The 230,195-nt window shown below is 60.0% G+C and carries 198 protein-coding genes (2 of these 198 cut by a window edge); 96 read left to right on the forward strand and 102 right to left on the reverse strand.

Going from position 1 to position 230,195, the window contains the following annotated elements; all coding sequences use genetic code 11:
* Both ACA079_RS13765 and ACA079_RS13770 read right to left on the reverse strand, forming a co-directional pair.
* On the reverse strand, positions 1-180 hold the 5' portion of the coding sequence (locus ACA079_RS13765) for a protealysin inhibitor emfourin (protein WP_497703932.1). The gene continues 144 nt to the left of window position 1, outside the view; only the first 180 of its 324 coding nucleotides appear in the window; it begins with the start codon at positions 178-180; the stop codon falls past the left edge of the window.
* The gene (locus tag ACA079_RS13770) at positions 177-1,241 is read right to left on the reverse strand and encodes a M4 family metallopeptidase (RefSeq protein WP_497703933.1); all 1,065 of its coding nucleotides are present in this window, start codon (positions 1,239-1,241) and stop codon (positions 177-179) included. The genes ACA079_RS13765 and ACA079_RS13770 overlap by 4 nt, the downstream gene beginning before the upstream one ends.
* Before the next feature lie 146 nt (positions 1,242-1,387).
* On the opposite strand from ACA079_RS13770, the gene ACA079_RS13775 reads away from it, so the two are divergent.
* Positions 1,388-1,726, forward strand: coding sequence for an FKBP-type peptidyl-prolyl cis-trans isomerase (locus ACA079_RS13775; RefSeq protein ID WP_074875989.1), 339 nt, complete (start codon positions 1,388-1,390; stop codon positions 1,724-1,726).
* Between the two features lie 119 nt (positions 1,727-1,845).
* Here ACA079_RS13775 and ACA079_RS13780 read toward each other — a convergent pair whose 3' ends face one another.
* On the reverse strand, positions 1,846-2,460 hold the full coding sequence (locus tag ACA079_RS13780; protein WP_497703934.1) for an FMN-dependent NADH-azoreductase: 615 nt from the start codon (positions 2,458-2,460) through the stop codon (positions 1,846-1,848).
* 139 nt (positions 2,461-2,599) lie between these two features.
* Here ACA079_RS13780 and ACA079_RS13785 point away from each other — a divergent pair, with 139 nt between their 5' ends.
* A complete protein-coding gene (locus tag ACA079_RS13785) occupies positions 2,600-3,499 on the forward strand; it encodes a LysR family transcriptional regulator (protein WP_497703935.1) in 900 nt (299 codons plus the stop codon).
* Between the two features lie 34 nt (positions 3,500-3,533).
* On the opposite strand, the gene ACA079_RS13790 is transcribed toward ACA079_RS13785, so the two are convergent.
* On the reverse strand, positions 3,534-4,565 hold the full coding sequence (locus ACA079_RS13790) for a D-cysteine desulfhydrase family protein (RefSeq protein WP_497703936.1): 1,032 nt from the start codon (positions 4,563-4,565) through the stop codon (positions 3,534-3,536).
* Between the two features lie 140 nt (positions 4,566-4,705).
* Between ACA079_RS13790 and ACA079_RS13795 the strand changes: the two genes are divergently transcribed.
* On the forward strand, positions 4,706-5,587 hold the full coding sequence (locus ACA079_RS13795) for a LysR substrate-binding domain-containing protein (RefSeq protein ID WP_497703937.1): 882 nt from the start codon (positions 4,706-4,708) through the stop codon (positions 5,585-5,587).
* 143 nt (positions 5,588-5,730) lie between these two features.
* On the opposite strand, the gene ACA079_RS13800 is transcribed toward ACA079_RS13795, so the two are convergent.
* A complete protein-coding gene (locus tag ACA079_RS13800; RefSeq protein WP_497703938.1) occupies positions 5,731-6,885 on the reverse strand; it encodes a cytochrome P450 in 1,155 nt (384 codons plus the stop codon).
* An 82-nt stretch (positions 6,886-6,967) separates the two neighbouring features.
* Here ACA079_RS13800 and ACA079_RS13805 point away from each other — a divergent pair, with 82 nt between their 5' ends.
* Positions 6,968-7,732, forward strand: coding sequence for an ArsR/SmtB family transcription factor (locus ACA079_RS13805; RefSeq protein WP_497703939.1), 765 nt, complete (start codon positions 6,968-6,970; stop codon positions 7,730-7,732).
* Here the strand turns inward: ACA079_RS13805 and ACA079_RS13810 are convergent.
* Positions 7,729-8,337, reverse strand: a complete 609-nt coding sequence (locus ACA079_RS13810; RefSeq protein ID WP_497703940.1) for a LysE family translocator — start codon at positions 8,335-8,337, stop codon at positions 7,729-7,731. The two genes, ACA079_RS13805 and ACA079_RS13810, sit on opposite strands and share 4 nt — an antisense overlap.
* Before the next feature lie 105 nt (positions 8,338-8,442).
* Here ACA079_RS13810 and ACA079_RS13815 point away from each other — a divergent pair, with 105 nt between their 5' ends.
* Positions 8,443-9,348 (forward strand): LysR substrate-binding domain-containing protein, encoded by a 906-nt coding sequence (locus ACA079_RS13815; protein WP_497703941.1) that lies wholly within the window; start codon positions 8,443-8,445, stop codon positions 9,346-9,348.
* 13 nt (positions 9,349-9,361) lie between these two features.
* Here ACA079_RS13815 and ACA079_RS13820 read toward each other — a convergent pair whose 3' ends face one another.
* The 6 genes from ACA079_RS13820 to ACA079_RS13845 all read right to left on the reverse strand — a co-directional run bounded on the left by ACA079_RS13820 (position 9,362) and on the right by ACA079_RS13845 (position 16,300).
* Positions 9,362-9,889, reverse strand: coding sequence for a serine acetyltransferase (locus ACA079_RS13820; RefSeq protein ID WP_497703942.1), 528 nt, complete (start codon positions 9,887-9,889; stop codon positions 9,362-9,364).
* Positions 9,890-10,052: 163 nt separating this feature from the next.
* The gene (locus tag ACA079_RS13825; RefSeq protein WP_076031364.1) at positions 10,053-11,072 is read right to left on the reverse strand and encodes a branched-chain amino acid aminotransferase; all 1,020 of its coding nucleotides are present in this window, start codon (positions 11,070-11,072) and stop codon (positions 10,053-10,055) included.
* A gap of 268 nt (positions 11,073-11,340) precedes the next feature.
* The gene (gene lpdA, locus ACA079_RS13830; RefSeq protein ID WP_497703943.1) at positions 11,341-12,726 is read right to left on the reverse strand and encodes a dihydrolipoyl dehydrogenase; all 1,386 of its coding nucleotides are present in this window, start codon (positions 12,724-12,726) and stop codon (positions 11,341-11,343) included.
* A 3-nt stretch (positions 12,727-12,729) separates the two neighbouring features.
* A complete protein-coding gene (locus ACA079_RS13835; protein WP_497703944.1) occupies positions 12,730-14,004 on the reverse strand; it encodes a dihydrolipoamide acetyltransferase family protein in 1,275 nt (424 codons plus the stop codon).
* The gene (locus ACA079_RS13840; RefSeq protein ID WP_007895121.1) at positions 14,005-15,063 is read right to left on the reverse strand and encodes an alpha-ketoacid dehydrogenase subunit beta; all 1,059 of its coding nucleotides are present in this window, start codon (positions 15,061-15,063) and stop codon (positions 14,005-14,007) included.
* 1 nt (position 15,064) lies between these two features.
* Positions 15,065-16,300, reverse strand: coding sequence for a 3-methyl-2-oxobutanoate dehydrogenase (2-methylpropanoyl-transferring) subunit alpha (locus tag ACA079_RS13845; protein WP_415768721.1), 1,236 nt, complete (start codon positions 16,298-16,300; stop codon positions 15,065-15,067).
* 185 nt (positions 16,301-16,485) lie between these two features.
* Here ACA079_RS13845 and bkdR point away from each other — a divergent pair, with 185 nt between their 5' ends.
* Positions 16,486-16,971 carry a Bkd operon transcriptional regulator BkdR gene (gene bkdR / locus ACA079_RS13850; RefSeq protein ID WP_046048920.1) on the forward strand — a complete coding sequence of 162 codons (486 nt, stop codon included), beginning with the start codon at positions 16,486-16,488 and terminating at the stop codon, positions 16,969-16,971.
* A gap of 115 nt (positions 16,972-17,086) precedes the next feature.
* On the opposite strand, the gene ACA079_RS13855 is transcribed toward bkdR, so the two are convergent.
* Positions 17,087-17,950 carry an MBL fold metallo-hydrolase gene (locus ACA079_RS13855; protein ID WP_497703945.1) on the reverse strand — a complete coding sequence of 288 codons (864 nt, stop codon included), beginning with the start codon at positions 17,948-17,950 and terminating at the stop codon, positions 17,087-17,089.
* 159 nt (positions 17,951-18,109) lie between these two features.
* On the opposite strand from ACA079_RS13855, the gene ACA079_RS13860 reads away from it, so the two are divergent.
* The 4 genes from ACA079_RS13860 to nahK all read left to right on the forward strand — a co-directional run bounded on the left by ACA079_RS13860 (position 18,110) and on the right by nahK (position 24,310).
* Positions 18,110-18,916 (forward strand): sulfite exporter TauE/SafE family protein, encoded by an 807-nt coding sequence (locus ACA079_RS13860; RefSeq protein ID WP_497703946.1) that lies wholly within the window; start codon positions 18,110-18,112, stop codon positions 18,914-18,916.
* A gap of 209 nt (positions 18,917-19,125) precedes the next feature.
* Positions 19,126-20,310, forward strand: coding sequence for a porin (locus ACA079_RS13865; RefSeq protein ID WP_497703947.1), 1,185 nt, complete (start codon positions 19,126-19,128; stop codon positions 20,308-20,310).
* A gap of 270 nt (positions 20,311-20,580) precedes the next feature.
* Positions 20,581-21,747, forward strand: a complete 1,167-nt coding sequence (nosP, locus tag ACA079_RS13870; RefSeq protein ID WP_497703948.1) for a nitric oxide-sensing protein NosP — start codon at positions 20,581-20,583, stop codon at positions 21,745-21,747.
* The gene (gene nahK / locus ACA079_RS13875) at positions 21,716-24,310 is read left to right on the forward strand and encodes a hybrid sensor histidine kinase/response regulator NahK/ErcS' (RefSeq protein WP_497704322.1); all 2,595 of its coding nucleotides are present in this window, start codon (positions 21,716-21,718) and stop codon (positions 24,308-24,310) included. The genes nosP and nahK overlap by 32 nt, the downstream gene beginning before the upstream one ends.
* A 132-nt stretch (positions 24,311-24,442) precedes the next feature.
* Here the strand turns inward: nahK and ACA079_RS13880 are convergent, their stop codons facing one another.
* From ACA079_RS13880 to ACA079_RS13905, 6 genes are all read right to left on the reverse strand, one after another.
* A complete protein-coding gene (locus ACA079_RS13880; RefSeq protein ID WP_497703949.1) occupies positions 24,443-25,105 on the reverse strand; it encodes a response regulator in 663 nt (220 codons plus the stop codon).
* A 56-nt stretch (positions 25,106-25,161) separates the two neighbouring features.
* Entirely contained in the window at positions 25,162-25,719 is a 558-nt protein-coding gene (locus ACA079_RS13885; protein ID WP_497703950.1) for a PQQ-dependent catabolism-associated CXXCW motif protein, read from the reverse strand.
* Positions 25,720-26,047: 328 nt separating this feature from the next.
* Entirely contained in the window at positions 26,048-26,839 is a 792-nt protein-coding gene (locus ACA079_RS13890; RefSeq protein ID WP_008149735.1) for an ABC transporter permease, read from the reverse strand.
* The gene (locus ACA079_RS13895; protein ID WP_497703951.1) at positions 26,836-27,567 is read right to left on the reverse strand and encodes an ABC transporter ATP-binding protein; all 732 of its coding nucleotides are present in this window, start codon (positions 27,565-27,567) and stop codon (positions 26,836-26,838) included. The genes ACA079_RS13890 and ACA079_RS13895 overlap by 4 nt, the downstream gene beginning before the upstream one ends.
* Positions 27,564-28,523 (reverse strand): YVTN family beta-propeller repeat protein, encoded by a 960-nt coding sequence (locus ACA079_RS13900; RefSeq protein WP_497703952.1) that lies wholly within the window; start codon positions 28,521-28,523, stop codon positions 27,564-27,566. Before ACA079_RS13900 ends, ACA079_RS13895 begins: the two co-directional genes overlap by 4 nt.
* A 42-nt stretch (positions 28,524-28,565) precedes the next feature.
* Positions 28,566-29,750: an ABC transporter substrate-binding protein gene (locus ACA079_RS13905; protein ID WP_497703953.1), complete on the reverse strand. Its 1,185-nt coding sequence runs from the start codon at positions 29,748-29,750 to the stop codon at positions 28,566-28,568.
* 158 nt (positions 29,751-29,908) lie between these two features.
* Here ACA079_RS13905 and ACA079_RS13910 point away from each other — a divergent pair, with 158 nt between their 5' ends.
* The 3 genes from ACA079_RS13910 to ACA079_RS13920 are packed head-to-tail and all read left to right on the forward strand — an operon-like array spanning position 29,909 to position 31,931.
* Entirely contained in the window at positions 29,909-30,031 is a 123-nt protein-coding gene (locus tag ACA079_RS13910; protein WP_497703954.1) for a hypothetical protein, read from the forward strand.
* Positions 30,032-30,033: 2 nt separating this feature from the next.
* Positions 30,034-31,296, forward strand: coding sequence for a HAMP domain-containing sensor histidine kinase (locus ACA079_RS13915; protein WP_497703955.1), 1,263 nt, complete (start codon positions 30,034-30,036; stop codon positions 31,294-31,296).
* Entirely contained in the window at positions 31,293-31,931 is a 639-nt protein-coding gene (locus tag ACA079_RS13920) for a response regulator transcription factor (protein WP_497703956.1), read from the forward strand. Before ACA079_RS13915 ends, ACA079_RS13920 begins: the two co-directional genes overlap by 4 nt.
* A gap of 746 nt (positions 31,932-32,677) precedes the next feature.
* On the opposite strand, the gene ACA079_RS13925 is transcribed toward ACA079_RS13920, so the two are convergent.
* Together ACA079_RS13925 and exaA are read right to left on the reverse strand one after the other, a co-directional pair.
* Entirely contained in the window at positions 32,678-33,325 is a 648-nt protein-coding gene (locus ACA079_RS13925) for a pentapeptide repeat-containing protein (RefSeq protein WP_497703957.1), read from the reverse strand.
* Between the two features lie 152 nt (positions 33,326-33,477).
* Positions 33,478-35,370 carry a quinoprotein ethanol dehydrogenase gene (gene exaA / locus ACA079_RS13930; protein WP_497703958.1) on the reverse strand — a complete coding sequence of 631 codons (1,893 nt, stop codon included), beginning with the start codon at positions 35,368-35,370 and terminating at the stop codon, positions 33,478-33,480.
* Positions 35,371-35,624: 254 nt separating this feature from the next.
* Between exaA and pedF the strand changes: the two genes are divergently transcribed.
* From pedF to ACA079_RS13995, 13 genes are all read left to right on the forward strand, one after another.
* Positions 35,625-36,086, forward strand: a complete 462-nt coding sequence (pedF, locus tag ACA079_RS13935; protein ID WP_497703959.1) for a cytochrome c-550 PedF — start codon at positions 35,625-35,627, stop codon at positions 36,084-36,086.
* Positions 36,087-36,089: 3 nt separating this feature from the next.
* Positions 36,090-36,965 (forward strand): substrate-binding periplasmic protein, encoded by an 876-nt coding sequence (locus ACA079_RS13940; protein WP_497703960.1) that lies wholly within the window; start codon positions 36,090-36,092, stop codon positions 36,963-36,965.
* Positions 36,965-37,726, forward strand: coding sequence for a quinoprotein dehydrogenase-associated SoxYZ-like carrier (locus ACA079_RS13945; RefSeq protein ID WP_497703961.1), 762 nt, complete (start codon positions 36,965-36,967; stop codon positions 37,724-37,726). Before ACA079_RS13940 ends, ACA079_RS13945 begins: the two co-directional genes overlap by 1 nt.
* A 16-nt stretch (positions 37,727-37,742) precedes the next feature.
* On the forward strand, positions 37,743-38,681 hold the full coding sequence (locus ACA079_RS13950; protein WP_497703962.1) for a quinoprotein relay system zinc metallohydrolase 1: 939 nt from the start codon (positions 37,743-37,745) through the stop codon (positions 38,679-38,681).
* 276 nt (positions 38,682-38,957) lie between these two features.
* Positions 38,958-40,733 (forward strand): PQQ-dependent methanol/ethanol family dehydrogenase, encoded by a 1,776-nt coding sequence (locus ACA079_RS13955; RefSeq protein WP_497703963.1) that lies wholly within the window; start codon positions 38,958-38,960, stop codon positions 40,731-40,733.
* 223 nt (positions 40,734-40,956) lie between these two features.
* A complete protein-coding gene (gene exaC, locus ACA079_RS13960; RefSeq protein WP_497273262.1) occupies positions 40,957-42,477 on the forward strand; it encodes an acetaldehyde dehydrogenase ExaC in 1,521 nt (506 codons plus the stop codon).
* 256 nt (positions 42,478-42,733) lie between these two features.
* Positions 42,734-42,805: a pyrroloquinoline quinone precursor peptide PqqA gene (gene pqqA / locus ACA079_RS13965; RefSeq protein ID WP_003253598.1), complete on the forward strand. Its 72-nt coding sequence runs from the start codon at positions 42,734-42,736 to the stop codon at positions 42,803-42,805.
* Between the two features lie 55 nt (positions 42,806-42,860).
* Positions 42,861-43,775 (forward strand): pyrroloquinoline quinone biosynthesis protein PqqB, encoded by a 915-nt coding sequence (gene pqqB, locus ACA079_RS13970; RefSeq protein ID WP_497703964.1) that lies wholly within the window; start codon positions 42,861-42,863, stop codon positions 43,773-43,775.
* A gap of 146 nt (positions 43,776-43,921) precedes the next feature.
* Positions 43,922-44,674, forward strand: a complete 753-nt coding sequence (gene pqqC / locus ACA079_RS13975) for a pyrroloquinoline-quinone synthase PqqC (protein ID WP_497703965.1) — start codon at positions 43,922-43,924, stop codon at positions 44,672-44,674.
* Positions 44,671-44,943 carry a pyrroloquinoline quinone biosynthesis peptide chaperone PqqD gene (pqqD, locus tag ACA079_RS13980; protein WP_497703966.1) on the forward strand — a complete coding sequence of 91 codons (273 nt, stop codon included), beginning with the start codon at positions 44,671-44,673 and terminating at the stop codon, positions 44,941-44,943. Before pqqC ends, pqqD begins: the two co-directional genes overlap by 4 nt.
* Positions 44,921-46,063, forward strand: coding sequence for a pyrroloquinoline quinone biosynthesis protein PqqE (gene pqqE, locus ACA079_RS13985; RefSeq protein WP_497703967.1), 1,143 nt, complete (start codon positions 44,921-44,923; stop codon positions 46,061-46,063). The genes pqqD and pqqE overlap by 23 nt, the downstream gene beginning before the upstream one ends.
* A 90-nt stretch (positions 46,064-46,153) precedes the next feature.
* Positions 46,154-47,317 carry an alcohol dehydrogenase-like regulatory protein ErcA gene (gene ercA / locus ACA079_RS13990; RefSeq protein WP_497703968.1) on the forward strand — a complete coding sequence of 388 codons (1,164 nt, stop codon included), beginning with the start codon at positions 46,154-46,156 and terminating at the stop codon, positions 47,315-47,317.
* Positions 47,301-49,034: a PAS domain-containing hybrid sensor histidine kinase/response regulator gene (locus tag ACA079_RS13995; protein WP_497703969.1), complete on the forward strand. Its 1,734-nt coding sequence runs from the start codon at positions 47,301-47,303 to the stop codon at positions 49,032-49,034. The genes ercA and ACA079_RS13995 overlap by 17 nt, the downstream gene beginning before the upstream one ends.
* On the opposite strand, the gene ACA079_RS14000 is transcribed toward ACA079_RS13995, so the two are convergent.
* The 6 genes from ACA079_RS14000 to copC form a co-directional block, all read right to left on the reverse strand.
* The gene (locus ACA079_RS14000; protein ID WP_497703970.1) at positions 49,013-49,882 is read right to left on the reverse strand and encodes an aldose 1-epimerase; all 870 of its coding nucleotides are present in this window, start codon (positions 49,880-49,882) and stop codon (positions 49,013-49,015) included. The genes ACA079_RS13995 and ACA079_RS14000 overlap by 22 nt on opposite strands.
* 135 nt (positions 49,883-50,017) lie before the next feature.
* Positions 50,018-50,908: an SMP-30/gluconolactonase/LRE family protein gene (locus ACA079_RS14005; protein ID WP_497703971.1), complete on the reverse strand. Its 891-nt coding sequence runs from the start codon at positions 50,906-50,908 to the stop codon at positions 50,018-50,020.
* Between the two features lie 53 nt (positions 50,909-50,961).
* Entirely contained in the window at positions 50,962-51,786 is an 825-nt protein-coding gene (locus ACA079_RS14010; RefSeq protein WP_497703972.1) for an NAD-dependent epimerase/dehydratase family protein, read from the reverse strand.
* Between the two features lie 330 nt (positions 51,787-52,116).
* Positions 52,117-53,415 (reverse strand): OprD family porin, encoded by a 1,299-nt coding sequence (locus tag ACA079_RS14015; RefSeq protein ID WP_497703973.1) that lies wholly within the window; start codon positions 53,413-53,415, stop codon positions 52,117-52,119.
* A 250-nt stretch (positions 53,416-53,665) separates the two neighbouring features.
* Entirely contained in the window at positions 53,666-54,526 is an 861-nt protein-coding gene (copD, locus tag ACA079_RS14020; RefSeq protein ID WP_497703974.1) for a copper homeostasis membrane protein CopD, read from the reverse strand.
* A gap of 3 nt (positions 54,527-54,529) precedes the next feature.
* On the reverse strand, positions 54,530-54,895 hold the full coding sequence (copC, locus tag ACA079_RS14025; protein ID WP_497704323.1) for a copper homeostasis periplasmic binding protein CopC: 366 nt from the start codon (positions 54,893-54,895) through the stop codon (positions 54,530-54,532).
* A 140-nt stretch (positions 54,896-55,035) separates the two neighbouring features.
* Between copC and ACA079_RS14030 the strand changes: the two genes are divergently transcribed.
* Positions 55,036-55,656: a TetR/AcrR family transcriptional regulator gene (locus tag ACA079_RS14030; RefSeq protein ID WP_008149783.1), complete on the forward strand. Its 621-nt coding sequence runs from the start codon at positions 55,036-55,038 to the stop codon at positions 55,654-55,656.
* Positions 55,657-55,797: 141 nt separating this feature from the next.
* Here the strand turns inward: ACA079_RS14030 and preA are convergent, their stop codons facing one another.
* The 3 genes from preA to hydA all read right to left on the reverse strand — a co-directional run bounded on the left by preA (position 55,798) and on the right by hydA (position 60,042).
* The gene (preA, locus tag ACA079_RS14035) at positions 55,798-57,072 is read right to left on the reverse strand and encodes an NAD-dependent dihydropyrimidine dehydrogenase subunit PreA (protein ID WP_497703975.1); all 1,275 of its coding nucleotides are present in this window, start codon (positions 57,070-57,072) and stop codon (positions 55,798-55,800) included.
* Complete coding sequence (locus ACA079_RS14040; RefSeq protein ID WP_497703976.1) at positions 57,073-58,440, reverse strand: NAD(P)-dependent oxidoreductase; 1,368 nt, start codon at positions 58,438-58,440, stop codon at positions 57,073-57,075.
* Between the two features lie 162 nt (positions 58,441-58,602).
* Entirely contained in the window at positions 58,603-60,042 is a 1,440-nt protein-coding gene (gene hydA / locus ACA079_RS14045) for a dihydropyrimidinase (protein ID WP_497703977.1), read from the reverse strand.
* Positions 60,043-60,592: 550 nt separating this feature from the next.
* Here hydA and ACA079_RS14050 point away from each other — a divergent pair.
* From ACA079_RS14050 to sigJ, 4 genes are all read left to right on the forward strand, one after another.
* The gene (locus ACA079_RS14050) at positions 60,593-62,077 is read left to right on the forward strand and encodes an NCS1 family nucleobase:cation symporter-1 (RefSeq protein ID WP_497703978.1); all 1,485 of its coding nucleotides are present in this window, start codon (positions 60,593-60,595) and stop codon (positions 62,075-62,077) included.
* Positions 62,078-62,229: 152 nt separating this feature from the next.
* Positions 62,230-63,513 (forward strand): Zn-dependent hydrolase, encoded by a 1,284-nt coding sequence (locus ACA079_RS14055; protein WP_497703979.1) that lies wholly within the window; start codon positions 62,230-62,232, stop codon positions 63,511-63,513.
* A 159-nt stretch (positions 63,514-63,672) separates the two neighbouring features.
* Positions 63,673-64,107: a carboxymuconolactone decarboxylase family protein gene (locus ACA079_RS14060; RefSeq protein ID WP_497703980.1), complete on the forward strand. Its 435-nt coding sequence runs from the start codon at positions 63,673-63,675 to the stop codon at positions 64,105-64,107.
* A gap of 3 nt (positions 64,108-64,110) precedes the next feature.
* A complete protein-coding gene (gene sigJ, locus ACA079_RS14065; protein ID WP_497703981.1) occupies positions 64,111-65,004 on the forward strand; it encodes an RNA polymerase sigma factor SigJ in 894 nt (297 codons plus the stop codon).
* A 92-nt stretch (positions 65,005-65,096) separates the two neighbouring features.
* Here the strand turns inward: sigJ and ACA079_RS14070 are convergent, their stop codons facing one another.
* Positions 65,097-65,555, reverse strand: coding sequence for an REP-associated tyrosine transposase (locus ACA079_RS14070; RefSeq protein WP_497703982.1), 459 nt, complete (start codon positions 65,553-65,555; stop codon positions 65,097-65,099).
* A 371-nt stretch (positions 65,556-65,926) separates the two neighbouring features.
* Here ACA079_RS14070 and ACA079_RS14075 point away from each other — a divergent pair, with 371 nt between their 5' ends.
* Complete coding sequence (locus ACA079_RS14075; protein WP_497703983.1) at positions 65,927-67,423, forward strand: helix-turn-helix transcriptional regulator; 1,497 nt, start codon at positions 65,927-65,929, stop codon at positions 67,421-67,423.
* A gap of 129 nt (positions 67,424-67,552) precedes the next feature.
* Positions 67,553-67,801 carry a DUF1652 domain-containing protein gene (locus tag ACA079_RS14080; protein WP_497703984.1) on the forward strand — a complete coding sequence of 83 codons (249 nt, stop codon included), beginning with the start codon at positions 67,553-67,555 and terminating at the stop codon, positions 67,799-67,801.
* Between the two features lie 415 nt (positions 67,802-68,216).
* Here ACA079_RS14080 and ACA079_RS14085 read toward each other — a convergent pair whose 3' ends face one another.
* The 7 genes from ACA079_RS14085 to ACA079_RS14115 form a co-directional block, all read right to left on the reverse strand.
* The gene (locus ACA079_RS14085) at positions 68,217-69,332 is read right to left on the reverse strand and encodes a Gfo/Idh/MocA family protein (RefSeq protein ID WP_497703985.1); all 1,116 of its coding nucleotides are present in this window, start codon (positions 69,330-69,332) and stop codon (positions 68,217-68,219) included.
* A 184-nt stretch (positions 69,333-69,516) separates the two neighbouring features.
* A complete protein-coding gene (locus ACA079_RS14090; protein WP_008149805.1) occupies positions 69,517-70,284 on the reverse strand; it encodes an SDR family oxidoreductase in 768 nt (255 codons plus the stop codon).
* A 45-nt stretch (positions 70,285-70,329) separates the two neighbouring features.
* Positions 70,330-71,397, reverse strand: coding sequence for a phosphotransferase family protein (locus tag ACA079_RS14095; protein WP_497703986.1), 1,068 nt, complete (start codon positions 71,395-71,397; stop codon positions 70,330-70,332).
* Positions 71,398-71,541: 144 nt separating this feature from the next.
* On the reverse strand, positions 71,542-72,501 hold the full coding sequence (locus tag ACA079_RS14100) for a 2-hydroxyacid dehydrogenase (RefSeq protein WP_497703987.1): 960 nt from the start codon (positions 72,499-72,501) through the stop codon (positions 71,542-71,544).
* A gap of 147 nt (positions 72,502-72,648) precedes the next feature.
* Positions 72,649-73,167: a cysteine hydrolase family protein gene (locus tag ACA079_RS14105; protein WP_497703988.1), complete on the reverse strand. Its 519-nt coding sequence runs from the start codon at positions 73,165-73,167 to the stop codon at positions 72,649-72,651.
* Positions 73,168-73,355: 188 nt separating this feature from the next.
* Positions 73,356-73,973, reverse strand: a complete 618-nt coding sequence (locus tag ACA079_RS14110) for a TetR/AcrR family transcriptional regulator (protein WP_497703989.1) — start codon at positions 73,971-73,973, stop codon at positions 73,356-73,358.
* A 31-nt stretch (positions 73,974-74,004) separates the two neighbouring features.
* A complete protein-coding gene (locus ACA079_RS14115) occupies positions 74,005-74,388 on the reverse strand; it encodes a tautomerase family protein (protein WP_497703990.1) in 384 nt (127 codons plus the stop codon).
* 269 nt (positions 74,389-74,657) lie between these two features.
* Between ACA079_RS14115 and ACA079_RS14120 the strand changes: the two genes are divergently transcribed.
* Positions 74,658-75,938, forward strand: coding sequence for a serine/threonine transporter (locus ACA079_RS14120; protein WP_497703991.1), 1,281 nt, complete (start codon positions 74,658-74,660; stop codon positions 75,936-75,938).
* Between the two features lie 345 nt (positions 75,939-76,283).
* On the forward strand, positions 76,284-77,945 hold the full coding sequence (locus ACA079_RS14125) for a SulP family inorganic anion transporter (protein WP_497703992.1): 1,662 nt from the start codon (positions 76,284-76,286) through the stop codon (positions 77,943-77,945).
* A 105-nt stretch (positions 77,946-78,050) separates the two neighbouring features.
* Here the strand turns inward: ACA079_RS14125 and acnB are convergent, their stop codons facing one another.
* The gene (acnB, locus tag ACA079_RS14130; RefSeq protein WP_497634678.1) at positions 78,051-80,660 is read right to left on the reverse strand and encodes a bifunctional aconitate hydratase 2/2-methylisocitrate dehydratase; all 2,610 of its coding nucleotides are present in this window, start codon (positions 80,658-80,660) and stop codon (positions 78,051-78,053) included.
* A gap of 408 nt (positions 80,661-81,068) precedes the next feature.
* Between acnB and ACA079_RS14135 the strand changes: the two genes are divergently transcribed.
* Entirely contained in the window at positions 81,069-81,539 is a 471-nt protein-coding gene (locus ACA079_RS14135) for a DUF1289 domain-containing protein (RefSeq protein ID WP_497703993.1), read from the forward strand.
* Positions 81,540-81,635: 96 nt separating this feature from the next.
* On the opposite strand, the gene uspL is transcribed toward ACA079_RS14135, so the two are convergent.
* The gene (uspL, locus tag ACA079_RS14140; RefSeq protein ID WP_497703994.1) at positions 81,636-82,499 is read right to left on the reverse strand and encodes a universal stress protein UspL; all 864 of its coding nucleotides are present in this window, start codon (positions 82,497-82,499) and stop codon (positions 81,636-81,638) included.
* 158 nt (positions 82,500-82,657) lie between these two features.
* Here uspL and ACA079_RS14145 point away from each other — a divergent pair, with 158 nt between their 5' ends.
* From ACA079_RS14145 to ACA079_RS14155, 3 genes are all read left to right on the forward strand, one after another.
* Complete coding sequence (locus ACA079_RS14145) at positions 82,658-83,266, forward strand: MiaE family protein (RefSeq protein WP_497703995.1); 609 nt, start codon at positions 82,658-82,660, stop codon at positions 83,264-83,266.
* 244 nt (positions 83,267-83,510) lie between these two features.
* A complete protein-coding gene (locus tag ACA079_RS14150) occupies positions 83,511-84,218 on the forward strand; it encodes a winged helix-turn-helix domain-containing protein (protein ID WP_497704324.1) in 708 nt (235 codons plus the stop codon).
* A complete protein-coding gene (locus ACA079_RS14155; RefSeq protein ID WP_497703996.1) occupies positions 84,219-85,505 on the forward strand; it encodes an ATP-binding protein in 1,287 nt (428 codons plus the stop codon).
* Between the two features lie 112 nt (positions 85,506-85,617).
* On the opposite strand, the gene ACA079_RS14160 is transcribed toward ACA079_RS14155, so the two are convergent.
* The 3 genes from ACA079_RS14160 to ACA079_RS14170 form a co-directional block, all read right to left on the reverse strand.
* Positions 85,618-86,406: a MipA/OmpV family protein gene (locus tag ACA079_RS14160; RefSeq protein WP_497703997.1), complete on the reverse strand. Its 789-nt coding sequence runs from the start codon at positions 86,404-86,406 to the stop codon at positions 85,618-85,620.
* Positions 86,407-86,506: 100 nt separating this feature from the next.
* A complete protein-coding gene (locus ACA079_RS14165; protein ID WP_497703998.1) occupies positions 86,507-86,995 on the reverse strand; it encodes a GFA family protein in 489 nt (162 codons plus the stop codon).
* A 46-nt stretch (positions 86,996-87,041) separates the two neighbouring features.
* Positions 87,042-87,446, reverse strand: coding sequence for a PaaI family thioesterase (locus ACA079_RS14170; RefSeq protein WP_497703999.1), 405 nt, complete (start codon positions 87,444-87,446; stop codon positions 87,042-87,044).
* Between the two features lie 277 nt (positions 87,447-87,723).
* Between ACA079_RS14170 and ACA079_RS14175 the strand changes: the two genes are divergently transcribed.
* The 3 genes from ACA079_RS14175 (at position 87,724) to ACA079_RS14185 (ending at position 90,933) form a co-directional block, all read left to right on the forward strand.
* Entirely contained in the window at positions 87,724-88,608 is an 885-nt protein-coding gene (locus tag ACA079_RS14175) for a LysR substrate-binding domain-containing protein (RefSeq protein ID WP_201187467.1), read from the forward strand.
* Positions 88,609-88,707: 99 nt separating this feature from the next.
* Entirely contained in the window at positions 88,708-89,832 is a 1,125-nt protein-coding gene (aguA, locus tag ACA079_RS14180) for an agmatine deiminase (protein ID WP_497704000.1), read from the forward strand.
* A gap of 3 nt (positions 89,833-89,835) precedes the next feature.
* On the forward strand, positions 89,836-90,933 hold the full coding sequence (locus ACA079_RS14185) for an extracellular solute-binding protein (RefSeq protein WP_497704001.1): 1,098 nt from the start codon (positions 89,836-89,838) through the stop codon (positions 90,931-90,933).
* Here the strand turns inward: ACA079_RS14185 and ACA079_RS14190 are convergent.
* The 4 genes from ACA079_RS14190 to ACA079_RS14205 all read right to left on the reverse strand — a co-directional run bounded on the left by ACA079_RS14190 (position 90,908) and on the right by ACA079_RS14205 (position 94,294).
* Positions 90,908-91,558 (reverse strand): DNA-3-methyladenine glycosylase family protein, encoded by a 651-nt coding sequence (locus ACA079_RS14190; protein ID WP_497704002.1) that lies wholly within the window; start codon positions 91,556-91,558, stop codon positions 90,908-90,910. The genes ACA079_RS14185 and ACA079_RS14190 overlap by 26 nt on opposite strands.
* Before the next feature lie 4 nt (positions 91,559-91,562).
* Positions 91,563-92,375 carry an isocitrate lyase/PEP mutase family protein gene (locus ACA079_RS14195; RefSeq protein ID WP_497704003.1) on the reverse strand — a complete coding sequence of 271 codons (813 nt, stop codon included), beginning with the start codon at positions 92,373-92,375 and terminating at the stop codon, positions 91,563-91,565.
* Positions 92,376-92,417: 42 nt separating this feature from the next.
* The gene (locus ACA079_RS14200; RefSeq protein ID WP_497704004.1) at positions 92,418-93,500 is read right to left on the reverse strand and encodes a bifunctional transcriptional activator/DNA repair enzyme AdaA; all 1,083 of its coding nucleotides are present in this window, start codon (positions 93,498-93,500) and stop codon (positions 92,418-92,420) included.
* A 173-nt stretch (positions 93,501-93,673) separates the two neighbouring features.
* A complete protein-coding gene (locus ACA079_RS14205) occupies positions 93,674-94,294 on the reverse strand; it encodes a LysE family translocator (protein ID WP_497704005.1) in 621 nt (206 codons plus the stop codon).
* Between the two features lie 170 nt (positions 94,295-94,464).
* Here ACA079_RS14205 and ACA079_RS14210 point away from each other — a divergent pair, with 170 nt between their 5' ends.
* Complete coding sequence (locus ACA079_RS14210; RefSeq protein WP_497704006.1) at positions 94,465-95,052, forward strand: LysE family translocator; 588 nt, start codon at positions 94,465-94,467, stop codon at positions 95,050-95,052.
* A gap of 158 nt (positions 95,053-95,210) precedes the next feature.
* On the opposite strand, the gene ACA079_RS14215 is transcribed toward ACA079_RS14210, so the two are convergent.
* Positions 95,211-96,044, reverse strand: a complete 834-nt coding sequence (locus ACA079_RS14215; protein WP_415768775.1) for a helix-turn-helix domain-containing protein — start codon at positions 96,042-96,044, stop codon at positions 95,211-95,213.
* A 35-nt stretch (positions 96,045-96,079) separates the two neighbouring features.
* Positions 96,080-96,583, reverse strand: coding sequence for a VOC family protein (locus tag ACA079_RS14220; RefSeq protein WP_497704007.1), 504 nt, complete (start codon positions 96,581-96,583; stop codon positions 96,080-96,082).
* A 181-nt stretch (positions 96,584-96,764) separates the two neighbouring features.
* On the opposite strand from ACA079_RS14220, the gene ACA079_RS14225 reads away from it, so the two are divergent.
* Positions 96,765-98,123 carry an XAC2610-related protein gene (locus tag ACA079_RS14225; RefSeq protein WP_497704008.1) on the forward strand — a complete coding sequence of 453 codons (1,359 nt, stop codon included), beginning with the start codon at positions 96,765-96,767 and terminating at the stop codon, positions 98,121-98,123.
* Between the two features lie 32 nt (positions 98,124-98,155).
* Here ACA079_RS14225 and ACA079_RS14230 read toward each other — a convergent pair whose 3' ends face one another.
* Positions 98,156-99,076, reverse strand: a complete 921-nt coding sequence (locus ACA079_RS14230; RefSeq protein WP_497704009.1) for a LysR family transcriptional regulator — start codon at positions 99,074-99,076, stop codon at positions 98,156-98,158.
* Positions 99,077-99,190: 114 nt separating this feature from the next.
* Here ACA079_RS14230 and ACA079_RS14235 point away from each other — a divergent pair, with 114 nt between their 5' ends.
* The 5 genes from ACA079_RS14235 to ACA079_RS14255 all read left to right on the forward strand — a co-directional run bounded on the left by ACA079_RS14235 (position 99,191) and on the right by ACA079_RS14255 (position 104,342).
* Positions 99,191-100,036 (forward strand): oxidoreductase, encoded by an 846-nt coding sequence (locus ACA079_RS14235; protein WP_497704010.1) that lies wholly within the window; start codon positions 99,191-99,193, stop codon positions 100,034-100,036.
* Between the two features lie 402 nt (positions 100,037-100,438).
* Positions 100,439-100,894, forward strand: a complete 456-nt coding sequence (locus tag ACA079_RS14240; protein WP_046048854.1) for a (2Fe-2S)-binding protein — start codon at positions 100,439-100,441, stop codon at positions 100,892-100,894.
* A 25-nt stretch (positions 100,895-100,919) separates the two neighbouring features.
* The gene (locus ACA079_RS14245; RefSeq protein ID WP_497704011.1) at positions 100,920-103,088 is read left to right on the forward strand and encodes a xanthine dehydrogenase family protein molybdopterin-binding subunit; all 2,169 of its coding nucleotides are present in this window, start codon (positions 100,920-100,922) and stop codon (positions 103,086-103,088) included.
* A 1-nt stretch (position 103,089) separates the two neighbouring features.
* Positions 103,090-103,668 carry a hypothetical protein gene (locus ACA079_RS14250; RefSeq protein ID WP_497704012.1) on the forward strand — a complete coding sequence of 193 codons (579 nt, stop codon included), beginning with the start codon at positions 103,090-103,092 and terminating at the stop codon, positions 103,666-103,668.
* 74 nt (positions 103,669-103,742) lie between these two features.
* Positions 103,743-104,342 carry a GGDEF domain-containing protein gene (locus ACA079_RS14255; protein ID WP_497704013.1) on the forward strand — a complete coding sequence of 200 codons (600 nt, stop codon included), beginning with the start codon at positions 103,743-103,745 and terminating at the stop codon, positions 104,340-104,342.
* Here the strand turns inward: ACA079_RS14255 and ACA079_RS14260 are convergent.
* Positions 104,311-104,736, reverse strand: coding sequence for a VOC family protein (locus ACA079_RS14260; protein ID WP_497704014.1), 426 nt, complete (start codon positions 104,734-104,736; stop codon positions 104,311-104,313). The two genes, ACA079_RS14255 and ACA079_RS14260, sit on opposite strands and share 32 nt — an antisense overlap.
* A gap of 111 nt (positions 104,737-104,847) precedes the next feature.
* Here ACA079_RS14260 and ACA079_RS14265 point away from each other — a divergent pair, with 111 nt between their 5' ends.
* Entirely contained in the window at positions 104,848-105,702 is an 855-nt protein-coding gene (locus tag ACA079_RS14265) for a LysR family transcriptional regulator (RefSeq protein ID WP_497704015.1), read from the forward strand.
* A 173-nt stretch (positions 105,703-105,875) separates the two neighbouring features.
* On the opposite strand, the gene fabI is transcribed toward ACA079_RS14265, so the two are convergent.
* The 8 genes from fabI to gloB form a co-directional block, all read right to left on the reverse strand.
* Positions 105,876-106,670, reverse strand: a complete 795-nt coding sequence (gene fabI, locus ACA079_RS14270; RefSeq protein WP_008152082.1) for an enoyl-ACP reductase FabI — start codon at positions 106,668-106,670, stop codon at positions 105,876-105,878.
* Between the two features lie 21 nt (positions 106,671-106,691).
* Positions 106,692-108,302 carry an ABC transporter ATP-binding protein gene (locus ACA079_RS14275; RefSeq protein ID WP_497704016.1) on the reverse strand — a complete coding sequence of 537 codons (1,611 nt, stop codon included), beginning with the start codon at positions 108,300-108,302 and terminating at the stop codon, positions 106,692-106,694.
* A 1-nt stretch (position 108,303) separates the two neighbouring features.
* Positions 108,304-109,323, reverse strand: coding sequence for an ABC transporter permease (locus tag ACA079_RS14280; protein ID WP_095128240.1), 1,020 nt, complete (start codon positions 109,321-109,323; stop codon positions 108,304-108,306).
* A 1-nt stretch (position 109,324) separates the two neighbouring features.
* Positions 109,325-110,398: a microcin C ABC transporter permease YejB gene (locus ACA079_RS14285; protein ID WP_056741785.1), complete on the reverse strand. Its 1,074-nt coding sequence runs from the start codon at positions 110,396-110,398 to the stop codon at positions 109,325-109,327.
* Between the two features lie 4 nt (positions 110,399-110,402).
* The gene (locus tag ACA079_RS14290) at positions 110,403-112,244 is read right to left on the reverse strand and encodes an extracellular solute-binding protein (RefSeq protein WP_497704017.1); all 1,842 of its coding nucleotides are present in this window, start codon (positions 112,242-112,244) and stop codon (positions 110,403-110,405) included.
* Complete coding sequence (locus ACA079_RS14295) at positions 112,241-114,073, reverse strand: extracellular solute-binding protein (RefSeq protein ID WP_497704018.1); 1,833 nt, start codon at positions 114,071-114,073, stop codon at positions 112,241-112,243. Before ACA079_RS14295 ends, ACA079_RS14290 begins: the two co-directional genes overlap by 4 nt.
* Positions 114,074-114,352: 279 nt before the next feature.
* Complete coding sequence (locus tag ACA079_RS14300) at positions 114,353-115,807, reverse strand: transglycosylase SLT domain-containing protein (RefSeq protein WP_497704019.1); 1,455 nt, start codon at positions 115,805-115,807, stop codon at positions 114,353-114,355.
* A gap of 99 nt (positions 115,808-115,906) precedes the next feature.
* Positions 115,907-116,674: a hydroxyacylglutathione hydrolase gene (gene gloB / locus ACA079_RS14305; RefSeq protein WP_497704020.1), complete on the reverse strand. Its 768-nt coding sequence runs from the start codon at positions 116,672-116,674 to the stop codon at positions 115,907-115,909.
* Between the two features lie 65 nt (positions 116,675-116,739).
* Here gloB and ACA079_RS14310 point away from each other — a divergent pair, with 65 nt between their 5' ends.
* From ACA079_RS14310 to ACA079_RS14330, 5 genes are all read left to right on the forward strand, one after another.
* Positions 116,740-117,498 (forward strand): methyltransferase domain-containing protein, encoded by a 759-nt coding sequence (locus tag ACA079_RS14310; RefSeq protein WP_008152097.1) that lies wholly within the window; start codon positions 116,740-116,742, stop codon positions 117,496-117,498.
* 92 nt (positions 117,499-117,590) lie between these two features.
* Positions 117,591-118,043, forward strand: coding sequence for a ribonuclease HI (gene rnhA, locus ACA079_RS14315; protein WP_008152099.1), 453 nt, complete (start codon positions 117,591-117,593; stop codon positions 118,041-118,043).
* A 197-nt stretch (positions 118,044-118,240) separates the two neighbouring features.
* Entirely contained in the window at positions 118,241-118,999 is a 759-nt protein-coding gene (gene dnaQ / locus ACA079_RS14320) for a DNA polymerase III subunit epsilon (RefSeq protein ID WP_033054619.1), read from the forward strand.
* Positions 119,000-119,227: 228 nt separating this feature from the next.
* Positions 119,228-121,483, forward strand: a complete 2,256-nt coding sequence (locus ACA079_RS14325; RefSeq protein ID WP_497704021.1) for an Orn/Lys/Arg family decarboxylase — start codon at positions 119,228-119,230, stop codon at positions 121,481-121,483.
* Between the two features lie 14 nt (positions 121,484-121,497).
* A complete protein-coding gene (locus ACA079_RS14330; RefSeq protein WP_497704022.1) occupies positions 121,498-122,112 on the forward strand; it encodes a GNAT family N-acetyltransferase in 615 nt (204 codons plus the stop codon).
* Here the strand turns inward: ACA079_RS14330 and ACA079_RS14335 are convergent.
* Entirely contained in the window at positions 122,078-122,971 is an 894-nt protein-coding gene (locus ACA079_RS14335) for a LysR family transcriptional regulator (RefSeq protein ID WP_497704023.1), read from the reverse strand. The two genes, ACA079_RS14330 and ACA079_RS14335, sit on opposite strands and share 35 nt — an antisense overlap.
* 88 nt (positions 122,972-123,059) lie before the next feature.
* On the reverse strand, positions 123,060-123,320 hold the full coding sequence (locus tag ACA079_RS14340; RefSeq protein ID WP_497704024.1) for a hypothetical protein: 261 nt from the start codon (positions 123,318-123,320) through the stop codon (positions 123,060-123,062).
* 175 nt (positions 123,321-123,495) lie between these two features.
* Between ACA079_RS14340 and ACA079_RS14345 the strand changes: the two genes are divergently transcribed.
* Entirely contained in the window at positions 123,496-124,056 is a 561-nt protein-coding gene (locus ACA079_RS14345) for an NADPH-dependent FMN reductase (RefSeq protein ID WP_497704025.1), read from the forward strand.
* A gap of 125 nt (positions 124,057-124,181) precedes the next feature.
* Here the strand turns inward: ACA079_RS14345 and ACA079_RS14350 are convergent, their stop codons facing one another.
* The gene (locus ACA079_RS14350; RefSeq protein ID WP_497704026.1) at positions 124,182-124,835 is read right to left on the reverse strand and encodes a TetR/AcrR family transcriptional regulator; all 654 of its coding nucleotides are present in this window, start codon (positions 124,833-124,835) and stop codon (positions 124,182-124,184) included.
* Positions 124,836-124,890: 55 nt separating this feature from the next.
* On the opposite strand from ACA079_RS14350, the gene ACA079_RS14355 reads away from it, so the two are divergent.
* Both ACA079_RS14355 and ACA079_RS14360 read left to right on the forward strand, forming a co-directional pair.
* The gene (locus ACA079_RS14355; protein ID WP_497704027.1) at positions 124,891-125,994 is read left to right on the forward strand and encodes a DUF2855 family protein; all 1,104 of its coding nucleotides are present in this window, start codon (positions 124,891-124,893) and stop codon (positions 125,992-125,994) included.
* Positions 125,995-126,250: 256 nt separating this feature from the next.
* Entirely contained in the window at positions 126,251-127,534 is a 1,284-nt protein-coding gene (locus tag ACA079_RS14360) for an arsenic transporter (RefSeq protein WP_497704028.1), read from the forward strand.
* A 129-nt stretch (positions 127,535-127,663) separates the two neighbouring features.
* Here ACA079_RS14360 and ACA079_RS14365 read toward each other — a convergent pair whose 3' ends face one another.
* Positions 127,664-128,614: a DUF1853 family protein gene (locus ACA079_RS14365; RefSeq protein WP_497704029.1), complete on the reverse strand. Its 951-nt coding sequence runs from the start codon at positions 128,612-128,614 to the stop codon at positions 127,664-127,666.
* 116 nt (positions 128,615-128,730) lie between these two features.
* On the opposite strand from ACA079_RS14365, the gene ACA079_RS14370 reads away from it, so the two are divergent.
* The 8 genes from ACA079_RS14370 to ACA079_RS14405 all read left to right on the forward strand — a co-directional run bounded on the left by ACA079_RS14370 (position 128,731) and on the right by ACA079_RS14405 (position 139,719).
* Positions 128,731-129,621, forward strand: coding sequence for an NAD(+) kinase (locus ACA079_RS14370; protein ID WP_007906781.1), 891 nt, complete (start codon positions 128,731-128,733; stop codon positions 129,619-129,621).
* Complete coding sequence (locus tag ACA079_RS14375) at positions 129,618-130,592, forward strand: metallophosphoesterase (protein ID WP_497704325.1); 975 nt, start codon at positions 129,618-129,620, stop codon at positions 130,590-130,592. Before ACA079_RS14370 ends, ACA079_RS14375 begins: the two co-directional genes overlap by 4 nt.
* A complete protein-coding gene (locus ACA079_RS14380) occupies positions 130,589-131,464 on the forward strand; it encodes a rhomboid family intramembrane serine protease (protein WP_497704030.1) in 876 nt (291 codons plus the stop codon). The genes ACA079_RS14375 and ACA079_RS14380 overlap by 4 nt, the downstream gene beginning before the upstream one ends.
* A gap of 29 nt (positions 131,465-131,493) precedes the next feature.
* On the forward strand, positions 131,494-131,754 hold the full coding sequence (locus tag ACA079_RS14385; protein ID WP_497704031.1) for a YeaC family protein: 261 nt from the start codon (positions 131,494-131,496) through the stop codon (positions 131,752-131,754).
* On the forward strand, positions 131,751-132,581 hold the full coding sequence (locus tag ACA079_RS14390; RefSeq protein ID WP_497704032.1) for a DUF2797 domain-containing protein: 831 nt from the start codon (positions 131,751-131,753) through the stop codon (positions 132,579-132,581). The genes ACA079_RS14385 and ACA079_RS14390 overlap by 4 nt, the downstream gene beginning before the upstream one ends.
* A 10-nt stretch (positions 132,582-132,591) precedes the next feature.
* Complete coding sequence (gene pepN, locus ACA079_RS14395) at positions 132,592-135,249, forward strand: aminopeptidase N (RefSeq protein WP_497704033.1); 2,658 nt, start codon at positions 132,592-132,594, stop codon at positions 135,247-135,249.
* Positions 135,250-136,232: 983 nt separating this feature from the next.
* The gene (locus tag ACA079_RS14400) at positions 136,233-137,306 is read left to right on the forward strand and encodes a WD40/YVTN/BNR-like repeat-containing protein (RefSeq protein ID WP_497704034.1); all 1,074 of its coding nucleotides are present in this window, start codon (positions 136,233-136,235) and stop codon (positions 137,304-137,306) included.
* 28 nt (positions 137,307-137,334) lie between these two features.
* A complete protein-coding gene (locus ACA079_RS14405; protein WP_497704035.1) occupies positions 137,335-139,719 on the forward strand; it encodes an efflux RND transporter permease subunit in 2,385 nt (794 codons plus the stop codon).
* Between the two features lie 168 nt (positions 139,720-139,887).
* On the opposite strand, the gene ACA079_RS14410 is transcribed toward ACA079_RS14405, so the two are convergent.
* Both ACA079_RS14410 and ACA079_RS14415 read right to left on the reverse strand, forming a co-directional pair.
* Positions 139,888-140,607: a FadR/GntR family transcriptional regulator gene (locus ACA079_RS14410; RefSeq protein ID WP_046049561.1), complete on the reverse strand. Its 720-nt coding sequence runs from the start codon at positions 140,605-140,607 to the stop codon at positions 139,888-139,890.
* A gap of 186 nt (positions 140,608-140,793) precedes the next feature.
* Positions 140,794-142,530, reverse strand: a complete 1,737-nt coding sequence (locus ACA079_RS14415; RefSeq protein WP_008157040.1) for an IlvD/Edd family dehydratase — start codon at positions 142,528-142,530, stop codon at positions 140,794-140,796.
* Positions 142,531-142,723: 193 nt separating this feature from the next.
* Between ACA079_RS14415 and ACA079_RS14420 the strand changes: the two genes are divergently transcribed.
* From ACA079_RS14420 to ACA079_RS14460, 9 genes are all read left to right on the forward strand, one after another.
* On the forward strand, positions 142,724-144,046 hold the full coding sequence (locus ACA079_RS14420) for an MFS transporter (protein WP_497704036.1): 1,323 nt from the start codon (positions 142,724-142,726) through the stop codon (positions 144,044-144,046).
* 21 nt (positions 144,047-144,067) lie between these two features.
* The gene (gene araD1 / locus ACA079_RS14425) at positions 144,068-145,060 is read left to right on the forward strand and encodes an AraD1 family protein (RefSeq protein ID WP_497704037.1); all 993 of its coding nucleotides are present in this window, start codon (positions 144,068-144,070) and stop codon (positions 145,058-145,060) included.
* A 10-nt stretch (positions 145,061-145,070) separates the two neighbouring features.
* Entirely contained in the window at positions 145,071-146,651 is a 1,581-nt protein-coding gene (locus ACA079_RS14430) for an aldehyde dehydrogenase (NADP(+)) (RefSeq protein WP_497704038.1), read from the forward strand.
* A gap of 164 nt (positions 146,652-146,815) precedes the next feature.
* Positions 146,816-147,112 (forward strand): DUF5629 family protein, encoded by a 297-nt coding sequence (locus ACA079_RS14435; RefSeq protein WP_497704039.1) that lies wholly within the window; start codon positions 146,816-146,818, stop codon positions 147,110-147,112.
* The gene (locus ACA079_RS14440) at positions 147,105-148,274 is read left to right on the forward strand and encodes a lactonase family protein (RefSeq protein WP_497704326.1); all 1,170 of its coding nucleotides are present in this window, start codon (positions 147,105-147,107) and stop codon (positions 148,272-148,274) included. The genes ACA079_RS14435 and ACA079_RS14440 overlap by 8 nt, the downstream gene beginning before the upstream one ends.
* A 155-nt stretch (positions 148,275-148,429) precedes the next feature.
* A complete protein-coding gene (locus ACA079_RS14445) occupies positions 148,430-148,609 on the forward strand; it encodes a hypothetical protein (protein WP_008030101.1) in 180 nt (59 codons plus the stop codon).
* Between the two features lie 208 nt (positions 148,610-148,817).
* The gene (locus tag ACA079_RS14450) at positions 148,818-148,943 is read left to right on the forward strand and encodes a hypothetical protein (protein ID WP_497704040.1); all 126 of its coding nucleotides are present in this window, start codon (positions 148,818-148,820) and stop codon (positions 148,941-148,943) included.
* Positions 148,944-149,058: 115 nt separating this feature from the next.
* Positions 149,059-149,271 (forward strand): hypothetical protein, encoded by a 213-nt coding sequence (locus ACA079_RS14455; protein WP_497704041.1) that lies wholly within the window; start codon positions 149,059-149,061, stop codon positions 149,269-149,271.
* Positions 149,268-149,525 (forward strand): hypothetical protein, encoded by a 258-nt coding sequence (locus tag ACA079_RS14460; RefSeq protein WP_497704042.1) that lies wholly within the window; start codon positions 149,268-149,270, stop codon positions 149,523-149,525. Before ACA079_RS14455 ends, ACA079_RS14460 begins: the two co-directional genes overlap by 4 nt.
* Before the next feature lie 112 nt (positions 149,526-149,637).
* Here ACA079_RS14460 and ACA079_RS14465 read toward each other — a convergent pair whose 3' ends face one another.
* From ACA079_RS14465 to ACA079_RS14475, 3 genes are read right to left on the reverse strand one after another with little or no spacing between them, the layout of a single operon-like run.
* Positions 149,638-150,234: a glutathione S-transferase gene (locus ACA079_RS14465; RefSeq protein ID WP_497704043.1), complete on the reverse strand. Its 597-nt coding sequence runs from the start codon at positions 150,232-150,234 to the stop codon at positions 149,638-149,640.
* Positions 150,231-153,872: an AAA family ATPase gene (locus ACA079_RS14470; protein WP_497704044.1), complete on the reverse strand. Its 3,642-nt coding sequence runs from the start codon at positions 153,870-153,872 to the stop codon at positions 150,231-150,233. Before ACA079_RS14470 ends, ACA079_RS14465 begins: the two co-directional genes overlap by 4 nt.
* Complete coding sequence (locus ACA079_RS14475; RefSeq protein WP_497704045.1) at positions 153,869-155,113, reverse strand: exonuclease SbcCD subunit D C-terminal domain-containing protein; 1,245 nt, start codon at positions 155,111-155,113, stop codon at positions 153,869-153,871. The genes ACA079_RS14470 and ACA079_RS14475 overlap by 4 nt, the downstream gene beginning before the upstream one ends.
* A 200-nt stretch (positions 155,114-155,313) precedes the next feature.
* On the opposite strand from ACA079_RS14475, the gene ACA079_RS14480 reads away from it, so the two are divergent.
* A complete protein-coding gene (locus ACA079_RS14480) occupies positions 155,314-156,897 on the forward strand; it encodes an ABC-F family ATP-binding cassette domain-containing protein (protein WP_497704046.1) in 1,584 nt (527 codons plus the stop codon).
* 570 nt (positions 156,898-157,467) lie between these two features.
* On the opposite strand, the gene ACA079_RS14485 is transcribed toward ACA079_RS14480, so the two are convergent.
* From ACA079_RS14485 to ACA079_RS14515, 7 genes are all read right to left on the reverse strand, one after another.
* Positions 157,468-159,108, reverse strand: a complete 1,641-nt coding sequence (locus ACA079_RS14485; RefSeq protein ID WP_497704047.1) for a BatD family protein — start codon at positions 159,106-159,108, stop codon at positions 157,468-157,470.
* Entirely contained in the window at positions 159,105-160,844 is a 1,740-nt protein-coding gene (locus ACA079_RS14490; protein ID WP_497704048.1) for a tetratricopeptide repeat protein, read from the reverse strand. The genes ACA079_RS14485 and ACA079_RS14490 overlap by 4 nt, the downstream gene beginning before the upstream one ends.
* The gene (locus ACA079_RS14495) at positions 160,841-161,920 is read right to left on the reverse strand and encodes a vWA domain-containing protein (RefSeq protein ID WP_497704049.1); all 1,080 of its coding nucleotides are present in this window, start codon (positions 161,918-161,920) and stop codon (positions 160,841-160,843) included. Before ACA079_RS14495 ends, ACA079_RS14490 begins: the two co-directional genes overlap by 4 nt.
* Positions 161,913-162,407 carry a DUF4381 domain-containing protein gene (locus ACA079_RS14500; RefSeq protein ID WP_415768820.1) on the reverse strand — a complete coding sequence of 165 codons (495 nt, stop codon included), beginning with the start codon at positions 162,405-162,407 and terminating at the stop codon, positions 161,913-161,915. The genes ACA079_RS14495 and ACA079_RS14500 overlap by 8 nt, the downstream gene beginning before the upstream one ends.
* Positions 162,404-163,348 carry a DUF58 domain-containing protein gene (locus ACA079_RS14505; protein WP_497704050.1) on the reverse strand — a complete coding sequence of 315 codons (945 nt, stop codon included), beginning with the start codon at positions 163,346-163,348 and terminating at the stop codon, positions 162,404-162,406. Before ACA079_RS14505 ends, ACA079_RS14500 begins: the two co-directional genes overlap by 4 nt.
* A 5-nt stretch (positions 163,349-163,353) precedes the next feature.
* Complete coding sequence (locus ACA079_RS14510) at positions 163,354-164,313, reverse strand: AAA family ATPase (RefSeq protein ID WP_008150800.1); 960 nt, start codon at positions 164,311-164,313, stop codon at positions 163,354-163,356.
* A 295-nt stretch (positions 164,314-164,608) separates the two neighbouring features.
* The gene (locus tag ACA079_RS14515) at positions 164,609-164,962 is read right to left on the reverse strand and encodes a hypothetical protein (RefSeq protein ID WP_129443838.1); all 354 of its coding nucleotides are present in this window, start codon (positions 164,960-164,962) and stop codon (positions 164,609-164,611) included.
* 504 nt (positions 164,963-165,466) lie between these two features.
* Between ACA079_RS14515 and ACA079_RS14520 the strand changes: the two genes are divergently transcribed.
* Entirely contained in the window at positions 165,467-170,377 is a 4,911-nt protein-coding gene (locus ACA079_RS14520; protein ID WP_497704051.1) for an NAD-glutamate dehydrogenase, read from the forward strand.
* Between the two features lie 188 nt (positions 170,378-170,565).
* On the opposite strand, the gene ACA079_RS14525 is transcribed toward ACA079_RS14520, so the two are convergent.
* The 4 genes from ACA079_RS14525 to pdxR all read right to left on the reverse strand — a co-directional run bounded on the left by ACA079_RS14525 (position 170,566) and on the right by pdxR (position 173,953).
* The gene (locus ACA079_RS14525) at positions 170,566-171,276 is read right to left on the reverse strand and encodes an ATPase (protein WP_497704052.1); all 711 of its coding nucleotides are present in this window, start codon (positions 171,274-171,276) and stop codon (positions 170,566-170,568) included.
* Positions 171,277-171,504: 228 nt separating this feature from the next.
* A complete protein-coding gene (locus tag ACA079_RS14530) occupies positions 171,505-171,915 on the reverse strand; it encodes a cupin domain-containing protein (protein WP_497704053.1) in 411 nt (136 codons plus the stop codon).
* 187 nt (positions 171,916-172,102) lie between these two features.
* The gene (locus tag ACA079_RS14535) at positions 172,103-172,396 is read right to left on the reverse strand and encodes a putative quinol monooxygenase (RefSeq protein ID WP_008150809.1); all 294 of its coding nucleotides are present in this window, start codon (positions 172,394-172,396) and stop codon (positions 172,103-172,105) included.
* A gap of 123 nt (positions 172,397-172,519) precedes the next feature.
* A complete protein-coding gene (pdxR, locus tag ACA079_RS14540; RefSeq protein WP_497704054.1) occupies positions 172,520-173,953 on the reverse strand; it encodes a MocR-like pyridoxine biosynthesis transcription factor PdxR in 1,434 nt (477 codons plus the stop codon).
* A 208-nt stretch (positions 173,954-174,161) separates the two neighbouring features.
* On the opposite strand from pdxR, the gene ACA079_RS14545 reads away from it, so the two are divergent.
* The 3 genes from ACA079_RS14545 (at position 174,162) to ACA079_RS14555 (ending at position 176,379) form a co-directional block, all read left to right on the forward strand.
* Positions 174,162-174,602 (forward strand): carboxymuconolactone decarboxylase family protein, encoded by a 441-nt coding sequence (locus ACA079_RS14545; protein WP_497704055.1) that lies wholly within the window; start codon positions 174,162-174,164, stop codon positions 174,600-174,602.
* A gap of 86 nt (positions 174,603-174,688) precedes the next feature.
* Positions 174,689-175,669, forward strand: coding sequence for a LysR family transcriptional regulator (locus ACA079_RS14550; protein ID WP_497704056.1), 981 nt, complete (start codon positions 174,689-174,691; stop codon positions 175,667-175,669).
* A gap of 188 nt (positions 175,670-175,857) precedes the next feature.
* Positions 175,858-176,379 (forward strand): GNAT family N-acetyltransferase, encoded by a 522-nt coding sequence (locus ACA079_RS14555; RefSeq protein WP_497704057.1) that lies wholly within the window; start codon positions 175,858-175,860, stop codon positions 176,377-176,379.
* A 1-nt stretch (position 176,380) separates the two neighbouring features.
* Here the strand turns inward: ACA079_RS14555 and ACA079_RS14560 are convergent, their stop codons facing one another.
* Positions 176,381-177,073, reverse strand: a complete 693-nt coding sequence (locus ACA079_RS14560) for an aspartate/glutamate racemase family protein (RefSeq protein ID WP_497704058.1) — start codon at positions 177,071-177,073, stop codon at positions 176,381-176,383.
* 93 nt (positions 177,074-177,166) lie between these two features.
* On the opposite strand from ACA079_RS14560, the gene ACA079_RS14565 reads away from it, so the two are divergent.
* Positions 177,167-177,943, forward strand: coding sequence for a helix-turn-helix domain-containing protein (locus tag ACA079_RS14565; protein WP_497704059.1), 777 nt, complete (start codon positions 177,167-177,169; stop codon positions 177,941-177,943).
* A 69-nt stretch (positions 177,944-178,012) separates the two neighbouring features.
* Positions 178,013-178,507 carry a hypothetical protein gene (locus tag ACA079_RS14570; RefSeq protein ID WP_046046933.1) on the forward strand — a complete coding sequence of 165 codons (495 nt, stop codon included), beginning with the start codon at positions 178,013-178,015 and terminating at the stop codon, positions 178,505-178,507.
* A gap of 129 nt (positions 178,508-178,636) precedes the next feature.
* On the opposite strand, the gene ACA079_RS14575 is transcribed toward ACA079_RS14570, so the two are convergent.
* Positions 178,637-178,858, reverse strand: coding sequence for a cbb3-type cytochrome c oxidase subunit 3 (locus ACA079_RS14575; RefSeq protein WP_497704060.1), 222 nt, complete (start codon positions 178,856-178,858; stop codon positions 178,637-178,639).
* A gap of 15 nt (positions 178,859-178,873) precedes the next feature.
* Positions 178,874-180,301: a cytochrome-c oxidase, cbb3-type subunit I gene (gene ccoN, locus ACA079_RS14580; RefSeq protein WP_415768831.1), complete on the reverse strand. Its 1,428-nt coding sequence runs from the start codon at positions 180,299-180,301 to the stop codon at positions 178,874-178,876.
* 421 nt (positions 180,302-180,722) lie between these two features.
* On the opposite strand from ccoN, the gene nirA reads away from it, so the two are divergent.
* From nirA to ACA079_RS14595, 3 genes are all read left to right on the forward strand, one after another.
* Positions 180,723-182,396, forward strand: coding sequence for a nitrite reductase NirA (gene nirA / locus ACA079_RS14585; RefSeq protein WP_497704061.1), 1,674 nt, complete (start codon positions 180,723-180,725; stop codon positions 182,394-182,396).
* A complete protein-coding gene (locus tag ACA079_RS14590) occupies positions 182,393-182,872 on the forward strand; it encodes a DUF934 domain-containing protein (protein WP_497704062.1) in 480 nt (159 codons plus the stop codon). Before nirA ends, ACA079_RS14590 begins: the two co-directional genes overlap by 4 nt.
* Positions 182,873-183,060: 188 nt before the next feature.
* Positions 183,061-184,029: a hypothetical protein gene (locus ACA079_RS14595; protein WP_497704063.1), complete on the forward strand. Its 969-nt coding sequence runs from the start codon at positions 183,061-183,063 to the stop codon at positions 184,027-184,029.
* A gap of 151 nt (positions 184,030-184,180) precedes the next feature.
* On the opposite strand, the gene ACA079_RS14600 is transcribed toward ACA079_RS14595, so the two are convergent.
* From ACA079_RS14600 to ACA079_RS14675, 16 genes are all read right to left on the reverse strand, one after another.
* Entirely contained in the window at positions 184,181-186,532 is a 2,352-nt protein-coding gene (locus ACA079_RS14600; protein WP_497704064.1) for a tetratricopeptide repeat protein, read from the reverse strand.
* Positions 186,533-186,650: 118 nt separating this feature from the next.
* Positions 186,651-189,167, reverse strand: coding sequence for a fused MFS/spermidine synthase (locus tag ACA079_RS14605; RefSeq protein ID WP_497704065.1), 2,517 nt, complete (start codon positions 189,165-189,167; stop codon positions 186,651-186,653).
* 188 nt (positions 189,168-189,355) lie between these two features.
* Positions 189,356-190,942 carry an arylsulfatase gene (locus ACA079_RS14610; protein WP_497704066.1) on the reverse strand — a complete coding sequence of 529 codons (1,587 nt, stop codon included), beginning with the start codon at positions 190,940-190,942 and terminating at the stop codon, positions 189,356-189,358.
* Between the two features lie 81 nt (positions 190,943-191,023).
* Positions 191,024-192,052, reverse strand: a complete 1,029-nt coding sequence (locus tag ACA079_RS14615) for an HAD family hydrolase (RefSeq protein ID WP_497704067.1) — start codon at positions 192,050-192,052, stop codon at positions 191,024-191,026.
* Entirely contained in the window at positions 192,049-193,476 is a 1,428-nt protein-coding gene (locus ACA079_RS14620) for a BatD family protein (protein WP_497704068.1), read from the reverse strand. The genes ACA079_RS14615 and ACA079_RS14620 overlap by 4 nt, the downstream gene beginning before the upstream one ends.
* Complete coding sequence (locus tag ACA079_RS14625; RefSeq protein WP_497704069.1) at positions 193,473-195,053, reverse strand: VWA domain-containing protein; 1,581 nt, start codon at positions 195,051-195,053, stop codon at positions 193,473-193,475. Before ACA079_RS14625 ends, ACA079_RS14620 begins: the two co-directional genes overlap by 4 nt.
* A 1-nt stretch (position 195,054) precedes the next feature.
* Complete coding sequence (locus ACA079_RS14630; RefSeq protein ID WP_497704070.1) at positions 195,055-196,047, reverse strand: vWA domain-containing protein; 993 nt, start codon at positions 196,045-196,047, stop codon at positions 195,055-195,057.
* On the reverse strand, positions 196,034-196,624 hold the full coding sequence (locus ACA079_RS14635) for a DUF4381 domain-containing protein (protein WP_497704071.1): 591 nt from the start codon (positions 196,622-196,624) through the stop codon (positions 196,034-196,036). The genes ACA079_RS14630 and ACA079_RS14635 overlap by 14 nt, the downstream gene beginning before the upstream one ends.
* Entirely contained in the window at positions 196,621-197,559 is a 939-nt protein-coding gene (locus tag ACA079_RS14640; protein WP_497704072.1) for a DUF58 domain-containing protein, read from the reverse strand. Before ACA079_RS14640 ends, ACA079_RS14635 begins: the two co-directional genes overlap by 4 nt.
* 8 nt (positions 197,560-197,567) lie before the next feature.
* On the reverse strand, positions 197,568-198,548 hold the full coding sequence (locus tag ACA079_RS14645) for an AAA family ATPase (RefSeq protein WP_436273944.1): 981 nt from the start codon (positions 198,546-198,548) through the stop codon (positions 197,568-197,570).
* Between the two features lie 27 nt (positions 198,549-198,575).
* Positions 198,576-199,613, reverse strand: coding sequence for a hypothetical protein (locus ACA079_RS14650; protein ID WP_497704073.1), 1,038 nt, complete (start codon positions 199,611-199,613; stop codon positions 198,576-198,578).
* A gap of 18 nt (positions 199,614-199,631) precedes the next feature.
* Positions 199,632-200,585 carry a SphA family protein gene (locus ACA079_RS14655; protein WP_497704074.1) on the reverse strand — a complete coding sequence of 318 codons (954 nt, stop codon included), beginning with the start codon at positions 200,583-200,585 and terminating at the stop codon, positions 199,632-199,634.
* A gap of 12 nt (positions 200,586-200,597) precedes the next feature.
* Complete coding sequence (locus ACA079_RS14660; protein WP_497704075.1) at positions 200,598-202,001, reverse strand: DUF1254 domain-containing protein; 1,404 nt, start codon at positions 201,999-202,001, stop codon at positions 200,598-200,600.
* Between the two features lie 27 nt (positions 202,002-202,028).
* Positions 202,029-203,486 carry a DUF1254 domain-containing protein gene (locus ACA079_RS14665; protein ID WP_497704076.1) on the reverse strand — a complete coding sequence of 486 codons (1,458 nt, stop codon included), beginning with the start codon at positions 203,484-203,486 and terminating at the stop codon, positions 202,029-202,031.
* A gap of 10 nt (positions 203,487-203,496) precedes the next feature.
* Positions 203,497-204,288, reverse strand: a complete 792-nt coding sequence (locus ACA079_RS14670) for a hypothetical protein (protein WP_497704077.1) — start codon at positions 204,286-204,288, stop codon at positions 203,497-203,499.
* 273 nt (positions 204,289-204,561) lie between these two features.
* Positions 204,562-204,987, reverse strand: a complete 426-nt coding sequence (locus tag ACA079_RS14675) for a YciI family protein (protein ID WP_497704078.1) — start codon at positions 204,985-204,987, stop codon at positions 204,562-204,564.
* A gap of 369 nt (positions 204,988-205,356) precedes the next feature.
* Between ACA079_RS14675 and tpx the strand changes: the two genes are divergently transcribed.
* The 7 genes from tpx (at position 205,357) to ACA079_RS14710 (ending at position 218,160) form a co-directional block, all read left to right on the forward strand.
* Complete coding sequence (gene tpx, locus ACA079_RS14680) at positions 205,357-205,857, forward strand: thiol peroxidase (RefSeq protein ID WP_008150862.1); 501 nt, start codon at positions 205,357-205,359, stop codon at positions 205,855-205,857.
* A gap of 178 nt (positions 205,858-206,035) precedes the next feature.
* Positions 206,036-207,352, forward strand: coding sequence for an MdtA/MuxA family multidrug efflux RND transporter periplasmic adaptor subunit (locus ACA079_RS14685; RefSeq protein ID WP_497704079.1), 1,317 nt, complete (start codon positions 206,036-206,038; stop codon positions 207,350-207,352).
* On the forward strand, positions 207,349-210,453 hold the full coding sequence (locus ACA079_RS14690; RefSeq protein WP_497704080.1) for an MdtB/MuxB family multidrug efflux RND transporter permease subunit: 3,105 nt from the start codon (positions 207,349-207,351) through the stop codon (positions 210,451-210,453). The genes ACA079_RS14685 and ACA079_RS14690 overlap by 4 nt, the downstream gene beginning before the upstream one ends.
* Positions 210,450-213,557, forward strand: a complete 3,108-nt coding sequence (locus ACA079_RS14695) for an efflux RND transporter permease subunit (RefSeq protein ID WP_497704081.1) — start codon at positions 210,450-210,452, stop codon at positions 213,555-213,557. The genes ACA079_RS14690 and ACA079_RS14695 overlap by 4 nt, the downstream gene beginning before the upstream one ends.
* Positions 213,554-215,035, forward strand: a complete 1,482-nt coding sequence (locus ACA079_RS14700) for an efflux transporter outer membrane subunit (protein ID WP_497704082.1) — start codon at positions 213,554-213,556, stop codon at positions 215,033-215,035. Before ACA079_RS14695 ends, ACA079_RS14700 begins: the two co-directional genes overlap by 4 nt.
* Positions 215,036-215,238: 203 nt before the next feature.
* Entirely contained in the window at positions 215,239-217,320 is a 2,082-nt protein-coding gene (locus tag ACA079_RS14705) for a putative bifunctional diguanylate cyclase/phosphodiesterase (protein ID WP_497704083.1), read from the forward strand.
* Positions 217,321-217,413: 93 nt separating this feature from the next.
* The gene (locus ACA079_RS14710; protein ID WP_283184374.1) at positions 217,414-218,160 is read left to right on the forward strand and encodes an SDR family oxidoreductase; all 747 of its coding nucleotides are present in this window, start codon (positions 217,414-217,416) and stop codon (positions 218,158-218,160) included.
* 150 nt (positions 218,161-218,310) lie between these two features.
* On the opposite strand, the gene mapR is transcribed toward ACA079_RS14710, so the two are convergent.
* From mapR to ACA079_RS14725, 3 genes are all read right to left on the reverse strand, one after another.
* Positions 218,311-219,720, reverse strand: coding sequence for a GntR family transcriptional regulator MpaR (gene mapR, locus ACA079_RS14715; RefSeq protein ID WP_033054711.1), 1,410 nt, complete (start codon positions 219,718-219,720; stop codon positions 218,311-218,313).
* A gap of 141 nt (positions 219,721-219,861) precedes the next feature.
* The gene (gene ccoG / locus ACA079_RS14720) at positions 219,862-221,292 is read right to left on the reverse strand and encodes a cytochrome c oxidase accessory protein CcoG (RefSeq protein WP_497704084.1); all 1,431 of its coding nucleotides are present in this window, start codon (positions 221,290-221,292) and stop codon (positions 219,862-219,864) included.
* A gap of 195 nt (positions 221,293-221,487) precedes the next feature.
* Positions 221,488-221,721 carry a DUF3203 family protein gene (locus ACA079_RS14725; RefSeq protein ID WP_497704085.1) on the reverse strand — a complete coding sequence of 78 codons (234 nt, stop codon included), beginning with the start codon at positions 221,719-221,721 and terminating at the stop codon, positions 221,488-221,490.
* A gap of 138 nt (positions 221,722-221,859) precedes the next feature.
* Here ACA079_RS14725 and ACA079_RS14730 point away from each other — a divergent pair, with 138 nt between their 5' ends.
* A complete protein-coding gene (locus tag ACA079_RS14730; protein WP_497704086.1) occupies positions 221,860-222,366 on the forward strand; it encodes an MgtC/SapB family protein in 507 nt (168 codons plus the stop codon).
* 7 nt (positions 222,367-222,373) lie between these two features.
* Here the strand turns inward: ACA079_RS14730 and ACA079_RS14735 are convergent, their stop codons facing one another.
* Positions 222,374-222,541 carry a hypothetical protein gene (locus tag ACA079_RS14735; protein WP_497704087.1) on the reverse strand — a complete coding sequence of 56 codons (168 nt, stop codon included), beginning with the start codon at positions 222,539-222,541 and terminating at the stop codon, positions 222,374-222,376.
* A 229-nt stretch (positions 222,542-222,770) separates the two neighbouring features.
* Here ACA079_RS14735 and ACA079_RS14740 point away from each other — a divergent pair, with 229 nt between their 5' ends.
* The 3 genes from ACA079_RS14740 to glgB all read left to right on the forward strand — a co-directional run.
* Positions 222,771-224,768, forward strand: coding sequence for an alpha-1,4-glucan--maltose-1-phosphate maltosyltransferase (locus tag ACA079_RS14740; protein ID WP_497704088.1), 1,998 nt, complete (start codon positions 222,771-222,773; stop codon positions 224,766-224,768).
* 178 nt (positions 224,769-224,946) lie between these two features.
* A complete protein-coding gene (gene treS / locus ACA079_RS14745; RefSeq protein ID WP_497704089.1) occupies positions 224,947-228,288 on the forward strand; it encodes a maltose alpha-D-glucosyltransferase in 3,342 nt (1,113 codons plus the stop codon).
* Positions 228,289-228,290: 2 nt separating this feature from the next.
* On the forward strand, positions 228,291-230,195 hold the 5' portion of the coding sequence (gene glgB / locus ACA079_RS14750; RefSeq protein ID WP_497704090.1) for a 1,4-alpha-glucan branching protein GlgB. Its footprint extends 327 nt past the window's final position; only the first 1,905 of its 2,232 coding nucleotides appear in the window; its start codon is at positions 228,291-228,293; its stop codon lies off the right edge, out of view.

Raw genomic sequence — 230,195 nt, forward strand, 5'->3', positions numbered from 1 at the left:
GGATGAACTCGTCATAAGCAGGCAACCCTCGAGCAACGAACAAATGCGGGTGCGTTGGTCGGCATTGCATTGGGCAAATTCGATCTCTCGGGGGCGGGTCAAGCTGTGGATCGCCGCCATGCCGCCCTGGCGGGAGACACAGACCACCGCGTTGTCGTCCAGTGTTGGCAAGGTTTTCATTGTTCCTCCAGCGTCAGGTCGACGCCCACTTCAGACCAGCCGTGTCGCACCGCCTCGACTGCCTTCGCACCAAATCCTTGCCGGGCATGCTCGACGGTCAGTTGCGCGAAAGCACTGAATGTCGCTTCGCTACTCAGGCGTTTGTCGCACAGCGCGTCGTACCAGATGCGGCCGGCTTTTTCCCAGGCAAAGCCGCCCAGCGCCATCGCGGCCAGATAAAACGCCCGATTGGGGATGCCCGAATTGATGTGCACACCGCCGTTGTCTTCCTGGGTGATGACGAACTTGCGCATGTGATCCGGTTGCGGGTCCTTGCCAAGCAACGGGTCGTCATAGGCCGTGCCCGGATGGGCCATCGAGCGTAAACCGATACCTTTGATGCGCGGTGCCAGCAGGTCGGCGCCGATTAACCAGTCAGCCTGTTCGGCGGTCTGGCCCAATACATGTTGTTTGATCAGTACCCCGAAAACGTCCGATATCGATTCGTTCAATGCCCCAGACTGGTTGACATAGAGCAGACCGGCTTCGCTTTCGATCACGCCGTGCGTCAACTCGTGACCGATCACATCCAGAGAACGGGTGAAGCGCTCGAAGATTTCGCCATCGCCGTCACCGAACACCATTTGCGCGCCATTCCAGAACGCGTTCTGGTAATCCAGGCCGTAATGCACGCTGCCGATCAGGGCAAAACCCTTGTTGTCGATGGAGTCCCGACCCAGCACCTTCCAGAAGAAATCATAGCTGGCACCCATTGCGTCGTAGGCCTCGTCGACCGCCGGATCGCCGGTTGCCGCCTGGCTTTCAAGCCGCACAGGCATACCCGGCAGAAGCATTTTCCCTTGCGCGTCATGAATGCTGCGTTGCGCCAGGCCGGGGTGGCCGGGCGGCGACAGGATCGCTTTGGCGGGTGGGCGCGATGGCGGGCCGGGATTGTGCCGCAGACGGCGGACATGGATCAGCGTGGTCTGGGCGCTGGAGCGCTGACGGTCGGAACCGTGGGCGATGATTCGGTTGAGGATGTAGGGCGGGATGAAACTGTACAGCGGTGATGAGTCGGTCATCAGAGCATCCTTTCCTGAGTACGAAGTCGTTATTCATGTGAGCCGGAAGACGGTCTTTCGGTTCCGTGGATTGCCTTGCGCGCCGGTTTCTGCGAAAACCTCCGTCCGCGCCCCAATCACTGGGCGACAGTGAACGAGTAGGAATCATGAACGACGAGTTGCAAATCATTGACCTTGAGCCGGGCGACGGCAAAGCCGCCGTCAAAGGCGCGCTGATTACCACCCAATACCGCGGCTGGCTGGAAGACGGGACTGAATTCGATTCTTCCTACAGCCGGGGTAAACCTTTCCAGTGCGTGATTGGCACGGGGCGGGTGATCAAGGGTTGGGATCAGGGGATTATGGGGATGCAGGTTGGCGGCAAGCGCAAGTTGCTGGTGCCGGCGCATCTGGCCTACGGTGAACGGACCATGGGCAAGATCACGCCGAATTCGAACCTGATTTTCGAGATTGAATTGCTGGAAGTGCTGACACGTGATGATTGATTGGCGTATGAGCTGAAATGACAAGAACCGCACTATCTGCACACAGAAAGGGCGGTTTTTTTTTGGAACATTGATCAAGCCATCTCGCCACCATTTTTTCGCTAGCGCCGTAATGCTGTCTAAACCAGCGACTTTTGAATTTGATGATCAAATGTATTCAGAAAATCGTCCATGCTGATTTCGCCGAGATCTACAGCTTTAGCGCCGCCGGCCGCAATAAAGGTGACATCAGTGATACCCAGGACGTTCAGGATCAGTTTCAAATATTGGGTCGCAATGTCACGGTCTCTAATCGGGGAGTCATTGGTGTATACACCTCCCGAGGCGAGCAGCACCGTAGCCTTTTTACCGGTCACCAGCCCTTTACCATCAAAGCCCAATGTCAGGCCTTTACGTACCACGTGATCCACCCACGCCTTGAGCGCCGCAGGGACGTTGTAGTTGTAGACCGGCGTTGAAATAACCAGGTGATCGGTTTCCAGCAACTCGGCCGCAAGCTCATCGGATAGCTGCAACACGGCTTTCATTTCAGGCGAATGTTGGGTGTCCGGGGTGAAGTAAGCCTGTAACCAGGGGGCCGACACGAACGTAAGTGGAGTGTCCGTCAGATCCCGTATTTTGATGGCGCCCCTAGGGTGTGCAGCTTCCCATGCGGCCACAAATCGGCGAGTGAGCTGCCGGGAGATTGAAGCATCCGCACGTGGGCTGGTTTCAATGGTGAGAAGCCTGGACATGAAAGTAACTCCTGCGCGGTGACGCGGCGGTATGTTTTGCGTTGTCGCTATAGGCGATGTGCGACACACTCTACCCAATGCGATCTCTAAGCAGGAGTGATGTAAATATGATTGAGTCCATCTGTTTAAGTGATGGGTCATGATCGGAAATCTCAGCTTGGATCAGTTGCGGATCCTGGTAACCATTGCTGATACAGGCAGTTTCTCGGCAACGGGACGTCACCTGCGGCGTGCTCAATCTGCCATTAGCCAGTCGATTGCCACACTTGAGTCAGTTCAAGGTGTGAGGCTGTTTGATCGGAGCGGCCATCGTCCAACTCTCACTGAGGTAGGTAGAGTGCTAGTGGTTCAAGCGCGCGCAGTGCTGGCAAGCGCTGCCCAGTTTGAAGCAATGGCCGCAAGTACGGCAGCAGGGGTTGAACCGGAGTTGGCTCTCGCCATAGACCCTTTAGTCCCTAGCGCACCGCTCATCGAAAGCCTGCGCGCTATCCGTGAGGCTTTTCCGCATCTGGCAGTGAGTTTTTCCACAGAAGGCTTAGGCGGCGCAGAGCGCCGATTGCGCAACGGCGATGCGGCACTGGCGCTTTGCACATTGATTCCGACAGTGCCCGATGATGTCACCGCACTGCCGCTGCTCAGCGTCGACTTGAGGCCAGTAGTAGCCAGCGGGCATCCCCTGGCCATGTTAGGCCGTCCGGCAACAAGTGCAGACCTCAAGCCTTATGTGCAACTGGTACTTTCCGATCCGGTTTCTCCCGACGGCCCTAGCTATGGGGTGACGGGCAGTCACCAGTGGCGGTTTGTAGATTTGGCACGGCGGATGGATTTTTTGCTCGCCGGGTTCGGTTGGTGCCGAATGCCAGAGCATCTGATTGCGGATCATCTGGCTTCAGGACGCCTCTTGCCGCTTGAGTTAGCCGCCGAACTTCAGCGCACACCAGACACACTTACGATCTACGCAGCGCACATGCAAAATCGCTCTTTAGGGAAAGCAGGCCGATGGCTTCTTAATGATCTGACCCGTCGTCTGTGCATGTGATGATGCGAAGACGACTGACATCAGTGATTAACCGCTAGGACTGAAAGGTTTCCCGATAGGCATACAAACCCGGTGTTCCACCGGTCATCACGAACAGCACGTTGTCCCCGGAACGGTAGCGTCCTTGTCTAAGATCGGCCAACAGCCCGGCGAACGCTTTGCCGGAGTACACCGGGTCGATCAACAGGCCTTCGGCGCGAGCCATCAGGCGCACTGCTTCCTGCATGGCTGGCGTCGGCAGACCGTAACCGTCGCCCAACTGACTGCCGTCAATGGCAACTTCTTCAGCCTGAACGACGTCACTACTGCCCAACAGCGCCAGTGCGTCTTGAGTCAATTGCCGGGTTCTGGCCGCTGACGTGTCTCGATCGGACAAAACCGAATAGGACTTGACGATCGAGGTGCCTCGGCCCAGCAACTGGAAGCCCGCCGCGAGCCCGGCGTGGGTGCCGGCGCTGCCGTTGGGCACCACGACTTGATTGAAGGTGAGGCCGAGTTCCGACTCCTGCTGCGCGATCTCCGCTGCGCAGCGCGCATAACCGAGACTGCCCAGAGGCGTTGAGCCACCGGTGGGAATCACCAGCACGTTGCGCCCCGAGTCCCTAAGTTGCGTGGCCCGTGTTTCGGCCACGGCGAGTGAGTCGCTGCCCCCGGCAAGCACCTGTAGGTTTGCGCCGAACAATTGGTCGAGCAGAACGTTACCGTTGAGTTCGTAATCCACATCGGTTTTGGGTACCGCGCGGGTCAGGATCAGTTCGCAGGAAAGGCCCAGACGAGCACACACCGCGGCGGTTAGGCGCGCGTGGTTGGACTGAATGCCGCCCACGGTGATCACCGTGTCGACTCCGGCTGCCAGCGCTGCGCCGATATGGAATTCGAGTTTGCGCAGTTTGTTACCGCCACCGCCAATCAGCATATGATCGTCGCGCTTGAGAAACAGGCCGATTCCCTGCGACTTCAAGCCCAGGAGTTGTTCGAGGCGTTCGGCGCGCTGAATGGGCGTGGGGCCTTGTAGAAGGTCTGCCCGCGCAAAAGAACTCAGTGACGTGTCCAGTACGGTTTGCATCAATGGAGCCTCGTTGTTCACGTTTATTAAAGTGACTCTATGGAGAAAAACCCTCGTGATAAACGCATTGCCGGTTATTACTCCTTTAACCTGATGTACTTAATCAAGCGTTCCGTTTCCTCCCTTCACAAGGCATGGTCATGAGCAAACTCAGGCAAATGGAAGTTTTCGTCGCCGTGGTCGAGGCGGGCAGCTTTGCCGATGCGGCCAGTGACATCGGGATGTCGGCGGTCATGGTTGGACGGCATATCCAGAGCCTGGAGAAAACCCTCAACACCCAGCTCATTCAACGCACCACCCGACGCCAATCCATCACCGGGGAAGGGCGGTTGTTTTATGAAGAAGCCAAGCGAGCACTGGAGCAGGTGAAGTACGCGTTCAGCCGGGTGGAGGCGTCGAGCCCAGAGCCCAGTGGCCTGTTGCGAATCACCGCGCCGATGACCCTCGGCGTGGCATTGGTCGGTCCTCTGGTGTCGGAGTTCATGCAGTGTTATCCGCAAATCCAGGTCGAGCTGATTCTGAGCAACGAAGTGGTGGACCTGTACGAGACGTCATTCGATCTGGCGTTCAGGATCTCCGAACTGATCGGCGTGAACCTGCTGGCCAAGCCATTGCCACCGTATCGAATGGTGATCTGCGCATCGCCCCGGTATCTGGAAAAATGGCAGGAACCCCAATCCCCCGAAGACCTGCACCGACACAGAATCCTCACCCACACGTCCTGGAACAACCGGTTTGCCTGGCCTTTGCAAAACGGCGCCAGCGAGGTTCCCTGGCCCGAAGGAGCGGTGCTGAAAAGCAATGACGGCCAAGTGCTGCTGCAGGCGGCCGTGGCCGGAGAGGGGATTCTGATGCAGCCCGATTTCCTGGTGTCGGCTGCGTTGGCCAAAGGTGAACTCGTGCGGATCCTGGACGCCTACGCGCCACCGCCCAAGCCGGTACAGATGGTTTATCCACGCTCGCGAAAATCACTGCCCAAGTTGAAAGCCTTTATCGATTTTGTTGCGCAGCGACTGGCGTGACCGTTGCGGATGCGGATTTTTCAGCAGGGATTCGATAGGTTTCGGCGCATCAAAAGAAAGCATCGTTTGTCAGGCCGCCTTCGCGAGCAAGCTCGCTCCCACAGGGGATTCTTGTCGATCACGAATACTGTGTGCGACACCCATCAACTGTGGGAGCGAGCTTGCTCGCGATGAACGATGACGCGGTCGCTGAATAGCGGAATGCGGCCGTTGAGGGAAGGGCGGTAGTGCCATTCCAATTGGTCTAGCGCGGGTCTCATTGCCAGAATCTCCCTCAACGTAGCGCTGGCAATGCTTAGGGCCAATGTCTGCCCCGGACATTGATGCCGCCCAGCCCCAAAGGTGAAGCTGCGCCGGTCCGGACGATCAAGAAGAAAGACGTCGGGATGGTCATTGAGCTGTGGATCGCGATTGGCCGAGGCCAGCAACACCAGAATCACGTCGCCAGTATTCAGACTTATACCCTCGATTTCACACGGCGCCGCGACAAACCGGCGGGTGTTCTGCACCGACGGATCGAAGCGCTGAACTTCAGCGATCAAGTCGTCAACGGGTGTCGATTCGCTGCGCAACGACGGGTTCCGAATCAACGCCAACAGCGCATTGCCGATCAGCCCGGCGGTGGCTTCATAGGTCTGGGAAAACAGCCCGATCAGGTTGGCGATCAACGTCTCAGAGTCGCCAGCTGTTGCCGCGAAGCGCTGGCGGATCCCGGCGAGCAGGGCGCTCTGATTGCTCGGGTCATCCAGCAACTCAACGAAATAGCCGCTCAAGTGTTCCGCCGCAACATGCGCTGCATCCCGTTGCGCCTGATCGCCAAGGGGCGAAAGGCACGCGACGAAGTCCCCCGTCAGCTCGCTGATAGCCCGACCCTGAGCCGGAGAGAACCCGAGCAATGCAGCCACCACGCAAACCGGCCCGCGGAACATCGCCTTGTACAACCCATCGGCGCCCGGAGTGATCAGGCGAGCGCCGACCAGCGCATTGACTTCATCTGCATCAATCGACGCCAACCCTGGTTGAATCGCCGACCTTGGGCAACGCTGCCGTTCGCCCTCATTCATCCGCATCAACTGACCAAAGACCTTGCCGGCCATCCCGCCAACAATCGCCTTGGGCACCGGTTCGTGGGACGGTCGGACATGACAGTCAGGGTGCGCCAGCACGGCCGCCACGGCTCGGGCGCTACTCGCCACCCAAACGTCCAGTCCTTGGTGAAAAACCAGCCCGCCCTCCGCGCGCAGTTGCGCGTAATAGGGATAAGGATCGGCATGAGTCGCAGCGATGATCGGGTCCATGGGTCGCAGCCTTGTTTGTGGTTGGAAAAGTGTTGCTACTATCTCCAGTCCAAAAGGGCCTTGATTCGTCCGGGAGCGAAATATGAACGTAGAACAGCACGACATCGGCGTCTCTCAGGTGGCTGCGGCGATCGCGGAACCAGCCCGGACGAAAATTCTCTGTTCGCTGATGGACGGCCACGCCCGCACCAGCACCGAGTTGGCGGCGATTGCCGAAGTCAGCGCCTCCACCGCCAGCGCGCACCTGGCCAAACTCAAGGAATTGGCGCTGGTGCGGCTGCACGTGCAGGGCCGACATCGCTATTACAGCCTGACGGACAAGCGCGTCGCCCAGGCGCTGGAAGCGTTGATGGTGATCGGCCAGAGCGCTGCGCCGACCTTCAATTCGCGTACCCCGGATCGCCTGCAATTCGCCCGCACTTGCTACGACCACATGGCCGGCACGTTGGCGGTGCTGCTGCATGACCGGATGATCGAAGCGGGATGGCTGCTGGAAACCGATGAACAGGTCTATCAGCTAAGCGACAGCGGTGAGGCGTTGTTTGAAGGGTTGGGTATCGAGGTCAAGGACTTGAGCACGCTGCGCCGCCGCTTCGCCTGCCCGTGCCTGGACTGGAGCATGCGTCGGCCGCATCTGGGCGGCTCGTTGGGGGCGGCGTTGTTGCAAACGGCGATCAAACGCAAATGGGTGACTCAGGACCTGGACAGCCGCGCGCTGGCGTTGACCGCGACGGGGCGAAAGGAACTCAGCAGCCGGTTCGCCGTTGAACTGCCGGTTCAGGTATCGGCAGCACAACCCGCGTCCACCGAGACCCGGCGTCGCGCGATCGCCAGTTCTGCGCCTTAGCGACTGGCCGAGGCCATCAGCACGCCGAAGCCGGCGAAGGTCACGCCCGAGACTTTCGCCGCCAGCCAGGAACCCTTCGGGCTCGACAACCAGCCTTTGGCAGCATTGGCGAGCAACGCATAGCTGCCATGCACCAGAATCACCAGTACGGCGTAGGAGGCCACCAACTTGAAGAACTGGGTGGAGAAGTGCGCCGAGGTGTCGATGAATTGCGGGAACACTGCCAGAAAGAAAAACACAGCCTTGGGGTTCAAAAACTGGATCGAAGCCGCTTCAAGGAAGCGGTAGCCTGGGCTTGAGGGGCGTGTTTCAAGCAGCGTGTTGAAACCAGCCGAACGCCAGCTTTTGTAACCCAGGTACAACAAATAGGCAGCCCCGGCATATTTCAATGCGGTGAAGGCGTTGGCGGAGGTGCTGAGGATCAGGCCGACACTGGTGGCGCTGATGGCGGCGACGATAAACGCACCCGACGCGATCCCCAAAATGCCTGGCACTGCCCCCGTCCAGCCGTGGCGCACCGCGTTGGACAGGGTCAGGACCACGCCAGGCCCTGGACTCAAAATGGTCAGGGTGGCGAAAAGTAGGAAGAGTCCGTAGCTGTTCATGTCTTGCTCCGTCAGGTGGCGCTGGCTGCGTGCGGGCAGATTGGCGTGGCGACGTGGGCGTGACAAACGCTTTAATTGCGCTGCATATGTGACTAAATTAGACGTATGACAAATCCACTACCACCGCTTAATGCTGTTCGCGCCTTCGCCGTTGCTGCTCGCCATCAAAGTTTCAGCCTGGCGGCCGAAGAGCTGCATGTCAGTCACAGTGCCGTCAGCCGGCATATCAAATTGCTTGAGGAACACCTGGGCGTGCTGCTGTTCGAGCGGCGTGTCCGTCAATCGGTGCTGACGCCGGCCGGTCAGCGTTTTTATGAGCAGGTCAGTGCCGGGCTGGCGCAGATCGCCAACGCCGCGGCTGAACTCAAGCAGCACGCCTCGCTGCCGACCGTGAAGATCAATGTCCGTCCATCTTTTGCGATGCTTTGGCTAGCGCCCAGACTGGAGGATTTCATTGCGCAGCACCCGGACATCAAACCGCAAGTGATTACCCAAACCCAGGCACCCGATCATGCGCGCGACGGGTTCGACATCGTCATTCGCCGTGGTCGTGACGATTGGGCGCCGGCGATTGAGGCGCGAGCGCTTTTCGAAGACGAACTGTTGCTGGTTGCGGCGCCTTCGCTGATCGAACGCCTGGCCCTTGAGGACCTCGCGTCCCTGAGCCAGCACACGTTACTGACCGCCAAGGCGCGTCGCGAAGATTGGCACAACTGGGCCCTGCATTTTGGCCAATCCCAGTCAGCCACTCAGGTCACCCGGCAGTTTGATCACATGCACCTGGTGCTTGAGGCCGCGGTGGAAGGACAGGGCATTGCCTTGTGCCCGACCTCTTTGCTGGGCACCCATCTCTCGAGCGGTCGTCTGATTTGCCCGTTGCCCGAGTTGCGGATGCCGTTGCCGCGTTATTACTACGGTGTTGCGCCGGACGTGACGGTGCAGACACGGGTGTTTGTGGAGTGGTTGTTTGTCCGCATTGCTGAGGATGAGCACTCACTAGCAGGTTCTTGATGTTATTGAACGATTATCGGGCGTTATAAAAAGTAGCGCCTTCAGGAATGTTTTTATTGACGAAGGACATCGCCCCGATAGTAACGTTATCACCAATTGAGAGGGTGTCCGCGATGATGCAACTATTTGCTCCAACACTTACGTTATCGCCGATCTTGAGGTCATATTCAGGTAACCCCATGGTTTTTATGCCAATGGTGGTATTTTGACGGATAAAGAAATTTCGGCCGATCTGAACATAACCAGTGATGACGATCCCAGGCAAATGGCCGATACGAAAGCCGGGCCCTATTTTGGCATCAATACTTATTTCAACCCCGTACTTCAGATTGATCTTCCTTTCCAATCGTTTCGCATAAACGCGGAACAAACCTTTTCGAGCATTTAAATACTGCGCAAGTCTAAATAAAAACAAGTATCTAAGCGTATTGTTCTTTCTGGTTCGTTTAAGAATGTTGGTTATCAGGCCGATGTGACTTCCCGGTTTTTTCTTGTTTGAAACTTCCGATTTCCAATGCGTCGTCAAAGTTTCTAAATTCACGGCGCAGCCCCTAGCCTTACGGCTCTGAAAAATGGATTAGTTTAACAAGTGAGCCATGGAATGGGTACGGACCCTGAATAGCCATTCTTTTGGCAATAAAAAACCCACCCATCGCCAAAGCGATGGATGGGCTATGTGCCGCTTGGGATCAGGCCCCGTCAAATCAAACCTTGACGATCCAACCCGCTGGCGCTTCGATGTCGCCGGTCTGCACACCGGTCAGCTCTTTGTAGAGCTTCTGGGTGACTGGGCCGACTTCGGTTTCGCTGTGGAACACGTGCAGTTTGTCGTTGTAGCTGATGCCGCCGATCGGGGTGATCACCGCAGCAGTACCGCAAGCGCCGGCTTCCTTGAAGTCGGACAGCTTGTCGATGAACACGTCACCTTCAACCACTTCCAGGCCCAGACGCGATTTTGCCAGCTCGATCAACGACAGACGGGTGATGCCCGGCAGGACCGACGGCGAGTTCGGGGTCACGAACTTGTTGTCGTGGGTGATCCCGAAGAAGTTGGCCGAACCGACTTCTTCGATTTTCGTGTGGGTCATCGGGTCCAGGTAGATGCAGTCGGCGAAGTGGGCTTTCTTGGCCTGGGAACCTGGCATCAGGCTGGCCGCGTAGTTACCACCGACCTTGGCTGCACCGGTGCCTTGTGGGGCGGCGCGGTCGTAGCTGGAGATCAGGAAGTTGTGCGGGGTCAGGCCGCCCTTGAAGTAGGCTCCGACCGGAATGGCGAAGATCGAGAAGATGAACTCGGGGGCGGTACGCACGCCGATGTTGTCACCCACGCCGATCACGAACGGACGCAGGTACAGCGCGCCACCGGTGCCGTAAGGCGGGATGAAACGCTCGTTGGCGCGGACCACTTCCTTGCAGGCTTCGACGAACTGCTCGGTGGACACCTGTGGCATCAGCAGGCGCGCGCAGCTACGTTGCATGCGTGCGGCGTTCTGATCCGGGCGGAACAGGTTGATCGAACCGTCCTTGCAACGATAGGCCTTCAGGCCCTCGAAGCATTGCTGGCCATAGTGAAGGGCAGTAGAGCCTTCGCTGATGTGCAGCACATTGTCTTCGGTCAGGGTGCCTTTGTCCCACTCGCCATTACGCCAGTGCGACAGATAGCGCTTGTCTGTCTTGATGTAGTCAAAACCCAACTTGTCCCAATTGATGCTTTCGTTACCCATGACACCCTCTATCACTTAACAACCGCCGAAACGGTTCAAGGCTTCTGACGTTTTTCTGGATGGGGACAACAATACTTCATTCCGAGGTGGTTTCGCAGCCGGACTATCGGCTGATTGGCAGATAAATTGTGTCGCCTGCGAAAATCGCGAGCAAGCTCGCTCCCACACTTGATCCGGGTCTGCCTTGAAATCTACAAACACCACAAATCCCCTGTGGGAGCGAGCTTGCTCGCGATGAGGCCATCACTGACCCCATCAATCCCCTGAGTTACAGATGCAGCGCATGCCCAAGCGCACGCAACGCCGCTTCTTGAACAGCTTCGCCGAGCGTCGGATGCGCGTGGATGGTGCCTGCAATGTCTTCCAGCCGTGCGCCCATTTCCAGGCTCTGACCGAACGCCGTCGACAATTCCGACACACCCACACCGACCGCCTGCCAGCCGACAATCACATGATTGTCACGCCGCGCCACGACCCGCACGAAGCCGCTTTTCGATTCCAAAGTCATCGCCCGACCGTTGGCCGCAAACGGGAAGCTGGAAACGATGCAGTCAAGACCCGCAGCCTTGACGTCGTCCGGTGTCTTGCCGACGACCACCAGTTCCGGGTCGGTAAAGCACACGGCGGCGATGGCGGTCGGGTTGAACTCACGGGATTTACCGCTGATCAGTTCGGCAACCATCTCGCCCTGAGCCATGGCCCGGTGCGCGAGCATCGGTTCGCCGCTCACGTCGCCGATGGCATACACGTTGCGCATGCTGGTCTGGCAGCGGTTGTCGATCTTGATCGCCGAGCCGTTCATGTCCAGGTTCAAACCTTCGAGGTTCCAACCCTGGGTGTTCGGTTTGCGGCCAACGGCCACCAGCACCTGGTCGGTTTCCAGGTTCAGGGTGTCGCCGTTCGGGTCAAGCACTTGCAGTGTATTACTAGCAGAATCAAAGCCTTGAACGCTGTGCTTCAAGTAAAGCTTTATGCCGAGTTTCTTCAGTTCGTCATGCACAGGCTGCGTCAGTTCGGCGTCGTAGGCTGGCAGGATGCGATCCTGGGCCTCGACCACGCTGACGTCGGCGCCGAGCTTGCGATAGGCAATCCCCAGCTCCAGACCGATGTAACCGCCACCGACCACGATCAGCCGTTTCGGCACGGAGGTCGGCGCCAGGGCTTCGGTGGAGGAGATGATCGGGCCGCCAATCGGCAGCATCGGCAGGTTCACGCTTTTCGAGCCGGTGGCAAGCACCAGGTGCTCGCACTGAATGCGCGTGTCGCCGACTTCTACGGTTTTACCATCGATAACTTTCGCAAAACCTTGAATAACCTGGATTTTGTTCTTTTTCAGTAGCGCCGAAACGCCCGTGGTCAGGCGATCGACGATGCCGTCCTTCCACTCGACACTTTTGCTGATGTCCAGGGTCGGCGCCGACACGCTGATGCCCAGCGCCGAGTGTTGGCTGTGGTGCTGCGTCTGGTGAAACTGTTCGGCAACGTGGATCAACGCCTTGGACGGAATACAGCCGATGTTCAGGCAGGTACCGCCTAAGGATTCGCCTTCAACCAGAATGGTCGAGATGCCCAGCTGACCGGCACGAATCGCCGTTACATAGCCGCCAGGGCCGCCGCCGATGATCAGTAGCGTGGTGTTCAAAGACTGTTGCATGCCTTACTCCACAAACAGGGTGGCGGGTTGTTCGAGCAAGCCACGAATGGCCTGGATGAATTGCGCCGCGTCCATGCCATCGACCACGCGGTGATCGAAGGAGCTGGAGAGGTTCATCATCTTGCGAATCACGATCTGGCCTTTGACGACCATCGGGCGTTCGACGATTTTGTTGACGCCGACAATCGCCACTTCCGGCAGGTTCAGCACCGGGGTGCTGACGATACCGCCCAAGGCGCCGAGGCTGGTCAGGGTGATGGTCGAGCCGGACAGCTCATCGCGGCTGGCCTTGCCATTACGGGCAGCGGTAGCGAGGCGAGAAATTTCCTGAGCGCTGTCCCACAAGCTGCGGGTTTCGGCGTGACGGACCACCGGCACCATCAAACCGATGTCGGCTTGGGTGGCGACGCCGACATGCACTGCACCAAGGCGCGTGATGACCTGGGCTTCGTCGTCGTAACGGGCATTGATCTGCGGGAAATCGCGCAGGGCGACGACCAATGCGCGGACCAGGAACGGCAGCAAGGTCAGCTTGCCGCGGGTCGCGCCGTGTTTTTCGTTCAGATGAGCGCGCAGTTCTTCCACGGCGGTGACGTCGATTTCTTCGACGTAACTGAAGTGAGCGGCGCGCTGAGTGGCGTCCTGCATGCGCTGGGCAATCTTGCGGCGCATGCCGATGACCGGGATCTGTTCTTCGTCGTTACGTTGGGCGTAAGCGGCGGCAGCGGTGGATTGCGGTTGCTGACCCTGCGCCAGATAGGCGTCGAGGTCTTCGTGCAGCACGCGACCGGCAGGGCCGGTGCCACGCACCAGACGCAACTGGATACCGAGGTCCAGCGCATGTTTGCGCACGGCTGGGGAGGCCAGAGGACGCTCATCAGCTTCGCGAGCAACCATCGGGCCTTGGCAGACAGCGGCCGGACGCGGCGCTGCAGCGGCGACCGGTTTGCTTTCAACAGCAGCTGCAACTTTCGGCGCCACAACCGGCGCTTCTTTAACGGGTGCAGGCTGGGCCGACTCTTTAACGTTGCCCGCGCCTTCGACTTCAATGCTGATCAGGATGCTGCCAACCGCCATGACTTCGCCGGGCACACCGCCCAGCGCAATCACCTTGCCGTTCACCGGCGACGGGATGTCGACCATCGCCTTGTCGGTCATGACATCGGCGAGTACCTGATCTTCGACGACCATGTCGCCGACTTTGACGTGCCATACCGACAATTCAACTTCTGCAATGCCTTCACCAATGTCCGGCATTTTAATAACGTGCGTGCCCATTCAGACCTCCATAACCCGATGCAAAGCCGCGCCCACTCGGGACGGACCAGGGAAATACGCCCACTCTTGTGCGTGCGGGTAGGGAGTGTCCCAACCGGTGACGCGTTCGATAGGCGCTTCCAGGTAGTGGAAGCAGTGCTCTTGCACCAGGGCGACCAGTTCGGCGCCGAAACCGCAAGTGCGGGTCGCTTCGTGAACGATCACGCAACGGCCGGTTTTCTTCACCGACTTGACGATGGTGTCCAGGTCCAGCGGCCACAGGCTGCGCAGGTCGATGACTTCAGCGTCGATACCGGTTTCTTCAGCCGCCACTTGCGACACGTAAACGGTGGTGCCGTAAGTCAGGATGGTCACGTCCTTGCCCGGACGCGCGATAGCGGCAACGTCCAGCGGCACGGTGTAATAACCGTCCGGCACTTGGGCGGCCGGGTGTTTCGACCACGGGGTTACCGGACGGTCGTGGTGACCGTCGAACGGGCCGTTGTACAGGCGTTTTGGCTCGAGGAAGATCACCGGGTCATCGTTTTCGATGGAGGCGATCAGCAAGCCTTTGGCATCGTACGGGTTGGACGGCATGACCGTGCGCAGACCGCAGACCTGGGTGAACATCGCTTCAATACTTTGGCTGTGGGTCTGGCCGCCGTAGATACCGCCGCCGCAAGGCATGCGCAGGGTCATCGGTGCGGTGAACTCGCCGGCCGAGCGATAACGCAGGCGGGCGGCTTCGGAAATGATCTGGTCCGATGCCGGGTAAACGTAATCGGCGAACTGAATCTCGGCCACCGGACGCAGGCCGTAGGCACCCATGCCCACGGCCACGCCGACGATGCCGCTTTCGGAGATCGGTGCGTCGAACACCCGGGAAGTGCCGTACTTGTTCTGCAGGCCTTCGGTGCAACGGAACACGCCGCCGAAGTAGCCCACGTCCTGGCCGAACACCACGACGTTGTCGTCACGCTCAAGCATCACATCCATGGCCGAGCGCAGGGCCTGGATCATGGTCATGGTGGTCGTGGTCATGGCGGTTTCCAACTCGATTTTGTTGTTGTGATCGTTCATGTCAGATCCCCAACTCTTGACGCTGGCGCTTCAAGTGCTCCGGCATCTCTTTATAGACGTCTTCGAACATGGTTGCGGCGCTAGGAATCTGGCCGCCGGCGAGGGTGCCGTACTGCTCGGCTTCTTTCTGCGCGGCGATCACTTCGGCTTCCAGTTCGGCGCTGACGGCGACGTGTTCCTCTTCGGACCACTGACCGATTTTCACCAGGTGCTGCTTCAGGCGTGCAATCGGGTCGCCCAACGGGAAGTAGCTCCAGTCGTCGGCAGGACGGTATTTGGACGGATCATCAGAAGTCGAGTGCGGACCGGCGCGGTAAGTGACCCATTCGATCATGGTCGGGCCGAGGTTGCGGCGCGCACGTTCGGCGGCCCAGGCAGAGGCGGCGTAGACCGCGACGAAATCGTTGCCATCAACCCGCAGGGAGGCAATCCCGCAACCGACGCCACGACCGGCAAACGTAGTGGCTTCACCACCGGCAATCGCCTGGAACGTGGAGATCGCCCACTGGTTGTTGACCACGTTGAGGATCACTGGCGCACGGTAAACGTGGGCGAAGGTGAGGGCGGTGTGGAAGTCGGATTCAGCGGTAGCGCCGTCGCCGATCCAGGCCGAGGCGATTTTGGTGTCGCCCTTGATCGCCGAGGCCATGCCCCAGCCCACACCCTGTACGAACTGAGTGGCGAGGTTGCCGGAAATGGTGAAGAAGCCATAGTCCTTGACCGAATACATGATCGGCAGCTGACGGCCCTTGAGCGGATCGCGCTCGTTGGACAGCAGTTGGCAGATCAGGTCCACCAGCGGCACGTCTCGCGCCATCAGAATGCTTTGCTGGCGGTACGTCGGGAAGCACATGTCATCGACGTTCAGTGCCAGGGCCTGGCCGCTGCCGATGGCTTCTTCGCCAAGGCTCTGCATGTAGAACGACATTTTTTTCTGGCGCTGGGCGACTACCATGCGGTTGTCATAGATCCGCGTCTTGAGCATGGCGCGCATGCCTTTACGCAGGATCTCGGCGGGTACGCCTTCAGCCCATGGACCGAGGGCATTGCCCTCGTCATCGAGCACGCGAATCAAGCCCTTGGCCAGATCAGCGGTGTCGGCTGGTTCAACGTCGATTGGGGGTTTGCGCACCGTGCCGGCGTCGGTCAGACGCAGGTAGGAGAAGTCGGTTTTGCAGCCAGGACGGCCCGATGGTTCGGGAACGTGCAGTTGCAGCGGTTCGTACGCTTGGTTCATGGCTTCTACGCTCGATCTTGTGAATTTCTTGTAGTGAGCTGACCGTCATTCTTCGATGAAAGAATTCTTGTCCTACAACAATCATAGGCCGGGCCAAGAAGAATATTTCTCTCTGTTTCGTTGCGTTGGCGATCATTTGAGGATAAAAAATCTGCATAAACATAAAAAACAGGTGGTTTTGTCTCATGCGCAAACTGGACCGTACCGATATCGGCATTTTGAACAGCCTTCAGGAGAACGCGCGCATCACCAACGCCGACCTCGCACGCTCGGTGAACCTGTCGCCAACCCCGTGCTTCAACCGGGTCAAGGCGATGGAAGAATTGGGCCTGATTCGCGAGCAAGTGACGCTGCTGGATGCCGAGTTGCTGGGGCTGCATGTGAACGTGTTCATTCATGTGAGCCTGGAAAAACAGGTGGAAGAGGCGTTGCAGCATTTCGAAGAGGCGATCTCGGATCGCCCGGAAGTGATGGAGTGCTATTTGATGGCCGGCGACCCGGACTATTTGATCCGGGTGTTGGTGCCGACCATTCAATCGCTGGAGCGCTTCATGATGGACTTCCTCACCAAAGTCCCCGGAGTCGCCAACATCCGTTCGAGCTTTGCGCTCAAGCAGGTGCGCTATAAAACCGCGCTGCCGTTGCCGGCGAATGGGTTAACCCTGGCCTGACGGCAAGGTCAAAAGATCGCAGGCTTCGCCAGCTCCTACAGGATTTGGGCCATCCGCAAGTTCACGGTCGCACCCTGTCAATGTAGGAGCTGCCGCAGGCTGCGATCTTTTGATTTTAAAGTTTGTTAATGGGGATCTTCAGGTAAGTGACGCCATTGTCCTCGGCCGGCGGCAAATTCCCCGCCCGCACATTCACTTGAATCGCCGGCAGCAACAGCGTCGGCATGCCCAACCCCGCATCGCGCCCAGTGCGCATGGCAACGAAGGCTGCCTCATCAATGCCGTCATGAATGTGAATGTTGCTTTTGCGCTGCTCGCCCACCGTGCTCATGCACTGAGGTTCGCGGTCTGCGGGTGGATAATCGTGGCAGACATAAAGTCGAACGCTGGCAGGGAAGGCCAGCAGTTTGCGAATCGAGGCAAACATCTGGTTGGCATTGCCGCCGGGAAAGTCGCAACGAGCAGTGCCCACGTCCGGCATGAACAGCGTATCGCCCACCAGAATCACATCGCTGTCGATCAGATAAGCCATGTCCGCTGGCGTGTGGCCGGGAACATGCAGGGCCGTGGCTTTCAGATTGCCGATGCGGAACGATTCATCCGGCGCGAACAGATGGTCGAACTGCGAACCGTCACTGCGAAACTCCGGCTCAAGATTGAACAGGGTCTTGAACACGCCCTGAACCTTGCTGATCGACTGACCGATCGCAATCTTCCCGCCCAGTTCCCGACGCAGATACGGTGCGGCGGACAGGTGATCGGCATGGGCGTGGGTTTCCAGCAGCCATTGCACGTGCAGCTGATGTTGGCGAACGAAGGCGATGATCTTGTCGGCCTGGGTGGTGGCGGTTCGTCCGGCGGCGGGGTCGTAGTCGAGCACCGGGTCGACGATGGCGCAGTGCCCGCTATCGTGCTCGTAGATGACGTAGCTGAAGGTGGACGAGGCAGGGTCTAAAAAAGCTTCAATCAAGGCGGGCATGGTGGCCGTTTCTTTCTGGACAAGCCTTGAGGGTAGTTTCATTTTCCCTACGCTGACCAGCCCGTATCAATTCAATTAATGAAAAAAGCTGCACGGGCTCTATCCTGTCAGTCATCGATACCGGGCGCTCCCGGCTTTTTTGCAGATCACGAGAGTTTTATGTTGCTGGCAAGTTTCTTTGGCGTGGTGATGGGGTTGGTACTCGGTTTGACCGGAGCCGGTGGCGGCATTCTTGCGGTGCCGGCCTTGGTGCTGGGGTTGGGTTTGACCATGACCCAGGCTGCACCGGTTGCACTGTTTGCGGTGGGCAGTGCGGCGGCTGTCGGCGCCATTGACGGGTTGCGCCATGGCCTGGTGCGCTACCGCGCAGCGTTGCTGATCGCCCTGCTGGGGGCGGTTTTTTCGCCGGTCGGCATCTACTTCGCCCATCAGTTGCCGGAAAAAATCCTGATGGTTCTGTTCAGCCTGCTGATGGTCATGGTGGCCTGGCGGATGCTGCGTCGTGAGCGCCAGGACGAGGGACCAAGCGACCACGGCCACGCCAACTGGGGCCAGAAGAACTGCATGCTCGATCAGCAGACCGGGCGCTTTTCCTGGACCGCCAAGTGCACCGCGACCCTCGCGGCACTGGGCGCGGTGACCGGGGTTGTCTCCGGGTTGCTCGGGGTGGGTGGCGGCTTCCTGATCGTCCCGGCGTTCAAGCAGCTGACCGATGTGCAGATGCGCGGAATCGTCGCCACTTCCTTGATGGTCATCAGCCTGATTTCCGCCATCGGCGTGATCGGCGCGTTTCAGGCCGGGGTGCGAATTGACGGTTTGGGCGTGGCGTTTATCGTCGCGAGCATCGTCGGCATGATCATTGGCCGAAGACTTTGCGCGCGAGTACCGGCCCGGGCATTGCAGATCGGCTTCGCCAGCATCTGTGTCGTGGTCGCCGCTTACATGCTGTTTAGAGCGGCTGGCTAGCGAGTACCGGTTCCTGTGGACGCCAGTCCTTTCCACAGGCCTACACCCAAAGTTTCGGGCCTCGTCGACGGACGGTCTTACACCGAATTTGCCGCGCATCACCTGCCACTCCAAAGCACTTCAATACCGCCTCCAAGGCAGCGTATGACGCCGCCGGTCAGCTTTCGATAATCGCCTCCGACATCCAGTCCCCCGCTGCGGAGCGCGTCATGCACAACAATAAGAACATCAAGCATCGTTTCTTGCCTGCCTTCATCGCTAGCCTGTCGACCCTCGGTTTGAGCTCGATGGCCGAAGCCGAGATCGTGCTGTACGACAAAGACCAGACCACGTTTTCCACTGACGGCTACATCAACGCCTTCTATGTGAACAGCGATGTGGACCGTGCCGGCGACCAGTTCGACCGGAAACAGGCGCGGGTCAAAATGGGTTTTCTGCCCAACTACCTGGGCTTCAACATGAGCAAGCAGATCGATGATCTCAAGCTCGGCGCCCGGTCCTCCTTCTGGGTGACCATCAACGACAGTGAAACCAACGGCACCGACACCGCCATCGACGTGCGGCAGTTCTACGGCACGGTGGCCAACCCGGAGTGGGGCGAAGTGCTGATCGGCAAGGACTTCGGCCTGTTCGCCCGTTCCAACATCCTGCTGGATGAGTTGCTCGCCGGTTACGGCCAGGTCAGCGATACCCTGGGGCTGGTGGACGGTGGCGGGGTGTCGTTCGGCAACATCGGCACGGGTTATCCGTACCCGTTCCCGACGTCGCAGATCACCTACCGCACGCCGGTGATGGAGGGTTTGCGGGTGGCCGTGGGGATCATGGACCCGGTGGACACCAACGACAGCAGCCCGACAGGCAAGGCTTACCAAGAGAACCCGCGTACCGAAAGCGAGATCACCTATCAGTTCGACCTCGCCGGGGCGAAGATCTACAGCTGGGTCAACGGCAGCTACCAGACTTCGGACAATACCGATTCCACCGTCGAGTCCGTCACCTCCAAAGGCGTCGGCTATGGCGTGCAGGCGAAAATGGGCGGCTTGTCCCTCACCGGCTCCGGCTTCCAGGCCAAGGGCATCAACCCGTTCTTCACCAACAACGCCGGCGAACCGACCTTGCGCAATGTCGACAGTGACGGTTACCTGTTGCAGGGCTCCTACAAACTGGGCAAGAACCGGTTGGCCTTGTCCTACGGCAAGACCAACGACGACGGCAATGGCGTGGTCGGCAGCGGCGCGGACTACGAAACGCGCGGCGTTGCGCTGTTCCATGACGTCAACGACAACCTCAAGCTGGTGGCCGAGTACAACCAGTTCGCAATCAACGGCCACGACACCAGCGACCAGAACGAAGACACCGACACCTTTGCGGTGGGGGCTGTGCTGACCTGGTAACCCTGTCGCGACGCAGATTACCTGTGGCGAGGGAGCTTGCTCCCGCTGGACTGCGTAGCGGTCCCGATCCTGGTCGCGCATCGGCCGGTTGGGACTGCTACGCAGTCCAGCGGGAGCAAGCTCCCTCGCCACAAAAGCGTCGGCCATCAGGAACTCATTCGCCGACTCTCATCCCATCGAAGCGCCTACCCGCTACCCAAGTAGCATACGTTGCAGCTCGCAGGCTTCGTACACTCGGGCTTCATATATGCGCACCTGCGGGAGGCGACGATGCAGCAGGTCCAGAGTGAGGAAGGTGTGGTCAGTGCAATGTCCCAGGCCACCGATGCCCAACAGGTGGCCCAGGAGCTGGCGCGACAACTGTTGCACCCGCACTTGGGCTTCGTGCTGTTCTTCTGTTCCGCCGAGTACGACTTGCAGGCGCTGGGCCAGGCCTTGCAACAAAGCTTCGGCGGTATTCGCCTGGTGGGTTGCACCAGCGCCGGGGAAATCACGCCCCTTGGCTACGGCCGCAATTGCGTGACCGCGGTGGGCTTCGACCATCGCCATTTCTCCATCGACGCCGAACTGATCTCCGAGATGGAGCGTTTCAGCCTGATCGACGCCCAGCAAATGGTCGAGCGCCTGGTCAGTGGCTGTCGCAGCAATACCCTGGCGCCGATCAAGGGCAACAGCTTTGCGCTGACCCTGCTCGATGGTTTGTCCAGTCGTGAAGAAATGGTCCTTGCAGCCCTGAGCGCGGCGTTGGGCGACATCCCGCATTTCGGCGGTTCGGCCGGCGACGACAATTACCTGACCCACACCCACGTCTATTTTAATGGCGAGTTCCACAGCGGCGCGGCGGTGGTGGTGCTGGTCAATACCTGGCTGGATTTTGAGGTGTTCACCACTCACCACATCCTGCCGAGGGCGGAAAAACTGGTGGTCACCGGGGCCGACAGCGCCTCGCGCCGGGTCTTTGAACTCAACGCCGAACCCGCCGCCGAGGAGTACGCCCGGCACATCGGCGTGCCGGTGGCGGAGCTCGATCATCGGATCTTCGCCGCGCACCCTTTGGCCGTGCGGATCAACGATCAGTATTACGTGCGGGCGATCCAGCAGGTTCATCCGGACCTGAGCCTGAGTTTCTACTGCGCGGTGGAAAACGGCATCGTCCTCACGGTCATGACGCCCGGCCCGATGCTGCCGAATCTGCAAACCCTGTTCGAAGGCTTGCAGGAGCGCCTCGGCGATCTGTTGCTGACCATCGGCTGCGACTGCTTTCTCAGGCGTCTGGAACTGGAAGACGGCGGCAGTCTGGAGCAGATCGGAACGTTTTTGCGTGACCAACGGGTGATGGGTTTCAACACCTACGGAGAACAGTTCAATGGCATGCACATCAACCAGACCTTCACCGGGGTTGCCATTGCCCGAGGCCGGTCCCCTGGACACCGTTGAGCTTCAGGCACAGATCGCCAGCCTGCAGCGCGACAACCACAAACTGCAACGCATCAATGGCGCGCTGATCGAGCGGATCGAGTCCGGCATCACCCGCGGCAACGACCCGTACGCGGCGTTCCAGCATTCGGTGGTGCTGGCCGAGCAGGTGCGTGAACGCACCGACGCGTTGAATCAGGCCATGGCTGAACTCAAGTCGGGCAATCACTTGCTCAGCGAGGCGCGCCTGCGGGCGGAAACCGCGCATCAGCATTTGATCGATGCCATCGAGAGCATTTCAGATGCGTTTGTACTGTTCGATGCGGACCAGCGGATCGTGCTGTTCAACAGCCGTTTCAAGGCGTTCTGGGGCAACAGCCGGGTGCGGATCAACGCCGGCATGCGCCTGGCCGAGGTCAAGCGGCTGATGTCCGCCACCGGGCTGTTCACTGAAGAGCCGCGGGGGCATGCCGACGAAAACCTGCTCTATCGCCTGCAGGACGGCCGCTGGTTGCAAGTCAGCGAAAGGCCCACCCAGGAAGGCGGGCGGGTGATCCTGTTCACCGACATTACCGACGTCAAACTCAGCGAAACCGTGCGCCGCGAGCAGGCGGTGGCGCAGAAATCCCATTTGTTGCAACGGGCGGTCGACAACCTGTCCCAAGGCGTGGCCATGGTCAATGCCGAGGGCATTCTGGAGTTGTGGAACCGGCGTTTCCTCGAACTCAGCGGCCTGGCTCCGGTGGCGGCTCATCGATTGTTCGCCGAAGTGATTGGCGACAGCGAGTTGAACCTGCTAACCCCGGCCAGTCGCGATGCAAACGGGCGACCTGTGCAGGAACGCGAGCAGCGCCTCTACGATGGCCGGGTGCTGGAAATCCGCACCCATCCGTTGCCTACCGGCGGTTTCGTCAACACCTTCACCGACATCACCGAACGCTACCAACACGCCGAAGCGCTGAGCGAAAGCGAGCGCTGGATTCGCCTGATCACTGACCATGTGCCGGCGCTGATTGCCTATCTGAATGCCGATCTGGTCTACGAGTTCACCAACAAGGTGTATGAGGAATGGTACTGCTGGCCTCGGGGCGTGATGCTCGGGCAGAGTCTGCGCGAAGTCCACAGCGAGCAGCATTACCAGCGCCTGGAAGCCTACGTGGCCCGGGCCCTGGCCGGAGAGAGCGTGACGTTCGAGTTCGCCGAAACCAACATCAACAACCAGGAGCGCTACATGCTGCGTTCCTACGTGCCCAATCGCTTGGCCACCGGGGAAGTGGTGGGGATTTTCGTGTTGATCCGCGACATCACCGAACGCCGCCGCACCGCCGAGGCGCTGCACCAGGCCTATCAGAATCTTGAGTTGCGGGTGCGCGAACGGACGGCGGAACTGACCACGCTCAACGACCAATTACTGCGTGAGATCGATGAACGTCGGCGGGCGGAATCTCGCCTGCGTGAAGCCAAACTCGAGGCCGAGCAGGCCAACCTGTCGAAGACCAAGTTTCTTGCCGCCGTCAGTCACGACCTGCTGCAACCGCTCAACGCCGCGCGGCTGTTTACCAGCGCGTTGCTTGAACGGCGGGAGCCGGTGGCCAATGCGATTTTGGTGCGTAATGTCAGCAACTCTCTGGAAGACGTGGAGAACCTGCTGGGTACGCTGGTGGACATTTCCAAGCTGGATGCCGGGGTGATCAAGGCCGACATTGCGCCGTTTGCCCTGAGCGAATTGCTGGAAAACCTCGCGGCCGAGTACACCCAGGTGGCTCGCAGTGAAGGCCTGGAACTGCATTTCATCCCCTGTTCGGCACTGGTGCGCAGCGACATTCAGTTGCTGGCGCGGATTCTTCGAAATCTGTTGAGTAACGCGATTCGCTACACCTACAGCGGTCGTGTGGTACTCGGTTGCCGGCGTCATCACCAGCGCCTGTCGATCGAGGTCTGGGACAGTGGCATGGGCATCGCCGAAAACCGCCTCGAGGAGATTTTTCAGGAATTCAAACGCGGTGACGTTCAGCGTCCGGATCAGGATCGCGGGTTAGGTCTGGGCCTGGCGATCGTGGAAAAGATTGCCGGGATCCTCGGTCATCGCATTCATGTGCGCTCGTGGCCGGGCAAGGGCTCGATGTTCTCGGTCGAAGTGCCTTTGAGTGCCACGGCACCCAAGGCGCTGCCAAGCCTGCTGGTGAGTGAGCCGATGCTTGAACGTCTGCGTGGGGCGCGGGTGTGGGTGCTGGACAACGACGCGGCCATTTGCGCCGGCATGCGCACGTTGCTCGAAGGGTGGGGGTGTCTGGTGGTCACGGCGCTGTCCGAGGAGGACCTGGCACGGCAAGTGGACAACTATCACGAAGAAGCAGATTTGCTGATCGCCGACTATCACCTGAATGACGATCAGAACGGCGTCGATGCCGTGGCCCGGATCAACGCCCGTCGCGGTTCGGCGATTCCGGCGATGATGATCACCGCCAACTACAGCAACGAACTCAAACAGCAGATTCGTGAGCTGGGCCACACCCTGATGCACAAACCGGTGCGGCCGATGAAGCTGAAGACAGCGATGAGTCATTTGCTCGGCAGACCTTGAGTCTTCTGGTGTGATCACTGGCCCCATCGCGAGCAAGCTCGCTCCCACATTAGATCTGTGATGTACACAAATTCTGTGTTCACGAAGATTAAATGTGGGAGCGAGCTTGCTCGCGATGAAGGCGACTCGGTCTCAACGCCGTAAGTAAGACCCGAAATCAATATCCCCGGCACTCAAAATCGCCTGCACCCGATTGTGCACATTGAGTTTGCGCAGGATCGCCGAGACGTGGGCCTTGACCGTGGTTTCGGCGATTTCCAGGGTGTAGGCGATCTGTTTGTTCGACTCGCCCTTGGTCATGCGTTCGAGCACCAGCAACTGCTTGCGGGTCAAGGCCTGGAGCAGTTCGGGTGGGAAGCTCGGGGCATCGTTCATGCGCCTTGTACCGCATTTTTGCGTGCGGATGATGTCCGGCGGCAAGTAGACATTGCCGTGAAGGATCTGCTGGATGGCCTCGGTCATCTGCACCCGTGGCGATGATTTGGTGATGAAACCCACCGCGCCGTAAGTGATGGCTTGCAGCACGACTTGTTTGTCCTGTTCGGCCGAGACGATCACCACCGGAATGGTCGGCGCCTCGTTGCGCAGGTTGATGAGGCCATTGAGACCGTGCATGCCGGGCATGTTCAGGTCGAGCAGGATCAGGTCCAGGTCGTCATGTTCCTGAGTCAGCACCAGGGCGCTGTCCAGGTCGGCGGTTTCCATCACTTCGCTGCCGGGAAAACCGTCGCTGATGACGTTATGAATAGCTTCGCGAAACAGCGGGTGATCGTCGGCAATCAGAATTTTGTACATAGCCTTTCACCTCATTATTTTCATTATGGTGTGGCAACAACACGCACGCGTAAAGGTCAGGGGAAGGGCTCGGGCTGAGCCGGCGTCACGGGCAGGTTGGCTGCCTGCCAGGCGTCCAGGCCGTCGCGATACCAATACAGAGTCTTATAGCCGATGGCGGCGGCGCGCTTCACGGCGTTCCAGCTCAGCCAGCAATCGGAGCGGCAGTAGAAGACCAGCGGTTGCGCGAGATCACCTGCGGTCAATGTGTTCAGCTTACGCGCAAAATAGTCCTGCCAGTCGGACGTCAGGTCACCGTCGCCGGTATTGGCCAGCCAATGGCTGCCGGGCAGATTTTCGTGGGGCTGGTCCTCGATGAAACGTCCTTGCAACCACTGGCGACGGTAGACGTCGATCAGCACCGGGCGCGGTGTCTGGGTCAGCAGGGTTTGCAGGGCGGCGGTATCGATGATGCCGGCGCCCTGTATTTGATTCGGGGTCGGGCTGCGGTACAGACCGATGCGATAGCCGTCGGCAGAGAACAGCGGTGTTTCGGCCTGCGCGACGCCCAGCAACAGGCTCAGCGATAGCGCAGCGAGAGAAGGACGTAGCAGACGACGTCGGGCACGCGGCATGGGGGTTCAATCCTTATAGTTATGAACCTATTACATGCCAGTCTCGGTGCGATTGGAATGCGACGATAGACAGGAAAACCAGTACTAAAGTAGTAATTTTACCCCGTTCAACACAAATCCCCTGTGGGAGCGAGCTTGTGTGGCGAGGGGATTTAGCGAAACGTCGCACCGCCCCGTTGGGTCGCGAAGCGGCCCTGAACCTGTGATTACGGTGTTTCAGAAAAACCGTATTCACCGGGTTTGCGACTGCTTCGCAGCCGAACGGGGCGGTGCGACGTTTCGCTAAATCCCCTCGCCACAGGTCGCTCCAACAGGGGGAACTGTGTTGTCAGTTGGTTTTGCGCAGGGCGGCGTGTTGCGGGTTGAAGGTGAGCACGGCGAGTAGAGCGAACACCAGCGTCAGCCCCACGCACACCGCCAGCGCTAACGGATTGAAGCGTTCATACAGGGCAAACCGCACCAGTTCCACCGCATGGGTGAACGGGTTCAATGCGCACAACCAGTACAACCACTCGCTGGACTCGCGCATTTTCCACAGCGGATATAGCGCCGAGGATAGAAAAAACAGCGGGAAGATCACGAAATTCATCACCCCGGCAAAGTTCTCCAGCTGACGGATCGCGTTCGACAGCAACAAACCCAGCGCGCTGAGCATCAACGCCACCAGCAGCAACGCCGGCAAGGCGATCAACAAGCCCATGGCCGGTGGTTGCACGCCGTACACCCAGGCAATCGCCAGAAATGCGTAGACCTGCAACAGCGAGATCAACGAGGTGGCCAACAGTTTGCTGCATAGCAAGAAGGTTCGGGGCAGGGGACTGGTCAGCAGCACGCGCATGCTGCCCATTTCCCGGTCGTAGACCATCGACAGCGAACCTTGCATGCCGTTGAACAGCAGGATCATGCAGGCCAGCCCGGGGATGATGTAAACCTCATACGGAATGTAGGTGTCGTAGGGCTCGATGATGGCGATCCCGAGTGCCGCACGAAAACCGGCGGCGAACACCAGCAACCACAGCAACGGCCGCACCAGTGCGCTGAGAAACCGCGTGCGCTGCAACACAAAACGCAGCCATTCACGTAGCACGATTCCGCTGAAACATTGCCAGTAGGCATTCATTGGGCGGCTCCTGAAGTCGTCAGTCGAGTGAAGGCCGAACCCAGGTCGCCGCCGTGTTCCAGGCTCAGGACGTCGGCTTGTCCGCTGGCGACCAACCGGCCCTGATGCAGGATCAACAAGTCGTCGCTGGGCTGTACTTCATCAAGTAAGTGAGTGGTCCAAAGCACGCTGATGTTCTGCTCGCGGCACAGACTGCGAATGTGTTGATTGAGTGCCAGACGACTGGCCGGGTCGAGGCCGACGCTAGCTTCGTCGAGCAGCAGCAGGCGCGGTTCATGCAGCAAGGCGCGGGCGATTTCCACCCGGCGACGGTGGCCGCCATTGAGTTCGCGGACTCGCTCGCGACGGCGTTCAGTCAAGGCCTGGCGAGCCAGTTCGGCGTCGACCCGCAGGCCGGTCTGACGCCGGGACATCCCATGCAGCGCGGCGTGATAACGCAGGTTTTGCTCGACGCTGAGGTCCAGGTCCAGCGTGCTTTGCTGAAACACCACACCCAGTTGCTTGAGCGCCGGACGCGCCGCGTTGCGCAGTGAACAACCACCGACGCGGATGTCGCCACGCTGCAAGTCGTAGAGCCGGGTGAGCAAGGCAATCAGCGTCGATTTGCCGGCGCCGTTCGGTCCCAGCAACGCAGCAAATCGGCCAGGCGCCAGGCTGAAACTCACCTGACGCAATGCCTCTTTCGCTTCATAGGCGAAACTCAGCTCGCTGACTTCCAGTGCGTTCATGGCGTCACCACCACGCCCCACGGATAGCGCCCGACCTTGATCGACTTGGTCACCTTGAGGCTGTCGACATCGATCACCGACACGTCGCCGCTGACGCCGTTGGTGGCCAACAATTGCTTTTGATCCGGGGTAAACGACATCTGCCACACGCGGCGACCCACCAGCAGGTAGTCAAGAATTTCGAAGGTCTTGGCGTCGATCACCGCCACATGATTGGCCGGGCCGAGCGCGACGAAACCGTACTTGCCGTCAGCACTGAGCTTGATCCCCACCGGTTGGACTTTGTCCGGGTGCACGCCCTTGATCTGGAAGGTCAAGGTCTTGAGGGTCTTGCGGGTGGCGACGTCGAGAATGGTCACCGTGCCGCCGATTTCCGCCGAAGCCCAGAGCTTTGAGCCATCCGGTGTGAACTCGACGAAGCGCGGTCGTTGATCCACCAGTGTGCTGTCGGCCAGGGTCTGGGTGCTGGTGTCGATCCAGTGCAGCATGTTGGTGGTTTCGCTGGTGTTCACCGCCCACTTGCCGTCGGGGCTGACAGCCATGCCTTCGGGTTCGACGCCGACGCTGATCTGGCTCAGCACTTTGGAGGTTTCTGTGTCGATCACCGTCACCAGCGCATCGTCTTCATTGGAAACGTACAACCAGCGATTATTCGGGTGCAGGGCGAATTGTTCAGGATCCTTGCCCGAGGGCAGTTCCTTGATGATCTTGCGCGTGGCGACGTCCATCACCTGGACCCGGTCCGAGTCGCTGGCGCAGATGTACAGCAGCTTGTTGTCGTGGGATAGCAACAAACCGCGCGGGCGCTCGCCGACGGGCAGGGTGTCGGTGACTTGCTGGGTCTGCAGATCGATCAGGCTGAGGCTGTTGTCCTTTTCGTTGGAGACCCAGGCAGTGCTGGCCGCGGCATGCCCGGCGGCGAGCAGCAGGGCGCAAGAGAGCAGGGTGCGGCGCATGGCGGATTCCTTTTTTTGTTGTGGTTTTTATGGAAAGTGGGATCAGGGAAAGCGGCAGCTGACCTCGGGCTTGTCGTAGCCCAGGCTGTCCATTTCGTTAGAAGGGTGCAGGAAACCATCCTGCGGCGAAGTGCTGACCAACGCCCGGGGCTGGACGATGGGAATCGGTTGGCGCAACTGACCGTTCCACGGCCGATAGCTGAGCTTGCGACCCTTGAAACCGTCCAGCGGCAATTGATCGCTGACCTCAAGCGTACGGATCGCCATCGGATCGACCTGACGCAGTTTGCTCACCGCACTGGCAATGCTGCGCACGGCGATCCAGGCCGCAAAATCGCGGTCATTCATCCAGCGCCCGGTCAGGGCTTCGAAGCGTTTCTGCAACTGGGCGGCGCCGTAGGTTTCCACGGTTTTGTGCCAGCCCACCGGGGTCAGCCCCTGAGTGCCGGCGACCGGCCGTGGGTACCAGGTCTGGTAGGGCACGTATTCGCCGAAATCACCCCGTTCATCCGCCACCAGTACCACGTCGTACTCGGCGGTTTGGGTGAACAGCGGCATGTCGGCCTGGGCGCTGCGACGTTGATCGTTGTCGAAACTCCAGGCTTTTTCCGCGACCAGTTTCAGGCCGAAGCGTTTGGCGGCGCGGCGCAGGGCGGCGGCGTAGGCTTGATCGTCCGGGGTCGGGCCGACGATCAGCAGCGCCCGCTGCCATTTGCGCACCACCAGAAATTGCGCCAGCGCATCGGCGAGCATCGCCCGACTTGGCAGGCTGTGCAGCACGTTCGGCAGGCAGTCGGTGGTGCGCAGGCTGTCGTCGGGGCTGCCGGCGTTGAACAGCAAGCTGTCGGGCAGGACGGCGCTGAGTTGGCGCAGGCTGGCGGCCGGTGCGTTGACGACAAACAGGCGCAGACCTTGTTCATGCTGGGCCTTGGCTGCTTCGACCAAGGCATCCGGATTGTCGACGTTGGCGCTGACCAGGTTGTAGCTCTGGTTGAGGAAGCGCCCGGTGCTGTTGCTGTCAGTGATCGCCAGTTCGGCGCCACGCAACCCGGCGTCGACCGGCTCGGGAATGACGTTCGACAGCAACGGTCCCGGGTCAGGGCGATAGCCCAGGTAACCGATCTGTACCTGTAACGGCGCGTCCGCGGCTTGGCTCTGGGTCGCCAACCCGGCGGCGCAGGCAATCGCCAACAGGTAGATCAGGGCGTAAGGGGCAAGCTGGCGCATAAGGCACTCCATTACAGGTAGCGCCAGCATAGGAACGCTGTGAGGCAGAAGGAAATATGCAGAAAGTACCAGTGAGCCAGTACCAAGGTAGTAAATCGCCTCGGGCGGCGCGGTTTTAGCATGGACAACAACGGCCATCACTCAGGAGGCGATCGATCATGCGTATTCTCAAAGCGCTGCTCCTGCCGTTGCTGCTGATCCTGACCCTGATCGGGGTCGACAAGCTCCACGGCACGCGCCCCGCGCCGTTGCTGGTCTTGCCCATGACGCCGGGGCGCTAGGCGTGTCGGCCCTGTGGCGGATAAACCTCTGGGTCTGCGGATTTTTTGCCCTGGTCACCTTGGCGTGCATGGGATTGCTGGTGCACCAGGCACTGGCGGATGTGGAGCGTGAGCTGCAATCCGCCGAAGCGGTGGTCGAGTACCTGAGCGAAACCGCCGAGCGTGACCCCGCCAGTCTGCAACCGCGGCTGACGGGCAGCTTGCGCCACGTTCGGGTGCGCTGGCTTGAACGTGGCGAGGCGGCACGGCTGCCGGTTCAGGATGGGCTCGACGCCTGGCTCGGGCGTTTGTTGTTTGCCGAAGCCCGGCACAGCGCCCGGGTGCTGGATTTGCAGGATGGCCGGCGTGTACAGATCGCGGTCGATCCGCGAGATGAAATCGACGAAGTCTGGGATTCCCTGCAACAGCTGCTGAGCCTGTGCGGCCTGGCGTTGTTGTTGAGCCTGTTGACCATCCGCTGGGCCGTGCGCCGGGGCATGGGCCTGCTCGATGAATTGTTGCGCGCGTTGCAACAGGTCTCCGGTGGGCAGCTCAAGGTGCGATTGCGCGCTGAAGGCGTGCCGGAGGCGCGGCAACTGGCGGTGCATTTCAACCAGATGACCGCGGCGTTGGAGCAGGCTTGCGCCGACAAGACCCAACTGACTCAGACGTTATTGGCGGTGCAGGAGCAGGAACGCACCCATCTGGCGCAGACCCTGCACGATGACCTCGGCCAATACCTGGCGGGCATTCGCGCCCAGGCCTGTCTGTTGCGGCTGGTGGCCGATCAACCGGTGGTGGTGGAACGTACGGTGCGCGAGCTCGAGCACAACTGCGAACATCTGCAACAGGGCTTCCGGGCGCTGGTTCACGACCTCTATCCGGTGGTGTTGCAACACCTGCCGCTGGCCGAAGCCTTCGGTTTGCTGGTGGAGCAATGGCAGGGCCGGCAGGGCATCGATTGCCAATTACGGGTCAGCGCGCAGTTACCGCCGCTGTCCGCACCGAACAAGACCCATTTCTATCGCTTGCTGCAGGAAGCCCTGACTAACGTCGCCCGGCACGCCGAGGCCAGCCAGGTGCGGGTTCGCCTGCAACACCACGGCGGGCGTTTGCGCTTGCTGGTTCGCGATAACGGACGTGGCGCGCAACAGCCGCAACGGCCGGGTGTCGGTTTGTATTCGATGTTCGAACGTGCGCGCAGCCTGGGCGGCGAGTTGCGGATCATCAGTCACCCCGGCGCCGGTTGGGCGCTGACGTTGAGCATGCCTTTGGAGGCGTCATGAATATTCTGTTGGTCGATGACCATGCGGTGGTCCGTCAGGGCTATGCCAGTCTGCTTCGGGCGCTATTGCCTGCGATGGAGGTGCGTGAAGCGGCGACTGGCGAGGAGGCGCTGACAAGGGTTCAGGAAGCGGTGCCGAATCTGGTGATCATGGATTTCGGGCTGCCGGGGATCAGTGGCCTGGAGACTACGCGCCGATTGCGTCAGCGCTTGCCGCAACTGCGGGTGTTGTTTTTCAGCATGCATGATGAACTGCCTTTGGTGCGCCAGGCGCTGGACGCCGGGGCTTCGGGGTATCTAACTAAAAGTTCGGCGCCGGAAGTGTTGATTGAGGCCGTGCAGCGCATCCTCGCTGGTCATGCGTACATCGAACAGCCTCTGGCCACTCAACTGGCGTGCCATCCGCAACAGGACGCCAGCGATCCGCGTTTGCAGAGCATGACTCAGCGTGAGCTGGAGATTTTTGTGATGTTGGCTAAAGGGACTCCGGCGCGGGTGATAGCTGAGCAGTTGAGCATTAGCAGCAAGACCGTCTCTAATCACCTGACGTTGCTCAAGAGTAAGTTGCAGGTGACGTCTCACACTGAGCTGGTGCATTTGGGGATTGATATGGGGGTGGTGCGGGTGGCGAGTTGAGTAGGATGTTGTTTTGTGTGCATATCCATTTCTGCGGTAACGGCTGCTGGCGGTTCCGCTCTTACAGCGGGTCACTTTCGAAAAGCGCGAAAGTAACCAAAGCGCTCTTGCCCCTTTCGTTCGGCCCTTCGCCTAGGCTCAGGGTGCCCTCGCTCCGGTCCTGCTCCGTGGGCCCGCCGCCATCGGCCATCCATGGCCGGGGGCGGCTAACCCGGCATCCATGCCGGGTTGCCCACTGCGCAGAACCTCCTCTCGGCCTCTCGAGGGGGCGGTGCGTCAAGATCAAAAGATCGCAGCCTTCGGCAGCTCCTACAGAGCATGCGTATTTCCCTGTAGGAGCTGTCGAGCGAAGCGAGGCTGCGATCTTTTGATCTTGCCGTTGCTTTGCTTTGGCTTCAGATCTGCCGCCCCTTTCCCAGAGGCCGAACGCAGGCGTTGCGCAGGGGGCACCGCGGCAAGGATGCCGCGGTAGCCCCGCCCCCGGCCATGGATGGCCGATGGCGGCGGGCCCCCGGAGCAATGCCGGAGTGAGGGCATGCCGAGCCTAAGCGAGGCACCGAATGGCGGGGCAGAAGCGCTTTGGTTACTTTCGCGCTTTTCGAAAGTGACTCGCTGTAAAAGCGAAACCGCCAGTCGCCATGACCCCAGAAACGGATATGTACACCATCAAAAAAAAACGTCGCCTGACACGCAGCCATCGCGAGCAAGCTCGCTCCCACAGGGTTATGTGTCAGCCGGTGGGTGAATCACTTATCCCAACTCGTCGGGCAACCGGTACACCCCTCCATATTCGCATCCTGAAAATTCGCATAATGTTGCCGCGCACCGCTCAAGTTGGCCTGTTCCAAATTGCTTTCCCCAAACTTGGCCTCCTGCAGATTGGCATCACTGAGGTTGGCCCCCTTGAGATCGGCCTTGCTCAGCCAGGTCATCTCCAGATCCGCAGCCCGCAGATTGGCGTTGTGCAATTTGGCCCCGGACAGGCGAGCGAATTGCAGATAAGCGCCACTGAGGTTGGCGTCTTGAAATTGCGCACCCTGGGCGAACATCCCCCAGCCCTGAATCGCCATCAACGTCGCACCGGTGAAGTCGGCCAAACGCAGGTTGCTTTGTTGCAGGCTGGCGCGGGTCAGGTTGGCGCCTTGCAATTGGGCCTTTTCCAGGTTGGCGAGGTCGAGTCGGGCGTGGCGCAGGTCGGCATCACGCAGGTCGGCGCCGCTGAGGTTCATGCTGCGCAAGTCCTGATTGCTCAGGTTGGCGCCTTTGAGGTTGGCGCCTGGGCATTGGCTGTGTTCGGCGAGGGTGCAGCCGTTGATGATTAGCGGGGTGTCTTCGCCGTCGTCGGCGTAAGCGGGGGGAAAGGCCAAGAGCAGCAAAAAAGGCAGGTATTTCATCACGAGACCTCTAAATGGGCATGGATACGGCTTCACGTAGCAGCTGTCGAGTGAAACGAGGCTGCGTTGACGGTGTGCCTGACACACCGCTAACGCAGCCTCGCCGGGGCTCGACAGCTGCTACGTGAGTCGTATCAGCAAGGTAGGTGGCGTTACTTCTGCGCCGTTTTGTTATCCCAGCTCGGGATCTTGAACACCCAGAACGACCCGCCCTGAGCCACCGGTTTGGTCAGCTCGGCCATGTCGCCGCCCCACAACGGCACCGCGCCGCCATAACCGACGGTCACGCCGACGTACTGCTCGCCATCCTGTTCCCAAGTGATCGGCGGCGAGACGATGCCGCTGCCGGTCTGGAACTTCCACAGCTCCGCGCCGGTTTTCGCATCGAAGGCCTTGAGGAAACCGTCGCCGGTACCGGTGAACACCAGGTTGCCCTTGGTCGCCAACACACCCGCCCACAATGGCAGCGCCTCCTTGTGCTCCCAGACCACTTTGCCGGTGGTGGGGTTCATGGCGCGCAGGCTGCCGACGTGATCGTCGTACATGCGCTTGATGCGGAAACCCATGCCCAGATAGGCCGAGCCTTTCTTGTAGTTGACCTCTTCGGTCCAGTACTCCTCTTTCCACTGGTTGCCCGGAATGTAGAACAGCCCGGTGTCCTGGCTGTAGGCCATCGGGTTCCAATTCTTGCCTCCGAGGAACGGCGGCGAGACTTCCACCGACTTGCCTTTGGTCTCGCCCGGCAACGGTTTGGCCGGACGCTGACCCGGATTCTCCACCGGCTTGCCGGTCTTGAGGTCGATGTGGCTGGCCCAGGTGATGTTGTCAACGAACGGGAATGCGTTCTGCAATTTGCCGTTGTTGCGATCCACCACGTAAAAGAAGCCGTTACGGTCCGCATGGCCGGTGGCCTTGACCGTTTTGCCGTCCTTGTCCTTGTAATCGAACAGCACCAGCTCGTTGTTGCCGGAGAAATCCCAGGCATCGTTCGGGGTGTGCTGGTAGAACCATTTCACCACGCCAGTGCTCGGATCGACGCCGACCTGGCCCGAGGTGTAGAGGCTGTCGTAATCGTGAGGATTGCCGTCCTTGGAAGTACGAGCCCAGGTGTTCCACGGGCCGGGGTTGCCGGCGCCGACAATGATGGTGTTGGTTTCAGGATCGAAACTGGCGCTCTGCCAAGGCGCGCCGCCGCCGTGACTCCAGGCCTCGACCTTGCCGGTTTCGGTGGTCGGATCATCCGGCCAGGACGGCGCCTTGACGTCGCCGGTCGTGGTGCTGTCCTTGCCGTTCAAACGGCCCATATGACCCTCGACGAAGGGCCGCATCCAGACTTCTTCGCCGGTGTCCGGATCGCGGGCGAAGAGCTGCCCGACCACGCCGAACTCATCACCGGAGCTGCCGTGAATCAGCAGCACCTTGCCGGTGGTTTTGTCTTTGATCAGCACCGGGGCGCCGGTCATGGTGTAGCCGGCGGCGTGGTCACCGAATTTCTTGTTCCACACCACTTTGCCGGTGTTCTTGTCCAGGGCGATCAGCCGCGCATCGAGGGTGCCGAAGTAGATTTTGTCGCCGAAGATCGCCGCGCCGCGATTCACGACGTCGCAGCACGGACGAATGTTGTCCGGCAGGCGATGGTTGTACGTCCACAGGCGTTTGCCGGTCTTGGCGTCCAGGGCAAAGACCCGCGAATAGGAACCGGTGACGTAGACCACACCGTCGCTGACGATGGCCTGGGATTCCTGGCCGCGTTGCTTCTCATCGCCGAAAGAATAGGACCAGGCCGGGGTCAGCTTGAATACGTTTTTGTCGTTGACCTGGGCCAACGGGCTCCAGCGTTGCGCGTTGGTGCCCATGCCGTATTGCAGCACGTCCTTGGTGGTCAGGTGATCGTTGGCAATGTCTTCCCAACTCACATTGCGGGTCGGGGTGGCCGGTGCCGTCGCGCCGTAGCTGACAGCACTCAGGGACAGGCTGCCCACCAGCAGAAAAGCCTGCACGGCGATAGACAGAGGGGAAAGGGCGGGTAGCGATCTTATTGTCATGGTTGCAGTTCCCAGTGGAGGTTTTGGCCTGCACAGGGTGGTGCGCCCAGGGTGTTGGCGGATACGGAAAAAGTCCCGCTGTTGCCGGGAATACTTCCCGTACGGCACCTGATTTAGGTGTGCGCCACAAGCTCTACTACCAAGGAACTAGACGGCGGCCACCAAAGCAGCATGGGGCTTGCGCGAAGCCCTTCCTAAGATGGGTGCCATAGCCTCTCCAGAGAGGTTTTGCGTGCAATCAAGAGGGCATAACAATGACAACAAAACGCAACGCCTTACTCGTTGCCGGTCTGCTGGCCGGCTTTATCAGCGCAGGTTCCGTCTGGGCCCACGGTAACGTGGTCCCCCAGGCTGTTGCCACCCCGGGCCTGACCCCGATCAAGGACGCCGGCGTGCAGGTTGATGCCGACGGTTGGGCATCGGTGAACCCTTACCGCGCCTCGCCGGAACATGATAAGGCCGTGGAAATCGGCTCTTCGGCGTACAACCAGAACTGTGCGGCCTGTCATGGCCTGGAAGCCAAATCCGGCGGCATCGCCCCTGATTTGCGCATGCTCGATGTCGCCGAGGCGGGTGATGAATGGTTCGTCGAACGCGTGCGCCACGGCGCCGTGCGTGACGGCCGGGTCTACATGCCGAAGATGGCCGACTACCTGAGCCAGGAAGCCTTGTGGGCGGTACGCACTTACCTGGACAGTGTTCACGTCGAGGAGTAATCCATGCGCCTGCTCGCTGTGTTGATCAGTGCTGTGTTGCTGTGCTGCCAGGCAGTGCAGGCGCAGGTCCGTACCTATGACGAAATGATCGCCGCCAGGGAACTCAAAGTAGCGGTCTACAAGGACTTCGCCCCCTACAGTTTTGAAGACGCCGGCCAGGCCCGTGGCGTTGATGTCGAGCTCGCCGAGGCGTTGGCCAAGGCTCTCGGCGTGCGGCTGACGTTGATTTGGGCGCCGGCCGGCGAGAAGCTCGATGACGACCTGCGCGATTACATCTGGCGTGCCAGTCAGTTACACGATCTGCAACTGGCCGACCTGATGATGCGTGTGCCGTACGATCGCGACTACGCGCAAAAACGCAATGAAGTGGGTGAGCTGGAAAACGGCCATGTGGTGATGTTCGGGCCGTACCAGAACGAACAATGGCAGGTCGCCTATGACCGCCGTCGGCTGGACAAGGTCGGTAGCGTCGCCGTGTTCGAGCACCACCCGATCGGCGTCGAAGTCGACAGCGTGCCGTCGTTCTACCTGACTTCGGTGTTCAACGGCATGCTCGCCGGTAAAACCCACCACTATCCCGGTGTACCTCAAGCGTTCGCGGCCATGAAGGCCGGTGAAGTCGATGCGGTCATGGCCATGCGCGGCGAGATCGACTGGCAAGTGCATGAAGCGGCCGACCCGCAAGTGGCACTGGCGGAAAACGCCTACCCGAACATGGGCAAGCAGCTTTGGGAGATCGGCATGGCGGTGCATGAAAGCAACCGTCAACTGGCCTATGCGGTGGAAGAAGCACTGGAAGCCTTGATCCGCGAGGGCGCTGTCAAAACCATTTATGGCCATTACGGCCTGCGCTATGACGTGCCCGAGATGTATCAATAGTGAACTGGCGAGTGGGTTGTCTGTTGGCCTGCTGGTTACCCATCGCCGCGCACGCCGTGGACATCGACCCGGGCAAAGACACGGTGCCCTCGGTGATGTGGGCCTTCTATCACAAGCAAATGCTCGGCGATGCGCCGTTCGTGTTCGACGAGCGGGTCAAGCTGCTGGCGCCGCCGTTCGCCGAAGACGCCCGGCAAGTGCCGCTGGAAATCGACGCGCGAGCGTTCAAGGGCGAGGTGGTGAAAATCCTCGCCTGGGCAGAACTCAACCCCTTGCCGAAAATTGTCGATTTTCAGCCGCTGGACCGGGTGCTGCCGTGGCTGTCGATCCGCATCCGTATCGAGCAGGCCACGCCGTTGCGCGCGGCGGTACTGACCCGCGATGGGGTCTGGCATATCGGCTCGACCCTGATCGATGCGGCCGGCGGCGGTTGCACGGCGCCGAGTGTGGTGCGCACTCAGCCGGGCTGGGAAGAGCACATCGGCGAAGTGCTGGGTGGTCGTTATCCCCGTGGCGAATTCAGTCGTGTGCGCTTGCAGGTGGCGCACCCGATGGACAACGGCATGGTCAGCGGCATCCCGGAATTCTTCATCAACCATGCCGAACTGCGGGATCAGAACGATCAGCTGTTGGCCCGTCTGGAGCTGTTTCCCGCTGTCAGCGAAAACCCCAACCTGGCCTTCGATATCGAAGGGGCAGGGCAGACGCGCCTGATGCTGCGCGACAACAGCGGCAATCAATTCGATGCGGCCATACCCTGACCCAAAGGAGCGCGTGATGCGCTGGATGCTGCTGTTGTTCATCGGTTTGAGCCTGCCGGCCCTGGCCGAACTCGACTACTCACTCAAGCCCCGACAGATCGCCGAAGACACCTGGCTGCTGGAAGGCAGCACCGACAATTTCGCCAAGGCCAACGGCGGCAACATCGTCAACACTGCGTTCATCGTCACCGAGCAGGGTGTGGTGGTGATCGACACCGGGCCGTCGAAACGCTATGGCGAAGCGATGCGCAAGGCGATTGCCGCGATCACCGACAAACCGGTGATCGAGGTGTTGCTGACCCATCATCATCCTGATCATGTGCTCGGCAACCAGGCCTTCACTGACGTGCCGATTGGTGCACTGGCCGGCACCTCCGAGCTGTTGCATCAGCAGGGCGATGCCATGGCCGAGAACATGTATCGCCTGGTGGGCGACTGGATGCGCGGCACCGAAGTGGTGTTGCCGACCCGGACGCTGACACCCGGCGTGAGAAGTTTTGGGGATCACGATCTGCGTCTGCTGGGCCTGGGTGGGCACACGGGCGCGGATCTGGCTATTCTCGACCAGAAAACCGGTGTGTTGTTTGCCGGGGATCTGGTGTTTTACCAACGGGCGCTGACCACGCCCAACAGTCCGGGTTTGGCGGTGTGGCTGGCGGACATTGCCACCCTTCAAGGCTTGCCCTGGACGCTGATCGTCCCCGGTCACGGCCCCGTGGCCAGCGATCGACAGCCGTTCGATCAAATGCGCGACTACCTGACCTGGCTCGATCAGCTCATGCGCGATGGCGCCGCCAACGGCAGCGACATGGCCGAGATGATCCGCAGCCCCATCCCCGAGCGTTTCGCCGGCATCAGCCTGAGTCGTTACGAACTGATCCGCAGCGTCAGCCATCTGTATCCACGTTACGAACGCGCACAAATGACCCGCGTCGATTCCGCCGCGCAAAAGTGAGCAACACAACCCCCCTGTGGGAGCGAGCTTGCTCGCGATGAGGCCCTCACATTCAGCATTGATGTCGGCTGATACACCGCCATCGCGAGCAAGCTCGCTCCCACAGGGGATCGGTGCGGACCACAGATTTGATTGTGTCCATCTCCTCCGACCCGGTACTAAGGAACTAGCAATCTCAGCACTGCGGGCAATTGTTCCAAGGGCGGCGGCGGCCAAGAATCTGCACCAGACCGGGAAAATTTCCCGGGTATAACAAAAACTGCAGAGGTAGCCGTCATGACCCAACCCGCACGTCGCCAACCCTTCGTCTTGAGCGTGCTGCTCAGTGCCATGCTGTTGTCTGGCTCGGCATTGGCCGGCGTCACCGATCAAGACATCCTCCAGGATCCCAAGAACCCGGGGCAGATCGTCACCAACGGTCTGGGCGTCCAGGGTCAACGCTACAGCCCGCTGGACACGCTCAACGTCAACAACGTGAAGGACTTGCGGCCGGTCTGGGCATTCTCCTTCGGCGGTGAAAAACAACGCGGTCAGCAAGCACAGCCGATGATCAAGGACGGCGTGATGTACATGACCGGTTCCTACTCGCGGGTGTTTGCGGTGGATGCGCGCACCGGCAAGAAACTCTGGCAATACGATGCGCGCCTGCCCGATGACATCCGTCCTTGCTGTGACGTGATCAACCGTGGTGTCGCGCTGTACGGCGACCTGGTGATTTTCGGCACCCTCGACGCCAAGCTCGTGGCCCTGAACAAGGACACCGGCAAAGTCGTCTGGAGCAAGAAAGTCGCCGACCACAAGGAAGGCTATTCCATCAGCGCCGCGCCGTTGGTGATCAACGGCAAACTGATCACCGGTGTTGCCGGTGGCGAGTTCGGGGTGGTCGGCAAAATCGAAGCCTACGACCCGAAAAACGGCGACCTGTTGTGGACCCGTCCAACCGTAGAAGGCCACATGGGCTACACCTACAAGGACGGCAAAGCGGTAGAGAACGGCATCTCCGGCGGCGAAGCGGGCAAGACCTGGCCCGGCGATCTCTGGAAAACCGGCGGCGCCGCCCCTTGGCTGGGCGGTTACTACGACCCGGAAACCAATCTGTTGCTGTTCGGCACCGGTAACCCGGCGCCGTGGAACTCGCACCTGCGTCCTGGCGACAACCTCTACTCGTCTTCGCGCCTGGCGCTCAATCCAGATGACGGCACCATCAAATGGCACTTCCAGAGCACGCCTCACGACGGTTGGGACTATGACGGCGTAAACGAGCTGGTCTCGTTCAACTACACCGAAGGCGGCAAAGAGATCAAAGCCGCCGCGACCGCTGACCGTAACGGTTTCTTCTACGTGCTGGACCGCACCAACGGCAAATTCATTCGCGGCTTCCCGTTCGTGGACAAGATCACCTGGGCCACCGGCCTGGATAAAGAAGGCCGGCCGATCTACAACGAAGCCAGCCGCCCAGGCGCGCCAGGCACCGAAGCCAAAGGCAGTTCGGTATTCGTAGCCCCGGCGTTCCTCGGCGCGAAAAACTGGATGCCGATGGCCTACAACAAGGACACGGGACTGTTCTATGTGCCGTCCAACGAATGGGGCATGGACATCTGGAACGAAGGCATCGCCTACAAGAAAGGCGCGGCGTTCCTCGGTGCCGGTTTCACCATCAAACCGCTGAACGAAGACTACATCGGCGTGCTGCGCGCCATCGACCCGAAAACCGGCAAGGAAGTCTGGCGCCACAAAAACTACGCGCCGCTGTGGGGCGGAGTACTGACCACCAAGGGCAACCTGGTGTTCACCGGCACGCCGGAAGGTTTCCTGCAGGCATTCAATGCCAAGACCGGCGAGAAAGTCTGGGAATTCCAGACCGGCTCCGGCGTACTCGGCTCGCCTGTGACTTGGGAAATGGATGGTGAACAGTACGTATCGGTACTGTCTGGTTGGGGTGGTGCTGTTCCTCTCTGGGGCGGCGAAGTGGCCAAGCGCATCAAGGATTTCAACCAGGGTGGCATGCTTTGGACCTTCAAGCTGCCGAAAGACCTGGTGGCCAAACACTGATCGAATGCCTGCATCAAACCTGTAGGAGCAAAGCTTGCTCGCGATGAACTCACCGCGTTTTGACTGAATCACCGCGGCGCCTCAATCGCGAGCAAGCTCAGCTCCTACTACCAAATAACGAGAGTCCTCCTGCCAACGGCGCATTCGTCTGACGCGCAGGGCTCTCTACTATCGGTTCATCGCCTGTTTGCCCGACAGGCATCGACCCAGACAGAGGCCCACCATGATTTACGCACAACCTGGTACACCTGGCGCCGTCGTTACGTTTAAACCGCGCTATGGCAATTTCATCGGCGGCGAGTTCGTCGCCCCGGTCAATGGTGAGTACTTCACCAACTCTTCGCCGGTCACCGGTGAAGTGATCGCCGAATTCCCTCGCTCCAGTGCCGCTGACATCGAAAAAGCCCTCGACGCAGCGCATGCCGCCGCCGATGCCTGGGGCAAAACCTCAGCGCAGGACCGCTCCCTGGTGCTGCTTAAAATCGCCGACCGCATCGAACAGAACCTCGAAATCCTCGCCGTCACCGAAACCTGGGACAACGGCAAAGCCGTGCGCGAAACCCTGAATGCCGACGTGCCGCTGGCCGCCGACCATTTCCGTTACTTCGCCGGTTGCATCCGCGCTCAAGAGGGCGGTGCCGCCGAGATCAATGAGCTGACCACCGCCTATCACTTCCACGAGCCGTTGGGCGTGGTCGGTCAGATCATTCCGTGGAACTTCCCGCTGCTGATGGCCGCCTGGAAACTCGCCCCGGCCCTGGCCGCCGGTAACTGCGTGGTACTCAAACCCGCCGAGCAGACCCCGCTGTCGATCATGGTCTTCGCTGAGCTGATCGCCGACTTGCTGCCACCTGGCGTGCTGAACATTGTTCAGGGTTTCGGTCGCGAAGCCGGTGAGGCGCTGGCCACCAGCAAGCGCATCGCCAAGATCGCCTTCACCGGTTCCACCCCGATTGGCGCGCACATCATGAAATGCGCGGCCGAGAACATCATTCCGAGCACTGTCGAACTGGGCGGCAAGTCGCCGAACATTTTCTTCGAAGACATCATGCAAGCCGAGCCGCAGTTCATCGAGAAGGCCGCCGAAGGTCTGGTGCTGGCGTTCTTCAACCAGGGCGAAGTCTGCACCTGTCCATCGCGAGCGCTGGTGCAGGAGTCGATCTACGACGACTTCATGAAAGTGGTGATGAAGAAGATCGTCAAGATCAAGCGCGGCAACCCGCTGGACACCGAAACCATGGTCGGCGCCCAGGCGTCCGAGCAGCAATACGACAAGATCCTCTCGTACCTGAAAATCGCTCAGGATGAGGGCGCCGAGCTGCTCACCGGCGGCGCGGCCGAGCGTCTTGAGGGCGACTTGTCGACGGGTTATTACATCCAGCCGACCCTGCTCAAGGGCCACAACAAAATGCGCGTGTTCCAGGAAGAAATCTTCGGCCCGGTGGTGGGTATCACCACCTTCAAGGACGAAGCCGAAGCCCTGGCGATTGCCAACGACAGCGAGTTCGGCCTCGGTGCCGGCCTGTGGACCCGCGACATCAACCGTGCCTACCGCATGGGCCGGGCGATCAAGGCCGGGCGTGTCTGGACCAACTGCTACCACCTGTACCCGGCCCACGCCGCGTTCGGTGGTTACAAGAAATCCGGTGTCGGCCGTGAAAACCACAAGATGATGCTCGACCACTATCAGCAGACCAAAAACCTGCTGGTGAGCTACGACATCAATCCGATGGGGTTCTTCTAACCCGTAAGAACACCGCAAAACCCTGTGGGAGCGAGCTTGCTCGCGATGAGGCCAGTACATTCAACATTGATGTTGACTGTCACGCCGCCATCGCGAGCAAGCTCGCTCCCACATTGGTTTTGTGTGTACTAAAAACCGCGCAACACCCCCTACCAATGCACGCCGCCACCTCGTTCGAAAGTAGCATTCGGGTGCCTGGCGCCCCGTGCATTAATGGCTTTACCGGAATCGTCCGGCATAAGAAGAGGATTGACCCATGTGGACTAAACCCGCGTTTACCGACCTGCGCATTGGCTTCGAAGTGACGATGTATTTCGCCAACCGCTGATTGTTCACCCGGCCAGCCGTTACGTTGGCCGGGCCTGCCTTCTGGAGCATTGCCCATGCACATTCGCGTTCTCGGATCCGCCGCTGGCGGTGGTTTTCCGCAATGGAATTGCAACTGCCGCCAGTGCGCCGCGATGCGCAATGGCAGCCTGCGGGCCCAACGGCGTACCCAGTCCTCGATTGCCCTGAGCGACAACGGTGTGGATTGGGTGCTGTGCAATGCTTCACCGGACATTCGCGCGCAACTCGAGAGTTTCGCGCCGCTGCAACCGGCACGCCGGGTACGGGATACTGCGATTGCCGGCGTCGTCCTGATGGACAGCCAGATCGATCATTGCACCGGCCTGTTGAGCCTTCGCGAAGGTTGCCCGCATCAGGTCTGGTGCACCGAACGGGTCCATGAAGACCTGAGCAGCGGCTTCCCGTTGTTCACCATGCTCAAACACTGGAACGGCGGGTTGCAGTGGCAACCGGTCGGGCTCGACCGCGAGCCCTTCAGCATTCCGGCTTGCGCGCACCTGCGATTTCGCGCGATCCCCTTGGTCAGCAACGCACCGCCGTACTCGCCCAATCGCGGCAATCCGCAGCTGGGCGACACCATCGGCTTGTTTATCGAAGACCGGCGCAGCGGCGCTTCGCTGTTCTACGCGCCGGGCCTGGGACAGGTCGACGACGAGGTTCTGAGCTGGATGCAACGCGCCGATTGCCTGTTGCTGGACGGCACCTTGTGGCGCGACGACGAGATGCGAGTCTGCGAAGTCGGCCAGAACCTGGGCAGTGAAATGGGTCACCTGTCACAAAGCGGCCCTGGCGGCATGATCGAGATCCTTGAAGGCTTCACTCGCCAGCGCAAGGTGCTGATCCACATCAACAACACCAACCCGATCCTCGATGAAGACTCGGCCGAGCGGGCGCTGCTGGAGCGGCGCGGGATCGAAGTGGCGTTTGACGGCATGAGTATTGAGCTGTAGCGGATGGCCCCATCGCGAGCAAGCTCGGCTCCCACAGGGGATTGTTGGTGTACACAAAATCTATGCTCACACCGGACTACTGTGGGAGCCGAGCTTGCTCGCGATGAGGCCAGACCAGACACAGCAGAGTTTCCAGGAGAACCGCAATGACTGACAAAGCAATGTCCCCAGCCGAATTCGAAGCGGCCCTGCGCGCCAAAGGCGCCTATTACCACATCCATCATCCATTCCACCAAGCCATGTACGCCGGCCGATCAACCCGCGAGCAGATTCAAGGCTGGGTCGCCAATCGCTTCTACTATCAGGTGAACATCCCCCTGAAGGACGCCGCGATTCTCGCCAACTGCCCGGACCGCGACGTGCGCCGGGAGTGGCTGCAACGGATTCTCGATCACGACGGTGCCCCCGGTAGCGAAGGCGGCATCGAAGCCTGGCTGCGGCTGGGCGAAGCGGTGGGGCTGGATCGCGAGCAAATCCTTTCACAGGAATTAGTGCTGCCCGGTGTCCGTTTCGCCGTGGACGCCTACGTCAATTTCGCCCGACGCGCCTGTTGGCAGGAAGCCGCCAGCAGTTCGCTGACCGAGCTGTTTGCGCCACACATCCACCAATCCCGGCTCGACGCCTGGCCGACTCATTACCCGTGGATCGACGCCGGCGGTTACGACTATTTCCGTACTCGCCTGATTCAGGCGCGACGGGATGTCGAGCATGGCTTGCGCATCACCCTGGCGCACTACGTCACGGTCGAAGGTCAGCAACGCATGCTGGAAATCCTGCAGTTCAAGCTCGACGTGCTGTGGAGCATGCTCGACGCCATGAGCATGGCCTACGAGCTGGCGCGCCCGCCGTATCACACCGTCACAACCGAGAACGTCTGGCACCGGGGGATCGCCCTGTGAGCCCGTTCAACCGCGAGCAATCACCGTCGCTGCGCCGGGGTTTTCGCCTGCAATGGGAGCCCCGTCAGGATTGCCACGTGCTGCTGTATCCCGAAGGCATGATCAAACTCAATGCCAGTGCCGGACAGATTCTCGATTTGGTGGATGGCCAGCGCAGCGTCGCGACCATCATTGATCAATTGTCCGCGAGTTTTCCCGGTGTGCCGGGGATCGACGAGGACGTGCTGGCATTTCTGGGGGTGGCCCATGCTCAATTCTGGATCGAGTGACTCGCGCCCGGGTCCGCCGCTGTGGCTGTTGGCGGAGTTGACCTATCGTTGCCCGCTGCAATGCCCGTATTGCTCCAACCCGCTGGACTTTGCCCAATCAGGCGAAGAGTTGAGCACCGAAGAGTGGATCCGGGTGTTCCGCGAAGCGCGGGAGATGGGCGCCGCGCAACTGGGCTTTTCCGGCGGCGAGCCGTTGGTTCGTCAGGACCTGGCCGAGCTGATCAAAGCCGCCCGGGACATGGGTTACTACACCAACCTGATCACCTCGGGCATCGGCCTGACCGAACAGAAAGTGCGCGATTTCAAGGTCGCGGGGCTGGACCATATCCAGATCAGCTTCCAGGCCGCCGACGAAGCGGTGAACAACATGCTCGCCGGCTCGCGCAAGGCCTTCGCCCAGAAACTCGCGATGGCCCGGGCGGTAAAGGCCCAGGGCTACCCGATGGTGCTGAACTTCGTCACCCATCGGCACAACATCGACCAGATCGCGAAGATCATTGACTTGTGCCTGGAGCTGGAAGCGGATTTCGTCGAATTGGCGACATGCCAGTTCTACGGCTGGGCCGAGCTCAACCGGGTTGGCCTGTTGCCCACGCGCGAACAATTGCAGCGCGCCGAGCGCATCACCAACGAATACCGCGAGCGTCTTGAAGCGCAGGGCCACCCGTGCAAGCTGATCTTCGTCACCCCGGATTACTACGAAGAGCGCCCCAAGACCTGCATGAACGGTTGGGCCAATCTGTTTCTCGACATCACCCCGGACGGTACGGCATTGCCTTGCCACAGCGCCCGCCAGTTGCCGGTGCAGTTTCCCAATGTGCGCGAGCACAGCATCGAGCACATCTGGACTGATTCTTTCGGTTTCAATCGCTTTCGTGGCGATGACTGGATGAAGGAGCCGTGCCGCTCCTGCGATGAAAAGCACAAGGACCTGGGCGGCTGCCGCTGCCAGGCATTCATGCTGACCGGAGATGCCGAAAATGCTGACCCGGTGTGCAGCAAGTCCCCGCACCACGGCGTGATTCTCAAGGCTCGCGAGGAAGCCGACGCGCCGGGGCTGGGAATGGAACACCTGACGTTGCGTAACGAGAAGGCTTCGCGACTGATCTATCGAGGGTGATCCCGGGGCTACCCATTGGTCTGATTGCATTCACAGCCGGATGCTTTAGTGTGGACGTTACCTTCCAAAACAATAAAAACAGGCTTTCCAATGAGCCAGAGTCTCAGCCAGCTGCGTAAATTCGTTTCGCCTGAAATCATCTTTGGTGCCGGCTGCCGGCACAACGTCGGCAATTGCGCCAAAACCTTTGGTGCCCGCAAGGTGCTGCTGGTCAGCGATCCCGGGGTCATTGCTGCCGGTTGGGTCGCCGATGTCGAGGCCAGCCTGCAAGCCCAGGGTATCGAGTACGTCCTGTACAGCGCGGTCTCGCCCAACCCGCGGGTCGAAGAAGTGATGCTCGGCGCCGACCTGTATCGGGAAAATCATTGCGATGTGATCGTGGCCGTTGGTGGCGGCAGCCCGATGGATTGCGGCAAAGGCATCGGCATTGTCGTCGCCCATGGGCGCAGCATTCTCGAATTCGAAGGCGTGGACACCATCCGCGTCCCGAGCCCGCCGCTGATCCTGATCCCTACCACCGCCGGGACCTCGGCCGATGTCTCGCAATTCGTGATCATCTCCAATCAGCAAGAACGCATGAAGTTTTCCATCGTCAGTAAAGCGGTGGTGCCGGACGTGTCGCTGATCGACCCGGAAACCACGTTGAGCATGGACCCGTTCCTGTCGGCCTGTACCGGCATCGATGCGTTGGTGCATGCAATCGAAGCGTTTGTGTCCACCGGTCACGGGCCGTTGACCGACCCCCATGCGCTGGAGGCGATGCGCCTGATCAACGGCAACCTGGTGCAGATGATCGCCAATCCGTACGACATTGCCTTGCGCGAGAAAATCATGCTCGGCAGCATGCAGGCCGGGCTGGCGTTCTCCAACGCGATCCTCGGCGCGGTGCACGCCATGTCCCACAGCCTCGGTGGCTTTCTCGATTTGCCTCATGGACTGTGCAACGCGGTGTTGGTGGAACATGTGGTGGCGTTCAACTACAGCTCCGCACCTGATCGTTTCAAGGTGATCGCCGAGACCTTTGGCATCGATTGCCGTGGCTTGAATCACCGGCAAATTTGCGGACGTCTGGTCGAGCATTTGATCGCGTTGAAACACGCCATCGGCTTCCACGAAACGCTCGGCCTGCACGGGGTCAGCACTGCGGACATTCCGTTCCTGTCGCAACACGCCATGCACGACCCGTGCATCCTGACCAACCCGCGTGAGTCCAGTCAGCGTGATGTCGAGGTCGTCTATGGCGAAGCCCTCTGACGAACAACAACGGGCGCTGGCAGGGTTACTGGGATTAGGCAGTCACTCGGCGCGCAAGAGTCATTACCCGGAACTGGCCGCGCGCCTTGACGAGCTGGAAGCCGAGCGCAATCGCTATAAATGGCTGTTCGAAAACGCGGTCCACGGGATCTTTCAGGCAAGCCTCCTGGAAGGCATGCGCGCCGCCAACCCGGCACTGGCGCGGATGCTCGGCTATCAGGACCCGCAAGAGGTGCTGCTTTCGCTTGCCGACCTGGCGAGCAACCTGTTTGTCGGCGGCGCGCAAGAGCTGGAAAAAATCCGTGAAATGCTCAAGCGCGAGCGCAGCCTGCTCGGCTACGAAACCCAATTGCGGCGCAAGGATGGCAGCAGCCTCGACGTGCTGATGAACCTGTTGCTAAAGCCCGATCAGGAAGGGCTGGTGGAGGGGTTTGTAGCCGACATTACCGAACGCAAACTCTCCCAGCAGCGCCTGCAGCAACTCAACGACGAACTGGAGCGGCGAGTCACCGCGCGCACCGATGAGTTGCTGGAAGCCAACCGCAACCTGCAACAGCAGATCACCCAGCGTAAACAAATTGCCCAGGCCTTGCGCGATGCCCGGGACGCCGCCGAGGCCGCCAACCGCAGCAAGGACAAATACCTCGCCGCCGCCAGCCACGACCTGCTGCAACCGCTGAATGCCGCTCGTTTGCTGATCTCGACCCTGCGCGAACGCAAGCTGCCCGATGTCGAACAAGTGCTGGTGGAGCGGACTCACCAGGCGCTGGAAGGGGCGGAAGATTTGCTCACCGATTTGCTGGATATTTCCCGACTCGATCAGGCGGCGGTCAAACCAGACATTGCGCTGTACCGTCTCGACGAATTGCTCGCACCGCTGGTGTCGGAATTCCAGTCAGTGGCCCAGGCTGAAGGGTTGAGACTGCGGGTGCGCATGGGTGATTACGCTATCAGCACTGACCTGCGCCTGATGACGCGGATCTTGCGCAACTTCCTCAGCAACGCCTGCCGCTACACCGACGAGGGCACCATCCTGTTGGGTGCCCGACGCCGGGGTGAAATGTTGCGCCTGGAAGTCTGGGACACCGGGCGCGGGATTGCGGCGGACCGGTTGGATTCGATCTTCCTCGAGTTCAACCAACTGGACGTCGGACGTGCTGCCGATCGCAAGGGTGTGGGCCTGGGGCTGGCCATTGTTGAACGCATCGCCAAGATCCTCGGCTATAAAGTCGGGGTTCATTCATTGCCGGGACGCGGTTCGATGTTCAGCATCGATGTGCCGATCTCCCATGAAGTTCCGCTGCCGATCAGCCTGGCGGCACCACTGCCGGGCACTGGCAATCCATTGCCGGGCCGACGGTTGCTGGTGCTGGACAACGAAGTGAGCATCCTCGAAAGCATGAGCGCACTGCTCGGGCAGTGGGGCTGCGAGGTGGTGACGGCCACGGATGAATTTTCCGCACTGGCCGCCTTGCAGGGGCGACCGCCGGAACTGATTCTGGCGGACTACCACCTCGATCATGGGGTGGTGGGCTGTGATGTGGTCAGGCGTTTGCGAGAGCATTACCACCAGGTAATTCCGGCGGTCATCATCACTGCGGACCGCACGGATCAGTGCCGGCGCTCATTGCAGAAACTCGACGCACCGCTGCTGAACAAACCGGTAAAACCCGGCAAGTTGCGCGCGGTGCTGAGTCAGTTGCTGGGGGAGCGATAGTGCAGGCTGAAACCGAGCTCGGCTGACTCGCCTTGCGCAAGCAAACGCAGCCCCGGCCGACCGGGCAGGTGATGAGCGTTGACCGGGTGGCTCACCGGTTCGATACAGAAAAACTCCAGGCCCACCGGGCAGTAGAGCAGGTAGTAATCGCTACCGGTGGCCCGGCATTCCAGCTCATAACCCAACGCTGGCTGGCGGATCAGGCAGTGGCCGTCCCATTCGCAGAAGCCGTTGTCGACCAATGTCTCGGGCAACCCCTTGAGTGACTGGAAATCCCATTCGGCCGGTAACGCACTGAGGTGTGTCGGCAGTTTTGTCCCGTCACACAACCAGACTTGCCGGGCTTGCGCCTGCAACTGGGTGCCCGTGGTCCGCGGAAAGTAGGGGTGCAAACCGAGCCCATGCCAGGCAGGGCGTTCGGCCAGATGGGTGACCTTTAGATCAAGGCTCAGCTTGCCTTCGCTCAGATGAAATCGTTGCCGGGCGCGATAGGCGAAGGGCGTGGTGCTGTCGAGTTGCAGGACGATTTCATTGCGCGTCTGCGAAACCACCTGCCACGGCTGTTGCCAGGCGCTGCCGTGAATCGGCAGGGGATCGGTGAGGCTGTTGGGTGTCAGTGCCAGCCAGCCATCGGGGCATTCAAAGCCGCCTTCAGAAATTCGGTTCGACCACGGTGCCAAGGGAAAACACCCGAGTTTGCCCGGCAGACCGGTGTTCAGCGCGTGAGCATCGCTGTGGCGCAACAGCGGCAGACCCGTGCCGCGTACGCTCCAGTTGACGATGCTGCCACCGAGTTGCGGGGCGAGGGTGAGGTGGGTGAATTCGTCTTCGAGTTCGAGGAGTGTCATGGATTTTCGTCTTGCGTGGAAATGTTGAAAAGATCGCAGCCTTCGGCAGCTCCTACATTCGAACGGCGTACACCCTGTAGGAGCTGCCGAAGGCTGCGATCTTTTAAGGGAGCACAACACCTGATGCGAAGGCGATCAAAAACCCTTGAACAACGGCTCCGGCAAGCCTTTCACCCCGGGATTGAGGGCGAACACACCGCCGGCCAGCGACTGTTCGTCATGGTCGTCGTCGGGGCGGATCGAGGTCACGAACAGTGTGTCCAGACGACTGCCACCGAAGGCGCACATGCTCGGTTTTTTCACCGGGACGGCGAGGGAACGGTCCAGTCGGCCGTCCGGAGTGAAACGGTGAATCAGCCCGGCGTCATTGGCGCAAATCCAGTAGCAGCCTTCGGCATCGACCGCTGCGCCATCGGGACGTCCGGGGAATTGATGCATGTCGACAAACAGCCGGCGGTTGGACGGCGTGCCGCTGTCGGTGTCGTAATCAAAGGCCCAGATTTGCTGGACCAGGGGATGAGAGTCAGACAGGTACATCGTTCGCCCGTCCGGGCTGAAGCCCAGGCCGTTGGGCACGATAAACCCGCTGAGTTGCGCTTCGAGTGGCCCGCGTTGACCGGCGCTGTAGCGATAAAGCGTGCCGTCGGCAGCGTTGGCGCCCATGTTCAGCACCATGCTGCCCGCCCAGAAACGCCCCTGACGATCGCAGCGACCATCGTTCAGGCGCATATCTGTGCGGGCGTGTTCGATCGGAGCCAGGAGATTGCTGTCGAGGCTGCCATCGTTATGCGGGTGCAGATGAAAGAACCCGCTTTCCATCCCGGCAACCCAGCCGCCGTTGCTGTGACGCGCAATGCAGGCGAGCATTTCCGGTGCTGTCCAGGCATGGACATGGCCGGTTTCGGCGCTCCAACGTTGCAGGCCTCCGACGGGAATATCTACCCAATACAGGGCGTTTTCCTCAGGGACCCAGACCGGGCATTCACCGACTGCGTTACGGGCATCGACAATCAATTCGGCTTGCATGACAACTCATCCCCTCGGGTTTTTGTTGTTGGGATCAAGTGATGTGCGCGGGTTCAGTCGCCGAACGGGCCGGACGCGACAAACGCACCACCCTGGTAGACCCGTGCCGGGTCATCAGCGGCCGGCATCGGTTGGGCCTCGACTTTTTCGCGGAACACTTCGGAGCTGTCCTGAGGTTCATAACCCAGGCCGGTGGCGAAACGGTTGTCCCACCAGACGTTCTTGTTGTCGGACATGCCATAGACCACGGTGTGGCCGACATTGGGGGCGTACAGCGCGCATTCGAGCAATTGAGTCAGGTCGCCGAAGCTCAACCAGGTGCTCATCATTCGACGGTTCAGTGGTTCGGCGAACGAGGAGCCGATGCGCACGCTGACAGTCTCGATGCCGTAGCGATCGAAGTAGAAGCTGGCCATGTCTTCGCCGTAGGACTTGGACAAACCGTAGTAGCTGTCCGGGCGGCGAGGGGAGTGGGCGTCGATGACTTCATCCTGCTTATAGAAGCCGATCACGTGGTTGGAACTGGCGAAAATCACCCGCTTCACACCATGGCGGCGAGCGGCTTCGTAGATGTGGAACACGCCGCAGATGTTGGCGCCGAGGATCTCTTCGAACGAGTGCTCCGTCGACACGCCACCGAAGTGCAGGATCGCGTCCACGCCTTCAACCAGCTGATGGACTGCTTGCTTGTCTGCCAAATCGCAGGGCACGACTTCTTCACGGTCATCGATGGCCGGGGCGAGGTCGGCGATGTCCGACAGGCGAATCACATTGGCGTAGGGCCGCAGGCGTTCGCGCAGGACTTTGCCGAGGCCACCGGCGGCACCGGTCAGGAGGAGACGATTGAAAGGAGCGCGGGCTTGAGTAGTGATGGTCATGGAAAGTCCCTGAACAAGCAGTCATTGTTATTGAATTTGTTGTAGGTTGTCGTACGACTAGGTCGAAGTATCGTTAGCCTTTCTGGTGGTTGTCAACGACACATCAATTGAAATTGACGAAGGGTCCGGTTGCCCCGCGATCGATGTAGCAGCTGGCGAAGCCTGCGTTCGGCTGCGGAGCAGTCGTAAACCCTGCGTACGTGATTTTCCTGATGCACCGCGTCGGCTGATTTTACGACTGCTTCGCAGCCGAACGCAGGCTTCGCCAGCTGCTACAAAGAGTGAGTTGTGGCACAAATTGGGGGATTCAACCTTGTCGTAATACCCGCCTTACAACAACGAGAGCGGGTAGTTGATGATAATGCGGTTTTCGTCGAATTCGTTGGTGCTGAAGTCCTTGCGGATCGACGCGTTGCGCCATTTGACGTTGAGATTCTTCAGCACTCCGCTCTGTACGGTGTAAGCCAGTTCTGATTCGCGGCCCCATTCCTTGCCGTCGGTAATGGTGCCTGTGTGCACGTTATCGCCGCTGATGTAGCGGTTCATCATCGTCAGGCCGGGAATGCCGAGCGCCACAAAATTGTAGTCGTGGCGCAGCTGCCAGGATCTTTCCTTGGCGTTGTCGTAGCTGGAGTTGTAGCTGTCGTTGGCCAGTGTGCCGCCGCTGGTGCCGTTGACCCGCATCCAGACATCGTCACCGGTGAGTTTTTGCAGGCCGACAAAGAAAGTGCTGCCGCCGTATTTGGCCGAGAGCATGGCGAACGCGGTTTTGTTGTCGAGGTCGCCGGCCAGGGCGCTGCCGTCTTCCTTGCCGATGAAGTAGCCAAGGTTGGCACCGAGGGTCCAGTCGCCGATGGGCTGGCTGTGGCTCAGGTTGAAATACTGCTGCTGATAAATGTCGCTGAGTTGCGCGTACCAGACGCCGACCTGGGTGCGTTTTTCGTTGAACGCATATTCACCGCCGCCAAAGTTGAAACGGTCCGAGGTGAAAGCAGCGGATTTGCCGTTCATAAACATGTCTTCCATGCTCGCATCGTTGCGCGGGCTGTTGGCGCGGAACTGGCCGCCGTAGAGCGTCAGGCCACTGATCTCGGTGGACGTCACCTGACCACCACGGAAGGTTTGCGGCAGCGAGCGGCCGTCGTCGGAGCGCAGGATCGGCAACACCGGCATCCATTCGCCGACCTTCAATTCGGTTTTCGAGACTTTCCCTTTCAGCGCCACACCCAGGCGCCCGAAATTGTCGGCCGGGCGGCCGTCGTCATGAATCGGCAGCAACGAGGTGCCGCCCGTGCCTTTGCCACCGTCGAGTTTTTCCGAGTACAGGCCCAGCACATCCATGCCGAAACCGACGGGGCCCTGGGTGAATCCGGATTTGGCATCGAGGATGAAGCTTTGGGTCCACTCTTCAGCCTTGCCCTGCGGGTAGGCCGGGTTCGTGAAGTTGCGATTGATGTAGAAGTTGCGCAAGTTCAGCGTGGCTTTGGCGTCATCGACGAAACCTTCGGCATGACTGGCCATGGGCAGGGCGAGGGCCAGGCTGCTGCAACCGATCAGGCTCAGGGTGTGACGGCGTGCGAAGGTTGGGCGAGGGGTGCAGACGGAGGAATTGCGGACGAGCTTGCTCACAGTGACGCTCCCGTGTTTCTTGTTGTTTTTATTTTTTGTTATACGTCGTCGTACAACATCGGGGCGGATTATTTGCAAGTGTTACGGGGAATGTCAATCAGAAGTTGTACGATGACTTTGCTCGGTTTTATGGTATGTCGAAGAACCCCTGTGGGAGCGAGCTTGCTCGCGATAGCGGTCTGAATTTCACTGCAGTGGTGTCTGTTCTACCGTCATCGCGAGCAAGCTCGCTCCCACAGGGTTTTGTGTTTTAGCTCACGATCATCGGGGGCATGGTGCCGAGAAGTGAAACCGCGGCCACCGCTCCCATCCCGAGCAACCATTCGAAGATGACGCTGCTTTTCAGAGCAGTCGGACGCTGCTCGCAGTCATTGATCCGCAGCCGATTGAACAACGCCAGCCCCAGCATCGCGGCGACCAGCACAACCTTGATCAACAGAATCAGCGCAAACCCGGACAGCAACGGCGTCGGCCAGAACTGCCCGGTGAGTACCCGCACGTTGATCAAACCGGTCATCACCAACCCCGCCACCAAGACGTAACCAACGCCGCTGAAACGTTGCAAGGTCGCTTTGATTGAATGCTCTGCCGGCTGCCGCAGGATCATCACCAACAACATCAAACCGCCGAGCCAGGCGCCGACGCAGGTCAGGTGAATAATTTGATTGAGGATCAGCAATTGGCCGTTGAGGCCGTCGAGCATGGCCCCGTGGCCGACCGGGGCGAGGGTGGCCAGCAGCAGGCTGGCGAGGCCGATTCGCAGGGGCAGGTTTGAACGCAAGGGCGTCATCAGCAGCGCGACCAACAACGCATTGAGCAGCAAGTGCCAGCGCCAGACTTGGCCGAAAAACGTCTTGCCCAGCACCAGCTGCAGGGTCGACGGATCGAATGCCGCGTCCCACGAACCGGCCATGCTGGCGGTGATCAGCAGCAACCAGCCAACGCCAGTGACCAACGCCACCGCCGCCAGCCAGCGGCTTGTTCTGGCCAATCGCTGATCCAGATTTCCAGCGTCGCCATTGACCAGCAGAGGCCTGAACACCCAGGCCCCGAACAGCATCAGCACAACAGTGAAATGCAGAAAGCGGCACAGCACCATCGCGCTCGTCATGAATTACTGGCCAACCTTGAAGCTATAGGCGCCTTCGCTTTTGTGGGTATCGACCGACACCGCGTGCCATTCGACTTTGTAGGCACCCGCCGCCAACGGTGCGGCCGGGGTGACGATCAGGGTTTTCTTGTCGCTGCCTTCGGTGGCCAGGCTTTTCACTGTGACGGGGGCGCCGTCCTTGCTGATCGTGACCTTGGAAAAGGTCGCTTCAACACCTTCGGAAAACACCAGGCGCAGTTCCGACGGCGCGCTCACCGTGCTGTCGGCGGCCGGGGTCTGGCTTTTCAGATGGGCGTGGGCAAACACCGATGAAGCGGCGAACAGCGAGCCGAGCAGGGCGACGGTGGTCAGGGTTTTCTTGAGCAGCATCATGGAATACCTCTGAGGCGGGTTCGAAAAGGTGGTCAGTTTACCTGCGAGAGGCTGGGTGTACGAAGTTTCGTTTTCCCTTGTCGCCGCGAGGTAGAGCGGATGCTAGTCTTGATCAACGCTGTTGTCAGGGAGCCCTCATGGGCAATCACAAGATCGAGATTCGTCGCAGTAACGTCGAGAAAATTCTGTTGGGGGCCGAAAAGGTTTTCGCCGAAAAAGGTTTCGGCGGCACCGCCATGGCCGACATCGCCGCCGAAGTGCAACTGCCGCGCTCCAACCTGCATTACTACTTCAGCACCAAGAGTGAGCTGTACAGCGCGGTGCTGTTGGGTTTGCTGGAAGTGTGGAAACAGGATGCCCTGTGCTTCGAGATGTTCGACGACCCGCGCGTGGTGCTCAGCAGCTACATTCGCGCCAAGATGAACCACTCCCGCAGCCGGCCTTACGGCTCCAAGGTCTGGGCCAACGAAATCATCCATGGTGCGCCAACTCTGGGTGAGAAACTGGACGTCAGCCTGTACGACTGGGCCAAGATGAAAGAAGCGAAAATTCGCCAGTGGGTGGATGACAAACGCATCCTGCCGGTGGAGCCTTCGAGCCTGCTGTACATGATCTGGGCGTCGACCCAGCACTACGCCGACTTTGATCATCAGGTGAATATTCTGAATGACCATCAGCCGTTGTCGGACATGCAGTTCGAGCGGGCGGTGCAGACGGTGACGAGTGTGATCTTGCGGGGGATTGGGTTGGAGCCTTGAGAATTCAGGCGTTGCAGCCGGCCTCATCGCGAGCAAGCTCGCTCCCACAGGGTTTTTTGGTGTACACAAAATTCATGTACGACATAAATCACTGTGGGAGCGAGCTTGCTCGCGATGGCGTCAGCTCAGGCGACGCACATCTCAAACCGCAACATGGTACGGATTCCTCGGATCATGATTCCAATCCAGAAACGGCTTCCCGTTCTCCATCGGCACCATCTCGATACAATCCTGCACCGGGCACGTGATCTGACACAGATTGCACCCCACGCACTCATCATCAATCACTTCATATTTATGCGTCCCGTCCGCCTGCTTAATGCTCGCAACTGCCTGGTGCGAAGTGTCTTCGCAAGCAATGTGGCAACGACCGCAACCAATACAGGCCTCCTGGTCAATCTTGGCAATCACCTGATAGTTGATGTCCAGGTACTTCCAGTCCGTGGTGTTGCCCACCGCACGCCCGGAAAACTCTGACACGCTGGCGTAGCCCTGACTGTCCATCCAGCGCGACAAACCGTCCTTCATCTCCTCGACAATCCGGAAGCCATGCAGCATCGCCGCCGTGCACACCTGCACCGAGCCGCTGCCCAGCGCAATGAACTCCGCGGCGTCGCGCCAGCTGCCAATGCCGCCAATGCCGGAGATCGGCAGGCCTTGTGTCTGTGGATCGCGGGCGATTTCAGCGACCATGTTCAGCGCAATCGGCTTCACCGCCGAACCGCAATAACCACCATGAGTGCTTTGGCTGCCCACGGCGGGATTGGCGACCATGCGCTCGAGGTTGACGCTGGTGATCGAGTTGATGGTGTTGATCAGCGACACCGCATCCGCACCACCACGATGGGCTGCGCGGGCGGCGACGCGAATGTCGGTGATGTTCGGCGTGAGCTTGACGATCACCGGCAGCGAGCAGTACGTCTTGCACCAACGGGTGACCTGCTCGACATACTCCGGCACCTGGCCGACCGCCGCGCCCATGCCGCGCTCAGGCATCCCGTGCGGGCAACCGAAGTTCAGCTCGATTCCATCGGCGCCGGTGGCTTCCACCAGTGGCAGGATGAATTTCCAGGATTCTTCGACGCAGGGCACCATCAGCGACACAATCAGTGCACGGTCCGGCCAGTCCTTTTTGACCTGGGTGATTTCCCGCAGGTTGATCTCCAGCGAACGATCGGTGATCAGCTCGATGTTGTTGAAACCCACTACTTCGCGGTTGGCACCGAAGTGCGCTGAGTAACGCGACGATACGTTGACCGCCGCCGGGTCTTCACCCAGGGTTTTCCAGACCACGCCGCCCCAGCCAGCCTCGAAGGCGCGGACCACGTTGTAGGCTTTGTCGGTCGGTGGCGCGGAGGCCAGCCAGAACGGATTGGGGGCTTTGATGCCGGCGAAGACAATCGAGAGATCGGCCATTTACGCAGCCTCCACGTTGAGCATGAGTTGGGCGTTGATGGCCTCGGCGGCCCGTTTGCCGTGTTGCACCGCCTGCACAGTGAGGTCCTGATCGAGGCTGGTGCAGTCGCCGCCGGCGTATACGCCGGGGATGCTGGTACGCAGGTTTTCGTCCACTTGAATCCGCTCGCCTTGACGCTTGAGTTCACGGGCCAGCGGATCGGCGAGGGCGCTGGCGTCGAAGGCCTGACCGATGGCTTTGAAGATTGCGTCAGCGGCCAGTTCGAAGGTTTCGCCGGTGGTTTGCAGGCGACCGTCTACCAAATGGGTGCGGGCGAAGCGCATGCCGCGCACGTTGCCTTGATCATCGAGTAACACTTCTTCAGGTTGTGCCCAGGTCAGCAGCCGCACCTGATTGGCTTTGGCGATGTCCTGTTCGTGGCCGGTGGCGCCCATTTCCTCGACACCGCGGCGGTACACCAGGTTGACGTCGCGTGCCCCCAGACGTGCCATTTGCACGGCCATGTCGATGGCGGTATTGCCGGCGCCCAAAACGATACAACGGTCAGCGAGGGGGAGTTGGGTCAGGTCATCGGCCTGACGCAGTTCGCGGATGTAATCGGTGGCGGCCAGCAGACCGGGTGCCTCTTCATGAGCAAGCCCCAGCTGTTTGCTGGCGGCCAGACCGAGGCCGAGGAACACCGCATCGAATTGCTGATGCAGATCGCTGAGGGTCAGGTTCTCTCCAAGTTTCTGCCCGTGGCGGATTTCGATCCCGCCGATTTCCAATAGGAATTCAAGTTCCTTCTGCGCGTAGTCGTCCACCAGTTTGTACTTGGCGATTCCGTATTCGTTGAGGCCGCCAGCCTTTTCCCGTGCCTCGAAAATCACCACGTCATGACCGTGCATGGCACTGCGGTGAGCGCAGGACAAACCGGCCGGGCCGGCGCCGACCACGGCGATGCGCTTGCCGGTTGAAGCAGCACGCGTGAAGGGGTGTTCGCTGAAGTGTGCGTTGTCGACGGCGTAACGCTGCAACAGGCCGATCAGCACCGGTGCGCATTCATGGTCGTTGTTGCGCACGCAGGCTTGCTGGCAAAGCACTTCCGTCGGGCACACCCGGGCGCAACTGCCTCCGAGGATGTTCGCCGAGAGGATTTTCTGCGCGGCGCCCTGAACGTTTTCCTGATGGATATTGCGGATGAACGACGGAATATCGATCTCGCTCGGACAGGCATTCACGCAGGGCGCGTCGTAGCAGTACAGGCAACGCGAGGCTTCCAGATGGGCCTGACGGTCGTTGAGCGGCGGTGCCAGATCGGTGAAATGGCCGGCGAGGGCGGCCGCATTCTCGTGCGGATGCGGGAGGTGGTTCAGTGTCTTGATCACGGTGTTGGCCTCACGGTTATTTGAGGTGCTGCCTCTATCGGGCATTGGATTTTTTTGTTGTCTGGACTGGCCCTATCGCGAGTAAGCTCGCTCCCACAGGGATCTCGGGCGTTCACAAAACCTGTGGGAGCGAGCTTGCTCGCGATAGGCCGAAGGCCGCTCTCAGCGTTTCACCGCAGTAGGCCTATTCAACTCAGCCCGCTTGCTCAGCAAATCAAACACCGCCGGATACGCCGGCCGTTCGACATACCGTCCGGCACCACGCTCCGCCCGTAAATCACCATCGGCCCACACCACCCGGCCCTGGCTGACGGTGTGGCTCGGCACACCGCGTACGGTCTTGCCTTCGAAGATGTTGAAGTCCACTTGCTGGTGATGAGTCTTCGCCGAAATCGTCCGTGTACCTTCCGGATCCCACAGCACCAGATCCGCGTCCGCACCGACGCGAATCGCGCCTTTGCGCGGGTAGAGGTTGAAGATCTTCGCGGTGTTGGTGGAGGTGAGCGCCACGAAGTGCTGCATCGACAATCGCCCGGTGTTCACCCCTTCATCCCAGAGCACCGCCATGCGGTCTTCGATACCGGCCGTGCCATTGGGGATCTTGCTGAAATCGTCACGGCCGGCCGCTTTTTGCTCGGCGCAGAAGCAGCAATGGTCGGTGGCGGTGGTGTGCAGGTTGCCTGATTGCAGACCATGCCAAAGCGCCTCTTGATGGCCGCGAGGACGGAAGGGCGGGCTCATCACGTAACCGGCGGCGGTCTGCCAGTCCGGGTGTTGGTAGACGCTGTCGTCCAGCAGCAGATGCCCGGCCAGGACCTCGCCGTAGACTTGTTGGCCCTTGCTGCGGGCGTAGGTGATTTCGTCGAGGGCTTCCTTGGTCGAGACGTGCACCAGGTACAGCGGCGTGCCCAGGGTTTCGGCGATGCGAATCGCCCGACTGGCCGCTTCACCTTCCACCTGTGAAGGACGCGACAACGGATGCGCTTCCGGGCCGGTCATGCCTTGGGCCATCAACTTGCGTTGCAGGTGATAGACCAGCTCACCGTTTTCCGCATGCACGGTCGGCACCGCGCCCAGTTCCAGGCAGCGCTCGAAACTCGCCACCAGCGTATCGTCGGCGGCCATGATCGCGTTCTTGTAGGCCATGAAGTGCTTGAAGCTGTTGACCCCGTGCTGGCTGACCAGCTCGGCCATTTCCTCGCGCACCTGTTCGCTCCACCAGGTAATCGCGACGTGGAAACCGTAATCCGACGCCGACTTCTCGGCCCAGCCGCGCCACTGATGAAACGCTTCCATCAAGGATTGCTGCGGATTGGGAATCACAAAGTCGATGATCGACGTCGTGCCACCGGCAAGTCCCGCCGCGGTGCCGCTGAAGAAGTCTTCACTGGCCACCGTGCCCATGAAGGGCAGTTGCATGTGCGTGTGCGGATCGATGCCGCCGGGCATCAGGTATTGGCCGCTGCCGTCGAGCACTTCGGCACCCGCCGGAACATCAAGATTTTCGCCGATGGCTTTGATCACGCCGTCGGCGCAATAGACGTCGGCGCGATAACTTTCATCGTGGGTAATAACGGTGGCGCCACGGATCAACAGAGACATTCCGAGTTCCTCGCAGGCAATGACCGACTTGTGCCGGTTCTAAATGTTTTATATGAAGCCGACGCAAACAGGTGTATTCCTGTCAGTGCTGTCAGGAATAAACGCTAGTCTGAGTTTGAGGATTGAGCAAGAATATTTTTTATAAGCTTATATCTGTTTTAACTTATTGATAATTAACGAATAAGTTTGTAAATCACCAAAATGGTGAGGCCTCTCACCATTTTGACGCACTTGACAGGTTGTAAAAATAGACGAGATTTCTTATGTGAAATCAGCCGCTTGAGGATGGTCTATGGTTGATGCGCAACGTTGAAAAAAAGTCGTATGCACCAGATTGAGTCCTGACTGTTCGACAACTTGCCTGGCATTTGGCCTGAGTGAACAAGCAAGTAACTGGTGACTCATCGGCTATATAAATAAAACTGATAAACATCAGTTGGTTACAAAGTTTTTATGGAACTGCCCGATGCGCAAACGGGGTAACCGGCACGTTAATTGATGCCGCCAGCCCCTGATGAGCAACAATAATCAAAAGAACAGTGGAGCGGCCATGCAACAGATCAGATCGCAAGTGACCGAACGCGACGGCTTGTTTGAGCTCGAAGCCGGCAGTGACGTCCTAGACAGTCCCCGTTACAACCACGACATGGCACCGACCAAGGTGCGCGAACGAACCTGGAACAAATGGCACATCACCGCATTGTGGGTCGGCATGGCGATCTGCGTGCCGACCTACACCCTCGGCGGCGTGCTCACCGCGCATTTCGGCCTGAGCGTCGGTGAAGCGCTGCTGGCGATTCTGTTCGCCAACATCATCGTACTGATCCCGTTGACCCTGAACGCCTTTCCCGGCACCAAGTACGGCATTCCGTTTCCGGTGTTGTTACGTTCGTCCTTCGGCATCCTCGGTTCCAACATTCCGTGCCTGATCCGGGCGGTGGTGGCGTGTGGCTGGTTCGGCATTCAGACGATGTTCGGCGGACTGGCCATTCACCTGTTTCTCGGCTCGGTGTTCGATGGTTGGAAATCCCTCGGCGGGACCGGTGAAGTGATCGGCTTCATGGTGTTCTGGGCCTTGAACCTGTGGGTGGTAATTCGCGGTGCGGACTCGATCAAATGGCTCGAAACCCTCTCGGCACCGTTGTTGGTGCTGGTGGGCGTGGGCCTGCTGGTGTGGGCGATGCCGAACGTATCGATGAGCGAATTGATGGCGATCCCGGCCAAACGTCCGGAAGGCGCGAGCGTGGTCAGTTACTTTGCCGCCGGGCTGACCGCCATGGTCGGATTCTGGGCCACCTTGTCCCTGAACATTCCGGACTTCAGCCGCTATGCGAAAAGCCAGAAGGATCAGATCGTCGGGCAGATTATCGGCTTGCCGCTGACCATGTTCCTGTTCGCCTCCCTCGGCGTGGTAATGACGGCCGCCTCGGTAAAACTGGTGGGCGTCACCGTCTCCGATCCGGTCACCCTGATCGGCCATATTCAGAGCCCGGTTTGGGTCGCACTGGCCATGGCGCTGATCATCATCGCCACGCTGTCGACCAACACAGCAGCCAATATCGTTTCGCCAACTAACGACTTCCAGAACGTCGCGCCCAAGTTCATCAATCGCACCAAAGCGGTGATGCTCACCGGCCTGGTCGGCTTGGCGCTGATGGCCCATGAGCTGTTGAAGAAGCTTGGGTTGATCGTCTCGGATTTAAGCCTGGAGACGGTGTATTCCAACTGGCTGCTGGGTTATTCGAGCCTGTTGGGCCCGATCGCCGGGATCATGGTGGTGGACTATTTCCTGATCAAGAAACAGCAACTGGACCTGGCCGGCCTCTATCGTGACGACGTTTACCCGGCGTGGAACTGGTTCGGGTTTATCGCGTTCGGTGTGCCGGTGGCGCTGACGTTGCTGTCGCTCGGCAGCAATGCATTCAGCTGGTTCTACGACTATGGCTGGTTCACCGGCTCGGCACTGGGCGGGCTGATTTATTACGGGTTGTGCTCGATGCGCCCCAGTCCGTCTGTTGCGAAATCTGCGGTGTGATTGATGGCCTCATCGCGAGCAAGCTCGGCTCCCACAGGGTTTTGTGAACGCTGAAGATCCCTTGTGGGAGCCGAGCTTGCTCGCGATGACGGCCTCAAATTCACCGATGCATTGCCTGAAGAAACCTATAACAACTGCCTGAGGAGATCATCATGAACGCTGCCGTAGACGTTCTGCAGTCCACCCATCAGCACATCAACCGCGACCGCTTGTGGCAGTCGCTCATGGACCTGGCCAAGCTCGGCGCCACGGTCAAGGGCGGCGTCTGTCGCCTGGCCCTGACCGACCTCGACCGTCAGGCCCGGGACATCTTCGTGAACTGGTGCGAGGAGGCCGGTTGCACCGTCAGCATCGACGCCGTCGGCAATATCTTCGCCCGTCGTCCGGGCCGCAACCCGAACCTGCCACCGGTGATGACCGGCAGCCACATCGACACCCAACCCACCGGCGGCAAGTTCGACGGCTGCTTCGGCGTACTCGCCGGCGTCGAAGTGCTGCGTACCCTCAATGACCTGGGCGTGGAAACCGAAGCGCCGCTGGAAGTCGTGGTCTGGACCAACGAGGAAGGCTCACGCTTCGCTCCATGCATGATGGGCTCCGGCGTATTCGCAGAAAAATTCACCCTCGAAGAAACCCTGGCCAAGGTCGATGCCGAGGGCGTCACCGTCGGCGAAGCGTTGAACGCCATTGGCTATACCGGCGAGCGCATGGTCAGCGGCCATGCCGTCGGCGCCTATTTCGAGGCCCATATCGAACAAGGCCCGATCCTCGAAGACGAACACAAAACCATCGGTGTGGTGATGGGCGCCCTCGGCCAGAAATGGTTCGACCTGAAACTGCGCGGCGTCGAAGCCCACGCCGGCCCGACGCCGATGCACCTGCGCAAGGACGCTTTGGTCGGCGCATCGGTGATCGTCGGTGCGGTCAACCGCGCCGCCCTCGGCCATCAACCCCACGCCTGCGGCACCGTCGGTTGCCTGCAAGCCTATCCCGGCTCACGCAACGTCATCCCCGGCGAAGTGCGCATGACCCTGGACTTCCGTCATCTGGAACCGGCGCGCCTGGACTCGATGATTGCCGAAGTCCGCGAAGTCATCGAAACCACCTGCGAGGAACACGGCCTGACCTTCGAACTGACACCCACTGCGGATTTCCCACCGCTGTACTTCGACAAAGGTTGCGTCGAAGCGGTACGCGGCGCTGCCCAAGGCTTGGGCCTGTCGCACATGGACATCGTCAGCGGAGCAGGGCACGACGCAATCTTCCTCGCCGAACTCGGCCCGGCCGGGATGATCTTCGTACCGTGCGAAGGCGGCATCAGTCACAACGAAATCGAAAACGCCGCGCCGGATGATCTGGCGGCCGGGTGTGCGGTGTTGTTGCGGGCGATGCTGGCGGCGTCGGCGGCGATTGCCAACGGTCAATTGGCGGCTTGAAGATCAAAAGATCGCAGGCTGCGCCAGCTCCTACAGGGGCACGCATTCCCATGTAGGAGCTGGCGCAGCCTGCGATCTTTTGATGTTGCTCTTCATGTGTCACAAACCATGGTGCTGGATCGTCATCCTGTTGAATCCCCCAAACAGTGGAGCAACACGATGTCGCCCAACACCCAACCGGTCAACCTGCTGCAATCGATTCCTCAGGTGTTCGAAAGCCTGACCCAGGTCCACGTTACCCTCGACAGCCACGACCTGGACCCGACCCTCAAACACCTGCTGCACCTGCGTGCGTCGCAGATCAACCAATGCGGTTTCTGCGTGAAGATGCACACCCGCGAAGCCCGTGAAGCCAATGAAACCAACGAACGCCTGGACCGCCTGATCGTCTGGCGCCACGTCAGCGATTTCATTGCCTCCGAACGCGCCGCCCTGGCCTGGACCGAAGCACTCACCGTACTCGATGAAAAGACCGACTACGCCAGCCTGCGCGGTGACTTGCGCGAGCACTTCAACGACGCGCAAATCGGTGCCTTGACGGCCGAGATCGGCATGATCAACCTGTGGAACCGTTTGCAGGTGTCGAGGCACTGATTGATGAACTCCGCCGAAAACGCCGCCGCTGTGTTCGAGCAGCGCCGGCCCTTTTTGCTCGGTCTGGCGTATCGCATCCTCGGCTCCCGCGCCGAAGCCGAGGATGTCGTGCAAGAGCTGTTCATCAAATGGCTGGAGGCCGACCGCGCCGCCATTGCCACGCCGGCCGCCTGGCTGACTACGGCTTGCACCCGGCACTGCATCGATCTGCTGCGCTCGGCTCACAAGTCGCGGGTTGATTACATCGGCACCTGGCTGCCGGAACCGATTCACACCACTCACCAGGATTCACCCGAACACAGGCATGAACTGGCCTCGTCGCTGTCCACCGCGTTCCTGTTGTTGCTGGAACGGCTAACCCCCAAGGAGCGTGCGGCGTATTTACTCTACGAAATTTTCGACATGGATTACGCGCAAGTCGCGGATGCGGTCGGGGTTCAAGAGGCTGCGTGCCGCAAACTGGTGTCCCGGGCCAAGGCCAGCCTGGGCAGCGGACAAACGCGCTTTCAGCCGGAACCGGCACGCCAGGACCAATTGCTCAGCGCCTTCCATCGCGCCATCGCCAGCGGCTCGACCGCTTCCTTGACCGCGATGCTGAGCGAAGACGTCGAACTCTGCGCCGACAGCGGCGGCAAGGCCTCGGCCATCCGCGAAACGTTGTCTGGCATTTCCAGCGTGCTGGATTTCATTGGCCAGTCGTTGCACGTCTATTGGCAGACTTGCGAATGGCTGCCCAGCGAAATCAATGGCGCCCAAGGTGTGATCATCAAGGCGGACGGGGTCATTACTGCATCGATGACGTTTGGTTTTGATGAAGCGGGGCGGGTGAGCAGGATTTTTATCATGCGTAATCCGGAGAAGTTGGCGGGGCTGGATGCATCGTTGCAAGTGCAATAGTCAAAAGATCGCAGCCTGCGGCAGCTCCTACATGGGATTGATGTACGCCCTGTAGGAGCTGCCGCAGGCTGCGATCTTTTGATCTTGACCTTTCAAAGCCAAATGGCATCCCACAACGGATAATCCCCCACCCGTTTCACCAACCCCGCACGCAACGGATTCATGACGATGTAACGTGCGGCATCCTTCAAGTCTTCATCACGACGTAATGCCCGGTCGTAATACCCCCGTTGCCATAATCGGCCCTGCTTCTGCCGTGCAATATTGATCGAACGGCTGCTTCTGGATTTGATTCGACACATCAGCTCGGCCAACGTGCCGTGCTTCAGTTCCATCAACCAATGCAGGTGATCCGGCATCACCACCCAGGCCATTGAGGTCACTAGCGACGCTTCATCGGCACAACGCAGTTGATCGACCAGAAGCCGTCCCAGTCGCCAATCTGCGAACACCGGTTCTCTCTGATGAGCGATAGCGGTCAGCAGATAAATACGACCAGATTCCGAAAATCGAGCTTTGCGAAGACGACATCCATTTGCAGCGACAGGCATTCCTTGCCCTCCTTGAAATGTGTTGGCAGATGAACTTTAGCTGATGGTGTTTCTGTCGTTGGCCAAAGCATTTTCGTAATATTTCGAGTACGCCGAAAAGATCGTCCGAACGCGGCCCGAACCTTCGGCAGCTCCTACAGAGGGTTGCGTACGCCTGCAAATTCCACGGATGTACGCGATCAATGTAGGAGCTGCCGCAGGCTGCGATCTTTTGATTTCGACGTTAGTTGGGTGGCTGAAGATCAAAAGATCGCAGCCTTCGGCAGCTCCTACACCCGTGTTCCCCGGCATATCTGCACGATCATGATTGCCCGCGGTCGTAATCTTCACAGGGCGGCGCATGAATGCGCCGCCGCACGCGTGGAGATCCAATGAGCCAGGACGTCCTGACCACCGAAACCAATCGCCGTCAGTTGCAGCAGATCATCGCCGGCCTGTCCGATGGGGTGATTCTGCTCGAACTCGACCAGACCCTCCTTTGGGCCAATGACGCCGCGTTGGCCATGCACGGCGTCGGGCAGCTCGGCGAGCTGGGGGCGAATGCCAGGGAGTACGCCAAGCGCTTCGCCTTGCGTTATCGCAATAATCATCCGGTTCAGGTCGACAATTATCCGATCAGCCGCGTTGCCCGAGGCGAGTCCTTCAGTGATGTGTTGGTTGAGGTGACACCGGCGGACGACGAAGAGCGCACCTGGGTTCACAGCGTGCGCAGCATGGTGTTGGCCGACAGTGCTGGCAAGCCGGAGTCGCTGGTGCTGATCATGAACGACGTCACGGAGTGGGCCAGCGCCGAGCAGCGTTTCGAAAAAACCTTCAATGCCAACCCAGCCCCGGCGGTGATCTGTCGCCTCAGCGATTTGCGCTACATCAAAGTCAACCCGGGCTTCCTGGAGATGACCGGCCATGCCCGTGATCAGGTGATCGGCCGTTCGACCTATGAACTGGACGTGCTGGAGGGCGCCGAAAACAAAGACCTGGCCAAGCAGCGTTTACGCGAAGGGGCGACCATTCCGCAAATGCAGGCTCAGCTGCAGTTACACGACGGTGGCAGCAAACAGGTGATTGTCGCCGGCCAGCCTCTTGAGCTGAACGATGAAGCCTGCATGCTGTTTTCCTTCGTCGACATAGAGCCTCGGTATAAAGCCGAAGTCGCCCTGCGCCAAAGCGAGGAACGTTTCGCCAAGGCTTTTCGACTGACCCCGGTGCCGATCCTGGTGTGCAACGCCAGCGATCAGGTGGTGATGGACGTCAATGAAGCCTTCCTCGATACGCTTGCGTATCCCAGTGAGGAAGTGCTCGGTAGGACCATCGCAGAGATCGACTTCATCCATGACAAGGGCGCACATACACGGCTATTCGCAACCCTGGAGAAAACCGGAAGCCTGGATCGCATCGATGTCAGCCTCCGTAAGAAAGACACCGGACTGATCGATTGCGCGGTCTCGGCCGATACCGTGAACATTCAGGACAGTCCCTGCTACCTGCTGGTATTTATGGACATCACCGAGCGTAAACGCACAGAGCTGGAGTTGGTGTCGGCGATCGAAGAGGTGATGAAAGACGCTTCCTGGTTCAGCCGCACGCTCATCGAGAAGCTCGCTAACGTCAAAAACGTCAACTCGCCGCGGTTGCCTAGCGTGTCTTTCACCGACCTGACTGCCCGTGAGCGGGATGTGCTCGGCCTGATCTGCGAAGGCCTGGCCGACAAGGAAATCGCCGCGCGGCTGAAGCTCGCGCCGAACACGGTGCGCAACCATGTGTCGACGGTGTATTCCAAGCTCGATGTTCACAGTCGTAGCGAGGCGATTGTCTGGGCTCGCGAGCGCGGTTTGTTCTCCAGCGAGTGGCGGCCCAAGGCCCAGCGTTAGGTGCAAATGCACTACTCGAGGGGGTGCAAATTCATGTTCTGGACGGGGGCGGCAGTTCTTAGGCTGTAAGGGTGCGATACAGGTCTTCGGGTATCGCGTCCCTTTCAAAACAGCTACAGGAACTGCCGGATGATTTATGTAGCGCAATTGCGGATGCAACTGGAGCGGAGCTTTTCGCCGTTGGCCTGTGACTGCAGTGTTACCGGTGATCAATCACTGACGGTGAAGCTCTATCATCCGGTGTCGGGGCAGGTAGATCTGGTGGTCACCGGGTTGAGTGTGGCCAACCTCAGAACGCCGCAGTCGGTGGCAGCTTTGATCGAAGAGCTGCGTTATGAACTCGAGAGCAACACGTTGCATTGTCGCGAGACGTCCTAGGAACTGTCGGGTTTTGCCGGCGGTCGTATAAAGAATACGAGAGTATTTTTTCTGTGACCGGTCCGCGAGTTCGCGGTGAAGCAGTTGGGTCGCGGAAATATGTCGATCACTTACCGCGGGTCAACCTATGAAAAGTCTTGGGAAACGCATTTTTGCAACACTGTCGTTCGCACTCTGGATAGCGATTCTGGGCGGTTGTGCGAGTCCTCCACCGCCACCTCCCGCCGCGCCGCCTCCACCCCCTGTGCGCACCTGCCAGACCACTGAAAACACCGATGTGCAAGGCGATATGCGGGCTGAGGGGCAAGTGACCCGGGAAACGACGCTTACTCGTTGCGTCACTCAGTAAGCGTCCATCTGCTCACGTTGAACCGCCAGCGGCGCTGTGCTGCTGGCGGGTATCCGCGCGTTTCGCTCAGACTTCCTCGATCCTGACCCAACGCGACTCCCGCGCTGCCAACCGGATGGCCGTCGCCAGGCGTTCGACTTCCCACGCCTGTTCGAAATCGGTTCCACCCTGAGACAAGCCTGCCAGCGCCATCACCAGATCATGGACTTCCAATGTCTTGAGTTCGTTGTAGCCGAGCTGATGCCCTGCTGCCGGGCTGAACGCCGCATAACCTGGCAGATTCGGCCCTGCCAGCAATCGCTGGAAACCGTCCTGGCCGGCACGAAACAGACGCAGTTCATTCAGGCGTTCCTGATCGAACACCAAAGTCCCTCGGGTGCCGCTGATTTCGAAACTCAGGTGATTCTTGTAGCCGTGCTTGAGCCAACTGCTGCTGAACGTGCCACGGGCGCCGTTGGCAAACCGCAACAAAGCGTGGACCTGATCGTCGACCGCGATACTGCGTTGTTCCGTGCTGCCAACCGTGGAAGGACGTTGCCGGTGCACGGTCTGGGTGTCGGCGCTCACTGCCTCGACATCGCCCACCAGATAGCGGGCCATGGCCAACAAGTGGCTGCCCAGATCGGCCAGTGCGCCACCGGCATGATCGGCATCGCAACGCCACGACCAGGGTGACGCGGGATCGGCCATGAAGTCTTCGCTGAATTCACCCTGGAAACTGATGATCTGACCCAAGTCGCCGTTTTCAATCAGCTCCCGGGCGAGCGCGATCATCGGGTTGTGCTGATAGTTGTAACCCACCCGCGTCACCACGCCCGCCGCTTTGGCCGCCAGACGCATGGCGTCGGCCTGTTCCAGACTCACCGCCAACGGCTTCTCGCAATACACCGGTTTGCCGGCGGCGACGGCGGCCATGGCCATGGGGTAGTGCAAGTGATTGGGCGTGGTGATGGCGATCAGATTGACCTTGGGGTCATCGATCAGTTGCTTCCAGTCGCTATGAGCGGTGTCGAACCCCCAGGCATCGGCGCAGTGGCGGGCACGCTGCGGATCGGCGTCGGCCAGGGCGGCGAGTTTGAGCTTGAGGGGCAGTTCGAAAACCGCACTGACGTTGCGAAACGCCAAGGCATGGGCGCGGCCCATGAAACCTGTGCCGATGAGTCCGATACCGAGTTCACGCATAGCCGGGGTCCTTTTGGGATTTTGTTTTCAGGAGGGCTATTTATGGAATAAATATTCACTTATTGCAAATAATAGAAAATAAGTTCTCAGTCGTGATCGTTCCCACGCAGAGCGTGGGAACGATCAGTTAGGGCAAAAAAAAAGGGAGCCCTAAGGCTGCCTTTTGTTCATCCGGTAAATCGGATCAGGACAAGAACCCACCATCCACATTCAACGAAACCCCAGTGGTGTAACTCGACGCATCACTCGCCAGATACAACACCGCCCCCGCCATTTCACTCGGATCCGCCACACGCTTGAGCGGAATCTGCTGCAATGCGGTGTTCAAAATAGCCTCGTTCTTTACCAGCGCCGAAGCGAACTTGGTGTCGGTCAGACCCGGCAGCAGGGCGTTGCAGCGGATGCCGAACTGCGCGCATTCCTTGGCGAACACTTTGGTCATGTTGATGACCGCTGCTTTGGTCACCGAGTAGATGCCCTGGAAGATTCCCGGCGAGATGCCGTTGATCGAGGCGACGTTGATGATGCTGCCGCCGCCGTTTTCGCGCATCAGCTTGCCGGCTTCCACCGACATGAAGAAGTAGCCGCGGATGTTCACGTCGACGGTTTTCTGGAAAGCGCTGAGGTCTGTGTCCAGTACGTTGCAGAACTGCGGGTTGGTCGCCGCGTTGTTGACCAGGATGTCCAGGCGCCCGAATTGTTCGCGGATGCCGGCGAAGACCTGGCTGATCTGTTCCATTTCACCGATGTGGCAAGCCACCGCAGTAGCTTTACCGCCGGCGGCAATGATCGCGTCAGCTACGTGCTGGCAGCCGTCGAGTTTGCGGCTCGAGACGATCACGTGGGCGCCTTGTTGGGCCAGCAGTTTGGCAATAGCTTCACCGATACCGCGGCTGGCGCCAGACACGAATGCGATTTTGCCGTCGAGGTCGAACAACTGAGTCTTGGACATGGGATTCTCTTATAAAAAGTCTTGTTATTGGGGCCAGTGGCTTGATCAGAGGCTGGATTTCGAAATGACTTGCAGGCTCATCTGCTCCAGCAGTTTGTTCATGTGAATGAACTGCGCGAAGCGTTTGTCCTGGGTCTGACCATGGAAGAAGCGGTAGTAGATCTGCTGCACGATGCCGGCCAGGCGGAACAGGCCGTAGGTGTAGTAGAAATCGAAGTTGTCGATCTGGATGCCTGAACGCTCGGCGTAGTAATCGACGAACTCGCGGCGGGTCAGCATGCCCGGCGCGTGGCTCGGCTGGCGGCGCATCAGTTGCACCGGTGCCGGGTCGTCGGCTTCAATCCAGTAGGCGAGGGTATTGCCCAGGTCCATCAGCGGGTCGCCGAGGGTGGTCAGTTCCCAGTCGAGCACGCCAATGATGTCCATCGGGTTGTTCGGGTCGAGGATCACGTTGTCGAAGCGGTAGTCGTTGTGGACGATGCTGGAGGTCGGGTGATCGGCCGGCATCTTGTCGTTGAGCCAGGCTTTGACCGCTTCCCACTTCGGCGCGTCCGGGGTCAGGGCTTTCTCGTAGCGATCGCTCCAGCCTTTGATCTGCCGCGCGACATAACCTTCGGGTTTGCCAAGGTCGCCCAAGCCATAGGCGTTGTAGTCGACCCGGTGCAGTTCAACGAATTTGTCGATGAAGCTTTTGCACAGCGCTTCGGTTTTCGCTGAGTCCAGACCCAGTTCCGGCGGCAGTTCGGAGCGCAGGATGATCCCCTTGACCCGCTCCATCACATAGAACTCGGCGCCGATCACCGATTCGTCGGTGCAGTGCACGTAGGCTTTGGGGCAGTACGGAAAACCGTCACGGAGCTGATTGAGGATGCGAAATTCGCGGCCCATGTCGTGGGCGGACTTGGCCTTGTGGCCAAAGGGCGGCCGACGCAGGACGAACTCCTGTTCGGGGTATTCCAGCAAGTAGGTGAGGTTCGACGCACCGCCTGGAAACTGGCTGATCTGCGGCAAACCACTCAGGCCCGGAATGTGGGCCTTGAGGTACGGATCGATCAGGCTGGCATCGAGTTCTTCGCCGGTGCGGATACGGGTGGACTGGTCAGTAAGCGCCATGCTTATCCCTTCTGCTTATTCTGGAGGCCTGAGACTATTGGCTAATCTAATGCGCACACCCGACACCCACAACCACGAAACGCCCTTATAGGTGAGCGTGTTGCCGGGCAATCATTGTTTTTGATACACCTGTTTGAATGGTGGTCAGATCATGCTCGTCGTCGATGGCAGGGCAATCGGGGTCAATACCGGATTGCCGGTGAAGAACGCCACCAGATTGCGGCCTACCAGCTCCACGGTGCCTTGAGTGGCTTCCGGGGACAAACCGGCGACATGCGGGGTGAGGATCACATTGGCCAACGCCTTGAAGGCATTGGGTACTTGGGGTTCTGTGTCGAAGACATCCAGCGCAGCGCCGGCAATCCTGCGCTGCTCAAGCGCGCTGATCAGGTCTGCGGTGACTATCACACTGGCTCGTGCGATGTTGACGATGAACCCCTGGGGGCCCAAGGCGTCGAGAACTTGTTTGTTGATCAGGTGTTTGGTGCCCAGCCCTCCGGGGGTCGCGACGACCAAAAAGTCTGATTCCCGTGCCAACTCGGTGGGCGTCGAGCGGAAGCTGTACGGCACATCGCTGCGATGCTGGCGGTTGTGGTAACTGACCGTCATGTCGAAGCCGTGGGCGGCGCGTTTGGCGATGGCCATGCCGACAGCACCGAGCCCCAGGATGCCCAAGTGCTTGCCGGCCAGGGACGGGCGCATGATTTTCGGCCACTCACCCCGGCGCACGGCGGCGTCGCAACGGGGAATGTCACGCACCAGCGACAGCAGCATCGCCATGGCATGGTCGGCGACTGAAGAGGCATTGACGCCGGCGCCATTGGTGACCGTTATGCCCCGGTTGGCGGCGGCTTGCAGGTCGACGTGTTCGTAGCCGGCGCCGATCACGCAGATGATCTTGAGATTGGGCAGGGCGGCGATTTCGTCGGCATACAGGCCCAATGGGCCGCGGGTCAGCACCGCATCGATCTGCGCGCCATGCCGTGTAATGGCATCGGCGCGCTCGGCAGGCGTGGGCGCCAGAATCAGGTGAAACCCCTGATGTTCGAGAATCGGCAGGTAATCATTGATGGTTTCAACCAGTACCAGAACGGTTGCGGGCATGCTGGGCTCCTGTGCGCATCGGAAAGTCGAGGCTCGAAAGTTGCTTCAAAACGTTGCTTCAAATTGCTGATTCCGCAACGGTTTGGCATTTACCAAAGATAGCAGGCTTGTGGCCTTCGACCTCAGTGTAGGAGCGTTCCGTAGCGCTTACATATCCACGGTGTTCAACACCTTTGCGAAGGCACCGTTCAACGTCGCGTTATGGTGTTCGATGATCGACCGGGCCGGCAGCGCCGGTGTGTCCATGCAGGTATGCGCATCGGCCACGAGTATGGGTTTGAACCCCAACTCGGCCGCAGCCCGGCAGGTGCTGTCGATGCAGTATTGGGTTTTCATGCCGGCGATGAACACCTCATTGATGCCGCTAGCCCGCAGTTGCTCCGCCAGCGCGGTGGCGTAAAAGGCATTGGGTCGGGTTTTGTCGAACAGGATGTCGGTGCTGGCATCCAGGTCCAGTGCGGGCAATAGCTGCCAGAAGGGGCTACCGACTTCGATGGGCGAACCTTGAGGGCCGGTATGGCGCACCGCGAAGATCGGCAGGTTGCGCTCCCTGGCCTGACGAATGAGATGCTGAATGTTCGCCAGTACCCGTTCACCGTCGTAGGGTTTTTCCGGGCCGTGGAACAGACCGACCTGCATATCGATGATCAACAGTGCTGATGACATGGGTGTTTCTCCTTGGGTGTCGTACGAAAAGTGCCGAACGGACGGGAGAAACGACAAGGCCCCGTCCATTGCTGGCGGGGCCTTGGGTTCACTGCGCTGTGTTTATCTCAGCCAGCCACCGCACGACCCGCCGTTAGCGGTCGTGGTGGTGCGGGTGAGGTTCAGCGCAGGAATATTCATGAGGCCGATCATGCTGTCGGCGTCGCGGGTGTGTCAATGGCCGTGTCCGAGGTGAGAAATGTCCGGGCTGCGTCGAGAATTTCATCGGACAAGGCGTCACCCCGGGTTGCGCGGGCCAGGGTCAGGGCGCCGACCATCAGCGAATAATCCACCAGCGCTTTTTGCCGATTGGCTTCGGGCTGATCCGCGCCCATCAGCGGTGCCAGCATCTGCAGCAATGCCTCCAGCCCTTGGGTGTAGGTCTGGTGCAATCCGCTTTCAGCGGTTTCATGACACATGTCGCCAGCAAACGCGGTCACCGGGCAGCTTTCACCCGGATTGTCGCGATTGGCCGCGGACAGGTAGGGCGCAATGATGCTCTCGCGGGCCGAGAGACTGTCATCGTTACCCTCTATTTTCTGCTTCCAGCGTTCCATCGATTGGGTGAACGCCCGGCTGCACGCCTCTTGCGCCAGCGCTTCCTTGGATTCGAAGTGACCATAGAACCCGCCATGGGTGAGGCCGGCCGCGCCCATCACCTCGACGACACTGATCCCGTGCAGGCCGCGTTCGCGAAACAGACGCGTGGCGGCCTCGACGATGATCTCGCGGTTGAGTTCGGCTTGTTTGCGGGAGACTCGGGGCATTGGTGGCTCACAGGTATATAAAAGGTAGAAATCAGAGGGCGTACTGGGCTATGCCATTGCCAAACGACCAGTTCTCTTTCTTGACCTCCACCAGATTGATGAACACATCTTCCAGGCGCACCGCGAGTTCCGCGTTAAGGCTCTCGGCAATGGTTTTGTAGAGGAGTTTTTTCTGCTCGATGGTGCGGCCTTCGCTCAGGGTGATCTGAATCACCACCAGATTGTCGGTGCGATTGATGCCCAGGTAGCCGGGATCGAAGATGAAGTGCTGTTCATCGTGCTCGGCAAGAATCTGGAAGTTATCGTTCTCCGGCACGCCAATGGCGCTGTGCATGGCGGCGTAGATCAATTGCCCGACACGTTTGGCATAAGTCGGGTCTTGATGCTTTTTGATATCGACGCGAACGAGTGGCATGAGAGGGCTCCGAAATTAGTGTTACCGGTCAGCAGTCGGGATCGAAATTACATGACGACAATCCTTTATTGAATAGATTTTTTAAAACATCTATTTAATAAAGGGTGCCAGAGGATCTGATCCGCACAACCACTCCTCAGCTAAGTCTTTGCTTCTGCTCATTAATCCCGGACAATCGCGCCCCTGTTTCGGCCAGGGCGCTGCCTGTCGGATTTTTCCGACTCGCCCTGACCGGGTAGCAACTGACCGGAATGCGGAGATCCCACCGGATGAATGATCAGGCCAATAGCGTCGACGAACGCTATGTATCGGCGGCACCAGCGACACTTGAGAGCTGGAATCGCCATGACACCACCTGGATGCTGGGCCTGTTTGGCACGGCCATTGGGGCTGGCACGCTGTTTTTGCCGATTAACGCGGGTCTGGGCGGCTTCTGGCCGTTGCTGGTCCTGGCGGTGTTGGCGTTCCCCATGACGTTTTACGCACACCGTGGCCTGACCCGTTTTGTGTTGTCCGGACGCGAAGGCGCGGACATCACTGAAGTCGTGGAAGAGCACTTCGGGATCAAGGCTGGCGCGCTGATCACCTTGCTGTACTTCTTCGCGATCTTCCCGATCCTGTTGATCTACAGCGTGGCCCTGACCAACACCGTGGGCAGTTTCCTCGAGCATCAACTGCACATCATGCCGCCACCGCGCGCCGTGCTGTCGTTGGTGCTGATCCTCGGCCTGTTGGCGGTGGTACGTTGTGGCGAACAGGCGATCGTCAAGGCCATGAGCCTGATGGTTTATCCGTTCATTGTTGCGCTGCTGTTCCTCGCCGTGTTCCTGATTCCCCACTGGAACGGCGGCATTCTCGCCACCGCGTCGACGCTGCCAGAACCGTCGGCATTGCTGCACACGCTGTGGCTGGCGATTCCGGTGATGGTGTTCTCGTTCAACCATTCACCGATCATCTCGGCGTTTGCGGTGGACCAGAAGCGTCGTTATGGCGATCACGCCGAAGAGCGCAGCTCGCAGATCCTGTCCCGCGCCCACGCCTTGATGGTAGTGATGGTGCTGTTCTTCGTGTTCAGTTGCGTGTTGACCCTGTCGCCAGCGCAATTGGCTGAAGCCAAGGCGCAGAACCTGTCGATCCTGTCGTACCTGGCCAACCACTTCAGCAACCCGACCATCGCCTTCGCGGCGCCGTTGATTGCGTTCGTGGCCATTTCCAAGTCGTTCCTGGGTCACTACATCGGCGCCAGCGAAGGTCTTAAAGGTCTGATCGTGAAGAGCGGCAAGCGCCCGACACCGAAGACCCTGGATCGCATGACTGCCGCCTTCATGCTGGTGGTCTGCTGGATCGTTGCCACGCTGAACCCGAGCATTCTCGGGATGATCGAAACCCTCGGTGGCCCGATTATCGCTGCGATCCTGTTCCTGATGCCGATGTACGCGATCCGCAAGGTTCCGGCCATGGCGCGTTATCGCGGTCAGGCTTCCAACGTCTTCGTGACGGCGGTGGGCCTGGTGGCAATTTCGGCGTTGATCTATTCGCTGACGGCCTGAGTTTGAATCACCACTGATGTTTCTGTGGGGGCTGTGAGTCCGCTATCGCGAGCAAGCTCGCTCCCACAGGATCTGCGCGGTCCGTGTGGGAGCGAGCTTGCTCGCGATTGGGGCCGCTCGGTCCTCGGGTAAGCAAAGCAGTGAGTCCCACATTTGCTCAGGCATAAAAAAACGCCGCTCATCTCACGATGGGCGGCGTTTTTTATTGTGTTGAAACTGCTCAACTCCTGACCCAGAGCCGACATTCCGTGCGCTTAGCGATTAAGCTTGAGGTTGCATAAACGCGTCATAGAGCGTTTGCCGAGGACTTTTCCCGGCCAGTCTATCTTTCTCTGGAGACGCTTCATGGCTCGTGCTCACGGCGCATCGGCGCAACCCCAAGCCGATAGGCCAAACCGTTGGCTGGACGTATTGGCCGGGCTGTCGATCGCCGGTTTGTTGTTACCCGAGGCGGTCGCCTATTCAAGCATTGCCGCGTTGCCGCCACAGGCGGGCGTGATTGCGTTATTTGCCGGTCTGCTGTGCTACGGGTTGTTTGGCACCAGTCGTTTTGCCATCGTTTCTGCTACGTCGTCATCGGCGGCGGTACTGGCCGCCGCCACAGCCACTTTGGCCAATGGTGACTCGGGCCTGCGCATGACGCTGGCGATCGGTCTGGTGCTGGTGACGGGTGGGTTTTTCCTGCTGGCCGGGTTGTTCAAACTCGGCAGTGTGACGTCTTTTATTGCCAAACCGGTGCTGCGAGGCTTTGCCTTCGGTCTGGCAGTGACGATCATCCTCAAGCAAGTAGCGAGCATCGTTGACGTGCACTTGAACAATGGCAACCTGATCCGTTTCCTGCCGCAACTGCTTGAGCAGTTGCCGCAGTGGAACCGGGTCGGCGCCCTTGTGGCGGCTGTGTCCTTGCTGGTGTTGTGGCTGTGCGCGCGGGTCAGGCGTTTGCCGGGAGGTTTGCTGGTGGTGGCGCTTGGCATCGCGGCCGGTCAATGGCTGAACTTGCCCGCTTATGGGGTGAAACTGATTGGCGTGATCGACTTGAACCTGGAGGTGCCGCGCCTTCCTGTGCTGCCGTTTACCGACTGGCTGCGCCTGGGAGAATTGGCGTTTGCCATGGTGATGATTCTGTACGCCGAGTCTTACGGATCGATCACCTCGTTTGCGCTCAAGCACGGCGACCGTGTGTCCTCGAACCGCGATCTGCTGGCACTTGGTGCAGCCAATGTGCTGTCGGGCCTGTTTCATGGCATGCCGGCGGGCGCCGGTTATTCTGCGACGTCGGCCAATGAGGCGGCTGGTGCCGGATCGCGTCTGGCGGGCGCGGTAGCGGCGGGGGTGGTGTTGCTCATCGTGTTGACGGTGTTGCCCTGGATTGCCCTGACCCCCGAGCCAGTGTTGGCGGCCATTGTCATTCACGCATTGGCGCGAGGCTTGAGCCTGCAGCCCTTGGGCCGGTATTTCGTCTGGCGTCGCGATCGTCTGCTGGTGATTTGCGCGGTGGCGGCGGTGCTGGTGCTGGGTGTGTTGGACGGCTTGTTAGTGGCGGTGGTGATCAGCGTGGTGCTGATGTTGAAGCAGATGTCATCGGCGGATATTCAGGTGCTGGGCCAAATGGGCGGTGGCCATGAATTTGTTGACGTGCAACGCCATCCTCAGGCTAGCGAGATCCCCGGAGTGTTGATCGTCAGGCCGAGCGAGGCGCTGTTTTTTGCCAACGTGGAGCGCATTCTGGGCGGTGCATTGCGCCTGGCCCGGCATGCATCGCCACCGATTCATACGATCATCCTCAGTCTGGAGGAGTCTCCCAACCTGGATGGCACGAGTATCGAGGCGCTGGAAGCGTTCTTTATGCAAGTGCGAGCCGAGGACAAGCTGCTGATTCTGGCGCGACTCAAACACGAGGCCAAAGCGGTTCTCGCGCTGTTACCGACGCAGGAACTGGAGCAGGTGATTCTCAGCGGCTTGAGCGTCGACGGAGCGGTGCAACAAGCACTCAAGTCATCCGCATAACCTGTGGGAGCGAGCTTGCTCCCACAGGGGTTCGTGCAAACCTTGCAGGCATAAAAAAACGCCGCTCATCTCACGATGGGCGGCGTTTTTTATTGCGTTGCAGCGTTAGGCTTGAACGACCGGGATGTTGGCGTTCGCAGCAGCTTCACGGAACTCGGCGATCTGGTCGAAGGACAGGTAGCGGTAAACATCGGCCGCCATGCTGTCGATCTTGCCAGCGTATTCCATGTACTCCTCGACGGTCGGCAGGCGACCCAGGATGGAAGCAACAGACGCCAGCTCGGCCGAAGCCAGGTAGACGTTCGCGCCGTCACCCAGACGGTTCGGGAAGTTACGGGTCGAAGTCGACACGACAGTCGAGTTCGGCTCTACACGTGCCTGGTTACCCATGCACAGCGAGCAACCCGGCATTTCCATGCGAGCGCCGGCCTTGCCGTAGATGCCGTAGTAGCCTTCTTCGGTCAGCTGGTGAGCGTCCATTTTGGTCGGCGGCGACAGCCACAGACGGGTTGGAAGCTGACCTTTGACCTGTTCCAGCAACTTGCCGGCAGCGCGGAAGTGACCGATGTTGGTCATGCACGAACCGATGAACACTTCGTCGATCTTCTCGCCAGCAACGCTGGACAGCAGACGGGCGTCGTCCGGATCGTTTGGCGCGCAGAGCACAGGCTCTTTGATGTCGGCCAGGTCGATTTCGATGATCTCAGCGTATTCGGCGTCAGCATCGGCAACCATCAACTCAGGGTTGGCGATCCAGGCTTCCATCGCTTGAGCACGACGTTCCAGGGTACGCGCATCGCCGTAGCCTTCGCCGATCATCCAGCGCAGCAGGGTGACGTTGGAGCTCAGGTACTCGGTGATCGACTCTTTCGACAGCTTGATGGTGCAACCGGCAGCCGAACGTTCGGCCGAAGCGTCGGACAGCTCGAAAGCTTGCTCGATGCTCAGGTTGTCCAGGCCTTCGATTTCCAGAATGCGGCCGGAGAAGGCGTTCTTCTTGCCTTTCTTCTCGACGGTCAGCAGGCCAGCCTGAATCGCGAAGTAAGGAATGGCGTGAACCAGGTCACGCAGGGTGACGCCCGGTTGCATTTTGCCTTTGAAGCGCACCAGGATCGATTCCGGCATGTCCAGCGGCATAACGCCAGTGGCTGCGGCAAACGCTACCAGACCGGAACCGGCCGGGAACGAAATGCCCATCGGGAAACGGGTGTGGGAGTCACCACCGGTACCGACGGTGTCCGGCAGCAGCATACGGTTCAGCCAGCTGTGGATGATGCCGTCGCCCGGACGCAGGGAAACGCCGCCGCGGGTCATGATGAAGTCTGGCAGGGTGTGGTGGGTGGTCACGTCGATCGGCTTAGGGTAAGCCGCGGTGTGGCAGAAGGACTGCATCACCAGATCGGTCGAGAAGCCCAGGCACGCCAGGTCTTTCAGTTCGTCACGGGTCATAGGACCGGTGGTGTCCTGAGAGCCGACGGTGGTCATTTTCGGTTCGCAGTAAGTACCTGGACGAACGCCTTTGCCTTCTGGCAGGCCACAAGCCTTGCCGACCATTTTCTGTGCCAGGGTGAAGCCCTTGCCGGTATCGACAGGTGCTTCAGGCAGTTTGAACAGGTCGGTAGGGCCCAGGCCCAATTCGGCACGGGCCTTGTCGGTCAGGCCGCGGCCGATGATCAGCGGGATACGGCCGCCAGCACGAACTTCGTCCAACAGCACCGGGGTCTTCATTTCGAAGGTGGTCAGGACTTCGTCAGTGCCGTGTTTGCAGACTTTGCCAGCATGCGGGTACAGGTCGATCACGTCGCCCATGTGCATGTTGGTGACGTCGAATTCGATTGGCAGTGCGCCAGCATCTTCCATGGTGTTGTAGAAGATCGGAGCGATTTTGCTGCCGAAGCAGAAACCACCGGCACGCTTGTTCGGCACGTTAGGAACGTCGTCGCCGAAGAACCACAGTACCGAGTTGGTCGCCGACTTACGCGACGAACCGGTGCCGACCACGTCACCGACGTAGGCGATCGGGAAGCCTTGACCGCGCATTTCTTCGATCTGCTTCATCGGACCGGTGACGCCCTGGACGTCAGGCACGATGCCTTCACGGGCCATTTTCAACATGGCGAGGGCGTGCAGCGGGATGTCCGGGCGGGACCAGGCATCAGGAGCAGGGGACAGGTCGTCGGTGTTGGTTTCGCCGGTAACCTTGAACACGCGCAGGCTGATCTTGTCGGCCAGCACAGGGCGGTTTTTGAACCACTCGCCGTCAGCCCAGGATTGCAGCACGCCTTTAGCGTGAACGTTGCCGTTCTTGGCTTTTTCAGCGACGTCGTGGAAAGCGTCGAACATCAGCAGGGTGTGCTTGAGTTCTTCGGCAGCGACTGGCGCCAGTTCGGCGTCGTCCAGCAGATTAACCAGAGTCACGATGTTGTAGCCGCCCTGCATGGTGCCGAGCAGTTCAACAGCGCGTTTCTTGTCGATCAGAGGGGATTTTGCTTCGCCTTTAGCGAGGGCAGACAGGAAGCCGGCCTTTACATAGGCTGCTTCGTCCACACCTGGCGGAATGCGATTGGTGATCAGGTCAACGAGGAAAGCTTCTTCGCCAGCCGGGGGATTCTTCAGCAGCTCGACCAGGCCTGCAGTTTGTTCGGCGTTTAGTGGCTGGGGAACGATACCCAGTGCTGCACGCTCTTCGATATGTTTGCGGTAGGCTTCAAGCACAGTTATTACCCTCATCAGTGGTCCCATCTGGGTGTCCGGGACGCTCATCCCGAAATTGCCGTACTCATGCGCTGCGTGGCGTTGTGGGCCACTTAGCCAGAATTACCGACAATTCCTTACAGAAGCTGCTTTCAAAGTTTTACGCCTGCAGAACGGGGAGCTGATGAGGGTTGGCGTTGGGCTTTTCCCCGCTGGAAAAACCCTTCGCCAACACCGCTCTGAAGGAACGACTGTGCTCGTGACGCTTTGAAAACAGCTTCTAACGGACATTGGCGCCTTAAAAGGCTGGCTGATTCTACGGCAAAAAAAAATTAAAGGTAAGTTAGACCCTCAAGATTGAGGGGTGATCAATGTTAGACAAAGGGCTAACATGCCGACCTGTTCTGCTTTCCCGTGCTCTCCCAACCTATGCCCAATCAGACCATCAAGACCCCCTGCGTCGGCCTCTGCTCCACTGTTTACGGTGATTTGGTGTGCCGTGGCTGCAAGCGTTTCCACCATGAAGTGATCAATTGGAATGGTTACAACGAGGAGGAGAAGCGCGCGGTGTGGCTGCGTCTTGAGCTGCTGCTGTCCCAGGTGATGGCCAGCAAGCTGGAGGTTTTCGATCCACAGCGCCTTCGATTGCAGCTGGAGCAGCGCAAGATCCGCTTTGTGCCGCATCAGTCGGAATATTGCTGGGCCTATCAGTTGATCGCCCGGGGCGCGCGAGTGATCAACAATCTGGAAGCCTACGGGATGGTGCTGATGCCGGAGTTTCGCGACTGGAACCTGCCGGAACTGCGGGATGCCATTGATCGGGAGTTCTTTTTGCTCTCCGAGGCGCATTACCAGCGCTACATTGCACCCGGTTTCCTCAGAGACGCCTTCGGCGCCTGATTTTTAAAGTCAAAAGATCGCAGGCTTCGCCAGCTCCTACAGGTTGAACTCAATACCAAGTAGGAGCTGGCGAAGCCTGCGATCTTTTGATCTTCTCTAATGCTGGGTCACGATCTCTTCCAGATGGTCCATGATCGTATCCGGCTTCAGCACCAGCACATCGCTCTCCACCGCATCCAGCACCACCTCCGCCGTATTCCCGATCAACGCCCCTGACAATCCGGACCGCGCCACGGTACCGATGACCGTCACCGCCGCTTGCAGCTTGTGGACCATGAACGGAATCAACACATCCGCCGGACCTTCCTCGATGTGCAGGTGGTCGTCATCAATGTCGAACTCGGCCTGAAACGCCTTGCACTGTTCGCGATAGCGCGCCTCGATGGTTTCGCTGAGTTGCAACGTCGGGTCGGCCGCCGACAGCATCGGCGACGGATGGGCGCTGACCACGTGCAAATGGGCCTTGGCCAGGCTGGCGATGTCGTAACCGTGATCGACAATGCAAGAGTGCAAGGTGCGGTGTTCACCATCGGTACTACCGACGTCGATCGCCGCCAGAATGACGCCGCCAGTCCAGGGTTTCGAGGTTTTGACCAACAGCACCGGCGTCGGGCAGTAACGCAGCAGCTTCCAGTCCGCCGGGGTGAGCAGGGCTTTTTTCAGCGGACTGTCGGGGTAATGCTGCTTGACCACCAGTCCGCAACCTTCAGCCTGCTGCACATCGACAATGGTTTCGTGCAGGCTTTCGTTCCAGGCCTGCTCGGTGGTGACGCTGTAGCCGTCCTCGATCAGCGCGGCCTTGAGCACGCCCAACATGCCGCTGTGGTCATGCTTGCGGTCGCAGACCAGCAGATGCAGATGAGCCTGGGTCACACCGGCAATCAGCTTGGCCCGTTTGAGCGCCAGGCTTTCCGAGTGTTCAGGTTCGAGGACCACCAGAATGCTGCGAATGGCTTGCATGATCGGGATCTCCATGAAGTAAAAAATATTGCGTTGGACAACTATAGTTGCTGGCTGGCTATTCGGGACTTGATGTATATCAACGGTCGCGACTGGTGGTCTGCCGGCAGGCCGGTATAATCGGCGCCCTTCGAATTGACCTCTTATCCGTGAGCCCCATGATCCTTCCCGAAATTCACGAGTTCCTCGGCTGCCGTACCCCCGACGGCTGGGTTCAGGCCGCACTGGCCGATCAGGAAACCCTGCTGATCGATCACAAAAACTGTGAATTCAAGGCCGCCAGTACCGCGTTGAGCCTGATCGCCAAGTATCACTCTCACGTCGATCTGATCAACCTGATGTCGCGTCTGGCCCGGGAAGAGCTGGTGCACCACGAACAGGTCATGCGCCTGATGAAAAAGCGCAAGATCGGGCTGCGTCAGCTGTCTGCCGGGCGCTACGCCTCGGGCCTGCGTAAAGTGGTGCGCAGCCACGAGCCGGTCAAACTGGTGGACACCCTGGTGGTCGGCGCCTTTATCGAAGCCCGCAGCTGCGAGCGTTTCGAGGCGCTGGTGCCGCATCTGGACGAAGAGCTGGGCAAGTTCTACTTCGGCCTGCTGAAAAGCGAGGCCCGGCATTTCCAGGGTTACCTGAAACTGGCCTACCAGTACGGTGACGCCAAGGACATCGCCCAGGTGATCGACAAGGTCCGCGCCGCCGAGCAGGAGCTGATCGAGTCGCCGGACGTGGAATTTCGTTTCCACAGCGGTGTGCCGACCGCGGCGTGAAGATCAAAAGATCGCAGCCTCGTTTCACTCGACAGCTCCTACAGGAAATGCATTCCAATGTAGGAGCTGTCGAGTGAAACGAGGCTGTGATCTTTGCATGTGAATTGTTAAAAACTCTTAAAAGAATGAAACATCTCCGAAAACCGGCCCCCGAGGCCGGTTTTTGCTGCCTGCGATAACCGTCCGGTCACCGATTGGCGCCATAATGCCGGCCACTTCACGCAAGGGTTGGCAGACGGTCGTTATGGATAGCCTGGGTTTTGGCAAAGTACTGCTGGTGGAAGACGACGAAAAGCTCTCCGGGCTGATCGCGCATTTCCTGTCGCAACATGGCTTTGAGGTCCGGCAGGTGCACCGCGGCGACCTCGCATTGGCCGCATTCCTCGAATTCAAACCGAAAGTCGTCGTGCTCGACCTGATGCTGCCGGGCCAGAGCGGTCTGCACGTGTGCCGCGAGATCCGCAGCGTGTCCGACACGCCGATCGTCATTCTTACCGCCAAGGAAGACGATCTTGATCACATCCTCGGGCTGGAGTCCGGCGCCGATGACTACGTGATCAAACCGATCAAACCGCCGGTTCTGCTGGCCCGGTTGCGTGCCTTGCAACGTCGTCAAACGCCGGACAGCGGCGTGTGCACCGCTCTGGAGTTCGGCCATCTGAGCATCGACCGCAGCTGCCGGGAAGTGCGGCTGGCGGGTGAGGGCATCGAACTCACCACCATGGAGTTCGAATTGCTGTGGTTGCTGGCGAGCGCTGCCGGCAAGATTCTGTCCCGCGACGACATTCTCAACCGCATGCGTGGCATTGCGTTCGACGGTCTCAACCGCAGCGTTGACGTTTACATCAGCAAACTGCGGGGCAAGCTCAAGGACAACCCTCGAGAGCCGGTGTGCATCAAGACCGTCTGGGGCAAGGGTTACCTGTTCAATCCGTTTGCGTGGGAGCTGTAAATGCTGCGGTTATTCCTGGGGCTGTTTCTGGTGATGACGGTTGGCCTGGTACTGGGGCTGCAAACGGTCGAGCGCACGTTCGATGCGTTGCTCGACGGCCAAATGCAGAGTTACAACCGCGAGGCGGTGCGCGGCCAGGCCTGGTCGCTGGCCGAGCAGTTGCGGGAGCTGGACGCTTCGGACCGGGAGCGACAACTGGAGGCGGTGCGCCCCCACTATGGCTTGGGCCTGACCCTGGTCGATAGTGGTCAACTGTCCCTGACCGATCTGGAGAAAGCCGAGCTGGCCCGGGGGCTGCTGGTGATTCGCGACAAGTACACGCAATTTATCTCGCGCATTGACGACGGTTCGCAGTTGCTCAGCATCAAGCTGCCGGCCGAGCCCAGTTTGATGCCGTTCTACATTGCCGCGGCCTATCTGATGATCGCCGTGATGATCGGGTTCGTGTTGTTGTTCTGGGTCCGCCCGCATTGGCGGGATCTGGAGAAACTGCGCCTGGCGGCCGAGCGTTTTGGCGATAACGACCTGTCGTCGCGGATCCAGCTGTCCAAGCGCTCGAACATTCGTGACCTGGCCGAACACTTCAACCTGATGGCCGCCCGCATCGAAGGCCTGATAGCCAATCAGCGCGAGCTGACCAACGCGGTGTCCCATGAATTGCGCACGCCGATTGCCCGGTTGTCGTTTGAGCTCGACCAGCTCAAGCAACAACCCGATCCGGCCCAGAACCGTGAACTGATTGCCGACATGTACGCCGACCTCGGCGAGCTGGAAGAGATGGTGTCCGAACTGCTCACCTATGCCAGCCTCGAGCGCGGCGCCACGGTGATCACTCGGGAAAACATTCAGGCCAGCAGTTGGCTCGACAGCGTGGTCGGCAGCGTCGCGCTGGAAGCTGAAGCCGCCGGCGTGCAATTGCTGATTGTCGAGTGTCAGGTCGATGAGGTGCGCATCGAACCGCGTTTCATGGCCCGGGCGGTGATCAACCTGCTGCGCAATGCCATTCGTTATGCCGATGAGCGGGTGGAAGTGTCGTTGGTGCGCACCGGTGATCACTACGAAGTGCGGGTCAACGACGACGGGCCGGGCGTGCCAATGGACGGGCGGGAGAAAATCTTCGAACCGTTCTCGCGCCTGGACGCCAGCCGCGACCGCCGCACTGGCGGCTTCGGCCTGGGCCTGGCATTGGTCAGGCGAGTCTCACAATCCCATGGTGGGCAAGTCGAAGTGGCGGACTCGCCGTGGGGCGGGGCGTCGTTCCGCATGACCTGGGCGCACCTGGATTAGTTGTGTTGTTCTAACTGACGCCATCGCGAGCAAGCTCGCTCCCACATTTTGGAATGCATTCCCCTGTGGGAGCGAGCTTGCTCGCGATAGGGCCATCTGCAACACCGCATGGTCAGAAGGTGTACACAACCTGCCCAGCCAATGATGTCTGCATCCTCCGCTCAACAATCGGGCTATCCGCCGCATCATTGGCCAGATATTGCACAGCCAACACCGTCGAAACACTCCACCGATCATTGACGGGCACTGTCCAGGTCAAATCCGCCCCGCGACTCACCAGCCCGCCATGCGTGTCATAAGCCCTGAACTGACTGCGCGAAGCCTGGGCAGCGCTGACGCCGTACCAGGTGCGCACGTAATTGCTGTCACCAAACTGGCTATTGAGGCTGCCTACGACCTTGCCATAGTCACCCTCATAAAACGGCGCGCTGATGCTCAGTTTTAACCGGTTCCACGCCGAGCCGGTGTCGTGATCGTCATCGTCCTTTTCCAAGGCATGCTCAAAACTGGCACCGAGAATAATCGGCCCCATGTGGTAAGTCCCGTCGAGCCCCAGCGCCGGGCGCGTCTTGATCGAGCCCATGCCGTTCAGCTCATCCGAACCTTTGAACCCGGTCTTGCGATCCTTGCGCACATCACTGGCGCCGATGTACACGCTGAGGCCGAAGTCGTCCTCGTCAAACGCCCAGCCCAGACCCTTTTCAGTGTCCAGAAAGACTCCGTAAGGGCTGACGATTTCACCGCCCAGCAGCGGCACCACCGCGCGTTCGTCACTGCCGCTGTAACGGGGCACGCTGGCTGCACCGGCCCGCAAGGTATAGCGCCAGTCTTCGGCCCGTAACGAGTCGGTGGGAATGAGCAGGCAAAGCGAAGTCAACGAAAGACATAGCGAGCGAAGCATGGGAGCACCCGAGGGAATTTGGATGCGCCCATGCTAGGCGGCTGCCGGCCTGCAATCTTTGACAGCTTTGTCGGGAAACTGTCAAAGAATGTGAACCGGCTTAGCGGCTCAAACCCAAGCGCTCATGCCACTCGGCGATGGATTCTTCGGGATAGACGTCGAACTGCTGATCCCCAGGATGCGCCTCGACTTCCACCCACGGCGCCTTGGAACCGAGCATCAAGTGCGTGTGCTCCGGTGGCACCGGCAGCGGGGTGTCGATGGCAGAGGCAAACGGGTGAATCAGCTCCGGCCATTCCGGGCTGAACAGCCACAAGCCTGAGCCACACAGAGAACAGAAATGCCGCTCGGCGGTGCTGCTGTGGGCGCGTTTATCGCCTTCGTCCTTGAGTCGTGCGTGATAAATCGCGATGTGCTTGCGACCGCGCACCTTCAGGCTGCCGGCATCGCCACCCAGGTTGATCGCATAACCGCCACCGCCCTGGGTCTTGCGGCAGATCGAGCAATAGCAACGCTGGTACGGGTAGGGGTGGGCGCTGGTCAAACTGAACGACACTGCGCTGCAATGGCAGGAGCCTTCGAGCTGCATGGGAACCTCCGACAGGTCTGGAACTTACCCAAGACAGCCTAGACCTTCAGCGCCCCTCGACCGGTACGAGAATCGCATCGCCGGTCGCCACCAGTTTCAGTTGATCGCCGGTTTGCGCGAACAGCTCGGCGCGGGCGAACACTTGCTTCTTGCCAGCCTTCACTACCTGACCCCGAGCGATGAACACTTCGCCGATGGCGGGTGCCAGGCAGTTCACTGAAAAATGCGAGGCCAGCACGTTGCCGGCGACCGTTCCGGCTGCGAATCCGCAGGCTGTGTCAAGCAGCGCGCCGATCAGTCCGGCGTGCAGGAAACCTGCGTACTGCGCCATATCGCTCTCGCGAAAAGCCATCGTGAGCTCGGCTTCGCCGTTCTCGGCGCGAGTGACTTCGAAACCGGCCCAGCGGTTAAAGGCTGAGGTTGAGTTGATCTGTTTGAGTGCGTTGAGCATGGCGAATCCCTCCGATTGAGGCACCAACATGCGCCGGGTTTGGGGGGAAGTCATGGTGGATAAGGGCGGGTGATGGGGCGTTGGATTTGTGGTGAATGTGCTGGCCTCATCGCGAGCAAGCTCGCTCCCACAGGGTATCGGTGTTGTACACAAATACTGAGTTCACTGAAGATCAAATGTGGGAGCGAGCTTGCTCGCGATGAACGATAACTCGGTCCTGCTGGACGCCTGCTAATGGCCAAGGCAGCATGGGCGCCTTGAAATCGGGGCTCTATTCATGCGACGACTACCCTCCCTGGCAGCACTCAGAACCTTCGAATGCGCCGCCCGCCACGCCCATTTCGGCCGGGCGGCGGCGGAGTTGTGCGTCACCGACAGCGCGGTCAGCCATCAGATTCGCCAGCTCGAAGAGCAATTGGGCGTGACGTTGTTCATCCGTGAAGGCCGGCAAATTCGCCCGACGATGGCCGCCGGGCGCCTGATGCAAAGCTTGCAGCAGGCCTTCGAACTGATCGGCGATGCCTGCGATGAGCTGCGTGACCCGTCATCGCTGGCGGTGTTACGCCTGGCAGTCACCGCCGAGCTGGCGCAAAAGTGGTTGATGAGTCGCCTGACGGATTTTTACGCGCGCTATCCGCACATCACCCTGCACCTCTACGAACAACCGATCGACGCCACGGCGCCGGGCGAAGACATCGACCTGGCGATCACTTACGGCACCGGCCCGGTGGACAGTAGCGCGTACTTCGTCAGGCCGTTGCCGGCGTTGCAGTTCTTCCCGGTGTGCAGTCCCGGTCTGTTCAACCAGGGCACCTTGAAAACTCCGAAGGATCTGACGCGTCACTGCCTGCTGCACGATGATCAGGACGGCAAGACCTGGACCGCTTGGCTCACCAGCCATGCCGGCGATCAGCGCCCCGAACGGCAGCTGTATTTCGCCCACGCCGGTTTGGCGCTGGAAGCGGCGGCTCAAGGTCAGGGTGTGGCCATGGGCGATAACTTGACCGCGCAGGAGGATTTGCTCAGCGGTCGTCTGGTCCGGCCGTTCACTTCAAGCATGACTGCACTCGGCCAATATGCGCTGGTGTGTGAGCGGGTGCGGCTGGAGCGCCCGGCAGTGGCGCAGATGCTGGAATGGTTCAACGATCAGCTGATCGATTGATGAGTTGAATTCAAGTATTCCGAAATAATCATCGTTGGCGAGAAGGACGCTGGCGACCGTAGCCTGTGGTCATTCCAATCCCCGCGATGAGGTTTGACCATGGCACGTTTGCTCGATTCCACCCCGAAACTCGATGGTTTCCGTTTGCCCGGCGAATTCGAAACCAAGTCCGGTTGCTGGCTCGGCTGGCCGGAGCGCACCGACGTCTGGCGCAATGGCGGCAAGCCTGCACAGAAAGTCTGGGTGCAGATCGTCACTGCCATCTCCCGCAGTGAACCGGTCACCGTGTGCGCCTCCGCCGCGCAGTTCGCCACCGCTCGCCGCCAATTGCCGCCTCAAGTGCGGGTGGTGGAAATGACCTGCAACGACACCTGGTTCCGCGACAGTGGCCCATGCTTTGTGGTCAACGATGACAGCGGTGAGGTGCGCGGCGTGGACTTTGAGTTCAACGCTTACGGCGGCCTCGACGGTGGCCTCTATTACCCGTGGGACAAGGACGATCAGATCGCCAGCAAAATCCTCGAAATCGAACGGTTCGACCGTTATCGCGCGCCGCTGATTGCCGAATTGGGTGGCATCCAGAGTGACGGCCAGGGCAGCGTTCTCACCACCGAACAATGCCTGCTCAACCGCAATCGCAACCAGCATTTGGGCAAGGAAGAAGTCACCCGGCGATTGACCGATTACCTCGGCGCCGAGCAAATCATCTGGCTGCCACGTGGCTGCAAGTTCGACGAAACCGACGGCCATGTCGACGATCTCGCCTGCTTCGTGCGCCCCGGTGAAGTGGTGCTGCAATGGACCGACAATCGCGATGACCCGCAATGGGAAATCTACCAGGAGGCCTACGACATCCTGCGCAGCACCCGCGACAGCCGTGGCCGCGAGCTGAAAGTGCACAAGCTGCCGCAACCGGACGTGCTGGAATGGACCGCCGAGGAAGCCGAAGGCCTGGATCAGCAAGACAGCACCCACACCCGTCAGGCCGGGACCAAAATCTGTGCGTCGTACATCAACTACTACGCCGGCAACACCTCGATCGTCGTACCGCTGTTTGGCGATCGTAACGATCAGGCAGCAATGGCGACCCTCGCCGAACTGTTCCCGCAGCACACAATCGTCGGCATCGAAAACTCCCGGGAGATCCTCCTCGGCGGCGGTAACGTCGCCTGCATCACCATGCCGCAGTATGCAGGCAGTGCCTGCAACAAAAAGGGAGTTTGAAAAATGGGCCTGCACAAACTGACTCAAGCATTACTGCTGGTGCTCGCACCCCTGTGTGTGCAGGCCGCCGACACCGCTAAACCGGTGGTCAATCTGTACATCTGGGGCGAGTATCTGGCCCCGGATACCTTGACCAATTTCGAGAAAGAAACCGGCATCCACGTGGTGGCCGACCACTTCGACTCCCTGGAAACCGTAGAGACCAAACTGCTCACCGGTCGCAGCGGCTATGACCTGGTGCTTACCGCCGGCCAGCATTTGTCCCGGGCGATCCAGAGCGGCGCGATTCAAACCCTGAACCCGCAACAGCTGCCGCATTTTGCCGGCGTGGGTGACGAGTTCCGCCAGCACATGGCGGTGTTCGATCCGGGCAATCGCTACGCAGGGATCTACGCCTGGGGCACCACTGGCGTCGGCTATCAGGAACAGGCAATCAAGAAGCGCCTGCCCGACGCGCCACGGGACAGTTGGGCGATGCTGTTCGACCCGGCGGTGGTGTCGAAGTTTGCCGATTGCGGGGTCAGTTTGCTCAACGATCCCAACGAAGTTTTCGCCGCGGTCATGAAGTACATGGGGCTGGACATCAACCGCCAGAACCTCGATGACCTGAAACGGGCCGAACAGCAACTGGCGAAAATCCGGCCCTACATCCGCTACTTCGACAATGACCTGAACATCAGCGACCTCGCCAATGGCAACACCTGCGTCGCGATGTCGTGGAACGGCAACGTGGCCATCGCCGCCGGGCAGGCCGAGGCTGCGAACAAGCCGTTCAAGCTGAGTTATCGGATACCGAAGGAGGGCACGTTGATCTGGTTCGACGCGATGGTCATTCCCAAGGATGCGCCTCACCCTCAGGCGGGGCTGGCGTTGATGGATTATCTGATGACGCCGGAGGTGATTGCGCCGATCACGGACACCATTCATTACGCCAATGCGATTACGGCGGCGGACGGCTTGATTGATCCGGCGATTCGCAATGACCCGGGGACGTATCCTTCGGCTGAGGTGAGGGGGTCGTTGTATAGCAAGAATGACAATGGGAAGGCGTTTAACCGGGCGTTGATTCGGGCGTTTAGTCGGTTGAAGTCGGGGTTATGACTGGAACAGGCGGCTTTGGAACACGCCACAAATACCACGCCGCCACCGTCCGAAACGGACTCCACCCCAGCCCGATCTCAATCATCTGCTTGCGATTGGGCTGCACCTCCAACCCCTTCATCCGCCGATACCCCTCACGTACCCCGAAATCATCGGCGGGCAAGATGTCCGGCCGTTCCAGGCTGTAAATCAGCAACATTTCAACCGTCCAGCGCCCAACCCCGCGCAAGGTAATCAACCGCTCAATCAGCGCCTCATCCTCCATGGCCAGTGCCGTGGCGTAATCCGGCACCACACCGTCCAGCGCCGCTTGGGCAATGCCCTGAATGGTTGCGATCTTGCCAGCGGAAAACCCGCACCCGCGCATTTGATCAAAGCCTGTCGCCAGAATCTGTTCAGGCCTCGGGAACGCACCCGTCCCGAACAACGCGATCAACCGACCGACAATCGCATCCCCGGCCTTCGCATGCAGTTGCTGGTAGGCAATCGCCCGCACCAGCGACTCATAAGGATCGCGAGCCGCATGGGGCTGATGCAGGCAAGGGCCGATGGCGGCGATGTGGCGGCGCCAGTCCTCATCGATGGACGATAGAAACTCGGTGGCGGGCAGATAGGCGTCGGGCATGGGGTCAAGCTTTCCCGGACGGTGCCAGCAGGGCGTTCACTTCGCCATAGGTGAAGGCCTTCAGATCACGGCTGTCGAGTGTCCCTGTTTCCAGAAAGCTCTTGGCCAGTGCGCTCATGGCGCCATAAAGAAACTCGGCGATGCGTGAACCCGCGCTCAAACGGCGTACGCCGAGGGCTTTCAGCTCTTCGGGCGATGGCAAGCCAGGCAGCCCGAGCACGTTCAACGGCAGCATGGTGCCCTGACAGAGCGCAGCGATTTCGTATTCGGCGGTGACCCCGGCAGCAAACAACCCATCGGCACCGGCCGCTTGATACAACGCGGCGCGCTTGAGCGTCTCGGCCACGCGATCTTCGGCGGGCACCAGGCTCTTGAGGTACACATCGGTGCGGGCGTTGATGAACAGCTTCACATTTCGGCGGCTGGCAACCTGCCGAGCGATTTCGATCTTGCGCACCAGCAGCTCGGGCGGGGACGCACCGTCCTCGATATTGATCCCGACGGCCCCGGCGGCAATCACCGCATCGATGAGGTCGGCCACCCGCGTCAGGTCATCGGAATAACCAGCCTCGATGTCCACGGTCAACGGCACCGAAATCACCCGGGCGATGGACTCGACCGTTGATATCAGGCGCTCAAGGGGCAAGGCATTGCCATCCGGATAACCGTGAGCCCAGGCCACCGCCGCGCTGCTGGTGGCAATGGCTTTGCTGCCCAGTTGCTCCACAATTCGCGCCCCGGCGGCATCGCCGACGTTGGTGAGAATCAGCAAGCCGTCCTGGTGCAACTGGTGAAATTGGTTGTCGAGCGTGTCCATCGAATGTCCTTCCTTATGACTTTTTGAGATACCTGCAAATGATCAGAATGCGAGTTGTTGCGTGATCTGCACCGCCGCTTTTTCCAGCCTGAGCAAGAACGCCTTGCGCGGTTGTCCTCCACCATAGCCGGTCAGCGAGCCGTCCGCGCCGATCACCCGGTGACAGGGCACCACAATCGAAAGACGGTTATGCCCGTTGGCCAGGCCCACGGCGCGACTGGCGCCGGGTTTACCCAATAGCGCCGCGATGGCGCCGTAGGTGCTGGTCTGGCCGTACGGGATCTTCGCCAGTTCGGCCCAGACCTGTCGGGCAAAATCGCTGCCAGGCAAGTGTAGTGGAACGTTGAAGTCAGTGAGTTTGCCGGCGAAGTACTGCGTCAGTTCGGCTTCAATCTGCTGCAAATGCGCGTTATGCCCTGGCGCGACTGCATAGCCGTACCGATTCTGCAATTCTTCGACTTCCTTGGTCAGCGCTGGCCGATCAAGAAACTCCAGCAGCACCAGCCCACGGCGTTCAGCCATGGCGATCATCGGCCCCAGCGGTGTGGTCAGGCGAGTGAACAGCAGCGGCTCGCTGTTGGCGGCGCGGCCGGGCGTGATGTTGAAGGACTTTTGAAACGCATCGCGAAACCCGCTCAGGGACTCGTAGCCCGAATCGAACGCCGCGTTGTCGATGGAATCGCCTTGTTTGATCCCGCCCAACGCCACGCCGAGGCGTCGAGTGCGCAACCAGGCGTGAAAGGTCATGCCGAAATGCTGCTTGAACCAGCGGCGCAATTTCAGCGGCTCGATGCCCTCGGCCAGCAGCTGGGCATCGGTCCAGCGCTGCTCTGAGTCGGCGTCCACCGATTTGAGCAGCTTCTGCACCCAGTCCGGCGCAATGGCCGCCGCGTCCAGTGGCTTGCAGCGCAGGCAAGCGCGGTAGCCGGCGGACATGCACTCATCGGCATGGGCGAAGAACTCGACGTTCTCCGGCTTCGGCTTGCGCGCCGTGCAACTGGGGCGACAGAAGATGCCGGTGGTTTTGACCGCGGTAAAGAACACCCCCTCGTAGGCGGTGTCTCGTTCGAGCATGGCGCGAACCATCTCGGCGTGGGGCGGAAGCAAAGCGTTTTGTAGGTTCATGGAATGAGCATAAGACTCGTCGAGGAACGCCTCCACCGGAAAATCGACAGAGAATTCGTAGGAGCTGCCGAAGGCTGCGATCTTTTGATCTTGATTGCCCCAAGAAGATCAAAGTCAAAAGATCGCAGCCTTCGGCAGCTCCTACGTCGATCCTGCAGAAGGCAGCATCAACCTCAGGCCCGCCGCGCCATCAGCAACACCGAAGCCGCCGCTGACAGTAATCCCGCGCAGCAACGATTGAATATCCGCTTGCCCTGGGGTTCGGCGAACCAGCGGCGCATGTGCAGGCCCATGTAGGCGTAGGCGCCGATGGCGATCCATTCCAGCACCAGGAACAACGCGCCCAACACGGCGAATTGCGGCGATACGGCTTGGGTCGAGTCGACGAACTGGGGCAGGAACGCGGTGAAGATCAGGATCGCTTTCGGATTGCCGGCCGCCACCAGAAACTCCTGCCGCGCCAACGCCAGCATTCCCACCGGAGCGCCCGCCACCACGTTTTCGGCTCCGGGATCGGCGCGCCACAATTGCCAGGCGAGGTAGAGCAGATACGCCGCCCCCAGAATCTTGATCCCGTAGAACAACAATTCCGACGTTTGCAGCACCACCGCCAGCCCCGCCGACGCGAGGGCGATCATGCCGGCGAACGCGAGCAGCCGACCGATGCCGGCGACACAGGCAATGCGATAGCCGTAACGGGTCGAGTTGCTGACCGACAACAGGTTGTTCGGCCCGGGTGCCATGTTCAAGGCGAAGCAGGCCGGCAGAAACAGGGTGAGGGTGGCGAGGTCCATGACGGGGCTCCAAAAGCAGGAACGGTATTTTTATCACAGGCGTGGGGTGGCTTGACCCATACAGTGGTGGACATCGGTCGCGGTACAGCTGAGGGGTGTTTTGTTCAATACAGCCCTCAGGTCGCTCTTTATCTTGAGGCCTCGTTCAACTGAATAGAAGAAGGTCTGTGATGAGTCTGATTATCTCGATGGCGGCGTTTGCATTAGTGGCCTCGATAACCCCGGGGCCAGTGAACATCGTGGCGTTGAGTTCCGGTGCGCAGTTTGGTTTTCGCGCCAGTCAACGGCATGTGGCCGGGGCGACGCTGGGTTTCGTTTTGTTGTTGGTATTGATGGGATTAGGCCTGCATGAAGTGTTGCAGCGATGGCCAGCGCTGACGCAGATGGTGCAATGGGCGGGTGTGGCGTTCCTGTTGTACATGGCCTTCAAGTTGGCTGCCGACAATGGGCATCTGGATGCGAAGGAGTCAGGCCGTGCGCCGTCGATGTTGTACGGCGCCGTCATGCAGTGGCTCAACCCGAAAGCCTGGCTGGCTTGCGTGGCCGGTATGGGCGCGTTTGTGGCGGATGGCGAAGCGCGGCTGGTCTGGCAGTTTGCGGCGGTGTATCTGGTGATTTGCTACCTGTCCGTCGGTTGCTGGGCGTATGCCGGGACGTTTTTACGCGGCTATCTGAGTAACCCTGCGGGCATGCGCCTGTTCAATCGGAGCATGGCGTTGCTGCTGGCGGCGAGCGCGGTGTACCTGTTGATACCTTAAGCACAATCAACGCGGATCCCTGTGGCGAGGGAGCTTGCTCCCGCTGGGCTGCGAAGCGGCCCTGCTTCTTTTCAGTTACACCGCATCCAAAGGAATTACGACGGCTTCGCCGCCGAGCGGGAGCAAGCTCCCTCGCCACAGGGATCGCGTCGTTGGAGTCAGCCGCGATACTGCCCCGGTGTCGCCGCCAGATGCTGTTTGAACGCACGCTGAAAATGCGCCTGATCGGCAAACCCGGCTTCGAGCGCCACATCGGCGATCAGCTTGCCGCTGCGCAGTTGATCGCGGGCAAACTGGATACGCCGGTTGACCAGAAAGGCATGAGGCGTCATGCCGTAATGCTGCTTGAACGCACGGATCAGATAGGACGGCGATAGCTGAGCTGCCTCGCAAATGTCTTCGAGCTTGAGCAGTTGCGTGCAGTTGTCGCGGATGTAATCGGCCGCCCGTTCCAGTTTGAAATTGGGCTCTCGCAACGGTTGATCGATCGGATTGAGCCGCTGCTGCACGTCGGTGAAAAACTCCACGGCCGCGCTTTGCTTGCGCAACACGTCTTGCTGCGCATCGACCAGCACGTCGTACAAACCCTTCAGGCCGGCAAACAGCTCGCTGTCGTGAGTGTGGGTGATGGAAAACCGGCGGAACGCCAGGTCCTGGCTGAAACCGAGCTGATGCTGCAAATCGGTCAGCCAGGGTGTCTCGACGTACAGCATCAGGTACGACCACGGCTCGTCGTCGATGGGATTGCAGGCGTGGACATCACCGGGATTCATCAGCACCACGGTGCCGGCACTGACCTGAAACTCCGATTGCTCGTGGAGGTAGGTACTGCGCCCGGCCGTGATCGCGCCGATGGAAAAGTGCTCGTGGGAATGCCGGGTGTAGCAGACCTCGCGGCCGTCGGCGATGGAGCGGGCTTCGATGAAGGGCAGGGCGTCGTCGCGCCAGAAGCGCGGGGCTTTGTCAGCGTCTTTGGCAACGGCGGGCTTCATGGTCAGCGTCCTCGGCAGGTCAGCGTCGAAGTGTATTAGCTCTCGCCGTCAAAGGCTCGTTGCAGTGCCGCGATATCGAGTTTTTTCATCTGCAACATCGCCGTCATGGCGCGTTGGGATTTTACCGTGTCTGGGTCTTTCATCATGTCCATCAGGGCCACCGGTACGATCTGCCAGGACACGCCGAATTTGTCCTTGAGCCAGCCGCATTGCTGGGCCTCAGCGGGTCCGCCCGCGGACAGGCGCCCCCAGAAGTGGTCGACTTCTTCCTGAGTATCGCAATTGACCTGAAATGAAACCGCCTCATTGAACGTGAAAACGGGACCACCGTTGAGGCCGGTAAAACTTTGCCCGTCCAGTTCGAAACTGACCGTCATCACCGAGCCTTCGGGCCTGCCGTGGATCTCCTGACCGGCCTTGCCGTAGTGGGTAGTGGCGGTGATTTTCGAATGATCGAAGATTGCACAGTAGAACTTCGCGGCCTCCTCGGCGTGATCGTCGAACCACAGGCAGGGCGTGAGTTTTTGAACACGGTGCATGGCGTCGCTCCTCTACGGATTCCTCAGGCTGGACTTTCAGCGTAGTCAGCCTCGGGTCGTCTGGCCGTACCGTAGATCGACAAGTTGAAAGAGTTTCCTTTGGCGACGGAATCAACAATGTCGGCATGACCCGATAGCCGCTAGACTGCGGACCTGGTTTGCCGCAAGGACGCTCTGCATCATGGTTATTCCTCGTTTATTGGCTGTTTCCTGTCTGCTGACCGCCGCTGCGGTGAGTGCCGAACCGCAGACGTATCACCTTACGGATCCTGCGCAGAAATACGTCATCGACGTGCTGTTTGCACAGCCACCCACCCAGACTTTCGATGGCGCTCCCGCGCTGATTACGTTGCGCGAAAGGGCCGGCGGGCAGGTGCTGCAACGCATCGAATCAGCCGAAGCGTTCGCCCTGTTCAAGCCAGGCCGCAAAGCTTCGGAGTTCGACCGCAACCTGGCGTATGCCGATCAAAGTCTGCTGTTGTTCGGCGATTTCAATTTCGACGGGCAGCAAGATCTTGCCGTACGCAATGGCAATGACGCGGGCTATGGCGGTCCGTCCTACGACATCTACCTGTTCGATCCCCAGAGCCCGACGCTCGTATTGAACAAGCCTTTTTCCGCTCTGACCCGTGACGCAAATCTGGGCATGTTCGACATCGATCCGGTCACCAAAAGCCTGCATACCCAGTCCAAAAGCGGCTGCTGCTGGCGCCAGAGCGCGACCTGGCAAATTCAGGACAACCGGCCTGTGAAGGTGGCCGAGAAAATAGAAGTGGTGCAAAAGCCGTCGGAAGCGAATCCGTTCATGCCTTCTGGCTATGTGGACGTTACCGATCGTGAACTGAAATCCGGCCAGTGGACGGAGCGTCGCCGCCTCGAGGGGCCCGTCGGTGAAGCGCCCGTCATGTTGCGCGGCACCCTCGATGACAAGATCCCTGTTGAGCTTTGGTGGCAACTTCAGGGTAATGTCTATGTTGGCGAAGTTCGCTACAGCAAGACTGGCAGCGGTAAACCGATCCGGCTGGTGGGCAATACCTACGAAGATGGCGGTATTGTTCTGCGTGAGCTGGACGACGAAGGCCAGATGATCGGCAACTGGTTTGTCGAAGGCACGCCGAACGAGCAGGGCAGCCAGACCGGCACGTGGATCAACGGCTCTCGTCAATTAAGCATCAATGTGCGGCCGACCGCGTTCAAGGTCGCCGCGCAAAAGCTTGAGCCGGTTGCTGACAGTCAGAGAGAAGGGCGCTATCTCGTGAACAATTTCCAGGATCGGCGTGTCGGCGAGTTGACCCTCAAAGTATTGCCGGGGATTGATAACGGCCCCGAGATGGCGGACATCAACCTGAGCATTTTTCAGCTCAAGGATCCGCCTGTTGAAGTCCATCATCAGTATCCGCTGCTCGCCGGCAACCTTGTCATTGCACTGGATCCTGAGGGCGATCCGCTGTTTCGCCTGCAGTTGCTCAATGGCGCCGCTGAAGTGACCGGTTTTGGTGAGTATCAGAAGTACAGCGCGGCTTACGTGAAACAACCTTGATGTAGCTGGTGTCGTGGCTTGGCGGCGACGGGTCAGCGACGGCCCAGGCCTCCTTTTTCAGCGATCCACCGGGTGGCCAAATCAATAAAGGCCCGCAGTTTTGGCTGTGTCTGGGTGCGGCTGGGAAAGTACAGGTACAACGCCGAACTGAGTGGCACAAAGGGTTGCAGCACCTGTTCCAGGCGTCCATCCGCCAACTCGTCGGCAATCTCCAGATCACAGGCATAGGCCAGGCCCGAACCGCTGCGTGCGGCCGCCACCAATAGCCTGCGGTCATTGACGATCACGCCGCCTTCGACGCCGACGGTGAAGTCCCGACCCTCGCGGCGAAACTCCCAGCGATGCGCGCTGCCGGAGGTCGAGAAGCGAAAGCCGATGCATTGATGTCGGGTCAGGTCTTCCGGGATGGCCGGTTTACCAGCCTTGGCGAAGTACGCCGGGGAGCCCACCACTGACCATTGCAGGTCAGGTGTGAGGCGCACCGCGATCATGTCTTTTTCAATCGACTCTCCCAGGCGAATCCCGGCATCGAAGCCGCCGGCCATCAGGTCGACCGTGGCGTCGTCCAGGGAAATATCGAGAGTGACTTGCGGGTAGGCCTCGCGGAACAGCGGAATCAGCGGCTCCATCAGCAAGGCCCCGGACAATCGCGGTGCCGTGAGTCGCAGCGTGCCCATGGGCTGATCACGGAAACCGCTGAGCACCGCCAGCGCTTCATCGATTTCACTGGCCGCTGGACGCAAGCGGGCAAACAGACTGGCGCCGGCTTCGGTCAGTGCCACTCGGCGCGTGGTGCGCTGAAACAGCAACACGCCGGTACGTCGTTCCAAGAGCTTGATCGCATGGCTGACGGCGGTGGGCGTGACGGCTAGCCGAGTCGCGGCCAGGGTGAAACTTTTGTGCTCGGCGACGGCGAGAAACTCGGTCAAACCGTCGAAAGGGTCGTGATTCATACAGGTACCATTATGAAAGAGCGTTTCATAGTGCTTGTAACACGAGGGCATTTTTCCGACCAATGTTCCTGCGTACCTTGTGCTTACCCCAACTGCCTACAAGGATTCGCGAACATGACCACTTCCCAAAACTTCAAACGTGTCTGGCTCATCACCGGTGCTTCTCGCGGTATCGGTGCCAAGATTGCTGCCGCCGCGCTGGCCAATGGCGACGCCGTGGTCGCCACCGCCCGTGACGCCAGTAGCATCACCCAGCGTTTTGGCGAGCAGCCGGGTTTGCTGGCAGCCACCCTTGATGTGACCAATGAAGCCCAGGGCGTCGCGGTCGCCAAGGCGGCCATCGAGCACTTCGGGCGCATCGACGTGCTGGTCAACAATGCCGGTTTCGGCGTGCTCGGTGCGGTGGAAGAAGCCAGCGCCGACGAAGTGCGCCGTGTGTATGAAACCAACGTCTTCGGCTTGCTGAATGTCACACGCGCCGTCCTGCCGCACATGCGCGCGGCTCGCCGTGGACATGTGATCAATCTCTCTTCCGTGGGCGGTTACAGGTCAGGGCCGGGCTTTGGCGTCTACTGCTCCACCAAATTCGCCGTCGAAGGCTTGAGCGAGGCGCTGCACGCCGAGCTGGCACCGCTGGGCATCAACGTGACCATTGTCGAGCCGGGTTACTTCCGCACCGAATTCCTCGAAGGTAATTCGTTGGTCGAATCCCCGGCTTCGATTGCCGACTACGACAGCACGGCGGGTGAGGTGCGCAAAATTGCCAAGGCCGTGACCCTGAATCAGCCTGGCGATCCGGACAAGCTCGCCCAAGCCATGATCACCCTGGTGGAAGCGGAAAAAGCCCCGCTGCGCTTACCGCTGGGCAGCGACTGTGTCGCAGCGATCGAAGCCAAGAACACCTTCGTCGCTGAAGAGTTGCAGACGTGGCGTGAGCTGTCGGTGTCCACCGACTTCTAAGCCCCAACCGCTCTGTGTAGCAGCTGCCGAGCCCGCGAGGCTGCGTTCGGCGACGAAGTCGTCGTAAACCCTGCGAACGCAGTTTTCCTGGCACACCGCAGAGCCTGACTTCACGACGACTTCGTCGCCGAACGCAGCCTCGCGGGCTCGGCAGCTGCTACACAGAGCGAGTTACGTCAGTCTTCTTTGCGTGACCGGTGGTCGATGAACCCGTCTCGCCCCGCATTTTGCGCTTAGCTGAAAGGATAACGCCGCCCCTGTAGGAGCCGAGCTTGCTCGCGATGAACGATAACGCGGTGTGTCAGACCTGACGCCATCGCGAGCAAGCTCGGCTCCTACAAGGGCGTAACGGCGCAGCCCAGAGAGCCCCTTCAGAACACCGTGAGTCTGAGGAAAATCGCAATGCTGACCCTCAACATCAATGGCAAGGACCAGGCGCTGGATGTCCCCGCAGACATGCCGCTGCTGTGGGTCCTGCGCGATGTCGCGCACCTGACCGGCACCAAATTCGGTTGCGGCATCGCCCAGTGCGGCGCCTGCACCGTGCACGTCGACGGCGCGCCGCTGCGTTCCTGTATCACGCCCGCCACCGCAGTGGCCCACGGGCAAAAAATCCTCACCATCGAAGGCCTGTCCACCGACGGATCGCACCCGGTGCAACAAGCCTGGGCCGAACTCGACGTGGTCCAGTGCGGTTACTGCCAGTCCGGGCAGATCATGTCTGCCGCCGCGTTGCTGGCGAAAATTCCCAAGCCCACCGACAGCGACATCGATCAGGCACTGTCGGGCAACATCTGCCGCTGCGGCACCTACCCAAGGATCCGTGCAGCGGTCAAACGCGCCGCCGAGATCGGTTGATGCCACGTTGACGGGAGTCCGAACAATGAACAGCCTCAATCCTCTGTCACGCCGCGGTTTCCTCAAGGGCAGCGCGGTGCTGGGCGGTGGTCTGGTGGTGGCGTTTTTCATCCCCGGTGCCCATCGCTTTGCCGTCGGCGCCGAGAATCAAGGCAATGTTTTCGCGCCCAATGCATTTTTACGAATCGGCAATGACAACAGCGTCACCATACTGCTCGGCCATTCGGAAATGGGCCAAGGCATCTGGACCGGCCTGACCATGCTGATCGCCGAAGAACTGGACGCCGACTGGTCGAAGATCCGCGTCGAACATGCACCGGCTTCGGCCGCCGAGTATGGTCTGGCCGGGTTTGGCGGGATGCAAATCACTGGCGGGTCCACCTCGACCTGGATGGAGTTCGACCGCTACCGTCAGGCCGGTGCAGCGGCGCGTTTGATGTTGATTGACGCGGCGGCCAAGCGCTTCAACGTCGCGCCCTCAGGGATTCGCACCGAGTCGGGTGTAGTGATTGCCGGCGACCAACGCGCCACCTACGGCGAACTGGCCGATGACGCCGGCAAGTTGCCGGTACCGGATCCGGCGTCGATCAAGCTCAAGGAGTCCAAGGACTGGAAAATCATCGGCAAACCGACCAAGCGCCTGGACACCCCGGAAAAAATCACCGGCCGTGCCAAGTTCGGCATGGACGTGCAGTTCGACGGCTTGATGACCGCCATGGTCGCGCGCTCGCCGGTGTTCGGTGGCAGCGTCAAATCCTTCGAAGGCGCCGAAGCGCTGGCGATTCCGGGCGTGCACAAAGTGGTGCAGGTGCCCACCGGAGTGGCGGTGATTGCCGATCATTACTGGGCGGCGAAGCTGGGGCGCGATGCGTTGAAGATTGATTGGGACCTGGGGCCGAACACCGGGCTCGACAGTCAGACGCTGCTGGAAAGCTTCCGCAAACTCGCCGCCACCCCTGGCGCTTCGGCCAGTCAGGCCGGTGATGTCGCGGCGGGTCTGGGTAAAGCGGTGAAGACCATCGATGTCGAGTACAGCGTGCCGTACCTGGCCCACGCGCCGATGGAACCTCTCAACTGCACAGTTAAAATCACCCAGGACAAATGCGAAATCTGGACCGGCACCCAGTTCCAGACGCTGGATCAAATGGTCGCCGGGAAAATCACCGGGCTCAAACCGGAACAAGTGGAGATTCATACCGAGTTTCTCGGCGGCGGTTTCGGTCGCCGGGCCAATCCGACCTCGGACTTTGTCGCGGAAGCCGTGGAAGTCGCCAAGGCAGCGGGCGCACCGGTGAAAACCGTCTGGTCCCGAGAGGACGACATTCGCGGTGGCTACTACCGCTCGGCATTCCTCCATCAGGCCCGCATCGGCCTCAATGCCGGCGGCCTGCCGATCGCCTGGAAACATGTGATGGTCGGGCAGTCGATCATGGCGGGTACGTCATTCGAGGCGACCATGGTCAAAAATGGCATCGACAAGACGTCTGTCGAAGGGGTCGCCGACAGTCCGTACCTTAAGGGGTTGGCGAATCACCAGGTTGATCTGCATTCGCCGCAAACCGGCATCCGCGTGCTCTGGCTGCGTTCGGTAGGGCACACCCACACCGCGTTCGTGATGGAGTCGCTGATCGACGAACTGGCGGAGGCGGCCGGCAAGGATCCGGTCGAGTACCGACGAACCTTGCTCAAGGACCATCCACGGCATCTTGGCGTGCTGAACCTGGCCGTCGAGAAAGCCAACTGGAAGGCGCCACTGCCGGACGGCCATGCGCTGGGTGTTGCGGTGCATGAGTCTTTCGGCAGCTACGTCGCCCAGGTGGCCGAAGTGTCCCAGGACAACCTGGCGATCCGCGTACACCGGGTGGTGTGTGCGGTGGATTGCGGCATTGCGGTCAACCCGATGAGCATTGCGGCGCAGATGGAATCGGCCATCACGTTTGGCCTCGGGTTTACCTTGCACAGCAAACTGACCTTCAAGAACGGGCAGGTGGTGCAATCCAATTACCACGACTATCAAGTGCTGCGGCTCAACGAAATGCCGGTGGTGGAAGTGCATATCGTGCCCAGCAGCGACAAACCCGGCGGCATCGGCGAGGCCGGTGTGCCGCCCACGGCGCCGGCAGTGGCCAACGCGGTGTTCGCCCTGACCGGCCAACGCTTGCGGGAACTGCCGCTGCAACTGTCGGGGGTGTGAGATGAGACGACATCTGATTCTTGGCACGGTGGTGTTGATCGGCCTGATCGCCTACGCCGAGCACGTGCTCGCTGACGATAAGGAGGCCATCAAGGCGTTCGATACCGTGCAAAAGGTCTTTCAGAGCCCGCGCTGCCAGAACTGCCATATCCCCGGCGATTCGCCGTTGCAGTTCGACGCCGGGATTCCCCACGCAATGAACGTCGTGCGGGGCATGGACGGCAAGGGCGCGGCGGGTTTGCCCTGCGCTACCTGTCACGCCGACAGCAATCCGCCGGCCAGTTACGGCGCTCACGCACCACCGGGGGCCCCGCACTGGAGTCTGCCGCCAGCCGCGCACAAAATGGCCTGGATCGGACTGCCGGCCGATAAATTGTGCGCAATGATCAAGGACCGTTCCGGTAATGGCGACCGCGATTTTGCCGCGCTGATCAAGCATGTCAGCGATGACAAATTGGTGCTTTGGGGCTGGAATCCAGGTCAGGGAAGGGCGCCGGTCCCGGTGCCGCACGACATTTTCGTCACCCAGTTCAAGCTTTGGGCTGACGCGGGAGGGCCATGTCCGGTCGTGGGTAGTTGACCGGCGGTCTATTAACAGGGAGCCAAACCGGGTATGGACGACTCTAAGAAATATACCCGCCAATGGAGTGAGTAATGCTGATCCCAGGCAAACCGGTAAAACCAGGCGCATGCGCCGACCCGTTGCGCACGCCACTGCAGGAGCGCGAGCTGCTGCGAGACTTGGCCCGCAAGGCCGAGGAGGAGTTGATGGGCGTGCAGATGGCGAGCATGGACGAGTTGACGCTGCTCTCCAACCGACACGGTTTTACAGCGCTGGCCCAACATGGGCTGGATGTCTGCCAACAGCTGAAAAAGCCAGCGACGCTGCTGCTTTTCAATATTGATGACTTCAAACACATCAACTATCTCTATGGTCGCGCCGAGGGCGACAATGCCCTGAAAACCTTCGCTGATGTGCTGCGAATAGCCTTTCGCGAGAGCGATGTGATCGGCCGGTTGGGCAGCGACAAATTCGTTGCGTTGTTGACCGGCTCAAGCGTTGTGGAGATTCCCGCGATCAGGGCGCGACTCGAAGAAATACTCGAAGAGCGCAATGCCACGGTGCATCGCGGTTATGAAATCCGCTTCAGCATCGGACAACTCGAGTGCAACCCTCAGCTCCCCGGCTCGATCGAGGAACTGCTGGCACAAGCCGACGTATTCACTTGGCAAACAATTGACCTACGTCCTTGAATGCCTTGAACTCAAGCGCGTTGCCGCACGGATCGAAGAGAAACATCGTCGCTTGCTCGCCCACCAATCCCTGAAAACGAATGCCCGGTTCGATCACGAATCGGGTGTCGAGGGCTTTCAACCGCTCGGCCAGCGCCTCCCATTCGTTCATCCCCAACACCACACCAAAATGCGGCACCGGCACGTCATGACCGTCGACTGCATTGGTGTGCGCGGCTTCTTGAGAGGCGTTTTTCGGCGCCAGGTGAATGACCAGCTGATGGCCGAAGAAATTGAAATCGACCCAATGATCGCTTGAGCGACCTTCTTCCAGGCCGAAAACTTCGCCATAAAAATTGCGCGCGGCAGTCAGGTCGTAGACCGGAATGGCCAAGTGAAAAGGGGAGAGTTGCATCGGATGTGCCTCTGCTGTGTGGATTCAGATTGAGTTTAGCCCTGTGCTTTTTGATTAAAAGACGATAATTTTTGCATCGAGCTCAAATTATTTCGATCAATCGAGAACGCCATGCTGCGGGAACTGAAAACCTTTATTGCGGTGACGCGCTACGGCACATTTGCCGCGGCCGGGATGCACATCGGCCTGACCCAGTCGGCTGTCAGCGCGCAGATTCGCAATCTGGAACAGGCGCTGGGTATTCGTTTGTTCGACCGCACCGGACGCCAGGCGCTGCTCAATGCGGCGGGCCAGCGGGCGTTACCGATGGCCAGGGAAATGCTCGAGACCTTCAGCCGCATGGCGGTCAGCGATGATGTCAGCGAGTATCGTGGCGAGTTGAAAATAGGCGCGGTGGCCACGGCCCAGACCGGACTGCTACCCCAGGCGTTGCTGCGACTGAGGCAACAGGCGCCGTTGCTCGAGCCGAAACTGGTGCCCGGTGTGTCGCTGAACTTGTTGAGTCAGGTGGACACCGGTGAGGTGGATCTGGCGATCCTGATCAAGCCGCCGTTCGAGTTGCCCAAAGAACTGTCAGCGCAGGTCATCCGCAAGGAACCGTTTGTATTGATCGTGCCGGCGGACCTTGAAGGCGATGAACCGTTGCAGATCCTCGCGAGCCATCCGCATGTGCGTTACGACCGCAATTCGTTCGGTGGAAGATTGGTGACGCGGTTTTTGCGCGAGCAGCAGATTGATGTGCAGGTGGCCTTGGAGCTGGATGAGCTGGAAGCCATTGTGAAGATGGTTGAATGCGGGTTAGGCGTGTCGCTGCTACCCGAGGCGGGGCTCTGGCTTGAGCATGGGGCGAAGGTTCGGATCATTCCGTTGGGGGAGTTGACGTTCTACCGCGAGATTGTGTTGTTGCAGCGCTATAGTCAGCGCACACAGCCGATCCAGCAGCTATTTGCGCAGTGTTTAGTCTGACGTCAAAGTCAAAAGATCGCAGCCTTCGGCAGCTCCTACATTGACCGGGGCCCCCCGTGTTGGCTGATGAACACAAATCCCCTGTAGGAGCTGCCGAAGGCTGCGATCTTTTGACTTCGCGCCCTCATAAAAAACCCGCCTATCGAGGCGGGTTTTTTTTGGCTGACCGAAGATTACTCTTCGAGGCTGCCCATGGCCGTGGTGTTGAAGCCACCGTCCACGTACATGATTTCGCCGCTGATGCCGGACGCCAGGTCCGAGCACAGGAAGGCGCCGGCGTTGCCGACTTCGTCGATGGTGACGTTACGACGCAGCGGGGTTTGCGCTTCGTTGGCGGCCAGCATCTTGCGGAAGTTCTTGATGCCAGAAGCGGCGAGGGTGCGGATCGGGCCAGCCGATACGCAGTTGACGCGGGTGCCGTCCGGGCCCAGGGAGCCGGCCAGGTAACGAACGCCAGCTTCCAGGGAAGCCTTGGCCATGCCCATCACGTTGTAGTTCGGCATGGTGCGCTCGGCACCCAGGTACGACAGGGTCAGCAGGCTGCCATTGCGGCCTTTCATCATTTCGCGACCGGCTTTGGCCAGGGCCACGAAGCTGTAGGCGCTGATGTCGTGAGCGATGCGGAAACCTTCACGGGTGGTGGCTTCGGTGAAGTCGCCATCCAGTTGGTCGCCCGGGGCGAAGCCGACGGAGTGCACGATGCAGTCCAGGCCATCCCACTTCTTGCCCAGCTCAACGAAGACCTTGGCGATTTCTTCATCGCTGGCCACGTCGCACGGGAAGCACAGGTCAGGGTTGGAACCCCAGCTTTGTGCGAACTCTTCGACACGACCCTTGAGTTTGTCGTTCTGATAAGTGAAGGCAAGCTCAGCGCCCTCGCGATGCATGGCGGCAGCGATGCCGGATGCGATGGACAGCTTGCTGGCGACACCGACGATCAGTACGCGCTTACCGGCGAGAAAACCCATGTGTTGCTCCTCTCTTTCAGGTTATTGCGCAGTGGCTGGGGCCAGGAAAGCGGCTTCCAGCAACTGCTGTGTATACGGATGTTTGGGGGCCGCAAAAATACTTTGCGCGTCTCCCTGTTCGACCACTTGGCCTTGCTTGACCACCATCAGCTGGTGGCTCAGCGCTTTGACGACAGCCAGGTCATGGCTGATAAACAGATACGTCAGGTTGTACTTGGTTTGCAGTGAACGCAAAAGCTCCACCACTTGGCGTTGCACTGTCCGGTCGAGGGCCGAAGTCGGCTCGTCCAGCAGAATCAACGCCGGTTTTAGCACTAATGCCCGGGCAATGGCGATTCTCTGCCGTTGCCCACCGGAAAATTCGTGGGGGTAGCGGTTCCGGGTTTCCGGATCCAGACCTACCTCCTTGAGTGCCGCAATAATCGCCAGTTCCTGTTCCGCCTCGGTGCCCATCTTGTGGATCCGCAGGCCTTCGCCGACGATCTGACTCACGCACATCCGCGGGCTCAGGCTGCCGAACGGGTCCTGAAACACCACCTGCATCTCCCGGCGCAACGGTCGAACCTCGCCCTGCGTCAGGCAGTCTAGCTGCTTGCCTTCAAAACGGATGCCGCCTTTGCTGCCGATCAGCCGCAAAATCGCCAAACCCAGTGTTGACTTGCCTGAACCGCTTTCTCCCACAATCCCCAGGGTCTGGCCCTGAGGCAGGCTGAAATTGATTCCGTCCACCGCTTTGATGTGGTCGACGGTCTTTTTCAGAAAGCCTTTCTTGATCGGGAACCAGACTTTCAGGTCCTCGACTTGCAGCAACGGCGGGCCAATTACATTGGTTGCCGGCTTGCCGCTGGGCTCCGCTGCCAACAGTTCCCGAGTGTACGGATGCTGCGGCGCGCGGAACAACTCTTCGCACGATGCCTGTTCGACGATGCAACCGCGCTGCATGACACATACGCGATGCGCAATTCTTCGCACAAGGTTCAAATCGTGACTGATCAGTAGCAGCGCCATGCCCAATCGGGCCTGTAATTCCTTGAGCAATTCGAGGATTTTCAGCTGAACGGTGACGTCCAGCGCGGTGGTTGGCTCGTCGGCGATCAGCAGCTCCGGCTCGTTGGCCAGGGCCATGGCGATCATCACCCGCTGCCGCTGGCCGCCAGACAATTCATGGGGCAGGGCCTTGAGGCGTTTCTCGGGCTCCGGGATGCCGACCATTTCCAGCAGCTCCAGGGTGCGCTTGGTCGCGACTTTGCCGATCAGGCCTTTGTGGGTGCTCAGCACCTCATTGATCTGCTTCTCGATCGAGTGCAGCGGATTGAGCGAGGTCATCGGCTCCTGGAAGATCATCGCGATCCGGTTGCCGCGGATGTGGCGGATGGTTTTCTCTTTCAGGCTCAGCAGGTTCTGCCCGGAGTACTCGATGGTCCCGGACGGATGCCGGGCGAGCGGGTAGGGCAGCAGCCGCAGGATCGAGTGCGCCGTTACCGATTTACCGGAGCCGCTTTCGCCCACCAGCGCCAGGGTTTCCCCGCGCTTGATATCGAAGCTCACGCCTTCGACCACCCGTTGAACGCGTTCGCCAACGACAAATTCGACGGCCAGGTCGCGCACTTCGATCAGATTGTCCTGATTCATTTCACTTCCTCGGGTCGAAGGCATCGCGAGCGGACTCGCCGATGAACACCAGCAAACTCAACATCAACGCCAGCACGGCAAACGCGCTCATGCCGAGCCACGGCGCTTGCAGGTTGGATTTGCCCTGGGCCACCAGCTCACCGAGGGACGGTGCGCCCGGCGGCAAGCCGAAGCCAAGGAAATCCAGGGCGGTCAGGGTGCCGATGGCGCCGGTCAGGATGAACGGCATGAAGGTCATGGTCGAGACCATGGCGTTGGGCAGGATGTGGCGGAACATGATCGCACCGTTTTGCATCCCCAACGCTCGCGCAGCGCGCACGTATTCCAGATTACGCCCCCGCAGGAATTCGGCGCGGACCACGTCCACCAGGCTCATCCACGAGAACAGCAGCATAATCCCCAGCAACCACCAGAAGTTCGGCTGGACGAAGCTGGCGAGAATGATCAGCAGGTACAGCACCGGCAGCCCGGACCAGATCTCCAGAAAACGCTGTCCGGCCAAATCCACCCAGCCGCCGTAGAAACCCTGCAAGGCCCCGGCAATCACGCCGATGATCGAGCTGAGAATGGTCAGCGTCAGGGCGAACAGCACCGAAATCCGGAAGCCATAAATCACCCGCGCCAATACGTCGCGGCCCTGATCGTCAGTGCCGAGCAGGTTGTCGGTTGAAGGTGGCGCAGGTGCCGGGACTTTCAGGTCGTAATTGATGCTTTGATAGCTGTAGGGGATCGGCGCCCACAGGACCCAGGCGTCTTTTTCCTTGAGCAGTTCGCGGATGTACGGGCTCTTGTAGTTGGCTTCCAGCGGGAATTCGCCGCCGAAGGTGGTTTCCGGGTAACGCTTGAGCGCCGGAAAGTACCAACCGTTGTCGTAGTGCACCACCAAGGGTTTGTCGTTGGCGATCAACTCGGCGCCGAGGCTCAGCCCAAACAGCAGCAGAAACAGCCACAGCGACCACCAGCCACGCTTGTTGGCCTTGAACAGTTCGAAGCGTCGGCGATTGAGAGGGGACAGATTCATCTCAATGCTCCCGGCTTTCGAAGTCGATACGCGGATCGACAAAGGTGTAGGTGAGGTCACCGATAAGTTTCACCACCAATCCCAACAGGGTGAAGATGAACAGCGTGCCAAAAACCACTGGGTAATCGCGGTTGATTGCCGCCTCAAAACTCATCAGCCCGAGACCGTCGAGGGAGAAGATCACCTCCACGAGCAACGAGCCGGTGAAGAAGATGCCGATAAACGCCGACGGGAACCCGGCGATCACCAGCAGCATGGCGTTGCGGAACACATGGCCGTAGAGCACGCGGTGATTGGTCAGGCCCTTGGCCTTGGCGGTGACCACGTACTGCTTGTTGATTTCGTCGAGGAAGCTGTTCTTGGTCAGCAGCGTCATGGTCGCGAAGTTGCCGATCACCAGCGCCGTCACCGGCAATGCCAAGTGCCAGAAGTAATCGAGAACCTTGCCGCCCATGCTCAACTCGTCGAAGTTGTTGGAGGTCAGCCCTCTGAGCGGGAACCAGTCGAAATAGCTGCCACCGGCAAAGACCACGATCAGCAGGATGGCGAACAGAAACGCCGGGATCGCATAGCCGACGATGATCGCCGAACTGGTCCAGACGTCGAAGTGGCTGCCGTGTCGCGTCGCCTTGGCGATCCCCAGCGGGATCGACACCAGGTACATGATCAGCGTGCTCCACAGCCCGAGGGAGATCGACACCGGCATCTTTTCCTTGATCAGGTCGATGACCTTGGCGTCGCGGAAGAAGCTGTCACCGAAATCCAGAGTGGCGTAGTTCTTGATCATGATCCACAAACGTTCCGGCGCCGATTTATCGAAGCCGTACATGTGCTCGATTTCCTTGACCAGCGCCGGGTCCAGGCCTTGCGCCCCACGATAGGCCGAGCCCGCCACCGAGACTTCGGCACCGCCGCCGGCGATGCGGCTGGTGGCGCCTTCGAAGCCTTCGAGCTTGGCGATCATCTGCTCCACCGGCCCGCCGGGGGCGGCCTGGATGATCACAAAGTTGATCAGCAAAATGCCAAGCAAGGTCGGGATGATCAGCAGCAGTCGCCGAAAAATATACGCCAGCATCTGATTACTCCGTGCCCGCAGGGTCGGCTTGCAGTTTGGTTTCGACTTCTATCGCCGGTGTAGCGTCTGGCTTGACCCACCAGGTGTTTATGCCGATGTCGTACTTGGGTGAGATTTTCGGGTGGCCGATGTGGTTCCAGTAAGCCACGCGCCAGGTCTTGATGTGCCAGTTGGGGATCACGTAATAACCCCATTGCAGCACGCGGTCCAGCGCGCGTGCATGGGCCACCAGACTTTTGCGCGAATCGGCGTTGATCAGTTGCTCGACCAATTGGTCCACCACCGGATCTTTCAGGCCCATGGAATTGCGGCTGCCGGGTTTGTCGGCGGCGTCGGACATCCAGAACTCGCGTTGCTCGTTGCCCGGCGAGTTGGACTGCGGGAAGCTGCCGACGATCATGTCGAAGTCCCGTGAACGCACGCGGTTGATGTACTGCGAGACGTCGACCCGGCGAATCACCAGGTCGATGCCCAGGTCACTCATGTTGCGCTTGAACGGCAGCAGCACCCGCTCGAATTCGGTTTGGGCCAACAGGAATTCGATGGTCACCGGTTTGCCGGTGGCGTCGACCATCTTGTCATCGACGATCCGCCAGCCCGCCTCTTGCAGCAGTTGATAGGCTTTGCGCTGCTGGGCGCGGATCATGCCGCTGGCGTCGGTCACCGGGTTCTGGAACGCCTCGCTGAACACCTGCTCGGGAATCTTGCCGCGGAACGGGTCGAGGATCGCCAGTTGATCAGCGTCCGGCAGGCCGCTGGCGGCCATTTCCGAATTCTCGAAATAACTGCGGGTGCGCGCGTAGGCGCCGTTGAACAGTTGTTTATTGGTCCATTCGAAGTCCAGCAACAGGGTCAGGGCCTGGCGCACGCGCACGTCCTGGAACACCGGGCGGCGTAGGTTGAATACAAAGCCTTGCATGCCGGTGGGGTTGCCGTTGGGGATCTGTTCCTTGATCAACCGGCCCTCGGTGACGGCCGGAATGTTGTAGGCATTGGCCCAGTTCTTCGCGGCCATTTCCAGCCAGTAATCGAACTGCCCGGCCTTGAGCGCTTCCAGGGCCACGGTGTTGTCGCGGTAGTAGTCGGTGGTCATCACGTCGAAGTTGTAGAACCCGCGGTTGGCCGGCAGGTCCTTGGCCCAGTAATCCTTGACCCGCTCATAGCGCACCGAACGCCCGGCCTTGACTTCGCTGACCTTGTACGGGCCGCTGCCCAACGGCATTTCCAGGTTGCCCTTGGTGAAATCGCGCGTCGCCCACCAATGCTTGGGCAGCACCGGCAACTGGCCGAGGATCAGCGGCAGCTCACGGTTGTTGTTGTGTTTGAACTTGAACAGCACCGTCAGCGGATCTTCAGCGACCACTTCCTCGACATCGCTGTAGTAACCGCGGAACAGCGGCGCGCCGTCCTTGATCAGGGTCTGGAAACTGAACACCACGTCCTCGGCGCGCATCGGATGGCCGTCGTGGAAGCGCGCTTCGGGGCGCAGGTAGAAACGCACCCAGCTGTTGTCCGGGGCTTTTTCGATCTTGCCGGCGACCAGGCCGTACTCGGTGAACGGTTCATCCAGGCCCTGTTTGGCCAGGGTGTCGTAGATCATGCTGATGTCGTCGGCCGCGACACCCTTGTTGATGAAGGGATTGAGGCTGTCAAAGCCGCCGAAACCGGCCTGACGGAAGATCCCGCCCTTGGGCGCGTCGGGGTTCACGTAATCGAAATGTTTGAAATCGGCCGGGTATTTCGGCGGCTCGTTGTACAGGGTCAGGGCATGTTGCGGGGCGGCACAGGCCAGCCCGGCGAACAACAGACCGCTGGCCTGCAAGAGCAGGGTGCGTACGGGTTTCATCGATCTTTCTCCGAAGATTTCAGCCACCACGCGCTCAGGCCCAACGTGTAGGGCGGCGTGGTGACGAAGGCGAACCGGTTGCGGTAGGCCAGGCGGTGATAATTGAGGTACCAGTTGGGAATGATGTAGTGCTGCCAGAGCAACACCCGGTCCAGGGCCTTTCCGGCGGCGACCTGTTCATCGCGGGTCTGGGCGGCGAGCAATTGTTCGAGTAAATGGTCGACCACCGGATTGGCAATACCGGCGTAGTTTTTGCTGCCTTTGACCCCGACCTGGCTGGAATGGAAGTACTGCCATTGTTCCAGGCCCGGGCTGAGCGTCTGGTTGAGAGTCATCAGGATCATGTCGAAATCGAACTGGTCGAGGCGTTGCTTGTACTGGGCGCGATCGACTGTGCGCAGCCGAGCGTCGATGCCGATGCTGGCGAGGTTCTCGACGTAAGGCTGAAGGATGCGTTCCAGGTTCGGGTTGACCAGCAGGATCTCTAAACGCAACGGTTGCCCGGCAGCGTTCTGAACGTGCTGGCCGCTGAGCTTCCAGCCGGCCTCGGCAAGCAGTCCCAGGGCCTTGCGCATGGTTTCCCGGGGGATGCCGCGCCCTTGGGTCTGCGGCAGGCTGAACGGCTCGGTGAAGAGCTTGGCGGGCAACTGCTCGCGATACGGCGTGAGCATCAACCATTCATGGCCGACCGGAAGGCCAGTCGCGGAGAACTCGCTGTTGGGGTAGTAGCTCATGGCGCGTTTGTAGGCGCCGCTGAACAGTGTGCGGTTGGTCCATTCGAAGTCGAACATCAGGCCCAGCGCTTCACGGACTTTGGTCTCGGAGAAGGCCGGGCGTCGGGAGTTCATGAACAGACCCTGGCTCTGGGTCGGGATCTGATGCGGGATTTGCGCCTTGATGACGTCCCCGCGTCGCACCGCCGGGAAGCTGTAGCCGTTTTCCCAGTTCTTCGCCTGGTGCTCGATATAGATGTCGAATTCGCCGGCCTTGAAGGCTTCGAACGCGACGTCGCTGTCGCGGTAGAACTCGACTTCCATGCGGTCGAAGTTGTATTTGCCGCGATTGACCGGCAAGTCCTTGCCCCAGTAATCCTTGACCCGTTCGAAAACGATCCGGCGCCCAGGCTCTACCGAGGTGATGCGATACGGTCCGCTACCCAGCGGCGGTTCGAAGGTGGTGGCCTTGAAATCACGACCTTTCCAGTAATGCTGGGGCAGCACCGGCAATTCGCCCAGGCGCAGGATCAACAACGGGTTGCCAGCGCGCTTGAAGACGAAACGAATGCGCTGCGGATTGAGGATGTCGACCCGCGACACTTCCTGAAGGTTGGTGCGGTATTGCGGATGGCCTTCCTTGAGCAGCAAGCGGTAGGAGAACGCCACGTCATAGGCGGTAATCGGCGTGCCATCGTGAAAGCGCGCTTCGGGGCGCAGATTGAACACCACCCAGCTGCGGTCTTCGCTGTATTCCACCGATTGGGCGATCAGGCCATAGCTGGAGGTCGGCTCATCGCCGGACGGCGCGTACTGGCCGGTACCGACCATCAACGGTTCGTTGAGCTCGTTGATGCCGTATTGCAGGAAATTCGGCGTGGAAACCGGGCTTGAGCCCTTGAAGGTGTAGGGATTGAGCGTATCGAAGGTGCCAAATGCCATCACCCGCAACGTACCGCCCTTGGGCGCTTGCGGGTTGACCCAGTCGAAGTGGGTAAATCTGGCCGGGTACTTGAGCGTGCCGAACTGCGCATAACCATGGCTTTCGCTGATCGTCGCGCTTGCGGGGGAGCTCAAGGCCAGGCTGATCAGGAGCAGAAGGAGGGGACGCTTCAAGTCAGGGATCCGATCCAGGCGGCTTGGGCTTTGTGGCCCGTACAGTAACAGCTTGTATCGACAGGAAAAAGACAGGCGGTTAATGCGCTGGTAACGGTTGACGCGATAGCCCTGCATGCCGCAACACCTGTGGGAGCGAGCTTGCTCGCGATAGCGGACTACCAGGCAATATTTGAGTTGAACTTTAAACTGCAATCGCGAGCAAGCTCGCTCCCACAAGGGTCTGTGACAGCCCTCAAATAGCAGGCAAAAAAAAGCCCCTGAAATCAGGGGCTCATTTTAGTGCGGCGAAGCCACCGTCAGCATCTGACCAGGCTTCAGCGCCTGGCCAACACGCGGGTTCCAGCGCTTGAGGTGCTGCATTTCAACGTTGAAACGCTTGGCCACCATGTACAGCGAATCGCCTTGCTTGACCTTGTATTGGGTCTGCGGCTTCTGTTTGTCAGCTTTACTGTTTGCCTTGCTGTCCGCCGCAACGACGGTGTTGACGCGACCACTGCTGCGCTTGGTGGCGTCCTGCATGACCAGCGCCTGGCCGGCCTTGAGATTCTTGCCGGTCAGCTTGTTCCAGCGTTGCAGGTCCTTGACGTCGACCTTGTTGGCCTTGGCGATGGCGGCCAGGTTGTCCCCGCGTTTAACGCGGTAAACGCGTTTGAGACTGGCGAGTTCGGAGTCGTCCGAGCCTTCGAATACCGGCTTGAGCGGCTTCTTGCTGATCAACTCTTCAGGACGCATGGTCGACAGGCTGGCCGTCAGCAGTTGCGCCTTGGACGTTGGCACCAGCAAATGCTGGGGGCCATCGATGGTGGTGCGCTGCTTGAAGGCCGGGTTGAGCTGGAACAGTTCGTCTTCGTCGATGTTAGCCACCGCGGCGACCTTGGACAGGTCCATGCGCTGGTTGATTTCGACGACCTGAAAGTACGGTTCGTTGGCGATCGGGTTCAGGTTCACGCCGTAGGCTTCAGGTGCCAGCACCACTTGCGACAGGGCCAGCAGCTTTGGCACGTAGGCCTGGGTTTCGGCCGGCAGCGGCAGGTTCCAGTAATCGGTCGGCAAGCCGAGCTTTTCGTTGCGCTCGATGGCCCGGCTGACCGTGCCTTCGCCGGCGTTGTAAGCCGCCAGGGCCAGCAGCCAGTCGCCGTTGAACATGTCGTGCAGGCGGGTCAGGTAATCCATGGCCGCGGTGGTCGAGGCGGTGATATCGCGACGGCCATCATAGAAACGGGTTTGACGCAGGTTGAAGTAACGCCCGGTGGAAGGGATGAATTGCCACAAGCCAACCGCATCGGCCCGGGAATAGGCCATCGGGTTGTAGGCGCTTTCAATCACCGGCAGCAGCGCCAGTTCCAGCGGCATGTTGCGTTCTTCAAGGCGTTCGACGATGTAGTGAATGTAGAGGCTGCCGCGTTCGCCGGCGTTTTCGAGGAAGGACGGGTTGCTGGCGAACCACAGGCGCTGTTGCTCGATGCGCGGGTTGACGCCCAGGTTGTCCTGCAACTGGAAGCCTTGGCGCATGCGCTCCCAGACATCTTGCGGAATTTGCGGAGTCGGTTTTTCGCTGAGCCAGATAGGCTTCTGCTTGGCTCGAGCGGCGATGTTCGGAGTGTGTGTCGCTTCGGTCTGCGGCACATGGCTTGAACAGCCCGCCAGAGTGGCGGACACAGCCACCGCAATGGCTTGAGCCAAGCGGGTCAATGCGTCTGAATTGATGGCTTTACGAATAGGTGACGACATTGGCTGGAAGTAAGTTCCGGGCAAAAATGTCGGGCGATTCTAGAAAGCGTACCCCCTGCGGTCAACCATTCAGAATTTTTGTACCAACGTGATGGCTACTTAGAACTTATCTTTCCAAGCACGCAGAGCAGCAAAGACCGCACTCGGAGCCCGGTTTTGGGTTCCATTCCGTTCGTCCACTTTTTCTTTAACGGATGTTTCGTCGACACGCAAAAACGGGTTGGTAAGCTTTTCAAGCGCCAGAGTAGAGGGCAGCGTCATGATTCCGGCTTCACGTTGTGCGGTGACTTTTTCCAGACGTGCGGCAGTGTCCGGATTGCCTGGTTCAACCGCTGCGGCAAACTTCAGGTTGCTCAAAGTGTATTCGTGAGTGCAGTAGACCAGCGTATCTTCAGGCAGCGCGGCGAGGCGAGTCAGAGAGGTATGCATTTGCTCCGGCGTGCCTTCGAACAAGCGTCCGCAACCGGCAGCGAACAGGGTGTCACCGCAGAACAGCAAACCATGATGGTAATAGGCGATATGCCCCAGGGTATGGCCGGGGACGGCAAAGACATCGAAGTCCCAGTCCAGCACGCTGACGCGGTCGTTGTCCTTGAGCGCCACGTCCCGGACCGGGATGGTTTCGCTGGCCGGGCCGTAGACTGTCGCGTCTGTCGCTTTTTTCAGCTGCTCGACGCCGCCGACGTGGTCATGATGATGGTGAGTGATCAAAATATCACTCAACACCCACCCCGGATGCGCTGCGAGCCAGGCCTGCACTGGCGCGGCATCGCCCGGATCAACCACCGCGCAGCGCTGGGTACGGTGGTCTTGTAACAACCAGATGTAGTTGTCGGTGAAGGCGGGCAGGGCACTGATCTGTATCATCGTCGGATTCGCCAAGCGGAAAACAATGGCGCATCTTAGAACTTCCTGGCGCGTTGGAGAATGCAATGACCGATAAAGCGTTCGCTCAGGCTGATCCTGAATGGCTGACATTGATCAGCGCGGCCCGAGAATGGCTGTCCGGCCCCATCGGGCAATTTCTGCTGGACGAAGAACGTCGCATGCTCGAAGACGAGTTGGGACGGTTCTTCGGTGGCTACCTGGTGCATTACGGTCCGTCGGCCCAAACGCCGCCGTCGGCGCCGCAAGTCCAGCGCAATGTGCGGCTCGGCGCGCCATTGCCGGGTGTCGAGATCGTCTGCGAAGAGCAGGCGTGGCCTTTGAGCGAGCATGCCGCCGATGTGGTGGTGTTGCAGCATGGGCTGGATTTCTGCCTGTCGCCCCACGGTCTGTTGCGCGAAGCGGCGAGCAGCGTGCGGCCCGGCGGGCATCTGCTGATCGTCGGGATCAACCCCTGGAGCACCTGGGGCTTGCGTCACGTTTTTGCTCACGACGCCTTGCGCAAGGCTCGCTGCATCTCCCCGTCGCGAGTCGGTGACTGGTTGAACCTGCTGGGCTTCGCGCTGGAGAAACGCCGCTTCGGATGCTATCGTCCGCCGCTTGCGTCACCCGCCTGGCAGGCTCGTCTGGCCGGTTGGGAGCGCAAGGCCGGTGACTGGCAACTTTCGGGTGGCGGCTTCTATTTATTGGTTGCGCGCAAGATCGTGGTGGGCCTGCGGCCCGTCCGTCAGGAGCGGCGCGAACCGATGGGCAAGCTGATTCCATTGCCGATGGCCAAGGTCAATCGTCGCCGCATCGATCCGTAATACACTTTTTATTTTCCCGGCCGGGTTTGCCCCGGCCTCGGGCATCGTCGATCACCGATCGGCGAGCCACCGCATTTTCTGGATAGATTGGCATGAGCGATAGCGTAGAACTCTTCACTGACGGCGCCTGCAAAGGCAACCCTGGCCCTGGCGGCTGGGGCGCGTTGCTGGTGTGCAAGGGCATTGAAAAAGAACTGTGGGGCGGCGAAGCCAACACCACCAACAACCGCATGGAGCTGATGGGCGCGATACGTGGCCTTGAAGAACTCAAGCGCTCCTGCGACGTGCTGCTGGTCACCGACTCGCAGTATGTGATGAAAGGTATCAACGAGTGGATGGACAACTGGAAGAAGCGCGGCTGGAAAACCGCCGCGAAAGAACCGGTGAAAAACGCTGACCTGTGGAAGTTGCTGGATGAGCAGGTCAACCGCCACAACGTCACCTGGAAATGGGTGCGTGGCCACATCGGTCACCATGGCAACGAACGCGCTGACCAACTGGCCAACCGTGGCGTGGATGAAGTGCGCGGTTACAAGCAGGCCTGATTCAGTTTCTGCCAATACACCGCGTCGCGGCCATCGCGAGCAAGCTCGCTCCCACATTGGATCTCTATTGGGCGCAAATCCCCTGTGGGAGCCGAGCTTGCTCGCGATGAACGATGACGCGGTGCACCTGAAAGACCCCGGCGAGCGTGTTAACATCGCCGCTTTTGCACGATTGACCCGTTGAGAGCTGAGCACTGATGGCCACCAGATCCGTTGTACTCGATACCGAAACCACCGGCATGCCGGTGACCGACGGCCACCGGATTATCGAAATCGGTTGTGTCGAGTTGATCGGTCGGCGCCTGACGGGCCGGCATTTCCACGTTTACCTGCAACCGGACCGCGAGAGTGATGAAGGCGCCATTGGCGTCCACGGCATCACCAACGAATTTTTGGTCGGCAAGCCGCGCTTCACTGAAGTGGCCGATGAATTCTTTGAATTCATCAAGGGCGCGCAGCTGATCATCCATAACGCGGCGTTCGACGTTGGCTTCATCAACAACGAATTCGCCCTGATGGGCCAGCACGATCGTGCGGACATCACGCAGCACTGCTCGATCCTCGACACCCTGATGATGGCCCGGGAACGTCACCCGGGGCAGCGCAACAGCCTCGACGCCTTGTGCAAACGCTATGGCGTCGACAACTCCGGTCGTGAACTGCACGGCGCCTTGCTCGACTCCGAGATCCTCGCCGACGTTTACCTGACCATGACGGGCGGCCAGACCAGCCTGTCCCTGGCCGGTAATGCCTCCGACGGCAACGGTTCCGGGGAAGGTGCGGACAATTCCGCCACCGAGATCCGCCGTCTGCCGGCCGATCGTCAGCCGACGCGGATTATCCGTGCCAGCGAAGATGATCTGGCCCAACACGTGGCACGCCTGGAAACCATCGCCAAATCTGCCGGCGCCCCATCGCTCTGGCAGCAACTGGCCGAGGCCAAGGCTCAGGCGTAGGCCTTTCTAAAAAAGATCGCAGCCTCGTTTCACTCGACAGCTCCTACAGGGTTACGCATTCCGTTGTAGGAGCTGTCGAGTGAAACGAGGCTGCGATCTTTTAAACTTGAAAGGGCGTACCGCGCCCGATGACCCATTTTAGGGCACCGCACTCGCCACATGCGCTCGAACCCTCTACCCTGAGGTGATTGGCGGACCACGGTCTGCCGCCTCAGGACACTGAGCCCCATGTATAAAGATTTGAAATTCCCGGTCCTGATCGTCCATCGCGACATCAAGGCCGACACCGTCGCCGGTGATCGCGTGCGTGGCATCGCCCGGGAGCTGGAGCAAGAAGGCTTCAGCATTGTCTCGGCGGTGGATTACACCGAAGGGCGTCTGGTTGCCTCGACCCATCACGGTCTTTCCTGCATGTTGATTGCGGCCGAAGACGCCAGCACTCACTCTCATCTATTGCACAACATGGCCGAGCTGATCGGCCTGGCGCGGGTGCGTGCGCCCGACTTGCCGATCTTCGCACTGGGTGAGCAGGTGACCCTGGAGAACGCTCCCGCCGATGCCATGGCTGAACTCAATCAGCTGCGCGGGATTCTTTATCTGTTCGAAGACACCGTGCCTTTTCTGGCCAGGCAGGTCGCCCGAGCGGCACGCAAATATCTGGATGGTCTGCTGCCGCCGTTTTTCAAAGCGCTGGTACAGCACACGGCCGACTCCAATTATTCCTGGCACACCCCCGGTCATGGTGGCGGCGTGGCGTACCACAAGAGCCCGGTGGGTCAGGCGTTTCACCAGTTCTTCGGGGAAAATACCCTGCGTTCCGATTTGTCGGTGTCGGTGCCGGAACTCGGTTCCTTGCTCGATCACACCGGTCCGCTGGCAGAAGCCGAGGCCCGTGCTGCCCGCAATTTCGGCGCCGATCACACTTTCTTCGTGATCAATGGCACCTCGACCGCCAACAAAATCGTCTGGCATTCGATGGTCGCTCGCGATGACTTGGTGTTGGTGGATCGCAACTGCCATAAATCGGTATTGCACTCGATCATCATGACCGGCGCCATCCCGCTGTACCTGTGCCCGGAGCGCAATGAGCTGGGGATCATCGGCCCGATTCCATTGAGCGAATTCAGCCGCGAATCGATTCAGGCCAAGATCGACGCCAGCCCGCTGACCAAGGGCCGGGCGCCCAAGGTCAAGTTGGCGGTGGTGACCAACTCGACGTACGACGGCCTCTGCTACAACGCTGAGCTGATCAAGCAGCAGCTGGGCAACAGCGTCGAGGTCTTGCACTTCGATGAAGCCTGGTACGCCTACGCGGCGTTTCACGAGTTCTTCGCCGGACGTTACGGCATGGGCACTTCCCGCAGTGAGGACGGCCCGCTGGTGTTCACCACCCATTCCACCCACAAACTGCTGGCGGCATTCAGCCAGGCGTCGATGATTCACGTCCAGGACGGCGGCGCGCGGCAACTGGATCGGGATCGCTTCAATGAAGCGTTCATGATGCACATCTCTACCTCGCCGCAGTACAGCATCATCGCTTCGCTGGATGTGGCGTCGGCCATGATGGAAGGTCCGGCCGGGCGATCGCTGTTGCAGGAAATGTTCGACGAGGCGCTGAGTTTTCGCCGGGCGCTGGCCAATTTGCGGCAGCACATCGCCGCTGACGATTGGTGGTTTTCCATCTGGCAGCCGCCGTCGGTGGAAGGCATCGATCGCGTGATCACCGAAGACTGGCTGCTGCAACCCGACGCCGACTGGCACGGCTTTGGCGGCGTGACCGATGACTACGTCCTGCTTGATCCGATCAAGGTCACGCTGGTGATGCCGGGCCTGACGGCAGGCGGCGCCCTCAGCGAGCGCGGGATTCCGGCGGCGGTGGTCAGCAAATTCCTTTGGGAACGTGGGCTGGTCGTTGAAAAGACCGGGCTGTATTCATTCCTGGTGCTGTTCTCCATGGGCATCACCAAGGGTAAATGGAGCACGCTGCTGACCGAGTTGCTGGAGTTCAAGCGCAGCTACGATGCCAATGTCAGCCTCGCGACGTGTCTGCCGTGCGTGGCGCAAGAGAATGTCGCGCGTTATCAGGGCATGGGTTTGCGTGATCTGTGCGATCAACTGCACGCCTGCTATCGCAGCAATGCCACGGCCAAACACCTCAAGCGCATGTACACGGTGCTGCCGGAAATCGCCATGAAGCCGTCTGACGCCTATGATCAATTAGTGCGTGGCGAAGTTGAAGCGGTGTCGATCGATGCTCTGGATGGGCGGATCGCCGCGGTGATGCTGGTGCCGTACCCGCCGGGGATTCCGTTGATCATGCCCGGCGAGCGTTTTACCGAGTCGACGCGCTCGATCATTGATTACCTGGCATTTGCGCGCACGTTCGATAGCAGCTTCCCGGGGTTTGTCGCTGATGTGCACGGATTGCAACACGAAGACGAGGGCAATGGACGGCATTACACCGTTGATTGCATCAAGGAATGAGGACCTTTCCCAGTATGCAACCGATCATGAATCCGAAATACCCAGGGCTGTCGGTGCGTGTTGCCGACGATGGTTTTGCAGCCTACATCTGGGGCAGTGATTTCAGTTTTGAAGTCGAGGCCTACGGCGCAGCCGAAATTGGCAAACCGGTGGAGCAATGGCCGGTGACGCCGATCACGCCCTATCGCAAGTGCTACGGCATTGATCCCGAAGAGTTCAGCAGTTTCCGCGATGCCGCTGACAGCGCGATTTTCATGGCTTATCTCGATGATGAGCCGGTGGGCCACCTGGTGGTCAGCACCAACTGGAACGGCTTTGCCCATATCGACGAGTTGGCGGTGCATGCGCCGGCGCGCCGTCATGGCGTGGCCAAGGCGTTGCTGGATGTAGCGCAGTTTTGGAGCCGCAAAAAGAAACTGCCGGGCATCATGCTCGAAACCCAGAACAACAACCTGGGTGGCTGCCGACTCTATGAGCGCAGCGGTTACGTCTTGGGCGGAATCGATCATCTGCGTTATCGCGGGATCGATCCGAACACCGCCGAAGTGGCGCTGTTCTGGTATCGATTGTTCGATAACCCGCTGGAAACCCCGGTTAGTTCGCCAACATCGCCACGGCTTGTTCCGTGATGATGCCCAGCAATGCCTGAATCGCTGGCGATGGCTCGCCATTCTTGAGGGTCAAGGCATACAGGCTGATCGGCACGGCCGGTGCCAGCGGGCAGGCATCCAGCCCGGCCGATTTGGCCCCGAGGGCGGTGAAAGGGTCGACGATGGCCAGGCCTTCACCGGCCTCGACCATGCTGCGCATCATCTGGTGAGTCTGTACCCGGGTCTGAATGACCGGGGCAGGGCGCAGGGAATGCAGCTTGTTTTCCAGCGCCGGGCTCAGCGGATCATGACCTTCCAGGCCCACCATCGATTGGCCGGCCAGATCCTGCAGCGAAATGTACTTTTGTTTGGGTTGCAACCAGCCGTGGGGCGCAAGCAGCTGAAGCTTGCCTTGGGCAATCACCTGGCAATGAATGTCGGCGTGATCGGGGTCATGCAGGCTCAGGCCCAGATCGCTTTCGCGCAGCAGCAGGTTTCTGACGATCTCGCGGGTAGGTTGACTCAGAAGGGTGCAAGGCGCGTCAGGGAGACGTCGGCGCAGGGCGGCAATGCTCTGTGGCAATAGCTGCTGTGCCAGGGGCGGCGTGCAGACGATCCGCAAGGGCGGAGCCTGATATTGCTTGAGGCTGTTGGCCAGGCGCTGGACCGGCTCGAGCGCTTCATAGACGTGGGCGATCTGGACCTGTAACTCCCGCGCCTCACGCGTAGCCTGCAAGCGTCCACGCACGCTGGAAAACAGCATGAAACCCAACTGATCCTCGGCGTCGCGCAGAATCCCTTCGACTTCGGCCACAGGCAACTGCAGCCATTCGGCGGCGGTGCCCAGGTGACCGGTCTGCAGGAGCGCCTGGATCACTTCGATATGACGTAAACGCATGCGTGAAGTCCATGTTCAGCAGGTGAGGGAGTCAGTGGCTGAATCCTAACTCAAGTGCGCGCATATGACTTCTGCTCATAACACGGGGTTATGAAGCGACGTTGGTTTCCGGCCGGGTGCCGACATAGGTGTCGGGCTCGCGCACGATAGTGACGTCCGATTGCACCAGCAAAAACTGGTTGTCATCGAGCTTTTTAACGCGATCGCCAATGGCCAGCTTATAAGTGGTGACAGGCACCGAGCCAGTGAGGCCGTCTGCCGACGGGGTGGATTCCTGGAACTCATGCACGGAATAAACGCGGCCTTCCGCGTCTCTTGCATGGAACTGACCGACGAGTACTGCTGCCATCTGCTTAGAACCTCTGGGGATAAATCACTCAATTTGCGGCTCTGTAGACCGTGGTTGGGCGAGGTAAGTTTTCCTACAGGAAAAAAATAGTCAGGGGCGGCGTTTTCAGTCGCCCACTGGTTGAATCGTCATCTATAACTACAAGCTCTTTCCATCGGACAGTCGAGAATCTTCCATGAGCAACGTCTATAAGATCGCTGTACTGGTCGGCAGCTTGAGAAAGGAATCGATCAATCGCAAGGTGGCGCTGGCCCTGGCCGAGCTGGCGCCTGCCAATCTCAAACTGGTTATCGTCGAAATCGGCGATCTGCCGCTCTACAACGAGGACATCGATGGTGCTTCACCGCCGGCAGCCTACAGCACTTTCCGGCAACAAGTGAGCTCATCCGACGCGGTGCTGTTCGTCACCCCCGAATACAACCGTTCGGTGCCTGCGCCGATGAAGAACGCGATCGATGTGGGTTCGCGTCCCTATGGCAAGAGTGCCTGGAGCGGCAAGCCCGGAGCGGTGATCAGTGCTTCGCCGGGCGCTATCGGTGGTTTTGGCGCCAACCATCACCTGCGCCAGTCCATGGTGTTTCTGGATGTGCCGTGCATGCAGCAACCGGAAGCCTATCTGAGCGGCGCCGGTTCAGCGTTCGACGAGGCAGGTAACCTGTCCGAGTCGCTCAAGCCGTTTTTGCAAAAATTCATCAATGCTTATGGTCTTTGGGTCGAACAACACAAGAAAGCGTGATGCCAAATGCCGGTGGTCAAGGTACGTACCCTGTGGGAGCGAGCTTGCTCGCGATAGCGGTTTTACATTCAACAATGACGTTGACTGACATGGCCTCATCGCGAGCAAGCTCGCTCCCACATGGATTACCTGGCCAGTCGGCTACAGATCATTGCTTCCATTTCCGTTAGCCATGCGGCGGTTTGCGCCGCCGCAGGTTGTGCGGTGACGCAATAACGGCGACCGCCCCAAGCCGTGATCAGCCAGGAATCAATGGTTTGTTCTGAAGGGCATACGGGCAAATCGGTACAGGCTGCGAAGGCTTCGCGCCACTTCTGCGACAGCTCCTGGAACACTCGCCGATGGTGTTTGGGTTCGGCGATCCGGTGTTCGAGGGTCATCAGTTCATAGTCGAACAACGGTTGCCTGGACTCGATCGGGTCACAGGTCAGGCGTATCAGGCGGTTGATCCGGGTCTGCCAGTCCAGATCCGTGGGCTGTACGACCTGTTCATCCACCTGTTGCAACAGGTGCTCTAGGCAATGTCGGACGTAACCTGACAGCAAGGCTTCCTTGCTCGGGAAGTAGTCGTACAGCGTGCCAATGGCGACGCCTGCTTCCAGGGCCACCGCGCGCGTGGTCAAACCCGACCAGCCATCGCGCCGCCAAATCCGAACAAACGCTTCGTAAATCGCCTCTACGGTGAAAATCGCCCGGGCCTGACTCGGCCGTTTCAGCGGCTTTGCGCGGGGATTGAGGGTGGGCGCGATGCCCTTGGTGTTTCCGAACCCGCTCTTCATCGGCTGCCACTACTCTGGTGCTACCCGCCATTCACTCGCAGCAGGAGTCTGAAAGATGCAAAGTCCGAGCACGGTAACACGGCTGATCACCCGCAAAAACGCCCTCGACCAAAGCCGAATCGAGCAGGAACAACGTAGCCTGATCCCGGCTGCCGGAGAGGTGATTTTCAAGATCGACCGGTGCGCGTTGACCACTAACAACATTACCTACGCCGCTTATGGCGATTCGATGAACTACTGGGAATTCTTTCCTACAGGGTTGGCGGAATGGGGTCACATCCCAGCGTGGGGTTTTGCCGATGTCGTGGCGTCTGACGTGGCCGGTATCAAAGTCGGGGAGCGCTTCTATGGGTATTTTCCGATTGCCAGCCATCTGTGGATGCGCCCGGAACGGGTCACCGAGCGTGGTTTCTATGACGCCGCCGAGCATCGGCAGGCACTGACGTCGGCTTACAACCAATACACCCGTTGCAGCTGGGATTCATACTACAGCCCTGAAACCGAGAACCTGCAGATTTTGCTCAAACCGCTGTTCCTGACGTCGTCGATGCTCGCGGACTTCCTCCAGGACAACCAGTTCTTCGGCGCAACGCGACTGGTGTTCTCCAGTGCTTCAAGCAAAACCGCCTATGGCACGGCGGTCTGCCTGGAAAATCATCCTGACCTGGAGCGGGTGGCGCTGACCTCGACCGGCAACAAGGCCTTTGTCGAAACGCTGGGCTGTTACGAGCGCACGGTGTCCTATTCGGAACTGGCAAGCCTGGCCAATGACCGCCCTACGTTGTATGTGGATTTTTCCGGCGACCTGGATTTACGTGATCAGGTCCACCAGCATTTTGCCGGGCAGTTGGTTTACAGCTGCTTCGCCGGTTCTGCGCAAAGCACCGATGAGGCTCGATTGACGGCCATCGAGGGGCCGCAACCGGTGTTCTTTTTTGCGCCGATCCAGATCCGCAAGCGCAATGCCGAGTGGGGGGCGGAAGGAGTCAGCCAGCATATTGGTGAGGGTTTGCAACGTTTCTACCGGCAGTTGACTGCGGCTGATAAACCGTTGCTGGAAGTGGTCGAGGACAAAGGCTATGAAGCCGCGCAGAGCGTGATTTCCCGCTTGTTTCATGGCCAGATCGCACCGATCGAGGGCCATGTCATTCGATTGTGAAGCCACACCTGTAGCAGCTGCCGAGCCCGCGAGGCTGCGTTCGGCGACGCAGTCGTCGTGAAATCAGGCACCCCAGTGTCCCAGGAATACCGCGTTCGCAGGGTTTACGACGACTGCGTCGCCGAACGCAGCCTCGCAGGCTCGGCAGCTGCTACATCGACCCCGGTGCGTTTAGGGGGAGGGGGGCAAGTTTGGCTTTACTCTGCTCGTGCGTTGCGGCTGAATCGCGGTTTGTTTTTCGACAAGGCTGCACTGCATGCTGATCGCATCGTTGATTTTTCTGCTGACCATCACCTTGGTGATCTGGCAGCCAAAAGGCCTTGGCGTCGGCTGGAGCGCGGTATTCGGCGCGGTGCTTGCGTTGGTTTTCGGGGTCGTCCACCTGAGTGATATCCCGCTGGTGTGGCAGATTATCTGGAACGCCACCGGTACCTTTGTCGCGCTGATTGTCATCAGTCTGTTGCTGGACGAGGCGGGGTTTTTCGCCTGGGCTGCGTTGCATGTGGCCCGTTGGGGGCGGGGTAGCGGACGCAAGCTGTTTGCTTACATGGTGCTGCTCGGTGCGTTGGTGTCGGCGTTGTTCGCCAACGACGGGGCAGCGCTGATTCTCACACCCATCGTGATTTCCATGCTGCTGGCGTTGCGCTTTTCCCCGGCGGCGACCCTGGCGTTCGTCATGGGCGCCGGTTTCATCGCTGACACGGCGAGTCTGCCGCTGGTGGTGTCGAACCTGGTGAATATTGTTTCGGCGGACTTCTTCCACATCACGTTCAACCGTTATGCGGCAGTCATGATTCCGGTCAACTTCGTCAGCGTCGCCGCCACGCTGGCGATGCTGATGTGGTTCTTCCGTCGTGACATCCCCAAGGATTACGACCCCGAGCAACTGGCGCATCCGGCCACGGCGATCCATGACAAGGCCACGTTTTATGCCGGTTGGGCCGTGTTGGTGATTCTGCTGCTCGGCTGCTTCGCGCTGGAGCCTCTGGGGATTCCGATCAGTGCCATCTCTGCGGTGTGCGCGGCGTTGCTGCTGGCCATCGCCGCCCGTGGTCACAAGATTTCCACGCGCAAAGTCATCAAAGAAGCGCCGTGGCATATCGTGATTTTCTCGCTGGGCATGTACCTGGTGGTCTATGGCCTGCGCAACGCGGGGCTCACGGGCTATCTGGCCGGGTGGCTGGATGGTTTTGCCGGTTACGGCGTGTGGGGCGCGGCGATGGGCACTGGCGTGCTGACGGCGCTGCTGTCGTCGATGATGAACAATCTGCCGACGGTGCTGATCGGTTTGCTGTCGATCGATGCCAGCCAGGCGACCGGGGTGGTGAAGGAGGCGATGATCTACGCCAACGTCATCGGCAGCGACCTGGGGCCGAAGATTACGCCGATCGGCAGCCTGGCGACGCTGCTGTGGTTGCATGTGCTGGAGCGCAAGAGCATTCGGATCGGCTGGGGGTATTACTTCAAGGTCGGGATTGTGCTGACGGTGCCGGTGTTGTTGGTGACGTTGGCGGCGCTGGCATTGCGGTTGACCGTTTAAATCGAGTTGGCCTCATCGCGGGCAAGCCATGCTCCTACAAGATCGGTGTCGATCACGAATTTTGTGAACGACAAAAATCCTGTAGGAGCAAGGCTTGCCCGCGATGGGGCCAGTTCAATCACCAACAAACTAGCCACTGCCAGGAACGTTAGGCCAAAGATCCGCCACCAGAAACAGCCGTTCGGCTTCTTCCCAATCGCCCTGGGCGTTTTCTGTGAGTCGCACCAGCAACTGCGCCGGGGCCAGTGGCTCCAGATCACTGAGCCAGGCATTCAGCTGTTCAGTGCTCCAGGTCTGCTCCACCGGATAGTGCGCCGGCGCCAGCCAGGCATGGCGGGGCAGGGGTTGCCAGCGACCGAACGGGCGCTGCACGACAAAGTCTGCCCAATCCTTCTGGTGCAGCCAGCTACCGCGTAAATGCTGGGGATGTGCGCCATTCGGTGGCTCGGCCGGGCCCGGCCACGGATACAGCAAATAGCCGCCCAACCACAAATGTGCACTGAACTGCTGGATATCCAACGCCGCCAATACTTCACGGCTCTCCGGGCGCGCCGAAATCGGTAATTGATGCTCAGTCAGATGGGCCAGTTTGCGGTCCAGCCGATCATGGCAGCCGGGGCCCAGCCACTGCGCCGTGTCGTGTCCGTCGCCGTTTTGCGGGCCTAAGTAAAGTTTGATCGCCAGTTCCAGATGATGCACGCCGTCACGATCGCGCAGCAGCATGTCCAGCTCGCCCAACGTGTGGCCTTCGCGGCGGATCGGCATGTTGGCGGCAATCAGGTCGATACCCGGCGCGTGCCGCACGGCGTATTGCCAGAGGCGTTCGTAGTACAAGCCCAATCGCCGGGTTCTGGCCTGCGCCAGCCAGTGCAGCAAGTCATAACTGTCGTGATCGAGTTGCCGCAGCCACCGTTCCAGCCGCTCCGGTGCTTGTACCCAGTCACTGCCGGTCAGCGGATGACGCTGCGGCCACGTCGTGACGCCCAGCATCGGCGGCGCGAGGATGACCCAGGCCAGGTCGCGCACTTCGGGGTGGCGCAACTGGTGGGGTAACTGCAGCAAATCGGGAAATAGGATCATCTTGCGAGCATAGCCTCAATCGTGAGTACACCGTTGTGGCTGAAAGGATTTTGTCTATCCCGCGCTTTCGACCATAATCGTGTTTTTCGCCGCCGCTGCCCTTCATTAGGAGCCCCATGGAGCAATTTCGTAATATCGGCATCATCGGTCGCCTGGGCAGTTCTCAGGTGCTGGATACCGTTCGCCGACTGAAACGGTTTCTGCTCGATCGTCACCTGCACGTGATCCTCGAAGACACCATCGCCGAAGTGCTGCCGGGTCATGGCCTGCAAACCTCGTCGCGCAAGATGCTCGGCGAAGTATGTGACATGGTGATTGTGGTCGGTGGTGATGGCAGCCTGTTGGGCGCCGCGCGGGCACTGGCCCGGCACAATATTCCGGTGCTCGGCATCAACCGTGGCAGCCTGGGCTTCCTGACCGATATTCGCCCTGATGAGCTGGAAGTCAAAGTCGCCGAAGTGCTCGACGGCCACTATCTGGTGGAAAACCGCTTCCTGCTGCAAGCCGAAGTCCGCCGCCACGCCGAGGCCATTGGTCAGGGCGATGCGCTGAACGATGTGGTGCTGCACCCCGGCAAATCGACGCGGATGATCGAGTTCGAGTTGTACATCGACGGCCAGTTCGTCTGCAGCCAGAAGGCCGACGGCCTGATCGTCGCCACGCCCACCGGTTCGACCGCCTACGCGCTGTCGGCGGGCGGGCCGATCATGCATCCCAAACTCGACGCTATTGTGATTGTGCCGATGTACCCCCATACCTTGTCGGGCAGGCCGATTGTGGTCGATGGCAACAGTGAGCTGAAAATCGTCGTGTCCAAAGATATGCAGATTTACCCGCAAGTCTCCTGTGACGGGCAGAACCATTTCACCTGCGCACCGGGTGACACCATCACCATCAGCAAGAAAGCCCAGAAGCTGCGGCTGATTCACCCGCTCGACCACAACTACTATGAAGTATGCCGGACCAAACTCGGCTGGGGCAGCAAGTTGGGTGGTGGAGGCGACTGATGCTCGATCCCGCGCGAAGCTACGACCTGATCGGTGACGTGCACGGTTGCGCTCTGACCCTTGAGCACTTGCTCGACCGGCTCGGTTACCAAAAACACGGTGGTGTCTGGCGGCATCCGTCGCGCATGGCGGTGTTCGTCGGCGACATCATCGACCGCGGCCCGCGGATTCGCGAAGCGCTGCACATCGTTCACGACATGGTCGAAGCCGGCCAGGCGCTGTGCATCATGGGTAACCATGAATTCAACGCTCTCGGCTGGAGCACGCCGGCGCCTCCGGGCAGCGGCAAGCAGTTCGTGCGTGAACACACCCCGCGCCATGCCCGTTTGCTGAACGAAACCCTGACCCAATTCGAAGACCATCCGGCTGACTGGCATGACTTCCTGCAATGGTTCTATGAGATGCCATTGTTCGTCGATGCCGGGCGTTTCCGGGTGGTGCATGCTTGCTGGGACGCGGGGCTGATCGAGCCGCTGCGAGCCTTGTTCCCCAACGGGTGCGTCGATGAGCACTTCCTCCAGGCCTCCGCGGTGCCGGGCAGTTTTGCCTGCACCGTGTTCGACCGCCTGCTGCGCGGCACTGACATGCGCTTGCCTCATGGTCTGACAATGACCAGCGGCGATGGCCTGACGCGTTCGTTCTTCCGCACCAAGTTCTGGGAAGACGACCCGCAAACCTACGGAGACATTGTGTTCCAGCCCGACGCCTTGCCCGAACCCGTGGCCCGGACGCCGCTGTCGTCCACTGAAAAAAACACCTTGCTGCGCTATGGCGTCGATGAACCTTTGTTGTTCGTCGGCCATTACTGGCGCAGCGGCAAACCGGCGCCGATCCGGCCGAACCTGGCCTGTCTGGATTACAGCGCGGTGCTTTACGGCAAATTGGTTGCCTACCGTCTGGACCAGGAAACCCGTCTCGACCCGCATAAATTTGTCTGGGTCGATGTCGAGCGGCCGGAGGTGCTGCGATGAGTGCCGTTGCTGTTTTACGGCTGCCGCTGGCGGTGGACTTGAGCGGGTTCGTCAAACTGTTACAGCGCATGCAGGTGCCGCATCGGGTCAGCGAAGAGGCAGGCGAGCAGGTGCTGTGGGTGCCGGCCAACATCAGCGAAGACGTGCGCACGTTGTACGAACGCTTCCCGGCCGGTGATCCTGATCAACAGCTGGACATTCCGGTGGCGCAAACCATAAAGCGCCCAGGTTTCGTCGAGCAACTGCGCCACGCCAAGGCGACAGCGTTCGTGTTACTGCTGAGCCTGCTTGTCGGCGCGGTGACGCTGCTGGGCGAAAACCTCGACACGATGCGCTGGCTGACCTTCCTCGATTTCCGCATTGTCGGCGAGTACATCCACTTCGTGCCATTGGCTGACAGCCTGGCGGCGGGGCAGTGGTGGCGTCTGGTGACGCCGATGCTGATCCACTTCGGCATTCTGCACCTGGCCATGAACGGCATGTGGTACTGGGAACTGGGGCGACGCATCGAGTCGCGCCAAGGCAGTATCAACCTGATTGGTCTGACGTTGCTGTTCGGCCTGGTGTCCAACTACGCCCAGTATTATTTCAGTGGACCGACCCTGTTTGGCGGGTTGTCCGGCGTGCTCTACGGCCTGCTCGGGCATTGCTGGATTTTCCAGATATTGTCGCCTAACCGTGCTTATCGCCTGCCGCGCGGCGTGCTGGTGATGATGCTGGTGTGGCTATTGCTTTGCCTGTCCGGGCTGGTCTCGATGATCGGCTTCGGTGAAATTGCCAATGCGGCCCACGTCGGCGGGTTGCTCGTCGGATGCTTGACTGGTTTGTTGGGTGGTTTGTACAACCGCCGTAAACTGGCCGCCATAAATTAGTTATGTGAATAAAGAGCGCGGAGCCCTTGATGTCCTCTTTTAACGAAATGATCAACAACATCACCCCCGATATCTACCAGAGCCTGAAACTGGCGGTGGAAATCGGTAAATGGTCCGACGGTGGCAAACTCACCGCCGAACAACGCGAACTGTCGCTGCAAGCGATGATCGCCTGGGAAATCCAGAACCTGCCCGAAGACCAGCGCACCGGTTACATGGGCGTGCAGGAGTGCGGCTCCAAGTTGATCGAAGTGCCGAATATCCTGTTCAAATCGGATGCCGTCCATTGATCGAGATTGGCCGCGGTGCAATCAGCAAAATGTCGGCGCGCCTTGACGGGCCGAACGTGCAGTACGCGTTTCGTCTGGACGACGTCGAGGTGCCGGTCAATCCATTGATCGGGACCACGGTGCGCCTGGAATACCTGGGGGCGATTCACTGCACCCATTGTGGACGCAAGACCAAAACCAGTTTCAGTCAGGGTTACTGCTACCCGTGCATGACCAAACTGGCCCAGTGCGACATCTGCATCATGAGCCCGGAGCGTTGCCACTATGACGCTGGCACCTGCCGTGAGCCGGAGTGGGGCGAGAAGTTCTGCATGACGGATCACATTGTGTATCTGTCCAATTCCTCGGGGGTGAAGGTCGGGATTACCCGCGCCACCCAGCTGCCGACCCGCTGGATCGATCAGGGCGCCCGCCAGGCCTTGCCGATCATGCGTGTCTCGACCCGTCAGCAGTCGGGCTTCGTCGAAGACCTGTTCCGCAGTCAGGTGGCAGACAAGACCAACTGGCGTGCTTTACTCAAGGGCGATGCGGTGTCGGTCGACTTGGCGCAGGTTCGTGATCAGCTGTTCGACAGCTGCGCCGAAGGTTTGCAAGTTTTGCAGGAACGATTCGGCCTACAGGCGATCCAGACTATTGCCGATGTCGAACCGCTCGAAATCCGATATCCGATCGAGCAATACCCGGCGAAGATTGTCAGCTTCAACCTGGACAAGAACCCGATTGCCGAAGGCACGCTGCTAGGGATCAAAGGGCAATACCTGATCTTCGACACTGGCGTGATCAATATTCGTAAATACACGGCCTACCAGCTCGCCGTGCATCAGTAAGGACTCCAGCATGCGCACCGAACAACCGAAGATGATCTACCTGAAGGACTATCAGGCGCCCGAGTACCTGATCGACGAGACGCACCTGACCTTCGAGTTGTTCGAGGACCACAGCCTGGTCCATGCGCAACTGGTGATGCGCCGCAATCCTGAACGTGGCCCGGGCCTGCCGCCGCTGGTGCTGGATGGCCAGCAGCTTGAGTTGCTGTCGGTGACCCTGGCTGACCGTGAGTTGGCCGAAGCGGACTACCAACTGACCGAGAATCACCTGACCCTGCACCCGACCAGCACCACCTTCACGGTCGACACCAGCGTCAAGATCCACCCGGAAACCAACACTGCGCTGGAAGGCCTGTACAAGTCCGGCACGATGTTCTGCACCCAGTGCGAGGCCGAAGGCTTCCGCAAGATCACCTATTACCTCGACCGTCCGGACGTGATGAGCACGTTCACCACCACGGTGGTTGCCGAGCAGCACAGCTATCCGGTGTTGCTGTCCAACGGCAACCCGATTGCCAGCGGTCCGGGCGAAGACGGCCGGCACTGGGCGACCTGGGAAGATCCGTTCAAGAAACCGGCCTACCTGTTCGCGCTGGTGGCCGGTGATTTGTGGTGCGTCGAAGACACCTTCACCACCATGACCGATCGCGCTGTGGCGCTGCGCATTTATGTCGAGCCGGAAAACATCGACAAGTGCCAGCACGCCATGAACAGCCTGAAGAAGTCCATGCGCTGGGACGAAGAGGTCTACGGTCGCGAGTACGATCTGGACATCTTCATGATCGTCGCGGTCAACGACTTCAACATGGGCGCGATGGAGAACAAGGGCCTCAACATCTTCAATTCCAGCGCCGTGCTGGCCCGCGCCGAAACCGCCACCGACGCCGCGCACCAGCGGGTTGAGGCGATCGTTGCCCACGAGTACTTCCACAACTGGTCGGGCAACCGCGTGACCTGCCGCGACTGGTTCCAGTTGTCGCTGAAGGAAGGCTTCACCGTGTTCCGTGATTCGGGCTTCTCCGCTGACATGAACTCGGCCACGGTCAAGCGCATCCAGGACGTGGCGTACCTGCGCACCCACCAGTTCGCCGAAGATGCGGGTCCCATGGCTCACGCCGTGCGCCCGGACAGCTTCATCGAGATTTCCAACTTCTACACCCTGACCGTGTACGAAAAGGGTTCGGAAGTGGTCGGCATGATCCACACCTTGCTCGGCGCCGAAGGCTTCCGCAAAGGCAGCGACCTGTACTTCGAACGCCATGACGGCCAGGCCGTGACCTGCGACGACTTCATCAAGGCCATGGAAGACGCCAACGGTGTCGACCTGACCCAGTTCAAACGCTGGTACAGCCAGGCCGGCACACCGCGTTTGGCGGTCAGCGAGTCCTACGACGCGGCGGCGAAAACCTACAGCCTGACGTTCCGTCAAAGTTGCCCGGCAACTCCGGACAAGGTTGAGAAGTTGCCGTTCGTGATCCCGGTCGAGTTGGGCTTGCTGGACTCCAAAGGTGCGGCCATTGCGTTGCGTCTTTCCGGTGAAACCAGCGCTCAGGGCACCTCACGGGTCATTTCGGTGACCGAAGCCGAGCAGACGTTCACCTTCATCGACATCGCGGAACAGCCATTGCCTTCGTTGCTGCGTGGCTTCTCGGCGCCGGTGAAACTGAGCTTCCCGTACAACCGCGATCAGCTGATGTTCCTGATGCAGCACGACAGCGACGGCTTCAACCGCTGGGATGCGGGTCAGCAATTGTCGGTTCAGGTGCTGCAAGAGCTGATTGCTCAACAGCAAAAGGGCGAGAAACTGGTGCTGGATCAGCGCCTGATTTCTGCCTTGCGCACCGTGCTGTCGGACGAGACGCTGGATCAGGCGATGGTCGCGGAAATGCTTTCGCTGCCGGGCGAGGCGTATCTGACCGAAATCAGCGAAGTGGCTGATGTTGATGCCATTCACATCGCTCGCGAGTTTGCTCGCAAGCAATTGGCAGAAGGTTTGTTCGAAGCGTTGTGGCTGCGTTATCAGGCCAATCGCGACCTGTCGAAGAAAACCCCGTATGTAGCCGAGGCCGAGCACTTCGCTCGTCGCGCATTGCAGAACATTGCGCTGTCGTACCTGATGCTCATCGGCAAACCGGAAGTGTTGGCGGCGACGCTTGAGCAGTTCGAGACCAGCGACAACATGACTGAGCGTCTGACGGCGTTGGCGGTGCTGGTGAATTCGCCGTTCGAAGAAGAGAAGGCCACGGCGTTGGCGAGTTTTGCCGAGCACTTCAAGGATAATCCGTTGGTCATGGATCAGTGGTTCAGTGTTCAGGCGGGCAGTGTGTTGCCTGGTGGTCTGGAGCGGGTCAAGGCGTTGATGCAGCATCCGGCGTTCAATATCAAGAACCCGAACAAGGTGCGGGCGCTGGTCGGTGCGTTTGCCGGGCAGAATCTGATCAACTTCCATGCGGCTGACGGGTCCGGGTATCGGTTCCTGGCGGATCTGGTGATTGAGTTGAACGGGTTTAATCCGCAGATCGCTTCCCGGCAGCTGGCGCCGCTGACTCGCTGGCGCAAGTATGACGATGCGCGTCAGGCGTTGATGAAAGGTGAGCTGGAGCGGATACGTGCTTCGGGTCAACTGTCTAGTGATGTGTTTGAGGTGGTCAGCAAAAGCCTGGCTTGATTTTGGCCTTAGTTCTGCAGGAGTGAATATCCATTCCTGCGGTAACGGCTGCTTAGGGTTTCGCCCTTACGGCGACTCACTTTTTTTTCAAACGCCAAAAATAAGTAAGCAAAAAAAGGCTCGCCCCGAGCGTCCGGCCCCTCGCTTAGGCTCGGCGTTCCTTCGTTCCGGTATCCATCTGGGGGCATCGCCTCCGGTTGGCTTCGCTTCAACCTCCTCTCGATGTGTTCGACTTCGTCGAACGGCGCTACGCGCCTACCCCCCAGATGAACACCTCCACTCAGCCTCCCGAAGGGGCGGGCAAAGCAAGATCAAAATCAAAAGCTGCAGGCGAGCTAACGCTCGGCCTGTTGAGTGGTGAAGGGCGGATGTACACCCATCCCCTGTAGGAGCTGTCGAGTGAAACGAGGCTGCGATCTTTTGATCTGGCTGTGGCTGTGGCTTTAGATGTTGATCCTGCTTTTGATCTTTCGCCCCTTCGGCAGGCCGAGTGTAGGTGTTCATCAGGGGGTTAGGCGCGCAGCGCCGTGCGGCGAAGCCGCACACATCGAGAGGAGGTCGTCGCGAAGCAGACCGTAGGCGATGCCCCCTGATGGACACCGTAGCGAGGGAACGCGGAGCTTTAGCGAGGCGCCGTACGCCGGGGCGAAGCCTTTTGGTTACTTTTCGGCGTCTGGAAAAGTGACTCGCTGTAAGAGCGAAACCATAATCAGCCGTTACCGCAGCAACGGATATGTACACGCATAGAAATCATCCATCCGAATGCCCCATCATTCAGCATCCACCCATACCCCCCAGGTTAACAAAACATAACGTGGCGTCGATTGTCAGACCTTTCCAAACCCCGATAGGATAAGCCAGCTTCCGAAGGGGCTCTAGATTGCGTATTTCAGGACTATGCTCCAGAAAAGGCATTCGCAAAGAGCACCCTTATGGCGCCCAGAAAGGTTGAACGACCTAACAATAATAATGGGGGAAGGTCTATGAGTGAGCCTGTCATGGGTGTGGGTATCTGCCGCCCGCCGGCACTACGCAAATTCGCGTTGCTGGCTACAGCGCTCTCGCTGTTGGGCTGTGCCGTGTTGTCGGCACCTGCGCTGGCCGCTGCTGCGCCAGCATCCGACATTGTTTATTCCGTTGAATCTGCCAAAGCCAGCAAGAGCCTGATGCTCGACGTCGTGCACGCCGGCAAGCGTCTGGTGGCGGTCGGGGATCGCGGGCACATTCTGTATTCTGATGACCAGGGCGCGACCTGGACCCAAGCCAAGGTGCCGACGCGGCAACTGCTGACGTCGGTGTATTTCGTCGACGACAAACACGGTTGGGCCGTCGGCCATGACGCGCAGATCCTCGCAAGCGAGGACGGCGGCGTCACCTGGACCAAGCAATTCGAAGATCTGAAACGCGAATCGCCGCTGCTCGACGTCTGGTTCCAGGACGTCAACAGCGGCTTTGCCGTGGGTGCTTACGGCGCGTTGCTGGCCACCACCGACGGCGGAAAAAACTGGGAAGACGTCAGCGATCGCCTGGACAATGAAGACCAGTACCACCTCAACGCCATCGCCGCGGTCAAGGATTCCGGGCTGTTCATCGTCGGCGAGCAGGGCAGCATGTTCCGCTCCGCCGACTGGGGCCAGACCTGGGAGAAGCTTGAAGGTCCCTATGAGGGCTCACTGTTCGGCGTGATCGGCACCGCTCAAGCCAATACGCTGCTGGCCTACGGGTTGCGGGGCAATCTGTTTCGCTCCACCGATTTTGGTACGACCTGGGAGCCGATTGAGCTCAAGGCCGCTCGCGGTGCGCTGGAATTCGGTCTTTCCGGCGCGACGCTGCTCGACGACGGTTCCATTGTGATCGTCGGCAACGGTGGTTCGGTGATCCGCAGCAACGACAACGGCGAAACCTTCAGCGTGTTCAACCGTCCGGATCGAATTTCCGTTTCGGCCGTCACCGCAGCGGGCAACGGCAATCTGATTCTGGCAGGACAGGGTGGCGTTCGCGTCACTTCGCCAACCGGCGCCGGCGCAGAGAATGGAAAAAATGGGTCGTCCAAATGAGCCGGGCAAATAATAAGAAGGCGGGTCTATGACATCCTTGAGCACTCATCATCATGACAAGGCGACGTTTCTCGAACGCCTGATTTTCAACAACCGCCCGGCAGTGATCGTGATCTGCCTGCTGGTCAGTATTTTCCTGTTCTGGCAAGCGACGCTGATCCGGCCGTCCACCAGTTTCGAAAAAATGATCCCGCTCGAGCATCCGTTCATTCAAAAGATGATGGAGCATCGCAACGATCTGGCGAACCTGGGCAACACGGTGCGCATCTCGGTGGAAGCCACTGATGGCGACATCTTCTCCAAGGAGTACATGGAGACTCTGCGGCAGATCAACGACGAGGTGTTCTACATCTCCGGTGTTGATCGTTCCGGCCTCAAGTCGCTGTGGAGCCCGAGCGTACGCTGGACCGAAGTGACAGAGGAGGGCTTCGCCGGTGGTGAAGTGATTCCGCAGAGCTACAACGGTTCCCAGCAAAGCCTCGACCTGTTGCGCAACAACGTGCTCAAGTCCGGTCAGGTCGGGCGTCTGGTGGCCAACGACTTCAAGTCGAGCATTGTCGATATCCCGCTGCTGGAGTCCTACCCGGACCCGCAGGACCAAGGCAAATTGCTGGCGCTGGACTATCGCAAGTTCTCTCACGAGCTCGAAGACAAGATCCGCAACAAGTTCGAAGCCCAGAACCCCAACGTACAGATCCACATCGTCGGTTTCGCCAAGAAAGTCGGCGACCTGATCGATGGACTGGTCATGGTGGTGATGTTCTTCGGCGTCGCCTTCATCATCACGTTGATCCTGCTCTACTGGTTCACCAACTGCATGCGCAGCACCGTGGCGGTGTTGAGTACAACGCTGGTGGCGGTGGTCTGGCAGCTCGGCTTGATGCACTTCTTTGGTTTCGGGCTCGATCCCTACTCGATGCTGGTGCCGTTCCTGATCTTCGCCATTGGTATTTCCCACGGCGTGCAGAAGATCAACGGTATTGCCTTGCAGTCCAGCGAGGCAGACAACGCCTTGACTGCGGCGCGGCGCACGTTCCGTCAGCTGTTCCTGCCGGGGATGATTGCGATCCTCGCGGATGCGGTGGGTTTCATCACGCTGCTGATCATCGATATCGGCGTGATTCGTGAACTGGCCATCGGCGCGTCCATCGGTGTGGCGGTGATCGTGTTCACCAACCTGATCCTGCTGCCGGTGGCGATTTCCTACGTCGGTATCAGCAAACGCGCGGTCGAACGCAGCAAGAAAGACGCGCACCGCGAACACCCGTTCTGGCGACTGCTGTCGAACTTTGCCAGCCCGAAAGTTGCACCGGTGTCGATTGTTTTGGCCCTGTTGGCTTTCAGCGGTGGCCTCTGGTACAGCCAGAACCTGAAAATCGGTGATCTTGACCAAGGTGCTCCAGAGCTGCGTCCGGACTCACGCTACAACAAGGACAACAACTTCATCATCAGCAACTACTCCACCAGTTCCGACGTGTTGGTGGTGATGGTCAAGACCAAGTCCGAAGGCTGCTCGCGCTACGAAGCCATGGCGCCGATCGACGAGCTGATGTGGAAGATGCAGAACACCGAGGGCGTGCAGTCGGCGATCTCGCTGGTGACCGTGTCCAAGCAGATGATCAAGGGCATGAACGAGGGCAACCTGAAATGGGAAACCCTGTCGCGTAACCCGGACGTGCTGAACAACTCGATCGCCCGGGCTGACGGCCTGTACAACAACAGTTGCTCCCTGGCGCCGGTGCTGGTGTTCCTCAACGACCACAAGGCCGCAACCCTGGATCGCGCGGTGCATGCGGTGCAGGACTTCGCCAAGGAGAACAACAAGGAAGGCTTGGAATTCATCCTCGCCGCCGGTAACGCCGGGATCGAGGCCGCCACCAACGAGGTGATCAAGGAATCCGAGCTGACCATCCTGATCCTGGTGTACATCTGCGTGGCGACCATGTGCATGATCACCTTCCGTTCCTGGGCGGCGACGCTGTGCATCGTGCTGCCGCTAGTACTGACTTCGGCACTCGGCAACGCTCTGATGGCCTTCATGGGCATCGGTGTGAAAGTCGCAACCCTACCGGTTGTGGCGCTCGGGGTGGGGATTGGCGTGGATTACGGCATCTACATCTACAGCCGTCTGGAAAGCTTCCTGCGCGCTGGCCTGCCACTGCAAGAGGCGTACTACCAGACGCTGAAGTCCACCGGTAAAGCCGTGCTGTTCACCGGCCTGTGCCTGGCGATCGGCGTGTGCACCTGGATCTTCTCGGCCATCAAGTTCCAGGCCGACATGGGTCTGATGCTGACCTTCATGCTGCTCTGGAACATGTTTGGCGCACTGTGGCTGCTGCCAGCGCTGGCACGGTTCCTGATCAAGCCGGAGAAACTGGCGGGGCAGAAGGGCAATTCGTTGTTTGCTCACTGATCCCAGGCTGAAATAGAAAAGCCGCAACCATGGTTGCGGCTTTTTTATTTGAAGATCAAAAGATCGCAGGCTTCGCCAGCTCCTACAGGGAATGCGTGCACCGTTGAATTGCGGGTGGGATCGGCCAATGTAGGAGCTGGCGAAGCCTGCGATCTTTTGACTTTGCTTTTATGACAGGTCGGTACCCAGCACGGCGTTCAACGCACTACGCGCATCATCCAACTGAACCAACGTCGCATGCCGCGCTCCGAGCGCATCACGATTCTCGATCGCCGTCAGAATCGCCTTGTGCCGTGGCAATGCCAGTTCGTGCAGATTCGGCCGCTGGTTGGAATGCTTCAAGGCTTCGGCAATCGCCACCGACAGCATGTTGCACAGGTTGGCCAGCAAGTCGTTATGGGTCGCGTCGGCAATCCGGCTATGGAAATCCAGGTCCGGTTGCAAGAGCGCTTCGGGGGTCGGTGCGGCTTCCATGCGTTGGTAGGCTTCACCGATGGAGGCGATGTCAGCGTCCGTGGCGAACTGCGCGGCGAGGGCGGCCGCTGCGGGTTCGATGATGCTGCGCACGCTGGTCAGCAAATCGAAGAACTCATTTTGCGGGCTGCTTTGCATCAGCCAGTGCAGCACATCCGGATCGAGCATGTGCCATTCCTTGCGCTGCTTGACCACCGTGCCCACTCGCGGACGGGAATACACCAGGCCCTTGGCGACCAAAACCCGGGTGGCTTCGCGCAGGACTGGACGGCTGACCGCGTACTCCTCGCACAACAGGGCTTCGGCGGGCAGTTTGTCACACGGCTTGAAGCGTCCTGAAACGATCTGCATGCCCAATTCCTGGACGATGCGCGAGTGCATGCTTTTGCGGTCGGAGGGTTTGCGGTAATCCATGGGGAACGGCGCGATCCTGGGCGATGGGGTGCTGCGCATGATAACAGGCGCGAGCGCAATCTTGAGGCAGGCGTAGACCAAATGTGGGAGCGAGCTTGCTCGCGATGACGGAGTGTCAGTCAACCTATATGTTGAATGTTAGACCGCTATCGCGAGCAAGCTCGCTCCCACAGGGGATTTGTGATGTCAGTGAGAGTGGCGCGGTACTTCAGAGCCGCGGCAGCCGACCAGGAAGTCGAAATCGCAACCCTGATCCGCCTGCAGCACATGGTCGATGTACAACTGGCGATAACCGCCCACGATCAGTTGCTGCGGTGGTTGCAGATCGGCCATGCGCGCCGCCAGTTCGGCGTCGGGAATGTCCAGGTGCAGACGGCCGTTGGCGCAGTCGAGTTCGATCCAGTCACCTTCCTTCACGGTCGCCAAAGGTCCGCCGGCGGCCGCTTCCGGTGCCACGTGCAGAACGACGGTGCCGTACGCCGTGCCGCTCATGCGCGCATCGGAAATGCGCACCATGTCCGTCACGCCCTGAGCCAGCAACTTGGCCGGCAAGCCCATGTTGCCGACTTCCGCCATGCCCGGATAACCCTTCGGACCGCAGTTCTTCATCACCAGAATCGAGTTGGCATCCACCTCCAGCTCCGGATCGTTGATCCGCGCTTTGTACATGTCGAAGTTTTCGAACACCACCGCACGCCCGCGGTGTTGCATCAGTTCGGCGCTGGCGGCTGAAGGCTTGAGCACCGCACCGAGTGGAGCGAGGTTGCCGCGCAACACACAGATGCCGCCGTCGGCGCGGATCGGGTTGTCGAGGGTGCGGATCACTTCGTCCTGGCCGTAGATCGGTGCGTCCTTGGTGTTCTCGCCGAGGGTCTTGCCGTTGACGGTCAGGGCATTCGGATGCGGAATCAGGTTGGCTTCACCCAGACGACGCAGCACCGCTGGCAGGCCACCGGCGTAGTAGAACTCTTCCATCAGGAAACGCCCGGACGGTTGCAGGTCGACGATGGTCGGCATGCCGCGGCCGATGCGGGTCCAGTCATCCAGATCCAGCTCGACACCGATGCGTCCGGCAATGGCTTTCAAATGGATCACGGCGTTGGTCGAACCACCGATCGCGGCGTTCACCCGAATGGCGTTTTCGAAGGCTTCTTTGGTGAGGATTTTCGACAGTTTCAAATCTTCGCGAACCATCTCCACCGCGCGCATGCCGGACATGTGCGCCAGCACATAACGACGTGCATCGACCGCTGGAATCGCCGCGTTGTGGGGCAGGGAAGTGCCCAGTGCTTCAGCCATGCAGGCCATGGTCGACGCGGTGCCCATGGTGTTGCACGTGCCGGCCGAGCGGGACATGCCGCCCTCGGCCGCAAGGAAATCGTCAATGGTGATGGTGCCCGCTTTCACTTGTTCGCTGAGCTGCCAGACAACGGTCCCCGAACCAATGTCCTGGCCCTTGTGCTTGCCGTTGAGCATCGGCCCGCCGGTGACGACGATCGCCGGCACGTCGCAACTGGCCGCGCCCATCAACAACGCCGGGGTGGTTTTGTCGCAGCCGGTCAGCAGCACAACACCGTCAATCGGGTTGCCGCGAATCGCTTCTTCGACGTCCATGCTCGCCAGGTTGCGGGTGAGCATGGCGGTCGGACGCAGGTTCGACTCGCCGTTGGAGAACACCGGGAATTCCACGGGAAAGCCCCCGGCCTCGATCACCCCACGTTTGACGTGCTCCGCAATCTGGCGGAAATGCGCGTTGCACGGGGTCAGTTCCGACCAGGTGTTGCAGATGCCGATGATCGGCTTGCCGTGGAACTGGTGGTCGGCGATGCCCTGATTCTTCATCCAGCTGCGGTACATGAAGCCGTTCTTGTCGGCAGTGCCAAACCATTGGGCGGAGCGCAGGGTGGGTTTCTTATCAGACATGATCGGTTCTCTTATTGTATGACTATATAGTTCGAGCTGAGGCGTAACATAAGCGCAAATTCGGCAGTTTGGAAGTGTTGTTGCGTAAATAGTATTACTATATAGTCCGTTTCAACGGAGGGATTGCCCTGGCGGTTTTCCGCGAGAGGCGTCCCCCGAGGTTCTATAACAACAACAATCGGAGACCGATCTCATGAGCCAGGAACTGCGGCTTATTCGTCGCATCACGCTGAAACTGATTCCCTTTCTGATCCTGCTGTACCTGATCGCCTATGTGGATCGCTCCGCCGTAGGCTTCGCCAAGTTGCACATGGGCGCCGACCTCGGCATCGGTGACGCGGCTTACGGCTTGGGTGCCGGGCTGTTTTTCATCGGCTATTTCCTGCTGGAAATCCCCAGCAACCTGATGCTCGAACGCTTTGGCGCGCGGCGCTGGTTCGCGCGGATCATGGTCACCTGGGGCGCCATCACCATCGGCATGGCCTTCGTCCAGGGGCCGCACAGTTTCTATGTGATGCGCTTTCTGCTCGGCGCGGCGGAAGCCGGGTTCTTCCCGGGCGTTCTCTACTACATCACCCAGTGGTTTCCGGTGCGCCATCGCGGCAAGATCCTCGGGTTGTTCATCCTTTCCCAACCCATTGCCATGTTGATCACCGGCCCGGTGTCCGGCGGTCTGCTCGGCATGGATGGCGTTCTCGGCCTGCATGGCTGGCAGTGGCTGTTCATCGTCATTGGCACCCCGGCGATCCTGTTGACCTGGCCAGTGCTGCGTTGGCTGCCGGACGGTCCGAAACAGGTGAAGTGGATGGACCAGGCCGAAAAGGACTGGCTGAACGGCGAACTGAAAAAGGATCTTGAGGAATACGGCCAGACCCGCCACGGCAATCCGTTGCACGCCCTCAAGGACAAACGTGTGTTGCTGCTGGCGCTGTTCTATCTGCCGGTGACCCTGAGCATCTACGGCCTGGGCTTGTGGCTGCCGACCCTGATCAAGCAGTTCGGTGGCACGGATCTGGTGACCGGTTTCGTGTCGTCGGTGCCGTACATCTTCGGGATCATCGGTTTGCTGATCATTCCGCGCAGTTCCGACCGCTTGAATGATCGCTACGGCCACCTGGCGGTGCTTTACGTGTTGGGTGCGATTGGTCTGTTCCTCAGCGCCTGGCTGACGGTGCCGGTGCTGCAACTGGCGGCGTTGTGCCTGGTGGCCTTCGCGCTGTTTTCCTGCACCGCGGTGTTCTGGACCTTGCCGGGCCGCTTCTTTGCCGGCGCGAGTGCGGCGGCCGGGATCGCCCTGATCAATTCGGTGGGCAACCTCGGCGGCTATATCGGTCCGTTCGTGATCGGCGCGCTGAAGGAATACACCGGCAACCTGGCTTCGGGTCTGTATTTCCTTTCGGGTGTGATGGTGTTCGGTCTGGTGTTGACCGGTGTGGTTTATCGCCTGCTGGAACGCAAGCACGTACTGCCGGCCGACCAGTTCGCTGCCAGCGCCCGTGGCGCTACCCGCACTTAATCTGCAAACAGGAGAAGGTTCATGCGTTTAGTTCAGTTCGAATTGAGTAACGGCGAGCGCCGCGTTGGCGTCGTCGATGACGGTCTGGTGCGCGAAGTGCAGGACGCGCGCACCGTTCGCGACCTGGCGTTGGCGGCGATCGAGGCCGGCGTCAATCTTGAGCAGCAGGTGAAAACCCTGGGCCTGGGCATCAGCCATGACTATGCAGAGCTGTTGGCCGCGTTGCGCATCCTGCCGCCACTGGATCACCCGGACCCGGCGCACATGCTGGTCAGCGGTACGGGCCTGACCCATCTGGGCAGCGCGTCGGCGCGGGACAAGATGCATCAGCAAGTCGGCGACGAAGCGGCGATGACCGACACCATGCGCATCTTCAAATGGGGCGTGGAGGGCGGTAAACCGGTAGCGGGGCAGGCCGGTGTACAACCGGAATGGTTTTACAAGGGCGACGGCAGCATCGTCGTCCGTCCGGGCGAACCGTTTCCGTTGCCACCGTTTGCTGAAGACGCGGGGGAGGAGCCGGAGCTCAGCGGCCTCTACGTCATCGGCCATGACAGCAAACCGTATCGACTCGGTTTTGCCGTGGGCAACGAGTTCTCCGATCACGTGATGGAGCGCAAAAATTACCTGTACCTGGCGCACTCCAAACTGCGCAGTTGCAGTTATGGCCCGGAACTTCGAGTCGGAGAACTGCCTCAACATCTGGCAGGCACCAGCCGCATCCTGCGTGACGGTGAAGTGCTGTGGCAGAACGAGTTTCTCAGTGGTGAGGCCAACATGTGCCACAGCCTGGAAAACCTCGAGTACCACCATTTCAAATACAGCCAGTTCCTCCGTCCGGGCGATGTGCACATTCACTTCTTCGGCACCGCGACCCTGTCCTTTGCCGACGGCATTCGCACCCAGTCGGGTGACGTGTTCGAGATCAGTCAGGCCGAGTTCGGTGCACCGTTGATCAACGGGATTGCACCGGTTGAAGCGGCGTTCGAGCCCGGCACCGTTGGCACCCTTTAAGGAGACAGGCATGACCCAGATTCTTGGTCACAACTACATCGGCGGTCAGCGCAGCGCTGCCGGCGAAATCATCGTCAAAAGCGTTGATGCCAACACGGGCGAAAACCTGCCTTACAGTTTCCTCCAGGCCACCCTTGAAGAAGTCGATGCCGCCGCCAAGGCTGCCGCCGCGGCTTACCCGACCTATCGCAGCCTGAGCGCCGAACGCCGAGCGCAATTTCTCGATGCCATTGCCGATGAACTGGACGCGTTGGGCGATGACTTTGTAGCGCTGGTCTGCCGCGAAACCGCGCTGCCGGCGGCACGGATTCAAGGCGAGCGCGGTCGCACCAGCGGGCAGATGCGTCTGTTCGCCAAAGTGCTGCGTCGCGGTGATTTCTACGGTGCGCGGATCGATCGGGCATTGCCGGATCGCCAACCGCTGCCACGTCCGGATTTACGTCAGTACAGCATCGGCCTTGGACCAGTCGCGGTGTTTGGTGCGAGCAACTTTCCGTTGGCATTCTCCACGGCGGGCGGTGACACCGCGTCGGCGTTGGCTGCCGGTTGCCCGGTGGTGTTCAAGGCTCACAGCGGTCACATGGCCACAGCCGAACTCGTGGCCGACGCGATCATCCGCGCCGCTGAGAAAACCGGCATGCCGGCCGGCGTGTTCAACATGATCTATGGCGGTGGGGTTGGTGAAGCATTGGTCAAGCATCCGGCGATTCAGGCGGTAGGCTTTACCGGTTCGTTGAAGGGCGGTCGTGCGTTGTGCGACATGGCCGCTGCACGTGCGCAGCCCATTCCGGTGTTCGCCGAGATGTCGAGCATCAACCCGGTGATCGTGTTGCCGCAGGCGCTGCAAGTTCGCGCCGAATCGGTCGCCCGTGACCTGACCGCTTCCGTGGTTCAGGGCTGCGGTCAGTTCTGCACCAATCCCGGTTTGGTGATTGGTATTCGTTCGCCACAGTTCAGCGCGTTTGTGCAACAGGTGGTGGGCCTGATCGGCGATCAACCGGCGCAAACCATGCTCAATGCCGGGACCTTGAGCAGCTATGGCAAAGGCTTGCAAAAACTCCTCGCTCATCCGGGCATCGAGCACCTGGCCGGCAGTCCGCAACAAGGCAATCAGGCGCAACCGCAACTGTTCAAGGCCGATGTCAGCCTGTTGATCAAGGGCGATGAAGTGCTGCAGGAAGAAGTGTTCGGCCCGACCACGGTGTTTGTCGAAGTGGCAGATCAGGCGCAACTCAGCGCCGCATTGAACGGCCTGCACGGACAGCTGACGGCGACAATCATTGGTGAACCCTCAGACTTCGAGCAGTTCGCTGAGCTGACGCCGTTGCTGGAACAGAAGGTTGGAAGGATCCTGCTCAACGGTTATCCGACTGGTGTGGAAGTCTGCGATTCAATGGTCCACGGCGGTCCGTACCCGGCAACTTCCGATGCCCGTGGCACGTCGGTGGGCACCTTGGCCATCGACCGTTTCCTGCGCCCGGTGTGCTTCCAGAACTACCCTGACAGCTTGCTGCCGGATGCCTTGAAGAATGGCAATCCGCTGCGTATTCAGCGGTTGGTGGATGGCCAGCCGTCCCGAGACGCCCTCTAACAGCAAACCGCAATCCCCTGTGGGAGCGAGCTTGCTCGCGATGGCGGTGTGTCATTCAACATTGATGTGATTGACAGGGACTCATCGCGAGCAAGCTCGCTCCCACATTGGACTGAGGCGCAATGAGCTATCATTGCGTCTTTCCCATTCAAAGATTGACTGCCATGACTGCCGCAACCGACACCTTGATCGCTACCCTCGAACACTGCGATATGGTGGAAATCGACGGGCTGCACGCCTTCGAATTCTCCCTCGATGAAGACGATAACCTGCACATCGAATGCCTGGACGGTCGTGTGTCCAAGCACTGGGAGTTCACCCCGGCCGAAGTCGAGGCCGCGACCTTCGACCCAACCCTGCAAAGCTGGTTGATTACCGGCAGTTCCGGCGAACACCGGCTGGTGTGCATGACCGCTATCCGCGGTGATGACGACGAGGAAGAAGTGAATGAGGATGCATAAGCTCTGGCCACTGTTGATCGCCGGCAGCGTCGGCGTGATGGGTTTTCAGGTTGCGTCGGCCGACGACTATCAGTTGCTGGTCGGCTCCTACACAGCCGGTCAGAGCCAGGGGATTTATCGCCTGAACTTCGACAGCTCTACCGGGCAGATCGACGCCAAACCACTGCAAGTGGTCAAGAGCGAAAACCCGTCCTGGCTGACCCTGTCCAAGGATCAGCGTCAGCTGTTCGTGGTCAACGAAAACGGCCCGGGACAGACCGATCCGGTAGGGCGCGTCAGCAGTTATGCGATCGATCCCGAAACCCATGCGCTGAGCCTGATCAATCAGGTGCAAAGCCTGGGCAACGAGCCGACTCATTCGAGTCTCGGCCTTGAAGCCAGTCACCTGTTTGTCAGCAACTATTCGGTGGCTGAAGATCCGGGTGGCACGCTGGCGGTATTGCCGGTGGGCGTCGATGGCAAACTCAAATCCGTGGTGCAGATGAGCAGCCATCCATCGAGCCGGGTCAATCCCGAGCGGCAGATGTCGGCGCACGTGCATTCAACGGTTTCGTCGCCGGACGGCAAGTATGTGTTCTCCAATGACCTGGGCGCCGACAAGATCTTTGCCTACCGCTTCGACCCAAAGGCCAACCCGGAACTGCCCTTGACCGCCGCTACACCGGCGTCCGTCCAGTTGCCACCCGGCAGCGGCCCGCGTCATCTGCTGTTCAGCGCCGATGGCAAGCACGCGTGGCTGACCATGGAAATGAGCGCGCAGGTTGCGGTGTTCGATTACAAGGACGGCCAACTCAAGCAAACGCAAATGGTCGAGTTGGCGACGGGTCAACCCGTTTCGGACAAAGCAGCCGCTGCGCTTCACGCGTCGCGCGATGGCAAGTTCCTCTACGTCAGCAACCGTGGCACCGCCAATCAGCTGCTGGTGTTCGCCATCGATCCTGCGACCGGGCACCTCAAGGAACTGCAGCGCCGTTCCGTAGAAGGTGATCATCCGCGTGAGTTCAGCCTCGACCCGAGTGGCAAGTTCTTGTTGATCGCCAATCAGAAAAGCAACCAGATTGTCGTTGTCGAGCGCGATTCAAAGACAGGCCTGCTGGGTAAAACCGTGCAAAAACTGCCGATGGATGCCCCGAGCGACCTCAAGTTCCTGGTGCGTCAATAGGCCGCAGGCCCCGGTTGGTGGGGCCTGCATCCTTCTATTAATGACGCTGATATCTGCTAATGCTACAAAAGATTTCAAGGCGCCAACCTCGAAGGTTAAGTTTGCTTCACGGCCCCACCGGGCAAGCAAGCCAACTGAATCCGAGGAACATCGCCATGAACTTCAATCTCTTCTCCGTAATCGCCGCTTCCGCTATCTCTGCCACTGTTGCTTTGCCAGCCAGCGCCAACGTTGAAATCAGCGACAAAAAATCCCACGCCCAAAGCTACACCCAGAAATACCTGCAACAGAGCGCCAACTTTTACGCGGCTCTGGATCACAAGACCCAAGCCTGAAATTTGAACCCTGCACCCTTTATGCAGGAGCGAAGTCACTTGCGCCGATCGAGCTGAAAAGCTTTGAGAAACCTGAGTGATGTCGCTCCTGCATAACGCGTTTACGACAGCATCATATTGCTATCAATGTATCGCTTGATATCACATGGCCATAAGTTTAAATTTGACGCTGATTTTTTGACTCCTTCCTATGATAAGGATCGACAGCATGGCAATGCGTCTGGCCGTGGTTCTTCTGTTTCTCTATTCCACCCCCATTCTTTCAGCTGCCCAGCCCGTTCCAGAAGAGCCGGATGCGGCCCGCGAACGCCTGATGAGCTTTATTGAAGACTGAGATAGTTTGGCTTAATGATTAACGAAGCTGATGGTTACTATGGATAACCCTGAGTGGTTATCACCGCTTTTTTGATCGATTCTGTGGGCTTCGAAACATGCCTGCGGAGAACATCATGGCCAGCGCAATCATCACTTCTGCCAAACACGGCGCCTACCTGGCTATCGCTCTTTACGTAGTCTTGGTGCTGGTTGTCAGCCTCTCGCCTCAATCGCAACAGACCCTCGCTGCGCCGATTCAAGTCGCTCATCCCGGCATCCAGTTTGAACACCGTTCGCAAACCGCGATGGTCGATCAGGCTGAACTCGCAGGAGTCGCCGGGGAATGAAAGGGCACAGACTTTGGGTCATCGCCTTCCTGGCGTTCATGACCAATGGATCTTCCTTGTTGGGGATCGGACAGGGCTCGGCGGGGTCGGTGGCGCGGAGTATCGAAGCCAATCACAACCTTGCTCGTAACATTGAAACCGCGAAGGCCCTGGGGCTGCTGGCCGGCAATCCGCCAATTGAACGCCAGGACGATTTCTTCGGGCCGTTCCACGTGGATTGCTCGGCGTTGCAGATGTGCTCGGTATTGGCGTGAAAACATCACCTGTAGGAGCTGCCGAAGGCTGCGATCTTTTGATGTTCGCATTGTCGCTGACGCCGAAGATCAAAAGATCGCAGCCTTCGGCAGCTCCTACAGGGGTCGCGCTCTACTTCGCCATCACCGATGTGAATAAATCCGACTCCAGAAACCGCTGCAACCAGCCCTGCAAACGGTGATAGGGCGTCTGTCCGAACCAATCGCGATCAACATGGGCGAACTGCCGCACAAACGGCATCAGTGCCACATCCGCCAGACTCGGATGGTCGGCCAGCAAGTAGTCGCGTCCCTCCAGCAACTCATCAAGCCTGCGCAAAAACACCTCGCCCTCGGCGCGATAAAACGCCATTGGCTGCTCGGGGTATCGCTCGGCGTACTTGTAGCGATTCAGGTGCACCTTGAACACCTGATCGTTTTCTTCGATCAGCTCGGCGATGAGTTGCTGCCGGACAGGATCATCCTTGAGCAACCAATCCTGCGGATCACTCTGCGCCAACGCCCAGTGCATGATCGCCAGGCTTTCATCGATCACCTGACCGTCGACGCTCAGCACCGGCACCGTGCCTTTGCTCGACAGCGCCAGCATTTCGGCAGGTTTAGCCTTCAGGCTGACCTCGACAATATTCACCGCAACGCGGGAGTAGCGCAGGGCCATGCGTGCCCGCATCGCGTAGGGGCAGCGGCGGAAGGAATACAGCGTATTCATTTCACCTCCAGCGTACTCAGGCCGTTGCCCTGACGGCGGACCTGAATCTGCACCGGAATCCGTTCATGCATTTCCTGCACGTGTGAAATCACCGCGACTTTTCGTCCCTGCGCTTGCAAGCCGTCGAGAGCATCCATGGCCAGTTGCAGGGATTCCGGATCGAGGCTGCCGAAGCCTTCATCGATGAACAATGATTCGATTTTCAGCGTGCTCGATGCCATGGACGCCAAACCGAGCGCCAGAGCCAGCGACACTAGGAACGTCTCGCCGCCGGACAACGAATGCACCGAACGCAGTTCATCACCCATCTCGGTGTCCATCACCAACAACCCGAGCATGCTGCCGCCACGCTTGAGGCGATAGCGCCGCACCAGTTGCCGCAGCTGAACGTTGGCGTGATGCACCAACAGGTCGAGGTTGTAGGCCTGGGCGATCTTGCGGAAGGTGTCGCCCGTGGCCGAACCGATCAGTGCATTCAAACGTGCCCAGCGCTGGTATTCGGTGTACGCATCGGCAATCTGCTGCGCGAGGGCCTGATTGGCGTTTTGCCGGCGCTGATCCTCGGCCTGTTCGGCGCGCAGTTCGGCGCAACGGTGTTCGCTGGCGGTGAACAGGTTTTGCAATTCGGCAAGCGCCGTCGCCAGCTGTTCGGCGTCGAGATTGCCGTTGTGCTGTGCTTGATGATTGAGCAGACGCTGATCGCGTTCCTGCAACAGAACCTTGGTCTGTTCGATGGCTTTTTCGCTTTGCTGCAATTGCTGACGCAGTTCGCTGACCTGCTGGTCGTCGACACTCAGCAGATCTTCCAGACCTCCGTCATCCAGTTCCGGATGCAATGCGCGCCAGTCGGCAATCTTGCCGCTCAGCTCGCGATCTTCGGTTTCCAATGCCTGCGAGCGCTCCTGCTGGGCCTTGAGTTCGGCGCCCAGCTGCACCAGCCGCGTACGCACGGTTTGCAGTTCCTGATTGGCGGTCGCCTCAGCATTGCGCGCCTGTTCGACGGCTTGATCCAATTGCTGCTGCCACTGCTCGGCGCTGGTGTGTTCGCCGAGCAATTGCGTGAGTTTTTGCTGGCAGGCCTGTTGCTGGTCGGCGAGGGCGGTGAACTGCTGGCGGGCCGTTTCCAACTGCTGGAGACGAGTGAGTTGGCGGTCCTGTTCTTTCTCCAGCGTCTGCTGCCGCTGTTGCTGTTCGCTGAGTTCATCGCGTTGCTGATCGAGTTGTTCCAGGCGCTGGCTGATCTGCCGGTCCAGTTGCATGAAGGTCGCGGCCGGTTCGTTGCGCAGCGCTTGCAGCGTGTCGGCCGGGAGCAGGGTGCTGAACGCCGTCAACTCCTCGTCCAGACGCTGGCGATCACTGCTCAACTCACGTTGCTGGTTGGCCAGGTGTTGGGCAGCTTGCTGGCTCGCCGCTTCAGCGCTACGCAGTTGCTGTTGAAGGCGCGCGGCGTTCTGTTGCAGGGTGAGCAGGGCGGTCTGCCGTTGTTCGTCCTGAGTGATGCTTTGGTTCAACTGGTTGTTTTGCTGCACCAGCCAGGCATCACGTTTAGCCGCATCCTGCGTGAGCAGCTGCGCAGATAAAGGATGTGCTTCAAGGCTCGGTGCCAGGCTCTGTTGCTGGGTCGCGAGGTGTTCTTGTTGTTGCAGCAATTCCTTTTGCTGCGCAATCACGCCGCCCACTTCAGTGCGCAGGTCAGTGAGCGTTTCTTTCAGCAGGTCGACGGCTTTCTGGGCGTTGGCCTGTTCGCTTTCATCATGCCGGCCAAGGCTTTGCAGCAGGGCTTCGGGCTGATGATAAGGATGGTCGGGGCTGCCACAGACCGGGCACGGCTGATCGTCCTGTAACTGCTCGCGCAGTTCTTCGACGCTGGCGCTGCGGGCCAGGCGCTGGCGTTCCAGCAGTTCGCGGGTGACGCTCAGGGTCTGTTCGGCAACGACCAATTCGTTCTTGGCTTTCACACCGTCCTGGGTCAGACGTTCTCGTTCTTGCTGAGCGGTCAGCTGGCGCTGCTGGAGTTCGGACGCGCGCTTGTCCAGTTCCTGCTGACTGGCCCACAGGCGCGTCAGCTCCTCAAAGGCTCGCTGCTGCTTGCGGTTATCCTGCAACAGACTCCCGAGAATCTGAATCTGCTCGGCCACCGCTTCCGGTTCGGCGCCGGCCTCCTTGTACAGCACTTCAAGGCTCTGGCGCTGAGTGGACAGGTCCTCGGCAGCGCGAGCGGCGCTTTGTTCCAGGGCGGCCAGTTCGGCCTGGCCCTTGTTCAGGCGATTGCCTATCAGCATCAGCTGTTGCAGGCGATCACGGTAGGCGTTCCACGCATCGCTCAAGGGCGCCAGAGGGGTGCTTTGCTCAAGCTCCCCGGCAATCCGCTGCAAACGTTCGGCGACCTGTTTCTGTTGGTCCAGCAAGCCTTGGATCGTGTTTTGGCCTTGAGTGCAGGCCAGTTCCGCCTGCTGCTTGAGGTCGGCACTGAGACTGGCATCTTTGACCAGACGGGCGAGGGTGCTTTGCTCTTCAAACGCCTGACGCAGCAGTGGAGCGCTTGTGGTGTGTTGGCCTTGGGCCTCGACCAGCGCGGTCTGCGCAGCACTCAGGCTGTGTTCGAGTTGCGTCTGGCGCTCGTTCAGCTCGGTTTGCTGTTGGGTGTGCTGCTGAATCTGCGCGGCCAGCGGTGTGAGCTGGGCGGTGAGTTCGTTCTTGCGGGCGAACTGGTGCCGTTGCGGGGCCAGTTGCTCCAGGCGAGTCAGCTTCAAACGTTCGCCGGCCAGACCTTCCCAACGCTGCTGGGCCGATTGCAACTGCTCGGTGGCGCTCTGCTGCTCGTCCTGCAACTGGCGCAAATCCTTGAGCCAAGTATGTTGCAGTTCCAATTGCTTGAGTTGCGCTTGCTGGGTCTTGAGTAGCTGCTGAGCCTCGCTGAAGCGTTCATCGAGTTCTGCCCGAGCTTCCGGCGACAGCGGCGTCACGCCCGTGGCCTGGTCCTGCAGCAGCTTGTGGGTTTCGCGAGCCTCTTTGGTTTTGTCGAAAGCCCGGCGACCGAGGCGCGTATAGAGCGCGGTGTCGGTGAGTTTTTCCAGCAGTTCGCTACGTTCGTTGTCGTTAGCCTTGAGGAACGCACTGAATTCACTTTGAGCCAGCAGCACCGCACGGGTGAATTGCTCAAAGTTCAGGCCCAGTACGGATTCGAGCTGGGTTTTGAATTCAACTTTCTGACTGGCCAGCAGCTGATCCAGATCGATGTCGCGCAAACTCTGGCGACTGGCTTGCAGCTTGCCGCCGGCCTTCTCGCGGGCGCGATTAGCTTCCCAGCGAGCGCGGTAGCGACGGCCATCGATGCCAACGAAATCTACTTCGGCATAACCTTCACCGGTGCCGCGACGCAGCAGCGTGCGAGGGTCGCCAGTGCTGATCTCGCCGTCGGCGTCTGGCGCTTTGGCAGACACCTGAGCATTGCTCAGCCGAGGCACCGCACCGAACAACGCCAGGCACAAGGCATCGAGCAAGGTGCTTTTACCGGCGCCGGTCGGCCCTGTAATCGCGAACAGACCGGCGCTGGCCAACGGCTCAGCGGTAAAGTCGATTTCAAAAGGCCCGGCCAGTGAGGCGAGGTTTTTCAGGCGGATCGCGAGGATCTTCATGGTTGTTCGCTCTCCATCTGCACGTCTTGCAACAGCTCGGCGAAGTCCTTGAGGGTTTGCTCGTCGACCTCGCTGCCGTAGTTGTCCTGCCAGGCGCGGCTGAACAGTTCCTGAGGTGAGAGCTGGTCGAGTTCGATCAAGGTCGTGCCGTCATCCACGCCATCGCGGCTGCCATTGCCGGCGTATTCAGCGGCGATCCGCACCAGACGCACGGCTTTGCCTTGCAAGGCGGTTTCCACTTGATAACGCAAGTCGGGTTGCGGCTCATCAAGACGCACCCGAACTTCCAGCCATGGCTGGCGCAGGATATCGGCCAGTAGGTCGATGTTCGGCAAGTCGGCCAGTTGCAGCAGGATTTCCGCCAATGGCGCGGGACCGATACGTTGCAGATTCACAGCCCGGGGGATCAGTTTGGGTTCGACGCTGACCAGGGTTTCGCCCTTGAGTGTGATGTCGAGAATCTGGTGCTGATAGCCGATCTCGGAGAACGACAAGGGAATTGGCGAGCCGCTGTAGCGGATGCGCTCTTCACCATTGACCTTCTGCGGCTTGTGCAAGTGACCGAGGGCGACGTAACTGATGCTCGGCCCGAACAGGCTGGCGGGCAGCGCTTCGGCGTTACCGATGATCAGGCTGCGCTCAGAGTCTTCCGACACCGAACCGCCGGCCATGTGCGCGTGGCTGATGGCGATCAGCGCCTGACCCGGTTTGCGCTTGGCATTGGCCGCTTCGATTAGCCATTCGTGAACCTGACCGATACCGCGCAAGTAGTTGTCGCCTAGGTGCGCGCCGGTCACTTCGGCGGGGCGCAGGAACGGCAGCGCCAGGCACCAGGCGACGGTTTTGCCTTTGGCGTCAGGCAATGGCAGCAACAAGCGCTCGGCGTCGAGTTGACCGTCATCCAGCCACAGCACACGACCCAGCGCATGCGTGCGCAAACGCCGCATCAACGGCGCGGGCAGTTCGATCCGCGAGCCGGAATCGTGGTTGCCGGCGATCATCACGATGGTCAGCTTCGGCTGCTGTTCATGGGCGCTGACGATGAAATCGTAGAGGCGTTCCTGAGCTTTCACCGGCGGGTTGACCGTGTCGAAGATATCGCCGGCGATCAGCAGCACGTCTGGCTGGTCCAGCTTCAGCTGGCGCAGCAGCCATTCGAGAAAGCAGGCGTGTTCGAAATCGCGCTCCTGGCCGTGCAGGTTTTGCCCAAGGTGCCAGTCGGAGGTGTGAAACAGACGCAAGGTGAACTCCGTAGGAAATAAGGTGATGGCCGCGAGGAAAATGATGGCGGCTAAAGGGGAGGGAGTTTACTGGCAAAAGACCGGGGATGCTGAAAGCCTTGAAGATTGCCTGTCGATTGGATGGTGCAGCTTCAGTATGGTGGAGGGCAGTCGAACGCTGTTGTGCAGCATCAGGGAGTTTTAATGTTTAAGGAGGCGTCATGACTCAACGGTTACTCCAACTTGACCAAGTGTCGTTCAACCTGCCCGACGGGCGCGTTCTGTTCGATCACTTGAACCACACCTTCAATACCAGGGCCACCGGCATCGTGGGCGCCAATGGCTGTGGCAAGTCCTTGCTTGGCCGGCTCCTGACGGGGGAGCAACTGCCCACCAGCGGCATCGTCCGTCGCGAAGGCCGAGTTTATGCCGTGGCGCAGTTACTGGAACCCGAGCGCTATCCCAGCGTTGCCGCGCTGGCCGGTGTCGCCCCTATTCTGGCGGCGCTGGATCGCATTGCTCAGGGCAGCGTCGACGATGAGGATCATGCGCTGGCGGTCGATCAATGGGATTGCGCCACCCGCCTTGAGGCGGAGCTGCAGCAGATCGGCCTGGGTCATTTGAATGTCGACGCGCGCACTGACGCACTCAGTGGTGGCGAACGGCAACGGGTGGCGCTGCTGGGGGCGTGGTTATCCAGAGCCGACTGGCTCATTCTGGATGAGCCCAGCAACCACCTGGATATTGATCAGCAGCACAAGTTATCGCAGCAGATCGATCGTTGGCCCAACGGCCTGGTGTTGATCAGCCACGACCGGGGGCTTCTGGAGCACGTGGACGAAATTGTCGAGCTTTCACCCTTGGGGCTGACGGTTTATGGCGGTAACTACAGTCAGTATGCGGCGGCACGTGAGCAAGAACAGCAGTCGTTCCAGTCGGCATTGCAAGGGGAACGGGCGCAGGCCAAGCGCGAACAACGTGAGATGGCCGTGCAGATGGAACGTCAGCAACGGCGTAATGCGCGCGGCGACCGTCAGGCCCGCGACGGCAATCAAACCAAACTGATCACCAATGCGCAGAAAGAGCGCAGTGAAAACAGTCAGGGTAAATTGCGCCTCAATCAACAGGTGGCCCGGGAGCAGCAACAACAACGTATCGCCGAGGCCCGTGCGCGGTGTGCGCCGGACATTCAACGCATGATGTTGTCTCCGGAAAGCGTCGTGCCCAATGGCAAGCTGATTGTGCAGCTAAACGACGTCATTCTCCCGTTCGGTTACGCGGCGCCGGTCAATCTGACGCTGACGGGGCCTATGCGCATGGCAATCCTGGGAGCGAACGGCAGCGGCAAGTCGACCCTGTTGCGAGTGATCGCCGGCCAACTGCCGGTACGCGAAGGCGAACTCATCCGCAGTTGCCATGTTGGCTGGCTGGATCAACACGCCGGATTGCAGTACTCCGAACGCACGGCGGCGCAATGGCTCTACGAGAGTAATCCGGAGTTGCCCGAAGCCGAGGCGCGAACCCGGTTGGCGCAGATGGGTATTGATGCGGATCGAGCGACGCTCAAGACCTGTCAGTTGAGCGGCGGCGAACGTCTGAAAATAGCGTTGGCTGCGCAGTTGTATGCCCAGCGGCCACCACAATTGTTGTTGCTGGATGAGCCGGACAACCATTTGGACTTACCCAGTAAAATTGCACTGGAGCAGATGCTCAATCAGTACCAAGGGGCATTGATCGTGGTCTCTCACGACAGCGCTTTTTTACAGGCCATCCATCTGGACACCGAGTTCCATCTCAACAGCTAGGGACCGTTACTTCGGATAAAGCGGTGGCAGGCCACTGTCGCCGACCGGATCCTGAACCCGCTCGGCAATCGGAATCGCCTTGATCGCCCGCCACAGATCTTCACCTAAACACGCTGGATGTGGGCCAAGCACTCTTTGTAGCAGCTGGCGAAGCCTGTGTTCGGCTGCGAAGCAGTCGCAAAATCAGCACACGCGGTGTATCAGACAAACCGTGTAAGCAGGATTTACGACTGCTGCGCAGCCGAACGCAGGCTTCGCCAGCTGCTACAGGGGATGCGGCGACGGTGGTTATTTGGGGTAGAGCGGTGGCAGGCCACTGTCGCCGACCGGATCCTGAACCCGCTCGGCAATCGGAATCGCCTTGATCGCCCGCCACAGATCTTCACCTAAACACGCTGGATGTGGGCCAAGCACTCTTTGTAGCAGCTGGCGAAGCCTGCGTTCGGCTGCGAAGCAGTCGCAAAATCAGCACACGCGGTGTATCAGACAAACCGTGTAAGCAGGATTTACGACTGCTGCGCAGCCGAACGCAGGCTACGCCAGCTGCTACAGGGAATGCGGCGACGGTGGTTATTTGGGGTAGAGCGGTGGCAGGCCGCTGTCGCCAACCGGGTCCTGAACCCGCTCGGCAATCGGAATTGCCTTGATCGCCCGCCACAGATCGTCACCTTGCCAATGCTGGCCGGTTTCGCTGTAGAGCGCGCCGTTCAAGCCGTCGAGGGCGTCGGACAACGGCACAAAACGCGCCGCCATATCGGCCAGGGTTTCCGGTTGTTGCCGGGCCCAGGCGTCGAGGGCCTGGCGGGTGGCGTGGGAGTCGTTGGCCTGGCAGGCGCGCTTGAGATCGTCGAGCACGGTACGCGGGCTCGGGCCGGTCTGCGCCGCGCGCAGGATCGCCGGTTGCCAGCGGGCGCGCCACCAGAGACCGAAGCCCAGCAGGGTGGTGCAGGCCAGGACCAGGGTGCTGAGTTTCCACCACCAGAGGGCTTCGTTGTCGGCCGCGGAAAAGACTTGAGGCGTGCCGGCCGGGGTGTCGACCATCAGGCTTGGATTGTTCGCCACTGGCAGGGTTCGGGCCGGCAGGCTGCTGTGATCCAGGTGGTCCTCGAAGGTGTTCCACCAGATCACTTCAACCGCTGGCAACTCGATTGCGCCGCTACGCGTCGGCACCAGGGCTTCACGGTCTTCGCGACTGCCGATAAGGCCTCGTTCGCTGTTCTGGTTGCCCAGCACCGGTTGATCCGGGTAGCGCCGCAAGCCGTTGACGTCGGTGCCAGGCAGTGGTGGCAATTGCGAACTGTCCAGGCCTTCAGCCTTCACCGTCAGGCTGCGGGTCAACGAATCACCCACCTGCGCATGATCCGGTTCCGGGTTCCAGCTTTCGCTCAGGCTGAGGCTACGGGCCGGCAGCCATGGTATGTCGGCCGGGTAGGTGACGGGTTTGGCTTTGACCGTCAGCAGAATCTCGGCGGAGCTGACCCGCATCAATTTGCCGGATTTCGGTGCTTGGGCGGCGGAGTCCTTGGCAGGCTGTGCGTCCACCAGTGCGGCATTGAATATCTGCGGCGGAATGACCAACTCACCGCTGTGTTGCGGGTAGATCGCGTAGCGCATCTCGATCACGCCGTGGCGCAGGCCATTGATGTCTTTCTCGTAGGTGCGCGCCTCGCCCAGTTGCTCGATGCGCACATCGGGGATTTGCAAAGGGGGCAGGCTGCTGTCGTCGTACAGCGACACCGAATGGTAGATGCGCAAGGTCAGGATCGCCTGGGCTTGCACGTACACGCTGTTTTGATCGAGGCTGGCGTCGATGAACACCGGGGCTCGCTTGGTCGGGCTGTCCTGGGTTTCGGTTTCGACCACTTGCACGGTGATTGGCTGGCTCTGCACGTCACCCAGTTGCAGTGACGGAATAACCACGCTGCCGTTCTGCCGAGGCAGCAGGGTGATGATCCATCGGGTGGTCGCACGGTTGTCGCCATTCAGGGTGGTCAACTGGTTGACCTGACGGGTGCCACGCACTTCGAACAGCGGCTCCAGCGGTGCCAGATCAGGCTTGCCGAACTGTGTCACGTCGTTGGATTCGAGGGTCAGTTCAACCGTCTCGCCGCTGTTCAGGTGACTGCGATCGACACTGGCGACCAGCCCCGCAGCCTGGGCCTGAACAGTCCAGAGCAACAGTGCGAGCAAGAAAGTGGTGAAGCGGGTCATCGAGTTTTTCCCTGATCCTGATGTTGTTGCTGTTCGTACCAGAATTTGCGCCTGAGCAATTCGCCCGGATCATCCGGGATCTTGCGCAGCCATTGCTCCAGCGCCTGGCGCTGTTCACCGTCAATGCTGTCGCTGGCCGGACGCATCGGTGGTCGGGTGCTGTCTTCATTCCCCAGCTCGCTGCCCGGGACTTCATTGGTGCCGGGTTTCGACGGCGTTTTGCTCTGTTGGTCGGAGTCCGTCGTGGTTTGTTGGCCGTCGGTTTTCGGTTCGCCCTTATCCGACGGTTGCGTGGCCGCGCCCGGCGGCGGTTCTTGCGTAGAGGGCTCGGTCTCGTTGCCGGCGTTCTTGTCCGGTGCAACGGGCGGCGGAGTGTTTTTCTGCTTGAGCAGACTTTCCACCAGCGCCTTGTTGGTCAGGGCCGGACGCAAATCGGGTTGACGCTCCAGCGCCTGTTCGTAGGCATCCAGCGCGGCCTCCAGCTCACCGCTTTTGGCCAGGGCGTTGCCACGATTGTAGTGGGCGTGGGCGTCGCTGCCTTCGGCGAACCGCTGGGCGGCGCCGCTGTAGTCGCCGGCCTCGTAGAGCGCGACACCTTGCCATTGTCGATCTTCGAAATGCTGCGCAGCCTCGGCCGGGCGCTTCTGCTTCAGCAAGATCAGCCCCTGTTGGTCGGGTCGCAACCACAAATCGTTGAAGTCGAAGGCATAACTCGGTTGTGGCAGCAAAAACAGCAGTGGCAAGCAGAACAGCCAGCCGCGACGACCGGCGCACGCCGCCAGCAGCAGCAACGGCAACAGCAGCCAGTAACCCTGATCGGCCCACGAATCGAGGCGCAGGGTCTGGCCGTCGTTGCGCAGCGCGCGTGGACCGTCGAGCAAGCCGAGGGCGCGCAGGTCGGCATCGTCCAGGCGCGCGTGGCGATAGCTTCCGTTCAGGTCGTTGGCAAAGGCTTTCAGGCCTGGTTCGTCCAGATGTGGCACCAGAATCGCGCCTTGGTCGTCCTTCAGAAAACTGCCGTCCTCCTGGGTGATCGGTGCGCCTTCGGCAGTGCCGATACCGAGCATCAGAAATTCTGTCGACTTGCCGTCCAGCGCCTGCTGAATCCCCTGGTGTTCCAGTTCGGTCAAGGTCGAACCGATCAGCAGGATCCGCCCGTCACCGAGGGCGCCCTGTTCCAGCAGGGCAAGGGCCTTGGTCACCGCCAGATCGGCGCGATGTCCTGCTTGGGGCATCAGCGAAGGCTTGAGGGCATCCAATAGATTGCGGCTGGTCGACAGGTCATCCGAAAGGGGCACCAGCGTGTGAGCGCTGCCGGAGTAGACGACAATCGCAGTCTGGGCGTCGCTGCGGTTCTCCAGCAGGTCGAACAGCTTGCGCCGGGCCTGTTCCAGCCGGTTGGGTGGTACGTCGGTGGCGAGCATTTCCGGGGTCAGCTCAAGGATCACCACCAGCGGGTCGGCGGGTTTCTGGCTGGCTTGCTCGACACGTTCCCAGCTCGGCCCGAGCAGCGCCAGAACGGTCAGCACCCAGGCACATCCCAGGATGACCCATGGCAATTTGCTGTCGCGACCATTGCCACCACTGAGCAACGCCGCATGGAAGGCCGGGGGCAGAATCATCTGCCAGCGCCCGGCGCGTTTCTGCCGATGCCAGAGTTGCCAGAGCAACCAGCCAAGCAATGGCAACAACAGCAACCACCAGGGGCGGAACAAGTACGGCCAGAGCGCACTCATCGGCGCCTCCGCAGACGCAGGCGTTTAAGCCGCTGGCGCCAGTCGGGCAGTTGCGATTGCAAAAACAGATCCTTGGTAAACAGTCGCCGCAACGGGTTGTCTGGCCAGCGCTCGCGAACCACCAACAGCATGCTCAATAGCAACGCCATTGCCAAAGGCCAGTGGTACAACGCCTGAGCCGGGCGGGCCTGAGTCGGTTGCTGGGTCACCGGTTCCAGTTTGTCGAGGGTGTCCTTGATCGCTTGCAGTTCCTTGTCATCGTGGGCGCGAAAATACTGGCCGCCCGTGGCTTCGGCGATCGCCATCAAGGAGGGTTCATCGAGGTCGAGGCTCGGGTTGACCCCAAGGAAACCCAAAGTGCCGCTTTCCTCCGGATCGGCGCCGATACCGATCGGGTAGATTTTCACGCCTTCGCTGGCTGCCAGCCGCGCAGCCGTGAGCGGGTCGATTTGGCCACCGTTGTTGGCGCCGTCAGTGACCAGAATCAGTACGCGACTTTGTGCCGGGCGTTGGCGCAGGCGTTTGAGGGCCAGGCCGATGGCATCGCCGATGGCGGTGTTTTTGCCGGCGATGCCGATCCGCGCTTCGTCGAGCCACACGCGCACGGTGTGTCGGTCGAACGTCAGCGGTGCTTGCAGATAGGCCTGGCTGCCGAAGAGGATCAGGCCGACGCGATCGCCATCGCGACTTTCAAGGAAGTCACCGAGCAAGTGCTGAACCAGTGTGAGTCGACTGACGTCTTCGTCCTGCCATTGCATGTCGGGGAAATCCATCGAACCGGACACGTCCACCGCTACCAGCAGATCGCGACCGCTGGCGGCGATGGGCAGCGGTTCGCCAAGCCATTGCGGGCGCGCCGCGGCGATCAGTAACAACAGCCACAGCAGAATGAACGGTGCCTGTTGACGCCAGGCCGGCAGGTTGGCCCGGGCGCGGCGACGGACCAGGCCTTCGAGGTCGCCGAGGAAGCTGACTTTGAGCGCCGGTTCGCCACTGTCGGCGACAGGCAGCACGATGCGCATCAGCCAGGGCAGCGGCAGCAGGGCAAAGATCCACGGCCAGGCGAACTCAAACATGTTTACGAATCCAGGTGTCGACCGCTTGAGTTAGGCCGGCGATGGCCTTGTCGTCGAGTTTGCATTCGGGTTTGTAGGCGCCTTCGACCAGCACCATCCAGCGGGTCAGGCCGGCAGCCGGGCAACGATTGTCGAGGAATGCCAGCCATTTTCGCCCATTGAGGGTATGGCTCTGGCTGTAGGGGTAGTGGTTGCGGCACAGGCGTTTGAGCAAGCCGTTGAGTTGCTGCAACCAGGCACCGGCCGGAGCGCCGTCGTAGGGTTTGGGCATCCGCGCCAGTTCGGCCAGCGCGGCAAGGCGCACCGGGTCCAGCGGTTGTTCGGCGCGCACGATAGGGCCTTTTTTCGCAAAGAAGTGCCTGGCCTTCCACAGACCGAAACCGATCAGAGGCAGTAACAACAGCAACAGCCACCAGCCCGGTGCCGGTGGCCAGAACTCAATCGGTGGCGGGGAGATCAGCGGTTGCAGTTGATCGAGGCTGCTCATCGGCCTTTCCCCGGTTTCTGTGGGTTCAGGTACTCGCGCAGTTGTTCGACCATCTCGCTCTGGGTGCTCAGGGGCATCAGCAGTACCCGCAGCTTCTGCGCCAGCAGTTCCCAGCGAGCGATACGCGCTTCGGCCTGGGCGCGATAGGTCTGGCGCAACTCGAAATTCAGCGTGTCGAGTTCCAGTTGCGCACCGCGTTCGGCGAAGCGTAAAAGCCCGGCGGCGGGCAAGGCGTGATCCAGTGGATCGGACACCGGCAGCAGCAATAGATCGCAATGCCGCGACAACAGGCTCAGCTGTTGCTCGGCGCCATCGGACAAGGTGCGTTCGTCGCAGATTATGATCACCAGACTGCCGGGGCGCAGGACTTCCCGGGCACGGCGCAGGGCAATGTTGAAGGCGTCCCGGTCCGGCTCGTTTTCCGTGTGCAGCGACTGATTGACCCGCACCAGACGGTTGAGCAACTGCAGCAGGCTCTGTTTGCTGCGTCGTGGCTTGATTTCATAGTGTTCGTTGTTGCCGAACACCAGTCCGCCGACCCGATCGTTATGACCCAGTGCGGCCCAGCCGATCAGGCTCGCGGCCTGGGCGGCGAGCACCGATTTGAACATCAGCCCCGAGCCGAAAAACAGTCGGCGACTTTGCTCGACCATGATGAAAATCGGCCGCTCGCGCTCTTCATGGAACAGTTTGGTGTGGGGTTCCTGGGTCCGTGCGGTAACCCGCCAGTCGATGCTTCGCACGTCATCGCCGGCCTGATAGACCCGCACCTGATCGAAGTCCACCCCGCGCCCGCGCAGTTTGGAGTGGTGCAAGCCGATCAGCGGGCTGCGCTGGCTCGGAGTGGAAAACAGTTGCACTTCACGCACGCGATGGCGCATCTCGATCAGCTCGGCGAGGCTGACACGGATGCCCGGCTCGGGCGGCAGGATGACGTTCATCGAGGTCAAGCGACGGCTACGACGTCGAGAATCCGCTGGACCACCCGGTCCTGGTCGATGCCCGCGGCTTCGGCTTCAAAGGAAAGAATGATGCGGTGGCGCAGTACGTCGAACAGCACCGCCTGAATGTCTTCCGGGCTGACGAAGTCGCGACCGGCCAGCCAGGCGTGGGCCCGGGCGCAACGGTCGAGGGCAATCGAGCCGCGCGGGCTGGCGCCATAGGCGATCCACTCGGCCATCTCCGGATCGAACTTGGCCGGGGTGCGCGTGGCCATGACCAGTTGCACCAGGTATTCCTCCACGGCGTCGGCCATGTACAAGCCGAGGATTTCCTTGCGCGCGGCAAAAATCGCCTGCTGACTGACCCGGCGCTCGGGCTTGGTTTCGCCATTCAACGCTTCGCCACGGGCCTGTTGCAGGATCCGACGTTCGACGGCGGCGTCCGGAAAACCGATTTTCACGTGCATCAGGAAACGGTCGAGCTGCGCTTCGGGCAGTGGATAGGTGCCTTCCTGCTCGATCGGGTTTTGCGTTGCCATCACCAAAAACAGCGGCGACAGCTCATACGTGCTGCGCCCGACGCTGACCTGGCGTTCGCCCATGGCTTCGAGCAGGGCGGACTGAACCTTGGCTGGGGCGCGGTTGATTTCGTCCGCCAGCACCAGGTTGTGGAAGATCGGGCCTTGCTGGAACACGAAGCTGCCGGTTTCCGGGCGATAGATTTCCGTACCGGTGATGTCGGCGGGCAGCAGGTCAGGGGTGAACTGGATGCGATGGAACTGTGCTTCGATGCCTTCGGCAAGTTCTTTGATGGCCTTGGTCTTGGCCAGGCCCGGAGCGCCCTCGACCAGCATATGGCCGTCGGCAAGCAAGGCGATGAGCAAGCGCTCGATGAGTTTTTCCTGGCCGAGAATCTGCGTTGAAAGAAAGGTTCGCAGCGCTAGCAGCGCTTCACGATGTTCCATCGATGACTGTTCCTGGAAAGGGTGACCGAAGACGTTCGAATAACGCCAGGGCTGGGGGCGCTACTTTAATCTATCGCGGGGGGCGGCGACTAACGGCATTTTGTGCAAAGTGCGGGAATTGACCGGCGAAATTGTTTGAATTTTGTAGGACTCAAAGGGTGGTGGTGTTCTTTCGGGCCTCATCGCGAGCAAGCTCGCTCCCACAGGTGACCGAGTTGTTTCATGAAAATGCGATCAAATGTGGGAGCGAGCTTGCTTGCGATGGGGCCAGTTAAGACACTCGAGAATCCGAGGCTTAGAGCTGGCTGATATAGGTACCAGTGCCTTTGAGGATGTTCTGCAGCGTTTCTTCCACTTCAGCCAAATCCGCCGCATCAGTGCTGTGAATGATTTCCAGCGAATCATCACCATTCAGCGCATCGGCGTCAGCGGCGGCGATTTCGATCAGCAGGCGGGTAGGGCTGAGGGTGACTTTTACGCCGTCCAGCGTCGAAGGCTCGCCGTCGAGGGTGATGTCCAGCGCGTCCTCGTCCGGGTAGCGGGTCATCAGGAACATATCGCCCTGATCGCTGTGGCAGCAGAGCATGGCCATGTTGTCTTCTTCGTCATCGCACGGGTTGACGATCAAGAGGGCGGTGGTCATTTGCATGGGAAATTCCTGGCTCGACGAGCATTGTGAAGACGAACAAAGGGCGATTCTGCCAGCAGACGGGAATTTCTGCTCGCCTGGTTGTCAGAGGATGTGTCGTGAACATCTGGGGTGTTGCTGGTCATTTCTGGTACGGATGTGCCGCAAAACCGGGCTTAAACCCCCCGTTTTGCCGTGCGGCTGCTAGTGTTGTTCGATGCACAAGGCGCAAGCTGCGTACCGATGACCGAATATGTCGCAGCGCTGCAAGCACGGGGCTTGCCGCACTGGTTAAGCTGCGCAACGGATGAGCACCTGTAAAGGCATTGCGCTGCACCTTGCCCAGTCGTTTTTGCAGATGCCCATTCATGGAAGGTGAATGTGACCTGAGTGTCTCGTCCAGCTTCACCCACCTGTCATCCTGTTTCCTCTGCCCGAGAATCAGGAACAGGGTGACGGATCGCCCCGAAAGGGGTTTTGCACGCGACGCTTCCATCAATAACAAGCCCAAGCGGAGTACCACAGATGGCGTTCTTCACCGCAGCCAGCAAAGCCGACTTCCAGCACCAACTGAAAGCGGCACTGGCCCAGCACATCAGTGAACAGGCACTGCCACAAGTGGCGCTGTTCGCGGAACAATTTTTCGGCATCATTTCCCTGGACGAGCTGACCCAGCGTCGGTTGTCCGACCTCGCCGGCTGCACCCTTTCTGCGTGGCGCCTGCTTGAGCGCTTCGATCACGCGCAACCGCAAGTGCGCGTCTACAACCCCGATTACGAACGCCACGGCTGGCAGTCGACCCACACCGCGGTCGAAGTGCTGCACCACGACCTGCCATTTCTGGTGGACTCGGTACGCACCGAGCTGAACCGTCGCGGCTACAGCATCCATACCCTGCAAACCACTGTGCTGAGCGTGCGTCGCGGCAGCAAGGGCGAGCTGCTGGAAATCCTGCCGAAAGGCACCCAGGGCGACGACGTTCTGCAAGAGTCGTTGATGTACCTGGAAATCGACCGTTGCGCCAACGCGGCCGAACTGAATGTCCTGAGCAAGGAACTGGAACAGGTTCTCGGTGAAGTCCGCGTTGCGGTCGCCGATTTCGAGCCGATGAAAGCCAAGGTCCAGGAGATCCTCACCGGCCTGGACAACAGCCAGTTCAAGGTTGATCCGCAAGAAAAAGCCGAAATCAAAAGCTTCCTGGAATGGCTGGTGGGCAACCACTTCACCTTCCTGGGCTATGAAGAGTTCGTGGTTCGCGATGAAACCGACGGCGGCCACATCGTCTACGACCAGGATTCCTTCCTCGGCCTGACCAAATTGCTGCGCACCGGCCTGACCTACGATGACCTGCGCATCGAAGACTACGCCGTGAACTACCTGCGCGAACCGACCCTGCTGTCGTTCGCCAAGGCTGCGCACCCAAGCCGTGTACACCGTCCGGCTTACCCGGATTACGTGTCGATCCGTGAAATCGACGCCGACGGCAACGTCATCAAGGAATGCCGTTTCATGGGCCTGTACACCTCCTCGGTGTATGGCGAGAGCGTGCGGGTCATCCCGTACATCCGCCGCAAGGTCGAAGAAATCGAACGCCGCTCCGGCTTCCAGGCCAAGGCTCACTTGGGCAAGGAACTGGCTCAGGTGGTTGAAGTGCTGCCGCGCGACGACCTGTTCCAGACCCCGGTGGACGAGCTGTTTACCACCGTGATGTCGATCGTGCAGATCCAGGAACGCAACAAGATTCGCGTGTTCCTGCGCAAAGACCCGTATGGTCGTTTCTGCTACTGCCTGGCCTACGTGCCGCGCGACATCTACTCCACCGAAGTGCGCCAGAAGATCCAGCAAGTGCTGATGGATCGCCTGAAAGCCTCGGACTGTGAGTTCTGGACCTTCTTCTCCGAGTCCGTGCTGGCCCGCGTGCAGCTGATTCTGCGCGTCGATCCGAAGAACCGTCTGGATATCGACCCGGTTCTGCTGGAAAAAGAAGTGGTGCAAGCCTGCCGCAGCTGGCAGGACGACTACGCGAGTCTGGTCGTCGAAAGCTTCGGCGAAGCCCACGGCACCAACGTGTTGGCCGACTTCCCGAAAGGCTTCCCGGCCGGTTACCGCGAGCGTTTCGCCGCGCATTCGGCTGTGGTCGACATGCAGCACCTGCTGAGCCTGAAAGAATCCAATCCGCTGGTGATGAGCTTCTATCAGCCACTGGGTCAGGTATCCGGTCAACGCGAGCTGCACTGCAAGCTGTATCACGCCGATACGCCGCTGGCGTTGTCCGACGTGTTGCCGATCCTGGAAAACCTCGGCCTGCGCGTGCTGGGTGAATTCCCGTATCGCCTGCGTCACAACAATGGCCGCGAGTTCTGGATTCACGATTTCGCGTTCACTGCCGCTGAAGGCCTGGAACTCGACATCCAGCAACTCAACGACACCTTGCAGGACGCGTTCGTCCACATCGTGCGCGGCGAAGCCGAGAATGATGCGTTCAACCGTCTGGTGCTGACCGCCGGCCTGCCATGGCGCGATGTCGCGCTGCTGCGTGCCTACGCCCGTTACATGAAGCAGATTCGCCTGGGCTTCGACCTGGGTTACATCGCCAGCACCCTGAACAACCACACCGACATCGCTCGCGAGTTGACCCGGTTGTTCAAAACCCGTTTCTACCTGGCCCGCAAGCTCGGTACTGACGATCTGGAAGACAAGCAGCAACGTCTGGAACACGCGATTCTGAGCGCACTGGACGACGTCCAAGTGTTGAACGAAGACCGTATCCTGCGTCGCTACCTGGACCTGATCAAGGCCACCCTGCGGACCAACTTCTACCAGACCGACGCGCACGGTCAGAACAAGTCCTACTTCAGCTTCAAGTTCAACCCGCACCAGATTCCAGAGCTGCCGAAGCCAGTACCGAAGTTCGAAATCTTCGTTTACTCGCCACGCGTCGAAGGCGTGCACCTGCGCTTCGGCAACGTTGCTCGCGGTGGTCTGCGCTGGTCCGATCGTGAAGAAGACTACCGCACCGAAGTCCTGGGCCTGGTAAAAGCCCAGCAAGTGAAGAACTCGGTCATCGTGCCGGTGGGCGCCAAGGGCGGCTTCCTGCCGCGTCGCCTGCCACTGGGTGGCGGTCGAGACGAGATCGCGGCCGAGGGCATCGCCTGCTACCGCATCTTCATCTCGGGTCTGTTGGACATCACCGACAACCTGAAAGACGGCGCGCTGGTACCGCCGGCCAACGTCGTGCGTCATGACGACGATGACCCGTACCTGGTGGTGGCAGCGGACAAGGGCACTGCAACCTTCTCCGACATCGCCAACGGTATCGCCATCGACTACGGCTTCTGGCTCGGCGACGCGTTCGCATCGGGCGGCTCGGCCGGTTACGACCACAAGAAAATGGGCATCACCGCCAAGGGCGCGTGGGTTGGCGTTCAACGTCACTTCCGCGAACGCGGCATCAATGTTCAGGAAGACAACATCACGGTGGTCGGCGTCGGCGACATGGCCGGTGACGTGTTCGGTAACGGCTTGTTGATGTCCGACAAGCTGCAACTGGTCGCAGCGTTCAACCACCTGCACATCTTCATCGACCCGAACCCGGAGCCTGCCAACAGCTTCGCCGAGCGTCAGCGCCTGTTCGACCTGCCGCGTTCGGCCTGGTCGGATTACGACACCAGCATCATGTCCGAAGGCGGCGGGATCTTCTCCCGTAGCGCGAAAAGCATCGCGATTTCCCCGCAGATGAAAGAGCGCTTCGACATTCAGGCTGACAAGCTGACCCCGACCGAACTGCTGAATGCCTTGCTCAAGGCACCGGTGGATCTGTTGTGGAACGGCGGTATCGGTACTTACGTCAAAGCCAGCAGCGAAAGCCACGCCGATGTCGGCGACAAGGCCAACGATGCACTGCGCGTGAACGGCAACGAACTGCGCTGCAAAGTCGTGGGCGAGGGCGGTAACCTCGGTATGACCCAGCTGGGTCGTGTCGAATTCGGCCTCAATGGCGGCGGTTCCAACACCGACTTCATCGACAACGCCGGTGGTGTGGACTGCTCCGACCACGAAGTGAACATCAAGATCCTGCTGAACGAAGTGGTTCATGCCGGTGACATGACTGACAAGCAGCGTAACCAGTTGCTGGCGAGCATGACCGACGAAGTCGGCAACCTGGTGCTCGGCAACAACTACAAGCAGACTCAGGCCCTGTCCCTGGCGGCACGCCGTGCCTTCGTGCGGATTGCCGAATACAAACGTCTGATGAACGATCTGGAAGGCCGCGGCAAGCTGGATCGCGCCATCGAGTTCTTGCCGTCTGAAGAAGCGATCAACGAACGCCTCGCGGAAGGCCATGGCCTGACCCGTGCAGAGCTGTCGGTGCTGATCTCCTACAGCAAGATCGACCTCAAGGAAGCGCTGCTCAATTCTCAGGTGCCGGACGACGACTACCTGACGCGCGACATGGAAACCGCTTTCCCGCCGACCCTGGTGAGCAAGTTCTCCGACGCCATGCGCCGTCACCGTCTGAAGCGTGAGATCGTCAGCACCCAGATCGCTAACGATCTGGTCAACCACATGGGCATCACCTTCGTTCAACGACTCAAAGAGTCGACCGGCATGAGCCCGGCGAACGTGGCCGGTGCTTACGTGATCGTGCGTGACATCTTCCATCTCCCGCACTGGTTCCGTCAGATCGAAGCTCTGGACTACCAGGTTTCCGCTGACGTGCAACTGGAGCTGATGGATGAGCTGATGCGTCTGGGCCGTCGCGCTACGCGCTGGTTCCTGCGCAGCCGTCGCAACGAGCAGAATGCTGCCCGTGACGTCGCGCACTTCGGTCCACATCTGGCAGCGCTGGGCCTCAAGCTCGACGAACTGCTGGAAGGCCCGACCCGCGAAGGCTGGCAGACCCGCTATCAGGCTTACGTCGCGGCTGGCGTTCCTGAGTTGCTGGCGCGCATGGTTGCAGGCACCACTCACCTGTACACCTTGCTGCCGATCATCGAAGCGTCCGACGTGACCGGTCAGAACGCAGCTGACGTGGCGAAGGCTTACTTCGCTGTTGGCAGCGCGCTGGACATCACCTGGTACCTGCAACAGATCAGCGCTCTGCCGGTTGAAAACAACTGGCAGGCCCTGGCCCGTGAAGCGTTCCGCGATGACGTCGACTGGCAGCAACGTGCGATCACCATCTCCGTCCTGCAACAGGGCGACGGCACTCAGGACGTGGAAACCCGTCTGGAGCTGTGGATGGAAGAGCACGAAGGCATGATCGAACGCTGGCGCGCCATGCTGGTAGAAATCCGTGCCGCCAGCGGCACTGATTACGCCATGTATGCGGTGGCCAACCGTGAGTTGCTGGATCTGGCGTTGAGCGGTCAAGCGGTAGTGGCTACTACTGCTGCAGCTGTCACTGCCAGCGCTGAGTTGGAGCCAGCTGCCTGATCAGGCGCTGAATGAAGAAGCCCCGCAATGAGAGTTGCGGGGCTTTTTTTTGTCTGAAGGTTTTGTGCTGTCTGGTCGGGCCCCATCGCGAGCAAGCTCGGCTCCCACAGGTTTTGTGGCGTGTGCATGTTATGTATCCAACACCACCCCTGTGGGAGCCGAGCTTGCTCGCGATGGGGCCATTCGCCTTAATACAACTTCTGACCTGCTGTGATATCGATCATCGACACTTTATCTGTCGGTCTGGTCAATAAATTACTGAGCGACTGGTCAAACTTCTGCAAGGCCCGAACTTGCACATTCTGTTGTTCGTTAATGTCGGCAACTATCTCTTCGCTGCGTTTATAGTCCGCCCAAACTGGACTCAGCTCTTTAGCGTCATGCCCTTGTGCAGTGCCGATGTAGTTGAAGTTGGTGTCGTAGAACGCTGCGCTGACATTTGCGCTGATATCCGAACTGCGCGATGTCATCAATTGACTGCGCGTGTCGACAATGGCGACCACGTCCGGTTTAGCGGCCCTGAGACTTTGCATGTCTGGATACACCGTCACCGAGCCAAACTGACGTTGCAAGGATGCTTTGATCCAGTCCACCGCAAGGTCCGGTTTGGAGGTGGCGACGTAGGCGTCGTGGATCGGCTGCACCAGCAGACTCTGGCCGAAACCGGTGCCGGCGTTGGCCTGATAGTCCTGAAGGTAGGCGCGGTTGGCCTGAGTGTTGCGGCTGTACACGATACCCAGGGACACGTTGCTGCCATTGGTGACATGTGTGGCGCTGCTGCGGCCCACCGGCTCGGTGAAGATGCCGTCGAGCGAAGAAACAGCCTTCGGTGCAGTGGGTATTGAACAGCCTGCTAAAAGAACCGTTATCGTCAATGTGCTGACAAGTGCAAGTTTCATGGTGTTTCTCCCGTGAAACAACTTGAGTCGGAAAGTTAATAGGTCGGCCACAGTCGGCGGAGATTCCAGACTAAACCTCTCTTCACTGAATGAAATGGCCAATCACCGCACTTGTCAGGTGACTAATAGTTTTGTTTGGTTTAAAAGGCCCCGGTTAATTACGCCGGGAAATAAAAAGGCCCGAATGCTTAATTCGAGCCTGTTTATTTATGGCTGGCGCAACAGCTATCAGTTTTCCAAAGGGATCAATACTTTTTCGTCGGGTGCTAACACCATAAACACCAAGAGTTTGGCAGGTTTGGTGGCGCTGGCATTTTTCGAGACCAAATGCTCCGATCCCGCCGGTTCGTACCAGAATTCGCCGGCCTTGTAGGTGATCGCTTTTTGACCCTTCACTTGAGAAATGATCGAGCCCGAAAGGACGTAGGCCATGGCCGTGCCCTCGTGCTTGTGGGCGATGGACGATTGGCCGGGCTTGTAGTCGACTTCGATCATCAATGCTTTTTTGCCCGGCACGTTTTGCAGCATTTCGTCCTGCAGAATGGTGACTTTTTCCGAAGGGTCGTGGGCGAATGCCGCGGCGGAAACGGTCAGGGCGAGGGCGGCGAGGGGCGCAGCACAGTAGCGGAAGGCTTTCATGGGTATCACCTGCTTGGTTAGTCGTCAGGGACCACAGTAAGTCTCGGCCAAGGCCAATCAAACAGCCAATTCTCGTGAAGGCGAGGGGACCAATCATGCGCGTTGAAAAACAAGATCGCCGCCTCCAGCTACTTCTGCAGGGGTACCCATTGCCCTGTAGGAGTAGCCGAAGGCGGCGACCTAATTTCTAAACGATAGGGAAGCTGTTGAAGTCGACGCTGTTGGCCAGACGGCTGTCGATCAGGCCGATAAAGCCTTGTACTTCAGGGCAGTTGAAATGCATTTGCATGGCCGCTTCCGATTGCCAGCGGGCGCTGACAGTCCAGCGGTTGTCGTCCTCGGGGCAGCGGTCGACCATATAGGAATCGCAGCCCGGTAGTTCGCGCAGGGTGTCGACAATTTTTTGCAGTTGCTTGCCCAGTTCGTCCGAGCGGCCGGCGGCGGCCTGCACCTTAACGGTATTGATCACTTCGTTGGACATTGCTCACACTCCTGAATCAGGCCGGACGAATCCTGCTCATTGAGGGATAACGCTTATGCAGGATAGGCCCGCATCCCCGGACCACCAATAGCCAATCGCGGGATAAAAACGCAGACCAATCCGTCAGGCGACCTGCTGCAAAATGTCCCGCAGGCGGTCCAGGGCGATGTCGATGTCCAGGGTTTCAATGGCGCCAAACCCCAGGAAAAGCCCGGACTGCGGCGCTTGCTGATAGAAAAAGCTGTCGATGGGATACACCCCGACTTCGACCTTTTTCGCCAGTTCGATCACCAATGGAATATCGATAGACACTTTGCACATAACCACCATGTGGAACCCGGCGGTGGTCGGGACCGCCTCGAGCCACGGTGAAAGGTCGCCGGCCATGCGCTCGAGGATCCGCTCACGACGCCCGGCATAGATCGTATGGCAGCGCCGGATGTGCTTGAGCAGACAGCCTTCGGCAATGAACTTGGCCAGCGCCCATTGGGGCAGGGTGGAAGTGTGCAGATCGGTGAGCTGCTTGGCGCGAATGACCGCTTCGAGAATCGCTGGCGGCAGGATCGCATAACCCAAGCGCAGCTCCGGCAGCAGGGTTTTTGAAAAGGTCCCGACGTAAGCGACGATGCCGCGTTCGTCCATGCTTTGCAGCGAGTCGGTAGGCCGGCCTTCGTAGCGGAATTCGCTGTCGTAATCGTCCTCGATGATGATCGCGCCCAACTCATGGGCCCGCTCCAGCAGCGCCACCCGGCGCGCCTGGCTCATCGGCATGCCGAGCGGGAACTGGTGAGACGGAGTGACGTAAATCAGGCGGGTGCCAAGGGGGATCTTGTCCACCTGAATACCTTCGGCATCCACCGGGACGCCGATCACCGTGGCGCCGTGGGTACCGAACAATAGGCGTGCGGGCGGATAGCCGGGGTCTTCCATGGCGACAATGCTGCCGGGACGCGTGAGCACCCGGGAGATCAGGTCCAGCGCCTGTTGCGCGCCGTTGCACACCACCACGTCTTCGTCCTGGCAATTGACCCCGCGAGAAAACGCGATGTGCCGGGCGATCGCGTTGCGCAGCGCCGGCAGGCCTTCGGGCAGGCTGTAGAAGCCCTTGGACGCGGCGATCTGGCGCAAGGCGTGAGCGGTGCAGCGCCGCCAGTCATCCTGGGGGAACTGGCCCTTGCTGGTGGCGCCGCCGATGAAGTCGTAGCGCAACGAGCCTTCCAGCGTCGGATGGCGCAGGAACACCGGCAGGTTGCGCCAGGACTCGATGACCTCGGCACTGGCCAGCTCCGAATGGCTCTGTTTACGGGTGACTTTCGCCGGTCGGGCGTTGACGTAGGTGCCTTTGCCAATGACCCCGGTGAGGAAGTTTTCGTAGGTCAGTTGCGTGTAGGTGTCGGAAATGGTCTTGCGGGAAATGCCCAGTTGTTCAGCGAGTAAACGACTGGGCGGGAGCTGCGTCCCTGCTGCCAGTCGACCGGATTCGATGGCGCTGCGCAGTTGGTTGTACAACTGGCCTGCCAGGTCCTTGCGGCCGTTGATGACAACGTGAAGTTCCATACCGGCGAGGCTCCCTGGGGCGATTAATGCGCGTGTGCGTCGCGCCAGATTACCCGCATGAGCGCCCGCGCAAAAGTTGCGTGGGCGAAAAACCTCCGATTGGTCTGGTGCCTGAGTGGTCCACGGGTATTTCGCAGAATTGGATCTGTAACGCCGGCGTATCAACGCCTACCTTGGGGGGCACACACTCGATCAACGAGGACACTCCATGAACGTCCGCCTGGATTACTACAGCGCATCGCCCAAAGCGATGAAAGCGATGATTGCCATGGAGGCCTTGACCAGCAATCTCAGCATCGAGCCGGCCTTGCTGCACTTGATCAAGATCCGTGCCTCGCAACTCAATGGCTGCGCCTTCTGCACCGACATGCACTCGGTAGATGCCCGGCGTCTCGGCGAGACTGACCGTCGGTTGTATTCGATCGTGGTCTGGCGCGACAGCGGCTTCTTCAACCCGCGAGAACGTGCGGCGCTGGCCTGGACCGAAGCCGTCACCTTGCTCTCTGAAAACCATGTGCCGGACGAGGTCTACGCGCTGGCGCGGGAGCAGTTCAACGAAGGCGAGATGGTCGACCTGACCATCGCCGTCACCACCATCAACAGCTGGAATCGACTGGCGGTGAGTTTTCGGCAAACCCCTGGAGGCTGAATCGATTTTCCGCTCCGAGTGTCACGTCAGGTTCATAAACGCTGCGCAGGATGAGGCTTCAAGGACAGATCGACTGGGAGTCAGCGATGCAATTTATGGAAACCACAGATCGCCAGCAAGTTGCCAAGTACCGCTCACCCGTAGAGAAAACCGCATCCTGGCGCGCACTGGCGGCAGGGGTCGATCCGGTGCTGGCGCAGTCCTTTCGGGTCAGTGCCCGTTGCGGCTGTTTCATGCAAGCAGCCCGCAGTCTCAACATCAAGGCCACCCAGCTGCGCAAACAATTGGCGCAGCTTGAAGCGCAACTGCAGTGTTCGCTATTCAACCACTCAGAGAATGGCGTTGCCCTCAGTCGTGACGGATTGCAGCTGCAATCGCAGTTGATTGCCCTGGCCCATGAGCGCGACTTGCCGGTGATCGAGCAGCCGTTGATTCGCCTGGCCGTCGCCGAATCGATCCTGCATGACATTCTCGGTCGTGATCTGGTTGCCTTGTTGCGGCGCAACGCCAGCGTTCGCCTGGACATCATCACCCTGGACAGCGAACTCTCCCTGCAAGCGGTCAGTGCCGATGTGGTGCTGTGGCTGGCCGGTACCGATTCGCCGCTGCCAGGCCCGAGTTTTGCTGTCAGCGAGCCCCAGCGACTGGCACGGCTCGACTATCTGCCCCATATCGCCAAACGTTATTCACGGGTCGCGTCCCGCCCTGACAGCCTCGATGACCTGGCGGATTTCCTGCTGGTGCAATGGCAGCATGACCGTCAGGTCGACTGTTTCCGGCCGTGGAATACCCTCGTAGACCAGCGTCTGGCCGGGGTGGTGCAGTTGCATTCCTATGAACTGATGCTGGAGATGATCCGTTGCAGTGCCTGCATTGGCCTGCTGCCCGGCTACATCAGCCGCTTCGACCGCGGCCTTATTGAGTTGCCGGGGCTGTTCAGTCAACCGATGCAGCGCCAGGTGTGGATGGCGGTCAATGCTGAGTCCGAGGGTTCAGCTCAGGTGCAGATGATCGTCGAACTGATCCAGAACACTTTCACTGAGCGCCGAGAGTGGTTCGAAGGCTGAACACTGTCCAAAATGTGGGAGCGAGCTTGCTCGCGATAGCGGCCGGGCAGTCGACATCAATGTTGAATGTGATGACCCCATCGTCGGATCGCCGCCCGGACCAAGCTCGCTCCCACATGGGTTCTCGCCATATCGGAAGTAGGCGGTATAGAGTGGGCGGCCATGTCTGTATCAAGGATGAATCACCCATGCCCGCCACCGACGCTGTCATTTCCCTCGAACGTTTCAACGAATCCCACATCGACGGCATTACCGCGCTCTACAACGACCCGGCCATTACCCGTCAGGTGCTGCAAATGCCGTTTCAGTCTCCCGAAGTCTGGCGCAAGCGCCTGGAGTCGGACAACGAGCGTGTGGTGCAGCTGGTGGCGCTGCATCAAGGGACTGTCATCGGCAATATTGGCCTGGAGCAGTTTTCACGGATCCGCCGCAGCCATGCCGGCAATCTCGGCATGGGCGTCGCGGTGGCCTGGCAGGGCAAGGGCATTGGCTCGAAACTGCTGGCGGCAGCGCTGGACATCGCCGACAACTGGATGAACCTGCAACGGGTCGAGCTTTCGGTTTACGCCGACAACGAAGCCGCCATCGGGCTGTATCGCAAGTTCGGCTTCGACACCGAAGGGCTGTTTCGCGACTACGCCGTGCGTGACGGCGTGCTGGTGGATGCCTTGAGCATGGCGCGCCTGCGTCGCACGCTCAAGGCCGGTTGAGTCACTCGCCCAACGCGAACGCTACCGCCGCTTGAGCATGCAGTTCGGTGGTGTCGAGCAAGGGCAGGGCGCTGTCCTCGGGTTTGATCAGCAGGCCGATTTCCGTGCAGCCGAGGATGATGGCCTGGGCGCCACGTCGGGTCAGCGATTCGATGGCCTGCTGATAGACCTTGCGTGACGCCTCGCTGACCACCCCGACGCACAACTCGTCATAGATGATCCGGTGGACGGCCTGACGTTCATCGGCCTCCGGCACCAGTACGGTCAGCCCCATTGAAGTCAGGCGTTCCTTGAGGAAGTCCTGCTCCATGGTGAACGCTGTGCCGAGCAATCCAATCTTCAGTGCGCCAGCCTCGACGGCAGCCTGACCGGCCGGGTCGGCGATGTGCAGGAACGGAATGCTGATCGCTGCCTGAATCTGCCCGGCCACTTTGTGCATGGTGTTGGTGCACAGCACCACGCAATCGGCACCACCCGCCTGCAGCCGTTGCGCCGCATCCACCAGAATCGCCGCGGCATCGTCCCAGCGCCCGGCGTGCTGGGCCTGTTCGACAGGCCCGAAGTCGACGCTGTACATTAGCAATTTCGCCGAACGCAACGGCCCGAGCCGGTCGCGCACCTGCTGATTGATGATACGGTAATATTCGGCGCTGGACTCCCAGCTCATGCCGCCGATAAGGCCGATGGTGCGCATGTCGTGCTCCTGTTGATGGCAACCCTGTGTTCGAGCATGCCCTTATTTGAGAGTACCCGTGGCTCTTCATAGCGATCTATCAGGAAATTTCACATGCCAACGGTGCTGAGCCAGGAGCTGCTGGGCGGCAGGCTCTGCTTGCAGCTTTTACCCCGGGCGGCTTACAGCGCGCGTGATCCTGTGCAGTGGCAAACCCTTGGGGTGACACTGGAACGCCAACAAGGTGTGCACGCCATCGATTCGGATCACCGGGTGGATTTCGATACCTTGCCTGGCGTGCTGGCTTACACCCCGGTCGGCGTGGAAGTGTTTTCCGAGTCGGCCAGCGGTGGCGAATACCTGCTGATGCGTCTGGACGAGCCGTTGGCCCATCAGCATTTACCCGCGGTTGACCACCGTGTGCAGTCTTCCGGTAATCGCCGCGCGCTGATGCTGGGCCGGGAACTGCGGCGTCTGTTGCTCGCTCCGCAGACGGACAGACTGGCGCTTGAGCAAAGGGCGGTGGAATTCGTTGGTTTGATGAACCCGAAGGCCAATACCGCGCAACGTGTCACGCCCAAGGTTTTCACCCGAGTGCTGGACCAGATCGCCGAGCAGTTCCACGAACCCCTGACCCTGGAACAATTGGCCGTCACCTACGGACAAAACGAGCTGCGCTTTCTGCGCGACTTCACCCGGGCCATCGGTCTGACACCCCACGCTTACCTCGTTGAAGTGCGGCTTCAGGCGGCACGCCGGATGATCGAACACACCGACCTGTCCCTGGCCGATATCGCCCTGGACGCCGGCTTCGCCCACCAGTCCCACATGGGCAGCGCCTTTCGCAAATACCTGGCCATGACCCCCAGCCAATACCGTTCACGCTTTTAGTCGTACGCCGGCAGCGCGCATCTGCCATGCTCAAAGTCCGCAGCACCGCTTCAACAAAGGAACACCGCAATGGACGACGTACAGCAACTGGGTGAGATGCTTCGCCATTACGCAGAAAGCGAAGCGCACAAGAAGCAACTGTTCGAGTCGCAATCGGCCGTGTGGGCGACGCGCATTGGTGAACTGTTCGATCAGATCCAGCAATGGCTGGAACCGGTCCAGGCGCCAAATTTGCTGGAGGTGAGCCGCGAGGCCTATGTCGCCTCGGGGCCGAGCGTTCCCGTCGAAACGTCGACCTTCAAGACCGAGAAGCTGTCCATTGTGATCGCCGGTAAACCGGTGGAGTTTGTGCCGGATGTGATGGGTGCCGGTGGTCAGATTTCACTGGCCGTGATGGGCCTGACGGCCGCGCGCTACGGCAGCATTTCGCTGGTGTGCCTGCCGCCGTCCAGTAGCTGGCAATGGCGCAAGACCAATGGCTTGAAAGACCCAGATACATTTGCGTTCGATGCGAACTTTTTGGCGCAGCAGTTGCAGAGCCTGATTCCCCGCGAACGCAGCTGATCGTTCTGGGCTAGCACAAAACCCTGTGGGAGCGAGCTTGCTCGCGATGAGGCCATAACATCCAACATCTATGTTGACTGTTACACCGCCATCGCGAGCAAGCTCGCTCCCACATTGATCGGCATTGCGTCAAATTTCGAGGTTGCCCCAACCCGGCTTCGCTTCTTCCGGCGCCACCGCCTTCACACTCTTGCCCGTCGCCAATTCCACCCGCCGCGCCACCTCCGGGTCATCGGCAAACGGAATCAAACTGGCTTCATCCAGACTCTCTGTCGTCTGGTGCTTCAGGCAGTATTCAACCGCCAGCCAAAGCCCCACCACGCCCAACACATTCAGCACGACCTCAATCATCTCAAGCCCCTTGCCTCAGGCAATCTGCGCGTCGCGGTGGGCCATTTCGACGTCCGAAACCCGCACCGTGCGCCAGACGTTGTAAGCCATCAGCAACATGCCGCTGAGGAAGAACACCCCGCCAGCGAAGCGCACCACGAACCCTGGATGGCTGGCCTGCAAGGCTTCGACGAAGGAGTAGGTCAGCGTGCCGTCATCGTTGATCGCACGCCACATCAAGCCTTGGGTGATGCCGTTGACCCACATCGAGGCGATGTACAGCACGGTGCCGATGGTCGCCAGCCAGAAGTGCAGGTTGATCAGCGGCGTGCTGTACATCTGCTCGCGGCCGAAGACTTTCGGGATCATGTGGTACAGCGAACCGAAGGTGATCATTGCCACCCAACCCAAAGCGCCGGCGTGGACGTGGCCGATGGTCCAGTCGGTGTAGTGGGAGAGGGCGTTGACCGTCTTGATCGCCATCATCGGGCCTTCGAAGGTCGACATGCCGTAGAAGGCCAGGGACAACACCAAAAAACGCAGGATCGGGTCGGTGCGCAATTTATGCCAGGCACCCGAGAGCGTCATCATGCCGTTGATCATCCCGCCCCAACTCGGTGCCAGCAGGATCAGCGACATCGCCATGCCCAGTGACTGCGCCCAGTCCGGCAGCGCGGTGTAATGCAAGTGGTGCGGGCCGGCCCAGATGTACAGGGTGATCAGCGCCCAGAAGTGCACGATCGACAACCGATAGGAATACACCGGCCGCCCAACCTGTTTCGGCACGAAGTAATACATCATTCCGAGGAACCCGGTGGTCAGGAAGAAGCCCACCGCGTTGTGCCCGTACCACCACTGCACCATGGCGTCGGTTGCCCCGGAATACACCGGATAGGACTTGAACCAGTCCACCGGAATCGCCAAGTGATTGACCACGTGCAGCATGGCGATCACCACGATGAACGCGCCGAAGAACCAGTTGCCGACGTAGATGTGTTTGGTCTTGCGCTGCACCACGGTGGTGAAAAACACGATGGCGTAAGCGACCCAGACCACCGTCATCCACACCGCGCCGGAGAATTCGATCTCGGCGTATTCCTTGGTGGTGGTGTAGCCCAGCGGCAGGGTGATCAGCATCACCACGATCACCGACTGCCAGCCCCAAAAGGTGAAGGCCGCGAGCTTGTCCGAAAACAGCCGCACCTGGCAGGTGCGCTGCACCGCGTAGTAACTGGCGGCGAATTGCGCGCTGCCGGCAAAGCCGAAAATTACCAGGCTGGTGTGCAGCGGGCGCAAGCGGCCGAAGGTGGTCCACGGCAGGTCGAGGTTCATCTGCGGCCATACCAGTTGCGAGGCGATCCACACCCCCATCGCCATCCCCACGACACCCCATACCACGGTTGCCACGACGAATTGGCGGACGACCTTGTAGTTATAGGCCTGTCCGATTGTTGCTGTGCTCATGGTCAATGCTTCCACGGTTGCAAAGTCTTGCCAGGCCACCCGGACTGGCATGTCGCCCACTGTAGAAACCCCGCCGGAAACAAAACAGACTCAGAAAAACCGAGTTTATGCGGATCAGATAAAGCGCATGCCTGCGGTGATCAGCCGCAGTCTGATACGGTTTTTTAGCATTCAGGTGAATCTGTAACGTGCTGCGCCGCAGGTCCATAGTCGCTATCACAAGCACCGCCAGACCCGTAGCAGCTGTCGAGCACCGCGAGGCTGCGTTCGGCTGCGCAGCAGTCGTAAACCCTGCGTACCCGGTTTACCTGACTCACCGAGTCGCTTGATTTCGCGACTGCTACGCAGTCGAACGCAGCCTCGCGGTGCTCGACAGCTGCTACGGGGCAGAGCGTGCGATCAATCCTGATGAGGTAGCCACATGTATCAGTACGATGACTATGACCGGGCCCTGGTCTTTGAGCGGGTCGCGCAGTTTCGCGATCAGGTCGAACGTTTCATGGCGGATGAGTTGAGCGAAGAAGAATTCCTGCCGCTACGTTTGCAAAACGGCCTGTACATGCAAAAGCACGCCTACATGCTGCGCGTGGCGATTCCTTACGGCACGTTAAGCGCGCCGCAGATGCGCACGCTGGCGAGCATCGCCCGGGATTACGACCGTGGCTACGGCCACTTCACCACGCGGCAGAACATGCAGTTCAACTGGATCGAACTGGCCCAGGTGCCGGACATCCTCGAACGCCTGGCGCAAGTGGAAAAGCATGCGATCCAGACCTCCGGCAACTGTGTGCGCAACATCACCACCGAAGCCTTTGCCGGGGTGGCGGCGGATGAAATGATCGACCCGCGGCCGCTGGCGGAAATCCTGCGGCAGTGGTCGACCATCAACCCGGAATTCCTGTTCCTGCCGCGCAAGTTCAAGATCGCCATCTGCTCGGCGGAACAGGACCGGGCGGCGATCATGATGCACGACATCGGCCTCTATCTTTACCCGGGCACCGACGGGCAAATGCTGCTGCGAGTCATCGTTGGCGGCGGGTTGGGGCGCACGCCGATCCTTGGTTTACAGATTCGCGAAGGGTTGCCGTGGCAGCATTTGCTGTCCTACGTCGAGGCGGTGCTGCGGGTCTACAACCGCCACGGTCGGCGCGACAACAAGTACAAGGCGCGGATCAAGATTCTGGTCAAGGCGCTGGGCATCGAAGCCTTTGCCCGGGAAGTGGAGGAGGAGTGGCAGTACCTCAAGGACGGCCCGGCGCAGTTGACCGACGTCGAGTATGAGCGCGTGGCCAGTGCCTTTGTACCGCCGGATTACCGCGCTCTGGCGGACACCGACCTCGACTTCGGCACGCGCCTGTCCGAAAACCCGGCCTTCGCCCGTTGGGTGTCGCGCAACGTTCAGCCGCACAAAGTGCCGGGCTATGCCAGCGTGGTGCTGTCGACCAAACCGGGCATTGCCTCACCGCCGGGTGATGTCACGGCCGAGCAAATGGAGGCGGTGGCCGACTGGTCCGAGCAGTTCGGTTTTGGCGAAATTCGCATCGCCCATGAACAGAACATTGTGTTGCCCGACGTGCCCAAGGCTGATCTCTACACGCTCTGGTGCCTGGCCTGCGAACAGGGGCTGGGCTGCGCCAACATCGGTTTGCTGACCGACATCATTGCCTGCCCCGGCGGCGACTTCTGCGCGCTGGCCAATGCCAAGTCGATCCCTATCGCGCAAGCCATTCAGGCACGCTTCGAAGACCTCGATTATCTGCATGATCTGGGCGACATCAGCCTGAACATTTCCGGCTGCATGAACGCCTGCGGCCACCACCACATCGGCAACATCGGCATTCTGGGGGTCGATAAGAACGGCAGCGAGTGGTACCAGATCACCCTCGGCGGGGCCCAGGGCAAGAACAGCGCACTGGGCAAAGTCATCGGCCCGTCCTTCAGCGCCGCCGAAGTGCCCGAGGTGATCGAGCAGATCATCGCCACGTTCGTCAATTACCGCGAGAGCGAGGAAGTGTTCGTCGATACCTTGCAGCGCATCGGTCTGGAACCGTTCAAAGAGCAGGTCTATCCGAAGCTGCTGGAGGTGTCGGCATGAACAATTTGCTGCGACTGGAGGAGGGTGTGGCGCGGATTGTCGCTGATGATCCATGGACCCTGGTCAGGGATGTCAACGATGAATGGCCGGCGGGTGCGGTGATTCTGCCGTTGGCCCGTTGGCTTGAAGGTCCACCGCAAAAGGGCGTGTGGTTGGGGCCGGACGATGAGGTGGAAAGTCTCAAACAGTGGTTTTCACACCTGCCGCTGATTGCCCTCGACTTTCCGAGTTTCCGTGACGGTCGCGGTTACAGCCAGGCGTACTTGTTGCGCACTCGATTGGGCTGGACGGGCGAGTTGCGCGCGGTCGGCGACGTACTGCGCGATCAACTCAGCCACATGCGTCAATGCGGGTTCGACAGCTTCGCGGTGCGTGAGGACAAGTCCGCCGAGGATGCGCTCAAGGGGCTGGCCGGGATGAGCGTGTTGTATGGGCGTTCGGTGATTGAGCCGCGGCCGTTGTTTCGACGGCGGTAAAAAACGGGAAGATCAAAAGATCGCAGCCTGCGGCAGCTCCTACACGCGATTGCGTAAATCTGAAACATTGCGGATGTACACGGCCGTTGTAGGAGCTGCCGCAGGCTGCGATCTTTTTGCTTTGGGCAGTGATGGCACTTTGGTAGAGTCCGCACCTCATAAGGAAGTCGTACGGAAAGGAGTCTGGTTTGAGTGTGGGCAAGAAGATTTTAGGGTTGACCGCGTTTCTACTGATGTTGACCCTGTGGGGCGGTTACTTTTATGTGTTCCAGGAAAACCGCGGCGGGCAGTTGGGTGGTGCGTTCGACAGTTACGCCTGGTGCGGCACGCCACCGGCCGCCGATGCGCTGTCGCTTGGCAAGGATCAGCTGACCCTGCGCATCACCAACAACCTGCGTGGCGAGTTCATGCTCAGTGGCGCGTTGATTGTTTCCGAGCGCACTTTCAACCGCTACGACCTGGGCCGTAACGAGCTGCGCCTGCGCCTGGAACCGCTGCAATGGTCCTACGGCGCCACGCCGATTTTCCTCGAACAGGTCAAAATCAAACCCCTGAGCCGTAACCTCGCTTCAGACAACAAAAGTGCTTACGCGGAGCTCGAACCGCGACCGATTGGCGTGCAGGGGCGCGCCACCGAGTTTCCCTTCGACACCTACCGCTATGGCTACAAACCGGTGCTGTATTACCTCAAGGGCAATGAGCGCATCGACCTGCGCTTTCGTCACATCACCACGGTGATGGAGATGTCGAACACCTTTACGCCCATTCAGAAGTACAACCGGGTCGAGTACATCAATGAGAAAAACCCGTTGGTTCGCGACGAGGATTACAAGCCTTACGCCGCCAACGAATGCGCGTTCAGCGTCGAGCGCAAAGGCTCGTTCAAGGTGATCGTCTTGCTGTTACTGCTGGTGATTTGCCTGCCGCTGATGCATGTGTTTTATCGCGACGAGCCGGGTATTGATTTTCTCGCCACGCTGGTGAGTATCGGGGCGATCCGGGTGTTTCTGGTGGGGCCGTTGCACGACTTTCAGTTGTACAACATTGACTTCCTGTTTGGCGCGGCGATTTTGCTGGTGGGGACGGTGTCGTTGATCAAGGCGATGCGGGCGAATAGTCGGCGGGAGTTGGCGTTGAAGAGTGGGTCGTCCTGGTAGTTCAGAGCCGAGATTGTTGTCGTCTGCGCCGGCCTCATCGCGAGCAAGCTCGCTCCCACAGTGGGTCTGTTGTGGCCACACAATCCGTGTACACCAGAGATCCATTGTGGGAGCGAGCTTGCTCGCGAGGGGCCTTTGGATCAGCCCCCCATCACTTCAACGCCGGATCCCCCATGTTCATTTTCTTCCAGCCTTGCAGCAACACCTGCGCCTTCGGTTCCTGCCCGTTATCCAGGTAGTACTGGATCAACGACAACCGGGCATTGCGATTGGCCGGCTGCACTTTCAACAATCGCTCCAACTCCACGCAAGCTTCATCGACCTTGCCGCTGTCGTGCAACGCCACCGCCAACACGTAACCGTATTGGGCGTTTTGTGGCTCCAGTTGCGCCGCTTTGTGCAGGGCCGGCATGGCCTGAGCTGATTTGCCCGCGCGCACCAGCGACAGGCCTTGAGTGTGTTGCAGCAGGGCGGCATCTGGATGTTCTTTCAGGCTCTGCGCCAGCAGCGTCTGAGCTTCCTGATTGCGGCCGTTAGCCTCCAGCCATTGCACCAGCGTCACCAGCGCCGGGTAGAAATCCGGATCGCGCTTGAGGGCTGTGCGCAGCAGCGCTTCTACTTCACCGCTACGACCGCTGGCCTGATAAAGCATGGCGAGGTTGAGGTTGGCTTCGGCGCGTTCGGCCAGGCTCTTCTGGACTTCCTCGTATTCGGCGATGGCTGCATTCCAGTTGTCCTGGGCGCTGCCTAAGCCATTACGGGCCACGCTCAGCAGATCCCGGGCCGCGACAATCCGCACAGCCTTCACCGGATCGCCCAGCAACGGCGTCAGCAGCGGCGCGCGCTCCGGTGGCGGCAGGAACGCGCTGATCGCCCGGACGGCGCTTTCACGCACTTGCGGGGCCGGGTTGTTCAAGTCCTGGGTGGCCAGTTTCAATGCCTGTTCGCTGGGATACAGCGGCAACTCGGCGAGTAGGGTCGCGCGCTGAATCGCTGGCAAATGGCTAAGTTGAAGCTGCTCGTACAAGGCTTGCGCCGCTCCGGGCTGACCGTTGCGAATCAGCCACAGGCTTTCGTCGTAACGCGGTACCTGCGCGGTGGTGGTGTTCCAGAGCTTGAATTGCTCGGTGACCTTGTCGCCAGCCTTGCCCTGGTGACAGGTCAGGCAAGCGTCCGGCGTGCCGAGTTTTTTCGCCCGCTCAGGGTTGGGGATGCTGAAACTGTGGTCATGCCTGAAGTCATTGCCCATGTAGAACTTGCCGGGCATATGGCAATCCACGCATTGCGAACCCGGTTGGCCCATGGTGTGGCGGGTGTGTTCGATGGAATCGTAGTTCTTCGCTTGCAGCCCTTTGCCGTCGACACCGTCTACCGAGGTCTTGCCGGCGGTGTTGTGGCATTGCAGGCAGACACCGTTGCCCGGTGCCTTGAGCTCGGTGCTGTGCGGGTTGTGGCAGTTACTGCAGCGCACACCCTTGTCGAACATTTTGCTCTGGGCAAAGGAGCCGTGTTCGAACACTTCGTCCTTGATCTTGCCGTCCAGTGCGTACAACTCGCGGGTCAGGGGGCTCGGCAGGTAGTCATCCATCAGGCGCTTGCCGGCGGTGAAGCCGTCACCCAATGGCGCGCGGCGCGAGTGGCAGCGGGCACAGGTTTCGATTTCGACAGTGGCGTTCTTGTCCTTCAGGTCGACGGCAAAACCGGCATGGACCAGGTCACCTTTTTTTGCCGTCCATGCCAGGTGGTTGGAGGCCGGACCATGGCAAGCCTGACAGCCGACACCGAGACTATTCCAATGGCTGTCGAAGGTGTTTTTCGCAGCATCGAAATTGCGTTTGTAACCGGTGGTGTGGCACTCGACGCACATGAAGTTGGCGTTCTGGCTCGGCTTGCTCCAGTGCAACGGGTCTTTGAAGTTCACGCCCTGGCCCGGATAGAGGTGAAACCAGCGGTGCTTTTCGGTATCCCAGGCCACGCCGAGGGCCTGCAACCGACCTTCGCCGACCTCGATCAGGTATTGCTGTAATGGCGCGATGCCGAAGGTATAGGCGACCTTGAAGTCGGCATTCTTGCCGTCAATGCCGGGGGTGTTGACCCAGAATTCGTTGCCCTTGCGCGAGAAACGGCTGGTTTCGTTTTCCGCTTTGAAAGTGACGTTTTTGAAGTCGCCCAGCATCGTCTCGGCGTTGGCTTCCTGCATTGCCAATTGGTGATGGGAGCCTTGCCAGTCCTTGACCTGCTCGCTGTGGCAGCCTTGGCATTGTTGCTCTTCGACCATCGTCGCCGGCGCCACGGCGACCGGTTGCGGTTTGGCCGGCTGAGCGACCGGCGTACTGACAGGCGCATAAGTCACGGGGGCCGGTTTGCTGCTGAACAGAAACCAGCCGATGCCCGCGACGGCCAATAGCAAAACGCCGATGGTGATGGGAAACAGGTAACGGTTAATCAAGGTCGGTGGCGAATCAGGGTTTGGCTGTACCGCTTTATTTTTATGTTTCGGCATTGCGACTTCCATAGTCCGGGTGCGTTTGCCGTCAGGCGCGCGTTCAAGCTCGACGCAGCTTTGCCGGATGGCCGGCGTCTGTCAAATGACGGTTGTGATCCACTGTGCAGGCGCTGTATCACTCCCCGACAAACCACCGAAAATACGGATTCCCCCCATCCCCGCGCATCACCTCGCGAATATCCCTGGCCCACGCGTCGCGGTCACCGTCATAAGCATGCAGACTCGCCCGATAGAACTGCATCAGGCGTTGCTGGTGTGCGTTCATCCGTTCGTTGAAACCCGCATCGGCATTCACCAGCGGTGGCGCTATGCGCAGGTCCAGCAAGGCCGGCAGTACGCGGCTGATTTCTTTGGCCCGCACCCACGGCGCATATTCGATACGCGGCTGATCGTCGGTCACCGGTTGGGCGTCGGCAACAAAACGCTCCAGGCCTGTACGATCGGTGACCCAGGTCGAGAGCAACGCTGCAGCGGAGCCAATGCCCACGTCCTGCAAGGTGCTGCGCACCGTTTCCTGTTGAAAGCGTTGGCTGATTTTCACCGCGTCCAGTTCGATCGGTTCCATCGAGCCCACCAGCAGCATTTCGTGGAACTCGCTGGTCCACAGGGTGGCGTAGGGGAAGACGTCGAGAAAGCTGCGCACCAGTGACCGCGAATCGTCGATGTTCTGGGTGGGCAGTGGCAACCACTGAGCGACCAGGCCTTGTTTCTCCAGGCGATTGGCAGCCAATTGATAGAAGTCCCGGGAATACAAATTCACCACGCCAGCAGCGGAGGGCGGTGGTGGTTCGAGGGTGATCAAGTCGTAGCGCTGTGGGTTGCGCAGCAGTTCCTGCCGGCCATCCTGCAGGCGTACGTCAACGCTAGGGTCAGCGGCCGCATTGAAGTTGCCTTTGAACAACGGCGCAGCTTTGACCACCGATGGCAGCAACTCGGCCACGACACGATGCTCCAGCCCCGGATAGCGGGTCAGGGCACCCGCGGTGATGCCGGTGCCAAAACCGATCACCAGCGCCGAGCGCGGTTCGCCATTGTGGATCAGCAGCGGCAACAGCGCCTGGATACGCATGTAGCGCAGGGACGGCATGGCGTCGCCGGTGTTGGATACACCCTGGATGTACAAACGCTGGAACGCTTTTTGTCCTTTGCCCTGAGTGACCACGGCGACGGTTCCACCGCGTCCTTCTTCGTAAAAAGCCAGAGTGCCGTTGCGTGCACCGGGAAGCAGGCTGGCGAGTTTGTTTACGGGCGTAAAAACGGCCACCGCAATCGACAACAGGCCGATAGCGACCACAGCCTGGCGTCGTCCTTTCTTGACCCCATGACCCTTGCGCACCGCGAAGTACCCAATCCCGGCGGCGACAATCGCCAGCAGGCCCAGGGTTCGGACCAGCCCCAGCAACGGGATCAGCACAAACCCGCAGAGCATCACCCCGACAATCCCGCCCAGCGTATTGAACGCTACCACCGCGCCGACAGCCTGACCGACCCGCTCGCGGCCGACGCTCAAACGCAGGGCCAACGGAAATGCGGCGCCGAGCAGCAGGGTGGGTACAAACACGATGCTCACTGCCGCCACCGCAAACCGCGCGGTCATGCCCAGCAGGTCACTCGCACCCAACGACAACACCCAGGTTTCGGCCAGGCTTTGGGCGACCACCAGCCAGCGTCCGAGCAAGGCGATTTCCAGCAACGCGACGAGCCCGGCACCGGCAATCAGCAAACCGAACACACCCCAGGGATCGCGAATGCGGTCAACCCGACGGGCCAGCAGGATGCTGCCGAGAAACAGCCCGGTGAGGTACGTCGCCAGCACCACCGCAAAGGCGTAAGTACGGGTGCTCATGAACTGTACGATCGATTGCGACCAAACCACTTCGTATCCGAGGGCCACGCCACCAGCAATTGAATACAGCCACAAGGCAACGCGGTCGGGTGCTTTGTCGGCGTGGTGCTTGACCGGCGCAGCATCGCTCGGCAGCGAGCGGTGGCGTTGAAGCCACAAGGCACCGACGGCGGCCAGCAGGTTCAGCATGGCCGCGGCCAAGGCACTGCCGCGCACACCGAGGGTCGCAATCAACACAAACGTGGCGAGCAGGGTGCCGGCGATGGCCCCGGCGGTGTTCGCCGCATAGAGCTGCCCGCCGGCCTTGCCCAGTTGTTGCGGGTTTGCTGCCAACGAACGAACCAGCACTGGCAGGGTGCCGCCCATCAGCAGCGCCGGAATGCTCACCAGCGCAAACGGCAACACCCAGGCCAGCAGGCCGACTTGCTGTTCCAGCCAGGCAAACGGGCTGGCCGCGAGGCTCATGGCGAAGGTCGCACCGACACCGAGTACGGCCACCAGCACTTCCAGCCCTGCATAGAGCAGAATCGGCTTTTGCAAGCGGTCGGCCCATCGGCCGAACAACAAACCGCCTAACGCCAATCCGGCAAAAAATGCGCTGATCCCGGTGGTGATGGCGTACACCTCGACGCCGACCACCAGCGACAGCTGCTTGATCCACAGCACCTGATACACCAGCGCCGCGGCACCGGAGACGAACAGCAGCAGGGCGGGAATCAGCAGCGCCGGGGTGGCGATCTGAGTGGCAGGGATGGCCGACGACTTGCTGGCGACACGTGAGGACATTGTGGATTGCCTTGTGCAAAATTTGAATCGAACACGAACCGGCGTAGGAGCTGCCGCAGGCTGCGATCTTTTGATCTTGAAGGCTGAAGATCAAAAGATCGCAGCCTGCGGCAGCTCCTACAGTGAATGTGTTCACATCCTGGAAATAGGGCCGCTCGCCGGTGAAGGCGAACGGCGGTCGAGCGGTCTTACTGTGCAGGCTGGTTCTTCATTTTTTCCGCGATTTTTGCATCCACGGCCGCACGGATCTGATCAATGCTGAAGCTGGCCGGTTTCTGGCTTGGCGGATACTCGATGAACGTTTGCAGGAACCCCGCAGACTTCTGTACTGCTTGAGCGGCCAGGTAGACGTTTTTGGTTTGCCAATCGTAATACTGATCGGAAACCACGTCGGCCCGTTCGTACGGGTCCATCCTCAGGTTGAGGATTTTCGGCACGCGCAGGCACACGAACGGTTCGCTCCAGACTTTAAAGCCGCCGGGTTCGCGTTGTTCGCAGAACACCACTTTCCAGTTATCGAAGCGCATCGAGACCAGCACGCCGTCGTCGTTGAAGTAGTAGAACTCCTTACGCTCGCCTTTCGGTTGTTGGCCCGTCAGGTACGGCAGTTGGTTGAAACCGTCCAGGTGCACTTTGAAGTTGTTGCCACCCGATGTCGGTGCCCAGCCTTTGAGCAGCTTGCCTTTCACGTCGGCATCGCCAGCCGCCGCGAGCAGGGTCGGGAACCAGTCCATGCCCGAGAACATCTCGTTGGAGACTTCACCCGCCTTGATCTTGCCCGGCCAGCGAACAATCGCCGGTACCCGGTAGGCGCCTTCCCAGTTGGAGTTCTTCTCGTTGCGGAACGGCGTGGTCGCCGCGTCCGGCCAGGAGAACTGGTTCGGGCCGTTGTCGGTGGTGTAGACGACGATGGTGTTGTCGGTGATTTTCAGGTCGTCGAGGGTTTTCAGCAGTTTGCCGACGTCACCGTCGTGCTCGAGCATGCCGTCCGCATACTCGTTGCCGGGCATGCCGCTCTGGCCCTTCATCGAATCGCGCACGTGGGTGAACACGTGCATGCGGGTGGTGTTCATCCAGACGAAGAACGGTTTGTCCGCCTTGGCCTGTTTCTCGATGAACGCCTGCGCAGCGGCGGTGGTTTCGTCGTCGATGGTTTCCATGCGCTTGGTGGTCAGCGCGCCGGTGTCTTCGATCTTGCCGTCGGCGAAACTGTGGATCACGCCGCGCGGAGTGTTGGCCTTGACGAACTCGGCATCGTCTTTTGGCCAGTACGGACGCTCAGGTTCTTCTTCGGCGTTGAGGTGATACAGGTTGCCGAAGAACTCGTCGAACCCGTGGTTGGTCGGCAAGTATTCATCTTTGTCGCCCAAGTGGTTTTTACCGAACTGGCCGGTTGCATAACCCTGGGACTTGAGTGCCTGGGCGATGGTGATGTCGCGTTTTTGCAGGCCCACCGGGGCACCCGGTATACCGACTTTCGACAGGCCGGTACGCAACGGCGTCTGGCCGGTGATGAAGGATGAGCGTCCAGCCGTGCAGCTGTTCTCCGCGTAATAGTCGGTGAACATCATGCCTTCTTTGGCAATCCGGTCGATGTTTGGAGTCTTGTACCCGACCACGCCCATGGAATAGGCGCTGATGTTGGTCTGGCCGATGTCATCGCCAAAGATCACTAGAATGTTGGGTTTTTCAGCGGCTCCGGCTGTTGCCGAAATCGCCATCACCGAGGCTGCCACCAGGGCGAATTTCGGTAGCCACTTGTGTATGCGAGTCATCTGACTTGCTCCTTTGCTCCTTTGCTCACTTGCGTCGCTCAAGCGCGACAAACGTTTTTTGCAGTCCTGCATTACGCTTTTTTATTGCACTTGCTCGGGTGCGGCGGCCTCGAAGGGATAGATCCGGCGCCATTCGGCGGCCATATCCACGATAGTCCAGCCGCGGGTTTTTGCTTCGTCCAGGGCCTTGTCCAGACGACCGATCTGGGATTGACGGTCGTAGGCCCATTCGCGTTTGGCGTCGGTGTGATGCACCAGACCCATTAAGCGTTTGCCCGGCCCGGCGGCAGTCCACTGCAACATTTGCAGGTCGCCGTCGGAGTTGCCGAACGCGAGGATCGGACGCCGGCCGATGACCGCGTCGATGCTTTCCGGCTTGCCCGGGCCATCATCGTTGTGGGCCAGTTTGGCGGTGCGCAGGATCGACGGCTGGCCGTCCTTGAGCTGGTAGGCGGTGACAAATGTGGTGCCGATCACTTGTTCCGGCGGGATGCCATAGACCTTCTCGGCAAAGGCGCGCATGAACGCGGTGTCACCGCCGGAGACGATGTAGGTTTTGAAACTCTGGCTGCGCAGGTAGTCGAGCATTTCCAGCATCGGCTGGAAGATCATCTCGGTGTACGGTTTGCCGGTTTTCGGATGGCGCGCCTGGGTTAGCCAGGTTTTGGCGTAGTCATCGAAGGCTTCGGTGGTCATGCCGGTGTGGGTGGCACCGAAGATTTTCAGGATGCCGTCCATGCCCGACTCGCCCAGGGCCTTGTGATCATTTTCCAGCACGGCTTTGAATGGTTGGGTGGTTGCCCATTCCGGGTGCTGCGGTGCGGTGCGCTTGACCTCTTCCAGGGCAAACAGCAATTCGAAGTACATCGGCTGCTCGCTCCACAGCGTGCCGTCGTTGTCGAACACGGCGATACGATCGGCGGGTTTGACGAAGTCCTTGCTGCTTTGATCGGTCACCGCCTGGACGAACTCGATGATGTTCTTTTTCGCCGGGCCGTCGTTCCACGAAGGCAGGGGCTCGCTGGTCTGGGCCAGCGCCGGCAGGCTCAGTGCAAGGGTTAACAGCAGCGTCAGCCCGTAGCGGTGGCGGGGCGATATCGGGTTCGTCATGGGAAATCCTTCTCGTGAGCGGGATTGAGTGGATGTAGTGCAGGTGCGGCTGATTCTGTGTCGCGTTTGGCCTGACTATGCAGCGTAGCCAATGATTGCTTGAGGTGGCGCAGCGCCTGGTCTTCGGTGGGTTGACGGCTGTAACAGGCGCGCAACAGGTCTTGCAGACGCGGACCAAGGTTCGTCAGTTTCAGGCCCATGCGGCTGCGTCTGGCCCACAGGTACAGGGCGCTCAACTGTGCGGGTTTGCCGTCGATTTGCGCCGGAATTTGCCGCCAGGCGTAGTCGGCGGATTCCAGCCAGGCGACGTGTCGGGCGCGGCGTCGGGCCTGCCATCGAAGGTACGCACGATGGACGAGCGGACGGGCAAACCAGCCGAGCAGCGCCACGATCAACAGCAATGCCGACAGCCCCAACCAATGTCCGGAGAGATGCAGACGACTTTTCTGGCCGAGTTTTTTCAGGTCTTCGGTGATCGAAAATACCGGCCGATAAGCGCTGTTGGCCGCGGCATCGAAGGTCACCGCCGGGACTTGGGCCGTGCGAGCCTGGCGAGTGCTGGCGTCCCACCATTTCAGCTCGATCGCCGGCAGGTTATGGCGGCCTTCGGTGTCGATCCGATAGGTCGCGGTGTCGATGCGCTGGCCGCCGTTGAAATTGCCGCGACCGTCGTCGAGGTTGCTGATCTGCGCGGCTTTCGGATAACGGCTGAGGCCGGCGACATCCTCCAGTGACGGCGCGGGCAGCGACATGGCCAGGGCGTCGTCGGCCTGCAACGTCAGTTGCCGGGTGAGGCTGTCACCGACCTTCAGGGGTGTCGCCGAGTTGACGGTTTTTTGCGTGAAGCGCAGCCCTTGGGCCACCAGCACCGGCTCGCCGGGCTGGAACCCCGGTGGTTGTGTGGCAATGAAGTGCAGTGGCTGGCTTTGGGCTGTCAACGGCGCGCTGGCCTGACCGGGCGTGGCGCGCACCGTCAATGCCGGGATGTCGAAACCCTGGGCCAGATTAGGGGTGATCCGGTAGCTGTAGCGCATGCCGTTGAACGACTTGCCGTCGAGCGTCTGATTCAGATGTTCAGCGTGGCCGTCGGGCGGCATCACCAGTGCGCCGGGCAGTTTCAGATCGGGCAGGGTGGGGGCATCGGTGAACCAGCTGTCGGTGAGGACATCGAGTTGCAGTTCCAGAATGCCGCCGACCATGACTGAGTCGGCGGGTTGCAGGCGGGTCTGGATTCGCAGCTCGGGTTCGGCGGCCAGAGCGCTGGTGCTGATCAGGCAGATGAGCAAGGTGCCAATGACAGTGGAGAATGACAGGCCGCCATCGCGAGCAAGCTCGCTCCCACATTTGATCTGCATGCACCGCAAATCCCCTGTGGGAGCGAGCTTGCTCGCGATAGCCGCGACTCGGTCTATCAGACGGATCATGGCTTGCCTCCCGCCTGATCCTGCAAACTGAATTTCTGCTTCAGGAATTTCGCCGGCGACGTACTGAGGTTCTGCAACCACAGCGCATCCGACGCCGCTTGCTCGGTCTCGACCGGTTTGCTCTGGCCCTTGCCCGGCGCCTTGTCCATTTTGATGTCGTCGGGTTTGACCTCGGGCGCGTTCTGTTCGGCGCTGTCGGTGTCTTTCTGCAAGGCGATGGCCAAGGTCAGGTTGGCGGTGGCTTCAGGGAATTGCGGTTGCACCTTCAACGCCTGGGTATACGCGGCGATGGCCTGATCAAACTTGAAGCGGCGCACGTAAATATTGCCCAGGTAGAAATACGCCTGCGGGGTGTCCAGTCGCGCGAAACTGGCCAGTGCCAGGTCATAATCGGCGGCGTTGTAGGCGGCAATGCCTTTCCAGTAGGGATCAACGAAATGCGCGGCAGCCTGCGGGAAGTGCTCGTGCTCGAAGGCCCAGCGGCCTTGCTGGTCAGGGGTGAAAAAAGCATCGGTCAACGCATTGGCTTCGGCCGGTGCCGGTTGCAGGCCAATACCCAGTGCCAGCAACCACCCGGCCATCCAGTTCAGGCTCCAGCCCTTGCGCACGCTGAAGAAGGCGATCAGCAATAGCGGCCAGCACAGCCAGTAACCGGCGTCCTTCCAGTGCAGTTCGCGCTGTCCATCGCTGGCAGCCTGGAAATGCTGCTGGGCGTGCAGCTCGATCCAGTCCAGGTCGTCGTTATTGAGCGTCAGGCTACCCAACGGCGCATCCAACGTTGATCCAAGCTGTTTGAGTGCGGCCTGATCAAAACTGCCGAGTGCCGGACGACCATTGCTGTCGGTACGTGGCTGGCCGTTGGCGTCGTGGATGATTCCGCCGTCCTCGCTGCCGACGGCCAGAATCAGCACTTGCAGCGCGCTGTCGTCCAGTTGCTTGTCCAGACCGCTGAGTTGTGAGGTGTCGGCGCCGTCGGTGATCAGCAGCAGGGTTCCCGGCGTTTTCTCGGCGATCAGCAGGCGTTTGGCTTGCTCGATCACCGCGCCGACATTTTTCCCCGGTTTGCTGATCAGGTCGGTGCTCAGGGCTTGAATGAAGGTGTCGAGCAGGGCCGGGTCGTCCGTCGGCGGCAGTACTAGATGCGCGCTCCCCGCGTAGGCGATCAACCCGCTGCGCACACCGGCGCGACGCTGGATCAGGTCATGCAGCTTGTGTTTGGCCGCTTCCAGACGACTTGGCTGTATGTCGGTGGCGTCCATGGACGGCGACAGGTCAATGGCGATGATCAGTGGCGCGCGATTTTCCAGAAAGTCCGGACGGTCCTGTTCCCAAGTGGGCCCGGCAGCGGCGATGGCGCCCAGCATCAACAACGCGCACGCCAGATGCACGGGCCGAAAGCGCTGTTGATCCTGCGGCGTAATCAGCAAATGCGGTAACAAGTGTTCGGCAATGTTGCTGCGCAAGCGCCGTTGCACGTCGCGGCTGCGGCGCCAGAGCCAGGGCAACAGGGCGCCGAACGGCACCAGCAACAGCCACAGTGGACGCAGGAAATGGAAGTCACTGAGATTGATCTCCATCTCAAGCCTCCTGCCGCTGACGCGCGAGTGTCAGGTGCGGACGGAGCAGGGCGCCCAAGTGATAGAGCGCGAGCAAACCGATCGCGGCTCCCATTGGCCACCAGAACAGATCCTTTTTCGGCTGATGACTGAGGGTTTTCACTTGATGCGGCGTGAGTTTGTCGAGGGTGGCGTACACCTGATCCAGCGCATTGCGATCTTCAGCACGGAAGAACTTGCCGCCCGTGGTCTCGGCGATTTGCTGCAAACCCTGAAGATTGACCTTGGCTTCACCCGAGGCGTCAGGGTCACCAATGCCGATGGTATGAATGACCACGCCTTTGGCGGCCGCCATGGACGCCGCGTGATCCGGGGTAATGGCGCTGCTGGTGTCGTTGCCGTCGGTGAGCAGGATCAGGACTTTTTCCTGTTCGTGGGCCTGGTCGAGCAGTTTCAGGCTCAGACCGATGGCGTCACCGATGGCCGTGTTGGGGCCGGCCATGCCGATGCCGGTGTCGTCCAGTAACAGCGACAGACTGGCGTGATCGAGGGTCAGCGGCGCCTGCGGGTAAGCACCACTGCCGAACACGATCAGGCCCAGCCGATCATCTTTGCGCTTGTCGATAAAACCATGAACCACGTCCTTGACCGCCGCCAGACGGTTGATTTTCTGACCGTTGGCGTCGGTGAAATCGGTGGTTTCCATGGACTGGGAAATGTCGATGGCCAGCATCAGGTCACGCACCGGTTGCTGGCGCTCGATCGGTTTTTCGACCAACACCGGGCGAGCGGCGGCCAGCAGCAATAGCGCCCAGACCAGCAGGTTCAGCAGCAACTGCCAGCGATTGCTGCGGGTGCCGGCCTGGCTGGGGGCCTGGCCGACGGCTCGGCTCACGGCGGCGAAAAACGGCACGCGCACGGCGCTGCGGGCTTCGCGGTAATCGGGCAGGTAGCGGTAGCCGAACCACGGCATTGGCAGAAGGAGTAACAGCCAAGGGTAATCAAGCTGCCACATGGTGATGCTCCACCCAGTGTTTGCAGGTGGCGAACAGTTGATCGCGCTTATCGCTCGGTAGCGCCAATAACGTTGCATCGGGCGCATAGGCTAATTGCGCTAGTTGCTGGCTGAAGTCCGCCGGTAACGGCTGCGAACTGTGCAGCACCAAAAATGCTTGCCAACCCTCACCCCCAAGCGCCGCGGGATTTCCCCTGTAGGAGCTGCCGAAGGCTGCGATCTTTTGATCTTGATTTTCAGCGTTCTTGAAACCGCCAAAAGATCGCAGGCTACGCCAGCTCCTACAGTGACCGCGTGCACCCGGCATGGAGAGGGCCACGCGTTTCAGCAGTTCGGGGAGTTCACGCAGAGCTTGCAGCTGATCATCACTGTTTTGCAGTTCAGCCAGACGCACCAACGCCTCGCGCCGATACCGATCCCGCCGCCACTGCCAATACCTCCGTGCGCTGACCAGCAAAACCGCAATCACCAACAGGCAGAGCAACACCCACCAACCCCACGTCTGCGGCGCATAACTGACCGGCGCGGGCAGGGCGATCTCCTTGAGTTGCTCGATGCTCGGGATGTTCGGGTTCATCGCCGACCTCTGCCGAGTTTGCCCAGTTCGGCGCGCAATTGTTCCTGCGCCTCGGTGGCGGTGCTGAACATCATCAGCGGCACCTGACTGCGGCGCAGCAACGTGGCGACGTCCCTAAGCCGACCACTGAGAAAGTCCCCCAGCGGCTGATGAACGCTGCGTTGCTCGACGGCCAGTTCCACCTGCAACTGGCCTTGAGTGATCAGCAAACGGCCATTCTTCGGCAGGTTCAGCGCCAACGGGTCGTAGACCTGCATCGCAATCACATCGTTGTGAGCCGCCAATTGGCGCATCAACTGCAACGTGCGCTCACCGGCGCCGGCAAAATCGCTGACGATGCAAATCAGGTGATCGTGACCGGCCACCGCCAGGCAATGCTGTAACACCTTGTCGAGTTGATCCTCACCTTCGGCGTCCGGATTGGCCGCGTTCAGTTGCTGATTCTGCTCAGCGATGCGACTGCACAGCGCTTCGACACGTTTACGGCTGCGCAGCGGGGCAATGGCGTCGATGCGCAAATCGTTGAACACCAGGCCGCCGACCCGATCTCCCGCGTGGAATACCATCCACGCGGCCAACGCGCCCAGTTCGGCGGCAATGGCGGATTTGAAACTGCGTTGGGAGCCGAAGAACATCGACATGCGCTGATCGACCAGAATCAACGCCGGGCGGTCGCGTTCTTCGGTGAAGGTGCGAACCACCGGTTTGCCGGTGCGCAGCGACGCCCGCCAATCCAGATGACGCAAGTCGTCTCCCGGCTGATAGCGGCGCAGCTCATCGAAGTTCAACCCACGGCCACGCAGGCGCGAGGCATGGTTGCCGGCGAGAATGCTGCCTTGCGGCTGACGCGCGAGGAAACTCAGGTCACGCGCCTTGAACTCCAGGGCCATCAACTGCGCCAGAGAGACATAGACCAGACCGTCCGCACTGTTCATTTTCAACCTCAGGCCGGAATCGCGACTTTGTCGAGCAGGCGATCCAGCACCTGATCGGCAGTGACGCCGTCAGCTACCGCGTCATAGCTCAGTTGCAGACGATGACGCAGCACCGGATGCACCACGGCGCGAACGTTGTCCGGCGAGACAAAATCCTGCCCCTGCAACCAGGCATCGGCCCGGGCGCAACGATCCAGGCCGATACCGCCGCGAGGGCTGGCGCCGATGGCGATCCAGCGACCGAGGTCGGCATCGTAATCGGCGGGGTGGCGGGTGGCATTGATCAGGTCGATCAGGTAGCGGTCGATGGCCGGGGACACGTGAACGGCGCTGACTTCTCGACGCGCCGCGAAGATCACCTCCTGGGACAGCGCGAAGCCTTGCACCGCAGCCGTTTTCGCGCCCAACGCAAACTCCTCTTCACGTAACAGGCGCAGCACCTGGCTTTCGTTTTCCGCACTCGGGTAATCCAGCAGAACCTTCATCAGGAACCGGTCCATCTGCGCTTCCGGCAGCGGGTAAGTGCCTTCCTGCTCAATCGGGTTCTGGGTCGCCACCACGATGAACAGCTCCGGCAACACATGGCTGTTGCCGGCCACAGTGATTTGTCGTTCTTCCATGGCTTCCAGCAACGCGGCCTGAACCTTGGCCGGCGCGCGGTTGATTTCATCCGCCAGAATCAGGTTGCCGAACAGCGGGCCGGGCTGGAACTGGATCTCGTTCTTGCCATCGATCTGGTGCAGCACCTCGGCGCCGGTGATGTCCGACGGCAGCAGGTCGGGAGTGAACTGGATGCGGCTCATTTTCGCGTCTAGGTGTTTGGCCAGCGCTTTGACCGTGCGGGTCTTGGCCAGGCCGGGCAGGCTTTCGAGCAGCAAATGTCCGTTGGCTAACAGGCCAAGGATAATCTGGCGGATCACCTGATCCTGGCCGAGCACGGCTTCGGCGATGCTGGCTTGCAGGGCGTTGAGGTCTTGGAGCGCAGTCATGGGATGTTCCCTTTCTCAAAGGCATGCTCAAAACATGAAAGTTGGAATGACTGGAATGAACGACAAGCGAAAATTCCAGCGGCTGCTGATCAGGTCGTCCGGGTGGATCGCCGAGTACTGAATCTCCCCGGAAATGCGTACCGGCAGCTTGCCGAAATTGAAAATCCGCCCGGCGCCGAGGCCGATGGGGAAGGTGACCTTGTTGCCGCCTTCAGCCTTCCAGTTGACGGTGATGTTGGGCGTCATGCCGACTCGCCATTGCTCGGGGCCGGGGATGTTGCGCTGGATGAAGTACTGAATGTTGGTCAGGCTCACGTCCTTGCGCTTGCTGTCGCCAGCCACCGACCACCAGTGTTGCGGGAACAGCCCCAAGGTCCAGTCTTCGCCCAGATAGGCCGCGACGAACGCCGGGCCGAGGGAGTATTTGCCGGTGCCCAGCACGTCTTCTTCAGCTGTGGGGAACATCGCGGTCGGGCCGAACCCCCAGACCAGCTTGCCGCCCCTGGCGAAGCGGATCGGCTCCTTGGGCGAAAACACGCCGACATAGGCCAGGTCGCCGAAGCCGCTGGTGCGGTCGAACGGGTCCTGCACCACCGAGGTAAAGTCGCCGCGGTCATGCAGCAGTTCATTGGGGCCCATGCCGATCAGGTTGCCGGCCTTGCGGTTCACCGGGGCGCTGACGTAGCTGATGGGTAAACGGTTGATCAGGTTCCAGTCTTCACCGAGGGAAATCGGGAAGGTCGGCATGAAACTGTATTTGCCCAGCATGCGCGTGCCGTTGCTGTGCGGGCCTTTGAGCGCGGTGTAGTCGAATTGGTTGAACAGCAGCACCAGATTGCCCACCGGGTTGTCCATCAGCTTGGCTATCTGTTCCGTGGACGGATCGCAGCCAGCCGCCACGACCTTTTTCAGGTCGATGTCGAAGTCCTGTTGCAGTCGATGGCAAGTCTCTGGGTCACCCTTGGCGACGGGGTGCGCCGGCGTGCTGCCGAGGGCGGGCAAGTCGCCGCTGGCGAAGGCGAAACCGCTGAACACCACGCTGCATAAGGACAATCTGGAACCCATGGCCATCCCTGGTCACTCCTAGAAAAACGCCAACGTCAGGTTGATGCTGAAGCCGTTACCTTCAGGACGGTCCTTGGTGTCGAACTCCGGTACCCAACGCGCGCTGACGCTGGCCTGGGCATCGGCAAATTTACCGGCCCAGCCCACCACCGGACCGGCACCCACCGAGCGGCCGCGAAAGCCGTTGAGTGCATCGGCGGTCTGACCCTTGTCATCGGTGACCTGCTGCACGTAACCGCCGACAACGCCGGCGCTCCAGCCATTGCCGAAACCGTGAGTCCACAGCGCATCGAGGGTGAAAATGTTGCCGTTTCGATAATCCGTGGCGTCGTTCTCGGTGTAGAACTCCAGGCCGCTCGACAGGGTGAACTCGCCACCCTTGCCGTCCAGATGGGTGAAGGCCACGGTGGGCATAAAGGTGTAAGTGTTCTGCCCGGCGTTGGCCAGGCGATCGTCGTTATAGGCGCCGGTCGGCACGTAGATGGGCAGGGAAAGCGAGAGGTGGTTGACCTCATCGAAGTGGTAGCCGGCGGCGATCGGCGTGATCAGCATGTCGGCGAACTGTGTGCCGGTGTCTTCGCTGCCCAGTGTCCGGCCGCGCGGGCCGGTAATGCTGATGTTGACGTCGGTGTACTGCACCGGCACGCCGATGGCCGAGGCGTAGTTCCAGCGACCCTTGCCGGTGTCCCAGATATGGGTGAAGTTGGCCATGGTGTAGGAGACTTTCATGTCCAGATCCACGCCGATCTCACCGACAATCGGCACACCCTTGCTGCCCTTGAGGTCACCGTCGTACCAGATGCTGGTCAGCGACATGACCCAGCCGGGTTCCGGCGGCACGATCCCGGCATTGGAAAATACCTGTTGCCCGGTGATCGGCCGGCCGACTCCGCCCTCGGTCGCGAGGGTCAATGGGCTTGCACCGAGCACGCACAGGGCCAGTAAAGGACGCACAACATAAGGCCTGACCATGACGGACTCCGTTTATTGTTTTGTTTGATTGACGGGGGTCAGCAGCGGCATTTTCCATTGGCCACTGGTGACTTCCGGCTTCGGCAGGTACAAGCGCAACACGCCGTAGAACGGACCGTTCGGCGCCGGCAGCCAATTGCTTTGCAAGTCTTTGGCCGGTGCCTTGTGCTGCACGTAAAGGGTCAGCCCACCGTCGGCGTCGAGCTTGAGATCCGGCAACATCCGCGAGTTGATCAGGTAACGATTCAACGGGTTGGCCACCAGCAATTGGTTCTTGCCGTCATACATCGTCAGCGACCAAAACGCATCGGCCGGGGGTAGGGCGCCCTTGTCGAAATGCAGGCTGTAATCCTGTTTCGAGGCGTCGACCGGCTGGCCGTCCTTGTCGACGAAATAGCCGATGTAGTTCGCCTCTTCGGCGGAGTTGCCAAAGATCCCCATGTTGGCGCCGGCGTAGCGGTACAGGTAGTTGCCGTTCAGGTGATCGCGAGTGCCGAAGAAGTCACCGCTGGTGATCTGGTGGGTGTCGACCTTGTCTTTTTTGAATTGGGCAAACTCGGTTTTGGCATCGCTGATACCGTCCTCAAGCGCCTTGCGCTGTTCAGGCGTGAGTGCGTTCAGTTTGAAAGGCTTGCCGGCTTCAATGCCGATTTTCGCAAAGCGTGCGAGCAAGTCCTTTTCCGCATCCTGGGCCGGGGCGAACGACAGCATGAAGTTCAGGTAGCGGAACAGGTCGGGCGTATCGCTCATGGTCGGCGTGGGTTTCGGCCAGTCGATCTTCGGCGCGGCGGGCGGGGCTTTTTGTTTGACGTAGTGGCTGAGCGTCTCGACCTTGTAACCCTTCTGGATCTCCTCGACCTTGCCCAAGTCCTTTTCATCGAACAACTGCGTGCGATACAACGCGTAGGCGATGTTGGTTTCACTGCGCAGCAGCCGATCGATTTCCACCGGTTGCTGACCTTGCCAGTTCGGCCCGGCAATCATGAAATGCCCGCCGTTGTTGCCCGTGCTACGCGTGCCCAGGTACGCAAAGTTCTGCGTGTAGGCGTCGATCAGCTGCACCGAGTAGTAACGGTGCTCGTCGATGGCCGGCAAGGTCAGCACCACCGGTTCGGCGCGCAGGTCCATCCAGATGAAGGAGTAGGGCGTGTCGGCGTTCGGGGTGACGAAGGCGGTGTCTTTGGCGGTGAACGCCTTGGCGGTGTTGCCTATCTGGTTGAACGGCGCCTTGAAGTTCGGGCTCTTCTTGTCCACGGCCTGGGTGTAGAGGGTCTTGTACATCTCTACCACCGGGAAGCCGTACAAGTAGGCTTCCTTGGCAATGCCCCGGGCTTCTTCCGGGGTGGCGGTGAAGTCGGCCCAGGCGCTGGTGCTCAGGGTGAGCGAGAGCGCGGTGAGCAACAGGCGGTTATTCATAGAACTTCCTTATAAAACGCTTGGGCGTCATTCCACGGCCGTGATGTCGTCGAGTTTCCAGCTTTTGTCGAAATAGGCTTCGGTGGGCGCGTACAGGCGGAAATAGCTGAACCAGTGTTTGCCCGGCACGGTTTGCACCCAGTTGTTCTCAAAATCTTTGGGCGCGGTCGGGCCGAAATACAGGTCCACCGAGCCGTCGGCGTTCTTTTTCAGATCCTGACGGGACGACAGATCGGCCTTGCGCTGCGGGTTGTCGATCAGGCAGCGGCTGTCAATGTCGTAGACGGTCATCGACCAGAACTGCTTGGCCGGCGGGTTGGCGCCGACGTGCAGGCGATAACTTTTGCCACCGTTGAGCCAGTTGCCCTTGGCGTCGGTGTAGGCGCCGAGGTAGGTCTGGCCAAGGCCCGGTGTCTTGGAAACCATGCCCTTGGTGTTGGTCACCGCTTCGTAGAACCAGGCACTGCGTTCCCACAACTGGTCGTAATAGGCGACGCGCTGCGACGGCTCGGCGATGTTCAGCACGGTGTCCCATTGCCGGTCTTTCCAGTACTGGGCGCCTGGAAAACGCTTGGCGAAGGTGTTGGCCTTGGCAATCAGCTCGCCGACTTGCGCACCTTGTTCCAGCGCCTTGCGTTGGTTGTCGTTGGGGTTGAAAGGTTTGTCTTTTTCGATGCCCAGGCTGGCCAGCATGGCCATGTAGAAACGGTCACGTTCGTTGACCGGTTCTTTCTGGATGATCTGGTGCAAGCGTTGCCAATACGCCAGGCCACGTGGCTGGGTGCCGGACCAGGCTTTGCCGCCGGGGGAGAGCAGCCGGGTCTTGCCCGGTTCGGCGCGTTTGGCGTACGGGTACATCTTGAATTGTTCGACCAGTGCCTTGCCCTTGGCCGGGTCCGGATCGAGGACTCGAAAACCCACCAGCACGTTCATCGTTTCCGACTTGGCGAGGTAATACTTGCCGGCGTCGGCCGGTGGCTCGGCACCCGGTGGCAGCACCAGATACTTGCCGCCCTTGCCCTTGCCTTTGTCCGGGCCGGTCTGGCCCATGTCGATGATTGCACGCTGCCAGAAATCACCCACACCGCCAGCCGTCGGGCCGGGCGGCAGTTCGATCACCAGCGGACCGGTTTCATTCAGGTCGACGAAACCGAGGATGTACGGCGTGGTGGCGTTGGCGGTGATCACGCCCAGTTTGTCTTCGTAACTGTTGAGCACCATCAGATCGCCGCTGTGGGCGCCGAGTTTGTCGCGAAATTCTTCCTGCCATTGCGCGTAGGACACCAGCGGCAACGCCCACAGATAACTCTGGGTCGCCTGTTGGAAATCCAGTTCGGCGTAGAGTTTGGCAATGGATTCATGGGCCGGCAGTTCGCCTTCCATCGCGATCTTGCCGATCCGCGTATCGAGGTCCAGGGCACCGACGCCACAACTGACGAACATCGTCATCAGGCTGAAACCGGCTGCGCGAATTGCACCGTGCATACGAAAGTCCTTATTTGCCAAACGTGACATTGATCCCGGCGAACAGCGTGAACTGCGGCAGGCCATCGCCTTTGCGTTCCACGGTCCACTGAGGCTCGACGAAGGCATTGAGAATATTGGAACCGGATTTCCACACTTTGCCGCCACCCAAACCGAGTGGGATGTAGTGGGTGTCGTTTTTCAGGTCGAACGTCCAGGTGCCGGTCGAACGTAAATACCAACCTTTGGCCAGGTTATGAATGATGAAGGGCTGCATCGTCGCGGTTTCGACGTGGGCGCGATCATGGTCGCCGGCGAACGAACTCTGGTACTGCACCAATGCGCCGAGCAGGCCGCGTGGCGATGAATCAATCGCAATGGCCGCCAGGCCGGCCTGCCATTTGCCGGTGCCCAGTTCGTCCTGATCGGCGGTGGGGGCGGTGATCTGCGGACCGATGCCCAACTGCACCCCGTCGGTCTTGAGCAAGAAGATGTCGAAAATATTCAGATCACCTTCACCGGTGCTGTAGCCCCCATTTGGATCGGGGCGAGTACTGATTGGCACGGTGGCGCGCAGCAATTGCGGCACACCAATAACGTCGCCGGGTGCAATGGGCAAAGTGCCGCGCATCAGGAGGTCGTTGGTATGGGCATTGGTGTCGTAAAGCTTGGGCGTGTAGTAATCCTGAAGATTGGCGCCGGGCGCCAGGTTCAGCGGGTTGTTACTTTTGTTGGCCGTCTCAGCGTTATCCGCGTGGGCATAAAAGGCAGACGCCATTGATGCCGCCAATAGAAAGGCGTGTGCTCCCGCATTGTTCGACATGAATCCCCCGTTCCTTCGTGGCTCATTGGACGACTCGGCACTTCTCGGCCGTTACTGCGTAAAACTCTTTCCTATCAAGCCTGTAGGACACGTCTGTTGAAGCTAGCAGCTAACGCGGGGTTCGCCAGTCGAAGGAGGGTGGTCTTTGGTTTTTTGGAGACGGTTGCGTGAATTTCTGTGTACTAAAAAGTTAATACGAAACAGGGGGTTGAGATCGACGGACTGCTAGATGTGGCGAGAGGACAATCCCCTTCGCCACAATGATCGGACTATTCAGTGCTTCTTCACCTGCGCGCGCAGCCGCTCTTCCTGCTCCCGCAGTTCCGGTGTGAACTCAGCCCCGAAATCTTCAGCCTCGAACACCTGGCGAATCTCGATCTCGGCGTCGGTGCCTGGCATCGGGTTGGGGCAGCGCTTGACCCACTCGATCGCCTCCTGTTTCGACTTCACCTGCCATATCCAGTAGCCGGCGATCAGCTCCTTGGTTTCGGCGAACGGGCCGTCGATCACCGTGCGCTGGTCACCCGAAAAGCGCACGCGGGCGCCTTTACTGCTGGGCTGCAGGCCATCGCACTCGATGAGGATGCCGGCTTTGACCAGCTCCTCGTTGTAGTTGCCCATCGCGGTCATCAGTTCTTTGCTGGGCAGCACACCGGCCTCGGAATCCTGGCTGGCTTTCACAATGATCATGAATCGCATGGTCTTATCTCCGCTGGATGTGAGTGACTCACAGGCTAGTCGAATGGCCATCGCCTGAATCGACAGCACTGACTGCCTTTCGTCATGAACACCGGGTTGCCGCCGGCGAGGGCAGTACGCTGTACACCGACCCTGTGGGAGCGAGCTTGCTCGCGATAGCGGAATAACATTCAAAATGGATGTCGACTGGCACACCGCTATCGCGAGCAAGCTCGCTCCCACAGGTTTTTGTGTCGCTTGTTAGAGTTGTATCCAATTTAGGGGGCGACACTTCACAATTTGTATCTGGGCATAGGTCGTCGGGCCATTTCGTGGTTAACTTCGGCCTCTTCAAAATTCTCTACAACAACGTTCAGAAGGACTCCGTTCATGGCTCAAGTCACTCTTAAAGGCTCCCCGGTTCAAGTCAACGGCCAACTGCCACAAGCCGGTTCCAAGGCGCCAGCCTTTTCCCTGGTTGCCGGCAATCTGTCCGACGTGACCCTGGCGAGCTTCGCCGGCAAGCGCAAAGTGCTGAACATCTTCCCAAGCGTCGATACTCCGACCTGCGCCACTTCGGTTCGCAAGTTCAACGCCCAGGCCAGTGATGTCGCCAACACTGTCGTGCTGTGCATCTCCGCTGACCTGCCGTTCGCTCAAGCTCGCTTCTGCGGCGCCGAAGGTCTGGAAAACGTACAAAACCTGTCGACCCTGCGCGGTGCTGAATTCATCGAGAACTACGGTGTTGCTATCGCTGACGGCCCGCTCAAAGGCCTGACCGCCCGTGCCGTCGTGGTTCTGGACGAAAACGACAACGTTCTGCACAGCGAACTGGTCAAGGAAATCGCTGAAGAACCGAACTACGAAGCAGCTCTTGCCGTTCTGAAATAAGCCTACTTTTACAATTGTTAACGGCCTGGCCCTGTCCAGGCCGTTTTCATTTGTGATTCAGTGTCTTGGCCAAACATCCTGTTACGTAAGCCGAAGGTAAATTGCCGGTAAAGCCGCTTTGCTTAATGCCCGCCAGTGCTTATCGTTCAGCCTCCTGTAGAAGAAGCCCACGCGCCCAATGGTTGATCATTCCATGCAATCCTCCGTTTCCCGTAGTCCCCGTCGCTGGCTGTTCGGCCTGCTTGTCCTGTTGGTCATTGCTGGCCTGTGCTGGAAATTCTGGCCCGCCGGCACTGCCCAAAAAGAGGGCGCAGGGCAAAAAGCCGTTGCCGGCCATACCGGCAGGTCGGGGGGGATGCGTCCGGGTTTTGGCGGGGCGACCGGTCCTGTTCCAGTGCGTGTCGCGCCAGCGGTCAAGGGCGACTTCCCGCTGTACTACAAGGCGCTGGGCACCGTGACGGCGCTGAACACCATCAATGTGCGCAGCCGCGTCGGCGGTGAGCTGATGAAGATCTCCTTCGAGGAAGGGCAGATGGTCAAGGCGGGCGATCTGCTGGCTGAAATCGACCCGCGTCCTTACCAGAACGCCTTGCTTCAGGCCGAAGGCACGTTGCTGCAGAACCAGGCACAACTGAAAAACGCCCAGGTCGATGTGGAACGCTATCGCGGCCTGTATCGTGAAGACAGTATCGCCAAGCAGACCCTGGACACCGCCGAAGCGCTGGTGGGCCAGTATCAGGGCACGGTCAAAACCAATCAGGCGGCGGTCAACGACGCCAAGCTCAATCTGGAATTCACCAAGATCCGCGCCCCGATTGCCGGGCGTGTGGGCTTGCGTCAGCTGGATGTCGGCAACCTGGTGGCAGCCAACGACACCACCGCGCTGGTGATCATCACCCAGACCCAACCGATCAGCGTTGCCTTCACCTTGCCGGAAAACAGCCTGGAGACCGTGCTGGCCCGTTATCGCACCGGCGCCAAACTGCCCGCCGAAGCCTGGGACCGTGGCGACACCAAGTTGCAGGCCACCGGCGTCTTGCAGAGCCTGGACAACCAGATCGACGTCACCACCGGTACCCTGAAATTCAAGGCCCGCTACGAGAACCGCGATCAGGCGCTGTTCCCGAATCAGTTCGTCAACGTCCACCTGCTGGCCGACACCCTCAAAGACGTGGTGCTCGCACCTTCGGCAGCGATTCAGTTCGGCACCAACGGTACGTTTGTCTACGCCCTGGACGGCGACAAGAAAGTCGCGATTCGTCAGTTGAAAGTCGGCGCCAGTGACGGTGAAAACACCGTGATTACCGAAGGCCTGGCCCCAGGGGATCGCGTGGTCCTTGAAGGCACCGACCGCTTGAAGGAAGGCAGCGAAGTGGAAGTGGTCAACGACACCAAGGATGTACCGACCACCCCGACCGGGCACCTGCAAGGCAAATCGGCCGCCACGGCACCTGACGCGACGACCACCGACAAGGCGAAAAAGGGCGGCGCATGAACATCTCGCGGCTGTTCATCCTTCGCCCGGTCGCCACGACCCTGAGCATGCTGGCCATTATCCTGGCCGGCGTGATCGCCTATCGGCTGTTGCCGGTGTCGGCATTACCTCAGGTCGATTACCCGACCATCCGCGTCATGACGCTGTATCCCGGCGCTAGCCCCGATGTCATGACCAGCGCCGTGACCGCGCCCCTTGAGCGTCAATTCGGGCAGATGCCCGGCCTGACCCAGATGGCTTCGACCAGTTCCGGCGGCGCTTCGGTGCTGACCCTGCGTTTCAGCCTCGACATCAACATGGACGTCGCCGAGCAGCAGGTGCAGGCGGCGATCAACGCCGCGACCAATTTGCTGCCCAAGGACCTGCCGGCGCCGCCGGTGTACAACAAGGTCAACCCGGCTGACACCCCGGTGCTGACGCTGGCCATCACCTCCAAGACCATGCTGCTGCCCAAGCTCAATGATTTGGTCGACACGCGCATGGCGCAGAAAATTGCCCAGATCAGCGGCGTCGGCATGGTCAGCATTGCCGGTGGCCAGCGTCAGGCTGTACGGATCAAGGTCAACCCCGAGGCGCTGGCGGCCAATGGCTTGAACCTGTCTGACGTACGCACCTTGATCGGCGCGTCCAACGTCAACCAGCCCAAGGGCAACTTCGACGGCCCGACCCGGGTGTCGATGCTCGATGCAAACGATCAACTGACCTCGCCCAAGGACTACGCCAACCTGATCCTCGCCTACGCCAACGGCGCGCCGTTGCGGCTCAAGGATGTGGCGGAGATCGTCGATGGTGCGGAAAACGAACGTCTGGCGGCGTGGGCCAACGAAAATCAGGCGGTGCTGCTGAATATCCAGCGTCAGCCTGGCGCCAACGTCATCGAAGTGGTTGACCGGATCAAAGCCCTGCTGCCGAGCATCACCGACAACCTGCCGGCCGGCCTCGAAGTCACCGTGCTGACCGACCGCACCCAGACCATCCGCGCCTCGGTCACCGACGTGCAGCACGAATTGTTGATCGCCATTGCGCTGGTCGTGATGGTGACCTTCCTGTTCCTGCGTCGGGCCAGCGCAACGATCATTCCGTCGGTGGCCGTACCGCTGTCGCTGATCGGCACTTTCGGCGTGATGTACCTCGCGGGTTTCTCGGTCAATAACCTGACCCTGATGGCACTGACCATCGCCACCGGTTTCGTGGTGGACGATGCGATCGTCATGCTGGAGAACATTTCCCGATTTATCGAAGAGGGCGACAGCCCCCTGAATGCGGCGCTCAAGGGCGCCAAGCAGATCGGCTTCACGCTGATCTCCCTGACCCTGTCGCTGATCGCCGTACTGATTCCGTTACTGTTCATGGCCGACGTGGTAGGGCGGTTGTTCCGCGAATTTGCCATCACCCTGGCGGTGGCGATCCTGATTTCCCTTGTCGTCTCCCTGACCCTGACACCGATGATGTGCGCGCGCTTGCTCAAGCGTGAGCCGAAGGAAGAAGAACAGGGCCGTTTCTACCGGGCCAGCGGCGCCACAATTGATTGGATGATCGCGGCTTACGGGCGCAAGTTAAAGTGGGTTCTCAAGCATCAACCGCTGACCCTGATGGTGGCCATCGGCACGCTGGCGTTGACCGTGTTCCTTTACATGGTGGTGCCCAAGGGCTTTTTCCCGGTGCAGGACACCGGGGTGATCCAGGGCATTTCCGAGGCGCCGCAGTCGATTTCCTTTGCGGCCATGAGTGAACGTCAGCAGGAATTGGCCAAGGTGATCCTGGCGGACCCGGCGGTGGAAAGCCTGTCGTCCTATATTGGCATCGACGGTGACAACTCGACGCTCAATAGCGGTCGTCTGCTGATCAACCTCAAATCCCACAGCAATCGCGACCTGAGCGCCACCGAGGTGATCGCACGTCTGCAACCGGAACTGGACAAGCTCACCGGCATTCGCTTGTTCATGCAACCGGTGCAGGACCTGACCATCGAAGACCGCGTCAGCCGCACTCAATACCAGTTCAGCATGTCGTCGCCGGACTCGGAGTTGCTGAGTCTGTGGAGCGGGCGTCTGGTCGACGCACTGGCCCAACGGCCGGAGCTGACCGACGTCGCCAGCGATTTGCAGGACAAGGGTTTGCAGGTCTATCTGGTGATTGACCGCGATGCGGCGTCGCGGGTCGGTGTGTCGGTGTCGAACATCACCGATGCGCTGTACGACGCCTTCGGTCAGCGGCAGATTTCCACCATTTATACCCAGGCCAGCCAATACCGCGTGGTGCTGCAATCGCAGTCGGGCGAGAGAATCGGCCCGGAGGCGCTGAACCAGATCCACGTGAAAACCACCGATGGCGGGCAAGTGCGCCTGTCCAGTCTGGCGCACATGGAGGAGCGTCAGGCACAACTGGCGATCACTCATATCGGTCAGTTCCCGGCGGTGATGATGTCCTTCAACCTCGCACCCGGCGTGGCGCTGGGGCATGCGGTGGAGATCATCGACCAGGTGCAGAAAGACATCGGCATGCCGATTGGCGTACAGACCCAGTTCCAGGGCGCGGCCGAAGCGTTCCAGGCATCGCTGTCGAGCACCTTGCTGCTGATTCTGGCGGCCGTGGTGACCATGTACATCGTGCTCGGCGTGCTGTACGAGAGCTACATCCACCCGATCACCATTCTCTCGACCTTGCCCTCGGCGGCGGTCGGCGCCTTGCTGGCGTTGCTGTTGAGCGGCAATGACCTGGGCATGATCGCGATCATCGGCATCATTTTGTTGATCGGCATCGTGAAAAAGAACGCGATCATGATGATCGACTTCGCCCTCGACGCTGAGCGCAATCAGGGCATGGACCCGGAAACGGCGATCTATCAGGCGGCGCTGCTGCGTTTCCGGCCGATTCTGATGACCACACTGGCCGCGTTGTTCGGTGCGGTGCCGCTGATGCTGGCGACCGGTTCTGGCGCGGAACTGCGTCAACCGTTGGGTCTGGTGATGGTGGGTGGCTTGTTGGTGAGTCAGGTGCTGACGTTGTTTACCACTCCGGTCATCTACCTGTACTTCGACCGCCTCGGTCGGCGCTGGGGTCGCAAGCCTGAAGCCGTGGAAGCGGTAGAACAGCCATGAACCTGTCCGGACCGTTCATCAAGCGCCCGGTCGCGACGATGTTGCTGAGCCTGGCGATTATGCTGCTGGGCGGTGTGAGCTTCGGCCTGTTACCGGTGGCGCCGTTACCGCAGATGGATTTCCCGGTGATCGTGGTCCAGGCGAGTCTGGCCGGTGCAAGCCCTGAGGTCATGGCCTCAACGGTGGCCACGCCGCTGGAACGCTCCTTCGGCGCTATCGCCGGGGTCAACACCATGAGCAGCCGCTCCAGCCAGGGCTCGACCCGGGTGATTTTGCAGTTCGACCTGGACCGCGACATCAACGGCGCGGCGCGGGAAGTGCAGGCGGCGATCAACGCTTCGCGCAATCTGCTGCCGAGCGGGATGCGCAGCATGCCGACCTACAAGAAGGTCAACCCGTCCCAGGCACCGGTCATGGTGTTGTCGCTGACCTCCGACGTGCTGGAAAAGGGCCAGCTCTACGATTTGGCCTCGACGATCCTGTCCCAGAGCGTGTCTCAGGTGCAGGGTGTCGGCGAAGTGCAGATCGGCGGCAGTTCCTTGCCGGCGGTGCGCATCGAACTCGAACCGCAGGCGCTCAACCAATACGGCGTGGCGCTGGACGATGTGCGCAACACCATCGCCAACGCCAACGTGCGCCGGCCAAAAGGGTCGGTCGAAGATGGCCAACGGGCGTGGCAGGTTCAGGCCAACGATCAACTCGAGAAAGCCAAGGATTACGAGTCGCTGATCATTCACTACGCGGACGGCGCGGCCCTGCGCCTGAAGGACGTGGCCAAGGTCAGCGACGGCGTCGAAGACCGCTACAACAGCGGTTTCTTCAACAACGACGCGGCGGTACTGCTGGTGATCAACCGCCAGGCCGGCGCCAACATCATCGAGACGGTCAACGAAATCAAGGCTCAACTGCCGGCGTTGCAGGCCGTGTTGCCGGCCAGCGTGAAGCTGAATGTGGCGATGGACCGGTCGCCGGTGATCAAGGCGACCTTGCACGAAGCGGAAATGACCCTGCTGATTGCCGTTGCGCTGGTGATTCTGGTGGTGTTCCTGTTCCTCGGTAACTTCCGCGCCTCGTTGATTCCGACCCTCGCGGTGCCCGTGTCACTGGTCGGCACCTTTGCGGTGATGTACCTCTACGGATTTTCCCTGAACAACCTGTCGCTGATGGCGCTGATTCTGGCCACCGGACTGGTGGTGGACGACGCCATTGTGGTGCTGGAGAACATTTCCCGGCACATCGACAAAGGCGTACCGCCGATGAAGGCCGCGTACCTCGGGGCGCAGGAAGTCGGCTTCACCTTGCTGTCGATGAACGTCTCGCTGGTGGCGGTGTTCCTGTCGATCCTGTTCATGGGTGGGATCGTCGAAAGCCTGTTTCGCGAGTTTTCCATCACGTTGGCGGCGTCCATCGTGGTGTCGCTGGTGGTCTCGCTGACGCTGACGCCGATGCTCTGCGCCCGCTGGCTCAAGCCGCATACGCCGGGTGAGGAAAACCGTTTGCAGCGCTGGAGTCAGCGCGCCAACGAGTGGATGGTCGGCAAATACGCAACGAGCCTCGACTGGGTGCTGCGTCACCGGCGACTGACCTTGCTTAGTCTGATCGTGACAGTTGGCGTTAACATTGCGCTGTATGTCGTTGTTCCTAAAACATTTATGCCTCAACAGGACACCGGCCAACTGATCGGTTTCGTGCGCGGCGACGACGGACTGTCATTCAGTGTGATGCAGCCGAAAATGGAAACCTTCCGCCGTGCCGTGCTCAAGGATGAGGCGGTGCAAAGCGTCGCCGGCTTCATCGGCGGGACCAACGGCACCAACAATGCCTTCATGCTGGTGCGGCTGAAGCCGATCAAGGAACGCAACATTTCTGCGCAAAAGGTCATCGAACGCCTGCGCAAGGAAATGCCCAAGGTCGCCGGTGCGCAGCTGATGCTGATGGCCGATCAGGACCTGCAGTTTGGTGGCGGTCGTGAACAGACCACGTCGCAGTATTCCTACATCCTGCAAAGCGCCGACCTTGGCGAGTTGCGCGAGTGGTACCCGAAAGTCGTTACCGCACTCAAGGCTTTGCCGGAGCTGACGGCGATTGATGCCCGTGAAGGCCGTGGCGCCCAGCAGGTGACCCTGATCGTCGATCGTGATCAGGCCAAACGCCTGGGTGTCGACATGGACATGGTCACCGCGGTGCTGAACAACGCCTACAGCCAACGGCAAATTTCGACGATTTACGACAGCCTTAACCAGTATCAGGTGGTGATGGAGGTCAATCCGAAATATGCCCAGGACCCGATCACCCTCAAACAGGTTCAGGTGATCACCGCTGACGGTGCGCGGATTCCGCTCTCGACCATCGCGCATTACGAAAACAGCCTGGAAGACGACCGCGTCAGCCATGAAGGCCAGTTCGCCTCCGAGAGCATCTCCTTCGACATGGCCGAAGGCGTGACGGTGGAGCAGGGCACGGCGGCCATCGAGCGCGCCATCGCCAAACTGGGTATGCCGGAAGACGTGATCGTGAAAATGGCCGGTACCGCCGATGCCTTTGCCGCGACCCAGAAGAGCCAGCCGTGGATGATTCTCGGCGCGCTGGTGGCGGTGTATCTGGTGCTCGGTGTGCTGTATGAAAGCTACATTCATCCGCTGACCATTCTTTCGACCTTGCCGTCGGCCGGGGTCGGCGCGTTGCTGTCGATCTATGCGCTGGGCGGTGAGTTCAGCCTGATCTCGTTGCTCGGGCTGTTCCTGCTGATCGGCGTGGTGAAGAAGAACGCCATTCTGATGATCGACCTGGCCTTGCAGCTGGAACGGCATCAAGGCATGGCGCCGCTGGAGTCGATTCGCAGCGCCTGCCTGCAACGTCTGCGGCCGATTCTGATGACCACCCTGGCAGCGATCCTCGGCGCGTTGCCGTTGCTGCTGAGCCGCGCCGAAGGTGCGGAAATGCGTCAGCCGCTGGGCCTGACCATCATCGGCGGGCTGATCTTCAGCCAGGTGCTGACCCTTTACACCACCCCGGTGGTTTACCTCTATCTCGACAAACTGCGCCATCGTTTCAACCACTGGCGTGGGGTGCGTACCGATGCTGCTCTGGAAACTCCGCTATGACTGACCGTTCGCTTATCACTCTGGCTGCACCGCTGGTAACGGCCCGAGGCTCGCGTTTGTTGAGCCTGGCGCTGTGCGTGGCGATGCTCAGCGCCTGCGCCATCGGCCCGGATTACCAGCGCCCGCAAGCGGCTGCGCCGGCGCAATACAAGGAAGCAGCAGGCTGGCGTCAGGCCAATCCCAGCGATTCCCTGGCCCGTGGCGCCTGGTGGGAGTTGTATGGCGATCAGCAGCTCAATGGCCTGGTTGAACAACTCAACAGTGCCAACCAGACGGTCGCGCAGTCCGAAGCCCAGTACCGACAGGCTCAGGCCTTGGTGCGCAGTGCCCGTGGCGCGTTTTTCCCGACCGTGGACCTGACCGTCGGGAAAAACCGCTCCAGCCAGGGCACCGGCAGCAGCAGTTCGAGCCTGACCAGCTCTTCCAGCGGGATTCGCGACACTTACACCGCGCAGGCCGGAGTCAGTTGGGAGGCTGACGTCTGGGGAAAACTGCGCCGAGGCCTTGAAGCCGACACGGCCAACGCAGAGGCGAGTTATGCCGATCTGGCGGCGATGCGCTTGAGTCAGCAGTCGGAACTGGTACAGAACTATCTGCAACTGCGCGTGATCGACGAGCAGAAACGCCTGCTGGAAGCGACAGTCGAGGCCTATCAGCGCTCGCTGACAATGACTGAAAACCAGTATCGCGCCGGTGTCTCCGGCAAGGATGCGGTGGCGCAGGCCCAGACTCAGCTCAAAAGCACCCAGGCGGACATGGTTGATTTGATCTGGCAGCGCGCCCAATTCGAGAATGCCATTGCCGTGCTGATCGGGTTACCACCGGCCGAGTTCAGTCTGGCTGAAACCAAAGACATTCCTGCGTTGCCCGAGATACCGCTGAGCCTGCCTTCGCAATTGCTCGAGCGCCGGCCGGACATCGCCTCCGCCGAACGCTCGGTAATGGCCGCCAATGCCAACATCGGTGTGGCCAAGGCGGCCTACTACCCGGACCTGACGCTGAGTCTGAACGGTGGTTACAGCAGCAGCACCACTTCCAACTGGATCAGCGTGCCGAACCGCTTCTGGTCGGTCGGACCGCAATTGGCCATGACCTTGTTCGACGGCGGTCAGCGCTCCGCAGAAGTCGACCGCAGCGAAGCGGCCTACGACGAAACCGTGGCCAAGTACCGCCAGACCGTGCTCGATGGCTTCCGTGAGGTGGAAAACTACCTGGTGCAACTCAAGGTCCTGGAAGACGAAGCGGGCGTGCGCCAGGAAGCGCTGGATGCGGCTCGAGAGTCCTTGCGCCTGACCCAGAACCAGTACAAGGCCGGTGTGATCGCTTATCTGGGCGTGGTGGTCGTTCAGGCCACAGCGTTGAACAATGAACGCAGCGTACTGAACTTGTTGCAGAGCCGATTGATTGCCAGCGTGCAGTTGATCGCGGCATTGGGTGGTGGCTGGGATGGGGCGTTGCAAGTAAGCGAAAACAAATAACCCCGCCCGCCCAAAACCCTGTAGGCCTGTAGTCCCCGCAGTCCCACAGGTATGCGTGGTGTTTTAGAACCTTTGCGCACGATCAAACAAACGTTTCATCGTCTTGATGGCCATTTGATTATTTTGTCAGTGCGTTCTTTTGCGCAATCAGTACAATCGCCGGATTTGCCCCCCGAGACCGGAGGGCTGTCGCGAGAAGTCTCATGCTTATCGGTAGCTATTCCCCCACGCTGGTTATCATCTCGCTTTTTGTGGCGATTCTTGCCTCCTACACTGCGCTCGACCTGACCGAACGCATCTCCACGGCCAAGGGCCGGGCCGTGCATTTATGGACGGCGGGCGGCGCCTTTGCCATGGGGGTTGGCGTGTGGTCGATGCATTTCATCGGCATGCTCGCGTTCAAATTGCCCATCGACCTCGGTTACGACGTCGGCATCACGTTGCTGTCTCTGCTGATTGCCATCCTCTCCTGCGGCTTTGCCCTGTGGCTGGTCAGCCAGCCACAATTGCCAGCCTGGCAATTGGCATTCGGCGCGCTGGTCATGGGTTCCGGGATCAGCGCGATGCACTACACCGGCATGGCCGCCATGCGCATGCAGCCGGGTATCGATTACGATCCGACGCTGTTCGGCGCCTCGCTGCTGATCGCCGTAGTCGCCTCGGGCGCCGCGTTGTGGATTGCTTTCCGCCTGCGCCAGCACACACCTTATGTCGGCCTGATCCGTGGCGGTGCGGCGGTGATCATGGGGTTCGCGATCGTCGGCATGCACTACACCGGCATGGCGGCGGCGCGTTTCCCGGATGGCAGCTTCTGTGGCGCGGCCGTCAGCGGCTTGAACGGCAAGGGTCTGGACAATCTGGTGCTGATCACCACCTTGGCAGTGTTGAGCCTTGCCTTGTTGACCTCGATCCTCGATGCGCGCCTTGAGGCCCGCACCGCAGGCCTTGCCCATTCATTGACCGAGGCCAACCGCGAACTGACTCAACTGGCTCTGCATGACACCCTGACCGGCCTGCCGAATCGCGTGTTGCTGGCTGACCGCATCGATCAGGCAATGTCCATGGTGCAGGAACAGGGCGGTTGTTTCGCGTTGATGTTCATCGATCTGGACGGTTTCAAACCGGTCAACGATGCCTTTGGGCACCATATGGGCGATCTGTTGTTGCGTGAGGTCGGCTTGCGCTTGCGTGAGGATTTGCGCAGCCATGACACCCTGGCGCGGATCGGCGGTGATGAATTCGTATTGCTGGTGCAACTCGTCGAGCAGGATGACGCATTGAACCTGGCGGCCCGTCAGGTCGGGTTGATCGGGCGTTCGTTCCGGGTCGGCGAACATGACTTGCAGATTTCCGCCAGCGTCGGCATCGCTATATACCCGGGCAACGGTGAAACCGCCGAGGAATTGCTGATGAACGCCGACGCGGCGATGTATCACGCCAAGGGCGCCGGGAAAAACGGCCACAGCTTCTTCGATGCCTCGATGAACAGCAACGCGCGCAAACAGCTGCAGTTATTGCAGGACTTGCGTATCGCCATTGATCAGCAGCAATTCAGTCTCTATTACCAACCCAAGTTCGATGCCAACAATGGCCGGCCGGTCGGTGCCGAGGCGTTGCTGCGCTGGGTGCATCCGACCCAGGGCATGCTGCTGCCGGACAAGTTCATCGAACTGGCGGAAAAAACCGGGCTGATCATTCCGATTGGCGAATGGGTGCTCAACGAAGCCTGCCGTCAGATGCGCGAGTGGTACGTGCTCGGGTACACCGACTGGCGCATCGCGGTGAACCTTTCTGCCTTGCAGTTCTGCCACGCGGGCCTGGTCCAGAGCGTCGCCAAAGCCTTGGCCACTCACCATTTGCCGGCCAACAGCCTGACCCTCGAGATCACTGAAACCACCGCCATGAGCGATGCCGATGCGAGCATGACGGTGCTTCAGGAGCTGTCGACAATGGGTGTCGACCTGTCGATCGACGACTTTGGCACCGGTTACTCGAGTTTGATGTACCTCAAGCGCCTGCCGGCTAACGAACTGAAGATCGACCGGGGTTTTGTCCGCGATCTGGAGCGTGATAGCGATGACGCCGCCATCGTTTCCGCCATCGTTGCCCTCGGCCAGGCGCTAGGGTTGCGGATCGTCGCCGAAGGGGTGGAGACCGACTCGCAGCAAGACTTCCTGACGCAACTCGGTTGTGATTCGCTTCAGGGCTATCTGCTCGGGCACCCGCTGCCGGCCGAACGCTTCATGGTCGATATTCTGCGTGCAGAGCAATTGGCGGTGAGTTGAGAACAATGTGATTGATGTGAGCCCATGCAAAAGCCAGCGATGACGGTTATTCTTGCCCCCGACTGCTAACGCTTGGAAAGGGGGAACGCTCACATGGACAAAGTCATCGTCATCACTGGCGGCAGCCGCGGTATCGGCGCCGCCACAGCCCTGTTGGCCGCCGAACAAGGCTATCGGATCTGCATCAACTACCTGGCCGACGAATCCGCTGCGCAAACTGTGCTGGAACAAGTCCGCGCCCTCGGCGCCCAAGCCATCGCAGTGCGGGCTGACGTCAGCATCGAAGATGAAGTGATCGCGCTGTTCCACCGCGTGGATACGGAGTTGGGCCGGGTCACGGCACTGGTGAACAACGCCGGCACGGTCGGGCATAAGTCCCGGATCGATGAAATGTCTGAATTCCGCATTCTCAAAATCCTCAGAACCAACGTCCTGGCGCCGATCCTCTGCGCCAAACACGCGATCCTGCGCATGTCGCCCAAGCATGGCGGGCAGGGTGGCAGCATCGTTAACGTGTCCTCGGTGGCCTCACGCCTGGGCGCGCCAAGTGAATACGTCGATTACGCCGCCTCCAAAGGTGCGCTGGATACCTTCACCATCGGCCTTTCCAAAGAAGTGGCTGGCGAAGGCATCCGCGTCAACGCCGTGCGCCCCGGCTACATCTATACCGATTTCCATGCGTTGAGCGGCGACCCGGATCGGGTCAGCAAGCTGGAGTCGGCGATTCCGATGGCTCGGGGCGGGCGTCCGGAAGAAGTGGCTGAGGCGATTGTGTGGTTGCTGTCTGACAAGGCTTCCTATGCGACCGGGACATTCGTTGACCTTGGTGGTGGGCGTTAACCCTTCAGATTTGCACTGTTTGATCTGGCCTCATCGCGAGCAAGCTCGCTCCCACATTGGATGGATGTGAACACAATAATTGTGAACAACACCAATCCCTGTGGGAGCGAGCTTGCTCGCGATGGCTATAGCCCAGACAACATCAAACCTTCAAAACGACCGCACAATCCGCCCCAACGTCTCCATCGCTTTCTCGGCAGTCTCATCCCAAGGGCTGCCGTAATTCAGTCGGATACAATTCCTGAAGCGCTGGGTCGGTGAAAAAATCGGCCCGGGCGCAATGCTGATCCCTTGCGCCAGTGCCATCTGAAACAACTTCAGTGAATCCATCTGCGGTGGCAGCTCCAGCCACAGGAAGTAACCGCCGGCCGGTTGGCTGACGCGGGTCTGCGCCGGGAAGTAGCGCGCGATGGCGGCGAGCATGGCGCTTTGCTGTTCTTCCAGGGCGTAGCGCAGTTTTCGCAAGTGCCGGTCGTAGCCGCCGTGTTGCAGGTAATCGGCAATGGCTGCCTGGGCCGGCATCGATGCGCACAGCGACGTCATGAGTTTCAGCCGTTCGATCTTCTGCGCATAGCGCCCGGCGGCGACCCAACCGATGCGGTAGCCAGGGGCCAGGCTTTTGGCGAACGAACCGCAGTGCATCACCAGCCCTTCGGTATCAAAAGACTTGGCCGGTTTCGGCGCCTGTTGGCCGTAATAGAGTTCGGCGTAGACATCGTCCTCGATCAACGGCACCTGATGGCTGCGCAATAGCTCAACCAGTTCCTGTTTCTTCGCCTCGGGCATCGTCGCGCCCATCGGGTTCTGGAAACTGGTCATGCACCAGACAGCCTTGATCGGGTGCCGTGCCAGGGTTTGCGCGAGTACGCCAAGGTCGATGCCATCGCGCGGATGCACGGGGATTTCCACGGCTTTGAGCTTCAGCCGCTCGAGGATTTGCAGGCAGGCGTAGAACGCCGGGGCTTCGATGGCCACCAGATCGCCGGGCTCGGTGACCGCTTGCAGGCACAGGTTCAGCGCTTCCAGCGCGCCGTTGGTGATCAGCAGTTCTTCCATGGGCAGCATCAGCCCGCCGACCATGTAGCGCAGGGCGATTTGTCGACGCAGTTGCGGGTTGCCCGGCGACATGTCGGTGACGACCATGCGCGGGTCCATCTCGCGGGCGGCGCTGGCCAGGGAGCGGGACAGGCGCTGCAGCGGGAACAGGGTCGGGCTGGGGAAGGCCGAGCCGAAGGGCACGGTGTTCGGGTCCTTGATCGAGTCGAGGACCGAGAACACCAGTTCGCTGACGTCGACTTCGGTGGACTCGTTGACCTGACTGCTGATCACCGGCTCCGAGAACGGGCTCGGCGCGTGCGCATTGACGAAGTAGCCGGAACGCGGGCGAGCGCGGATCAGGCCGCGGCGTTCGAGCAGGTAGTAGGCCTGGAACACCGTGGACGGGCTGACCCCGTAAGTCTGGCTGGCGTAGCGCACCGACGGCACGCGCTGGCCGGGGCCGAGAACACCGGAGCGGATCAGTTCAGCGATGTCGTCGGCGAATTTTTCGTAGCGTTTCATCGAGTGCCCGATTGGTGTCATTCAGTAAAATCGAGGTGAATTCATCGCGAGCAAGCTCGCTCCCACATTGGTTTTGTGAACACCGGAGATCCAGTGTGGGAGCGAGCTTGCTCGCGATTGGCGCCACCGCAGTCTAAAGCCTCAACGATTCATCGGTGCAACAAACCGGCTCTTCGCCACGCTATAAATCTCTGGCTCATCACTGTCGACAATCTTGAAGCTGATCGTCTGCGAACTGCTGCTCGGCCGTTCCGTGGTCATCGCTACCGACACCGGCACATCCACAATCTCACCCGGTGCCAGGCTCAGTTCGGTTTTGCCTTGCAACTGGAAGCCTTCGCCATCGACCAGGGTCAGACGGTAATCCTGACGTTGCTGGGTCTTGTTGATGACTTTCAGGCTGTAGATGTTTTCGATCTGCCCCTGACTGTTCTCGCGGAACAGGCCACGGTCCTTGCTCACGTCCAGCGAGACCATCGGCCGCTCCACCAGCGCCAGGGCAAACGCACCGATCATCACCAGCAGGACCGCGGTGTAGCCGATCAAGCGCGGCCGCAACAAATGTGTCTTGCCGCCCTGCAATTGATGCTCCGAGGTGTAGCTGATCAGCCCGCGGGCGTAGCCCATTTTGTCCATGATCGAATCACAGGCGTCGATGCACGCGGCGCAACCGATGCATTCCATCTGCAGGCCGTCGCGGATGTCGATGCCGGTCGGGCAGACCTGCACGCACAACTGGCAGTCGATGCAATCACCGAGGCCGACTTCAGCCGGTGCCACGTCACGTTTGCGCGGGCCACGGTTTTCGCCACGGGCCACGTCGTAGGAGATGGTCAGGGTGTCTTTGTCGAACATCACACTCTGGAACCGCGCATACGGACACATGTGCATGCACACCGCTTCACGCAGCCAACCGGCGTTGATGTAGGTCGCGCCGGTAAAGAACAGCACCCAGAACAGGCTGACGCCGCCCATCTGCAAGGTCAGCAGTTCTTCGGCCAGCGGCCGGATCGGGGCGAAATAGCCGACAAAGGTCAGGCCGGTCAACAGGCTGATGGCCAGCCACAAGGTGTGCTTGGCCGAGCGGCGGATCAGTTTGTTCAGGCCCCAGGGTGCGGCTTGCAGTTTGATTCGCTGGTTGCGTTCGCCTTCGGTGATCTTCTCGCACCACATGAAGATCCAGGTCCAGGAGCTCTGTGGGCAGGTGTAACCGCACCAGACTCGTCCGGCAAACACGGTGATCGCAAACAGGCCGAACGCGGCAATGATCAGCAGCGCCGACAGCAGGATGAAATCCTGCGGCCAGAAGGTCGCGCCGAAGATGTGGAATTTGCTTTCGGAAAGGTCCCAGAGCACCGCCTGGCGGCCGCCCCAGTTCAACCACACCGTGCCAAAGAACAGCAAAAACAGAAACCCCGCGCCGCTCATGCGCAGGGTGCGGAATAAACCGGTGAAGCTACGGGTGTGGATCAGGTTGTCGCTGGTCTTGGCCTTCATCTTTGGACGCGAAGGCTCATAGCTTTGAACGGGCGAGGCACTTTCAACAATTCGGACGGGGATTCTATCGCTCATGGTCTTTCGCTCATCAGCCTCCATCAGGCATGAGCACTATGAGCGGCGATCTGTTTGCATAACAGACTCACCTATTGCAATAAAAAGCGGATCAGATGGACATTGATCCGCTGCCTGCGACAAGTTGATGCACCCGCTAAAGCGGGATGCAGACACCTATATCAAGCGTCTGCGGGTGTTGTTGATCCGGGTCAGTCAAATCACCGAATCACTGTCGGTGGCCTTCAAATGCCTACGCCCGTCGACTGCGCCTGCTACGGTCAATGCGTCGGCTTCTGCTTCGGTAATGTAAAAGCGCTGGCCATTGAGCTCCACCGCCGACATGGCTTTTTCCGAGTCGGTAATGATGGTGACGTCGGGACACAAACGAATTTCTTCGCCGTTCTCGGTAATGAAGAAGCAGGTCTGGTTTTCGATGCGCACAGTCATGGAGGCGTCCTTTTTTCTGCGGGTTAGTAAGGTGTTAGGGCACGGCCGAGGATCATCGTTCTGTGCAACTGATTAATGGTCGACGCGGTCCATCCTCAATAGAGCAACTTTCTATTCAGTCATCACAAGGACAACACCATGAACGCCTGGTGGCATGAGGTTTGGGTGACCCTGCAAGCGGAGTTCGCCGATGTTGGCGACGCTTCACAACTGACGCGCATTACCGTGCGCTTGCTGATGGCAGCGCTGTTGGGCGGGATTCTCGGCTTCGAACGCGAGCACAAGGGCAAGGCCGCCGGGGTCCGCACCCACATGCTGGTGGCCCTAGGCGCCGCGCTGTTCGTGCTGGTGCCGCAAATGTCCGGCTCGCAGGCCGATGCCATGAGCCGGGTGGTGCAGGGTGTGATCGCGGGGATCGGCTTTCTTGGCGCAGGGACTATTCTGAAAAACAACGAGGGCGACGAGGGGCACGTCAAAGGCCTGACCACCGCCGCCGGGTTGTGGATGACCGCCGCCATCGGCGTCTCGGCCGGGTTGGGGCGAGAGGCGACGGCGGTGCTCAGCACGTTGCTGGCGTTGGCTATTTTCAGTGTGATGCCCGTCGTTGTGCGGATGATCGACAAGGACAAGGATCAAAGTCCGTGAATGATCATTACTCGGGTGTGACAACCACCGGTGGCATGGTGTTCGGCGGTTCTTCCCGAGGTGGCGGTGTGGTACCGGGCGGGTCTTGCTCAGGCACAGGTTCAGGCTCGGTCGGCGGAATGGTCGGGCTGTCGATGTTTGGATCAGGCGTTTCGGCAGGGATCGGAATGCTCATGAATTTAGCCTCCAGTGGCACATGGCGTAAGTCGTGCTTAAGTGTGTTGACCACCGTGCAAAGGAATTGATTCCACCGAAGGCCCAGGCAAATCCTCGTGAACTTTACCGGTGCCTGTCGCTCGGAACCTAAGTGAGTTCATTCCGGGCCGGACGGTCCTGCGGAGTGAATATCCAGTGACAAGCCACAGACACAAGAGCGTCCATGGGGCGTAAAGGAGAGATGCTCGATGACTGCTGAAAAACCGACAGAGCTGAACTACAACCCTCATATGCCGCTGTCGCAGGCTTTACTGCTACCGCGCATCGCAATCGAAAACACCATGCCGACCCTCGATGGCGGGCAGTTCGCCGTCAAAGCCGTGGTGGGTCAGGACGTGGTGGTGACCAGCAAAGTGTTTGCCGACGGTCACGACAAATTGGCGGTGCGAGTGCGCTGGCATGCCGAGGGTGACGAGACCTGGCAAAGCGAAGTCATGGCCGACCTGGGCAATAACGGTTGGCAGGGCCAGTTCCGGGTCGCGCGCCAGGGGCGTTATGTGTTTTGCATCGAAGCCTGGATCGATCAGTTCGCCAGCTTCTGTTATGAGCTGGAGAAAAAACACGCCGCCAGGGTGCCGGTCAGCCTGGAGTTGCAGGAGGGGCGAACGCTGGTCCAGAAAGCCGCCGAACGCACCGAAGGGCAGCTGAGTGAACAACTGGCGGCGCTGCACCATGAATTGTCGGGTCTGCTCGAAATCGAGCAGGTCGAGTTGTTTTTGCACCAGCGTAGCGCCGAGCTGATGACACAGGCCGATCATCGTGCCTATTTGAGCATCAGCCCTGAGTACCCGCTCGACGTCGAACGGGAGCTGGCGCAGTTCGCCAGTTGGTATGAATTGTTTCCCCGTTCGATCACTGACGATCCGGCCCGTCACGGCACCTTCAACGATGTGCATTCGCGGCTGCCGATGATCCAGGACATGGGCTTCGATGTGCTGTACTTCCCGCCGATCCACCCGATCGGCCGCAGTTACCGCAAAGGTCCGAACAATTCCCTGACCGCCGGGCCGGACGATCCGGGCAGTCCGTATGCCATTGGCAGCGAAGAAGGCGGGCATGAAGCCATTCATTCGGAGCTGGGCACTCGCGAAGACTTCCGTCGGCTCGTTGCGGCGGCCGCAGACCATGGGCTGGAAATCGCCCTCGACTTCGCGATTCAGTGTTCCCAGGATCACCCGTGGCTGCAGCAGCATCCGGGCTGGTTCAACTGGCGTCCCGACGGCACGATCAAATACGCCGAGAACCCGCCGAAAAAATACCAGGACATCGTCAACGTCGATTTCTATGCCACCGATGCGATTCCGAGTCTGTGGGTCGAGTTGCGCGACATCGTGGTGGGTTGGGTCGAGGAGGGCGTGAAGCTGTTCCGCGTCGACAACCCTCACACCAAACCGCTGCCGTTCTGGCAATGGCTGATCGCTGATGTACGGGCGCTGTACCCCGAGGTGATCTTCCTGGCCGAAGCCTTCACCACCCCGGCGATGATGGCGCGGCTGGGCAAGGTCGGTTACTCCCAGAGCTACACCTACTTCACCTGGCGCAACAACAAGTCCGAGCTGGCCACCTATTTCACCGAACTCAATGAGTCACCGTGGCGCGAATGCTTCCGGCCGAACTTCTTCGTCAACACACCCGACATCAACCCGGCGTTTTTGCATGAGTCCGGGCGTGCCGGATTTCTGATCCGTGCGGCGCTGGCAACCATGGGCTCCGGTCTGTGGGGCATGTATTCAGGCTTCGAACTGTGTGAAGCGGCACCGGTGCCGGGCAAGGAGGAGTACCTCAATTCCGAGAAGTACGAAATCCGCCCACGGGACTTCAACGCCCCGGGCAACATCATTGCCGAGATCGCCCAGCTCAACCGCATCCGCCGGCAGAACCCGGCGCTGCAGACGCATCTGGGTTTGAAGGTCTACAACGCCTGGAACGACAACATTTTGTATTTCGGCAAACGCAGCGCGGATGGCAGCAATTTCATTCTGGTGGCTGTCAGCCTTGATCCGCTTAACGTCCAGGAAGCGAATTTCGAATTGCCGCTGTGGGAAATGGGCTTGCCCGACGACGCCAGCACCCAGGGCGAAGACTTGATGAGCGGTCATCGCTGGACCTGGCACGGCAAGTACCAATTCATGCGGATCGACCCGGCGGATCAACCGTTCGGGATCTGGCGAATCAGCACTTCCTGAGACTGCTTTTGTGGCGAGGGAGCTTGCTCCCGCTGGATCGCGCAGCGGCCCCAAGACAGTTTGTCAGTCACACCTCGCTAGCAGATTACGACTGCTTCGCAGCCGAGCGGGAGCAAGCTCCCTCGCCACAGATAGGCGTTCGGCTCAGCAGCTTTATCGAATTCAACAGGAGTTTCAAATGGCGAAGAAACCCAAGGCTGCCACCTTTATCAAGGACCCGCTCTGGTACAAGGATGCGGTCATCTACCAGGTTCACGTTAAGTCTTTTTTCGACTCCAACAACGACGGGATCGGCGACTTTCCCGGTCTTATCGCCAAACTCGATTACATTGCCGATCTGGGCGTCAACACCATCTGGCTGTTGCCGTTCTATCCCTCGCCTCGGCGCGATGACGGCTACGACATTGCCGAATACCGTGGCGTGCATCCCGACTACGGCACCATGGCCGATGCCAAGCGTTTCATCTCCGAGGCCCACAAACGTGGCCTGCGGGTGATTACCGAGCTCGTCATCAACCACACCTCGGACCAGCACGCCTGGTTCCAGCGCGCGCGCAAAGCCAAGAAAGGTTCGGCGGCGCGGGACTTTTACGTCTGGTCCGATGACGATCAGAAATACGACGGCACTCGCATCATCTTTCTCGACACCGAGAAGTCCAACTGGACCTGGGATCCGGTGGCCGGCCAGTACTTCTGGCACCGTTTCTATTCCCACCAGCCAGACCTGAATTTCGATAACCCGCAAGTCATGAAAGCCGTGCTGTCGGTGATGCGCTACTGGCTGGACATGGGCATCGACGGTCTGCGTCTGGACGCGATTCCGTACCTGATCGAGCGCGACGGCACCAACAACGAAAACCTGCCCGAGACCCATGACGTCCTCAAGCAGATCCGTGCCGAAATCGACGCCAATTACCCGGACCGCATGCTGCTGGCCGAGGCCAACCAATGGCCGGAAGACACGCAACTGTACTTCGGCGACACCGACGCCAAAGGCCTGAACGGCGACGAATGCCACATGGCGTTCCACTTCCCGCTGATGCCGCGCATGTACATGGCGCTGGCCCAGGAAGACCGTTTCCCGATCACCGACATTCTGCGTCAGACCCCGGAGATCCCGGCCAACTGTCAGTGGGCGATTTTCCTGCGCAACCACGATGAGCTGACCCTGGAAATGGTCACCGACAAGGAGCGCGATTACCTGTGGAATTACTACGCGGCCGACCGTCGGGCGCGGATCAACCTGGGCATTCGCCGCCGCTTGGCGCCGTTGATGGAGCGTGACCGTCGTCGTGTGGAGTTGCTCAACAGTTTGCTGCTGTCGATGCCCGGCACGCCGACCCTGTATTACGGCGACGAAATCGGCATGGGCGACAACATCTACCTCGGCGACCGTGACGGCGTGCGTACGCCGATGCAGTGGTCGATTGACCGTAACGGCGGTTTCTCCCGCGCCGACCCGGCCAGCCTGGTGCTGCCGCCGATCATGGACCCGCAATACGGTTACCTGTCGGTCAACGTCGAAACCCAGGCCGGTGACCCGCATTCGCTGCTGAACTGGACCCGGCGTATGCTCGCCGTGCGCAAGCAGTCCAAGGCCTTCGGTCGCGGCACGCTGAAAATGCTCTCGCCGAGCAACCGGCGGATCCTGGCCTATACCCGGGAATTCACCGGACCGGACGGCAAGCACGAAATCATCTTGTGCGTGGCCAACGTGTCCCGTAGCGCGCAAGCGGCGGAACTGGACCTGTCGGCCTACGTCGGCATGGTGCCGGTGGAGATGCTCGGCGGTAACGCCTTCCCGCCGATCGGCCAGTTGAATTTCCTGCTGACCCTGGCGCCATATGGCTTCTATTGGTTCGTATTGGCGGCGGAAAACCAGATGCCGAGCTGGCACGTGGAACCGGCGCAAAGCCTGCCGGACTTCACCACGCTGGTGCTGAAAAAACAAATGGAAGAACTGCTCGAAGCGCCGTCACGCGGCACGCTGGAGCAGGGCATCTTGCCGAGCTGGCTACAGAATCGCCGCTGGTTTGCCGGCAAGGACGCGGCCATCGAACAGGTCAACATCGCTTACGGCGTGCGCTTCGGCGATCCGCTGCATCCTGTGCTGTTGAGTGAAATCGACGTCACCAGTGGCGGCCAGACCAACCGCTATCAGTTGCCGTTCGGTTTTATCTCCGAAGATCAGGTCGGTGCCGCGTTGCCTCAGCAGCTGGCCTTGTCTCGGGTCCGGCGCGTGCGTCAGGTCGGTTTGATCACCGACGCCTTCAGCCTCGACACCTTTGTGCATGCGGTTTTGCAAGGCATGCAAAGTAATACCGTATTGCCATCCAGTGCGGGCGATATCTGCTTTGAGCCGACATGGGAACTGGCGAAACTCGGTCTGACCGGGGAATCGGAAGTGCGTTACCTGTCCGCTGAACAGTCCAACAGTTCGGTGGTGATCGGCAACAGCCTGGTGCTCAAACTGATCCGCAAGGTCGCGTCTGGCGTGCACCCGGAACTGGAAATGAGCGCGTTCCTGACTCACGCCGGTTTCCGCAATATCTCGCCGCTGCTGGGTTCGGTGGTTCGCCGCGATCCGGCGGGCGAGGACAATCTGCTGATGATTGCCCAGGGTTATTTGAGCAATCAGGGCGACGCCTGGGAATGGACCCAGAACAACCTCGAACGGGCGCTACGCGATGAGCTGGCCGACGCCATGTCCGAGCAGGAGCAACACTACAACGCCTTGGGCGAACTGAGAGACTTCGCCGGCATGCTCGGTCAGCGTCTCGGTGAAATGCATCAGCTGCTGGCGGCGCCCAGCGACAACCCGGACTTTGCCCCGCAGGTCACCACCCAGAAAGATGCCCTGGCCTCGGCCAAGGATGTGGCAGCGCAACTGGAGCACGCGCTGAAGTTGCTCAAACAGCATCAAAGCGAATTGAACCCGGCAGACAAAGCCTTGGTCACTCGTTTACAGGACAACAAAAAAGCCATCCTCAGCCATGTTCAGGAGCTGGGCAAAAAAGCCGTTGGTGGTCTGCGCATTCGCGTCCACGGCGACTTGCACCTGGGCCAGGTGCTGGTGATCAAGGGCGACGCTTACTTGATCGACTTCGAAGGCGAGCCGGCGCGACCGCTGCATGAGCGACGGGGCAAACACAGCCCGTACAAAGATGTCAGTGGCGTATTGCGTTCCTTTGACTACGCTGCGGCGATGGCGATCAATGTGCACAACGTCGACAACACGGCCGATGCCCAAGCCGCTCGTCAACGTGTCGCCGATCGCTATTTAAATGAAGCAAGACAAGCATTTGTCGACGCTTATCGGCTTTCGGCAGCTAGTCTTGCTCATGCATGGCAAGATCCGGAAGGCGAGGACGCCGCGTTGGCGTTATTCGGCCTGGAGAAGGCAGCGTATGAAGTGGCCTATGAGGCAGAAAATCGCCCCACATGGTTGCCCGTGCCGTTGCACGGTTTGTATGGGTTATTGAGTGGGCTTAAACCCTTTTCCGATCTTGGTGGAGAGTAGTCATGAGTTTCTCGAACAAGGAACAGGGTCACGCTAAAGAAGCGTTGCTGCCCAGATCGCGGGACATCGACGCATTGGTACGCGCCGAACATCACGACCCCTTTGCAATTCTCGGCCCCCACGGCGATGGTCATGGCGGGCAATTCATTCGGGCCTATTTGCCGGACGCCTTGAGCGTGCAGGTACTGGCCAAGGACACCGGGGAGGAACTCGGCAACCTTGAGGCCACCCAGACACCGGGCCTGTTCGTCGGGCACTTCGATCGGGCGCAGCCGTATCTGCTGCGAACCCGGTGGGCCGGCGGCGAACAGGTTTCCGAAGACCCTTACAGCTTTGGCCCGTTGCTCGGCGAGATGGACTTGTACCTGTTCGCCGAAGGCAATCACCGCGATCTCAGCGCTTGCCTGGGCGCGCAGCTGAGAACGGTCGACGGTGTCGATGGCGTGCGTTTCGCCGTGTGGGCACCGAACGCCAAAAGGGTGTCGGTGGTGGGTGACTTCAACAACTGGGACGGTCGCCGGCATCCGATGCGCCTGCGTCATCCGACCGGTGTATGGGAAATTTTCGTCCCGCGCATGCAAGCGGGGGAAACGTACAAATACGAAATCCTCGGCACCCACGGCATTCTGCCGCTCAAGGCCGACCCGATGGCGCTGGCCACCTCGCTGCCGCCGGACACCGCGTCAAAAGTCGCTTCGCCGCTGAGCATCGATTGGCAGGACCAGGAGTGGATGCAATCCCGGGGCGACCGTCATCGGCCGAGTGCGCCACTGTCGATCTACGAGCTGCATGCTGGCTCGTGGCAATGTGAGTTGGACGATCTGGGCGAAGTGGCGCGCCAGTACACTTGGCACGAGTTGGGCGAACGACTGATTCCGTATGTTAAGGAACTGGGTTTTACCCACATCGAGCTGATGCCGATCATGGAACACCCGTTCGGCGGTTCCTGGGGCTATCAGTTGCTGTCGCAATTCGCCCCGAGCGCCCGTTACGGTACGCCGGATGATTTCGCCGCGTTCGTCAATGCCTGCCACCAGGCCGACATCGGCGTAATCCTCGACTGGGTGCCAGCGCATTTTCCAACCGATACCCACGGCCTGGCGCAGTTCGACGGCACCGCGCTGTACGAATACGGCAACCCGCAGGAAGGCTTCCATCAGGATTGGGACACGCTGATCTACAACCTGGGTCGCACCGAAGTGCACGGCTACATGCTGGCCTCGGCGCTGCACTGGCTGAAACATTTCCACGTCGACGGCCTGCGTGTCGATGCCGTGGCTTCGATGCTGTATCGCGATTACTCGCGCAAAGCCGGCGAATGGGTGCCAAACCGTCACGGCGGTCGGGAAAACCTCGAAGCCATCGACTTCCTGCGCCATCTCAATGACGTGGTCAACCTCGAAGCCCCTGGCGCGCTGGTGATTGCCGAAGAATCCACCGCATGGCCGGGTGTCAGCCAGGGCACGCAACAGGGCGGACTGGGCTTCGACTACAAGTGGAACATGGGCTGGATGCACGATTCGCTGCATTACATCCAGCAGGACCCGGTGTACCGCGCCCATCACCACAACGAACTGAGTTTCGGCCTGGTGTATGCCTGGTCCGAGCGCTTTATCCTGCCGATCTCCCACGACGAGGTGGTACACGGCAAGCACTCGCTGATCGACAAGATGCCCGGCGACCGCTGGCAGAAATTCGCCAACCTGCGCGCCTACCTCAGTTTCATGTGGGCGCATCCGGGCAAGAAGCTGCTGTTCATGGGCTGCGAGTTTGGTCAGTGGCGTGAGTGGAACCACGATCAGCAACTCGACTGGTACTTGCTGCAGTACTCGGAACACAAAGGTGTGCAGAAACTCGTCGGCGATCTTAATCGGCTGTATCGCGAAGAGCCGGCGCTGCATGATCAG

The sequence above is a fragment of the Pseudomonas sp. LBUM1645 genome, from assembly GCF_059716185.1.

What these genes read in the sequence shown, in the direction of transcription:
- ACA079_RS14085 (WP_497703985.1), bottom strand. Translation starts at nt 69,332, where the DNA reads ATGCGTGAACTCGGTATCGGACTCATCGGCACAGGTTTCATGGGCCGC.
- ACA079_RS14200 (WP_497704004.1), bottom strand. Translation starts at nt 93,500, where the DNA reads ATGAACCTACAAAACGCTTTGCTTCCGCCCCACGCCGAGATGGTTCGC.
- rnhA (WP_008152099.1), top strand. Translation starts at nt 117,591, where the DNA reads ATGAGCGATAGCGTAGAACTCTTCACTGACGGCGCCTGCAAAGGCAAC.
- ACA079_RS14135 (WP_497703993.1), top strand. Translation starts at nt 81,069, where the DNA reads ATGCCCAATCAGACCATCAAGACCCCCTGCGTCGGCCTCTGCTCCACT.
- ACA079_RS14495 (WP_497704049.1), bottom strand. Translation starts at nt 161,920, where the DNA reads ATGTTTGAGTTCGCCTGGCCGTGGATCTTTGCCCTGCTGCCGCTGCCC.
- ACA079_RS14515 (WP_129443838.1), bottom strand. Translation starts at nt 164,962, where the DNA reads ATGCAAATGACCACCGCCCTCTTGATCGTCAACCCGTGCGATGACGAA.
- ACA079_RS13880 (WP_497703949.1), bottom strand. Translation starts at nt 25,105, where the DNA reads ATGTACAAAATTCTGATTGCCGACGATCACCCGCTGTTTCGCGAAGCT.
- ACA079_RS14725 (WP_497704085.1), bottom strand. Translation starts at nt 221,721, where the DNA reads ATGACTGTGCGCATCGAAAACCAGACCTGCTTCTTCATTACCGAGAAC.
- preA (WP_497703975.1), bottom strand. Translation starts at nt 57,072, where the DNA reads ATGGCCGATCTCTCGATTGTCTTCGCCGGCATCAAAGCCCCCAATCCG.
- ACA079_RS14360 (WP_497704028.1), top strand. Translation starts at nt 126,251, where the DNA reads ATGCTGATCGCATCGTTGATTTTTCTGCTGACCATCACCTTGGTGATC.
- ACA079_RS14075 (WP_497703983.1), top strand. Translation starts at nt 65,927, where the DNA reads ATGAGCCAGGACGTCCTGACCACCGAAACCAATCGCCGTCAGTTGCAG.
- ACA079_RS14420 (WP_497704036.1), top strand. Translation starts at nt 142,724, where the DNA reads ATGAGCCAGGAACTGCGGCTTATTCGTCGCATCACGCTGAAACTGATT.
- ACA079_RS14440 (WP_497704326.1), top strand. Translation starts at nt 147,105, where the DNA reads ATGCATAAGCTCTGGCCACTGTTGATCGCCGGCAGCGTCGGCGTGATG.
- ACA079_RS13855 (WP_497703945.1), bottom strand. Translation starts at nt 17,950, where the DNA reads ATGCCCGCCTTGATTGAAGCTTTTTTAGACCCTGCCTCGTCCACCTTC.
- ACA079_RS14400 (WP_497704034.1), top strand. Translation starts at nt 136,233, where the DNA reads ATGAGTGAGCCTGTCATGGGTGTGGGTATCTGCCGCCCGCCGGCACTA.
- ACA079_RS14430 (WP_497704038.1), top strand. Translation starts at nt 145,071, where the DNA reads ATGACCCAGATTCTTGGTCACAACTACATCGGCGGTCAGCGCAGCGCT.
- treS (WP_497704089.1), top strand. Translation starts at nt 224,947, where the DNA reads ATGGCGAAGAAACCCAAGGCTGCCACCTTTATCAAGGACCCGCTCTGG.
- ACA079_RS14055 (WP_497703979.1), top strand. Translation starts at nt 62,230, where the DNA reads ATGAACGCTGCCGTAGACGTTCTGCAGTCCACCCATCAGCACATCAAC.
- gloB (WP_497704020.1), bottom strand. Translation starts at nt 116,674, where the DNA reads ATGATACAGATCAGTGCCCTGCCCGCCTTCACCGACAACTACATCTGG.
- ACA079_RS13920 (WP_497703956.1), top strand. Translation starts at nt 31,293, where the DNA reads ATGAATATTCTGTTGGTCGATGACCATGCGGTGGTCCGTCAGGGCTAT.
- ACA079_RS14560 (WP_497704058.1), bottom strand. Translation starts at nt 177,073, where the DNA reads ATGCGCACCATCGGCCTTATCGGCGGCATGAGCTGGGAGTCCAGCGCC.
- ACA079_RS14340 (WP_497704024.1), bottom strand. Translation starts at nt 123,320, where the DNA reads ATGGCAGCAGTACTCGTCGGTCAGTTCCATGCAAGAGACGCGGAAGGC.
- pepN (WP_497704033.1), top strand. Translation starts at nt 132,592, where the DNA reads ATGCGCACCGAACAACCGAAGATGATCTACCTGAAGGACTATCAGGCG.
- ACA079_RS14670 (WP_497704077.1), bottom strand. Translation starts at nt 204,288, where the DNA reads ATGTCGAACAATGCGGGAGCACACGCCTTTCTATTGGCGGCATCAATG.
- ACA079_RS14710 (WP_283184374.1), top strand. Translation starts at nt 217,414, where the DNA reads ATGGACAAAGTCATCGTCATCACTGGCGGCAGCCGCGGTATCGGCGCC.
- ACA079_RS13950 (WP_497703962.1), top strand. Translation starts at nt 37,743, where the DNA reads ATGCGCTGGATGCTGCTGTTGTTCATCGGTTTGAGCCTGCCGGCCCTG.
- ACA079_RS13900 (WP_497703952.1), bottom strand. Translation starts at nt 28,523, where the DNA reads ATGCGCCGCACCCTGCTCTCTTGCGCCCTGCTGCTCGCCGCCGGGCAT.
- ACA079_RS14555 (WP_497704057.1), top strand. Translation starts at nt 175,858, where the DNA reads ATGCCCGCCACCGACGCTGTCATTTCCCTCGAACGTTTCAACGAATCC.
- ACA079_RS14220 (WP_497704007.1), bottom strand. Translation starts at nt 96,583, where the DNA reads ATGCACCGTGTTCAAAAACTCACGCCCTGCCTGTGGTTCGACGATCAC.
- sigJ (WP_497703981.1), top strand. Translation starts at nt 64,111, where the DNA reads ATGAACTCCGCCGAAAACGCCGCCGCTGTGTTCGAGCAGCGCCGGCCC.
- ACA079_RS14365 (WP_497704029.1), bottom strand. Translation starts at nt 128,614, where the DNA reads ATGATCCTATTTCCCGATTTGCTGCAGTTACCCCACCAGTTGCGCCAC.
- ACA079_RS14250 (WP_497704012.1), top strand. Translation starts at nt 103,090, where the DNA reads ATGAGACGACATCTGATTCTTGGCACGGTGGTGTTGATCGGCCTGATC.
- ACA079_RS14415 (WP_008157040.1), bottom strand. Translation starts at nt 142,530, where the DNA reads ATGTCTGATAAGAAACCCACCCTGCGCTCCGCCCAATGGTTTGGCACT.
- ACA079_RS14240 (WP_046048854.1), top strand. Translation starts at nt 100,439, where the DNA reads ATGCTGACCCTCAACATCAATGGCAAGGACCAGGCGCTGGATGTCCCC.
- ACA079_RS14630 (WP_497704070.1), bottom strand. Translation starts at nt 196,047, where the DNA reads ATGTGGCAGCTTGATTACCCTTGGCTGTTACTCCTTCTGCCAATGCCG.
- ACA079_RS14615 (WP_497704067.1), bottom strand. Translation starts at nt 192,052, where the DNA reads ATGACGAACCCGATATCGCCCCGCCACCGCTACGGGCTGACGCTGCTG.
- ACA079_RS14190 (WP_497704002.1), bottom strand. Translation starts at nt 91,558, where the DNA reads ATGCCCGACGCCTATCTGCCCGCCACCGAGTTTCTATCGTCCATCGAT.
- copD (WP_497703974.1), bottom strand. Translation starts at nt 54,526, where the DNA reads ATGACGAGCGCGATGGTGCTGTGCCGCTTTCTGCATTTCACTGTTGTG.
- ACA079_RS14330 (WP_497704022.1), top strand. Translation starts at nt 121,498, where the DNA reads ATGCAACCGATCATGAATCCGAAATACCCAGGGCTGTCGGTGCGTGTT.
- ACA079_RS14405 (WP_497704035.1), top strand. Translation starts at nt 137,335, where the DNA reads ATGACATCCTTGAGCACTCATCATCATGACAAGGCGACGTTTCTCGAA.
- ACA079_RS14695 (WP_497704081.1), top strand. Translation starts at nt 210,450, where the DNA reads ATGAACCTGTCCGGACCGTTCATCAAGCGCCCGGTCGCGACGATGTTG.
- aguA (WP_497704000.1), top strand. Translation starts at nt 88,708, where the DNA reads ATGGCACGTTTGCTCGATTCCACCCCGAAACTCGATGGTTTCCGTTTG.
- ACA079_RS14610 (WP_497704066.1), bottom strand. Translation starts at nt 190,942, where the DNA reads ATGACTCGCATACACAAGTGGCTACCGAAATTCGCCCTGGTGGCAGCC.
- ACA079_RS14080 (WP_497703984.1), top strand. Translation starts at nt 67,553, where the DNA reads ATGATTTATGTAGCGCAATTGCGGATGCAACTGGAGCGGAGCTTTTCG.
- uspL (WP_497703994.1), bottom strand. Translation starts at nt 82,499, where the DNA reads ATGCAAGCCATTCGCAGCATTCTGGTGGTCCTCGAACCTGAACACTCG.
- ACA079_RS14410 (WP_046049561.1), bottom strand. Translation starts at nt 140,607, where the DNA reads ATGGATTACCGCAAACCCTCCGACCGCAAAAGCATGCACTCGCGCATC.
- ACA079_RS14655 (WP_497704074.1), bottom strand. Translation starts at nt 200,585, where the DNA reads ATGGTCAGGCCTTATGTTGTGCGTCCTTTACTGGCCCTGTGCGTGCTC.
- araD1 (WP_497704037.1), top strand. Translation starts at nt 144,068, where the DNA reads ATGCGTTTAGTTCAGTTCGAATTGAGTAACGGCGAGCGCCGCGTTGGC.
- ACA079_RS14625 (WP_497704069.1), bottom strand. Translation starts at nt 195,053, where the DNA reads ATGGAGATCAATCTCAGTGACTTCCATTTCCTGCGTCCACTGTGGCTG.
- nirA (WP_497704061.1), top strand. Translation starts at nt 180,723, where the DNA reads ATGTATCAGTACGATGACTATGACCGGGCCCTGGTCTTTGAGCGGGTC.
- ACA079_RS13790 (WP_497703936.1), bottom strand. Translation starts at nt 4,565, where the DNA reads ATGCAAACCGTACTGGACACGTCACTGAGTTCTTTTGCGCGGGCAGAC.
- ACA079_RS13805 (WP_497703939.1), top strand. Translation starts at nt 6,968, where the DNA reads ATGAACGTAGAACAGCACGACATCGGCGTCTCTCAGGTGGCTGCGGCG.
- ACA079_RS14100 (WP_497703987.1), bottom strand. Translation starts at nt 72,501, where the DNA reads ATGCCCGCAACCGTTCTGGTACTGGTTGAAACCATCAATGATTACCTG.
- ACA079_RS13800 (WP_497703938.1), bottom strand. Translation starts at nt 6,885, where the DNA reads ATGGACCCGATCATCGCTGCGACTCATGCCGATCCTTATCCCTATTAC.
- ACA079_RS13845 (WP_415768721.1), bottom strand. Translation starts at nt 16,300, where the DNA reads ATGAACCAAGCGTACGAACCGCTGCAACTGCACGTTCCCGAACCATCG.
- ACA079_RS14460 (WP_497704042.1), top strand. Translation starts at nt 149,268, where the DNA reads ATGAAAGGGCACAGACTTTGGGTCATCGCCTTCCTGGCGTTCATGACC.
- pqqB (WP_497703964.1), top strand. Translation starts at nt 42,861, where the DNA reads ATGCACATTCGCGTTCTCGGATCCGCCGCTGGCGGTGGTTTTCCGCAA.
- lpdA (WP_497703943.1), bottom strand. Translation starts at nt 12,726, where the DNA reads ATGCAACAGTCTTTGAACACCACGCTACTGATCATCGGCGGCGGCCCT.
- ACA079_RS13775 (WP_074875989.1), top strand. Translation starts at nt 1,388, where the DNA reads ATGAACGACGAGTTGCAAATCATTGACCTTGAGCCGGGCGACGGCAAA.
- tpx (WP_008150862.1), top strand. Translation starts at nt 205,357, where the DNA reads ATGGCTCAAGTCACTCTTAAAGGCTCCCCGGTTCAAGTCAACGGCCAA.
- ACA079_RS13890 (WP_008149735.1), bottom strand. Translation starts at nt 26,839, where the DNA reads ATGAATGCCTACTGGCAATGTTTCAGCGGAATCGTGCTACGTGAATGG.
- ACA079_RS14325 (WP_497704021.1), top strand. Translation starts at nt 119,228, where the DNA reads ATGTATAAAGATTTGAAATTCCCGGTCCTGATCGTCCATCGCGACATC.
- pqqE (WP_497703967.1), top strand. Translation starts at nt 44,921, where the DNA reads ATGCTCAATTCTGGATCGAGTGACTCGCGCCCGGGTCCGCCGCTGTGG.
- ACA079_RS14205 (WP_497704005.1), bottom strand. Translation starts at nt 94,294, where the DNA reads ATGGACCTCGCCACCCTCACCCTGTTTCTGCCGGCCTGCTTCGCCTTG.
- ACA079_RS14235 (WP_497704010.1), top strand. Translation starts at nt 99,191, where the DNA reads ATGACCACTTCCCAAAACTTCAAACGTGTCTGGCTCATCACCGGTGCT.
- ACA079_RS14435 (WP_497704039.1), top strand. Translation starts at nt 146,816, where the DNA reads ATGACTGCCGCAACCGACACCTTGATCGCTACCCTCGAACACTGCGAT.
- ACA079_RS14600 (WP_497704064.1), bottom strand. Translation starts at nt 186,532, where the DNA reads ATGCCGAAACATAAAAATAAAGCGGTACAGCCAAACCCTGATTCGCCA.
- ACA079_RS14685 (WP_497704079.1), top strand. Translation starts at nt 206,036, where the DNA reads ATGGTTGATCATTCCATGCAATCCTCCGTTTCCCGTAGTCCCCGTCGC.
- ACA079_RS14550 (WP_497704056.1), top strand. Translation starts at nt 174,689, where the DNA reads ATGCAATTTATGGAAACCACAGATCGCCAGCAAGTTGCCAAGTACCGC.
- ccoN (WP_415768831.1), bottom strand. Translation starts at nt 180,301, where the DNA reads ATGAGCACAGCAACAATCGGACAGGCCTATAACTACAAGGTCGTCCGC.
- ACA079_RS14225 (WP_497704008.1), top strand. Translation starts at nt 96,765, where the DNA reads ATGGTTATTCCTCGTTTATTGGCTGTTTCCTGTCTGCTGACCGCCGCT.
- ACA079_RS13815 (WP_497703941.1), top strand. Translation starts at nt 8,443, where the DNA reads ATGACAAATCCACTACCACCGCTTAATGCTGTTCGCGCCTTCGCCGTT.
- ACA079_RS14690 (WP_497704080.1), top strand. Translation starts at nt 207,349, where the DNA reads ATGAACATCTCGCGGCTGTTCATCCTTCGCCCGGTCGCCACGACCCTG.
- pedF (WP_497703959.1), top strand. Translation starts at nt 35,625, where the DNA reads ATGACAACAAAACGCAACGCCTTACTCGTTGCCGGTCTGCTGGCCGGC.
- ACA079_RS14260 (WP_497704014.1), bottom strand. Translation starts at nt 104,736, where the DNA reads ATGCAACTCTCCCCTTTTCACTTGGCCATTCCGGTCTACGACCTGACT.
- nosP (WP_497703948.1), top strand. Translation starts at nt 20,581, where the DNA reads ATGCAGCAGGTCCAGAGTGAGGAAGGTGTGGTCAGTGCAATGTCCCAG.
- ACA079_RS13955 (WP_497703963.1), top strand. Translation starts at nt 38,958, where the DNA reads ATGACCCAACCCGCACGTCGCCAACCCTTCGTCTTGAGCGTGCTGCTC.
- ACA079_RS14530 (WP_497704053.1), bottom strand. Translation starts at nt 171,915, where the DNA reads ATGAAAGCCTTCCGCTACTGTGCTGCGCCCCTCGCCGCCCTCGCCCTG.
- ACA079_RS14740 (WP_497704088.1), top strand. Translation starts at nt 222,771, where the DNA reads ATGACTGCTGAAAAACCGACAGAGCTGAACTACAACCCTCATATGCCG.
- ACA079_RS14005 (WP_497703971.1), bottom strand. Translation starts at nt 50,908, where the DNA reads ATGCAAGCCGAATTGATTGTCGATGCCCGTAACGCAGTCGGTGAATGC.
- pdxR (WP_497704054.1), bottom strand. Translation starts at nt 173,953, where the DNA reads ATGGAACTTCACGTTGTCATCAACGGCCGCAAGGACCTGGCAGGCCAG.
- ACA079_RS14160 (WP_497703997.1), bottom strand. Translation starts at nt 86,406, where the DNA reads ATGCTTCGCTCGCTATGTCTTTCGTTGACTTCGCTTTGCCTGCTCATT.
- ACA079_RS14570 (WP_046046933.1), top strand. Translation starts at nt 178,013, where the DNA reads ATGGACGACGTACAGCAACTGGGTGAGATGCTTCGCCATTACGCAGAA.
- ACA079_RS14275 (WP_497704016.1), bottom strand. Translation starts at nt 108,302, where the DNA reads ATGAATCAGGACAATCTGATCGAAGTGCGCGACCTGGCCGTCGAATTT.
- ACA079_RS14345 (WP_497704025.1), top strand. Translation starts at nt 123,496, where the DNA reads ATGAGCAACGTCTATAAGATCGCTGTACTGGTCGGCAGCTTGAGAAAG.
- ACA079_RS14335 (WP_497704023.1), bottom strand. Translation starts at nt 122,971, where the DNA reads ATGCGTTTACGTCATATCGAAGTGATCCAGGCGCTCCTGCAGACCGGT.
- ACA079_RS14185 (WP_497704001.1), top strand. Translation starts at nt 89,836, where the DNA reads ATGGGCCTGCACAAACTGACTCAAGCATTACTGCTGGTGCTCGCACCC.
- ACA079_RS14195 (WP_497704003.1), bottom strand. Translation starts at nt 92,375, where the DNA reads ATGGACACGCTCGACAACCAATTTCACCAGTTGCACCAGGACGGCTTG.
- ACA079_RS14125 (WP_497703992.1), top strand. Translation starts at nt 76,284, where the DNA reads ATGGCTCGTGCTCACGGCGCATCGGCGCAACCCCAAGCCGATAGGCCA.
- bkdR (WP_046048920.1), top strand. Translation starts at nt 16,486, where the DNA reads ATGCGCAAACTGGACCGTACCGATATCGGCATTTTGAACAGCCTTCAG.
- ACA079_RS14120 (WP_497703991.1), top strand. Translation starts at nt 74,658, where the DNA reads ATGAATGATCAGGCCAATAGCGTCGACGAACGCTATGTATCGGCGGCA.
- ACA079_RS13895 (WP_497703951.1), bottom strand. Translation starts at nt 27,567, where the DNA reads ATGAACGCACTGGAAGTCAGCGAGCTGAGTTTCGCCTATGAAGCGAAA.
- ACA079_RS14525 (WP_497704052.1), bottom strand. Translation starts at nt 171,276, where the DNA reads ATGAAACTTGCACTTGTCAGCACATTGACGATAACGGTTCTTTTAGCA.
- ACA079_RS14590 (WP_497704062.1), top strand. Translation starts at nt 182,393, where the DNA reads ATGAACAATTTGCTGCGACTGGAGGAGGGTGTGGCGCGGATTGTCGCT.
- ACA079_RS14095 (WP_497703986.1), bottom strand. Translation starts at nt 71,397, where the DNA reads ATGGCGCTTACTGACCAGTCCACCCGTATCCGCACCGGCGAAGAACTC.
- ACA079_RS14290 (WP_497704017.1), bottom strand. Translation starts at nt 112,244, where the DNA reads ATGAAACCCGTACGCACCCTGCTCTTGCAGGCCAGCGGTCTGTTGTTC.
- ACA079_RS14010 (WP_497703972.1), bottom strand. Translation starts at nt 51,786, where the DNA reads ATGACCATCACTACTCAAGCCCGCGCTCCTTTCAATCGTCTCCTCCTG.
- ACA079_RS14155 (WP_497703996.1), top strand. Translation starts at nt 84,219, where the DNA reads ATGCTGCGGTTATTCCTGGGGCTGTTTCTGGTGATGACGGTTGGCCTG.
- ACA079_RS14455 (WP_497704041.1), top strand. Translation starts at nt 149,059, where the DNA reads ATGGCCAGCGCAATCATCACTTCTGCCAAACACGGCGCCTACCTGGCT.
- ACA079_RS14675 (WP_497704078.1), bottom strand. Translation starts at nt 204,987, where the DNA reads ATGCGATTCATGATCATTGTGAAAGCCAGCCAGGATTCCGAGGCCGGT.
- ACA079_RS13785 (WP_497703935.1), top strand. Translation starts at nt 2,600, where the DNA reads ATGATCGGAAATCTCAGCTTGGATCAGTTGCGGATCCTGGTAACCATT.
- ACA079_RS14380 (WP_497704030.1), top strand. Translation starts at nt 130,589, where the DNA reads ATGAGTGCCGTTGCTGTTTTACGGCTGCCGCTGGCGGTGGACTTGAGC.
- ACA079_RS13860 (WP_497703946.1), top strand. Translation starts at nt 18,110, where the DNA reads ATGTTGCTGGCAAGTTTCTTTGGCGTGGTGATGGGGTTGGTACTCGGT.
- ACA079_RS13910 (WP_497703954.1), top strand. Translation starts at nt 29,909, where the DNA reads ATGCGTATTCTCAAAGCGCTGCTCCTGCCGTTGCTGCTGATCCTGACC.
- ACA079_RS14310 (WP_008152097.1), top strand. Translation starts at nt 116,740, where the DNA reads ATGACCGATAAAGCGTTCGCTCAGGCTGATCCTGAATGGCTGACATTG.
- ACA079_RS14470 (WP_497704044.1), bottom strand. Translation starts at nt 153,872, where the DNA reads ATGAAGATCCTCGCGATCCGCCTGAAAAACCTCGCCTCACTGGCCGGG.
- ACA079_RS14105 (WP_497703988.1), bottom strand. Translation starts at nt 73,167, where the DNA reads ATGTCATCAGCACTGTTGATCATCGATATGCAGGTCGGTCTGTTCCAC.
- ACA079_RS13940 (WP_497703960.1), top strand. Translation starts at nt 36,090, where the DNA reads ATGCGCCTGCTCGCTGTGTTGATCAGTGCTGTGTTGCTGTGCTGCCAG.
- ACA079_RS14465 (WP_497704043.1), bottom strand. Translation starts at nt 150,234, where the DNA reads ATGAATACGCTGTATTCCTTCCGCCGCTGCCCCTACGCGATGCGGGCA.
- ACA079_RS13885 (WP_497703950.1), bottom strand. Translation starts at nt 25,719, where the DNA reads ATGCCGCGTGCCCGACGTCGTCTGCTACGTCCTTCTCTCGCTGCGCTA.
- ACA079_RS14640 (WP_497704072.1), bottom strand. Translation starts at nt 197,559, where the DNA reads ATGAACAGTGCGGACGGTCTGGTCTATGTCTCTCTGGCGCAGTTGATG.
- ACA079_RS14730 (WP_497704086.1), top strand. Translation starts at nt 221,860, where the DNA reads ATGAACGCCTGGTGGCATGAGGTTTGGGTGACCCTGCAAGCGGAGTTC.
- ACA079_RS14150 (WP_497704324.1), top strand. Translation starts at nt 83,511, where the DNA reads ATGGATAGCCTGGGTTTTGGCAAAGTACTGCTGGTGGAAGACGACGAA.
- ACA079_RS14545 (WP_497704055.1), top strand. Translation starts at nt 174,162, where the DNA reads ATGAACGTCCGCCTGGATTACTACAGCGCATCGCCCAAAGCGATGAAA.
- ercA (WP_497703968.1), top strand. Translation starts at nt 46,154, where the DNA reads ATGAGCCAGAGTCTCAGCCAGCTGCGTAAATTCGTTTCGCCTGAAATC.
- ACA079_RS14485 (WP_497704047.1), bottom strand. Translation starts at nt 159,108, where the DNA reads ATGACCCGCTTCACCACTTTCTTGCTCGCACTGTTGCTCTGGACTGTT.
- ACA079_RS14300 (WP_497704019.1), bottom strand. Translation starts at nt 115,807, where the DNA reads ATGTCGTCACCTATTCGTAAAGCCATCAATTCAGACGCATTGACCCGC.
- ACA079_RS13780 (WP_497703934.1), bottom strand. Translation starts at nt 2,460, where the DNA reads ATGTCCAGGCTTCTCACCATTGAAACCAGCCCACGTGCGGATGCTTCA.
- ACA079_RS14230 (WP_497704009.1), bottom strand. Translation starts at nt 99,076, where the DNA reads ATGAATCACGACCCTTTCGACGGTTTGACCGAGTTTCTCGCCGTCGCC.
- ACA079_RS14650 (WP_497704073.1), bottom strand. Translation starts at nt 199,613, where the DNA reads ATGGGTTCCAGATTGTCCTTATGCAGCGTGGTGTTCAGCGGTTTCGCC.
- ACA079_RS14520 (WP_497704051.1), top strand. Translation starts at nt 165,467, where the DNA reads ATGGCGTTCTTCACCGCAGCCAGCAAAGCCGACTTCCAGCACCAACTG.
- ACA079_RS14490 (WP_497704048.1), bottom strand. Translation starts at nt 160,844, where the DNA reads ATGAGTGCGCTCTGGCCGTACTTGTTCCGCCCCTGGTGGTTGCTGTTG.
- pqqC (WP_497703965.1), top strand. Translation starts at nt 43,922, where the DNA reads ATGACTGACAAAGCAATGTCCCCAGCCGAATTCGAAGCGGCCCTGCGC.
- ACA079_RS13835 (WP_497703944.1), bottom strand. Translation starts at nt 14,004, where the DNA reads ATGGGCACGCACGTTATTAAAATGCCGGACATTGGTGAAGGCATTGCA.
- ACA079_RS14700 (WP_497704082.1), top strand. Translation starts at nt 213,554, where the DNA reads ATGACTGACCGTTCGCTTATCACTCTGGCTGCACCGCTGGTAACGGCC.
- ACA079_RS14280 (WP_095128240.1), bottom strand. Translation starts at nt 109,323, where the DNA reads ATGAATCTGTCCCCTCTCAATCGCCGACGCTTCGAACTGTTCAAGGCC.
- ACA079_RS14705 (WP_497704083.1), top strand. Translation starts at nt 215,239, where the DNA reads ATGCTTATCGGTAGCTATTCCCCCACGCTGGTTATCATCTCGCTTTTT.
- ACA079_RS14090 (WP_008149805.1), bottom strand. Translation starts at nt 70,284, where the DNA reads ATGTCCAAGACTCAGTTGTTCGACCTCGACGGCAAAATCGCATTCGTG.
- dnaQ (WP_033054619.1), top strand. Translation starts at nt 118,241, where the DNA reads ATGGCCACCAGATCCGTTGTACTCGATACCGAAACCACCGGCATGCCG.
- fabI (WP_008152082.1), bottom strand. Translation starts at nt 106,670, where the DNA reads ATGGGTTTTCTCGCCGGTAAGCGCGTACTGATCGTCGGTGTCGCCAGC.
- mapR (WP_033054711.1), bottom strand. Translation starts at nt 219,720, where the DNA reads ATGAAACGCTACGAAAAATTCGCCGACGACATCGCTGAACTGATCCGC.
- ACA079_RS13795 (WP_497703937.1), top strand. Translation starts at nt 4,706, where the DNA reads ATGAGCAAACTCAGGCAAATGGAAGTTTTCGTCGCCGTGGTCGAGGCG.
- ACA079_RS14050 (WP_497703978.1), top strand. Translation starts at nt 60,593, where the DNA reads ATGCAACAGATCAGATCGCAAGTGACCGAACGCGACGGCTTGTTTGAG.
- ACA079_RS13770 (WP_497703933.1), bottom strand. Translation starts at nt 1,241, where the DNA reads ATGACCGACTCATCACCGCTGTACAGTTTCATCCCGCCCTACATCCTC.
- ACA079_RS14030 (WP_008149783.1), top strand. Translation starts at nt 55,036, where the DNA reads ATGGGCAATCACAAGATCGAGATTCGTCGCAGTAACGTCGAGAAAATT.
- ACA079_RS14450 (WP_497704040.1), top strand. Translation starts at nt 148,818, where the DNA reads ATGGCAATGCGTCTGGCCGTGGTTCTTCTGTTTCTCTATTCCACCCCC.
- copC (WP_497704323.1), bottom strand. Translation starts at nt 54,895, where the DNA reads ATGCTGCTCAAGAAAACCCTGACCACCGTCGCCCTGCTCGGCTCGCTG.
- ACA079_RS13810 (WP_497703940.1), bottom strand. Translation starts at nt 8,337, where the DNA reads ATGAACAGCTACGGACTCTTCCTACTTTTCGCCACCCTGACCATTTTG.
- ACA079_RS14110 (WP_497703989.1), bottom strand. Translation starts at nt 73,973, where the DNA reads ATGCCCCGAGTCTCCCGCAAACAAGCCGAACTCAACCGCGAGATCATC.
- ACA079_RS14210 (WP_497704006.1), top strand. Translation starts at nt 94,465, where the DNA reads ATGAGTCTGATTATCTCGATGGCGGCGTTTGCATTAGTGGCCTCGATA.
- ACA079_RS14645 (WP_436273944.1), bottom strand. Translation starts at nt 198,548, where the DNA reads ATGACTGCGCTCCAAGACCTCAACGCCCTGCAAGCCAGCATCGCCGAA.
- ACA079_RS14265 (WP_497704015.1), top strand. Translation starts at nt 104,848, where the DNA reads ATGCTGCGGGAACTGAAAACCTTTATTGCGGTGACGCGCTACGGCACA.
- ACA079_RS14385 (WP_497704031.1), top strand. Translation starts at nt 131,494, where the DNA reads ATGTCCTCTTTTAACGAAATGATCAACAACATCACCCCCGATATCTAC.
- ACA079_RS13840 (WP_007895121.1), bottom strand. Translation starts at nt 15,063, where the DNA reads ATGAACGATCACAACAACAAAATCGAGTTGGAAACCGCCATGACCACG.
- ACA079_RS14620 (WP_497704068.1), bottom strand. Translation starts at nt 193,476, where the DNA reads ATGATCCGTCTGATAGACCGAGTCGCGGCTATCGCGAGCAAGCTCGCT.
- ACA079_RS14370 (WP_007906781.1), top strand. Translation starts at nt 128,731, where the DNA reads ATGGAGCAATTTCGTAATATCGGCATCATCGGTCGCCTGGGCAGTTCT.
- ACA079_RS14285 (WP_056741785.1), bottom strand. Translation starts at nt 110,398, where the DNA reads ATGCTGGCGTATATTTTTCGGCGACTGCTGCTGATCATCCCGACCTTG.
- ACA079_RS13925 (WP_497703957.1), bottom strand. Translation starts at nt 33,325, where the DNA reads ATGAAATACCTGCCTTTTTTGCTGCTCTTGGCCTTTCCCCCCGCTTAC.
- ACA079_RS14480 (WP_497704046.1), top strand. Translation starts at nt 155,314, where the DNA reads ATGACTCAACGGTTACTCCAACTTGACCAAGTGTCGTTCAACCTGCCC.
- ACA079_RS14535 (WP_008150809.1), bottom strand. Translation starts at nt 172,396, where the DNA reads ATGTCCAACGAAGTGATCAATACCGTTAAGGTGCAGGCCGCCGCCGGC.
- exaC (WP_497273262.1), top strand. Translation starts at nt 40,957, where the DNA reads ATGATTTACGCACAACCTGGTACACCTGGCGCCGTCGTTACGTTTAAA.
- ACA079_RS14255 (WP_497704013.1), top strand. Translation starts at nt 103,743, where the DNA reads ATGCTGATCCCAGGCAAACCGGTAAAACCAGGCGCATGCGCCGACCCG.
- ACA079_RS13905 (WP_497703953.1), bottom strand. Translation starts at nt 29,750, where the DNA reads ATGCGCCAGCTTGCCCCTTACGCCCTGATCTACCTGTTGGCGATTGCC.
- ACA079_RS13995 (WP_497703969.1), top strand. Translation starts at nt 47,301, where the DNA reads ATGGCGAAGCCCTCTGACGAACAACAACGGGCGCTGGCAGGGTTACTG.
- ACA079_RS14500 (WP_415768820.1), bottom strand. Translation starts at nt 162,407, where the DNA reads ATGAGCAGCCTCGATCAACTGCAACCGCTGATCTCCCCGCCACCGATT.
- ACA079_RS14445 (WP_008030101.1), top strand. Translation starts at nt 148,430, where the DNA reads ATGAACTTCAATCTCTTCTCCGTAATCGCCGCTTCCGCTATCTCTGCC.
- ACA079_RS14165 (WP_497703998.1), bottom strand. Translation starts at nt 86,995, where the DNA reads ATGCAGCTCGAAGGCTCCTGCCATTGCAGCGCAGTGTCGTTCAGTTTG.
- ACA079_RS14735 (WP_497704087.1), bottom strand. Translation starts at nt 222,541, where the DNA reads ATGAGCATTCCGATCCCTGCCGAAACGCCTGATCCAAACATCGACAGC.
- ACA079_RS14660 (WP_497704075.1), bottom strand. Translation starts at nt 202,001, where the DNA reads ATGAATAACCGCCTGTTGCTCACCGCGCTCTCGCTCACCCTGAGCACC.
- ACA079_RS14145 (WP_497703995.1), top strand. Translation starts at nt 82,658, where the DNA reads ATGATCCTTCCCGAAATTCACGAGTTCCTCGGCTGCCGTACCCCCGAC.
- ACA079_RS14665 (WP_497704076.1), bottom strand. Translation starts at nt 203,486, where the DNA reads ATGCACGGTGCAATTCGCGCAGCCGGTTTCAGCCTGATGACGATGTTC.
- hydA (WP_497703977.1), bottom strand. Translation starts at nt 60,042, where the DNA reads ATGTCTCTGTTGATCCGTGGCGCCACCGTTATTACCCACGATGAAAGT.
- ACA079_RS14605 (WP_497704065.1), bottom strand. Translation starts at nt 189,167, where the DNA reads ATGTCCTCACGTGTCGCCAGCAAGTCGTCGGCCATCCCTGCCACTCAG.
- ACA079_RS14175 (WP_201187467.1), top strand. Translation starts at nt 87,724, where the DNA reads ATGCGACGACTACCCTCCCTGGCAGCACTCAGAACCTTCGAATGCGCC.
- ACA079_RS14635 (WP_497704071.1), bottom strand. Translation starts at nt 196,624, where the DNA reads ATGAACCCGAACATCCCGAGCATCGAGCAACTCAAGGAGATCGCCCTG.
- ACA079_RS14170 (WP_497703999.1), bottom strand. Translation starts at nt 87,446, where the DNA reads ATGCTCAACGCACTCAAACAGATCAACTCAACCTCAGCCTTTAACCGC.
- exaA (WP_497703958.1), bottom strand. Translation starts at nt 35,370, where the DNA reads ATGACAATAAGATCGCTACCCGCCCTTTCCCCTCTGTCTATCGCCGTG.
- ACA079_RS14510 (WP_008150800.1), bottom strand. Translation starts at nt 164,313, where the DNA reads ATGGAACATCGTGAAGCGCTGCTAGCGCTGCGAACCTTTCTTTCAACG.
- ACA079_RS14505 (WP_497704050.1), bottom strand. Translation starts at nt 163,348, where the DNA reads ATGAACGTCATCCTGCCGCCCGAGCCGGGCATCCGTGTCAGCCTCGCC.
- ACA079_RS14245 (WP_497704011.1), top strand. Translation starts at nt 100,920, where the DNA reads ATGAACAGCCTCAATCCTCTGTCACGCCGCGGTTTCCTCAAGGGCAGC.
- ACA079_RS14565 (WP_497704059.1), top strand. Translation starts at nt 177,167, where the DNA reads ATGCCAACGGTGCTGAGCCAGGAGCTGCTGGGCGGCAGGCTCTGCTTG.
- ACA079_RS14575 (WP_497704060.1), bottom strand. Translation starts at nt 178,858, where the DNA reads ATGATTGAGGTCGTGCTGAATGTGTTGGGCGTGGTGGGGCTTTGGCTG.
- ACA079_RS14060 (WP_497703980.1), top strand. Translation starts at nt 63,673, where the DNA reads ATGTCGCCCAACACCCAACCGGTCAACCTGCTGCAATCGATTCCTCAG.
- ACA079_RS13825 (WP_076031364.1), bottom strand. Translation starts at nt 11,072, where the DNA reads ATGGGTAACGAAAGCATCAATTGGGACAAGTTGGGTTTTGACTACATC.
- ACA079_RS14070 (WP_497703982.1), bottom strand. Translation starts at nt 65,555, where the DNA reads ATGCCTGTCGCTGCAAATGGATGTCGTCTTCGCAAAGCTCGATTTTCG.
- ACA079_RS14355 (WP_497704027.1), top strand. Translation starts at nt 124,891, where the DNA reads ATGCAAAGTCCGAGCACGGTAACACGGCTGATCACCCGCAAAAACGCC.
- ACA079_RS14000 (WP_497703970.1), bottom strand. Translation starts at nt 49,882, where the DNA reads ATGACACTCCTCGAACTCGAAGACGAATTCACCCACCTCACCCTCGCC.
- ACA079_RS14350 (WP_497704026.1), bottom strand. Translation starts at nt 124,835, where the DNA reads ATGAAGAGCGGGTTCGGAAACACCAAGGGCATCGCGCCCACCCTCAAT.
- ACA079_RS13865 (WP_497703947.1), top strand. Translation starts at nt 19,126, where the DNA reads ATGCACAACAATAAGAACATCAAGCATCGTTTCTTGCCTGCCTTCATC.
- ACA079_RS14215 (WP_415768775.1), bottom strand. Translation starts at nt 96,044, where the DNA reads ATGAAGCCCGCCGTTGCCAAAGACGCTGACAAAGCCCCGCGCTTCTGG.
- ccoG (WP_497704084.1), bottom strand. Translation starts at nt 221,292, where the DNA reads ATGAGCGATAGAATCCCCGTCCGAATTGTTGAAAGTGCCTCGCCCGTT.
- ACA079_RS14115 (WP_497703990.1), bottom strand. Translation starts at nt 74,388, where the DNA reads ATGCCACTCGTTCGCGTCGATATCAAAAAGCATCAAGACCCGACTTAT.